General features: G+C 73.8%; 209 protein-coding genes, 2 tRNA genes and 2 pseudogenes (2 of these 213 running past the window's edge). 98 read left to right on the forward strand and 115 right to left on the reverse strand.

The window, feature by feature from the left end; genetic code table 11:
* From AB0883_RS04335 to AB0883_RS04345, 3 genes are all read left to right on the forward strand, one after another.
* Positions 1 to 611: the 3' portion of an FAD-dependent oxidoreductase gene (locus AB0883_RS04335; RefSeq protein ID WP_366639346.1), read on the forward strand. It extends 769 nt beyond the left edge of the window; the window shows 611 of its 1,380 coding nt (coding positions 770-1,380); the start codon falls outside the window, past its left edge; the stop codon is at positions 609 to 611.
* A 115-nt stretch (positions 612 to 726) separates the two neighbouring features.
* Positions 727 to 2,145 (forward strand): WGR domain-containing protein, encoded by a 1,419-nt coding sequence (locus AB0883_RS04340; RefSeq protein ID WP_366639348.1) that lies wholly within the window; start codon positions 727 to 729, stop codon positions 2,143 to 2,145.
* A gap of 153 nt (positions 2,146 to 2,298) precedes the next feature.
* A complete protein-coding gene (locus AB0883_RS04345; protein WP_366639350.1) occupies positions 2,299 to 3,198 on the forward strand; it encodes an aminoglycoside phosphotransferase family protein in 900 nt (299 codons plus the stop codon).
* A 129-nt stretch (positions 3,199 to 3,327) separates the two neighbouring features.
* On the opposite strand, the gene AB0883_RS04350 is transcribed toward AB0883_RS04345, so the two are convergent.
* On the reverse strand, positions 3,328 to 4,137 hold the full coding sequence (locus tag AB0883_RS04350; protein WP_366639351.1) for a DNA-formamidopyrimidine glycosylase family protein: 810 nt from the start codon (positions 4,135 to 4,137) through the stop codon (positions 3,328 to 3,330).
* 253 nt (positions 4,138 to 4,390) lie between these two features.
* Here AB0883_RS04350 and AB0883_RS04355 point away from each other — a divergent pair, with 253 nt between their 5' ends.
* The 5 genes from AB0883_RS04355 (at position 4,391) to rocD (ending at position 10,794) form a co-directional block, all read left to right on the forward strand.
* On the forward strand, positions 4,391 to 6,307 hold the full coding sequence (locus tag AB0883_RS04355; protein WP_366639352.1) for a ricin-type beta-trefoil lectin domain protein: 1,917 nt from the start codon (positions 4,391 to 4,393) through the stop codon (positions 6,305 to 6,307).
* 110 nt (positions 6,308 to 6,417) lie between these two features.
* Positions 6,418 to 7,188 (forward strand): hypothetical protein, encoded by a 771-nt coding sequence (locus AB0883_RS04360; RefSeq protein WP_366639354.1) that lies wholly within the window; start codon positions 6,418 to 6,420, stop codon positions 7,186 to 7,188.
* Between the two features lie 191 nt (positions 7,189 to 7,379).
* Positions 7,380 to 8,261 (forward strand): UbiA family prenyltransferase, encoded by an 882-nt coding sequence (locus AB0883_RS04365; protein ID WP_366639356.1) that lies wholly within the window; start codon positions 7,380 to 7,382, stop codon positions 8,259 to 8,261.
* Between the two features lie 506 nt (positions 8,262 to 8,767).
* Entirely contained in the window at positions 8,768 to 9,583 is an 816-nt protein-coding gene (gene ddaH, locus AB0883_RS04370) for a dimethylargininase (protein ID WP_366640281.1), read from the forward strand.
* Positions 9,580 to 10,794, forward strand: a complete 1,215-nt coding sequence (gene rocD / locus AB0883_RS04375; RefSeq protein ID WP_366639358.1) for an ornithine--oxo-acid transaminase — start codon at positions 9,580 to 9,582, stop codon at positions 10,792 to 10,794. Before ddaH ends, rocD begins: the two co-directional genes overlap by 4 nt.
* A 64-nt stretch (positions 10,795 to 10,858) precedes the next feature.
* Here the strand turns inward: rocD and AB0883_RS04380 are convergent, their stop codons facing one another.
* Complete coding sequence (locus AB0883_RS04380; RefSeq protein WP_366639359.1) at positions 10,859 to 12,013, reverse strand: FHA domain-containing protein; 1,155 nt, start codon at positions 12,011 to 12,013, stop codon at positions 10,859 to 10,861.
* Positions 12,010 to 12,303 (reverse strand): 4a-hydroxytetrahydrobiopterin dehydratase, encoded by a 294-nt coding sequence (locus AB0883_RS04385; protein WP_121399652.1) that lies wholly within the window; start codon positions 12,301 to 12,303, stop codon positions 12,010 to 12,012. Before AB0883_RS04385 ends, AB0883_RS04380 begins: the two co-directional genes overlap by 4 nt.
* 198 nt (positions 12,304 to 12,501) lie before the next feature.
* On the opposite strand from AB0883_RS04385, the gene AB0883_RS04390 reads away from it, so the two are divergent.
* Positions 12,502 to 13,272: a hypothetical protein gene (locus AB0883_RS04390; RefSeq protein WP_366639361.1), complete on the forward strand. Its 771-nt coding sequence runs from the start codon at positions 12,502 to 12,504 to the stop codon at positions 13,270 to 13,272.
* 58 nt (positions 13,273 to 13,330) lie between these two features.
* Here the strand turns inward: AB0883_RS04390 and AB0883_RS04395 are convergent, their stop codons facing one another.
* The 5 genes from AB0883_RS04395 to AB0883_RS04415 all read right to left on the reverse strand — a co-directional run bounded on the left by AB0883_RS04395 (position 13,331) and on the right by AB0883_RS04415 (position 20,622).
* On the reverse strand, positions 13,331 to 14,380 hold the full coding sequence (locus tag AB0883_RS04395; RefSeq protein WP_366639363.1) for an acyl-CoA desaturase: 1,050 nt from the start codon (positions 14,378 to 14,380) through the stop codon (positions 13,331 to 13,333).
* A gap of 154 nt (positions 14,381 to 14,534) precedes the next feature.
* Positions 14,535 to 18,395, reverse strand: a complete 3,861-nt coding sequence (locus AB0883_RS04400) for a hypothetical protein (protein ID WP_366639365.1) — start codon at positions 18,393 to 18,395, stop codon at positions 14,535 to 14,537.
* A 47-nt stretch (positions 18,396 to 18,442) separates the two neighbouring features.
* On the reverse strand, positions 18,443 to 18,763 hold the full coding sequence (cutA, locus tag AB0883_RS04405) for a divalent-cation tolerance protein CutA (RefSeq protein ID WP_366639366.1): 321 nt from the start codon (positions 18,761 to 18,763) through the stop codon (positions 18,443 to 18,445).
* Positions 18,764 to 18,772: 9 nt separating this feature from the next.
* Positions 18,773 to 19,789, reverse strand: a complete 1,017-nt coding sequence (locus AB0883_RS04410) for a 1-acyl-sn-glycerol-3-phosphate acyltransferase (RefSeq protein ID WP_366639368.1) — start codon at positions 19,787 to 19,789, stop codon at positions 18,773 to 18,775.
* On the reverse strand, positions 19,789 to 20,622 hold the full coding sequence (locus AB0883_RS04415; protein WP_366639370.1) for a patatin-like phospholipase family protein: 834 nt from the start codon (positions 20,620 to 20,622) through the stop codon (positions 19,789 to 19,791). Before AB0883_RS04415 ends, AB0883_RS04410 begins: the two co-directional genes overlap by 1 nt.
* 167 nt (positions 20,623 to 20,789) lie before the next feature.
* On the opposite strand from AB0883_RS04415, the gene AB0883_RS04420 reads away from it, so the two are divergent.
* Complete coding sequence (locus AB0883_RS04420; protein ID WP_366639371.1) at positions 20,790 to 22,421, forward strand: serine/threonine-protein kinase; 1,632 nt, start codon at positions 20,790 to 20,792, stop codon at positions 22,419 to 22,421.
* Positions 22,422 to 22,431: 10 nt separating this feature from the next.
* Here the strand turns inward: AB0883_RS04420 and AB0883_RS04425 are convergent, their stop codons facing one another.
* The 8 genes from AB0883_RS04425 to AB0883_RS04460 all read right to left on the reverse strand — a co-directional run bounded on the left by AB0883_RS04425 (position 22,432) and on the right by AB0883_RS04460 (position 30,639).
* A complete protein-coding gene (locus AB0883_RS04425) occupies positions 22,432 to 23,493 on the reverse strand; it encodes a glycosyltransferase family 4 protein (protein WP_366639376.1) in 1,062 nt (353 codons plus the stop codon).
* 186 nt (positions 23,494 to 23,679) lie between these two features.
* Positions 23,680 to 24,351, reverse strand: coding sequence for a BON domain-containing protein (locus tag AB0883_RS04430; RefSeq protein ID WP_366639378.1), 672 nt, complete (start codon positions 24,349 to 24,351; stop codon positions 23,680 to 23,682).
* 176 nt (positions 24,352 to 24,527) lie between these two features.
* A complete protein-coding gene (locus AB0883_RS04435) occupies positions 24,528 to 26,315 on the reverse strand; it encodes a trypsin-like peptidase domain-containing protein (RefSeq protein ID WP_366639380.1) in 1,788 nt (595 codons plus the stop codon).
* A gap of 62 nt (positions 26,316 to 26,377) precedes the next feature.
* Positions 26,378 to 27,937 (reverse strand): HAMP domain-containing sensor histidine kinase, encoded by a 1,560-nt coding sequence (locus tag AB0883_RS04440; RefSeq protein ID WP_366639382.1) that lies wholly within the window; start codon positions 27,935 to 27,937, stop codon positions 26,378 to 26,380.
* On the reverse strand, positions 27,934 to 28,635 hold the full coding sequence (locus AB0883_RS04445; RefSeq protein ID WP_089003225.1) for a response regulator transcription factor: 702 nt from the start codon (positions 28,633 to 28,635) through the stop codon (positions 27,934 to 27,936). Before AB0883_RS04445 ends, AB0883_RS04440 begins: the two co-directional genes overlap by 4 nt.
* Positions 28,636 to 28,711: 76 nt before the next feature.
* The gene (locus tag AB0883_RS04450) at positions 28,712 to 29,377 is read right to left on the reverse strand and encodes a PadR family transcriptional regulator (RefSeq protein WP_366639384.1); all 666 of its coding nucleotides are present in this window, start codon (positions 29,375 to 29,377) and stop codon (positions 28,712 to 28,714) included.
* The gene (locus AB0883_RS04455) at positions 29,374 to 30,204 is read right to left on the reverse strand and encodes a DUF4097 family beta strand repeat-containing protein (RefSeq protein WP_366639386.1); all 831 of its coding nucleotides are present in this window, start codon (positions 30,202 to 30,204) and stop codon (positions 29,374 to 29,376) included. Before AB0883_RS04455 ends, AB0883_RS04450 begins: the two co-directional genes overlap by 4 nt.
* A 96-nt stretch (positions 30,205 to 30,300) precedes the next feature.
* Positions 30,301 to 30,639, reverse strand: coding sequence for a hypothetical protein (locus AB0883_RS04460; RefSeq protein WP_366640283.1), 339 nt, complete (start codon positions 30,637 to 30,639; stop codon positions 30,301 to 30,303).
* Between the two features lie 524 nt (positions 30,640 to 31,163).
* Between AB0883_RS04460 and AB0883_RS04465 the strand changes: the two genes are divergently transcribed.
* Both AB0883_RS04465 and AB0883_RS04470 read left to right on the forward strand, forming a co-directional pair.
* Positions 31,164 to 31,961 carry a helix-turn-helix transcriptional regulator gene (locus AB0883_RS04465; RefSeq protein ID WP_366639388.1) on the forward strand — a complete coding sequence of 266 codons (798 nt, stop codon included), beginning with the start codon at positions 31,164 to 31,166 and terminating at the stop codon, positions 31,959 to 31,961.
* Positions 31,952 to 32,152 (forward strand): DUF397 domain-containing protein, encoded by a 201-nt coding sequence (locus AB0883_RS04470; RefSeq protein WP_366639390.1) that lies wholly within the window; start codon positions 31,952 to 31,954, stop codon positions 32,150 to 32,152. Before AB0883_RS04465 ends, AB0883_RS04470 begins: the two co-directional genes overlap by 10 nt.
* A gap of 18 nt (positions 32,153 to 32,170) precedes the next feature.
* On the opposite strand, the gene AB0883_RS04475 is transcribed toward AB0883_RS04470, so the two are convergent.
* From AB0883_RS04475 to AB0883_RS04490, 4 genes are all read right to left on the reverse strand, one after another.
* Positions 32,171 to 32,956: a lysophospholipid acyltransferase family protein gene (locus AB0883_RS04475; protein WP_366639392.1), complete on the reverse strand. Its 786-nt coding sequence runs from the start codon at positions 32,954 to 32,956 to the stop codon at positions 32,171 to 32,173.
* Between the two features lie 77 nt (positions 32,957 to 33,033).
* A complete protein-coding gene (locus AB0883_RS04480; RefSeq protein WP_366639394.1) occupies positions 33,034 to 33,813 on the reverse strand; it encodes a GNAT family N-acyltransferase in 780 nt (259 codons plus the stop codon).
* A 102-nt stretch (positions 33,814 to 33,915) separates the two neighbouring features.
* A complete protein-coding gene (locus AB0883_RS04485; protein ID WP_366639396.1) occupies positions 33,916 to 34,422 on the reverse strand; it encodes a hypothetical protein in 507 nt (168 codons plus the stop codon).
* A 108-nt stretch (positions 34,423 to 34,530) separates the two neighbouring features.
* The gene (locus AB0883_RS04490) at positions 34,531 to 35,130 is read right to left on the reverse strand and encodes a TetR/AcrR family transcriptional regulator (RefSeq protein WP_366639398.1); all 600 of its coding nucleotides are present in this window, start codon (positions 35,128 to 35,130) and stop codon (positions 34,531 to 34,533) included.
* A 51-nt stretch (positions 35,131 to 35,181) separates the two neighbouring features.
* Here AB0883_RS04490 and AB0883_RS04495 point away from each other — a divergent pair, with 51 nt between their 5' ends.
* From AB0883_RS04495 to AB0883_RS04535, 9 genes are all read left to right on the forward strand, one after another.
* Positions 35,182 to 35,661: a hypothetical protein gene (locus tag AB0883_RS04495; protein WP_366639399.1), complete on the forward strand. Its 480-nt coding sequence runs from the start codon at positions 35,182 to 35,184 to the stop codon at positions 35,659 to 35,661.
* A gap of 89 nt (positions 35,662 to 35,750) precedes the next feature.
* Positions 35,751 to 36,413, forward strand: coding sequence for a hypothetical protein (locus AB0883_RS04500; RefSeq protein ID WP_366639401.1), 663 nt, complete (start codon positions 35,751 to 35,753; stop codon positions 36,411 to 36,413).
* Between the two features lie 131 nt (positions 36,414 to 36,544).
* Positions 36,545 to 37,480 (forward strand): ATP-binding cassette domain-containing protein, encoded by a 936-nt coding sequence (locus AB0883_RS04505; RefSeq protein WP_366639403.1) that lies wholly within the window; start codon positions 36,545 to 36,547, stop codon positions 37,478 to 37,480.
* Positions 37,477 to 38,289, forward strand: a complete 813-nt coding sequence (locus AB0883_RS04510) for an ABC transporter permease (protein ID WP_366639405.1) — start codon at positions 37,477 to 37,479, stop codon at positions 38,287 to 38,289. Before AB0883_RS04505 ends, AB0883_RS04510 begins: the two co-directional genes overlap by 4 nt.
* 280 nt (positions 38,290 to 38,569) lie before the next feature.
* Positions 38,570 to 42,307, forward strand: a complete 3,738-nt coding sequence (locus AB0883_RS04515) for a multifunctional oxoglutarate decarboxylase/oxoglutarate dehydrogenase thiamine pyrophosphate-binding subunit/dihydrolipoyllysine-residue succinyltransferase subunit (RefSeq protein ID WP_366639406.1) — start codon at positions 38,570 to 38,572, stop codon at positions 42,305 to 42,307.
* 159 nt (positions 42,308 to 42,466) lie between these two features.
* Complete coding sequence (locus AB0883_RS04520; protein WP_366639408.1) at positions 42,467 to 42,646, forward strand: DUF6104 family protein; 180 nt, start codon at positions 42,467 to 42,469, stop codon at positions 42,644 to 42,646.
* 231 nt (positions 42,647 to 42,877) lie between these two features.
* The gene (locus tag AB0883_RS04525; RefSeq protein WP_366639409.1) at positions 42,878 to 43,621 is read left to right on the forward strand and encodes a hypothetical protein; all 744 of its coding nucleotides are present in this window, start codon (positions 42,878 to 42,880) and stop codon (positions 43,619 to 43,621) included.
* Positions 43,622 to 43,750: 129 nt separating this feature from the next.
* Positions 43,751 to 45,823, forward strand: coding sequence for a phosphate acetyltransferase (gene pta, locus AB0883_RS04530; RefSeq protein WP_366639411.1), 2,073 nt, complete (start codon positions 43,751 to 43,753; stop codon positions 45,821 to 45,823).
* Complete coding sequence (locus AB0883_RS04535; RefSeq protein WP_366639413.1) at positions 45,820 to 46,971, forward strand: acetate kinase; 1,152 nt, start codon at positions 45,820 to 45,822, stop codon at positions 46,969 to 46,971. The genes pta and AB0883_RS04535 overlap by 4 nt, the downstream gene beginning before the upstream one ends.
* 269 nt (positions 46,972 to 47,240) lie before the next feature.
* Here AB0883_RS04535 and AB0883_RS04540 read toward each other — a convergent pair whose 3' ends face one another.
* Together AB0883_RS04540 and AB0883_RS04545 are read right to left on the reverse strand one after the other, a co-directional pair.
* Positions 47,241 to 47,936: a DUF3592 domain-containing protein gene (locus AB0883_RS04540; RefSeq protein WP_366639415.1), complete on the reverse strand. Its 696-nt coding sequence runs from the start codon at positions 47,934 to 47,936 to the stop codon at positions 47,241 to 47,243.
* Positions 47,937 to 47,940: 4 nt separating this feature from the next.
* Positions 47,941 to 48,111 carry a hypothetical protein gene (locus tag AB0883_RS04545; protein ID WP_366639417.1) on the reverse strand — a complete coding sequence of 57 codons (171 nt, stop codon included), beginning with the start codon at positions 48,109 to 48,111 and terminating at the stop codon, positions 47,941 to 47,943.
* Between the two features lie 158 nt (positions 48,112 to 48,269).
* On the opposite strand from AB0883_RS04545, the gene AB0883_RS04550 reads away from it, so the two are divergent.
* The 3 genes from AB0883_RS04550 to AB0883_RS04560 all read left to right on the forward strand — a co-directional run bounded on the left by AB0883_RS04550 (position 48,270) and on the right by AB0883_RS04560 (position 51,487).
* Positions 48,270 to 49,160: an alpha/beta hydrolase gene (locus AB0883_RS04550; protein WP_366639418.1), complete on the forward strand. Its 891-nt coding sequence runs from the start codon at positions 48,270 to 48,272 to the stop codon at positions 49,158 to 49,160.
* 315 nt (positions 49,161 to 49,475) lie between these two features.
* Positions 49,476 to 50,060 carry an aminoglycoside adenylyltransferase gene (locus AB0883_RS04555; RefSeq protein WP_366639420.1) on the forward strand — a complete coding sequence of 195 codons (585 nt, stop codon included), beginning with the start codon at positions 49,476 to 49,478 and terminating at the stop codon, positions 50,058 to 50,060.
* A gap of 446 nt (positions 50,061 to 50,506) precedes the next feature.
* Entirely contained in the window at positions 50,507 to 51,487 is a 981-nt protein-coding gene (locus AB0883_RS04560) for a chlorophyllase (RefSeq protein WP_366639422.1), read from the forward strand.
* A gap of 277 nt (positions 51,488 to 51,764) precedes the next feature.
* Here AB0883_RS04560 and AB0883_RS04565 read toward each other — a convergent pair whose 3' ends face one another.
* From AB0883_RS04565 to AB0883_RS04575, 3 genes are all read right to left on the reverse strand, one after another.
* The gene (locus tag AB0883_RS04565; RefSeq protein ID WP_366639423.1) at positions 51,765 to 52,727 is read right to left on the reverse strand and encodes a zinc-binding dehydrogenase; all 963 of its coding nucleotides are present in this window, start codon (positions 52,725 to 52,727) and stop codon (positions 51,765 to 51,767) included.
* Positions 52,728 to 52,820: 93 nt separating this feature from the next.
* Complete coding sequence (locus AB0883_RS04570) at positions 52,821 to 53,996, reverse strand: NADP-dependent malic enzyme (protein WP_366639425.1); 1,176 nt, start codon at positions 53,994 to 53,996, stop codon at positions 52,821 to 52,823.
* 140 nt (positions 53,997 to 54,136) lie between these two features.
* A complete protein-coding gene (locus AB0883_RS04575) occupies positions 54,137 to 54,487 on the reverse strand; it encodes a S24 family peptidase (protein WP_366639427.1) in 351 nt (116 codons plus the stop codon).
* Positions 54,488 to 54,573: 86 nt separating this feature from the next.
* On the opposite strand from AB0883_RS04575, the gene sodN reads away from it, so the two are divergent.
* From sodN to AB0883_RS04590, 3 genes are all read left to right on the forward strand, one after another.
* A complete protein-coding gene (sodN, locus tag AB0883_RS04580; protein WP_091103276.1) occupies positions 54,574 to 54,978 on the forward strand; it encodes a superoxide dismutase, Ni in 405 nt (134 codons plus the stop codon).
* Positions 54,979 to 55,040: 62 nt separating this feature from the next.
* A complete protein-coding gene (locus AB0883_RS04585) occupies positions 55,041 to 55,559 on the forward strand; it encodes a GNAT family N-acetyltransferase (protein WP_366640285.1) in 519 nt (172 codons plus the stop codon).
* A 24-nt stretch (positions 55,560 to 55,583) separates the two neighbouring features.
* Complete coding sequence (locus AB0883_RS04590) at positions 55,584 to 55,991, forward strand: ATP-binding protein (protein WP_121400125.1); 408 nt, start codon at positions 55,584 to 55,586, stop codon at positions 55,989 to 55,991.
* 37 nt (positions 55,992 to 56,028) lie between these two features.
* On the opposite strand, the gene AB0883_RS04595 is transcribed toward AB0883_RS04590, so the two are convergent.
* Positions 56,029 to 56,418: a hypothetical protein gene (locus AB0883_RS04595; RefSeq protein ID WP_121400127.1), complete on the reverse strand. Its 390-nt coding sequence runs from the start codon at positions 56,416 to 56,418 to the stop codon at positions 56,029 to 56,031.
* 43 nt (positions 56,419 to 56,461) lie between these two features.
* On the opposite strand from AB0883_RS04595, the gene AB0883_RS04600 reads away from it, so the two are divergent.
* A complete protein-coding gene (locus AB0883_RS04600) occupies positions 56,462 to 57,412 on the forward strand; it encodes a diacylglycerol kinase family protein (protein WP_366639430.1) in 951 nt (316 codons plus the stop codon).
* 451 nt (positions 57,413 to 57,863) lie between these two features.
* Positions 57,864 to 58,121, forward strand: a complete 258-nt coding sequence (locus AB0883_RS04605; protein ID WP_007072794.1) for a WhiB family transcriptional regulator — start codon at positions 57,864 to 57,866, stop codon at positions 58,119 to 58,121.
* Between the two features lie 97 nt (positions 58,122 to 58,218).
* Here the strand turns inward: AB0883_RS04605 and AB0883_RS04610 are convergent, their stop codons facing one another.
* The 4 genes from AB0883_RS04610 to AB0883_RS04625 form a co-directional block, all read right to left on the reverse strand.
* Entirely contained in the window at positions 58,219 to 58,998 is a 780-nt protein-coding gene (locus AB0883_RS04610; protein ID WP_366640287.1) for a CbiX/SirB N-terminal domain-containing protein, read from the reverse strand.
* A gap of 77 nt (positions 58,999 to 59,075) precedes the next feature.
* A complete protein-coding gene (locus AB0883_RS04615; protein ID WP_366639432.1) occupies positions 59,076 to 59,861 on the reverse strand; it encodes a phosphoadenylyl-sulfate reductase in 786 nt (261 codons plus the stop codon).
* The gene (locus AB0883_RS04620; protein ID WP_121399684.1) at positions 59,858 to 60,016 is read right to left on the reverse strand and encodes an IS1 family transposase; all 159 of its coding nucleotides are present in this window, start codon (positions 60,014 to 60,016) and stop codon (positions 59,858 to 59,860) included. Before AB0883_RS04620 ends, AB0883_RS04615 begins: the two co-directional genes overlap by 4 nt.
* Positions 60,013 to 61,728, reverse strand: coding sequence for a nitrite/sulfite reductase (locus AB0883_RS04625; RefSeq protein ID WP_366639434.1), 1,716 nt, complete (start codon positions 61,726 to 61,728; stop codon positions 60,013 to 60,015). Before AB0883_RS04625 ends, AB0883_RS04620 begins: the two co-directional genes overlap by 4 nt.
* A gap of 625 nt (positions 61,729 to 62,353) precedes the next feature.
* Between AB0883_RS04625 and AB0883_RS04630 the strand changes: the two genes are divergently transcribed.
* Positions 62,354 to 63,778 carry a glycosyltransferase family 39 protein gene (locus tag AB0883_RS04630; RefSeq protein ID WP_366640288.1) on the forward strand — a complete coding sequence of 475 codons (1,425 nt, stop codon included), beginning with the start codon at positions 62,354 to 62,356 and terminating at the stop codon, positions 63,776 to 63,778.
* Between the two features lie 13 nt (positions 63,779 to 63,791).
* Here the strand turns inward: AB0883_RS04630 and AB0883_RS04635 are convergent, their stop codons facing one another.
* Both AB0883_RS04635 and AB0883_RS04640 read right to left on the reverse strand, forming a co-directional pair.
* Complete coding sequence (locus AB0883_RS04635; RefSeq protein WP_366639436.1) at positions 63,792 to 65,393, reverse strand: histidine kinase N-terminal domain-containing protein; 1,602 nt, start codon at positions 65,391 to 65,393, stop codon at positions 63,792 to 63,794.
* Positions 65,394 to 65,418: 25 nt separating this feature from the next.
* Positions 65,419 to 66,450, reverse strand: a complete 1,032-nt coding sequence (locus tag AB0883_RS04640; RefSeq protein ID WP_366640289.1) for an SIS domain-containing protein — start codon at positions 66,448 to 66,450, stop codon at positions 65,419 to 65,421.
* A 185-nt stretch (positions 66,451 to 66,635) separates the two neighbouring features.
* Between AB0883_RS04640 and AB0883_RS04645 the strand changes: the two genes are divergently transcribed.
* On the forward strand, positions 66,636 to 68,447 hold the full coding sequence (locus tag AB0883_RS04645; protein ID WP_366639437.1) for a tetratricopeptide repeat protein: 1,812 nt from the start codon (positions 66,636 to 66,638) through the stop codon (positions 68,445 to 68,447).
* Positions 68,448 to 68,471: 24 nt separating this feature from the next.
* On the opposite strand, the gene AB0883_RS04650 is transcribed toward AB0883_RS04645, so the two are convergent.
* Both AB0883_RS04650 and AB0883_RS04655 read right to left on the reverse strand, forming a co-directional pair.
* Complete coding sequence (locus AB0883_RS04650; protein ID WP_366639439.1) at positions 68,472 to 68,981, reverse strand: GNAT family N-acetyltransferase; 510 nt, start codon at positions 68,979 to 68,981, stop codon at positions 68,472 to 68,474.
* The gene (locus AB0883_RS04655; RefSeq protein ID WP_199729539.1) at positions 68,978 to 69,199 is read right to left on the reverse strand and encodes a biotin/lipoyl-binding carrier protein; all 222 of its coding nucleotides are present in this window, start codon (positions 69,197 to 69,199) and stop codon (positions 68,978 to 68,980) included. The genes AB0883_RS04650 and AB0883_RS04655 overlap by 4 nt, the downstream gene beginning before the upstream one ends.
* Positions 69,200 to 69,463: 264 nt before the next feature.
* Here AB0883_RS04655 and AB0883_RS04660 point away from each other — a divergent pair, with 264 nt between their 5' ends.
* Positions 69,464 to 69,595: a hypothetical protein gene (locus tag AB0883_RS04660; RefSeq protein WP_255421071.1), complete on the forward strand. Its 132-nt coding sequence runs from the start codon at positions 69,464 to 69,466 to the stop codon at positions 69,593 to 69,595.
* A gap of 136 nt (positions 69,596 to 69,731) precedes the next feature.
* On the opposite strand, the gene rsrA is transcribed toward AB0883_RS04660, so the two are convergent.
* The 5 genes from rsrA to AB0883_RS04685 all read right to left on the reverse strand — a co-directional run bounded on the left by rsrA (position 69,732) and on the right by AB0883_RS04685 (position 73,064).
* On the reverse strand, positions 69,732 to 70,019 hold the full coding sequence (gene rsrA, locus AB0883_RS04665; RefSeq protein WP_366639441.1) for a mycothiol system anti-sigma-R factor: 288 nt from the start codon (positions 70,017 to 70,019) through the stop codon (positions 69,732 to 69,734).
* A gap of 1 nt (position 70,020) precedes the next feature.
* On the reverse strand, positions 70,021 to 70,845 hold the full coding sequence (locus AB0883_RS04670) for a sigma-70 family RNA polymerase sigma factor (protein ID WP_121399691.1): 825 nt from the start codon (positions 70,843 to 70,845) through the stop codon (positions 70,021 to 70,023).
* Positions 70,846 to 71,067: 222 nt separating this feature from the next.
* Positions 71,068 to 71,682, reverse strand: a complete 615-nt coding sequence (locus tag AB0883_RS04675) for an alpha/beta family hydrolase (protein WP_366639443.1) — start codon at positions 71,680 to 71,682, stop codon at positions 71,068 to 71,070.
* 83 nt (positions 71,683 to 71,765) lie between these two features.
* Positions 71,766 to 72,158 (reverse strand): WhiB family transcriptional regulator, encoded by a 393-nt coding sequence (locus tag AB0883_RS04680; protein WP_366639444.1) that lies wholly within the window; start codon positions 72,156 to 72,158, stop codon positions 71,766 to 71,768.
* A 195-nt stretch (positions 72,159 to 72,353) separates the two neighbouring features.
* Positions 72,354 to 73,064 (reverse strand): SOS response-associated peptidase, encoded by a 711-nt coding sequence (locus tag AB0883_RS04685; protein ID WP_366639445.1) that lies wholly within the window; start codon positions 73,062 to 73,064, stop codon positions 72,354 to 72,356.
* Positions 73,065 to 73,166: 102 nt separating this feature from the next.
* Between AB0883_RS04685 and aroA the strand changes: the two genes are divergently transcribed.
* The 4 genes and pseudogenes from aroA (at position 73,167) to AB0883_RS04705 (ending at position 77,465) form a co-directional block, all read left to right on the forward strand.
* Positions 73,167 to 74,468 (forward strand): 3-phosphoshikimate 1-carboxyvinyltransferase, encoded by a 1,302-nt coding sequence (gene aroA / locus AB0883_RS04690; RefSeq protein ID WP_366639447.1) that lies wholly within the window; start codon positions 73,167 to 73,169, stop codon positions 74,466 to 74,468.
* 165 nt (positions 74,469 to 74,633) lie between these two features.
* A complete protein-coding gene (gene rsgA / locus AB0883_RS04695; RefSeq protein ID WP_366640291.1) occupies positions 74,634 to 75,626 on the forward strand; it encodes a ribosome small subunit-dependent GTPase A in 993 nt (330 codons plus the stop codon).
* A gap of 24 nt (positions 75,627 to 75,650) precedes the next feature.
* Positions 75,651 to 76,469, forward strand: coding sequence for a histidinol-phosphatase (gene hisN, locus AB0883_RS04700; RefSeq protein WP_366639448.1), 819 nt, complete (start codon positions 75,651 to 75,653; stop codon positions 76,467 to 76,469).
* A gap of 59 nt (positions 76,470 to 76,528) precedes the next feature.
* Positions 76,529 to 77,465 (forward strand): annotated as a pseudogene (locus tag AB0883_RS04705) (hypothetical protein).
* Here AB0883_RS04705 and AB0883_RS04710 read toward each other — a convergent pair.
* Positions 77,420 to 78,622 (reverse strand): glycosyltransferase, encoded by a 1,203-nt coding sequence (locus tag AB0883_RS04710; protein WP_366639449.1) that lies wholly within the window; start codon positions 78,620 to 78,622, stop codon positions 77,420 to 77,422. The pseudogene AB0883_RS04705 and the gene AB0883_RS04710 overlap by 46 nt on opposite strands.
* A 216-nt stretch (positions 78,623 to 78,838) precedes the next feature.
* On the opposite strand from AB0883_RS04710, the gene AB0883_RS04715 reads away from it, so the two are divergent.
* The 3 genes from AB0883_RS04715 (at position 78,839) to AB0883_RS04725 (ending at position 81,294) form a co-directional block, all read left to right on the forward strand.
* The gene (locus tag AB0883_RS04715) at positions 78,839 to 79,837 is read left to right on the forward strand and encodes an SDR family oxidoreductase (protein WP_366639451.1); all 999 of its coding nucleotides are present in this window, start codon (positions 78,839 to 78,841) and stop codon (positions 79,835 to 79,837) included.
* Positions 79,838 to 79,896: 59 nt separating this feature from the next.
* Entirely contained in the window at positions 79,897 to 80,616 is a 720-nt protein-coding gene (locus AB0883_RS04720) for an ATP-binding protein (protein ID WP_366639452.1), read from the forward strand.
* A 105-nt stretch (positions 80,617 to 80,721) separates the two neighbouring features.
* The gene (locus AB0883_RS04725; RefSeq protein WP_366639453.1) at positions 80,722 to 81,294 is read left to right on the forward strand and encodes a DUF5709 domain-containing protein; all 573 of its coding nucleotides are present in this window, start codon (positions 80,722 to 80,724) and stop codon (positions 81,292 to 81,294) included.
* Between the two features lie 51 nt (positions 81,295 to 81,345).
* Here AB0883_RS04725 and AB0883_RS04730 read toward each other — a convergent pair whose 3' ends face one another.
* Positions 81,346 to 82,008, reverse strand: a complete 663-nt coding sequence (locus AB0883_RS04730; protein ID WP_366640293.1) for a response regulator transcription factor — start codon at positions 82,006 to 82,008, stop codon at positions 81,346 to 81,348.
* A gap of 76 nt (positions 82,009 to 82,084) precedes the next feature.
* Positions 82,085 to 83,212, reverse strand: coding sequence for a DUF5931 domain-containing protein (locus AB0883_RS04735; protein WP_366639454.1), 1,128 nt, complete (start codon positions 83,210 to 83,212; stop codon positions 82,085 to 82,087).
* A 120-nt stretch (positions 83,213 to 83,332) separates the two neighbouring features.
* Between AB0883_RS04735 and AB0883_RS04740 the strand changes: the two genes are divergently transcribed.
* Positions 83,333 to 83,800 (forward strand): ATP-binding protein, encoded by a 468-nt coding sequence (locus tag AB0883_RS04740; RefSeq protein ID WP_366639456.1) that lies wholly within the window; start codon positions 83,333 to 83,335, stop codon positions 83,798 to 83,800.
* Positions 83,801 to 83,842: 42 nt separating this feature from the next.
* Here AB0883_RS04740 and AB0883_RS04745 read toward each other — a convergent pair whose 3' ends face one another.
* The gene (locus AB0883_RS04745; RefSeq protein WP_366639458.1) at positions 83,843 to 84,781 is read right to left on the reverse strand and encodes a ribose-phosphate pyrophosphokinase; all 939 of its coding nucleotides are present in this window, start codon (positions 84,779 to 84,781) and stop codon (positions 83,843 to 83,845) included.
* 93 nt (positions 84,782 to 84,874) lie between these two features.
* On the opposite strand from AB0883_RS04745, the gene glpK reads away from it, so the two are divergent.
* Positions 84,875 to 86,359 carry a glycerol kinase GlpK gene (gene glpK, locus AB0883_RS04750; protein ID WP_366639460.1) on the forward strand — a complete coding sequence of 495 codons (1,485 nt, stop codon included), beginning with the start codon at positions 84,875 to 84,877 and terminating at the stop codon, positions 86,357 to 86,359.
* Between the two features lie 110 nt (positions 86,360 to 86,469).
* On the opposite strand, the gene AB0883_RS04755 is transcribed toward glpK, so the two are convergent.
* A complete protein-coding gene (locus tag AB0883_RS04755) occupies positions 86,470 to 87,303 on the reverse strand; it encodes a phosphoribosylaminoimidazolesuccinocarboxamide synthase (RefSeq protein WP_366639462.1) in 834 nt (277 codons plus the stop codon).
* A gap of 165 nt (positions 87,304 to 87,468) precedes the next feature.
* Between AB0883_RS04755 and AB0883_RS04760 the strand changes: the two genes are divergently transcribed.
* A complete protein-coding gene (locus tag AB0883_RS04760; RefSeq protein ID WP_366639464.1) occupies positions 87,469 to 88,800 on the forward strand; it encodes an extracellular solute-binding protein in 1,332 nt (443 codons plus the stop codon).
* 187 nt (positions 88,801 to 88,987) lie between these two features.
* Here AB0883_RS04760 and AB0883_RS04765 read toward each other — a convergent pair whose 3' ends face one another.
* From AB0883_RS04765 to AB0883_RS04795, 7 genes are all read right to left on the reverse strand, one after another.
* Positions 88,988 to 89,236, reverse strand: a complete 249-nt coding sequence (locus AB0883_RS04765) for a hypothetical protein (RefSeq protein ID WP_366639465.1) — start codon at positions 89,234 to 89,236, stop codon at positions 88,988 to 88,990.
* 481 nt (positions 89,237 to 89,717) lie between these two features.
* A tRNA-Met gene (locus tag AB0883_RS04770) sits at positions 89,718 to 89,794 on the reverse strand.
* A 1,056-nt stretch (positions 89,795 to 90,850) separates the two neighbouring features.
* Positions 90,851 to 90,927, reverse strand: a tRNA-Met gene (locus AB0883_RS04775).
* Positions 90,928 to 91,051: 124 nt separating this feature from the next.
* Positions 91,052 to 91,987, reverse strand: a complete 936-nt coding sequence (locus AB0883_RS04780) for a hypothetical protein (RefSeq protein ID WP_366639467.1) — start codon at positions 91,985 to 91,987, stop codon at positions 91,052 to 91,054.
* Entirely contained in the window at positions 91,977 to 92,486 is a 510-nt protein-coding gene (locus AB0883_RS04785) for a sigma-70 family RNA polymerase sigma factor (RefSeq protein WP_366639468.1), read from the reverse strand. The genes AB0883_RS04780 and AB0883_RS04785 overlap by 11 nt, the downstream gene beginning before the upstream one ends.
* Before the next feature lie 167 nt (positions 92,487 to 92,653).
* Positions 92,654 to 95,680: a UPF0182 family protein gene (locus tag AB0883_RS04790; RefSeq protein WP_366639470.1), complete on the reverse strand. Its 3,027-nt coding sequence runs from the start codon at positions 95,678 to 95,680 to the stop codon at positions 92,654 to 92,656.
* Between the two features lie 178 nt (positions 95,681 to 95,858).
* Complete coding sequence (locus tag AB0883_RS04795; RefSeq protein ID WP_366639471.1) at positions 95,859 to 96,872, reverse strand: PDZ domain-containing protein; 1,014 nt, start codon at positions 96,870 to 96,872, stop codon at positions 95,859 to 95,861.
* Between the two features lie 182 nt (positions 96,873 to 97,054).
* Here AB0883_RS04795 and AB0883_RS04800 point away from each other — a divergent pair, with 182 nt between their 5' ends.
* Entirely contained in the window at positions 97,055 to 98,290 is a 1,236-nt protein-coding gene (locus AB0883_RS04800; protein ID WP_366639473.1) for a zinc-dependent metalloprotease, read from the forward strand.
* Positions 98,291 to 98,383: 93 nt separating this feature from the next.
* Here AB0883_RS04800 and AB0883_RS04805 read toward each other — a convergent pair whose 3' ends face one another.
* Entirely contained in the window at positions 98,384 to 98,998 is a 615-nt protein-coding gene (locus AB0883_RS04805) for a hypothetical protein (RefSeq protein WP_366639475.1), read from the reverse strand.
* A gap of 255 nt (positions 98,999 to 99,253) precedes the next feature.
* On the reverse strand, positions 99,254 to 99,784 hold the full coding sequence (locus AB0883_RS04810; RefSeq protein WP_366639477.1) for a M48 family metallopeptidase: 531 nt from the start codon (positions 99,782 to 99,784) through the stop codon (positions 99,254 to 99,256).
* 549 nt (positions 99,785 to 100,333) lie between these two features.
* On the opposite strand from AB0883_RS04810, the gene AB0883_RS04815 reads away from it, so the two are divergent.
* The 3 genes from AB0883_RS04815 to AB0883_RS04825 all read left to right on the forward strand — a co-directional run bounded on the left by AB0883_RS04815 (position 100,334) and on the right by AB0883_RS04825 (position 103,220).
* Complete coding sequence (locus AB0883_RS04815) at positions 100,334 to 100,501, forward strand: DUF5679 domain-containing protein (protein ID WP_012014940.1); 168 nt, start codon at positions 100,334 to 100,336, stop codon at positions 100,499 to 100,501.
* Positions 100,502 to 100,721: 220 nt separating this feature from the next.
* Positions 100,722 to 101,774, forward strand: coding sequence for a TOMM precursor leader peptide-binding protein (locus AB0883_RS04820; RefSeq protein ID WP_366640295.1), 1,053 nt, complete (start codon positions 100,722 to 100,724; stop codon positions 101,772 to 101,774).
* Between the two features lie 78 nt (positions 101,775 to 101,852).
* The gene (locus AB0883_RS04825; protein ID WP_366639479.1) at positions 101,853 to 103,220 is read left to right on the forward strand and encodes an AarF/ABC1/UbiB kinase family protein; all 1,368 of its coding nucleotides are present in this window, start codon (positions 101,853 to 101,855) and stop codon (positions 103,218 to 103,220) included.
* 350 nt (positions 103,221 to 103,570) lie between these two features.
* Here AB0883_RS04825 and AB0883_RS04830 read toward each other — a convergent pair whose 3' ends face one another.
* From AB0883_RS04830 to AB0883_RS04840, 3 genes are all read right to left on the reverse strand, one after another.
* Complete coding sequence (locus AB0883_RS04830; RefSeq protein ID WP_088998544.1) at positions 103,571 to 103,936, reverse strand: WhiB family transcriptional regulator; 366 nt, start codon at positions 103,934 to 103,936, stop codon at positions 103,571 to 103,573.
* A 129-nt stretch (positions 103,937 to 104,065) separates the two neighbouring features.
* Positions 104,066 to 104,323 (reverse strand): hypothetical protein, encoded by a 258-nt coding sequence (locus tag AB0883_RS04835; RefSeq protein ID WP_366639480.1) that lies wholly within the window; start codon positions 104,321 to 104,323, stop codon positions 104,066 to 104,068.
* 127 nt (positions 104,324 to 104,450) lie between these two features.
* Complete coding sequence (locus AB0883_RS04840; RefSeq protein ID WP_366639482.1) at positions 104,451 to 106,613, reverse strand: ATP-dependent DNA helicase UvrD2; 2,163 nt, start codon at positions 106,611 to 106,613, stop codon at positions 104,451 to 104,453.
* Between the two features lie 92 nt (positions 106,614 to 106,705).
* Between AB0883_RS04840 and AB0883_RS04845 the strand changes: the two genes are divergently transcribed.
* Positions 106,706 to 106,948 (forward strand): mycoredoxin, encoded by a 243-nt coding sequence (locus AB0883_RS04845; RefSeq protein WP_121399716.1) that lies wholly within the window; start codon positions 106,706 to 106,708, stop codon positions 106,946 to 106,948.
* A gap of 148 nt (positions 106,949 to 107,096) precedes the next feature.
* Here AB0883_RS04845 and AB0883_RS04850 read toward each other — a convergent pair whose 3' ends face one another.
* Positions 107,097 to 108,548 carry an MFS transporter gene (locus AB0883_RS04850; protein ID WP_366639484.1) on the reverse strand — a complete coding sequence of 484 codons (1,452 nt, stop codon included), beginning with the start codon at positions 108,546 to 108,548 and terminating at the stop codon, positions 107,097 to 107,099.
* A gap of 71 nt (positions 108,549 to 108,619) precedes the next feature.
* Between AB0883_RS04850 and AB0883_RS04855 the strand changes: the two genes are divergently transcribed.
* From AB0883_RS04855 to AB0883_RS04865, 3 genes are all read left to right on the forward strand, one after another.
* The gene (locus AB0883_RS04855) at positions 108,620 to 109,600 is read left to right on the forward strand and encodes a helix-turn-helix transcriptional regulator (RefSeq protein ID WP_366639486.1); all 981 of its coding nucleotides are present in this window, start codon (positions 108,620 to 108,622) and stop codon (positions 109,598 to 109,600) included.
* A gap of 72 nt (positions 109,601 to 109,672) precedes the next feature.
* Positions 109,673 to 109,909 (forward strand): DUF397 domain-containing protein, encoded by a 237-nt coding sequence (locus AB0883_RS04860; RefSeq protein WP_366639487.1) that lies wholly within the window; start codon positions 109,673 to 109,675, stop codon positions 109,907 to 109,909.
* Positions 109,910 to 110,123: 214 nt separating this feature from the next.
* Positions 110,124 to 110,399, forward strand: a complete 276-nt coding sequence (locus AB0883_RS04865) for a hypothetical protein (RefSeq protein WP_366640297.1) — start codon at positions 110,124 to 110,126, stop codon at positions 110,397 to 110,399.
* Between the two features lie 171 nt (positions 110,400 to 110,570).
* On the opposite strand, the gene nudC is transcribed toward AB0883_RS04865, so the two are convergent.
* The 3 genes from nudC to AB0883_RS04880 form a co-directional block, all read right to left on the reverse strand.
* Positions 110,571 to 111,509 (reverse strand): NAD(+) diphosphatase, encoded by a 939-nt coding sequence (nudC, locus tag AB0883_RS04870; RefSeq protein ID WP_366639489.1) that lies wholly within the window; start codon positions 111,507 to 111,509, stop codon positions 110,571 to 110,573.
* Complete coding sequence (locus AB0883_RS04875) at positions 111,506 to 112,849, reverse strand: pitrilysin family protein (RefSeq protein WP_366639490.1); 1,344 nt, start codon at positions 112,847 to 112,849, stop codon at positions 111,506 to 111,508. The genes nudC and AB0883_RS04875 overlap by 4 nt, the downstream gene beginning before the upstream one ends.
* A 114-nt stretch (positions 112,850 to 112,963) precedes the next feature.
* A complete protein-coding gene (locus AB0883_RS04880) occupies positions 112,964 to 114,274 on the reverse strand; it encodes a pitrilysin family protein (RefSeq protein WP_121399722.1) in 1,311 nt (436 codons plus the stop codon).
* A gap of 263 nt (positions 114,275 to 114,537) precedes the next feature.
* Between AB0883_RS04880 and AB0883_RS04885 the strand changes: the two genes are divergently transcribed.
* From AB0883_RS04885 to AB0883_RS04900, 4 genes are read left to right on the forward strand one after another with little or no spacing between them, the layout of a single operon-like run.
* Positions 114,538 to 115,602, forward strand: a complete 1,065-nt coding sequence (locus AB0883_RS04885) for an ABC transporter substrate-binding protein (protein WP_366639492.1) — start codon at positions 114,538 to 114,540, stop codon at positions 115,600 to 115,602.
* Entirely contained in the window at positions 115,599 to 116,378 is a 780-nt protein-coding gene (locus AB0883_RS04890) for an ABC transporter ATP-binding protein (protein WP_366639493.1), read from the forward strand. The genes AB0883_RS04885 and AB0883_RS04890 overlap by 4 nt, the downstream gene beginning before the upstream one ends.
* Positions 116,368 to 117,252, forward strand: coding sequence for an ABC transporter permease (locus AB0883_RS04895; RefSeq protein ID WP_366639495.1), 885 nt, complete (start codon positions 116,368 to 116,370; stop codon positions 117,250 to 117,252). The genes AB0883_RS04890 and AB0883_RS04895 overlap by 11 nt, the downstream gene beginning before the upstream one ends.
* Position 117,253: 1 nt before the next feature.
* A complete protein-coding gene (locus AB0883_RS04900; RefSeq protein WP_366639497.1) occupies positions 117,254 to 117,703 on the forward strand; it encodes an Rrf2 family transcriptional regulator in 450 nt (149 codons plus the stop codon).
* Between the two features lie 49 nt (positions 117,704 to 117,752).
* Here the strand turns inward: AB0883_RS04900 and AB0883_RS04905 are convergent, their stop codons facing one another.
* The 7 genes from AB0883_RS04905 to AB0883_RS04935 all read right to left on the reverse strand — a co-directional run bounded on the left by AB0883_RS04905 (position 117,753) and on the right by AB0883_RS04935 (position 128,894).
* A complete protein-coding gene (locus AB0883_RS04905; protein ID WP_366639499.1) occupies positions 117,753 to 117,941 on the reverse strand; it encodes a hypothetical protein in 189 nt (62 codons plus the stop codon).
* 178 nt (positions 117,942 to 118,119) lie between these two features.
* On the reverse strand, positions 118,120 to 119,451 hold the full coding sequence (locus AB0883_RS04910; protein WP_366639501.1) for a DEAD/DEAH box helicase: 1,332 nt from the start codon (positions 119,449 to 119,451) through the stop codon (positions 118,120 to 118,122).
* Between the two features lie 221 nt (positions 119,452 to 119,672).
* Positions 119,673 to 119,876: a cold-shock protein gene (locus AB0883_RS04915; RefSeq protein WP_007464836.1), complete on the reverse strand. Its 204-nt coding sequence runs from the start codon at positions 119,874 to 119,876 to the stop codon at positions 119,673 to 119,675.
* A gap of 205 nt (positions 119,877 to 120,081) precedes the next feature.
* Complete coding sequence (locus AB0883_RS04920) at positions 120,082 to 123,627, reverse strand: UvrD-helicase domain-containing protein (protein ID WP_366639503.1); 3,546 nt, start codon at positions 123,625 to 123,627, stop codon at positions 120,082 to 120,084.
* 50 nt (positions 123,628 to 123,677) lie between these two features.
* Entirely contained in the window at positions 123,678 to 127,076 is a 3,399-nt protein-coding gene (locus AB0883_RS04925; protein WP_366640299.1) for a PD-(D/E)XK nuclease family protein, read from the reverse strand.
* A 410-nt stretch (positions 127,077 to 127,486) separates the two neighbouring features.
* A complete protein-coding gene (locus tag AB0883_RS04930; RefSeq protein ID WP_366639505.1) occupies positions 127,487 to 128,032 on the reverse strand; it encodes a TIGR00730 family Rossman fold protein in 546 nt (181 codons plus the stop codon).
* A gap of 1 nt (position 128,033) precedes the next feature.
* Positions 128,034 to 128,894: a TIGR00730 family Rossman fold protein gene (locus tag AB0883_RS04935; RefSeq protein WP_366639506.1), complete on the reverse strand. Its 861-nt coding sequence runs from the start codon at positions 128,892 to 128,894 to the stop codon at positions 128,034 to 128,036.
* 256 nt (positions 128,895 to 129,150) lie between these two features.
* Here AB0883_RS04935 and AB0883_RS04940 point away from each other — a divergent pair, with 256 nt between their 5' ends.
* Entirely contained in the window at positions 129,151 to 129,312 is a 162-nt protein-coding gene (locus AB0883_RS04940) for a hypothetical protein (protein ID WP_199729509.1), read from the forward strand.
* A gap of 86 nt (positions 129,313 to 129,398) precedes the next feature.
* Here AB0883_RS04940 and dapE read toward each other — a convergent pair whose 3' ends face one another.
* Positions 129,399 to 130,472 carry a succinyl-diaminopimelate desuccinylase gene (gene dapE / locus AB0883_RS04945; protein ID WP_366639507.1) on the reverse strand — a complete coding sequence of 358 codons (1,074 nt, stop codon included), beginning with the start codon at positions 130,470 to 130,472 and terminating at the stop codon, positions 129,399 to 129,401.
* A gap of 118 nt (positions 130,473 to 130,590) precedes the next feature.
* Between dapE and dapD the strand changes: the two genes are divergently transcribed.
* Positions 130,591 to 131,547, forward strand: coding sequence for a 2,3,4,5-tetrahydropyridine-2,6-dicarboxylate N-succinyltransferase (gene dapD, locus AB0883_RS04950; protein WP_366639508.1), 957 nt, complete (start codon positions 130,591 to 130,593; stop codon positions 131,545 to 131,547).
* Between the two features lie 50 nt (positions 131,548 to 131,597).
* Here dapD and AB0883_RS04955 read toward each other — a convergent pair whose 3' ends face one another.
* Positions 131,598 to 134,966, reverse strand: coding sequence for a S8 family serine peptidase (locus AB0883_RS04955; protein WP_366639509.1), 3,369 nt, complete (start codon positions 134,964 to 134,966; stop codon positions 131,598 to 131,600).
* A gap of 98 nt (positions 134,967 to 135,064) precedes the next feature.
* Between AB0883_RS04955 and AB0883_RS04960 the strand changes: the two genes are divergently transcribed.
* Both AB0883_RS04960 and AB0883_RS04965 read left to right on the forward strand, forming a co-directional pair.
* The gene (locus AB0883_RS04960; protein ID WP_366639510.1) at positions 135,065 to 135,622 is read left to right on the forward strand and encodes a sugar O-acetyltransferase; all 558 of its coding nucleotides are present in this window, start codon (positions 135,065 to 135,067) and stop codon (positions 135,620 to 135,622) included.
* 101 nt (positions 135,623 to 135,723) lie between these two features.
* Positions 135,724 to 138,375 (forward strand): hypothetical protein, encoded by a 2,652-nt coding sequence (locus tag AB0883_RS04965; protein WP_366639512.1) that lies wholly within the window; start codon positions 135,724 to 135,726, stop codon positions 138,373 to 138,375.
* A gap of 43 nt (positions 138,376 to 138,418) precedes the next feature.
* Here the strand turns inward: AB0883_RS04965 and AB0883_RS04970 are convergent, their stop codons facing one another.
* From AB0883_RS04970 to fdxA, 5 genes are all read right to left on the reverse strand, one after another.
* Positions 138,419 to 139,069: a nucleoside/nucleotide kinase family protein gene (locus tag AB0883_RS04970; RefSeq protein ID WP_366639513.1), complete on the reverse strand. Its 651-nt coding sequence runs from the start codon at positions 139,067 to 139,069 to the stop codon at positions 138,419 to 138,421.
* Entirely contained in the window at positions 139,069 to 139,713 is a 645-nt protein-coding gene (locus AB0883_RS04975; RefSeq protein ID WP_366639514.1) for an SIMPL domain-containing protein, read from the reverse strand. The genes AB0883_RS04970 and AB0883_RS04975 overlap by 1 nt, the downstream gene beginning before the upstream one ends.
* A 90-nt stretch (positions 139,714 to 139,803) precedes the next feature.
* Positions 139,804 to 140,829 (reverse strand): prephenate dehydrogenase/arogenate dehydrogenase family protein, encoded by a 1,026-nt coding sequence (locus AB0883_RS04980; protein WP_366639516.1) that lies wholly within the window; start codon positions 140,827 to 140,829, stop codon positions 139,804 to 139,806.
* Between the two features lie 19 nt (positions 140,830 to 140,848).
* On the reverse strand, positions 140,849 to 141,955 hold the full coding sequence (dapC, locus tag AB0883_RS04985; RefSeq protein ID WP_366640301.1) for a succinyldiaminopimelate transaminase: 1,107 nt from the start codon (positions 141,953 to 141,955) through the stop codon (positions 140,849 to 140,851).
* A complete protein-coding gene (fdxA, locus tag AB0883_RS04990; RefSeq protein WP_091422126.1) occupies positions 141,952 to 142,278 on the reverse strand; it encodes a ferredoxin in 327 nt (108 codons plus the stop codon). Before fdxA ends, dapC begins: the two co-directional genes overlap by 4 nt.
* A 79-nt stretch (positions 142,279 to 142,357) precedes the next feature.
* Between fdxA and AB0883_RS04995 the strand changes: the two genes are divergently transcribed.
* Positions 142,358 to 143,317, forward strand: a complete 960-nt coding sequence (locus AB0883_RS04995) for a GNAT family N-acetyltransferase (protein WP_366639517.1) — start codon at positions 142,358 to 142,360, stop codon at positions 143,315 to 143,317.
* A 211-nt stretch (positions 143,318 to 143,528) separates the two neighbouring features.
* Here the strand turns inward: AB0883_RS04995 and AB0883_RS05000 are convergent, their stop codons facing one another.
* The 3 genes from AB0883_RS05000 to mshB all read right to left on the reverse strand — a co-directional run bounded on the left by AB0883_RS05000 (position 143,529) and on the right by mshB (position 145,459).
* A complete protein-coding gene (locus AB0883_RS05000; protein WP_366639519.1) occupies positions 143,529 to 143,996 on the reverse strand; it encodes a hypothetical protein in 468 nt (155 codons plus the stop codon).
* 78 nt (positions 143,997 to 144,074) lie between these two features.
* Positions 144,075 to 144,515 carry a hypothetical protein gene (locus AB0883_RS05005; RefSeq protein ID WP_366640302.1) on the reverse strand — a complete coding sequence of 147 codons (441 nt, stop codon included), beginning with the start codon at positions 144,513 to 144,515 and terminating at the stop codon, positions 144,075 to 144,077.
* Between the two features lie 17 nt (positions 144,516 to 144,532).
* Positions 144,533 to 145,459: an N-acetyl-1-D-myo-inositol-2-amino-2-deoxy-alpha-D-glucopyranoside deacetylase gene (gene mshB, locus AB0883_RS05010; RefSeq protein ID WP_366639520.1), complete on the reverse strand. Its 927-nt coding sequence runs from the start codon at positions 145,457 to 145,459 to the stop codon at positions 144,533 to 144,535.
* 87 nt (positions 145,460 to 145,546) lie between these two features.
* On the opposite strand from mshB, the gene AB0883_RS05015 reads away from it, so the two are divergent.
* Complete coding sequence (locus AB0883_RS05015; protein ID WP_366639522.1) at positions 145,547 to 147,688, forward strand: prolyl oligopeptidase family serine peptidase; 2,142 nt, start codon at positions 145,547 to 145,549, stop codon at positions 147,686 to 147,688.
* Between the two features lie 254 nt (positions 147,689 to 147,942).
* Here AB0883_RS05015 and AB0883_RS05020 read toward each other — a convergent pair whose 3' ends face one another.
* The 5 genes from AB0883_RS05020 to AB0883_RS05040 form a co-directional block, all read right to left on the reverse strand.
* On the reverse strand, positions 147,943 to 149,688 hold the full coding sequence (locus AB0883_RS05020) for an ABC transporter substrate-binding protein (RefSeq protein ID WP_366639524.1): 1,746 nt from the start codon (positions 149,686 to 149,688) through the stop codon (positions 147,943 to 147,945).
* A 109-nt stretch (positions 149,689 to 149,797) separates the two neighbouring features.
* Positions 149,798 to 150,784 carry an ABC transporter permease gene (locus AB0883_RS05025; protein WP_366639525.1) on the reverse strand — a complete coding sequence of 329 codons (987 nt, stop codon included), beginning with the start codon at positions 150,782 to 150,784 and terminating at the stop codon, positions 149,798 to 149,800.
* Positions 150,785 to 150,796: 12 nt separating this feature from the next.
* Positions 150,797 to 151,798, reverse strand: coding sequence for an ABC transporter permease (locus AB0883_RS05030; protein ID WP_151455021.1), 1,002 nt, complete (start codon positions 151,796 to 151,798; stop codon positions 150,797 to 150,799).
* Positions 151,795 to 152,871 carry a dipeptide ABC transporter ATP-binding protein gene (locus tag AB0883_RS05035; RefSeq protein WP_366639526.1) on the reverse strand — a complete coding sequence of 359 codons (1,077 nt, stop codon included), beginning with the start codon at positions 152,869 to 152,871 and terminating at the stop codon, positions 151,795 to 151,797. Before AB0883_RS05035 ends, AB0883_RS05030 begins: the two co-directional genes overlap by 4 nt.
* A 59-nt stretch (positions 152,872 to 152,930) precedes the next feature.
* Positions 152,931 to 154,034 carry an ABC transporter ATP-binding protein gene (locus AB0883_RS05040; protein WP_366639528.1) on the reverse strand — a complete coding sequence of 368 codons (1,104 nt, stop codon included), beginning with the start codon at positions 154,032 to 154,034 and terminating at the stop codon, positions 152,931 to 152,933.
* A 226-nt stretch (positions 154,035 to 154,260) separates the two neighbouring features.
* Here AB0883_RS05040 and AB0883_RS05045 point away from each other — a divergent pair, with 226 nt between their 5' ends.
* The 4 genes from AB0883_RS05045 to AB0883_RS05060 all read left to right on the forward strand — a co-directional run bounded on the left by AB0883_RS05045 (position 154,261) and on the right by AB0883_RS05060 (position 158,956).
* Positions 154,261 to 154,809 (forward strand): Uma2 family endonuclease, encoded by a 549-nt coding sequence (locus AB0883_RS05045; RefSeq protein WP_366639529.1) that lies wholly within the window; start codon positions 154,261 to 154,263, stop codon positions 154,807 to 154,809.
* A gap of 297 nt (positions 154,810 to 155,106) precedes the next feature.
* Positions 155,107 to 155,913 (forward strand): hypothetical protein, encoded by an 807-nt coding sequence (locus AB0883_RS05050; protein ID WP_366639530.1) that lies wholly within the window; start codon positions 155,107 to 155,109, stop codon positions 155,911 to 155,913.
* A 12-nt stretch (positions 155,914 to 155,925) separates the two neighbouring features.
* Entirely contained in the window at positions 155,926 to 157,854 is a 1,929-nt protein-coding gene (locus AB0883_RS05055; RefSeq protein ID WP_366639532.1) for a fumarate reductase/succinate dehydrogenase flavoprotein subunit, read from the forward strand.
* 4 nt (positions 157,855 to 157,858) lie between these two features.
* Positions 157,859 to 158,956: a succinate dehydrogenase/fumarate reductase iron-sulfur subunit gene (locus AB0883_RS05060; protein ID WP_366639533.1), complete on the forward strand. Its 1,098-nt coding sequence runs from the start codon at positions 157,859 to 157,861 to the stop codon at positions 158,954 to 158,956.
* 76 nt (positions 158,957 to 159,032) lie between these two features.
* Here the strand turns inward: AB0883_RS05060 and AB0883_RS05065 are convergent, their stop codons facing one another.
* Positions 159,033 to 159,470: a (deoxy)nucleoside triphosphate pyrophosphohydrolase gene (locus AB0883_RS05065; RefSeq protein WP_366639535.1), complete on the reverse strand. Its 438-nt coding sequence runs from the start codon at positions 159,468 to 159,470 to the stop codon at positions 159,033 to 159,035.
* Between the two features lie 183 nt (positions 159,471 to 159,653).
* On the opposite strand from AB0883_RS05065, the gene AB0883_RS05070 reads away from it, so the two are divergent.
* Positions 159,654 to 159,959 carry a pterin dehydratase gene (locus AB0883_RS05070; protein WP_366639537.1) on the forward strand — a complete coding sequence of 102 codons (306 nt, stop codon included), beginning with the start codon at positions 159,654 to 159,656 and terminating at the stop codon, positions 159,957 to 159,959.
* 181 nt (positions 159,960 to 160,140) lie between these two features.
* Positions 160,141 to 160,464: a hypothetical protein gene (locus tag AB0883_RS05075; RefSeq protein ID WP_366639539.1), complete on the forward strand. Its 324-nt coding sequence runs from the start codon at positions 160,141 to 160,143 to the stop codon at positions 160,462 to 160,464.
* A gap of 107 nt (positions 160,465 to 160,571) precedes the next feature.
* Here the strand turns inward: AB0883_RS05075 and AB0883_RS05080 are convergent, their stop codons facing one another.
* Both AB0883_RS05080 and AB0883_RS05085 read right to left on the reverse strand, forming a co-directional pair.
* The gene (locus AB0883_RS05080; protein WP_366639541.1) at positions 160,572 to 160,964 is read right to left on the reverse strand and encodes a VOC family protein; all 393 of its coding nucleotides are present in this window, start codon (positions 160,962 to 160,964) and stop codon (positions 160,572 to 160,574) included.
* Positions 160,961 to 161,107, reverse strand: a complete 147-nt coding sequence (locus AB0883_RS05085; protein ID WP_366639543.1) for a hypothetical protein — start codon at positions 161,105 to 161,107, stop codon at positions 160,961 to 160,963. Before AB0883_RS05085 ends, AB0883_RS05080 begins: the two co-directional genes overlap by 4 nt.
* A gap of 86 nt (positions 161,108 to 161,193) precedes the next feature.
* On the opposite strand from AB0883_RS05085, the gene AB0883_RS05090 reads away from it, so the two are divergent.
* Genes AB0883_RS05090 through AB0883_RS05100 form a run of 3 tightly spaced genes read left to right on the forward strand, consistent with a single transcriptional unit; the run spans position 161,194 to position 163,247 of the window.
* Entirely contained in the window at positions 161,194 to 162,078 is an 885-nt protein-coding gene (locus AB0883_RS05090) for a LysR family transcriptional regulator (RefSeq protein ID WP_366639545.1), read from the forward strand.
* 34 nt (positions 162,079 to 162,112) lie between these two features.
* Positions 162,113 to 162,850 (forward strand): class I SAM-dependent methyltransferase, encoded by a 738-nt coding sequence (locus AB0883_RS05095; RefSeq protein ID WP_366639546.1) that lies wholly within the window; start codon positions 162,113 to 162,115, stop codon positions 162,848 to 162,850.
* A 34-nt stretch (positions 162,851 to 162,884) separates the two neighbouring features.
* On the forward strand, positions 162,885 to 163,247 hold the full coding sequence (locus AB0883_RS05100) for a PH domain-containing protein (protein ID WP_121399755.1): 363 nt from the start codon (positions 162,885 to 162,887) through the stop codon (positions 163,245 to 163,247).
* Here the strand turns inward: AB0883_RS05100 and AB0883_RS05105 are convergent.
* From AB0883_RS05105 to AB0883_RS05115, 3 genes are all read right to left on the reverse strand, one after another.
* Entirely contained in the window at positions 163,240 to 164,469 is a 1,230-nt protein-coding gene (locus tag AB0883_RS05105; RefSeq protein ID WP_366639548.1) for a DUF6596 domain-containing protein, read from the reverse strand. The genes AB0883_RS05100 and AB0883_RS05105 overlap by 8 nt on opposite strands.
* Positions 164,462 to 164,785: a YciI family protein gene (locus AB0883_RS05110; protein WP_366640304.1), complete on the reverse strand. Its 324-nt coding sequence runs from the start codon at positions 164,783 to 164,785 to the stop codon at positions 164,462 to 164,464. The genes AB0883_RS05105 and AB0883_RS05110 overlap by 8 nt, the downstream gene beginning before the upstream one ends.
* A gap of 286 nt (positions 164,786 to 165,071) precedes the next feature.
* Complete coding sequence (locus AB0883_RS05115; protein ID WP_366639550.1) at positions 165,072 to 166,097, reverse strand: hypothetical protein; 1,026 nt, start codon at positions 166,095 to 166,097, stop codon at positions 165,072 to 165,074.
* Positions 166,098 to 166,390: 293 nt separating this feature from the next.
* Here AB0883_RS05115 and AB0883_RS05120 point away from each other — a divergent pair, with 293 nt between their 5' ends.
* The 5 genes from AB0883_RS05120 (at position 166,391) to AB0883_RS05140 (ending at position 168,720) form a co-directional block, all read left to right on the forward strand.
* Positions 166,391 to 167,017 (forward strand): superoxide dismutase, encoded by a 627-nt coding sequence (locus AB0883_RS05120; protein ID WP_366639551.1) that lies wholly within the window; start codon positions 166,391 to 166,393, stop codon positions 167,015 to 167,017.
* Complete coding sequence (locus AB0883_RS05125) at positions 167,017 to 167,280, forward strand: superoxide dismutase (RefSeq protein WP_366639553.1); 264 nt, start codon at positions 167,017 to 167,019, stop codon at positions 167,278 to 167,280. The genes AB0883_RS05120 and AB0883_RS05125 overlap by 1 nt, the downstream gene beginning before the upstream one ends.
* Before the next feature lie 30 nt (positions 167,281 to 167,310).
* Positions 167,311 to 167,646 (forward strand): YnfA family protein, encoded by a 336-nt coding sequence (locus AB0883_RS05130; protein WP_366639555.1) that lies wholly within the window; start codon positions 167,311 to 167,313, stop codon positions 167,644 to 167,646.
* Between the two features lie 41 nt (positions 167,647 to 167,687).
* Positions 167,688 to 168,083, forward strand: a complete 396-nt coding sequence (locus tag AB0883_RS05135; protein ID WP_366639557.1) for a hypothetical protein — start codon at positions 167,688 to 167,690, stop codon at positions 168,081 to 168,083.
* Positions 168,084 to 168,225: 142 nt separating this feature from the next.
* Entirely contained in the window at positions 168,226 to 168,720 is a 495-nt protein-coding gene (locus AB0883_RS05140; protein WP_366639559.1) for a GNAT family N-acetyltransferase, read from the forward strand.
* Between the two features lie 172 nt (positions 168,721 to 168,892).
* Here AB0883_RS05140 and ychF read toward each other — a convergent pair whose 3' ends face one another.
* The 3 genes from ychF to AB0883_RS05155 all read right to left on the reverse strand — a co-directional run bounded on the left by ychF (position 168,893) and on the right by AB0883_RS05155 (position 171,450).
* The gene (ychF, locus tag AB0883_RS05145; RefSeq protein WP_366639560.1) at positions 168,893 to 169,978 is read right to left on the reverse strand and encodes a redox-regulated ATPase YchF; all 1,086 of its coding nucleotides are present in this window, start codon (positions 169,976 to 169,978) and stop codon (positions 168,893 to 168,895) included.
* A gap of 154 nt (positions 169,979 to 170,132) precedes the next feature.
* Positions 170,133 to 170,900, reverse strand: coding sequence for a peptidase E (locus AB0883_RS05150; protein ID WP_366639562.1), 768 nt, complete (start codon positions 170,898 to 170,900; stop codon positions 170,133 to 170,135).
* A gap of 46 nt (positions 170,901 to 170,946) precedes the next feature.
* Positions 170,947 to 171,450, reverse strand: coding sequence for a MarR family transcriptional regulator (locus tag AB0883_RS05155; RefSeq protein WP_233600112.1), 504 nt, complete (start codon positions 171,448 to 171,450; stop codon positions 170,947 to 170,949).
* 93 nt (positions 171,451 to 171,543) lie between these two features.
* Here AB0883_RS05155 and AB0883_RS05160 point away from each other — a divergent pair.
* Positions 171,544 to 172,359 (forward strand): annotated as a pseudogene (locus AB0883_RS05160) (EamA family transporter); the annotation flags it as partial.
* A 74-nt stretch (positions 172,360 to 172,433) separates the two neighbouring features.
* Here the strand turns inward: AB0883_RS05160 and AB0883_RS05165 are convergent.
* On the reverse strand, positions 172,434 to 172,916 hold the full coding sequence (locus AB0883_RS05165) for a hypothetical protein (RefSeq protein WP_366639565.1): 483 nt from the start codon (positions 172,914 to 172,916) through the stop codon (positions 172,434 to 172,436).
* A gap of 140 nt (positions 172,917 to 173,056) precedes the next feature.
* Here AB0883_RS05165 and AB0883_RS05170 point away from each other — a divergent pair, with 140 nt between their 5' ends.
* The 6 genes from AB0883_RS05170 to valS all read left to right on the forward strand — a co-directional run bounded on the left by AB0883_RS05170 (position 173,057) and on the right by valS (position 183,236).
* Entirely contained in the window at positions 173,057 to 174,586 is a 1,530-nt protein-coding gene (locus AB0883_RS05170; RefSeq protein WP_366639567.1) for an AlkA N-terminal domain-containing protein, read from the forward strand.
* On the forward strand, positions 174,583 to 175,083 hold the full coding sequence (locus AB0883_RS05175; protein ID WP_366639569.1) for a methylated-DNA--[protein]-cysteine S-methyltransferase: 501 nt from the start codon (positions 174,583 to 174,585) through the stop codon (positions 175,081 to 175,083). The genes AB0883_RS05170 and AB0883_RS05175 overlap by 4 nt, the downstream gene beginning before the upstream one ends.
* A gap of 48 nt (positions 175,084 to 175,131) precedes the next feature.
* Positions 175,132 to 176,949 (forward strand): ABC transporter ATP-binding protein, encoded by a 1,818-nt coding sequence (locus AB0883_RS05180; protein ID WP_366639571.1) that lies wholly within the window; start codon positions 175,132 to 175,134, stop codon positions 176,947 to 176,949.
* Entirely contained in the window at positions 176,946 to 178,817 is a 1,872-nt protein-coding gene (locus AB0883_RS05185) for an ABC transporter ATP-binding protein (RefSeq protein ID WP_366639572.1), read from the forward strand. The genes AB0883_RS05180 and AB0883_RS05185 overlap by 4 nt, the downstream gene beginning before the upstream one ends.
* A 128-nt stretch (positions 178,818 to 178,945) precedes the next feature.
* A complete protein-coding gene (locus AB0883_RS05190) occupies positions 178,946 to 180,532 on the forward strand; it encodes a trypsin-like serine protease (RefSeq protein WP_366639574.1) in 1,587 nt (528 codons plus the stop codon).
* An 88-nt stretch (positions 180,533 to 180,620) separates the two neighbouring features.
* Positions 180,621 to 183,236: a valine--tRNA ligase gene (gene valS, locus AB0883_RS05195; protein WP_366639576.1), complete on the forward strand. Its 2,616-nt coding sequence runs from the start codon at positions 180,621 to 180,623 to the stop codon at positions 183,234 to 183,236.
* Between the two features lie 64 nt (positions 183,237 to 183,300).
* On the opposite strand, the gene AB0883_RS05200 is transcribed toward valS, so the two are convergent.
* The 5 genes from AB0883_RS05200 to AB0883_RS05220 all read right to left on the reverse strand — a co-directional run bounded on the left by AB0883_RS05200 (position 183,301) and on the right by AB0883_RS05220 (position 187,504).
* Positions 183,301 to 183,951 carry a hypothetical protein gene (locus AB0883_RS05200; RefSeq protein ID WP_366639577.1) on the reverse strand — a complete coding sequence of 217 codons (651 nt, stop codon included), beginning with the start codon at positions 183,949 to 183,951 and terminating at the stop codon, positions 183,301 to 183,303.
* Between the two features lie 93 nt (positions 183,952 to 184,044).
* A complete protein-coding gene (locus AB0883_RS05205; protein WP_366639579.1) occupies positions 184,045 to 184,755 on the reverse strand; it encodes an ABC transporter permease subunit in 711 nt (236 codons plus the stop codon).
* Between the two features lie 4 nt (positions 184,756 to 184,759).
* Positions 184,760 to 185,719, reverse strand: coding sequence for an ABC transporter ATP-binding protein (locus tag AB0883_RS05210; protein ID WP_366639581.1), 960 nt, complete (start codon positions 185,717 to 185,719; stop codon positions 184,760 to 184,762).
* Positions 185,716 to 186,597, reverse strand: a complete 882-nt coding sequence (locus AB0883_RS05215) for an ABC transporter permease subunit (protein WP_366639582.1) — start codon at positions 186,595 to 186,597, stop codon at positions 185,716 to 185,718. The genes AB0883_RS05210 and AB0883_RS05215 overlap by 4 nt, the downstream gene beginning before the upstream one ends.
* The gene (locus AB0883_RS05220) at positions 186,590 to 187,504 is read right to left on the reverse strand and encodes an ABC transporter ATP-binding protein (protein WP_366639584.1); all 915 of its coding nucleotides are present in this window, start codon (positions 187,502 to 187,504) and stop codon (positions 186,590 to 186,592) included. Before AB0883_RS05220 ends, AB0883_RS05215 begins: the two co-directional genes overlap by 8 nt.
* A gap of 210 nt (positions 187,505 to 187,714) precedes the next feature.
* Between AB0883_RS05220 and AB0883_RS05225 the strand changes: the two genes are divergently transcribed.
* From AB0883_RS05225 to galT, 4 genes are all read left to right on the forward strand, one after another.
* Positions 187,715 to 188,269: a DM13 domain-containing protein gene (locus AB0883_RS05225; protein ID WP_366639586.1), complete on the forward strand. Its 555-nt coding sequence runs from the start codon at positions 187,715 to 187,717 to the stop codon at positions 188,267 to 188,269.
* Positions 188,270 to 188,378: 109 nt separating this feature from the next.
* Positions 188,379 to 189,908: an adenylyl-sulfate kinase gene (cysC, locus tag AB0883_RS05230; RefSeq protein WP_366639588.1), complete on the forward strand. Its 1,530-nt coding sequence runs from the start codon at positions 188,379 to 188,381 to the stop codon at positions 189,906 to 189,908.
* A 105-nt stretch (positions 189,909 to 190,013) separates the two neighbouring features.
* Positions 190,014 to 190,838, forward strand: coding sequence for a DeoR/GlpR family DNA-binding transcription regulator (locus AB0883_RS05235; protein ID WP_151456051.1), 825 nt, complete (start codon positions 190,014 to 190,016; stop codon positions 190,836 to 190,838).
* Positions 190,835 to 191,911 carry a galactose-1-phosphate uridylyltransferase gene (gene galT, locus AB0883_RS05240; RefSeq protein WP_366639590.1) on the forward strand — a complete coding sequence of 359 codons (1,077 nt, stop codon included), beginning with the start codon at positions 190,835 to 190,837 and terminating at the stop codon, positions 191,909 to 191,911. The genes AB0883_RS05235 and galT overlap by 4 nt, the downstream gene beginning before the upstream one ends.
* Before the next feature lie 701 nt (positions 191,912 to 192,612).
* Here the strand turns inward: galT and AB0883_RS05245 are convergent.
* Entirely contained in the window at positions 192,613 to 193,830 is a 1,218-nt protein-coding gene (locus tag AB0883_RS05245; protein ID WP_366639592.1) for an NADP-dependent isocitrate dehydrogenase, read from the reverse strand.
* Positions 193,831 to 193,970: 140 nt separating this feature from the next.
* Between AB0883_RS05245 and AB0883_RS05250 the strand changes: the two genes are divergently transcribed.
* Positions 193,971 to 194,777: an MBL fold metallo-hydrolase gene (locus AB0883_RS05250; RefSeq protein ID WP_366639593.1), complete on the forward strand. Its 807-nt coding sequence runs from the start codon at positions 193,971 to 193,973 to the stop codon at positions 194,775 to 194,777.
* Between the two features lie 58 nt (positions 194,778 to 194,835).
* Here the strand turns inward: AB0883_RS05250 and mdh are convergent, their stop codons facing one another.
* Complete coding sequence (gene mdh / locus AB0883_RS05255; protein WP_088998471.1) at positions 194,836 to 195,786, reverse strand: malate dehydrogenase; 951 nt, start codon at positions 195,784 to 195,786, stop codon at positions 194,836 to 194,838.
* Positions 195,787 to 195,926: 140 nt separating this feature from the next.
* Positions 195,927 to 196,787, reverse strand: coding sequence for a bifunctional methylenetetrahydrofolate dehydrogenase/methenyltetrahydrofolate cyclohydrolase (locus AB0883_RS05260; protein ID WP_366639595.1), 861 nt, complete (start codon positions 196,785 to 196,787; stop codon positions 195,927 to 195,929).
* A gap of 431 nt (positions 196,788 to 197,218) precedes the next feature.
* On the opposite strand from AB0883_RS05260, the gene AB0883_RS05265 reads away from it, so the two are divergent.
* The 5 genes from AB0883_RS05265 (at position 197,219) to AB0883_RS05285 (ending at position 203,071) form a co-directional block, all read left to right on the forward strand.
* On the forward strand, positions 197,219 to 198,823 hold the full coding sequence (locus tag AB0883_RS05265) for an ABC transporter substrate-binding protein (protein WP_366639596.1): 1,605 nt from the start codon (positions 197,219 to 197,221) through the stop codon (positions 198,821 to 198,823).
* Positions 198,824 to 198,910: 87 nt separating this feature from the next.
* Entirely contained in the window at positions 198,911 to 199,849 is a 939-nt protein-coding gene (locus tag AB0883_RS05270; RefSeq protein ID WP_366639598.1) for an ABC transporter permease, read from the forward strand.
* A gap of 182 nt (positions 199,850 to 200,031) precedes the next feature.
* Entirely contained in the window at positions 200,032 to 200,988 is a 957-nt protein-coding gene (locus AB0883_RS05275; RefSeq protein ID WP_121399787.1) for an ABC transporter permease, read from the forward strand.
* A gap of 33 nt (positions 200,989 to 201,021) precedes the next feature.
* Complete coding sequence (locus AB0883_RS05280) at positions 201,022 to 202,059, forward strand: ABC transporter ATP-binding protein (RefSeq protein ID WP_366639600.1); 1,038 nt, start codon at positions 201,022 to 201,024, stop codon at positions 202,057 to 202,059.
* Positions 202,043 to 203,071: a dipeptide ABC transporter ATP-binding protein gene (locus AB0883_RS05285; RefSeq protein WP_366639602.1), complete on the forward strand. Its 1,029-nt coding sequence runs from the start codon at positions 202,043 to 202,045 to the stop codon at positions 203,069 to 203,071. The genes AB0883_RS05280 and AB0883_RS05285 overlap by 17 nt, the downstream gene beginning before the upstream one ends.
* 49 nt (positions 203,072 to 203,120) lie before the next feature.
* Here the strand turns inward: AB0883_RS05285 and purH are convergent, their stop codons facing one another.
* Positions 203,121 to 204,692, reverse strand: a complete 1,572-nt coding sequence (gene purH / locus AB0883_RS05290; RefSeq protein ID WP_366639604.1) for a bifunctional phosphoribosylaminoimidazolecarboxamide formyltransferase/IMP cyclohydrolase — start codon at positions 204,690 to 204,692, stop codon at positions 203,121 to 203,123.
* A complete protein-coding gene (gene purN / locus AB0883_RS05295; protein ID WP_366639606.1) occupies positions 204,689 to 205,309 on the reverse strand; it encodes a phosphoribosylglycinamide formyltransferase in 621 nt (206 codons plus the stop codon). Before purN ends, purH begins: the two co-directional genes overlap by 4 nt.
* A gap of 180 nt (positions 205,310 to 205,489) precedes the next feature.
* On the opposite strand from purN, the gene AB0883_RS05300 reads away from it, so the two are divergent.
* Entirely contained in the window at positions 205,490 to 205,789 is a 300-nt protein-coding gene (locus AB0883_RS05300) for a CD225/dispanin family protein (RefSeq protein ID WP_366639608.1), read from the forward strand.
* A gap of 20 nt (positions 205,790 to 205,809) precedes the next feature.
* Positions 205,810 to 206,430, forward strand: coding sequence for a DUF4190 domain-containing protein (locus AB0883_RS05305; RefSeq protein WP_366639610.1), 621 nt, complete (start codon positions 205,810 to 205,812; stop codon positions 206,428 to 206,430).
* Positions 206,431 to 206,489: 59 nt separating this feature from the next.
* Here the strand turns inward: AB0883_RS05305 and AB0883_RS05310 are convergent, their stop codons facing one another.
* Positions 206,490 to 207,764: a DUF6350 family protein gene (locus AB0883_RS05310; protein WP_366639612.1), complete on the reverse strand. Its 1,275-nt coding sequence runs from the start codon at positions 207,762 to 207,764 to the stop codon at positions 206,490 to 206,492.
* Positions 207,765 to 207,923: 159 nt separating this feature from the next.
* Between AB0883_RS05310 and AB0883_RS05315 the strand changes: the two genes are divergently transcribed.
* Positions 207,924 to 208,190 (forward strand): hypothetical protein, encoded by a 267-nt coding sequence (locus tag AB0883_RS05315; RefSeq protein ID WP_366639614.1) that lies wholly within the window; start codon positions 207,924 to 207,926, stop codon positions 208,188 to 208,190.
* A 71-nt stretch (positions 208,191 to 208,261) separates the two neighbouring features.
* On the opposite strand, the gene sucD is transcribed toward AB0883_RS05315, so the two are convergent.
* From sucD to AB0883_RS05330, 3 genes are all read right to left on the reverse strand, one after another.
* Entirely contained in the window at positions 208,262 to 209,149 is an 888-nt protein-coding gene (gene sucD / locus AB0883_RS05320; RefSeq protein WP_366639615.1) for a succinate--CoA ligase subunit alpha, read from the reverse strand.
* 2 nt (positions 209,150 to 209,151) lie between these two features.
* Entirely contained in the window at positions 209,152 to 210,330 is a 1,179-nt protein-coding gene (gene sucC / locus AB0883_RS05325) for an ADP-forming succinate--CoA ligase subunit beta (RefSeq protein WP_366639617.1), read from the reverse strand.
* 498 nt (positions 210,331 to 210,828) lie between these two features.
* Positions 210,829 to 211,233 (reverse strand): cobalamin B12-binding domain-containing protein, encoded by a 405-nt coding sequence (locus AB0883_RS05330; RefSeq protein WP_101412721.1) that lies wholly within the window; start codon positions 211,231 to 211,233, stop codon positions 210,829 to 210,831.
* Between the two features lie 431 nt (positions 211,234 to 211,664).
* On the opposite strand from AB0883_RS05330, the gene AB0883_RS05335 reads away from it, so the two are divergent.
* Positions 211,665 to 212,381, forward strand: coding sequence for a M23 family metallopeptidase (locus AB0883_RS05335; protein ID WP_366639620.1), 717 nt, complete (start codon positions 211,665 to 211,667; stop codon positions 212,379 to 212,381).
* A 273-nt stretch (positions 212,382 to 212,654) separates the two neighbouring features.
* A complete protein-coding gene (locus AB0883_RS05340; protein WP_366639622.1) occupies positions 212,655 to 213,413 on the forward strand; it encodes a peptidoglycan DD-metalloendopeptidase family protein in 759 nt (252 codons plus the stop codon).
* A 58-nt stretch (positions 213,414 to 213,471) separates the two neighbouring features.
* Here the strand turns inward: AB0883_RS05340 and pcrA are convergent, their stop codons facing one another.
* The gene (pcrA, locus tag AB0883_RS05345; protein ID WP_366639623.1) at positions 213,472 to 215,877 is read right to left on the reverse strand and encodes a DNA helicase PcrA; all 2,406 of its coding nucleotides are present in this window, start codon (positions 215,875 to 215,877) and stop codon (positions 213,472 to 213,474) included.
* A gap of 662 nt (positions 215,878 to 216,539) precedes the next feature.
* Here pcrA and AB0883_RS05350 point away from each other — a divergent pair.
* Complete coding sequence (locus AB0883_RS05350; protein ID WP_366639625.1) at positions 216,540 to 216,932, forward strand: chorismate mutase; 393 nt, start codon at positions 216,540 to 216,542, stop codon at positions 216,930 to 216,932.
* Positions 216,933 to 217,140: 208 nt separating this feature from the next.
* Here the strand turns inward: AB0883_RS05350 and AB0883_RS05355 are convergent, their stop codons facing one another.
* The 5 genes from AB0883_RS05355 to AB0883_RS05375 all read right to left on the reverse strand — a co-directional run bounded on the left by AB0883_RS05355 (position 217,141) and on the right by AB0883_RS05375 (position 222,964).
* Complete coding sequence (locus AB0883_RS05355) at positions 217,141 to 218,154, reverse strand: dipeptide ABC transporter ATP-binding protein (RefSeq protein ID WP_366639627.1); 1,014 nt, start codon at positions 218,152 to 218,154, stop codon at positions 217,141 to 217,143.
* On the reverse strand, positions 218,147 to 219,169 hold the full coding sequence (locus tag AB0883_RS05360) for an ABC transporter ATP-binding protein (protein WP_366640306.1): 1,023 nt from the start codon (positions 219,167 to 219,169) through the stop codon (positions 218,147 to 218,149). Before AB0883_RS05360 ends, AB0883_RS05355 begins: the two co-directional genes overlap by 8 nt.
* 26 nt (positions 219,170 to 219,195) lie before the next feature.
* Positions 219,196 to 220,173, reverse strand: coding sequence for an ABC transporter permease (locus AB0883_RS05365; RefSeq protein WP_366639629.1), 978 nt, complete (start codon positions 220,171 to 220,173; stop codon positions 219,196 to 219,198).
* A gap of 72 nt (positions 220,174 to 220,245) precedes the next feature.
* Entirely contained in the window at positions 220,246 to 221,172 is a 927-nt protein-coding gene (locus AB0883_RS05370; RefSeq protein ID WP_366639631.1) for an ABC transporter permease, read from the reverse strand.
* Positions 221,173 to 221,320: 148 nt separating this feature from the next.
* A complete protein-coding gene (locus AB0883_RS05375; RefSeq protein WP_366639632.1) occupies positions 221,321 to 222,964 on the reverse strand; it encodes an ABC transporter substrate-binding protein in 1,644 nt (547 codons plus the stop codon).
* Between the two features lie 430 nt (positions 222,965 to 223,394).
* On the opposite strand from AB0883_RS05375, the gene AB0883_RS05380 reads away from it, so the two are divergent.
* Positions 223,395 to 224,129, forward strand: coding sequence for a PIG-L deacetylase family protein (locus tag AB0883_RS05380; protein ID WP_366639634.1), 735 nt, complete (start codon positions 223,395 to 223,397; stop codon positions 224,127 to 224,129).
* Positions 224,130 to 224,203: 74 nt separating this feature from the next.
* Here AB0883_RS05380 and AB0883_RS05385 read toward each other — a convergent pair whose 3' ends face one another.
* The 3 genes from AB0883_RS05385 to AB0883_RS05395 all read right to left on the reverse strand — a co-directional run.
* Complete coding sequence (locus AB0883_RS05385) at positions 224,204 to 225,364, reverse strand: Cys-Gln thioester bond-forming surface protein (protein ID WP_366639636.1); 1,161 nt, start codon at positions 225,362 to 225,364, stop codon at positions 224,204 to 224,206.
* 189 nt (positions 225,365 to 225,553) lie between these two features.
* A complete protein-coding gene (locus AB0883_RS05390) occupies positions 225,554 to 226,240 on the reverse strand; it encodes a response regulator transcription factor (RefSeq protein ID WP_334607526.1) in 687 nt (228 codons plus the stop codon).
* Positions 226,240 to 226,811: the 3' end of a PspC domain-containing protein gene (locus AB0883_RS05395; protein WP_366639638.1), read on the reverse strand. It continues 694 nt past the right edge of the window; the window shows 572 of its 1,266 coding nt (coding positions 695-1,266); its start codon lies beyond the right edge, outside the window — the gene reads right to left on this strand; it ends in the stop codon at positions 226,240 to 226,242. Before AB0883_RS05395 ends, AB0883_RS05390 begins: the two co-directional genes overlap by 1 nt.

The raw sequence follows: 226,811 nt of genomic DNA on the forward strand, positions 1-226,811 counted from the left end.
CGGAGGCCGCCGGCCTGCCGCTGGGCACCACCGGCGGGATCCGGGTGGACCGCCGGATGCGGGTGCAGGGGGTGCCGGACGTCTGGGCCGCCGGCGACTGCGTGGAGACCGTGCACCGGGTCACCGGGCTGCCGGTGCACGTGCCGCTGGGCACCCACGCCAACAAGCAGGGCCGGGTCGCCGGCATCAACATCGGCGGCGGGTACGCGACCTTCGCCGGGGTGATCGGCACCGCCGTCACCAAGGTCTGCGAGCTGGAGGTCGGGCGCACCGGGCTGCGCGAGAAGGACGCCGCGGCGGCGGGGTTCGAGTTCGTCTCGGTGATCGCCGAGTCGACCAACCGCGCCGGCTACTACCCGGGCGCCCGGACGATGACGGTGAAGCTGATCGCGGAGAAGCCCAGCGGGCGGCTGCTCGGGGCGCAGATCGTGGGCTGGTCCGAGGCGGCCAAGCGGATCGACACCCTCGCGGTGGCGCTGTGGAACGGCATGACGGTGGACGACATGACCGCGCTCGACCTGGGCTACGCCCCGCCGTACGCCCCGGTCTGGGACCCGGTGCTGATCGCCGCCCGCAAGGCCGTCGACGCCCTGGCCGCCGTCGGCCGGTGACGGCGGGACCCGTCCGCGCACCCACGTGGGCTTTGTCGGGGGCGGGGGTTAACGTGTGCCCGCTGTCGCCACGCCGGCCACGTCAGGCCGGTCGCTGACCCCTCGGAGGGCCCCCATGTCGCAGGAGACGACCTACCTCGAACTGTCCGAAGCGGATGGTGCGCACAAGTTCTACGAGGTCGTCGTCGACGACTCCGCGCTGACCGTCCGCTACGGCCGGATCGGCGACCAGGGCCAGGTCAAGACCACGGCCTTCGCCGACAACGCCAAGGCCCGCGCGGCGGCGGCGAAGAAGATCGGCGAGAAGGTCCGCAAGGGGTACGCCCCGGCCGTACGCGGCGTGCGGCAGAAGCGCGCCGTCTCCCGGCGGCAGATCGTCAGCACCCGCTCCACCGCCCGCACCGCCCCGGTGCTCTGGCGCTACGACTCGGGCGCCCCGGCCTTCGGCATCTTCGTCGACGGGCAGAGCTGCATGGTCGGCAACGAGCACGGGGTCATCACCACGCTCGGCCACGACGCCCGGGTGCTCAACCAGGTCCGCCTCCCCGAGGGGGTGAAGTGCATCGTCGCCGACGACGCCTGGATCTACGCGGGCTGCGACGACGGCAACGTCTACGACCTGTCCGGCAAGGTGCCCCGGGTGGCCTACGAGATCGCGCCGGAGATCGACATCTACTGGCTGGACATCCACGACGGGGTGCTGGGCGTCTCCGACGCGGGTGGCGGCATCGTCGCCGTCGACCACGAGGACGAGTTCCTCTGGCGCCGGCAGGGCCGCGGCCGGTCGGCGTGGATGGTGCGCTGCGACGCCGACGCGCTCTACCACGGCCACTCGCAGGGCGTGACCGGCTACGACTGGCGGACCGGCCAGGAGCTGTGGCACACCCGCACCGGATCGGTGCTCTTCGGCTGGCAGGAGCCCGGCGCGGTGTTCGCGGGCACCGGCACCCGGGAGGTGGTACGCCTGGCGAAGGACGGCCGCGCCGAGCGCACCTACCGCTGCGACGCCCCGGTCTTCTCCTGTGCCACGGCCGAGGGCGGCCGGTACGTCTTCGCCGGCGACAGCCAGTCCTCGATCTACTGCTTCGACGCGGCCGGCAACCGGCTGTGGAAGCTCGGCACCGGCTGCGGCTCGGCCTACTCGATGCAGTACCACGAGGATCGGCTCTACGTGGTCACCACCGGCGGCCACCTGGCCTGCATCGACGCCAGCGAGCCGGCGATCCGGGCGGCGGAGGCCGGCGACGTGCCGGAGGTGGTCGACGTCAAGGCCCCGCCCCGGATGCCGGAGCCGGCGGCCTGGACGACCGTCGAGGTGACCAGCGACGTCGACGGCGGCGTGGTCGTGCAGTGCGTCGAGGACCGGGGCCGGCTGCGGGTGCACGTGGTATCCCCCGGCTACCACCGGGACTGGTCCGTGCAGTTCCCGAAGGGCATCCGCGAGCCGGGCGCGCGCTACCTGGTCACCCAGGTCCGCGAGTCCGGCCGGGGCGGCTTCTACCGCGCCCACGGCGACATCCGCCGCCTCCGCTAACCACCCTCCCACCCCGCCCCCACCCGCCCCTCCCCCGACCCGGTGATCAAGAGGTTTGCGCCCGGTTCGATCTCCGTTGCGGACCCGAACCTCTTGATCACCGCCACCGGCGGGGTGGGCGGGGGCGGGAAATCGGTGGTGCGGGGTGGGCGGGTGCTGGTCCAGGATGGCCGGGTGGACTCCGGACTGCTGATCCCCGAGGGGCTGGGCTGGGTGCGGGACGTGCCGGCCGGGCGGGAGTGGCTGGCTGCCCTGCCGGAGCGCCTGGCCGCCTGCGCCGCGCGCTGGTCGCTGCGGCTCGGGCCGCCCTTCCCGTACGCCTTCGCGTCGCTGGCCCTGCCGGCGGAGCTGCCCGACGGCACCCCGGCGGTGCTCAAGCTCCAGTACCCGGATCCCGACAGCGTCCACGAGGCGACGGCGCTGGAGCACTGGGCCGGGGCGGGGGCGGCCCGGCTGCTCGGGCACGACCCGCAACGGCGGGCGCTGCTGGTCGAGCGGTGCGTGCCCGGCACGCCGCTGCACGCCCTGCCCGCCGACGCGGCGCTGGACGTGGCGGTCGGGCTGCTGCCCCGGCTGTGGCGGCCGGCCGGCCCGCCGTTCACCCCGCTCGCCGACGAGGCCGCCGGCTGGATGGAGCGGCTGCCGGTGAACTGGGAGCGGGCCGGCCGGCCGTACGAGCGGCGGCTGCTCGACGCGGCACTGGGGCTGCTGACGGACCTGGCCGGCAGCCAGGGCGAGCAGGTGCTGGTCAACCAGGACCTGCACGCCGGCAACGTGCTGCGGGCGACCCGGGAGCCGTGGCTGCTCATCGACCCGAAGCCGCTGACCGGCGAGCGCGAGTTCGGCGTGGTGCCGCTGGTGCGCGGCCCGGAGCTGGGGCACTCGCCGGCGGCCGTCCGGCACCGGCTGGACCGGCTCACTGCGGAGCTGGGGCTCGACCGGGAGCGGGTACGCGGCTGGACGATCGGGCAGACGCTGGCCTGGAGCATCGGCGAGGGGAAGGTCTTCCCCCACCAGGTGGAGGTGGTCCGCTGGCTGCTCGCGGCCGGTTGACCCCTGCGGCGGCGGAGCCTGCTCCGCGCGGCGGGCGGAGCACGGCGCGGGATCCGCGCGGCGGCGGGGACGTGCTCGGGGCGGCGGGCGCAGGCCGGCGCGGAATCGGTGCGACCGGCCGAGGAGGGGTCAGCTCCGCTGGCAGGTGGGGCACCAGTAGAGGTTGCGGCCGGCCAACCCGCCCCGGCTCACCGGCGTGGCGCAGACGTGGCAGGGCTCGCCGGGGCGGCGGTAGACGTACACCTCGCCGCCGTGCCGGTCGACGCGGGCGGGGCGACCCATCGCCTCGGGCAGGTGCGCGTCGCGGACGGTGTCGATGCGGCCGCGTACGACGGCGAGCCGCATCAGCGCCACCAGGTCCGCCCAGAGCGCGTCCCAGCCGGCGCGGGTCAGCCGCCGGCCGGGGAGCGTGGGCGGCAGCCCGGCCCGGAACAGCGCCTCGGTGACGAAGATCAGCCCGGTGCCGGCCACCACCGACTGGTCCAGCAGCAGCGCGGCCAGCGGCGTCGGGCTGCGGGAGATCCGGGCGTACGACCGGCCGGGGTCGGCGTCGGCCCGCAACGGATCGGGGCCGAGCCGGCCGCGCAGCGCCGCCACCTCGGGCGGGGTGAGCAGCTCGCAGGCGGTGGGGCCGCGCAGGTCGAGCCAGTGCCGGTCGCTGGTCAGCCGCAGCCGCACCTGGCCGACCGGCTCCGGCGGCTCCCCGGCGCCGTCGGCGAACCTGCCGTAGAGCCCGAGGTGCACGTGCAGGGTCAGCTCGTCGGCGTGGTGGTGCAGCAGGTGCTTGCCGTACGCCTCGGTGGCCTCCAGGACGGTGCCGGAGAGGCGGGCCGCGCCCTCGGCGAAGCGGCCCTGCGGGCTGGCGGCGTGCAGCTTGTCCCCGCCGAACAGCTCGGCGTGCCGCGCCGCCAGGCGGTGGATGGTGTGTCCCTCTGGCACGGGTGCCAAGGATAGCCAGCGCGCCGGGGGCGGAGGTCGGCGCGGGACCGGACGGTCCCTGCTGCCGCGCACGCCCGCCACGCCGGGCAGACAGTCGGATTGATTCATTGACTTCTATTATGAAGGAATATTAACTGGGTCTCACGGAGGTTCGGACAGGTCCGGGCAATCCGTGACATCAACGCGCCCGTTACCGGCCGGTTCGTGCACGTTCGCACATCGCCACCACCGCCGCGCGAGAGGAAGACACCCGATGTCCACCACCCCCGTACCCGCCACGGCGGGTCACCGCCGGCGAGCCCGGCGCCGAGTCGCGTCCGCAGGTCTGCTCGCGCTCTGCACCGCCGTGGCCGCCGCCACGGTCACGCTCCCGGCACCGGCGTCCGCCGCCAACGAGCCGGTGAACGTCTGGCTGACCACCACCACGGACCCCGGCGGCCGCCAGGTCAGCCGGGGCCTCCAGCAGCAGGCCCCGCTCGCCTTCGCCCCCTCCAGCGGCGGCGCGACGCACACCATCACCGTCAACGAGAACACCCGCTACCAGCAGTTCGAGGGCGGCGGCGCGTCGATCACGGACACCACCGCGTACCTGTTCCGGGGCGGGCCGATCAGCGCGGCCACCCGCGACGCCGTGATGCGCAAGCTCTTCTCCCCGACCGACGGCATCGGGCTCTCCTTCGTCCGCAACCCCATCGGCGCCTCGGACCTCTCCCGCCCGGGCAACGTCTCCCTCGACGACACCTGCTGCGACCTCAACGACTTCTACAGCAACGGCTACGACACCGACGTGCGGCTGCTCACCGCCCAGGCCCGGTCGCTCAACCCGGAGCTGCGGGTGAAGGGGGTGCCGTGGAGCGCCCCCGGCTGGATGAAGGACAACGGCCGGATGGACCAGATGGGCTGGCTCAAGTGGGAGTACTACCCGATGTACGCCCAGTACCTGGTCAGGTACGTGCAGACCTACCAGGCCGCCGGCATCCCGGTGGACTACCTGTCGGTGCAGAACGAGCCGAACTGCTGCAAGCCCGCCGCGCCGACCGAGATGAACTACCCGGGCATGAGCTGGAACGGGTCGGGGCTGGTCGAGTTCACCAAGAACCACCTCTACCCCGCGCTGCGCGCCGCCGGCCTCAGCACCAAGGTCCTCGTGCACGACTGGAACTACGGCGACTACTCCGGCTTCGGGGCGGTGCTGCTGGCCGACCCCGGCATCCGCAACGATCCGCTCTTCGGCGGCATCGCCTGGCACGGCTACTTCGGTGAGCCGACCGTGGGCACCCAGGTGCGCAACCAGTACCCGTCGGTGCGCCAGTTCAGCACCGAGCACTCGGGCGGCACCTGGATCGGCAACCAGCACAACGAGGACCTGGCCGACATCGTCAACTACGCCCGCAACCACAGCAGCAGCCTGGTCAAGTGGAGCCTCGCCCTCAACCAGAACATGGGCCCGCACAACGGCGGCTGCGACGTCTGCACCGGCCTGGTCACCGTCCAGGAGGGCGGCCCCCGGGCCGGCCAGGTCGACTACACCGTCGAGTACTACACCACCGGGCACCTGACGAAGTTCGTCCGACCCGGCGCGTACCGGATCGACTCGACCGCCAACGGCACGGTGCAGAACGTGGCGTACGTGAACCCGGACGGGTCCAAGGCGCTCATCGCGCACAACGGCGGCAGCGGCAGCCAGTCGGTCAAGGTGGTATGGGGCGGGCAGTCCTTCACGTACTCGCTGCCGGCCCGGACCACCGCCACGTTCACCTGGTCGGGCAGCCAGTCCGGCGGCGGGCGGACCGGCCCGATCGTCGGCCTGGCCGGCAAGTGCCTCGACGTCGCCGGAGCCAACAGCGCCGACGGCACCGCCGTCCAGCTGTACGACTGCAACGGCAGCGCCGCGCAGCAGTGGACGCTCGGCGGCGACGGCACCGTACGGGCCCTGGGCAAGTGCCTGGACGTGCGGGCCAACGCCACCGCCGACGGCACCCGGACCCAGCTGTGGACCTGCACCGGCGCGGCGAACCAGCGGTGGACCGCGACGGCGGCCCGCGACCTGGTCAGCGCCAGCGCGAACAAGTGCCTGGACGTGCTGGACAACAGCTCGGCCAACGCGACACCGACGCAGATCTGGACGTGCACCGGTGGCGCGAACCAGAAGTGGACGGTGCCCGCCTGACGCGCCTCGACCGGCGTGGGGTGCTGCCCGGCTGCCGGGCGGCACCCCTCGTTTCGGTCGACCCGCTGCCGGGAAGAGGTCGGGACAGGCCGACACAGGGAGGCACCACGATGGATCACCGCACCCCCCGGCGCCCCGCCACCAGACTGCGGCGATCCACCGCGCTCGGTGTGTCGCTGCTCGGTGCCGTCGGCCTCGGCGGTGGCTGCACCGACCCGGCCGACGACCAGGGTCAGGGCGCGGCACCCACCCCGTCGGCGACCGTGTCGACGCCCACCGCGACGGCTCCGCCGCCCTCGCCCACCGGGAAGGCGCCGGTGACCATTCCCACCTCGGCCTTCCTCGAACTGCCGCCGGAGCATCGGAAGTCGCCCCGGACGACGACGCCCGTCGCGAACGCCCTACCCAAGCTGTGCGGCGAGGAGTTCGGCACCGGCGGTCGGGCGGTGACCGCGAGCGCCTCGATGATGAACGTCTACAAGCAGATCGAGGACCCGCCCGAGAACGTGCCGTACGGCACGGTCACGCAGACCATCTTCACCTTCGAGGGCGAGGGCGCCTCGGACCACCTGCGGCGGGTGCGCGGATCGCTCGACTCGTGCCGGTCCTTCCGCCGGTCCGGGGCCACCGTCGAGGTCCGGACCCGCCCGCTGCCCGGCGTCGGCGACGAGGCCCTGCTCGTGACCCAGAGCTGGCCGCAGACGGATCTGCAGGGCAGCCGCACCGGCGGCGACGCGGTGAGCCAGATCGTCGTGATCCGCGTCGACGACGTCACGACGGTGCTCCACGACCAGGGCTGGGAAGGCACCAGCGGCAGCCCGGACCTCATGGACGACTTCGCCCGCGCCGCCGTCCGCGCCCTCGACACGTGGCAGCGGTAGGACGCCGCGCCCGGCTGCACGCGTAGACCGGAACGCTGGCCGCACGCGTGGACGGGAACGTCCTCCGCACCGACCCGGCCCACCGCCGCGCGCACCCCGGTGTCGCGGAACGACCGCCTGGGTATTGCAGAGGCGTACCGCGTGGGCGGCGTCGTTGCATCGGCCACCACGCATTCATGAGGAGGTGTGTGGTGGTGAAGATTCCCTCGCTGTCCCGCCGGTCGGAAGAGGCGCCGACACGGGACGAGAACCTCGACGGCCGCGTCGACGGCCGCGACGCTTCCGCCGGCACCGGCCGGGACGACGCGACGCGGGCCGGCGCCGACGGCGGTAACGGGCCCAGCCGTCCGGTGGTCACCGACCGGGACGGCGAGCAGACGACCTACCGCAGCAGCGCCGCGCCCGACGGCGCCGGGCGGGACGCCGCCGCCGAGCGGCGGGCTGCCGAGCGGGCGGCCGTCGCCCGGGCGGCCACGGCCCGGCCCATCGACGACGATCACCGACGCGCCCCCCGGACCACCGAGCCCGACCCGGCGCTCGAACGGACCCTCGACGGTCGGACGACCGATCTGGACCGGAACCCGGCGCTGGGCGCCCGGACAGACCGGGACCGCGCCGGGGAGCGCCCGCTCGACGGGGGCACCGTGCAGCGGCCCGTCGACCGGGACCGCATCGTGGAGCGGCCCGTCGACCGCGACGGCGACGGCGTCCCCGACCGCGAGCCGGAGCGGCCGGTGGTCGCCGGCCCGAAGCCCCGGGCCAGCATCCTCGCCACGCTGGGTCTGATCGTCGGCGTCGCCGGGGCGCTCTTCGTGCTCACCGGCACCCTCGCCGGGTACGGCATCGGGCTCGGCGCCCTCGGCGCCGTCCTCGCGGTGCTGGGCCTGATGGCCACCCGCCGCCGGCACATCGCCGGCAAGACCGACGCGCTGCTCGGAGTGGCCCTGGGCCTCGGCGCGGTGGTGCTCGGCGTGCTGGCGATGACCGGCCAGTTCGACTGGCCGACCACCGACGGGGACTGGGTGCAGCGGTTCCGCGAGTGGCTTGACTCACAGTTTGTGGACCGCTTCTAGCGGGCACTGTTCGGCTCGCCGGCGGTGCGCCGGCAGCGCCGGTGGTTCACCGGCGACGCCCGACCAGCCTGGTGGTTCACCAGCCGGGCAACCCTTTTTCGGGGGCGGCGGTTCGCCGCCCCCGAAGTGTTTTCCCAGCTCGCCGGCCGGCGAATTCCACCACGGCGGCACCGGCACCGGCCGCTACCGCTGGGCGACGGCGGACGCGGCGAGCCAGATCCCGTACGCCGACTTCGCCGTCGCGCTGCTGGACGAGATCGGGACGCCCCGGCACCGGCAGGTTCACCTCGGGGTGGATCAGGGCTGATGCAGCGCATCGCCGCCGTCCGGGCACCGTGCCGCAACAGATCGCCTTCCCCGGGTTCGGATACGCAACGATCAGCCGTTCGACGCAAGCATCGCCGGTGGATTGTGTCGCCCCCGGCCGCATAACGTTGAGCAACGGCGCCAGCCCGTGGGCCGAAGGTGGCCGGGCGCGCCCGACCCCTGGGAGCAGGACAATGACGATGGACGCCACCAGCCAGCGCTTCCTGATGTGCCGGCCGACGTACTTCGCCGTCGACTACGCCATCAACCCGTGGATGGACCCGACCGCGCCGGTCGACGTCGACCTCGCCGTCCGGCAGTGGGAGCAGCTGCGCCAGACCTACCGGGACCTGGGCCACACCGTCGAGGAGATCACTCCGGTGCCCGGCCTGCCCGACATGGTGTTCGCCGCCAACGGCGGCACGGTGATCGACGGCAAGGCGATGGCCGTGCAGTTCCGCGACCCGCAGCGCGCCGACGAGGCCCCCGCCTACCGCGCCTGGTTCGAGGCCGCCGGCTTCGAGATGTACGACCCGAAGCACGTCAACGAGGGCGAGGGCGACATCCTGCTGGCCGGCGACTTCCTGCTGGCCGGCACCGGCTTCCGCACCGCGCACGCCTCGCACGCGCAGCTCCAGGAGGTCTTCGGCTATCCGGTGGTGACCATGCAGCTGGTCGACCCGCGCTTCTACCACCTGGACACCGCGCTCACCGTGCTCGACGAGCGGACGGTGGCGTACCTGCCGGAGGCGTTCTCGCCGGGCAGCCGGGCGGTGCTGCGCCGGCTCTTCCCCGACGCGGTGCACGCCACCCTCGCCGACGCCGAGGTCTTCGGGCTGAACGCGGTAAGCGACGGCCGGCACGTGGTGCTGCCGGCGCAGGCCACCGGCCTGGCCGCGAAGCTGCGCGACCGGGGCTACGAGACGGTCGGTGTCGACCTCTCCGAGCTGCGCAAGGCCGGCGGCGGACCGAAGTGCTGCACGTTGCGACTCCGTCAGGGAAAGGCGAGCCAGTGATCGACGACATGCTGCGGACGCCGGAGGCGATTCGCGACGCGGAGCGGTGGACCGCGCACAACTACCACCCGCTGCCGGTGGTCGTCTCCTCCGCCGAGGGCTCCTGGCTGACCGACGTGGACGGCCGCCGCTACCTCGACTGCCTGGCCGGCTACTCGGCGCTGAACTTCGGCCACCGCCACCCGACGCTGATCGCCGCCGCGCACGCGCAGCTCGACCGGCTGACCCTCACCAGCCGGGCGTTCATCCACGACCAGTTCGCCGACTTCTGCCGCGAGCTGGCCGAGCTGTGCCGCAAGGACCTCGTGCTGCCGATGAACACCGGCGCCGAGGCCGTGGAGACCGGCATCAAGGTCGCCCGCAAATGGGGTTACCAGGTCAAGGGCGTCGCGCCGGGGCAGGCCAACATCGTGGTGGCCGAGGGGAACTTCCACGGCCGGACGACCACCATCGTCAGCTTCTCCACCGACCCCGACGCGCGGGCCGACTTCGGGCCGTTCACCCCGGGATTCACGGTCGTTCCCTACGGTGACCTGGCGGCGCTGACCGCCGCCATCGACGAGAACACCGTCGCGGTGCTGCTCGAACCGATCCAGGGCGAGCAGGGCGTCGTCGTGCCGCCGGAGGGCTACCTGCCGGGCGTACGCCGGGTCTGCACCGAGCGGAACGTGCTCTTCATCGCCGACGAGATCCAGTCCGGCCTCGGCCGGACCGGGGACACCTTCGCCTGCGAGCACGAGGGCGTCACGCCCGACATGTACCTGTTGGGCAAGGCGCTCGGCGGCGGCATCGTGCCGGTCTCCGCGGTGGCCGCGAACGCCGACGTGCTCGGTGTGCTCAGGCCGGGCCAGCACGGCTCCACGTTCGGCGGCAACCCGCTGGCCTGCGCCGTCGCGACCGAGGTCGTCCGGCTGCTGGCCACCGGCGAGTTCCAGCGCCGCTCGACCGAGCTGGGCGCCCGGCTGCACGCCGGTCTCCGCTCGCTGGTCGGCAGGGGCCTGGTCGCGGTGCGGGGCCGGGGCCTGTGGGCCGGCCTCGACATCGACCCGGCGCTGATGAGCGGTCGGGAGGCGTGCGAGCGGCTCGCCGAGCGCGGGGTGCTCGCCAAGGACACCCACGGCGCCACCATCCGGCTCGCCCCGCCGCTGGTGATCACCGAGGAGGAGATCGACCACGCGGTCGCCCAGCTCGCCGCCGTGCTGGCCGGCTGAGCCCCGTACGACACGGGCGGGCGTCGGGACCACGGTCCCGGCGCCCGCCGTCGTCTCCCGCGGCTCAGCGGGGCAGACGCATCGCCATCGTGGGGGCCTCGGCCATGACAGACGTCGGCGTGTAGGGGGCGCCGGTGGGAAGCTCGTCGGGTCGGCCGATCTGCACCCCGGGGTAGAGCTCCACCATGTCGCCCTCGGCCAGCACCCGGGACTGCTGCGGCGCCAGCGGGACCCGGTCGGCCTCCGTCATCGACCCGCCCGGGCGGATGCCCGAGCCGTTGGTGCTCACGTCGGTCACGATCACCTCGCCGACCCGCAGCTCGAACCGGACGTGGCTGCGGCTGATCCAGCGGCGCGCCTCGTCGTTGAGCCACTGCCCGAGCGTGATCCCGCCGGCCTGGTCGGGCGCGCGGCCAACCACCGCCGGCTCCTCCTCGGTGAGCACGAAGCGGCGGCGGATCAGCCCGCCCACCCGCACGGCCAGGACGGCGCTACGCGGACGCGGACCGGCGTCGCCGAGCCGGGTGCCGTGCCGGGGGCAGGTCGGCGCGCCGCCGCGCAGCGTGGGCGGCGGCTGGCCGGCCGGGCTGCGCTCCACCACCCGGGACAGGTCGGCGAAGGCCCCGCCGCCACCGCCGCCACCGCCGAAGAGCGCGCAGCCGGGCTCCGCGCAGCGCCACCGCCGGGTGAGCAGCTTCACGCCGGCCGGTGACCGGTCACCGGCGACGGGCGTGTGCCCGCCGCCGACGTGGGCGATGAAGACCGGCCCGCCGGCGCCGGGCACCGGGGCGAGCACCCGGCCCGCCTGCTCGACCAGCCACGGGTAGCGTCCGCGCAGGCCGTCGGCCCGCACCCGGGTGAGCACGGGCAGCCCGAGCAGGTCCGCCACCTCCAGCATCCGGTCGCCCGGGTTGTCGAGCACCTCGACCAGCCCGTCGTCGGCCCACCGGCGGACCACCATGCGCTCGTTGGAGGTGAGGTCGGCGTCGGAGAGCAGGGCCCGGTGGACCACCGCGTAGACCGGGACGCTGTCCTCCTCCAACTCGCGGGCGAGGGCGTCGATCACCATGCCGAGGCGGAGCAGGCTCGCCGGCCGGCCGCCGTCGAGGTCCTGGTAGCGGATCACCTCGGCCAGGTCGACGACGGCCCGGGCCAGCGACGGGTCGGTGCTGACCCGGCCCTCGATGGCGTCCAGCACCTTGCTGATCTCGAATCTCATCCGACGCTCCCCACGATCTCGTCGATCCGCCGAGCCAGTTCCAGGTCACGCCGGGTGACCCCGCCCGCCGAGTGCGTGACGCACCGGAAGGTCAGGGCCCGCCAGCGGATGTCGATGTCGGGGTGGTGGTCCAGCTCCTCCGCCGTCACGGCGACCCGGTCGACCACCGCGATGGCCTCCGGGAAGCTGGCCAGCTCCACGGTGCGGGTGATCCCTGCGGGGTCTCCCGACCAGCCCGCCAGCCCACCCAGCTCGTCTCGCACCGCCTCGGCGGTGAGCACGTCTGCCATGGGGAGACCCTACCGGGACCGGGCGCGACGACGCCGACCAGCGGCGGGAGGTGTGGCCGACCCGGCAGCACGGCGGCCACGGGACTGCCAGGGCATAGACGGGCGGCTGTGGACCGGCGGGGTTAGGCTGACCGGCGGCCCGGCCGGGGCCCGCGAACGGCGTCGCCCCGGTCCACCCTGCGTGAGGAGATTTCCACCATGAACACTCGACGGCTGGCGACCACGGGGGTCGCGCTCGTCGCCGCGCTCGCCCTCGGTCTCACCGGGTGCGGCACGGACGCGGACGCTCCGGCCGGCAACGGTGGCGCCACCACCGGCGCGGCACCGGCCAGCAGCGCCCCCGCCGACGCCCGCGCCGAGCTGACCGCCGCCGCGCTGAAGCTGAACCAGCAGAGCGTCAAGATGCAGCTCACCTCGCCGGTCATCAACGGCAGCGGCGTGATGGACCCGGCCAACAAGACCGGCGACATGACGCTGAAGATGGGCGCGGAGGGCACCTTCCGGATCCTGATGCTCGGCAACGACGTCTACCTGAAGGTCACCGGCATGCAGGGGATGCCGAAGAAGTGGATGCACATGGACGCCACCAAGCTCGGCAAGAGCGGCCAGCTCAACCTGATGCCCGACGGCGACCCGGGCGGCGCCAAGCAGATGGTCGACAGCGTGGTGGAGGTCGAGAGCACCGCCCCGGGCAGCTACTCCGGCACCCTCGACTACACCCGCACGAAGCCCGACGACAAGGCCATCCAGGCCCTCGGTGACAAGGCCAAGGCCGTCCCCTTCACCGCCAGGGTCGACGACCAGGGCCGGCTCGTCGAGTTCGCCATCGACACCCAGGTGCTGCACGAGTCGCTGGGCACCATGATCACCAATTACTCGAACTTCGGCGCCCCGGTCTCGGTGAAGAAGCCCGCCGCGAGCGACACGCAGGAGGCCCCGCAGGAGCTGATCGAGTCCATGGGCTCCTGAGCCCGACCGCACGCGAAGACGGGGGCGGCGCCGGTCGGCGCCGCCCCCGTTCGTGCTCTCAGCCGCGCAGCGGCCGGCCCACCTCGTGCAGGTGCGCGAGCGCCTGGCGGTACGACTCGACCAGCCCGGTCTCGGCGTACGGGATGCCCTGCTCGGCGCAGTAGGCGCGCACGATCGGCCGGGCCCGGCGCAGGTTGGCCCGGGGCATGTTCGGGAACAGGTGGTGCTCGATCTGGTAGTTGAGCCCGCCCAGGGCGACGTCGACGAGTCGGCCACCCCGCACGTTGCGGGCGGTGAGCACCTGCTTACGCAGGAAGTCCAGGTCGTCGTCGGCGGTGGGCATCGGCATGCCCTTGTGGTTCGGGGCGAACGAGCAGCCCATGTAGAAGCCCCACAGTCCCTGGTGGACGGCGACGAAGAGCAGCGCCTTCACCGGCGACATCACCAGCAGCAGCGCACCGAGGTAGCCCACGGCGTGCAGGACCAGCAGCAGCGCCTCGACCCCGCGGTGCCGCATCGGGGTGCGGAACCGGCCGTCGGAGTCCCGTCCCACGATCGCCTGCACGCTCGCCACGTGCAGGGCGATCCCCTCCAGCAGCAGCAACGGGAAGAACAGCCACGCCTGCCGGCGGGCCAGCCGGCGGCCGAACCCGCGCGTCGCGGCGGCCTGCTCGTACGTCCAGACCAGAGCGCCGGCCCCGACGTCGGGGTCCTCGTCCTCGTGGTTGGGGTTCGCGTGGTGCCGGTTGTGCTTGTCGACCCACCAGCCGTAGCTGAGCCCGACCGCCAGGTTGCCGGTGAGCAGGCCGATGGCCTCGCTCGGCCCGCGCCGCCGGAACATCTGCCGGTGGCCGGCGTCGTGGCCGAGGAACGCGACCTGGGTGGTGGCGACGGCGAGGAAGACGGCGACCAGGAGCTGCGCCCACGAGTCGCCGACCAGGCCGACGGCCGCCCAGCCCGCCGCGAAGACACCCAGCGTGAGCACGATCCGGGTCACGTACCGTCCCGGGCGTCGCTCCAGCAGGCCCGCCCCACTGATCCGCCGGGACAACTGCGCGTAGTCACTGCCCCGCCGTACCGGCGGGTCCGCCACCGCTCCGAGCACCATTGCGGCTCCCGTTCCCGTTCCTCGATCCCGGAGCGCGCCGGTCGGCGCGTCCCTGCCCTCCAGTCTCCGGCAAACGGTTGCGCTGAGTAACCCTGCCCGCCCCCGAGTGGGAGGTAGGGCGAGCCCTACCCCCGACGCCCGTGACCGGGGCCGGTCAGCCCATCCGACCGACGGCGGCCCGCAGGCGGGCCAGGTCCCGGCGGCGTCGCTCGTAGGTCGTGGCGAGCCCGATCAGCGCGAAGCCGCCGACGGCCAGGAAGATCCACCGGGGCAGCAGGTCCCAGCCACGGACCAGCTCGTGCAGCGCGAGCAGCGCCAGGGTCACCCCGCCCAGCAGCACCGGCGCCTGCCAACGGCGGGTCGCACCGGCGAGCACCGCGCCGAGCGCGGCGACGCCCAGCAGCAGTCGCCGCCACGGCTGGGGGTCCGGAGCCACCAGTACCGACACCAGGCTCGGCAGCAACCCGGCCGCGAGCCCCGGGCCCAGCGCCAGCCAGCTGTTCAGCCCGGGCCGGGTACGCAGCGCCACCACGCCCGCCACGAGAGCCAGCGCCGCCGCCGGCACCGTGTACGCCTCCAGCACCGCCACGTCCCCGGCGGCCAGCAAGAGCCAGCCGCCGAGCAGCTCACTGCCGCCGGCGATGCCCGCGAAGGCCCACCGCCGGCCCGCCGGCTCGCCCCGGCGCAGCACCCGCAGCGCGACGGCGGCGCCCCAGAGTACGCAGACCGCCGCGGCGTGGCGGAGCGAGCCCACCGCGAGCAGCAACGCGACCAGCGCCACCGCCTGGGCCGCCGCGTCCAACGCCGCCGCCGCGGTCCGTCCCCGGCGAACCGGACCGGCCGCCGCCGCGACCGGACCGCGCACCGCCGCCCCAGCGGACCCGGGGGCCGGCGGACCGACCGGAGGCGACCCGGGGGTCGACGGGCCGACCGGAGGCGACCCGGGGGCCGGCGGGCCGACCGGAGGCGACCCAGGGATCGGCGGGCCGACCGGAGGCGACCCGGCGGGCGTCCGGGGGCCGCCGAGCGTCGCCGCGGCGGCCAGGGTGAGCACCGCGACGGCGAGCACGCTGAACGCGGCCGTCCGCACCGGCAGCCCGCCGGCCAGCGGCGCGACGACGGCGAGGCCGGTAGCGGCGGCCACCGCGACCAGGGCGCCGCCGAGGCGGGCGTCGTCCCGGCGGGCCGCCACCCCGACCACCGTCGCCGCGACCACGAGCACGCCGAGGCCGACGACCGTGCCCGTCCGGGTGGCCAGCAGCCCGAGCAGCCCGGACGCCACCAGCACCAGGCCCACCGGCAACCCGACCGGGGCGAGCAGCGGGCGCGGTGCGGCCAGCGCGGCGAGCAGCACCAGCGCCACCCCGCCGAGCAGCGTGCCGACCGGCAGCACCGGCCACGGCACGCCTGCGGCCACCAGCAGCACGGGCAGCGCGGTCGCGGCGAACGGCACCGCGACCAGCGCGGCCCGCCACCAGCCGGCGTCCGCCGACGGGACGGCCTCCGCGCCGGTGCTGCCGGTCCGCGCGGCACCCCGGTCCTGCCGGCCGGCCAGCACCCCGGCCACCGCCAGTGCGGCCAACGCCAGGCCCACCGGAAGCGCCCCCGGATCGGCCCGGACCGTCGGCGCCCCGGACCAGGGTGACACCCCGCCGTACGGGGCGACGAGCGCCGCCAGCGCCACCGGCACGGCGGTGGCCACCGACACCACGAGCAGCCCGATGCCGGCCACCCGCAGGACGACGTCGGCGCGCGCCGCACCGCCCAGCGTCACCAGCAGGACCGCCACGGCGGCGTAGAGCGTCACCGGTTCGTCAGCCGGTACGACCACCGGCGCCAACCCGACCGCCGTGACCGCCACGGCGACCCCGACGGAGGCGTACGCCCGCAGGTCGGGCCAGTGCCGGCGGACCGCGAGCAGCCCGACGGGCAGCAGCACGACGGCGGCGAGCGCCGCCCGCGCCTGCCACCAGGCCGGCGCACCGGCGGCGAGGAGGGCGACGACCGCGCCGGCCGGCACCGCGAGCGGCACGACGGCCAGCGCCGCGCCGGCCACCCCGCGCTGCGCGGCCGTGCCGCGCCGGCCGGCCAGCGCCACGGCGGTCCCGGCGACCAGCGCCACCGCGAGCGCCGCACCGGCGCCCGCCGGCGCGGCGAACCCGACGACCAGGCCGTGCCCGAGCAGGACGGTCCCGGCCACCGCCGCGGCCAGGACCGTCCAGGACCGGACGCCCGGACGCCCCACCGCGGCGGCCAGCAGGCCGACCGCCGCCACCAGGTCCAGCGCCACCACCGCGGGCCAGGGCGACGGCCAGGCGGCCGGCACCGCCAGCACGACGGCCGCCGCACCGATCGCGGCCAGCGCCGGCCGGGTGGTCCTCGGCAGCAACAGCCCGAGGGCCGCCACGGTCAGCGCGATCACCACCGGCAGCTGCCACCCCTGGTCGCCGCCGGGCCCGGCGGCGGCCCCCTGCCACGGCGGCAGCGACCGGCCGGCGGTGGCGCCGGCGAACGCGACGGCCAGCAGCACGGCGAACTGCGCCGTCCCGCCCGCCACCAGCAGCGCGCCGGCCCGGGGACCGGTCCGCCACTCGGCGGGCAGCAGCCGTACCGCGCCGGCCAGCGCCACCACGACCAGCGCCGTGAGCAGCAGCGACAGGTCCAGCTCCACGATCGGGCGGATCACCGCGCCGGCCAGCACCGGCACCAGCAGCGCGGCGGCCACGGCGCGGAACACCGTCCCGCCGGTGAGCAGCGCGGTGCCGAGCAGCGTCAGCGCCACCAGCAGCAGCGGCGCCCCGGCCAGCAGCGGAACCCCGGCGGCCTGGCCGAGGACCAGCGGTACGAGCGCGCAGAACGTGGCCACGAAGAGCGCACCCGCGTGCCCCACCCAGGCGAGGACGCGCCCGGCGAGGACCGCCGGACGCGCGCCGGACGTCCCGGGCGCCGCACCGGCCGGGGCCACGACACCAGCGACCGGACCCCCGACGGTCGGGCCGCCGACGACCGGCCCTCCGACGGTCGGGCCGCCGGTCGCCGGAACCCCGACGGCCTCGGCAACGGTCGCCGGGGCGCCCCGGCGGCGCAGCGCGACCAGCACCGCCAGGTCGAGCAGCGCCACCCCCAGGAAGGCCATCGCCCAGCCGGCGGCGTCCGGCCGGGCGTCCGCGACGAGCAGGGGCAGCACCGGCTGCGCGGTCACCAGGGCCGCGAACCACGGCACGGTCAGTCTGCTGAGCCGGCCGTACCCGGCGGCGACCGCCGCGCCGGCCCCCCCGACCAGCGCGGCGTAGCGGGTGGCGGGCCAGTCCCCCACCCCGGCCAGGCCCACCGACCAGGCGGCGTACCCGTCGAGGAGCACCAGCAGCAGCCCGACGGCGGCGAAGGTCTCCGCGGTGCCGCGCAGCCCGCGCCGCACCGCCACCAGCGGCGCGGCCAGGGCGAGCGCGGTGAACGCGAACAGGATCAGGGCCCGACCGGCGACCCCCACCGCCGCCCAGGCGACCGCCGTGAAGACCACCGCGGCGGTGCCCAGCAGCAGCCCACCGAGGACGAAGAGCAGGCCCTGCACCGTACGGGTGGAGGTCTCCGCCCCGCCGACGCCCGCACCCGACGGCGCGGGGACCGGAGCGACCGGCCCCCGGCCCGGCCACGCCGGCACCGGCGTCACGGCCGGCGGCGGGGTCACGCCCGGGCGGGCCGGCACCGGGGTCGCGGCAGCCGCGGGGCGCACCGGCGCCGGAGTCGCGGGAGCCGCCGGGCGCGGCACGGGAAACTCCGCCCGTACGGCGGCGGCCAGCGCCGCCCGACGTCGCCGGGCCGCGCCCAGCCGGTCGGCGAGCCCCTGGTAAGCCGCGCGGGCCCGCTCGACCTCACCACCGAGCGCGACGATCTCCCGGTCGAGCCGGACCACCTCGGCGGCGGCCGGGTACGGTGGCCGGCCGCAACCGGAGCAGCCGGAGCCGAGGTCGGCCGGCGCGCCGCAGGCGGGACAGGGATAGCCGGTGTTCTGCACCCGGCCATCATGGTGGCCGGGTGATCACCTGACCAGAGTGCGGGTACTCAGGGCCGGGAGTGCTCGTACACCCAGGCGGCGTAGGCGGGGTCGCCGCTGTCCACCTGGGTCACCAGGATCTCCGGCACCTCGTACGGGTGGCTGGCCCGGATCTGCTCCACCAGCGCGGCGGCCCGGTCCGGCGCCGTCTTGAACTGCACCGACCATTCGGTGCTGGTCTCCACCCCGGAACGCCACCAGTAGGTGCTGTCCACCTGGCCGCCCACCTGCGCGCAGGCCGCGAGCCGACCGGCGACGGCCGCCGCCGCCAGCACGTCAGCAACCGAGCGGGCGTCCACCACCGTCGTCACCACGCAGATCTGGTCCACCAGCGCACCCTACGCGGCACCGTCCCGATTGGCCGCGATCCACTCGTCGATCCGGGCCCACCAGTCGAAGAGCCAGTCGATCCGCTCCTGCCGACCGGTCGGCACCTCCTCCGGCGGCACCGACCAGAAGCGCATGATGATCCGCTTGTCCATCGGCAGTTCCCGCCACACGTCGCCGACGCTGAGCATCCGGTCCAGGCCGGTGTGCGCCACGAAGATCACCCCGGCGTCGGGCGCGGCGTCCAGCGCCGCGAGCAGCCCGCCCGGCTGCGGGGCGAGCACGTGCCGCATCCGCTCCGCGCGCCGCGCCATCCGTTCGAGGCCGAGGCCGCGCAGCTTCTCGATGGCCCGCAGCCGGCGGCCGGGGGTGAAGTTGCCGCCCTCCGGGAAGATCACGAACGCGTCGTCGTCGTCCAGGCCGTGGGCCAGGTGCCCGATCTGCTCGGTCACCGAGCCCCGGCCCTCCGGGCCCGGCGCGAGGAAGCGGTTCGGCAGCCGGTTGAGCAACACGTCGACCGCCGGGTCCCACTGGAGGCTGTCCTTCAGCACGATCCGGGGCTCCCGCTTGAACCAGTTGACCAGGGCGTGGATCAGGATGAACGAGTCGCCCGGGCCGGCGTGCCGGCAGAGCACCAGCTCGGGCCGGCCGGGCAGGGCGGTGTCGGGGTCGGTGCCCACCACGTCGATGCTCAGGTGCAGCGCCCAGCGGGCGTGCCAGAAGAGTGCCCGCAGGAACCAGCCGGCGAGCACGTAGTGCGCCCGCTGGAAGCCGGGCGAGCGGACCCGCCAGCCGAAGCCGGAGGCGACCCAGAGCACGAAGAGCGCGAGCAGCGCCGTCGCGTCCCAGACCAGGTAGACGCAGCCGAGCCAGAGCAGGCGCAGCGGCCGCAGCCGGCCCGGGACCAGCGGCGAGGCGGCCGCCGCGAGCAGCGCCCAGACCGGCAGGGTCGTCACCACCAGGAAGGCGAGCAGCACCACGCCGGGGGCCAGGAGCAGCCGGCGTGCCCACTGCGGCGGCAGGGGCATCAGTGCTCCAACTGCGTCGCCAGGTAGCGCCGGGAGGCCGTGTAGGCGCGGCTGATCCGCCGCCCCACCGCCGCCATGTCCCGGTACGCCCACGGCGTGTCGTCGCGCGGCTCCAGCCCGCCGGTGGGCAGCACGTGCACCTCCACCCCGTCGGGCAGGGCCGCCATCTCCCGGGCGAACCGGTGCCGCCGGGCGATCTCGAACGCGACCTGGGCGATCTCCCAGGGCCGCCGGGGCGGGGTCAGCGCCCGCTCGATCCGGCCCACCTGGAGTACGAAGATCCGCGTGGCGCCCACGGCGACCGCCTCGCCGATCGGGATGGAGTTCACGATCCCGCCGTCGATGTAGTGCTGGTCGTCGATGCGGGCCGGCGGCAGGAGTCCCGGCACAGAGGCGGAGGCGAGCACGGCCGGCACCACCGGCCCGCTGTCGAACCAGTGCTCGGCGGCCCGCTCGATGTTGGCCGCGCAGCAGCGGAAGGGCACCTGGAGGTCGGCGAAGGTGGTCTCCGCACCCAGCTCGGCCTCCAGCAGCTTGCGCAGCGGGCGGGGCGAGTGCAGGTGGGTACGGGCGGCGAAGCGGCGCAGTTGGCGGGCCACCGAGTCGCCGTACACCTCGCTCGCCTCGGGCGAGGCCCAGAGCCGGACCAGCCGGTCGGTGACCGCCTCGGACGGTTCGGCGGCGACCAGCGCGCCGTTGACCGCCCCGATCGAGGTGCCCAGCACCACGTCGGGTTGGATGCCGGCCCGGAACAGCGCCCGCAGCATGCCCACCTCGACCGCGCCGAGGACTCCCCCGCCTCCGAGCACGAACGCCACCGGTCCCCGCGACATGGGTTCATCCTGGCACGGGCGGGAAAGTGGCCGTCCGGTGCCGGCCCGGGGGCGGGCAGGCACGGGTCCGGCCGACGCGCTCCGGTCCCGGTAGGTAGCCGACCGTTGACAGGCCCGACACATTCGCGCAACCTGATAGCGCTCCCACAGCGAGGCAGGTGCGTTACGTGAAGCCAGCACTGCACCCCGGCCGGTTGCTGGCCCGCCGGTACCGGCTCGTCGACCAGATCGGCGCCGGCGGCATGTCGGTGATCTGGCGGGCCCGCGACGAGGTGCTCGACCGGGTCGTGGCGCTGAAGGTGCTCGCCCCGTCGCTCGCCGCCGACGCCCGCTTCCGCGACATGGTGCGCGAGGAGGCCCGCGCCGCCGCCCAGCTCGTCCACCCGCACGTCACCTCGGTGCACGACTACGGCGAGACCGTCGCGCCCGACGGGTCGATCACCTCGTTCGTGGTGATGGAGCTGCTGGCCGGCGAGGAGCTGGAGGTCCGGCTCACCGAGGGGCCGCTGCCGTGGGCCGAGGCGGTCGAGGTCGGCGCCCAGGTGGCGGACGCGCTCGCCGCCGCGCACCGGCTCGGCATCGTGCACCGGGACATCACCCCGGCCAACGTGATGATGACCCGGGCCGGGGTCAAGGTGCTCGACTTCGGCATCGCCACCCGGATCGGCGCGCCGGACGACGACGAGGACGGGGGCACCTTCGGCACGCCCGCGTACGTGGCGCCGGAGCGGCTCGACGGGGCGCCCGCGCAGCCGGCCACCGACGTGTACTCCCTCGGCGTGCTGCTCTACGAGGCGCTGACCGGCCGGGTGCCGTACCCGGCGGACACCTGGGAGCAGCTCAGCGAGGCGCTCTCCGGGGAGGGCCCGCCCCCGCTGGCCGACATGCCGGGCCTGCCGCCGGAGGTGGCCCGCACCTGCCTGCGCTGCCTGGAGCGGGACCCGCTGGCGCGGCCCACCGCCCGCCAGGTCGCCACCCTCCTGCGCGACCAGTTGCTCCCCGCCGACCCGCAGGCCGCCACCATGCTCGCGCCGACGGTCACCCTCCCGACCCTGCCCACCCTGGCGGGCGGGACGGCGTCGGGGGACGGCGCGGTGCCGGCAGGCGAGCCGGCGCCAGGCACGGCAGGACCGGGCGGCACGGCAGGACCGGGCGGCACGGCAGGACCGGGCGGCACGGGGGAACCGGCCGCCGGAGAGGCGCGCGGAGCGGCAGGGCCGGCCGGGGCGGAGCCGGGCGGCGGGCCCGAGCCGCGCGGCGCCCGCCACGCCCGGGAGCGCCGTCGACGCCGCCTGCCGCGCCCGGTGCTGATCGTGCCGGTCGTACTGCTCGTGGGGGTGGCCCTGGCGGTGCCCGCGATCCGTCAGGAGGAGTCGAGCCCGCCCCGGTCGCTGCCCACCACGGGCCCGTCCGGCCCGCCGCCCTCCCCCACGCCGACGGCCGACGCCGCACCGCCCCCGGCGGCCTCCCCGACCCCGACGTCCGCGCCGCCGGTGGCGCCCCGGCCGACCCCGACGCCCCCGGAGCGCGGCGACCTCATCGAGGCGGCCAACCGCATCGACGGGCTGATCGGCGCCGGTCTCGACGACGGGGGGATCCGACCCGACGTCGGCCTCGACTTCCGCAACGAGCTGCGTAACCTGACCGACGCGGCCCGCGCCCGGTCGGGCGACCTGGGCGAGCGGATCGCCCGGCTCCGCGAGAAGGTCGCGATCCGCCGCGGCGAGGGCGCCCTCACCGACGCGTACGCCCGCCGGCTGGACAGCGCGATCACCGCGCTCGGGGCGGCGCGGGTCTGACCGGCGGCGGTCAGCGGGCCGGGGCCCGGACCGGCTCCCGGGCCGCCCCGGGCAGGGCCGCCTCCGCGATGAAGCGGCGGTACACCTCCTCGTAGCCGGTGGCCATCCGCTCGGTGGAGAAGTTCTCCGCCACGTGCGCGACGCAGGCCGCCGGGTCGAGGCCCGTCGCCGCACGCAACGCGCCGGGCAGCTCGTCCACGTGCTCGCAGATCAGGCCGGTCCGTCCCGGCCGGACCAGTTCCGGCACCGCACCCCGGTCCAGCGCCACCACCGGCGTCCCGGTCGCCATCGCCTCCACCATCACCATGCCGAACGGTTCGTCCCACTGGATCGGCATGATCAGGCACCGGGCCTCTACCAGCAGCCGCAGCGCCTCGGCCCGGTCGGCGTCGAGCACCACCCGGACGTCCTCGCCGAGCAGGGGCCGGATCACCTGGTCGTAGTAGCGGTGCTCGGCCGGCTCGTTGCACTTGCCGGCCAGCACCAGCGGCAGGCCGGCGGCCCGGCAGGCCCGGATGGCGACGTCCGGACCCTTGTCGGGGCTGAACCGGGCCAGCCAGAGCACCGCGCCCCGCCCGGGGGCGGTCTTGTGCGGGACCCCCCGGACGTCCATCGCGTTGTGCACCGTGCCGACCCAGTGCAGCGGCGGATTGAGTCGGCGCTGGGCGTGCGAGATGGCCACCAGCCCGACCCCCCGGTCGGTCTCGCTGAGCACGTCGCCGTACTCGCCCACGGGGTTGCCGTGCACGGTGGCCACGGTGGGCACGGCCCGGTGGCCGGCGATCAGCGGGCCGATGGTGGTGTGGTCGTGGACGACGTCGAAGTCGCCCGCGTGGACCCGGTGGTTGACCCGGGCCAGGTGGGCCAGCTCGGGCAGCGCCTCGCCGAGCCGGTCGAACTGGAGTTCGGGCACCGTGGAGACGAACGCCGCCGCCGTGCCGTGCTCCCGGCCTGCCCCGAACACGGTGACCGCGTGGCCCCGGCCGACCAGCGTCTCCACCAGGCCGGTCACCACCTGCTCCAGCCCGCCGTAGCCGGGCGGCGGCACCGACAACCATGGCGGCACCACCATCGCGATCCGCAACGGCCGCGTTGCCGATCGGTCGGGCGACGGATGGTTCACGGCCACGGAGTCCTCCCCCTCGGTCACTGCTGTGGCATCACCGGACCGGCCTCACCGCGACCGGCCCCCGCTGGGCGGGCGGGATCGACGACGGTTTCCCGGGGGCGGCACCACTAAACGGGACGATCCGGGCGGTCACCCGCCCACGAGGAGCCGTTCCCGCACCGCCCGCACCCCCTCGGCGGACCAGGCCACCCGCTCCGCCTCGTCCCGCTCCCACCAGGAGCGCACGACCCCGGTGAGCACGACCGTGTCCCCGTCGACCTCGACGGTCACCCGCTCCGTGCCGATGCCGCGCCTCAGCGCCCGCTGGAGGTCGCGCCGGGTGCGTTCGCTGTCGGGACGGGTGGCGGGCCGCACCTCGACGAGGTTGGTCACCCCGCGTACGCCCCGCAGCCGGCGCAGCTCCCGCTCGGCGGTGCGCCGCTGCCAGCCGAACTCCACCGCGCCACGGAGCATCACCCAGCCGTTGGCCACGGTGACGTCCAGCCGCTCCGCGGGGACGAAGCTGTCCCACTCCAGCGCCCGGCCCGCCGCGAGGGCGATCTCGGCGTCCGTACGCCCCGGCTCGCCGGGCAGGCGCACCTCGACGTCGTCGGCGACCGCCCGCACCCCCCGTACGCGCTGCGCGCAGCGCTGCGCCGCCCACTTCCGCGCGTACCCGTCGACCCAGCCGGTCAGGGTGACCACGCCCTCGTGGACGGTCACCCCGATCTCGTTCGGCTGCACCTGGGCGTCCCACGCCAGTTCGTCGAGCACGTCCCGCTGGATCCGCTCGTCAGTCCGAACGGCCGCTGCCGTGGTCATCGCACCCCTCCGTACGCCTCGCCGGTCCTGACTGCCGACGATCCCGGCGCGACGGGTGACGGCGGCTCACCCGCACCGGGTGAACCGCCGTCGGAGGGAGCGACGGGTGACGGAGCCAACCCCCTTGGCCCCGCCACCCGCCGCCCGGAGGGAGGAGGAATGTCTTCGGTTGCCGGTTACGACGTCTCGGCGAGCGTCACGGTCGCCCTGGACTCGGTGCCGTTGCGCTTGTAGGTCACCTCGACCCGGTCGCCGACCTTGCCGGCCTGCACGGCGCCGACCAGGTCGTCGGAGTCGTTGACCGCCTTGTCGCCGAACCGGGTGATCACGTCGCCGCGCTGCAATCCGGCCTTCTCGGCGGCGCTGCCCGGGGCGACGGAGGCGACCAGGGCGCCGCCGCCCTCGGCGGCCGTCACGCTGACCCCGAGCGACGGGTGGCTGACCTTCTCGCCCCGCTGGAGCTTGCCGGCCACGTCCTTGGCCTTGTTGCTGGGGATCGCGAAGCCGACGCCGATGTTGCCGCTGCTGCCCTGCCCGGCGGTGGCGATGGCGGTGTTGATGCCGATCACCTCGCCCCGGGTGTTGACCAGGGCGCCGCCGGAGTTGCCCGGGTTGATCGGCGCGTCGGTCTGGAGCAGGCCGGAGATCGAGGTCGCCCCCTGGCTGGGCTCCTGCCGCTGCTCGCCGCTGCCCGCCTGGATGGTGCGGTCCCGGGCACTGAGGATGCCGGCGGTGACCGAGCCCTGGAGGCCCAGCGGGCTGCCGAGGGCGAGCACCTGGTCGCCGACCTGCATCGCGTCGCTGTCGCCGAAGGTGGCCGCCTTCAGGCCGCTGACGCCGTTGGCCTTCACCACCGCCAGGTCGGTCTTCGGGTCGGTGCCGATGATCCGGGCCTGGGCGTTCTTGCCGTCGGCGAAGGTCACCACGACGCTGTCGCCGCTGCCGGAGGAGACCACGTGGTTGTTGGTGAGCACGAAGCCGTCGGCGGTGAGGATCACGCCGGAGCCCTCGCCGTTGTCCGTCGCGATCGAGACGACGCTGGGCTGCACGGCGGCGGCGATCCGGGGCAGGTCGGCGCCGTTGATGACCGGCGCGGCGGAGTAGGTGCGGGTGATGCCCGAGTCGCCGTCGACGGCGAGCGCGAGCGCCCCGCCGGCGACGCCCGAGCCGAGCATCAGCGCGAAGACCGCCACCCCGGCGCCGGCGAACTTGGCGATCCGACCGGGCCGGGGGGCCGCCGTCTGCGGGGCCGCCCAGGGCGGCACCGGCTGGCCGGAGGGGTGCGGCTGGTGACCGTACGGCTGTCCCGGCTGGCCCCCGCCGCTCCAGCCGGACTGCTGGCCGTGCCAGGGCGCGCCGGGGTGGCCGACGGCCTGCGCGTGGCCGGGCTGCGGGTGACCTGGCTGCCCGGCGGCCTGCGGGTAGCCGGACTGGCCCGCGGCCTGCGGGTAGCCGGACTGCCCCGCGGCGTGCGGGTAGCCGGGCTGACCGGCGGCGTGCGGATGGGACTGCTGGGGCTGGCCGGCGACCGGGTACTGCGGAACGGCCGGGGCGGGCGCGAAGGGGCCGGGCGGGGTGGGTCGGTCGACCGGACCGGCGCCCTCGGGGGCGCGGGCCGACTCGGGGGCACGCGGGCCACCGTCGCCGGCGGGCGGGCCGTCGACGGCCGGGCCCGATTCAGCGGTACGCGACGCCTCGCCGCCCACCGGGGCTGCGCCACCGGCGGCCGGGGCGGAGTCGCCACCGGGCACAGGGGCGAAGCCGACGGTCGGGGCGGAGTCGCCGGAGGTCGGGGCGGAGCCGCCGCCGGGGGCCGTGCTGAAACCGACGGTCGGGGCGGAGTCACCGGCGGGGGCGGAGTCGGACTGCGCGCGCTCGGCGCGCGGCAGCTCGGCGGTGGGGAGCGACGGCTCGGCGTCGGTGTGGGCCGGCCGGCGCTGCGGGTCGGACTCGTGCTCGGTCATGCGTCCACCTTTACGCGCGGCACTGCGATCCGCCTGGAACGCACCTGAATGTTGGCTGAAAGTCACTCGCCATCGCCCTCGGCGTCCGGCACGAGCGGGAGTCGGACCCGGAAGGTCGCTCCCCCGCCGGGGGTCTCGGCCACCTCGACCGTGCCGTGGTGGGCGCGCACCAGCGCCGCGACGATGGCCAGGCCGAGCCCGGTGCCGGTGTTGCCGCCGGCCCGCCGGGTACGCGCCGCGTCCACCCGGTAGAAGCGTTCGAAGACCCGCTCCGCCTGCTCGGAGGTGAGCCCGGGGCCGGTGTCCGCCACCTCCACCACGGCCAGGTTCCCGGGCTCGGCCCGCAGCCGCAGGGTCACCGAGGCCTCCGGCGGGGTGTGCGTGAGTGCGTTGGTCATCAGGTTGCCCATCACCTGGCGCAGCCGGGCGTCGTCGCCGTAGACCACCAGCGGGCCGGAGCCGGGCGCGACCTCCAGCTCGATCCGGCGCTCCGGCGCCACCGCCCGGGCCGCCTCGACCGCCTCGCTGGCCAGCACGGGCAGCTCCACCGGGGCGAGCGACAGCGGTCGCTCCCGGTCCAGCCGGGCCAGCAGCAGCAGGTCCTCCACCAGCAGCCCCATCCGGGCCGCCTCCTGCTCGATGCGGCGCAGCAGGTCGGCGGTCTGCTCCGGCGCGCTCGCCGCGCCCTGCCGGTACAGCTCGGCGAAGCCCCGGATGGTGGTCAGCGGCGTCCGCAGCTCGTGCGAGGCGTCCGCGACGAACTGCCGCATCCGCTCCTCGGAGCGCCGGGCACGCGCCTCGGAGGCCCGCGCCGCGCCGGCCGCGTCCCGGGCGGTGGCCTCGGCGGACCGGGCGGCCAGCTCCGAGGCCGCCCGGGCGGTGAAGGCGACCTCGATCTGGTTCAGCATGGCGTTCAGCGCCCGGGAGAGCCGACCCAGCTCCGAGGTCGGCACGGGCTGGCCCTGCTCCGGGTCGGGCACCCGCCGGGTGAGGTCGCCCCCGGCGATGGCGGCGGCCGTACGCTCTATCTCCACCAGCGGCTTCAGGCTGGTCCGGACGATCGCCGCGCCGATGGAGGCGAGCAGGATCAGCACCGCGCCGCCGACCAGCAGGTCTATCCAGACCAGCCGCTTGACGGCCAGGTCGACGTCGGTGAGGTGCTGCCCGACGGCCAGGACCTCACCGTCGGGCAGCTGGGTGTAGAGCATCCGCCAGCGGGACCTGCGGTCCTGGGAGGTGACCGTGTGCGGCTCGCCGGTCTCCGCGGCGAAGCCCGCGATGGTGTCGGGAAGTCGCGGCAGCTGCTCGGACCGGAAGTTGCGGGTGTCGTACACGGGCGACATCACCCCGCGCGGCTCGGCCAGGGCCACGACGAAGTCGCTGGGCAGCACGGTGCCGCCCGCCCTGCCCTCCTTGTAGAGGTTCAGCACCGCGTCGACCGAGCGGGTGGTGCCCTGCAGTTCCCCGTCCACCTGCTCGATGAGGTAGCCACGGAGGAAGACGGTGGTCAGCGAGCTGATCACCAGCAGCGCGGCGGCGACCAGGGCGAGCACCGAGGCGACCAGCTTCACCCGCAGCGGTACGCCGCGCAGCCACGCCTTGCCCTGGTGGAGCGGTTTCACGCCGCCGGCTTGCGCAGGACGTAGCCGACGCCCCGCAGGGTGTGGATCAGCCGGGGCTGGGTGTTGTCCACCTTGCGACGCAGGTAGGAGATGTAGGACTCGACGATGTTGTCGTCGCCCCGGAAGTCGTAGTTCCACACGTGGTCGAGGATCTGCGCCTTGGACAGCACCCGGTTGGCGTTCAGCATCAGGTAGCGCAGCAGCTTGAACTCGGTCGGCGAGAGCTGCACCCGCTGGCCGGCCCGGTGCACCTCGTGGGTCTCCTCGTCCAGCTCCAGGTCGGCGAAGGTGAGCCGGGAGGGCGCCTGCTCGCCGCTGCTGGTCCGCCGCAGCACCGCCCGGATCCGGGCGGTCAGCTCCTCCAGGCTGAACGGCTTGGTGACGTAGTCGTCCCCGCCCAGGGTCAGCCCGCGGATCTTGTCGTCGGTCGCGTCGCGGGCGGTGAGGAAGACCACCGGCGTACGGGTGCCGCCCTCGCGCAGCATCCGGATGACCTCGAAGCCGTCCAGGTCGGGCAGCATCACGTCGAGCACCACCAGGTCGGGCCGGTGGTCCTTCGCGGCGTTGAGGGCGGCGCTGCCGCTCGTCGCGGTGGCCACGTCGAAGCCCGCGAAGCGCAGGCTCGCGGAGAGCAGTTCGAGGATGTTGGGATCGTCCTCGACGACGAGCAGTCGCGCCTCGGTCTGGGTAGCGGCCATGCCGCCCATCATCCGTGCTCTCGCTGCGTCCGCGCTGGGCACTCGCTGGAAAGAACCTGTGAGGCGACCGTCGCGCTCAGCGCAGCAGCCGGCGCAGCCCGTCCAGCGCGCCGTCGAGCAGCCGGATGGCCGTACGCAGCTGCGAGTCGCTCAGCCGGCGGGCCCGGACCAGGGCACCCACCTCGACGGCGAAGGTGGCCAGTCGCTGGTCGAACTCGTCCAGCGGCGTCGACCCGGGCGCGCGTGTGGGGCCGGGCGCCGGCGACGGGCCGACGGGGGGTACGGGCGACGGGCCGGGGGCGGGAGCGGGGGTCGGGCCGGAGCCGGGGGGCGCCCAGCGGGGACGACGGGTCTGCCGGGCCGCCTCGCGCAGCTCGCGCTTCAGGTCGCGGACGGAGCCGCGGACCTCGTTCTGGATCTCTCCGGCCAGGGCTGACAGGTCCTCCACCGAGGCGGCGATGTCCGACTCCAGGGCGGTCAGCTCGCCGGCCCGCTGCCGCAGCTCGGCCCGGCCCGCCTCGGTGATCTCGTAGACCTTGCGGCCACCGACGGCGGTGTGGGTGACCAGCCCGTCGGCCTCCAGCCGCTGCAACCGGGGATAGATGGTGCCGGCGCTGGGCGCGTAGAGGCCGAGGAAGCGCTCCTCCAACAGGCGGATCAGCTCGTAGCCGTGCTTCGGGCCGTCGTCGAGGAGCTTGAGCAGGTAGAGCCGGAGCCGCCCGTGACTGAACACGGCGGTCACGGCAGCTCCTCCTCGTCGTGGCCCACCGGCCGGGCGAGCAGCGCGATGCTGCCCGATGTGGCGGACGCGGAGAGCCTACCCTCACCCGCGCCGAGCACGCCCTCGCTGTCCACCACGGACCCCGGGACGGCGCTGCCCCGCACCTCGGGGAAGCCACTGGTGATCCGGCCCGACGTGGTGTGCAGGCGGACGGCCAGGTCGCTGTCCGCGCGGACCCGGACGGTGATGCTGCCGGAGATCGTGCTGAGCCGGATGTCGCTGCCCCGGGGGTTGTCCAGGTCGCACGTGATGGCCCCGGAGACGGTCTGCGCGCGAACCCGCCCGGCCGCGCTGTCGGCGAGGATCACCTCTCCCGAGACGGTCTCCAGGTCCAGGTCGCCGGCCACCCCCAGCGCCTCGACCGGGCCCGCCATGGTCTTCGCCGACGTCCGGCCGCGAAGGCCCATCAGGGCGATCCGGCCGGAGGTCACCTCCACCCGGGTCTCGCCGCGCAGGCCCGACGCGACCAGCGGACCCTCCACCAGTTCCAGGTCGGCCAGCACGTCGGGCGGGACCGCGACGGAGACGTCGACCCGGGGCAGCCGGGACAGCGGGCCCAGCCAGAAGACGTGGTCCGAGAGCCGCCAGCGTCGCTGCTGGCGTACGGAGAGCCGGCCGTCGCGGTGCCGCACCAGGACCGGCCGGCGGCCGACCCGGGTGATGTCGACCCGGGGCGGCCCGTCGGTGGCCACCACGTTGAGACGACCGCTGAGCAGGTGGACGTCGAGTCGGCCGACCGGCCCGTCCAGGGTGATCCGCTGCGGGGTGTGCACGGTCCAGTCGGTCATCGGTCCTCCCTCGGCGACGCGCCGCGTCGTCGGCGCGTCTGATGGCAGGACAGTAACGCGATACATCGCGATATGACAAGCGCGGACGGGACGGCCTCACGGCACCGGTTCCACGAGCGGCCGGCGGTACGGGCCCCAGGCCACGAAGCGGTCGAACATGGCCCGAGGGCTGGGACCGCCGCGCGGGTCGAGGTGGTAGAGGTCGCGCATCGCCTCGTACATCAGGCCCGCCAGGTAGATCGACAGGCTGTGCTGCTCGCCCTCGTACTCGGCCTTGAGCAGGAGTCGCGCGGTCGCGCAGGGCCACGGCTGACCGCACGAGCGACAACCCCAGTGCGGTCGCAGCGGCGTGTGCGGCGGCCGGCCCTCGACGCGGTGGCGGGGGCGTCCGGGGCGCGGACCGGGGCCGGGCTGCGGGAGCCGGGCGGAGAGCAGGGTCCTCACCAGCGCCCCCCGTTCAACCGGCGCGCCCGCCCGGCGGCGGCCAGATCGGCCGCGCCGTACCACAGGATCTCGGTCGCGTCGTTCGCCCTCGGTCCGACCGGAGGCGGCACGAAGGGTCCGATCGGGCCGGGGATGTACGGAGCCGGCCTGCTCGGTCGGGGCGGCGGGGGCGGTGCCGGAGCGGGCTTCGGCCGCCGGCTCCGGATCTCCCGCCGCTCCGCGCAGTTCGGGCACGCGCAGTGCCGTCCGCACCGGCTCCGGTGCCAGCCTCCACGGTGACCCACTTCTCCCCCACCCCCGCCGTCGAGGTGGGCCGCCCCGCCACGGGGGAGAGCAGGGCGGCCCCGGCAGGACCCGCCCACGTCCTCACTGACGGCGAACGGGCCCGCGTGGTGACAGTCTGGTGAGGACACCATTACCGTCGACACATGCTCGCCACATCCGCGCAGGTCAGCGAGGTGGTCGAGCGGGCACGGGAAACACGTCGACGAAACCGAGCAGACTTTGGGGAACCGATGGGCACCGCCACCAACTACGTGCTGGGTGAGCTACGCACGTTCCGCGCTCAGCTCGGCCTGAGCCAGGACGACTTCGGCAGGACGATCGGCTACTCCGGGTCGCACGTCAGCTCCGTCGAGACGGGCGGTCGCCCGCCGACGCGGGAGTACATGAAGGCGATCGACGACCAGCACGACACGGGCGAGCGGTTCGGCCGGATGCTCCGCGAGCTGGCCCGGCTGGACGCCACGCCGGCCTGGCTGCGGGAGTGGATCGAGTTCGAGCGGGAGGCCACCACGCTGCGCTGGTTCGAGCTGGCGTACGTGCCGGGCCTGCTCCAGACCGAACGCTACGCCCGCGCCACGCTGGCCGGGGGGCGGTTCACCGCCGACGAGGTCGAGCGGATCGTGGCGTCCAGGATGGAGCGTCAGGCGATCCTCGGCCGGGATCGGCCACCCCAGCTCATCGCCGTCGTCGACGAGGCCGTGCTGCGCCGGCCGGTGCTCGACCAGCCGGGGCTCATGGCCGAGCAGCTCGACCACCTGGTGGCCGCCGCGACGCAGGAGCACGTCCAGCTCCACGTCGTCCCGGCCGACGCCGGAATGTACCTCGGGCTGGCAGGCCAGTTCATCATCGCCGAACTGCCGGACGGCACCCGCGTGGCTCATGCCGACAACCAGCTCATCGCGCAGATCGTCGACGCATCCATCGACATTGCTAGGCTGGCCAAGACGTGGGAGATCGTGCGGAACGAGGCCCTCCCCCGCCGGCAGTCGACGGTGCTGATCAAGGAGGTGGCGAAGTCATGGACGTGACGACCCCGCGGTGGCGGAAGTCGACGAGGTCCGGCGGCAACGGCGGTTCCTGCGTCGAGGTCGCCGACAACGTGCCGGGCGTCGTGCTGGTGCGCGACACCAAGGACCGCGAGGGCGGCACGCTCCACTTCGACTCCCGGGCGTGGCAGTCGTTCGTCGGCCTGGCCAAGCGGATCGGCCCGGTCGGCTGACCCGCTTCTCCCCCGTCCTCATGCCGCGTATCCCGCCGGCGCCCTCCCGCCGGCGGGAGCGGTGACGTGCACGACCGACTCGGCCGCCCGGGCGAGCAGCCGCCGGTCGGCGTCCCGGGCGGGATGCAGGGCGGCGGAGACGCCCACCCGCACCTCCAGGCCCCGGGCGGCGAGCACCCGGCCCGCCGAGCGCAGCAGGTCGTCGTCCCCGACGAATGCGGCGGCCGTGGTCGGCACGCCGGTCGCGGCCCACCGGTAGCCGATCCGCAGCGGCACCACCGGCGCCCCGGCGTCGATCGCCGCCTGGAACAGCGCCGGACGGAACCCCCGGCCGGGGCGGCAGGACACCGAATCGGCGGTGCCGCACCAGGTCGTACCCTCCGGAAAGACCGCCACCGGGCTGCCGGCGCGCAGCGCGGCGGTGACCCGGGCGACCGTCGCGGGCAGGGCGCGGGGGCGGGCCCGGTCGACCAGGACCGTGCCCGCCGCCGCCGCGAGCAGCCCGACCAGCGGCCAGGACCGGACCTCCCGCTTTGCCACCATTCGGGCCGGCGCGACGGCCAGCAGCGCGAGCACGTCCAGCCAGGAGGCGTGGTTGGCGACCAGCAGCGCCGCCCGCCGGGGCGGCCGGCCGCGCACCACGAGGCGCACGCCGAACGCGCGCAGCGTCCACCGGGCCCAACCGCGCAGGGCCGCCGCCCGGTCTCCGGCCGGCAGCACCGGCAGCAGCACCGCCAGCGCCGTGCCCGCCAACAGCATCCCGAGGACGGCGAGGGTCCGGCCCGCCCGCCGCGCGGGCGACACGGCCGGCACCTCGCCGGCCGCCGGGAGGCAGGTCGGCCCGCATCCCGAGGCGGGCAGCCAGAGGCGTCCGGCGGTGCTCACCGCTCGGCCCCGCCGAGGAAGTGCCGCAGGTAACGGGGGTTCATCCGGTCCAGGGAGAAGAGCACGTAGAAGTCCGCCACCCCGAAGTCCGGGTCGTACGCCGGCTCGCCGCAGACCCAGGCCCCGAGGCGCAGGTAGCCGCGCAGCAGCGGCGGGACCGTGGCCCGCCCCGCCGGGCCGTCGGCCGCCGCCGGCCCGACGATCCTGTCCGGCTCGGCGAACCAGGGGCGCCTCGGCCGTACGCGCAGCCGCGGCGGGGCCAGGTGCCGCGCCGCGACCTCGTCCCACACCCGCGCGACGGTCCCGCCCCCGTCGGCCACCGGCACCGACGCGCAGCCGCCGAGCCAACGCGACCCGCGCAGGTGCAGGTAGCGGACGATGCCGGCCCACATGAGGTTGATCACCGCGCCGGAGCGGTGATCGGGGTGTACGCAGGACCGCCCGGCCTCGACCAGGTCGTCGCGGAGCGGGTCGAGCGCGGTGAGGTCGAACTCGGTCGCGGCGTACCGCCGGTCCGTGCGGCCCGGCGGGAGCAGCCGGTACGTGCCGACCACCTCGCCGGTGCCCTCCTGCCGGACGATCAGGTGGTCGCAGTACGCGTCGAAGTCGTCGACGTCGAGCCCGGCGGCCCCCGGGCGCAGGGTGGCGCCGAGTTCGGTGGCGAACACCTCGTGACGGAGGCGTTGCGCGGCCGCGACCTCGCTCGGGTCGTCGGCGATCAGCAGGGTGTAACCGCTGGTCGTCAGGGGTGCGCCAGCGGCGTGCAGAACGGCCATGGGATCTGTGTAGGCGGCCCGGGTTGCCGGCCGGCGGGGTGAGGGATGTCGATGAGGTGAACGGCCCGTGCCGGTGTCGCGGCGGCGGGGCCGGCGCTCGTCTCAGCTGGTGGCGCGCAGGTCCCGGGCGAGGTGCGAGCGCCGGAACCCGACCGTGACCAGACGCCGCAGGTCGGCCCGGTTGTCGTGCATGAGCTGGACGTGGAAGTAGTTGACGTACTCCAGTACGGCGAAGAGCCCGAAGGCCAGCGCCGGGTACGACCGCGCGCCGGGCGCCCGCACGGCGGCCACGGCGCAGGCGGCGATCACGGCGGCCAGGAGGAACGGCAGGGCGGCGCGCGCGGCGACGAAGTGGCGGCGGCCCGGCAGGCGCGGCTCCCCGCGGCGCAGTTGTCGCAGCTTGAGCGCCCAGTAGGCCACGCCCACCACGAGCAGGGCCGCGAACGCCCCGAAGCCGGCGAGATTCGCCGCCGTCGGCGGCAGGCCCACCAACTGGAACCACACCCACGCCTGTAGGGGAACGTTCAGCAGCTCCCAGCCGGCGAGGGAGCGGAGCCGACGCCGGGCCGCCTCGCGGGTCGGGCCGGCCGGCAGGTGGGTCCTGGGCACGGCCCCAACAGTGGCACAGGCCGGACGGCCACCGGCGTGCACCGGCTCCCCGGAAGGACGCTCGTTCCGGCCGGTCGCGGGCGACCCGACGTCGATCTCAGCGCCCGGTCACGGCGGCGACGCCTGCGGGGAGTCCGAGGGGCCGGGCAGCAGCAGGGCGACCGCTCGTCGTACGGCCTCGACGTCGTCCTCGCCGGGAGTGCCGTTGTCGCGCATGGCGCGGCGGGCGACCGCGTAGGGCAGGTCGACCACGGCCAGCACGACGTCAGCCAGGCGGTGCCCGGTGGCGTGGGCCATCGCGGTGAGGGCATCGCCGAGGGCGCGGTGGTGGGCCTGCGCCTGCTGGGCGAGCGCGGGTGAGGTGTCGCCGCGCAGCAGGTCGCGCAGGGCGTGGCGCAGGAGGAGGGCGGCGTCCTCGGGGTGGGCACGACACCAGGTCAGGACAGCGACCGCGGCGCGGACGCCGGCCTGCGCGTCGGCCGGGCCGAGGGCCTCCAGATAGACGCGGAGGAAGCGGTCCTGTGCGCGCAGCCAGGCGGCGGCGACGAGGTCGTCGCGGCGCGGGAAGCGGTGGTAGACCGAGCCGCTGGAGGCACCGGTGGCCAGGCAGACGGCACGGGCGGAGGCGGCGGCAGGCCCACCCGAGAGCACCAGGGCGCGGACGGCGTCGAGCATCGCATCGGTCGAGTGCTTGACCGGCTGCGGCATGACGTAGAGACTACCCTCTACTTGAACTAGCGAACGTTCTCTAGGGGAGTCATGGTCCACAACACCCACGAGCGGCAGCTCGCGGCACCCCCCACAGCCGTGGGCGCGTTGATCGACTCCCTGGCCACCCCCGACGACCGGCTGTGGCCGCGTGGCCAGTGGCCGGCCATGCGGTTCGACCGCCCGCTCGGCGTCGGCGCCCGCGGCGGGCACGGGCCGATCGGCTACACCGTCGTCGCGTACCAGCCCGGGGCACGGATCCGGTTCGAGTTCTCCGCGCCGGCCGGCTTCCGCGGCCATCACGAGTACGAGGTCCTACCGGTCACCGACCAACGCTGCCTGCTGCGTCACTCACTCGTCATGACCACGCGGTGGCCGGCGTGGGTGAGCTGGCCGGCGGTCTACCGCCCGCTGCACGACGCCCTGATCGAGGACAGTCTGGACACGGCGGCTCACCACCTGGGACTGGCGGCGCCGCCGGCGCACCGCTGGACACGGCGGGTCCGCGCCCTCCGGTCGCTGCTCCGCTGACGGCGGCGCCGGGGCCGGGCCGACGGCGTGCGAGGCTGCCGGGGGCGCGTGCCGGCGAGGGGGCCGGGCGCCCTCGCCGGAGGTGAATGATGATCATCGAGTCGCGCTTCAACGGGCCACCCGGCTCGGGCAACGGCGGCTGGAGCGCCGGGGTCTTCGCCGCCGCGTCCGGCGCCCCGGGGGCGGTCGAGGTGACGTTGCGCCGCCCGCCCCCGCTGGAGACCCCGCTCACTCTCGCCGACGGGGAGGTCCGCGACCCGCAGGGCCTGGTCGTCGCCCAGGTCCGCCCCACGGAGGACCCCCGGGCGGTGGTGCCGCCGGTGCACCTGCCGGCCGCGCGGGCCGCCTCGGCGGCGTACCCCGGGCTGGTCGACCACCCCTTCCCGGGCTGCTACGTCTGCGGCCCGGACCGCCCCGACGGACTGCGGATCTTTCCGGGGCGGCTGCCGGACGGCCGTACCGCCGCGCCGTTCCGGGCGCCCGGGTCGGTCACGACCGCCACCGTCTGGGCGGCGCTGGACTGCCCCGGCGGCTGGGCGGTGATCGCCCCCGGCCGGCCGTACGTCCTCGGCCGGATCGCGGCGGTGGTCGCGGCGCTGCCGGAGCCGGGCGACGAGTGCGTGGTGACCGGCGTCATGGTCGGTGGCGAGGGCCGCAAGGCGCTCGTGCACACCAGCCTGTACGCCCCCGACGGCGCCCTCCTGGCCTGGGCCCGGGCAACCTGGATCGCCGTGGCCGACGACGCCCGATAATCGTTCCTGGGGATGAGGGCCTCCTGCCTGAGGCGGAGGTGGATCTCGGAAGTGCGCCTGATTGACCTGGTTGCGCCCGCCCGCCACGCTGTGTCACGGCGTACCCCGACGCCACCGCACGAAGGAGAGCAATGACTGACGGGCAGAGAAGCCCCACCGGTGACGGTCAGATCGTGGTGTCCGGACTGACGAAGCAGTACAAGAACGTCCGGGCCGTCAACGACCTGTCGTTCACCGTTCAACCGGGGCGGGTGACCGGCTTCCTCGGCCCCAACGGTGCCGGCAAGACCACCACGCTGCGCATGCTGCTGAACCTGGTCACGCCGACGAGCGGGACGGCGACCATCGGCGGGCGGCGGTACGCCGACCTGACCGCCCCGCTGCGCCACGTCGGCGCCGTGCTGGAGGCCTCCAGCGCGCACAAGGGCCGCACCGGCATCAACCACCTGCGGGTGATCGCCGCGGCGGCCGGGCTGCCGAAGCAGCGGGCCGACGAGGCGCTGGCGCAGGTCGGGCTCACCCCGGCGGCGAAGCGCAAGTTCAAGGGCTACTCGCTCGGCATGAAGCAGCGGCTCGGCATCGCCGCCGGGATGCTCGGCGACCCCCGGGTGCTGATCCTCGACGAGCCCGCCAACGGGCTCGACCCGGAGGGCATCCGGTGGATGCGCGGGTTCCTCAAGAACCTCGCGCACGAGGGTCGCACGGTGCTGGTCAGCAGCCATTTGCTGTCGGAGATGCAGCTGCTCGCCGACGACGTGGTGATCATCGCCGCCGGGCAGCTGGTCCGGCAGGGCACGGTCGAGCAGGTGATGGGCTCGATGGCGCAGGGCGTCCGGGTCCGCGTGCGCACCCCGCAGGCCGACGCGCTGACCGCCGCCCTCAAGGAGGGTCCGGCCACCGTCGACGTCGACGAGCACGGCGTCCTGCTGGTGGGCGGAGTGGACGCCCCGACCGTGGGCCGGGTCGCCCTGACCGCCGGCGTCGAACTGCACGAACTGACCACGGAACGGCCCGACCTGGAACGGGTCTTCCTGGAGCTGACGGCCGGAAAGGCGGGCATCCGATGAACCTCGTCCGGTCCGAGCTTCTCAAGATCCGCACCACCAGCACCTGGTGGTGGCTGGCCATCGCCGCGTTCCTGTCGATCGCGCTGGCCTTCGCGTTCAACGCCTGGGTCGCCAACGAGGCGTTGAGCGGCAACGCCGAGGAGCTGGGCGTCACCGGCGACCAGGCGTCACCGGCGGCGCAGGCGGCGAACCTCTACACCTCGGGGCAGTACCTGGGCCTGATGTTCGTGATGCTCATCGGCATCCTGATGGTCACCAACGAGTTCTTCCACCAGACGGCGACCACGACGTTCCTCGCCACGCCGCGGCGCACGTCGGTGATCCTCAGCAAGCTGGTCGCGGCCAGCCTGCTGGGCATCGGCTTCTGGCTGGTGACCACGCTGATCGACCTGGTCGCCGGGGCGGTGTTCCTGTCGGCCAACGGCCACGGCGCCCTGCTCGGCGAGTGGGCCGTGCAGCGGGCGCTGCTGCTCAACCTGCTGGCGTACGCGATCTGGACGGTCCTGGGCATCGGCATCGGCACGCTGATCACCAACCAGCTCGGTGCGGTGATCACCGCCGCGGTGCTCTACCTGGTCGGCACGCAGGTGGTGGGGCTGCTGTTCATGCTGCTGTCGAACGTGCTCGACAGCGAGGCCGTGGTCAAGTGGCAGGTGATCTGGCCGGCCATCGCCTCGACCGTCATGGTCAGCGAGGGTCAGACGGACTTCACCCCCGCGTGGTGGGTCGGCGCGCTCGTGCTGATCGGCTACGCGGTGGTGAGCGGGGTCGTCGGCGTCCTCATCACCCGGCGGCGCGACATCTCCTGACGCGTCCGGGCGACGGCGGCGGGTGTGGTGCCTGGCACCACACCCGCCGCCGCGCGACGTGGGGCTCACCACCACATCCGGGCCCTACCAGCAGCCGGCCGCACCCGCAGCGTTTGGTGAACTTCTGGCATCTTCTGTGAAACCGGCCACGGGTCGGAGGCGGAAATGCCTGTGGCATCCGCACGGCGTAGCCTGGGAGCCGTCTCGTGCGCGCCCGCAGGCAGGGTTCGCCGGACACCGCGTGACACACAAACCCGCGTGAAAGAGGCGATTACCGGCCGTGTCGACCCAGCAGACTTCGCAGGAGAACCCACTGGCGGGTTTCGGTCCGAACGAGTGGATCGTCGAGGAGATGTACCAGCGCTACCTCGCCGACCCCACCAGCGTCGATTCGGCCTGGCACGACTTCTTCGCGGACTACCGCCCGGCGCCCGGCGCCGGGAAGCCGCGCGGAGCTGAGCAGGCCCCGAAGCCGGCCGCCAAGCCGGAGCCCGCCGGCCAGCAGGAGGCGGCCGCCGCGGTCGCGCAGCCGGCGGAGAAGAAGCCGGCCGAGAAGAAGCCGGAGCCCAAGCCGGAGAAGCCCGCCGCCAAGGCCGCCCCGGCCAAGCCGGCGCCCGAGAAGGCGGCTCCCGCCAAGCCCGCGGCGACCAAGCCGACCGCCACCGGTCCGCAGACCACCCCGCTGCGCGGCGTGGCCGCCAAGATCGTCCAGAACATGGACGCCTCGCTGGCCGTGCCGACCGCCACCAGCGTGCGCGCCGTCCCGGCCAAGCTGCTGGTCGACAACCGCATCGTGATCAACAACCACCTCACCCGTGGGCGCGGTGGCAAGGTCAGCTTCACCCACCTCATCGGGTACGCAATGGTCCGCGCCCTGGTCGCCCACCCGGAGATGAACAACTCCTTCGCCGAGGTCGACGGCAAGCCGGTCATGGTCCGGCCGGAACACGTCAACCTGGGCATCGCGATCGACCTGACCAAGCCGGACGGCAGCCGCAACCTGGTGGTCCCCTCCATCAAGGCCTGCGAGCAGATGGACTTCCGGCAGTTCTGGCAGGCGTACGAGGACGTGGTCCGGCGCGCCCGCCGCAACGAGCTGACCATGGACGACTACTCCGGCACCACGATCTCGCTGACCAACCCGGGCGGCATCGGCACCGTGCACTCGATGCCGCGGCTCATGCAGGGGCAGAGCGCGATCATCGGCGTCGGCGCGATGGAGTACCCGGCCCCCTACCAGGGCATGTCCGAGGCCACCCTGGCCGAGCTGGCCGTCAGCAAGGTCATCACCCTCACCAGCACGTACGACCACCGGATCATCCAGGGCGCCCAGTCCGGCGAGTTCCTCAAGGTCATGCACGAGCTGCTGCTCGGCGAGCACGGCTTCTACGACCAGATCTTCACCTCGCTGCGCATCCCGTACGAGCCGGTGCGCTGGATGCGCGACGTCGCGGTCAACAACGAGGGCCAGATCAACAAGACCGCCCGGGTGCACGAGCTGATCCACGCGTACCGCGTGCGCGGCCACCTGATGGCCGACACCGACCCGCTCGAGTTCAAGATCCGTAAGCACCCCGACCTGGACGTGCTCCAGCACGGGCTGACCCTCTGGGACCTCGACCGCGAGTTCCCGGTCAACGGCTTCGCGGGCAAGCAGCGGATGAAGCTGCGCGACATCCTCGGCGTGCTGCGCGACTCGTACTGCCGGCGCGTCGGCATCGAGTACATGCACATCCAGGACCCGGAGGAGCGGCGCTGGATCCAGGAGCGGATCGAGCGCAAGTACGAGAAGCCGTCGGCCGACGAGCAGAAGCACGTGCTCAACCGGCTCAACGCCGCCGAGGCGTTCGAGACCTTCCTCCAGACCAAGTACGTCGGGCAGAAGCGCTTCTCGCTGGAGGGCGGCGAGTCGCTGATCCCGCTGCTCGGCGAGGTGCTGGAGGCCTCCGCCGAGGGCGGGCTGGACGAGGTCGTCATCGGCATGGCCCACCGTGGCCGGCTCAACGTGCTGGCCAACATCGTCGGCAAGCCGTACGAGAAGATCTTCTCGGAGTTCGAGGGGCACCTGGACCCGCGCTCCACCCAGGGCTCCGGCGACGTGAAGTACCACCTGGGCCAGAACGGCAAGTTCACCACCCCCGACGGCGACCACGCGGTCAAGGTCTCGGTGGTGGCGAACCCGTCGCACCTGGAGGCCGTCGACCCGGTGCTGGAGGGCATCGTCCGGGCCAAGCAGGACCGGATAGACCTCAAGCTGGAGGGCTACACCGTGCTGCCGCTGGCGGTGCACGGTGACGCCGCCTTCGCCGGTCAGGGCGTGGTCGCCGAGACCCTCAACCTCTCCCAGCTGCGCGGCTACCGCACCGGCGGCACCGTCCACGTGGTGGTCAACAACCAGGTCGGCTTCACCACCGCCCCGGAGTACAGCCGCTCCAGCCTCTACAGCACGGACGTCGCCCGGATGATCCAGGCGCCGATCTTCCACGTCAACGGCGACGACCCCGAGGCCGTGGTCCGGGTCGCCCGGCTGGCCTTCGAGTACCGGCAGGCGTTCAACAAGGACGTCGTCATCGACATGGTCTGCTACCGCCGGCGTGGGCACAACGAGGGCGACGACCCGTCGATGTCCAACCCGCAGATGTACAAGATCATCGACTCGAAGCGGTCCGTCCGGAAGCTCTACACCGAGGAGCTGATCGGGCGCGGCGACATCACCGTGGAGGACGCGGAGGAGCTGCTGCGCGACTACCAGTCGCAGCTGGAGCGGGTCTTCAAGGCCACCCGCGACGCCGCCACCACGCCGCGGCAGCTCAGCCGCCCCAAGCGGGAGGACGAGCCGGAGCCGCAGGTGGAGACCGCCACCGACGCGGCCGTCGTCAGGGCCGTCGGCGAGGCGCACGTCAACCTGCCGGAGGGCTTCACCCCGCACAAGCGGATCCAGCAGCTGCTCGACCGGCGGGCCAAGATGTCCGTCGAGGGCAACATCGACTGGGGCTTCGGCGAGATCATCGCGTTCGGCGCGCTGCTGCACGACGGGGTCACCGTCCGGCTCGCCGGGCAGGACTCCCGCCGGGGCACCTTCGTGCAGCGGCACGCCTCCGTGGTCGACTCCCGGACCGGCAACGACTACCTGCCGTTGCAGTCGCTGACCGGCGACGGCGAGCGGTCCCGGTTCTTCGTGCACGACTCCCTGCTCAGCGAGTACGCGGCGATGGGCTTCGAGTACGGCTACTCGGTGGAGAACATCGACGCGCTGGTGTGCTGGGAGGCGCAGTTCGGCGACTTCGTCAACGGCGCCCAGTCGGTGATCGACGAGTTCATCTCCTCCGGCGAGGTGAAGTGGGGCCAGCGCTCCGCGGTCACGCTGCTGCTGCCGCACGGCCACGAGGGCCAGGGCCCGGACCACACCTCCGGCCGCCCGGAGCGGTTCCTGCAGATGTGCGCCGAGGACAACATGCGGGTGTCCATCCCGACCACCCCGGCGAACTACTTCCACCTGCTGCGCCGCCAGGCGCTCTCGCCGAAGCGCAAGCCGCTGGTGGTGTTCACGCCGAAGTCGCTGCTGCGGCACAAACTCTGCGTCTCCTCGGTCGAGGACTTCACCTCCGGCACCTTCCAGCCGGTGCTGCCCGGCTCGGGCGCTCCCGCGCCGGAGCAGGTGAAGCGGGTGCTGCTCTGCTCGGGCAAGGTCTACTACGACCTGTTCCAGGCCCGCGCGGAGCGCGGCGTCACCGACACCGCGATCATCCGGATCGAGCAGCTCTACCCGATGCCGGTCGAGGAGATCCGGGCCGCCCTCGCGACGTACCCGAACGCGGAGGACTTCGCCTGGGTGCAGGAGGAGCCGGCCAACCAGGGTGCCTGGTCGTTCGTCGCGCTCAACCTGCTGGAGCACCTGACGGACGTCCGGCTGCGCCGGATCTCCCGCCCGGCCGCGGCCGCCCCGGCCGTCGGCTCGGCGAAGATGCACGAGGTCGAGCAGACCGCGCTGATCGAGGCGGCCCTGCCCCGCCCGTGACCTGACCGCAGCACCGCCGACCGGGGCAGGGACCGTCACGACGACGGCTCTGCCCCGGTCGGCGTCCGGCCCTCCCCACGCGGCCCCGGCCGGCGCCGCACCGGGCTCGGACGGATCGAACGCCCCCACCCGGCACACAGACGAGCGAGGAACGACAGCATGTACTTCACGGACCGCGGGATCGAGGAGCTGGTGCAGCGGCGCGGCGACGAGTCCGTCAGCGTCGAGTGGCTCGGCGAGCGCCTGCGCGACTTCGTCGACCTGAACCCGGAGTTCGAGACCCCCATCGAGCGCTTCGCGACCTGGCTCGCCCGCCTCGACGACCCCGACGACGAGTAGCCCCACCCGAGTCGCCGGGCGCGGCGTTACAGTGATGTTCGTCTGTCCGTTCGACGGATCGGGGTACGGCATGGAGACGTCCGTGCAGGCGGACGCCGTCGGCGGTCACCGGCAGCGCGGCGGTGACACCGCCGCGCCGACCGGCGGCGCCCACCGCCGTCCGGCCCGCACGCGGGCACCGGAGCGGGCGCGGGCACCGGAGCGGACGCCTCGGCGGCCGGCGGTGGCACCGTGACCGACGCCTGGGGGGGCTTCGTCGAGGTTCCGGGCGCCCGCGAGACGCTGGAACGACACGGTCGCGTCCTGCGCGAGGAACTCCTGGGGGTCGCCGCCCACTTCGCTCCCCGGCAGGGGCTCCCCGTCGTGATGTCCCGGGAGCCGGACGATCATTTCCGGTACGAACCGCTCTGGTACGCCCGCCGGGCCACGCTCCGTCTCACCGCCGACTTCGACCCGGCCGTGGTCGTCCAGCGCATCGCGCACCGGCTCGCGGAGCAGGGCTGGCACACCACCTGCAACGCCTCGTCGACGGCGGTCGCCACCGCGGCAGCCACCCGCGACGGCTTCTTCCTCTGGGTCGAGGCGTACCCCGGCCTGTCCCGGGTCGACCTCGGCGGCAGCACCCCGCCCGTGCTGCTCTACGGGGATCCACCCGGCACCGGCGTCGTCCCCCCTCCCCCTCCCCCTCCCCCTCCCTCGCCGCCGAGGCCGTTCGTGCCGCCCGAGCCGGTCGTCACCGAGGCCACCCGCAAGCCCGGTCACGTGCTCTGCTTCGACTGCGACGGGCTCGGCTGGTGCCCGGAGTGCCTCACCCGGGGATACCTCCTCGACGACCTGGGAGAGCGGCAGCGGTGCGTCGTCTGTTTCGGTTCGAGGATCTGCCAGATCTGCGGCGGCTTCGGCCAGAAGAGCCTCGCCGAGATGCCCTCCTGGGAGCGCCGGCGGTACCCCGACGCGCCCGACGATCCCCGCTGACACCCCCAGCGCCGTCGATCATGGCGTCGTCGCCGGCCGGTCCCGCCGTGCCGGGACGGCGACATCATGATCGACGAAAGGGGGCGAAGGACCCGAGCCGGCAGCTCGAAGAGCTTCTAGGGTGGGTGGGTGGCGCGCAGTGTGTACCTGACCAGCGTGGGATCCGGCGGCGGAAAGTCGACCATCGCCCTCGGCCTGGCCGAGCTGTTGTCCCGGCAGGTCGAGCGGATCGGCGCGTTCCGGCCGCTGGTACGCGGGGACGGTCCCGACCCGATCCTCGCCCTGCTCAGTGACCGCTACCGGATCGAGCTTCCGCTGGCCGACCTGAGCGGCACCAGCTACGCCGAGGCGACCGCGCTGGTCGCCGACGGGCGGCGGGAACAGCTCGTCGCCGGCATCGTCGAGCGGTACCGGGAAGTCGAACGGCGCTGCCCCGCCGTGGTCGTGGTGGGCAGCGACTTCGCCGACGGCGGCGACGGGGCCGGCCCCCGCGAGCTGGCCTTCAACGCCCGGCTGGCCACCGACTTCGGCAGCGTGGTGGTGCCCGTCGTCGACGGCTTCGGGCAGGAGCCGGCGGCGATCGCGGCCGCCGCACGCGGGGCGTACCACGATCTGGCGGACCTCGGGGCGACGGTGCTGGCGGTGATCGCCAACCGGGTCCCCGGCCCGATGACGCTGCCCGAACTGCCCGTGCCCACGTACGCCATCCCGGAGGTGCCGACCGTGTCGGCGCCGACGGTGGCCGAGGTGGCGGCGGCACTCGGCGCCACCCTGCTCGCCGGGGACGACGACGCGCTCAGCCGCGACGTGCTCGACTACGTGGTCGGCGCGGCACACGTGCCGACGCTGCTGGACCACCTGACCGAGGGCGCCCTGGTGATCACCCCCGGCGACCGGGCCGACCTGCTGGTGGCGGCGAGCGCCGCACACGTGGCCGGGCAGGTCTCCGTCTCGGGGCTCGTGCTGACCCTCGGCGAGCAGCCCGACCCACGGGCGATGCGGCTGGTCGAAGGGCTCAACACCGGGCTCGCGGTGCTCTCCGTGCCCAGCGACAGCTACGACACCGTCGCCGCGTCCAGTCGGATCGAGGGGCGACCCAGCGCGGCCAACCCGCGCAAGGTGGAGGCCGCGCTCGGCGCGTTCGAGCGCTGCGTGGACACCGACGACCTGGCCCGCCGGCTGCGGGTCAGCCGCTCCGCGCGGGTCACCCCGCTGATGTTCGAGTACGACCTGATCGACCGCGCCCGGGCCCGCCGCCGGCACCTCGTGCTGCCCGAGGGGGCGGAGGAACGGATCCTGCGCGCGACGGAGATCCTGCTGCACCGGGGCGTCGCCGACATCACCCTGCTCGGCCGCCCGGACGACATCGCGCGGCGCACCCGCGAACTGGGCATCGACATCGCCGGGGTGCAGGTGGTCGACCCCGTCTCCAGCGAGTGGCGCGACGAGTTCGCCGCCACGTACGCCAAGCTGCGCGCGCACCGCGGCGTGACCCTCGACCTGGCCCACGACATCGTCGCCCAGCCGAACTACTTCGGCACCCTGATGGTGCAGACGGGGCACGCCGACGGGATGGTCTCCGGCGCGACCCACACCACCGCCGCCACCATCCGACCCGCGTTCGAGATCATCCGGAACGTGCCGGGCGTCTCGGTCGCCTCCAGCGTCTTCTTCATGCTGCTCGCCGACCGGGTGCTGGTCTACGGCGACTGCGCGGTCAACCCCGACCCGGACGCCGCCCAGCTCGCCGACATCGCCATCTCCTCGGCCGACACCGCCGCCCGGTTCGGCATCGAGCCACGGATCGCGATGCTCTCCTACTCCACCGGCAGCTCCGGGGCGGGCGCCGACGTGGAGAAGGTCGCGGCGGCCACCAAGCTGGTCCGCGAACGCCGGCCCGACCTGCTCGTCGAGGGGCCCATCCAGTACGACGCGGCCATCGACCCGGCCGTCGCGGCGACGAAGCTGCCCGGCAGCGAGGTCGCCGGCCGGGCCACGGTCTTCATCTTCCCGGACCTGAACACGGGCAACAACACGTACAAGGCGGTGCAGCGTTCCGCCGGGGCGGTGGCCGTCGGGCCGGTGATGCAGGGCCTGCGCCGGCCGGTCAACGACCTGTCCCGGGGCGCCACCGTGCCGGACATCGTGAACACCGTGGCGATCACCGCCATCCAGGCCGCCGCCACCGAGGAGTCGTCATGAACGGTCCGGCCGAACCGCAGCAGCGCCCGGCGGGTCGCGTCCTCGTCCTCAACTGCGGGTCGTCGTCGGTGAAGTTCCGGCTCTTCGACGGCGACCGGGTGGTCGACAAGGGCACCGTGGAGCGGGTCGGCGAGGCCGGCGGCGGCCCGGCCGACCACGAGACCGCCGTCCGGGGCATCCTCGAAGGGCTGGACCTGACCGGGTTGGCCGCCGTCGGGCACCGGGTGGTGCACGGCGGAAAGCGGTTCGGCGAGCCGGTGCTGATCGACGACGCGGTGCTGGCCGCGATCCGCGACCTGGTCCCGCTCGCGCCGCTGCACAACCCCGCCAACCTGGCCGGCATCGAGGTCGCCCGGGCGGCGCTGCCGGAGGTGCCGCAGGTCGCCGTCTTCGACACCGCCTTCCACCACACCCTGCCCGAGGCCGCCGCGACCTACGCGATCGAGCGGGACACCGCCGAGCGGTACGGCATCCGGCGCTACGGGTTCCACGGCACCTCGCACGCGTACGTGTCGCGGCGCACCGCCGAACTGCTCGGCCGCCCGTACGCCGAGGTGAACACGATCACCCTGCACCTCGGCAACGGCGCGAGCGCCTGCGCGGTGGCCGGCGGCCGGAGCGTGGCCACCTCGATGGGGATGTCCCCGCTGGAGGGCCTGGTGATGGGCACCCGCAGCGGCGACCTGGACCCGACCGTGATCTTCCACCTGCGCCGCGAGGGCGGGCTTTCCGTCGACGAGATCGACGACCTGCTCAACCACCGCAGCGGCCTGCTCGGGCTGACCGGCGCCAACGACATGCGCGAGGTGCTCGCCCGCCGGGCCGACGGCGACCCGGCGGCGGCGCTCGCCTTCGACGTCTACTGCCGGCGGATCACCGGCTACGTCGGGGCGTACTACGCCCTGCTCGGCCGGGTGGACGCGGTCACCTTCACCGCCGGCGTCGGCGAGCACGCCGCGCCGGTCCGCGCCGCAGCCCTGGCCGGCCTGGAGCGGCTCGGCATCGCGGTGGACCCCGGACGCAACGCCGCCTCCGGCGACCGGGCCATCTCGCCGGAGGGCGCCGAGGTGACCGTCTGCGTCGTGGGCACCGACGAGGAGCGCGAGATCGCCCTCCAGACCCGCGCGGTGGTCGCCGCGGCCGACTGACCACCGGTGGTGGTGGCGGGGGGGTGCGGGCCCGGTGCGGCTCCTCGGCGAACTCGCCATCCCGCCCCGGCGTGCGGCGGCGTCAGGTACGGCACCGGTGGTGGTGTGACCGCGCTCCCAGCGCCCGACCACCGCCGGCAGCCGGCCGGTGAGGATCGCCTCGTGCAGGCCCCGACGTGCGGCGGCGCCAGGTACGGCGCCGGGCAGCGGCCCCGGCGGCCGAAGCCGCCGCTGGGCCTCAGTGCCGCCCGGGCAGGACACCGGGCGGCTCAGCGACGGCCCCTGGCGCGACGCCGGGCGGCTCGGGTACGCCGGACCCGGTCGCGTCCCGGCCCTCGGCGCGGTGGTGCGGGTGCGGGCCGGTCGAACATCCCGGTCGAGGCGACGGCCACGAAGACGAATACCCCGCCCAACGCGGCGACCAGCAGCCCGAACGGGATGCCACCCCAGGAGTTGAGGAAGAAGACCGAGTCGTCGGTGTTGCCGTTGGCGGCCACGAACTCCTCGGGGCGCTCCGGGTCGACCCAGAGCGTCATCGCCTCGGGTGGATCCCGCAGGCAGCCACCGGCCGAGCCGCAGAGGATGCGCTCGTTGTGCTGGACGCCCTCGTAGTCGTACCGGACCTGGACGGTGTCGGTGCCGCCGCCGCGTCCGACGTTGTCGCGCCGGTCGGTCACGGTGGCCTGGACCGGGACGCCGTCCGCCCGCAACCGCTCCGCCTTGGCGTGCAGGTGCCACTTGTACGCACCGGTGGCCACCGCGTTCGTCAGCCCCGCGAGCAGCAGCACCAGGCCGAGGACGGCGCTGCCCCGGTGGATGCCGCGAAGACCGGAGCGGAGCCTCCTCCACCGTCCCGGAGCGCGCTCCGCAGCCCGTTCGGCGGGGTCGGTGCCGCCGTCATCGGCGACGCCGGCACCGGGTGACGGATGGGCCGCCCCCGGGCCCGGGCCGCCTGGTGGCTCCACGCGTTCAGCTCAGCGCGACCCAGGCGAGCAGGGCGACCAGCACGACCGCGACCACCACCGCGCCGACGAGCAGCGGCGTCCGGGACGCGCCGGCCGGTGCCTCGGGCTCGGGGGTGTGGGCGTAGGCGCGGAACGCCTCGGTGTTGCCGCTCGGGTCGGTGCGGTTCTCAGGCATGGCGGTGACCCTAGCCATGCCGATCCCGCGCCGCCGTCCTCCGCGCCCACGTCGGGGTCAGGTCGAGCCGGCCGGTGGAGGCGGTCCGGCCGGGTGGCGGGGGCGTCCGGTCCGGACGGCGGGGCCGCTGCGGGCCGTCGGGCACCTACCGTGAAACGGTGGGGATCAAGCGGCTGGTCGCCGTACTGATGACGACGCTGCTGGCCGGTTGCGCCCCGGCGGGAGCCGCCGCGCCCGGCGCACCGCCGCCGGCCCGTCCGGCGCCCGTGGCCGCCTACGCCGTCGGCGTACGCACGTTCACGGTCGACCCGACCTCGGCGCGCCCCCTGCCGGTGACCGTCTGGTACCCGGCCGACGGCGGCGCGGTGGCCGCCGGGCGCTTCCCCGTGGTCGTCTACAGCCACGGGCTGCACAGCCTGCCCGAGCTGCACGCCGGGCTGACCGCGCGCTGGGCCGCCGCCGGGTTCGTGGTGGCCGCCCCGGCCTACCCGCACACCCGGCGCGGCGCCGCCCGGTTCAGCCGTGCCGACGTACGCCACCAGCCCGCCGACGGCTGGCGGCTGATCCGGCACCTGGTGCGACTCGACACCCGGGCCGGGGACCCGCTCGCCGGGCACCTCGACGTCGCCCGGGTCGCCGCCGCCGGCCACTCGGCGGGCGGCTTCACCACGGCCGGCATGTTCACCTCCGGGCGCTCGGGGCGGCTGCGCGCCGGCATCGTGATCGCCGGTGGCGGAACGGCCGGCAGCTTCGCCGGACCGGCGGCCCCGCTGCTCTTCGTGCACGGCACGGCGGACAAGATCGTGCCGGTGACGGTCGGCCGCGCCGCGTACCACCGCACGGCCGGCCCGACCGCCTTCCTGAGCCTGCTCGGGCAGGGCCACGGCGAATACCTCACCCCGGGACTGCCCGGGTTCGACCAGGTCCTGGCCACGACCACGGACTTCCTCCGCTGGACGCTCTACGGCGACCCGGCCGCCGGCCGTCGCCTACCCGACGACGCCCGCCGCCCCGGCGTGACGGCGTTCGAGACCCACCCCGCCCGCTGACCCGCCCGCGCCGGCCCGGGAACCACGCACGACCGCCCCGGGCCGGGAGCAGCCGGTGCGGGCCAGGAGCAGCCCGCGCGGGCCGGAAGAGCCACCCGGGCCGGAAGCAGCCGGCGCGGGCCGGAAGTAGCCGGCGCGGGCCAGGAGCAGCCACCACGGGCCAGGAGCAGCCCGCGCGGGCCGGAAGAGCCACCCCGGGCCGGAAGTAGCCGGCGCGGGCCGGAAGTAGCCGGCGCGGATTCGGGCGTCGCGGTCTGCGGGCCGAGCGTGCAAAGGCGCGTGCGCGGGGAGGGACCATCCGGCTACGGTGCCGCCGTGAACGATCTCGCGGGGCGGCAACTGGACGGCATCGCGGAGCTAACCGGGCTGGCGTCGGCGGCCGGCATCGAGGTGTGGCTGCGGGGCGGCTGGGCGATGGACTTCCACCTGGGTGAGGTCACCAGGCCGCACGTCGACGTCGACTGGTACTGCTGGCGCGCCGACGCCGACCGGCTGACCGGCCTGCTGCGCGGGCACGGCTGGCGGCCCGACCCCCGGATGCCCGTCGACGTGCAGCTCGACCTCGTCCGCGAGGGCGTCGAGATGAGCGTCGCGTACCTGGCGCGGGACGCGACGGGGCAGGTGGTGGTGGGTGCCGGGCCCTGGGCGGGCACGGCACTGCCGGACGGGATGCTGGCCGGCCCGCCCGGTCGCATCGGCGCGCTGACCGTCCCGATGATCTCCGTGGCCGCCCAGATCGAGTTCAAGGAGATGTTCCCCGTCTGGATGCCGGACCGGCCCCGGCGAGACAAGGACGCCGCCGACCTGACCCGCCTCCGCGCCACCACCCGCCACCGACCACCGACCACCGACCACCGACCACCGACCACCGACCACCGACCACCACCCATGATCGGCTGACGCTCCCCTCCCCCTCCCCCTTCCCCTCCCCCCGGCCCCATCCCGGCAACGGGCCCCTGCGGAGGCACCGCCGTACGGACCAACGGTGATCAGGACGTCATGTACCTCAAACGGGCCGGGATACGTCCATGCCGTCCTGATCACCGGGGGCGCTACGGGGGTGCGGGCGAGGTGCGGCGCCACAGAGGGCGGGCGAGGTGCAGCGCTACGAAGTGCGGGCGAGGTGCGGCGCCACGGAGGGCGGGCGAGGTGTGGCGCTACGGAGGGCGGGCAGGGTGCGGCGCTACGGAGGGCGGGCGAGAGGCGGCGCCACGGAGGGCGGGCGAGGTGCGGCGCCACGGAGGGCGGGCAGGGTGCGGCGCTACGGGTGGGGCGCTACGGGTGTGGGCGGGGCGTGCGCGTCGATGCCCGGTGGGCGGGGGCGAGCCGCGAGGCACAATCGGTCCATGCCGCGTCGTGTCACCCCCGCCCTGCTCGCCTCCGCACTGCTCACCGCCGGTTTGGTCGGCTGCTCCGACGACGCCGGGCCGGCCCCGCAGGCGGCTCCGCAGGTGACGGCCCCGGCGCCGCCCGCGCAGGCGGCCGCCCCCACCCCGCAGGTGCCCGCCGGCACCGCGCCCGACAAGGCCTTCGCCGTCGGCGTACGCCAGCTGAAGCTGAACCGCGACGGGAAGCGACCGCTGCCGGTGACCGTCTGGTACCCGGCAGCGGGGAAGCCCGGCGGGCAGCCGGAGCGGTCGGCGGACGCCGCCAAAGGCAAATTTCCCGTCGTCATGTTCAGCCACGGGTTGAACGGGCGGCCGGCCGACTACGAGACGCTGCTCACCCGCTGGACGGCGGCCGGGTTCGTGGTGGCCGCGCCGACCTTCCCGCACACCTCCCGGGGTGGCGACGGCAACGTGCTCGACGTGCTCAACCAGCCGGCCGACGTGTCGTACGTGCTGACCCAGGTGCTCGCCCTCGACGCCCGCGCCGGCGACCCGCTGCGCGGCCGGCTGGCCACGGACCGGGTGGCGGCGGCCGGGCACTCGGCCGGCGGGGTGACCACCATCGGCCTGTTCACCGCCGGCCGGGACGAGCGGCTGGACGCCGGGGTCGTCTTCGCCGGCACGGCGCTCGGCGTCGGTACCGCCTTCGCGGGCGCCGCCGCACCGCAGCTCTTCGTGCACGGCGAGGCCGACGAGGTGGTCGAGTACGCCGCCGGCAAGGCCGCCTACGACAGGGTGCCCTGGCCGAAGGCGATGCTGAGCCTGCCGAAGGGCGACCACGGCCGTGCGCTGCTCAGCGACGGCGCCGCGCTGCGGGTGGTCTCGGACACCACCGTCGAGTTCCTGCGCTGGTCGCTCTACGGCGACCCGGCCGCCAAGGGCCGGATCCCCACCGACGCCGCCCGCGACGACATCGCCACCCTCGACAACCGTCTCTGACCCCGGCGGAGGGGACACCCGCGCGCGGCCACCCGGACGCCGGCCACCCGGACGCCGGCCACCCGGACGCCGGCCACCCGGACACCGACCACCCGGACACCGACCACCCGGGCGCCGGCCACCCGGGCACCGACCGTTGAAGCGCGACGACCGCCCGGGCACCGTCCACCCGGCACCGACCCTCGGAGTGCGACGGCCGCCCGGGCACCGGCCGTCGGAGCGCGACGACCGCCCGGGGGCGACGACATCCGGCCCAGGCGGCCAGCCACTGCGCCGGTCAGGCGGTGTGGTCGACGACGACCTTGCCGAACACGTCGCCGGAGTGCAGGCGGGCGAAGGCGTCGGCGACCTCGCTGAACGGGACCACGGTGTCCACCACCGGGCGTACGCCGCGCTCGGCGCAGAACGCGAGCAGGGCGGCCAGCTCGTCGGGGGTGCCCATCGAGGTGCCCAGGATCTCCAGCTGCATGGCGAAGACCCGGCGCAGGTTGACCTTCGGCTCGTGCCCGGCGGTGGCGCCGGAAACCACGATCCGGGCCTTCGGCGCGGCGGACTTCAGCGAGTGGTCGAAGGTGGCCGCGCCGACCGTCTCGACGACCACGTCGACCCGCTCCGGCAGCCGGGCGCCGGGCTCGACGGCGGTCGCGCCCAGCTCGGCGATCCGCTCCCGCTTGGCGGCGTCGCGGCTGGTCGCGTACACCCGCTTGCCCATCGCGGCGGCGAGCGCGACGGCCGCGGTGGCCACGCCCCCGCCGGCGCCCTGCACCAGCACGGCGTCCGCGTCGTCGACGCGGCCCACGGTGGTCAGCATCCGCCAGGCGGTCAGCCAGGCGGTCGGCAGGCAGGCCGCGTCCGCCGCCGCCAGGCCCGCCGGCAGGGCCAACAGGTTCGACCGGGGTACGGCGACCCGCTCGGCCAGCGTGCCGGGGAAGTGCTCCGAGAGGATGGAGACGCCGCGCGGGTCGCCGGGGGTGGGGATCACCGGGTAGACGACGACCTCGTTGCCGTCCGGGTCCACCCCGACGGCGTCGCAGCCGAGGATCATGGGGAGCTGCTCGGCGCGCAGCCCCACCCCCCGCAGGGACCAGAGGTCGTGGTGGTTGAGGGAGCTGGCCCGCACCTGCACGGTCACCCAGTCGTCGGCCGGGTGGGTCGGCTCGGGCTGCTCGCCGACGGCGAGCGCGGCGAGCGGGTTGGCGTCGTCGAAGCGGGAGGCGAAGGCGGCACGCATGATCGGCACGGTAACAAGCCGGGCCCCCGACAAGAAGGGCGGCGACGCGGGGAAGGGCCCTTCCCCGCCGCCGGGCGACGGGGAAGGGCCCTTCTCACACCGTCAGCGGGTGACGCCGTCGCGGCGGGCGGCCTCGGCCACCGCCTCGGCCACCGCGGGGGCGACCCGGGGGTCGAGCGGGGACGGGACGATCGCCTCGGCGGTGAGCGACTCGGCCACCACGCCGGCGATGGCGTCGGCCGCGGCGACCTTCATCCCCTCGGTGATCCGGGTGGCGCGGGCGTCCAGCGCGCCCCGGAACACGCCCGGGAAGGCCAGCACGTTGTTGATCTGGTTGGGGTAGTCGCTGCGGCCGGTGGCGACGACCGCCACGTGCCGGGCGGCCACCTCCGGGTGAACCTCGGGCGTCGGGTTGGCCAGCGCGAAGACGATGCCGCCGGGCGTCATGCCGGCGACCGCCGCCTCCGGGATCTGCCCGCCCGAGACGCCGATCAGCACGTCCGCGTCGCGCAGCGCCTCGGTGACGTCGCCCTCGCGACCGCCGGCGTTGGTGCTCGCCGCCAGTTCGGCCTTGGTGCCGGTCAGTTCGGACCGGTGCCGGCCGATGATCCCCTTGGAGTCGCAGACCACCACCTGGTCGGGGTTCACGCCGCCGGCGATCAGCATCTTCGTGACCGCGACCCCCGCCGCGCCGGCGCCGCTGACCGTCACCCGCAGGTCGCCCAGCTTGCGGTCGAGCAGCCTGGCGGCGTTGCGCAGGGCGGCGAGCACGACGATCGCGGTGCCGTGCTGGTCGTCGTGGAAGACCGGGATGTCCAGGGCCTCGTCGAGGCGGCGCTCCACCTCGAAGCAGCGCGGGGCGCTGATGTCCTCCAGGTTGATCCCGCCGAACGACGGGGCCAGCGCGCGCACCACGGCCACGATCTCGTCGACGTCCTGGGTGTCCAGGCAGACCGGCACCGCGTCGACCCCGGCGAACTGCTTGAACAGCACCGCCTTGCCCTCCATCACCGGCAGCGCCGCGCGCGGGCCGATGTTGCCGAGCCCGAGTACGGCCGAGCCGTCGGTGACGACCGCGACGGTGTGCGACGCCCAGGTGTAGTCGTCGGCGAGCGTCGGGTCGGCGGCGATCGCCTCGCAGACCCGGGCCACGCCCGGGGTGTACGCGAGGGAGAGGTCCTCGCGGCTGGTCAGCGGGACGGTCGAGGCGACGGCCATCTTGCCGCCCTGGTGCAGCCGGAAGACGGGATCAGCGGGGTCCACGGTGGACGATGACATGGTGACTCCAGGATCTGTCGAGCAGACGGGGCGGCCGGCGCGGACGCGAGGTGAGGCGCCGAGCGGCGGCACGCGGTGCGGGGGTCACCCGGGCACGTGTGGAGCATAGTGTCGCCACCGTCACACCGGTGTGAGCGGGGTCATATCCGATGCGGGCGCACCCGGGCGGGCCGGGGCCAGTAGCGGGCCACCACGCGGCCCCGCACGTCGGCCACCCCGTACGCCCGGGAATCGTCGGTGACCAGGTCGTTGTCGCCGCGCAGCCACCAGCCGCCGTCCTGGGCGCGGACCGCGCGTTTGACCACGAGCAGGTCGGGACGGCTGCGGAAGACCGCGACCACGACGTCGCCGGGGCGGACCGCCCGGCCGCCGGGGCGGACCAGCACCGCGTCGCCGTGCCGCAGCGTGGGCGACATGGACGGACCGGTCACCAGGACGGCGGTCAGCGGCCACCGCAACCGGGGGCCCACCGCCGGGTAATCGGTCCCCATCGGTTTCCCCTCCACCCGGCCTCCCCGGAGCGCGTCCAGGAGTAATGTCGTCTTGGATCATCGCAAACTTCCCATGGAGGATCCTGATGCGACTTCCGCGCATCCTTACGCCCCGCGTGACCGCCAGCGCCCACTGCGACCTGCCCTGCGGCGTCTACGACCCGGCCCAGGCCCGGATCGAGGCCGAGTCGGTGAAGGCGATCTGCGAGAAGTACCAGGCCAACACCGACCCCGAGTTCCGCACCCGCGCCATCCTGATCAAGGAGCAGCGCGCCGACCTGGTGAAGCACCACCTGTGGGTGCTGTGGACCGACTACTTCAAGCCGGCCCACTTCGAGAAGTACCCGCACCTGCACCAGCTGTTCAACGAGGCCACCAAGCTGGCCGGTGCCGCCGGCGCGAAGGGCGGCACCGACCCGTCCAAGGCCGACGAGCTGCTCCAGAAGATCGACGAGATCTCCAAGATCTTCTGGGAGACCAAGAAGGCGTGACCCTCACCGGTCCGCCGACGATCCGGCCGGCACGTCCCGAGGACGTGCCGGCCGTCGTCGCCATGGTGCACGAGCTGGCGGAGTACGAACGCGCCGCCGACCAGTGCCACCTCACCGAGGAGCAGCTCACCGCCGCCCTGTTCGGGGCCGCCCCGGGTCGCGGCGCGGCGTCGGACGCGCCGGGCCGGAGCAGTCGCGGCCCGGCCCCGGCGCTGCACGGCCACGTGGCGGTGGACGGCCGGGACCAGCCGATCGGGTTCGCGCTCTGGTTCCTCAACTTCTCCACCTGGGCCGGCGTGCACGGCATCTACCTGGAGGATCTCTACGTCCGCCCGGCCGCGCGCGGCACCGGGGCGGGTCGTTCGCTGCTGGCCGCCCTGGCCGCGATCTGCGTGGAGCGGGGCTACCAGCGCCTGGAGTGGTGGATGATCGACTGGAACCCGGCCGCCAGCTTCTACGCCTCGATCGGCGCGCAGCCGATGAAGGAGTGGGTCCCCTACCGGCTCAGCGGGGACGCCCTGACCGCCCTCGCCGCACAGGAACGTGGCGGTCCCCACACGTCCGGGCGACCGAGCGGGTAGAGTCCCCGACCGGGGGGATGAGTGGTGACTCAACTGACCGGGCAGCCGACGACCGACGACGACGTCGTGCACCTCACCGTGCCCGCGGACGGGGGCTACCTCGGGGTGCTACGCACCGCCACCGCGGGGCTCGCGGCGCGACTTCAGTTCGCCCTCGACGAGATCGAGGACCTGCGCATCGCCGTCGACGAGGCGTGCGCGATGCTGCTCGCCATCGCCACCCGCGACGCGGAGCTCGACTGCCGCTTCGCGGTCACGGACGACGCGCTCACCGTGGAGGTGACCGTGCCGACCGTCCGTGGTGCCACGCTCCCCGCCGAGTCGTCCTTCGCCTGGAAGGTGCTCACCGCGCTGACCACCTCGGCGGCCGCGACGGCCGCCGACGGCCGAGCCACCATCTCGCTGCTCACCCGCCGCGCCTCCGGCTACTGACCGCCGCCCGGTGCCGCGCCCACGCGGCCCGGCGGGGTCACTCGAAGCCGAGGGCCCGGGTGGTGGGGGTGCTGACCAGCAGAGCGGTCATGCCGAGGCCGAGCGCCATCAGCGGTACGCCGAGCCACGCCATCCCGCCCTGGACCATGAACCAGCCGATCGGCAGCAGCATCAGCTGGAGCACGATCGCCGGGGCCCGGGCTCCCGCCCTCCGGCGCGTCAGCGCGCCGCCCAGCGCCCACAGGGCCGCCGCCGCGCCGATGGCGAACGCGGTCACGAGCAACGCCGACGTGAGGTCGGTGGTGGTGGCGGTGAGATCGGCCCAGAGCAGCCACGCGGCGACCAGTCCCACGGCGACCGCCTCGGCCCGCAGCAACCGGACCGCCCAGCGGAGGGTGACGGGGATCGGGTCGGAGTCGATGGTCACGCGCGCCACGATACCCGTGGTGGAGCGCGGTACAGTGCCGCCCATGCGGGCCGTCCTGGTGGTCAATCCGAAGGCCACCACCACCAGCGAGCGCAGCCGGGACGTCCTGGTCCGGGCACTGCGCAGCGAAGTCGACCTCTCCGTGCGCTACACCCGGCGGCGGGGGCACGCGACCGACCTGGCGCGCGAGGCGGCCGAGGAGGGCGTCGACGTCGTCGTCACGTTGGGTGGCGACGGCACGGTGAACGAGGTCGTGAACGGGTTGATGACGGCGCAGCCGCCGACCCTTCCCGACGGCGCCACGCCGGCCGAGCGGCTGCCCGCCCTGGCGACCGTGCCGGGAGGTTCGACGAACGTCTTCGCGCGGGCGCTGGGCCTGCCCCGGGACTGGCCGGACGGGACCAGCATGATCCTGGAGGGCCTGCGGCTGGGCCGGTACCGGACGATCGGGCTCGGCCGGGCCGACGACCGCTACTTCACCTTCTGCGCGGGCTTCGGCGTCGACGCGGCGGTCATCCACCGGGTGGAGCAGGCCCGCCGGCGGGGCCGGGTCTCGACCCCCTCCCTCTACTTCCGGTCCACCGTGGCCCAGTACTTCCTCAACTCCGACCGCCGCCATCCGGCGATCAGCCTGGAGCGCCCGGGTGAGCCGGCGGAGGGCGAGCTGGCGACGGTCATCATCCAGAACACCGCGCCGTGGACGTACCTGGGCGACCGCGAGGTCAACCCGAACCCGGAGGCGTCGTTCGATCTGGGCTTGGACGTGCTCGCGCTGCGGCAGCTCCGGGTGGCCAGCACGACACGCACGGTGACGCAGTTCTTCTCCCGGACGCCGGATCCGCACGGCCGCCAGGTGCTGCGGCTGCACGATGTCGCGGAGTTCACCCTGGTCTCGGCCCGTCCGCAGGCGTTCCAGCTCGACGGCGACTACCTTGGCGAGCGGGAGAAAGTCAGATTCACATCCATTCCCGCCGCACTGAGAGTAATCTGCTAGGTCTCGGGTACTGCCGTAGGTCGACGCGGTCGCGCCACCGGACCGATGCGACGGCCGCCACACCGAGGGGCAGGTGCCGGAAATGTCAGCAATGTCACGCGGACTGTACTATATTGATCCTCGACAGTGGTACGCCGGGTAACCAGGAAGGCGCTGGAATCCGGACAAAGGGGTTGTGGGCTTGCTCACCGCCCGGAGTTTTTCCGAGCGTCACCCTTGACATCCCGGGCGTTCGTGAAAGTATTCACAAGCGAACTTGAGTTACCGGGACATTGCCTGGATATGCTCGTCAGGTTGAGCTGTTCCAGCAGGTCCGCGGGGCCGACACAGCCTGCTCACGCACTGCCGAATAGGCGTACGCGAACCGTCACCATTCGGCGCTGCGGATGCATATAGGAAAAGCAACAGAAGCAATATCTGCCACCCACCCAGAATGAGGAGTGTTGCCGCCATGGACTGGCGTCACCATGCTGTCTGCCGCGACGAGGACCCGGAGCTGTTCTTCCCGATCGGGACGTCCGGGCCGGCTCTCCTGCAGGTCGAGCAGGCCAAGGCCGTCTGCCGGCGCTGCTCCGTGACCGACCAGTGCCTGCAGTGGGCGCTGGAGTCCGGTCAGGACGCCGGCGTCTGGGGCGGGATGAGCGAGGAGGAGCGGCGGGCTGTCAAGCGCCGCGGTGGCCTCCGGGTGCTGCGCGCTCACTCCGCCTGATCCCCACGCACCAGCGATACGCCCCGGCCGGGTACGCCCGCCGGGGCGTACTGCTGTCCACACGCCGTCTGCTGTACCCGACGGAGTCGACCTCCGATCATGGACCGGCTGTGAGCCCGGCCACCCGGCTCACGGCGTCCACGCGCCGCAGGACCAGATCGGCCAGCTCCGGCGCGTCGGTCAGCGGGGCGGACACCGCCACCGCACCGGCGTCCCGGGCAGCCGTGGCGACAGCGTCGTGGAACAGGCCCGGAGCCAGGAAGTACGCCGACACCGCCACCCGCCCGGCGCCCCGGGCCCGCAGCCGCGCCACCGCCGCCGCGACGGCCGGCGGGGCCGCCGAGGCGTACGACACGCGGGTGGGCACGCCGACAACGGCGCTCAGCGCGGCGGCCACCCGGCCCACCGACCCGCGCGCCCGGGCGTCCCTGGTGCCCGCCGCGGCCAGCACCAGCCCGTCGAAGCGCCCCGGCCCCGCCTCACCCAGCCGCCGGCGCAGACCCGCCAGCAGACCGGCGTCCACCTCCCCGTCGGCCGGGCCGAGCACGTCGGTCACCCGTACCGCGATCGGTGGCCCCGCCTCCCGGGCGGCCGCGACCGCCGCCGGGACGTCCACCCGCCGGTGGTACGCCGCGGTGAGCAGCAGCGGCACCAGCACGGCCCGCGGGTGCCCGGCGGCGGCCAGGTTGCGCAGCACGGTCGCCGGTCCCGGCTCGGTGTGGTCCAGCCAGCTCGCCAGCACCGGCGTGCCCGGCCGGGCGGCCGACACGGCCCGGGCCAGCGCCCGGGTCGCCTCGGCGGCCCTCAGGTCGCGGCTGCCGTGGGCGACCAGGACCACCGGGTCGGCCACCCCCGGCGACCCGGCCGCCCCCGCCAGCCCGGGCGGTCGCGACAGCCCGACCGGTCCCCACGGCCCGGGCGCCCCCGGCACGGGAGAGCCCGGGACCGGCCCGGTCAGACGTGCAGTCCGCACTCGGTCTTCTCGAACATGGCCCAGCGGCCGGCCCGGGGGTCCTCCCCCGCCTTCGTGCGGCGGGTGCAGGGCCAGCAGCCGATCGAGCCGTAGCCCTGCTTGAACAGCTCGTTGACCGGCACGTTCCAGCGGGCGACGTAGGCGTCCACGTCGGCCTGCCGCCAGGCCGCGATCGGGTTGACCTTGACCTTGCCCCGGCGCGCGTCGAAGGTCACCACCGGCGTGTTCGCCCTGGTCGGCGACTCGTCCCGGCGGAGCCCGGCGGCCCAGGCGTCGTAGCCGGCGAGCGCCCGCTCCAGCGGCTCCACCTTGCGCAGCTGGCAGCAGTCGTCCGGGGCCTTGTTGAACAGGCGCGGGCCGTACTGGCCGTCCTGCTGGCCCACGGTCAGGCGCGGCCGGATCGACCGCACGTTCACCGGCAGCGTCCGGGCCACCTCGTCGCGGACCCGGAGCGTCTCCGGGAAGTGCAGTCCGGTGTCGAGGAAGACCACGTCCACGCCCGGGGCGACCCGGGAGACCAGGTGGGCCAGCACGGCGTCGGCCATCGAGCTGGTGACGCAGAACCGGTCGCCGAAGGTCTCGGCCGCCCAGCGCGCGATCTCCAGCGCGGGCGCGCCCTCCAGCTCCCGGCCGGCCCGCTCGGCCAGCGCGCGCAGCTCGTCGGGATCGCGCCGGGCCGCGTCGGCCGGTGCCGGGGCGCCCAGGCCGACCAGGCCCAGGCCCGCCGCCGAGACGAGGCCGGACCGCTCGCCCGTGCCCCCGCTCACCGGGCCACCGCCCGGCCGAGCAGGCCGGTGAACTTCACCGTGAACACCCGGGCGCACGCGTGGCACTCCCAGGCGCCGTGGCCGGCCTCGCTCGGCCGCAGGTCCTCCTCGCCGCAGTACGGGCAGTACAGCGGCGCGGAACGGGTTTCGCTCATCGGAGTTCCTCCTCGTCGACCCTGATCACCCAGTTGGCGAACGTCTCGCCCGCCTCCCGGCCCGCCAGGTAACGCCGGGCCAGCCGCTCCACGTACGCCGGAAGCTCCTCGGCGGTGGTCTTCAGACCGCGCAGCTTGCGGCCGAACCCGGCCGTCTGTCCCTCGGCCATGCCGAGCCCGCCGCCGAGGTGGACCTGGAAGCCCTCCACCTGCCGGCCGTCCGGGCCGACCACCAGCTGGCCCTTGAGGCCGATGTCGGCGACCTGGGTGCGGGCGCAGGCGTTGGGGCAGCCGTTGAGGTGGATGGAGATGTCGGCGTCGAAGTCACGCAGCCGCTCCTCCAGCCGGGCCACCAGTTCCTCGCCGCGCGCCTTGGTCTCGACGATGGCCAGCTTGCAGTACTCGATGCCGGTGCAGGCCATCGTGCCGCGCCGCCAGGCCGACGGCTGCGCCTCCAGACCGATCCCGCGCAGCTCGCGCACCAGCGAGTCGGTCCGCTCCGGCGCCACGTCCAGCACCAGCAGCTTCTGGTACGGGGTGAGCCGCACCCGCCCGCTGCCGTGCGCCTCGACCACGTCGGCCAGGCGGGCGAGCTGCCCGCCGGAGACCCGGCCCACCACGGGGGCGGCGCCCACCCAGTGGCGGCCGTCGCGCTGCGGGTGCACCCCGATGTGGTCCACCGGCCGGTCGGGCAGCTGCGGGGCCGGGCCGTCGAGCAGCGCCCGGCCCAGGTACTCCTTCTCCAGCACCTCGCGGAACTTCTCCACGCCCCAGTCGGCGACCAGGAACTTCAGCCGGGCCCGGTTGCGCAGCCGGCGGTAGCCGTAGTCGCGGAAGATGCCGACCACGCCCGCCCAGACGTCCGGCACCTCGTCCAGCGACACCCAGACGCCGAGCCGCTGGGCCAGCATCGGGTTCGTGGACAGGCCGCCGCCGACCCAGACGTCGAAGCCGGGCCCGTGGTCCGGGTGGTCCACCCCGAGGAAGGAGATGTCGTTCGCCTCGTACGGGGTGTCGACCAGCCAGGAGATGGAGGTCTTGAACTTGCGCGGCAGGTTGGAGTACGCCTTGTCGCCCACGTACCGGCGGACGATCTCGTCGACCGCCGGCGTCGGGTCGAGCAGCTCGTCGCGGGCCACCCCGGCGACCGGGCTGCCCAGCACCACCCGGGGGCAGTCGCCGCACGCCTCGGTGGTCTGCAGGCCGACGGACTCCAGGCGACGCCAGATCTCCGGCATGTCCTCGACCCGGATCCAGTGGTACTGGATGTTCTGCCGGTCGGTGATGTCGGCCGTGTCCCGGGCGAACTCGCGGGAGATGTCCGCGACCACCCGCAGCTGCGCCAGGTTCAGCTCGCCCCCGTCCACCCGGACCCGGAGCATGAAGAACTCGTCCTCCAGCTCGTGCGGCTCCAGCACGGCCGTACGGCCGCCGTCGATGCCCGCCTTGCGCTGGGTGTAGAGGCCCCACCAGCGGAATCGGCCCCGGAGGTCCTGCGGGTCGATCGAGGCGAACCCTCGGTGGGCGTAGATGTTCTCGATCCGGGCCCGTACGTTCAGCGGGTCGTCGTCCTTCTTGATCCGCTCGTTGGGGTTGAGCGGCTCGCGGTGACCGAGCGCCCACTGACCTTCACCTCGGGGCCGGCGGGGGGTCCGCGCCGGTCGGGGGGACGTCGGGTCCCCGGCCCGGGCCGGGATGCTGCTGACCGCCATGGCGGCGTCCTCCGTTGTCTGCGGTGCCTCGGGTACACGCAAGGCGCGCGGCCGGCCCGTCGGAACGGGCTGGCGACAACGGTGTCGGAACAGCCGGCGCGAGGCGCGCGCCCGAGACAGATTGGTCGGGCGTCGTCAGTGGGCCGGACAGATCGCGCTGCGCACGCGGCCGTAGTCGACGTGGCGACGGGCCACGAAGCGGCGGACGACAGCGGCGGTCATGGAAGTCATGCTGCCACACCTGGTGGGGGCCGGCCAAAGACCGCGTGTGGGATCCCACATCACGGGCCGCGCCCACGGGGACGCGGCGAGACCGGTCGGGGGCCGGGTTCCACCGGCGGGCGCCACCCGTCTCGCGGCCGCGTGGCCGGTCGCCTTGCGGATCAGCGTGAAGCGTCCCCGGCGGCCGTCGAGTCCACCACGTCGACCCTGACCGCCGGCGCGTCGCCGGTCATCCCGGTGTGGGCGACGGCGAGCCGGCGGGAGGCACGGGTCACGGTCGAGGGCTGCCGCCGGCGCCCGATCGGCGGATCGGCGCACCGGACGGCCGGACTGTGTGACGCTGCGGTATGTGACCGGTTCCGCTGACCCGCCCGGCGACCACGTCCCGCCGGTGCGCGAGGCGGTGGGCGGGCCGGACCGCACGGGCCGGCTGGTCTGGATCGCGCCGGCACTTGTCACCCTGGCCGTCGTGCTGACCGGGATCGACCACGCGCAGCCGTGGCGCGACGAGTTGGCCACCTGGAGCGCGGCGAGCCGGTCGCCCGGGGAACTCGTCCGGCTCGCCGGCACCATCGACGCCGCCACCAGCCCCTACTACCTGTTCATGCACGCCTGGGTGGCCGTCTTCGGCGACTCGGTGACCGCGCTGCGGCTGCCCGCCGCACTGGCCATGGCCGCCACGGCCGGGCTCACCGCGCTGCTCGGGCAGCGCCTGCTCGGTGCCCGGGCCGGGCTGCTCGCCGGGTTGCTCCTCGCGGTGCTCCCGGGCACCTCGCGGTACGGCCAGGAGGCCCGCCCGTACGCGCTGGCCACCCTCCTGGCGGTGCTGGCGACCCTGCTGCTGGTCGAGGCGATGGCCCGGCCCCGGTGGACGCGCTGGGCCGGGTACGCCGCCGCCGTGGCCGCGCTCGGCCTCACCCACCTGGTCGCGCTCACCCTGCTCGCCGCGCACGCGGTGGCGGTGCTCGCCGGCCGTCGTACGGGGCCGCCGAACCGCCCGCTGCGCTGGCTGCTCGCCCTGCTGCCCACCGTGCTGCTGCTGGCACCGCTGGTGCTGCTCGCCAGGGAACAGCGTTCCCGACAGCTCGGCTGGGTGGCGACCGCCCGTCCCGACGACCTGGCCGCCCTCGCGGGCGGGGTGGCGCAGAGCGGCGTGGTGGGCGGGGTGCTGGTGGGCCTCGCGGCGCTCGGCGCGGCACGGCTGGGCCGGCGCGCCCTGCTGCCCGGGCTCGCCGTGCTGCTGCCCGTGCTGCTGCTCTTCGCCGCGGGGCTGGTCGTACCGCTCTGGGTGCCCCGGTACCTCGTCTTCGTGGTGCCCTTCGGCTGCCTGCTCGCCGGGGCGGCGCTGGCGACGGTGCCGCTGCCGCCCGCGCTGGCCGTCGTCGCCCTGGCCGGGCTGCTCGGGCTGCCCGACCAGGCGGCGCTGCGGCGTACCCACGAGTGGCCGCGCAGCGCGACGGTGGACTACCGGGGCGCGGCCCGGATCGTCGCCGACGGCCAGCGGCCGGGCGACGCGGTCGTCTACTCCCCCCGGCAGAGCTGGCTCTTCCTCGACCTGGGTCTCGCGTACCACCTGGGCGACCGCCGGCCCCGCGACGTGCTGGTGACGGAGGACCAGGCCCGCCGGGGCGACCTGTGGGCCGCCGAGTGCCCCCACCCGGCCGGGTGCCTGGCCGGCGCGGAGCGGGTCTGGCTGGTCGTGGCCGGTCGCCGCGACGATCCGCTGGCCGCCGTCGCCGGCGCCAAGGGCGACGCGCTGCGCGCCGACTACACCGTCGTACGGGTCTGGCCGCGCCCCGGACTGACCGTCGCCCTGCTCACCCGCTGACCCGCACCCCGGGTCAGCCGGCGGGGCGGCCCTCGGGGGCGTTGCGCACCAGCGGAACGACGAGCGTCGCCTCGGTGCCGCCCTTCGCGCCGTCGCGCAGCTCGATGGTGCCGCGCAGCTCGCCGGTGACCAGCGCGCGGACGATCTGCAGCCCGAGGTTGCCGCCCCGCTCGGCGTCGAAGTCCGGCGGCAGCCCGCGCCCGTTGTCGGTGACCGAGACGTGCAGCATCTTGCGGAACCGGTGCGCCGACAACACCACCTCCGGGGCGGGCCGGGCGGATGGCCCGGCCGCGGCCGGGGCCCGCGTTCCCGGGGCGGGGGTTCCGGGCCCGGTCGGGCCGGCGGGCGTCTCGGTGTCGGGCGGGAAGCCGTGCTCGACGGCGTTGAGCAGCAGCTCGTTGAGCACCATCACCAGCGACGTGGCGACCTCGGCGGGAAGTACGCCGAAGCTGCCCTCGCGCCGCATGCCGACCGTGGCCTCCGTCGCGGCCACCTCGGTCGCGGCGCTGGCCACCCGGTCGACGATGCCGTCGAACTCGACCGCCTCGTCGCTGGACATGGAGAGGGTCTCGTGCACCAGCGCGATGGAGGCGACCCGGCGTACCGACTCCTCCAGGGCGACCCGGGCCTCCGGCATGGACACCCGGCGGGCCTGGAGCCGCAGCAGGGCGGCGACGGTCTGGAGGTTGTTCTTCACCCGGTGGTGGATCTCCCGGATGGTGGCGTCCTTGGTGATCAGGGCGCGGTCGCGGCGGCGTACCTCGGTGATGTCGCGGACCAGCACCAGCGCGCCGATCGGCACCCCGGCGGGCATCAGCGGCAGCGCCCGGGTGAGCATCGTCGCGCCGCGCGCGTCGATCTCCCGGCGGGGCGGCGCCTCACCGCGCAGCGCGGCGAGGATGCCGTTCGCCGCGTCCGTGCCCTCCAGCGGGTCGCTCGCCAGCCGGCGGTGCAGCGCCGCCAGGTCCTCGCCCACCAGGTGGGAGGCGTAGCCCAACCGCCGGTACGCCGACTGCGCGTTCGGGCTCGCGTAGGTGACCTTGCCGCCGGCGTCGAGCCGGACCAGCCCGTCGCCGACGCGCGGGGCCGACGTGGTCTCCCCGGGATGCCGCGGCGGCGGGAAGGTCCCGTCGGCGATCATCTGGGCCAGGTCGTCGGCGGTGGTGAGGTAGTTCAGCTCCAGCTGGCTCGGGGTGCGCGCGGTGGAGAGGTTGGTGTCCCGCCCCACCACGGCGATCACCTCGCCGGCCTCCCCGTCGGTGGTGCGCAGCCGGACCGGGATCGCCTCGTGCCGGGCCGGCACGTCGCCGTACCAGACCGGGTCGCCCTCCCGCCAGATCCGGCCCTGCCGGTGGGCCACCTCCAGGTGCGCCACCTCGGGCCCGCCGACGATCCGCCCCACCTGGTCGTCCAGGTACGCGGTGGGCGCGGTCGTCGGCCGGACCTGGGCGACGCAGAGGAACGCCCCGTCACCGTCCACGGGCACCCAGAGCAGCAGGTCGGCGAAGGACAGGTCGGAGAGCAACTGCCAGTCGCCGGCGATCCGGTGCAGGTGGTCGATGTCGGCCGGACGGAGGCGGGTGTGCTCCTCGGCGAGGTTGCGCAGCGTGGACACGTCGACCAGCGTGCCACGCCGGGCGTCACATCGTCGCGGTGACCTTCTTCAGCCCGCGCGGCGCGTCCGGGTCCTCGCCCCGGGCGAGCGCCAGCGCCAGCGCCAGGCGCTGCAACGGCAGGATGTCCAGCAGCGGCGCGTACCGCTCGTCGACCTCGGGGACGGCCATCCGGGTGGCGCCCTCGACGTCGGCGGAGCCGACCACCACCACGTCGGCGCGGCGCTCGCCGAGGCGGGGCAGCACCTCGCCCATCGACCGGCCGCCCGGCCCGGAGCCGACCACGGCGAGCACCGGCACGTCCGGGTCGGTCATGGCGAGGGGGCCGTGCAGCAGGTCGGCGCCGGAGAACGCCAGCGCCGGCAGGTAGGAGGTCTCCATCAGCTTCAGCGCGGCCTCGCGGGCGGTCGGGTACGCGTACCCGCGACCGGTGGTGACGAGTTGGCCGGCGAACCGGTAGCGGGGCGCGAGCTGGCCCGGGGTGGGGTCTTCCAGGGTGCGCGCGGCCAGCTCGGGCAGGGCGGCGAGCGCCTCGCGTTCGGCGGCGGGCAGCGCGCCGTCGCCGGCCCGGATGCCCTCGACGAGCATCAGCAGGGCGAGCAGCTCGGCGGTGTAGGTCTTGGTGGCGGCCACCGCGCGCTCGTGCCCGGCGGCGATGTCGACGCTGAGCTCGGCGACGCCGGCCAGCCGGGAGTCGGGCGCGTTGGTGACCGCGAGGGTCAGCGCGCCGGAGGCGCGGGCGGTCCGCAGCACCTCGGCGAGGTCGGGCGAGCCGCCGCTCTGGCTGACGCCGACGACCAGCGCGTCGGAGAGGTCCGGCCGGGCGCCGTAGAGGGTGACGACGCTGGGCGAGGCGAGGCCGGCGGGCAGGCCGAGGCGGATCTCGGTCAGGTACGCCCCGTAGAGGGCCGCGTGGTCGGAGGTGCCCCGGGCGGTGAAGACCACGTGCCGCGGGCGGCGTTGCGCGATGACCGCCGCCACCCGGGCGATCGCCCCGGCGTGCTCGGCGGAGAGCAGCCGCTCGTAGCCCGCCGGCTGCTCGTCGATGTCGGCCGCCATGCCAGCCCCTGCACGCGTCACGGAAACTCCTCCCACTGCGCGATTGCCGCGCGTTTCCTGCTCAGTCTTGCACGTTTGAGTTGGCCCGAGCAATTGAACGAGCAGTAGTGCGCAGATGATCACCATCTCGGCGCAACATCACCTAGGCTTGCCCGACCCCACCGACCGACCAGCGAGAGGACGACGTGCCCGAGGACGACCGGTCGCTGTCCGCGGCGGAGGAACTTGCCCTGGCCCGCCTCGCCATGGACGACGGCGACCTGCCACACGCGGCCGGTCACGTCGCCGCCGCGCTGGCCCAGGCCCCGACCCTGCCCGAGGTGCACGAGACCCTCGCCCGGCTCGCCGCCGCCGACGGGGCGGGCGGCGTCGACCTCTTCCCGCTCCAGGGCCACGCCTTCGTCGGCGCCGTCGTGGCCCGCGCGCACCTACTCGCCGCCGCCGGCCGGCCCGCCGAAGGGCTGGACCTGCTGGTCGCGGCGACCGGCCACGCGCCGGGGACGGACTGGGCCGGGGTGCCGTGGGTGACCACCCCGGAACTCGCCGAGCGCCTCGAACCGGACCGGGCCGCCCGGATCCTGATGCAGGTCTGCGCCGCCGTGGCCGACCCGGTGCCCCGGGCCGGCCGGGCCGCCCTGGCCCCCTACCTGGCGCTGGCCCGCAACGCGGTCACCGTCCACCCCGGGCACGGCCTGCTGCTGGGCGCGGCGTCCGCGCTGGCCCGGCGGGTCGGCGAGGTCGACCTGGCGATCCGCTGGGCCGCCCGGGGCGTACGCGCGGAGCCGTCGAAGATCGGCGAGGTGTGGCTCGGGTACGCGTACCGCAGCGCCGGGCGCACCCGGGAGGCGCTGGCGGCACTCGGTCGCGCCGTCGCGCACGACCCCGACGACCTCACCGTCTACGCCGACATCGCCGGCACGCTCGCCGACAACGGGCGGCTCGACGAGGCGCTCGGCTGGATAGACCGGGCGCTGGCCCGGGACCCCTCCTTCGAGTGCGCCGTGCACACCGCCCACCGGCTGCGGCACCAGCGCGACGGCGACGTGGCGCACCTGGTCGCGCTCGCCGACTTCGTCCGGGACCATCCCGACGACACGCACGAGCACGGCGACCTGGCCGAGAGCTGCCGGGGCCGGCCCTGGCTGGGGCAGGTCACCCCGGCGACCGGGCCGGTGGTGGACGCGCTGCGCCAGGCCGTCACCGACGAGCGCGTCGGCCTCGGCGCCGTACGGCTGGACTCGCCCGCGCCGCCCAGCGCGCTGCGTACCGCCGCGACGGCCGCGCCCGGGCTGCGCATCGAGGTGGCCGGCGTGCCCGACCCGGACCCGCGCGAGCCCCGGCGGGCGACCGCCCGGCAGCTCTGGCGCCACGACGGGACGACGGTCGTGCCCGCCGTGGCGGCGCCCTCGGCGGAGGCGGCGGCGCGGCTGCGGCAGCTCGCCCACCCGGCGTGGCCGCACCCGCCGGCGGCGTACGACGCGGCGGTGGGCCTGGCCACCCTGGAACTGGCCGACCTGCTCGGCCTGCTGGCGCACCCGCCGGAGGCGCCGCCGACCGCGCTGGGCCGGGTACTCGGGCAGGACCCCTCGCTCTGGGTGCGCTGCGTCCAGGTATGGGCGTGCCTGGGCCTGCTGCACCACCGCACCGACGAGCCGTGGGCGGAGTCGACCCGGCGCCGGGTCCTGCTGGACCTCGTCTGGGGGGTCGAGGACTGGGTCACCGAGGCGGCCCTGTTCGCCCTGGTCACCGCCGCCTGGGTCGACCCGGCGGTACGCCCCGACGTGGCCCGGGTGGTCAGCGAGCGGTTGACCGACGCGGCGGCGGTCGCCCGGACCCGCCCGGTGCCGATCGCGCCGTCGCTGGCGCACCTGTCGCTGGCGAGCCCGGCCCTGGACCCGGAGACGGCGGCCCTGGCCACCGCGCTGACGGCCACCGCCCCGGTCCCCCGGCCGCGTCCCCGCCTGCGTCGCCTCTGGGAGCGCCTCAGGCGCCGGTGAACCGTCGCCGGTGGTTGCGGCGCCTCAGGCGCCCGTCAGCTCCAGCCGGAGGCCGAGCAGTCGCACCCCGTCCAGGGGCGCCCAGTCCAGCTCGGGCGTCCGTACGAAGCCGCGACGTCGATAGAGCCGCTGGGCGGAGGCGGCGAAGCCGCTGCGGACGCAGATGACCACGGCGGAACAGCCCAGCTCGGTCGCCCGCGACACGCAGGCCTCGACCAGCGCCGCGCCGACGCCCCGCCCCTGCGCGGCCGGGTCCACCGCCAGCATCCGGAACTCCGCCTCGCCCGCCCGGGACAGCTCGGCGTAGCGGGTGCCGGGCAGGACGAAGGTCACCGAGCCGAGCAGCGCGCCGGTGGCGTCGTCGACGGCGACGAGCACCTCGCCGTCCCCGGCCCGGGACGCCACGTCGGCGAGCACGGCGGCGTAGCCGTGTTCGTTCTTGAGCTGGCCGTCCGCCTCGTACGCGGCGACCGTCAGCCGGGCCACCGCCGCGAAGTCGGCCGGCCCGGCCCGGCGGACCGAGAGGCCGGTCAATCGATCACCGCGATCAGGTCACCGTCCTGCACGACGTCGCCCTCGTTGACCGCGAGCTGCTTGACGACACCGTCGGACTCGGCCACGACCGGGATCTCCATCTTCATCGACTCCAGGATCACCAGCGTGTCCCCCTCGGACACGGTGTCCCCGGCCGACGCGACGACCTTCCAGACGTTCGCCACCATCTCGGCGCGGATCTCCTCGGCCATCTTCAGGGCCCTCCCTCTCGCGGTTGCCTGCCGACGTATCCAATCATGCGGGTGACCTCCGCGGGCGTGGAGCGGCCCGGGCCGGGTGGATGATCGACTCCGGGCCGGGCCCGCCCCGGCGCCCCGGCCGGCGGCGGATCCGGTGGGGCGGGTGGCGGTTCTCCGGCGTGTCGTGCGGCGTGGCGTACGGCGACGGCCCCGGCGGACGACGGCGGGTGCCGGCCGCACTAGCATCAGCGGGTCGGACCCCGGCGCCGGGAGGACCGGTGCGTGCACCGGCGCCGAGATCGCGCGCAGGCGGGATCCGACCATCACGAGGAGGTCACCATGGCGAAGAAGGCCCGCAAGAAGAAGGCCCGCAAGAAGAGCGGCGCGAACCACGGCAAGCGCCCCAACTCCTGACCGGCGGTCGGGCCCCACGGCCCGGCGTCGACCAGTCAGCGCGGACGCCGGTGGCCCGGGTCGTCACGACCCGGGCCACCGGCGTCCGTCGTCTGCGGGGGCACCGACCCCGGTCGGCTGCCGCATCCGCCCGACCTCAGTCGGCCAGCTCCTTCGACTCGGTGCCCTCGAAGACCACCAGCTCGGTGAGGCGCAGCCGCAGCCGCTCCCGCAGCTGGTCGGGCGCGGTCTCGTTGCCGCAGCAGCGGGCGACCAGCGCCCGCACCTCCTGCTCGATGCCGTACTCGCGCAGGCACGGCCCGCACTCGTCGAGATGGTGCCGGATCAGCGCGCGCCGCTCCTCGGCGCACTCCAGATCCAGGTAGAGGTAGACCTCCGCGATGACCTCGCGGCAATCCGTCTCGTGCGGATCTCCACAGCTCATGTCAGACCTCCCGGCCGGCGGAAGCGGTCGAGCCCTTCTTCGACGCCGCGGCGCTGAAGCCCCGCTCGGCGGCGTACTGCTCGAGCAGCTTGCGCAGATTACGTCGGCCGCGGTGCAGACGCGACATGACCGTGCCGATCGGCGTGCCCATGATGTCGGCGACCTCCTTGTAGGAGAAGCCCTCGACGTCGGTGAGGTAGACGGCCAGGCGGAACTCCTCCGGCAACTGCTGGAGGGCCTCCTTGACGTCGCTGTCCGGCAACCGGTCCAGCGCCTCGGTCTCGGCCGAGCGCAACCCGCTGGAGGTGTGCGACTCGGCCTCGGCGAGCTGCCAGTCGGTGATCTCGTCGGTCGGCGCCTGGATGGGCTGACGCTGCCGCTTGCGGTAGGAGTTGATGTAGGTGTTGGTCAGGATCCGATAGAGCCAGGCCTTCAGGTTCGTGCCCTGCTCGAACTGGTGGAAGGCGGCGTACGCCTTCAGGTAGGTCTCCTGGACCAGGTCCTCGGCATCCGCCGGGTTGCGGGTCATCCGCAGCCCGGCAGCGTAGAGCTGATCGACGAAGGGCATCGCGTCCCGCTCGAAGCGGGCCCTGCGCTCGTCCGTCTTCTCGGTGGTCAACCGCACATCCCCTCGCGTCGGATGCTGTCCCGCCGAGGATACGCGTACGGACGTGCCCGCAGATTCACTTCCGGCGGGTGTGCTCGTACTCACCGCGGCCGGGCCGACCGGCGGCACCACCGCGGGCCAGTCCGGGCCGCCCAGCAGCCGTCGTAACTGCCGTGCTCCCCGCTCGTCCCGTTCCCGGACCCGCGTCTCGGTCGGCACCGGTCTCCCCCCTCGCCAGAAATGTCGTCCCGGGGGTTGCAACGCCCCCGACGGGGCGGGACATTCCGCTGACCTCCCCGTTCCTGGTCCCGGCGCCGGCGCAGGCCGACGCTGGGACCAGGAAGGGCCTGGGAGGACCGGCGCCGCCCGCCCGAACCGGGCGTCCGGCGCCATCCGATGCAACGACCCGCCGCGGCAGGCGGACACGGCCGCCCGCGCGGCTCAGCGGCGCGCCCAGCCCTGCCCGCGCAGCCAGTCGCGCACCACGGCGGCCGTGCCGGCCGGGTCCCCCCGCAGGTCGTGCCGCTCCCCCGGGCGGGTCACCACCTGCACCCCCGGCACCGGCTCCGGCACCCCGAACGGGTCGCGGTCGCCGTTGACCACGAGGGTCGGCAGGCCGGTCGCCAACTCCGCCGCGCGCGACCGCTCCGGGCGGCCCGGCGGGTGCAGCGGGAACGCGAGCGCGACGACCCCGGCGGCGCCCACCGCCGGCGCGGTGCGGCACGCCACCCGCGCGCCGCTGGACCGCCCGCCCACCAGCAGGGGTACGCCGGGATGCCGCAGCCGCAGCACGGCGAGCACGGCGGTCCACGCCTCGTCGAGGTGCCCCGCCGGCGCCGGCGCACGCCGTCCGGCGACCCGGTACGGCTGGGTCACCCGGGCCACCACCAGCCCGGCGTCGACCGCCGCGTCCCGGAGCGCACGCAGGTCGGGGGCGTCGACGTCACCGCCCGCGCCGTGGCCGAGCACCAGCAGGGCGCTCGGCGCGCCCGCCGGCAGGTCGGTGTCGACCCGGGCGGGCCCGCGCGGGGTGGAGAGGTCGTCGTCCTGGGGCACCGGCCCATTCTGCGGCGTCCAGGACACGACGGGCAGCCGGCCCGCCGAGGTGGCGGGCCGGCTGCGACCGGTTCAGTCGACGGTCAGCTCAGCGGCACCAGGGTGAGCAGCCGGTCCCGGACCGGCGGACCCGCCTCGCGGGCGGCGTCCGGATCCGGTTGCACCTCGTCGCGCCAGGCGACCAGCATCGCCCGCCGCTCGCGCGGTGTGGTGCCGCCCCAGACGCCGTGGCAGTCCCCCACGTCCAGCGCCCAGGCCAGGCAGGAGCCCTGCACGTCACAGCTGCGGCAGAGCGCGACGGCCGCGTCGGCCGGTTCGTTCGGCGCCGGAAAGAACGTCTCCGGGTCGACGTTCTGGCAGGTTCCCCTGGTGCGCCACGCCTCGTCCTGTCGCCGCTCCCGCAACGCCCGCAACAGCCGCGGATCCCGTCGTGCGGCGGCCACCTCGTGCGGCCGGGGCATACGTGCCCGTGTCATCCACCCACCTCCCCCGTGGGACCGGCAAGATCGGTGCGCGTCGTCCGCCCCGTGCGAATCGACACCCACTACCGGCGCTGTGTTGTATCGCACTTCCGGACACCGGGACAAGACTTCACGGCGAATATGGGTGAACGTCGGGGCGACCTTTCGGCCGCAACTCTGGCAAATCACACCCGACAATGTGTCGGACTGTCAGAAGAGTGTCATTTCCTCCGGCGCGGCGGCCCGGGCGGGCGGCACCCTCTCGATCAGCTGCGGCCCGTCGTTGCGCACGTCGCCGACCGCGGTGCCCACCGGGCGGATCTCCAGCGTCGCGAGCCAGTCGGGCGGGGGCGGCGCGAGCAGGCCCTCCGGCGCGTCGGTCGAGGCCAGCCACGCCGCCCAGCGATCGCGGGGCAACAGCAGCGGCATCCGGTCGTGCACCTCGGCCAGCTCACCCAGCGCGGCGGTGGTGAGCACGCTGAAGGTCAACAGCGGACCGCCGGAGCCGTCCCAGACCGACCAGATGCCGGCGAAGGCGAGCACCGAGCCGTCCGACGGGGTCATGTAGTAGGGCTGCTTGCGCCCGTCCGCCGAGCGGACCCACTCGTACCAGCCGTCGGCGGGGACGAGGCAGCGGCGGCGGGCGAAGGCTCCGGCGTACGCCCGGCTGGTGGCGACCGTCTCGGCGCGGGCGTTGATCATGCGGGCGGCGCCCTTGGGCGACCGGGACCAGGACGGGACCAGCCCCCAACGGCCGACCGACAGGGCGCGGTGCCCCTCCGGGCTGACCCGCACCAGCGGCACCGGGTCGGTGGGCGCGACGTTGTGGTCGGGACCGACCCCGCCGCCGGTCTCGTCCTGGGACTCGAACAGCGCGCTCAGGTCGCCCGCGCTCCGGGTCGTCGCGTACCTCCCGCACATGCCGCACACGCTAACCCGCCGCGCGCCGCCCGGCTGTCCCGCTGACCGGGAGGACGCGTGCCGGCCGGCGTCACCCGCCGACGGACGCGGCAGAATGTAACCGTGGGGAACCTGATCGCGACCCGGCCGCCGCAGCCGTGGACCGCTCCGACCGCCTCCGACCCGGTCGCGGCGACGCTGCGCCTGCCCGGGTCCAAGTCGATGACCGCGCGGGCCCTGGTGCTGAGCGCGCTGGCCGGCGGCCCGTCGACCCTGGCCGGGCCGCTGCGCGCGCGGGACACCGAGCTGATGGCCGCCGGGCTGCGCGCGATGGGCGCGCACATGTCGATCAGCGACGACGAGCGCTGGCTGGTCCGCCCCCACCCGCTGGTCGGCCCCGCGCACGTCGACGTCGGTCTCGCCGGCACCGTGATGCGCTTCGTCCCGCCGGTGGCGTGCCTGGCCGACGGGCGGATCACCTTCGACGGCGACCCGCAGGCCCGCACCCGGCCCCTCGGCCCGCTGATCGGGGCGCTGCGCTCCCTCGGCGCACGCGTGGACGCCCCCGCCACCGGCAGCCTGCCGCTGACCGTGCTCGGCGCCGGGCGGGTGGCCGGCGGCGACGTGGTGATCGACGCCTCCGCCTCCAGCCAACTGGTCTCCGGGCTGCTGCTGGCCGCGCCGCGCTTCGACCGGGGCGTGGTCGTCCGGCACGTGGGCCCGCCCGTGCCCTCCGCGCCGCACCTGCGGATGACGGTGCAGATGCTCCGGGCCGCCGGCGCGGCGGTCGACGACGGCACCCCCGACGTGTGGGTGGTCGAGCCGGGCCCGCTGACGGGGCGCGGCTGGCAGATCGAGCCCGACCTGTCGGGCGCCGTGCCGTTCTTCGCCGCCGCCCTGGTCACCGGCGGCGAGGTGACCCTCCAGGGCTGGCCGCGCAGCAGCGCCCAGCCCGTCGAGCAGCTCCGTTCGCTGCTCCAGCGGATGGGCGGCGAGGTGACCCTCTCCACCGCCGGGCTGACGGTCCGGGGCACCGGCTCGGTGCACGGCCTGGACGCCGACCTCTCCGACGTCAGCGAGCTGACCCCGGCGCTCACCGCGCTGGCCATGCTCGCCGACTCGCCTTCGGTGTTCACCGGCGTCGGCCACATCCGGGGCCACGAGACCGACCGGCTGACCGCGCTGGCGCGGGAGTTCGCCGCGCTCGGCGCCGACATCACCGAGTCCCCCGACGGGCTGGAGATCCGGCCCCGGCCGCTGCACGGCGGGGTGTTCGAGACCTACCACGACCACCGGATGGCGCACGCCGCCGCCGTGGCCGGCCTGGCCGTTCCGGGCATCGAGTTGAGCGACGTGGCGTGCACCTCGAAGACCATGCCCGAGTTTCCGGCACTATGGTCGGCGATGGTGACCGGCAAGAGCTGACACGACGGGGGGCGGGTCCTGACGACCAAGCGGCGGGAGTACGACGAGGACGACGTCCGGGTCCGTCCCGGCAGGTCGTCGCGCCCGCGTACCCGCACCCGCCCCCTGCACTCCGACGCGGTGGACGGCTTCGTGATCGCCGTCGACCGGGGCCGCTACACCTGCGTGCCGCCCGACGCCGGGCCGGACGCGCCCCTGGTCACCGCGATGCGGGCCCGGGAGCTGGGACGCAAGTCGGTGGTGGTCGGCGACCGCGTCGGCCTGGTCGGGGACACCTCCGGCGCGGCCGGGGCGCTGGCCCGGATCGTCCGGATCGCCGAGCGGACGTCGGTGCTGCGGCGCACCGCCGACGACGACGAGACGACCGCCGAGGGGCGGCTGGAGCGGGTGGTCGTCGCCAACGCCGACCAGCTGGTCATCGTCAGCGCGCTGGCCGACCCGCCGCCGCGCACCGGCTTCATCGACCGGTGCCTGGTGGCCGCGTACGACGCCGGCATCGAGCCGCTGCTCTGCCTCACCAAGGCCGACCTGGCCGGCCCCGAGGCGGTGCTCGACTACTACGCCGAGCTGGAACTGCCGTACGTGCTGATCCGCCCGGAATCCGACCTCGACGCCCTGCACAGCCTGCTCGCCGGGCGCGTCTCGGTCATGGTGGGGCATTCCGGGGTCGGCAAGTCGACGCTGGTCAACCGCCTCGTGCCGGACGCCGCCCGGGCGGTCGGCACGGTCAGCGCGATCGGCCGGGGCCGGCACACCTCCACGAGCGCGGTGGCGCTGCGACTGCCCCGGCTCCCCGGCGACGAGGACGACTCGCGGCGACGCCGCCGGGGCGCGTCCGCCGCCGCGCCACGACCCGGGGCTGCCGCCGGCTGGATCGTCGACACCCCCGGGGTGCGCAGCTTCGGGCTCGCGCACGTCTCCGCCGACAGCCTGCTGCACGGCTTCCCCGACCTGGTCGAGGGGACCGTCGACTGCCCCGCCAACTGCCCGCACACGCCGGACGAGACCGCCTGCGGGCTGGACGCCTGGGTCGCCGCCGGCAAGGCCGACGCGCGGCGGCTGGCCTCGTACCGCCGGCTGCTGGCCTCCCGGTCGGGTGAGGGCGACGCGCGGGAGCCCGACCAGCGGAATCCTGGCGACCCGCTCGCCGGGTCCTGAGGCCGGCGTCGCTACCGTCTAGGCATGCCCGGGTACGCCGACGACATCGCCCTCGCCCACCTGCTCGCCGACGCCGCCGACGCCGTCTCGACGGCCCGGTTCCGCGCGCTCGACCTGCGGGTCGAGGCGAAACCCGACCTGACGCCGGTCTCCGACGCGGACACCGCGGTGGAGCGGGAGATCCGGGCGCTGCTGGCCGCCCACCGGCCGGGCGACGGCCTGCTGGGCGAGGAGTACGGCGAGGAGCCCGCCAGCGGCCCGGACGGCCGGCGCTGGGTGGTCGACCCGATCGACGGCACGAAGAACTTCATCCGCGGCGTGCCCGTGTGGGCCACCCTGATCGCGCTGCTGGAGGGAGACCGCCCGGTCGCCGGGCTGGTCTCCGCGCCGGCGCTCGGCCGCCGCTGGTGGGGCGCGCTCGGCGAGGGCGCGTACGCGGGGCCGGACGCCGCCGGCGGCGCGCCGATCCGGGTCTCTGCGGTACGGGACCTCGCGGACGCGAGCTTCTGCTACTCGTCGCTGACCGGGTGGGAGTCCGCCGGCCGGCTGGACGCGATGCTCCAGCTCATGCGGGACACCTGGCGCAGCCGGGCGTACGGCGACTTCTACGGCTACATGCTGCTGGCCGAGGGCGCGCTGGACGTGATGGTGGAGCCGGAGCTGTCGCTGTGGGACGTCGCCGCGCTGGTGCCGATCGTCACCGAGGCGGGCGGGACATTCACCGACCTGGCCGGCCGGCCCGCCCCCTCCGGCGACGCCGGGACCGAGAGCAGCGCCGTGGCCAGCAACGGCGCGCTGCACGCCGACATCCTCGCCCGGCTGGGTCGGCCAACCGAGCACTGACCTCCGGCAGCCTCTATCCTCGCCAGGTGGTCTCCTCCGGTTGGTGCTTCCTCGCGGCCATGATCGTCGCGTACGGCGTCGCCAACCTGCTCCAGTCGGTGGCCGCCGCCCGCACCACCGTGCACCACACCTTCGACCCGGGGCTGCTGCTGCGGCTGGCGGGGCACCGCACCTACCTGGTCGGGCTCGGCTGCCAGGTGGCCGGGTTCGTGCTGGCCCTGCTCGCCCGCCGGGACCTGCCGCTGTTCCTGGTCCAGTCCAGCGTCGCCGCCGGGCTCGGGGTCACCGCCCTGCTCGGCGTGCTGGTGCTGAAGTGGCGGCTGCCGGCCGCCGAGGTGGCCCTGCTGGTGCTGCTGTTCGCCGGGATCACCGCGTTGGTGCTCTCCGCCGAGCCCGCGCCCGCCAAGCCGCTCGGCACCGCCGGCATGATCGCCCTGGCGGCGACGCTCGGCGTGATCGCCGTGATCGGCTTCTTCGCCGTACGCCTGCACGGGGCACCCGGCTCGGTGGCGCTCGGCGCGCTGGCCGGGCTGGCGTTCTCCGCCGCCGCGGTGGCCGCCCGGCCCCTCGCCTCCGCCCCGACGCCGGAGGCGTTCGTCCAGGATCCGCTGCTCTACCTGCTGATCGTCCACTCGATCGTCGGTCAGCTGCTGCTCGGCCTGGCCATGCAGCGCGGCTCGACCACGGCCGCCGTGGCGGCGATGGACGCCGCCGGGGCGGTGCCCGCCGCGATCGTCGGCCTGCTGCTGCTCAACGACAAGATCTGGCCCGGACGGGAGTGGCTCGCCGCGGTCGGGTTCCTGGTCACCCTGGCGGCGGTCATCGGTCTCACCCGGTACGCCGAGCCCCAGCACCACCACGCGGTCGCCGGGGAACGGGACCGGGACATGGTGGGCGCCGGAGCGCCCGGTCGCCCGCTCTGAGCCACGGAGGGGGTCGGCCGGCCCGGGTCAGGCCGCCTCGACCGGCTTGCGGCGGGTCACCACCCGCTCGTAGAGGCGCTCCAGCGCGCCCGCCGTCCGCTCCCAGGTGTAGCTGCACCGCACCCGGTCCACGGCGGCGTGCCCGTACGCGAACCGCCCGGCGTTGTCGGCGAGCAGCCGGCGCAGCGTCACGCCCAGCGTGCGGACGTCGCCCGGCGGCACCAACCGGCCGGTGACCTCGTCGACCACCGCGTCGGCGATCCCGCCCATGGCGTAGCCGACCACCGGCACCCCGCAGGCCATCGCCTCCAACGACACCCGACCGGCGGAGGAGTAGTGCGGGGTGCAGGCGACCACGTCCGCCGAGCGGTACCAGGTGGCCATCTGTTCGTGCGGCACCGCGCCCACCAGCTTCACCTGGTCGGCCACCCCGCTCCGTTCGGCCAGCTCGCGCAGCCGACGGGCCTCGGCGTGGTTGCCGAGCTGCCCGACGGGTGGGCCACCGGCGATCACCAGCTCGGCGTCGCCGACCAGTCGCATGGCCCGGATCAGGTCCTCCTGGCCGTGCCCGGGCGAGAGGCCGCCGACGGAGAGGATCCGGGCCCGCTGGTCGCGGGGGGCGGCCTCGCCGTCGGGGTGGAACTGCGCGGTGTCGACGCCGGCCGGCACCATCGCCACGGAGGCGCGTTGCAGCCCCATCCGGGTCAGCTCGTCGACCTCGTCGTTGCACTGGGCGACCGCGATGTCCACCGCCCGGGTCAGCGCCCGCTCCAGCGGGATCCGCTCCCCCGGCCCGTCGTACTGCCGGCCGAGGTGGCGCAGCTGCTCGACGCCGAGGGAGTGGAACGTCTGCACCACCGGGATGTCCGTCTCGCGGACCGCGTGCGCGGCGGCCAGCCCGCCGACCCAGTAGTGCCCGTGCACCACCTCGGGATGCCAGTCGCCCGTCCACCGGTCGGCCAGCCAGGCGCCGAACGCGGACACGTGCGGCACCAGTTCGGCGGTGGGCAGCGGGGCGGCCGGGCCGATCGGCACCCGCTCCACCCGGTAACCGTCGACCGTCACCGTCTCCGGCAGGCCCGGATCGTCGCGGCGTTCGTACACCCGGACGTCGTGGCCCCGCGCGGCGAGTTCGGCGGCGACCCGGGCGATGTGCTGGTGGGTACCGACGGTCAGGCCGTCGCTGCCCCTGGGTGGGCCGGCGTGCGCGCAGACGAGGCCGACGCGCATGGGTCACCTCCATGCGATCTTCTCAAGCGGTGGTCCTCGGTCAGAGGGTCCCATTAACCGAACCCCCGGGAGCCGAAACCTGGCAGATCGGGAAGAGCCCGGCGGGTGCTTGCGCGACGGCAACTGTCCCGGGACGCCGACACGCCGTGCCCGGGGCCACGACTATCCGAACGGCGTCGGCCGCATGACCCCTGCCGACGGGGGTACGGGCGAAGAATGCCTCTGACCCGCAGCCTCGCCGACGCCACCGTCGTGCTCACCGGTGCCTCCAGCGGCATCGGCACGGCCACCGCGTACGCCCTCGCCCGGCGCGGCACCGCCGTGGTGCTCGCCGCCCGCAGCGAAACGGCGCTGGAGGAGGTCGCCGTACGGTGCCGGGAGCTGGGCGGTCGGGCGCTGGTGGTGCCGACCGACGTGACCGACCCGGCGGCCGTCGAGCGGCTCGCCGCCCGCGCGGTCGCCGAGTTCGGCCGGATCGACGGCTGGATCAACAACGCCGCGGTCGGCGCGGTCGGGCTCTTCGACGAGATCCCCGTGGAGGAGTTCCGCCGGGTGCTGGAGGTGAACCTGCTCGGCGCCGCGTACGGCACCCGGGCCGCCCTGCCCCACCTGAGCGCGGCGGGCGGCGGGGTGCTGATCAACAACGCCTCGGTGCTGGCCGAGGTGGCGATGCCCTACCAGTCGGCGTACAACGCCGCGAAGCACGGCATCCGCGGGCTGGCCGACACGGTCCGTCAGGAGATGCGGGTCACCGGGCGGGGCGACATCTCCATCTGCACGGTGCTGCCGGCCACCATCGACACCCCGTTCTTCCGGCACGCCGCCAACCACAGCGGCCGGGAACTGGTGCCGCCACCCCCGGTCTACCCGCCGGAGGTGGTGGCCGAGACGATCGTCCGGCTGCTGCGCCGCCCGAGACGCGAGGCGTACGCCGGCGGGGCCGCCCGGCTGATCGGCCTCCAGTGGCGGCTCGCCCCGGCGGTCGCCGAGCGGGTCCTCGGCTGGTACACGCACCGCACGCAGTTCGGGCCCGCCCCACGGCCCGAGAGCACCGGCAACGTCTTCCACGCCGACGCGGCGGCGCGGCGCGAGGGCGGCTGGCACGGCCGGCGGCGGCACCTGGTGCGGATGACCGCCGCCTTCGGGCTGGCGGCGGCGGGGACGGCCGTCGGGACGGTGGCCGCGATGACCCGCCGCGCGCGAACGGACCGCTGATGTCGGCGGCGGAGCGGTCGGGTGCGCGGTCCGGGCCGGCGGTGCACAATGAGGCGATCATGGCGACCGACGCGCGCTGCCGGGTGGATGCGGACGAGGCGTCCGGGGTGCTCCGGCTGACCGGGACGCTCGACCGGTCCGGTGTCGACGTGGTGCGCGACGGCCTGCTCGCCCGGTTCTGCGGGCAGCCCGGCCCGGTGGTCGCCGACCTCACCGCCCTGCGGGTGGCCGACCCGGCGGCCCGGGACGTCTTCGCCGAGGTGCACCGGGAGGTGCGCGACTGGCCCGCCGCCGACCTGCTGCTCTGCGATCCGACCGGCGCCGTCGAGGGGGTGCCGGCCTGGCCGACCCTGGCCGGAGCGCTGGCCGCCGCGCCGCCGGCCGCGGTGGTCGAGACCTACCTTCCCCCCGTCGTCGGGGCGGCCCGGCAGGCCCGGCAGCTCGTGACGGAGGGGTGCGGGCGGTGGGGGATGTCCGAGCTGATCGAGCCGGCCTGCATCGCGGTCACCGAGATGGTGAACAACGTGGTCGCCCACGCGCACACTCCGATGACGGTCCGCCTGGCCCCCCGGGACAGCACGCTGCACCTGGCGGTACACGACCACTCGCCGCGGCAGCCGGCGTTCACCGGGCAGGCGCCGCCGGACACCGCGGGCGGGCGCGGCCTGCTGCTGATCGACACCGTCGCCCGCAGCTGGGGCAGCAGCCGGGTGCCGGACGGCAAGGTCGTCTGGTGCGTGCTGCACGCCGACGACGAGACCCCCGCCCGGCACGGCTGACCGCCGCCCCGATTCCTGCCCCGCCGTCCCCCGACGTGCCGCTTCCGCCCGGATGGCCACGGGCGGCACCGGTTATGCCGGGAGGGCAGTGGGTAGTGATCAGCCATGCGCGACGACGAGTACCCGACCCCCGTGTCCGATCCCGAGGCGGAGGGCCTGCCCGACACCGCCGACGACGACTCGACCGCCAACGACGACGTCCTGACCGGGCGCGAGGCGGACGGCCCGGACCCCGCCCAGCTGCCTGGCGACCGGACGCCGGTCGCGGTGGACCGGTACGGGAACACCGCCGAGGAGCAGCTGGACGGCGAGTCGCTGGACTACAAGCTCGACCGGGAGCAGCACGAACGCCCGGCCGACGACCCGCTCGCCGGCCCCGTCGACCCGGACATCGCCGCCGAGGCCGACAGCGAGGAGGCGGCGGCGCAGGCCCAGCTCGACGCCGACGTGATCGACCCCGGCCCCACCTCCGACCCGGACTCGCCCGTGTCCCTCTACGACCACGGCCAGCTCGGTGGCGTCGGCGACGGCCAGGTCGGCCGGCTCGTCGAACCGGACGAGGGGGCACACACCGACCAGGAGACCGACTCGGTGGCGTACGACGCCGGCTCGGCCGGCGGCGGCGCGAGCGCCGAGGAGCTGGCCATCCACGAGACGCGTCCGCCGCACTCGGTCTGAACCGACCCGGGGCCGTCGGGGAACCCTTCGGGGGCGGTTCCCCGGCGGCCCTCAGTCGTCGAGGCCCCGTTCGATCGCGTACCGGGTCAGCTCGACCCGGTTGTGCAGCTGGAGCTTGCCGAGCGTGTTCTGCACGTGGTTCTGCACGGTGCGGTGGGCCAACCCGAGCCGCTCGGCGATCTGCTTGTAGGACATCCCCTTGGCGACCAGGCGCAGCACCTCGGTCTCCCGGTCGGTGAGCCGGGGTGCCGGGCCGACGCCCCGGGCGTCGGGTCCGGCGGCGTGGTCGGCGCCGCCCGGGTCGGCCGCGAGCCGGCGGTACTCGCCGAGGACGAGCCCGGCCAGGCCGGGCGTGAAGACCGGCTCCCCCGCCGCCGTCCGGCGCACCGCCTCCAGGAACTCCGCCGGGGCGGCCGACTTGACCAGGTAGCCGGTGGCGCCCGCCTTCACCGCGTCGAGCACGCTCTGCTGCTCGCCGCTGGCCGAGAGCATCAGCACCCGCACCTCCGGCAGCACGGCGCGCAACCCGCGGACCACCTCCACCCCCGAGACGTCCGGCAGTTGCAGGTCGAGGACCACCACGTCCGGCCGGGCGGCGGCGGCGACCCGCAGCGCCTGCCGGCCCTCCCCGCTGGCGGCCACGACGACGTGGCCGGCCTCGGTGAGGTCCCGGGCCACCCCCTCCCGCCACATCGGGTGGTCATCCACCACCATCACCCGTACGCCTGTCACGGGAGCACCTCCTTCGTTCGCGACCGCGGGGCTCGCAGACCCGGCTCACTCCTCGCGCTCACGGGCCCTCCCGCGAAACGGTCAGTTCCAGCTCGGTGCCGACGCCCGGCGCCGAGGTGATCCGCACCGTACCGCCGAGTTCGGCGAGGCGGCCCCGGATCGACCGGGCGACGCCGAGCCGGCCCTCGGCGGCGGCCTCCTCCAGCCGGCCGTCCGGAAACCCCGGCCCCTCGTCGCGGATCGACACGGTCACCGTCACCCCCTCGTCCTCGACGAGCACCCAGGCCCGCCCGTCGGTGTGCCGGGCCACGTTGTCGAGGGCGGCGGCGGTCGCGGCGGCCAGCTCGTGGGCGACCCGCCCGGGCAGGGGCACCGGGGTGGCCGGCGCGGACAGCGAGACCGTCGCCGAGGCGTACCGGCCGAGCAGCCCACGCAGGTCCACGGACCCGCCGTGCGCGGTGGGGCCGGCCGGCGCGGCGCCGCCGATCAGGGCGCGCAGCGCGGCCTCCTGCTCACCGGCGAGCCGGGCCAGTTCCCCGGCCTCGCCGTCCAGGTGGGCGCCGCGCCGCTGCACCAGCGCGAGCACCTGGAGCACGGAGTCGTGGATGTCCCGGGCCAGCCGCTCCCGCTCCCGGGTGGCGGCCTCCAGCTCCACCGCCCGGTGCAGCCGTTCCTCGGCGGTCACCGCCAGCCGGGCGACGTGCCCGACCACCACGCCGGCGAGCAGCAGCAGGATCGCCCCGGTGAGCGACGACTGGCCGATCCGTTCGCGGGTGGCGAGGTCCGCCGCGCCGAGCACCAGCGCGGCGACCGTGCCCCGGCGCCGGCCGCCGGAGACCGCCCAGGCCAGCACCGGTCCGGCCAGCCAGGCCACCGCGAGGCTGGGCACGCCGGCGGCGAGCGCCGTCCGCCCGATCACCCACGGGGTGGCCAGCATGATGCCGAGGACGACCCCCAGGTCCGCCAGGAGCAGCGGCCAGCCCCGTCGGGCCGGGTCGGCGTAGCCGACGGCGGTCACGCCGGTCCAGGCCGCCATCAGCAGGACCAGGCCCCCGGCCGCGAGCGGGTGGGCGTACCGGTCGGCGTCCCGGAGCGCCAGCACGCAGACGTACGCCAGGGAGGCCACCCGGAACACGGCGATGGCCCGCCAGAGCGGGACCTCGAAACCACCGGGCGGCGTCGACACGCCCGTCACGATGCCACAACCGTCGGGACGGTCCCGTGGGCCGCCGGATGCGTTCGAAGAAACCCTGACGTACGGTGGAAAAGCCGCGAAACATCCACGATCCGCTGTCGGGACGGGGCCATGACGAATGCGGAACCCGGGGCACAGCGTACGGTTGTGCCCATCGAACCTTCCCTCCTCATCGCTGAGGCCTTCGACCAGGCCCAGGTGACCGAGCTTCGCCACTCGGTCACCTCCTGCGCGCACGCGGCAGGGCTGAGCGGGCAGCGCCTGGACGACTTCGTGCTCGCGGTCAACGAGTTGATCACCAACGCGGTCCGGCACGGCGGCGGCCGGGGCTGGCTGCGGCTGTGGCGGCAGTCGGGCCAACTGTTCTGCGAGGTCTCCGACCACGGGCAGGGAATCAGCACGCAGCGGCTGGGCGACCGGAGCCGCCCCGCCGCCGACACCGCCGGCGGGTGGGGCCTCTGGCTGGCCCGGGAACTCAGCGACAGCATGGACGTGGAGACCGGCGCGCGCGGCACGACCGTCCGCATCAGCGCCGCCACCGTGGCCCCCCAGCACACCGGCCGCCACCGCTGCGGCTGACCCCCGCGCGGACTCACGCGAGGGCCTGCCGCCCGGGGCCGGTCAGGCGAAGAGGGCGCTGACCGATTCGCCGTTGTGGATCCGGCGCATCGCCTCGGCCAGGGCCGGCGCCACGGACAGGATCTCCAGCTTCGGCACCCGCTTGTCGGCGGGGATCGGCACCGTGTTGGTGCAGACGATCTCCAGCACGCCCTCCTGCTCGCTCAGCCGCCGCAACGCGCCGCTGGAGAAGAGGCCGTGCGTGCAGGCCAGCCGGATCGAGCGGACCTTCAGCTCGCGCAGGTGCTCCATCAGCTCGATCACCGTGCTGCCCTTGGCGATCTCGTCGTCCAGCACGATCACGTCCCGGTCGGCCACGTCGCCGATCACCGCGCTGATCTTGACCCGGTCGTCGCTGAACCGCTGCTTCGCCCCGGCGGCCACCCGGGTGCCGAGCCGCCGGGCGAACGCCGCCGCCTCCTTGGCGTTGCCGAGGTCCGGCGAGACCACCACCGTGTTGCTCAGGTCGTAGCGGGTGAAGTGGTCGGCCAGCTCGCGCAGCGCGTGCAGGTGGTCGACCGGCACGCTGAAGAAACCGTGCACCTGGGGCGAGTGCAGGGTCATCGCCAGCACCCGGTCCGCGCCCGCCGAGGTGAGCAGGTCGGCGACGAGCCGCCCGCCGATCGAGATGCGCGGCGCGTCCTTCTTGTCGGACCGGGCGTACGCGTAGTGCGGCAGGACCACGGTGATCCGGCCGGCCGAGGCGCCCCGGGCCGCGTCGATCATGAGCAACAGCTCGACCAGGTTCTCCTGCACGGGCGGCACCAACGGCTGGATCAGGAAGACGTCCCGCTCCCGGCAGTTGGCCTGCAACTGCACTTCCAGGCAGTCGTTGGCGAACCGGGAGACCCGCACCGGGTGCAGCGGCACATCGAGGTGGGCACAGATCTCGGCGGCGAGTTCGGGGTGGGCGGTACCACTGAAGACGGCGATGTCACGCACGTCCGCACATCGTACGGACGGGAACGGGACCCGTTCCCCGCCGGGGCCCGCCGCAGGCCGGCGAAGAGCGGCCGGGCCGGGTACGGTGCTGCCGTGACCCCCCAGTACGTCGCCGCCATCGACCAGGGCACCACCTCCTCGCGGTGCATCGTCTTCGACCGGGCCGGGGAGATCGTCTCCGTGGCCCAGCGGGAGCACCGGCAGATCTTCCCCCGGCCGGGCTGGGTGGAGCACGACGCCGAGGAGATCTGGGACAACGTCCAGCGGGTGGTCCGGGAGGCGCTGCACGCCGCCGGCACCGACGCCGCCGGGCTCGCCGCCGTGGGCATCACCAACCAGCGGGAGACCACGCTCGTCTGGGACCGGGCCACCGGCCGACCGGTGGCCAACGCCGTCGTCTGGCAGGACACCCGCACCGCGCCGCTGCTGCGCGAGCTGGATCAGGCGTACGGCGAGGAGCGGTTCCGCTCCCGCACCGGGCTGCCGCTGGCCACGTACTTCGCCGGGCCGAAGCTGCGGTGGCTGCTGGAGCACGTCGACGGGCTGCGCGGGCGCGCCGAGGCCGGCGAGGTGCTCTTCGGCACGATGGACAGCTGGCTGATCTGGAAGCTGACCGGCCGGCACGTCACCGACGTCACCAACGCCAGCCGCACCCTGCTGATGGACCTGACCACCCTCGACTGGGACCCGGAGCTGCTCGACGCGATGGGCGTGCCGGCCGCGATGCTGCCGGAGATCCGCAGCTCCGCCGAGGTCTACGGGGAGGCCACCGGCGTCCTGGCCGGGGTGCCGGTGGCCAGCGCGCTCGGCGACCAGCAGGCCGCCCTGTTCGGGCAGACCTGCTTCCAGCCGGGCGAGGCCAAGTGCACCTACGGCACCGGCAGCTTCCTGCTGCTCAACACCGGCGCCAGCCCGGTCCCCTCCACCCACGGCCTGCTCACCACGGTCGCCTACCGCATCCACGGCCAGCCCGCCGCGTACGCGCTGGAGGGGGCGATCGCGGTCACCGGCTCACTGGTGCAGTGGCTGCGCGACAACCTCGGGCTGATCTCCAGCGCGCCCGAGGTGGAGGAGCTGGCCCGCACCGTCGACGACAACGGCGGCTGCTACGTCGTGCCGGCCTTCTCCGGGCTGTTCGCCCCGCACTGGCGCAGCGACGCGCGCGGGGTGATCGCCGGGCTGACCGGCTACATCACCAAGGGGCACCTGGCCCGGGCGACGCTGGAGGCGTCCGCCTGGCAGACCCGCGAGGTGGTCGACGCGATGAACGCCGACTCCGACGTGGCGCTGCGCCGGCTACGGGTCGACGGCGGGATGACCGCCAACGGGCTGCTGATGCAGTTCCTCGCCGACGTGCTCGACGTGCCGGTGGTCCGGTCCCGGATCACCGAGACCACCTGCCTCGGCGCGGCGTACGCGGCCGGCCTGGCGGTCGGCTTCTGGCCGGACCTGGCGACGCTGCGCGCCCACTGGCGCTCCGACGCGCAGTGGGAGTCGACGATGGAGCCGGCGCACCGGGAGCGGGAGCTGCGCAACTGGCGCAAGGCCGTCCAGCGCACCCTCGACTGGGTGGACTGACCGCCGCGCCGCCCTGACCGCCTGGCCGGGCGGTCGAGCGCGCGGGCGGTCGGTCGGTCGGTCGGTCGGGCGCCAACGTCGTCGCGCCCCCGGGCGTGGCGGCCTCGGGGTCAGTCCCAGCGGTTGCCGGTGAGCTTCTCGTAGACGTCGACGTAGCGGGCCCGGGTCGCCTCGACCACCTCGGCCGGCACCTCGGGCGCCGGGGCCTGCTTGTCCCAGCCGCTCTCCACCGCCCAGTCCCGGACGTACTGCTTGTCGTAGGAGAACTGCGCCCGCCCCGGCTGGTACGACTCGGCCGGCCAGAACCGCGACGAGTCGGAGGTGAGCAGCTCGTCGCCGACGGTCAGCGTGCCGTCCGGCGCCCAGCCCAGCTCGATCTTGGTGTCGGCGATCAGGATGCCCCGGTCGGCGGCCAGCTCGGCGCCCCGGCGGTAGACGTCGAGCGTGATCCGGCGCAGCCGCTCGGCGGTCTCGGCGCCGACCTTGTCCACCACCTCGGCGAAGGTGATCGGCTCGTCGTGCTCCCCCACCGGCGCCTTCGTCGACGGGGTGAAGATCGGCTCGGGCAGGATGGACGCCTCGACCAGCCCGCGCGGCAGCTCGACGCCGGAGACCGCGCCGGTGCGCTGGTACTCCTTCAGGCCGCCGCCGGTCAGGTAGCCCCGGGCGACGCATTCCACCGCGACCATCTCCAGCCGCCGGCAGCGGATCGCCCGACCGGCGAACTCCGCCGGCACGTCGGTGGCGGAGATGACGTGGTTCGGCACCAGGTCGGCCAGTTGCTCGAACCACCACAGCGAGAGCGCGGTGAGCAGCTTGCCCTTGTCGGGGATCGGCGTCGGCAGCACCACGTCGTAGATCGAGATGCGGTCGGAGGCGACCAGGATCAGGTCCTCGCCGTCGGCGTAGACGTCCCTGACCTTGCCCGAGTGCAGAAGTTCCACGCGCCCTAGTACACCACGCGGGCCGCGTAGGGCCTCCGCCGGTGGCTGCGGGCATCGATGCGTACGCCTGGGGTGTGCTGGTGTGGCCGGACGTACGTTGACACCCATCCGCGCGCCTGCGTGAATGATCCGGCCGCCCACCCCACGGTCCGCCAGGAGTTCTTCGTGCCCGTCGCCCGATCCCCGCTGTCCCGCGCCGGAGCGGACCCGGGCCGGCGTCGGGTGCTCGCCGCGATGCTGGGTGCGCCGGTGCTCGCGACCGGCGGGCTCACCGGGTGCACCGAGGGCCGGGCGGCCCCGGTGGAGACCGGGCCGGTCGAGCTGTCGGTGTTCTGGTACGGCGGGGCGAAGCGGGCCGAACTCACCGAACGGGCGCTGCGGCTCTACACCGACCGCAATCCCCGCGTCGGTTTCCGGGTCACCTGGCAGGGCGCCGGCGGCTACTACGACCGGCTGGCCACCCAGGCCGCGGGCGGCAACGTGCCCGACCTGATCCAGCTCGACGACAGCATGCTCACCGAGTACGCCCACCGCGAGATCGTCCTGGACCTCAGCGGGTACGTCGCCGACCACCGCCTCGACCTGCGCACCCTGCCCCCGGGCCTGGTCCGGTACGGCCAGGTCGACGGCCGTACGGTCGGCGTCGCCGCGGCACAGACCGCCGCCGCCGTGGTCTACGACCGCACGCTGCTGCGCCGGCTGCGGCTGCCCGAGCCGAGCACGGGAATGTCCTGGGCGGAGTACGTCGCCTGGGCGCGGCGGGTCACCCGGGTGAGCGAGGGCCGGGTGGCCGGCACGATGGACCCGTCCGGCGACTCCCGGGCGTTCTGGCTCTGGCTGCGGGGCCAGGGCGGTGAGTTCTACCGCGGTCGACAGCTCGGCTTCGACGCCGACGCGTTGATCGAGTGGTTCGAGCTGTGGCGGCGGGCCCGGTCCGGCCGGGCGACCCCGAGCGCCGCCCTGGTGGAGCAGGCCGACGGCGGCGAGCCGACCCGGCAGCTCGTGGTCACCGGCGCCACGGCCGCCTCGTTCGCCTGGTCGCACCAGTTGCCGGAACTCCAACGCCTCACCGACGCCGAACTCGGCCTAGCCGCCATGCCGGGTCCCCCGGAAGCGCAGTGGCACCGGGCGTCGATGTACTGGGCGGCCTTCCGGGGCACCCGGCACCCCGCCCTGGTCGCGGACGTGATCAACTTCCTGACCGGCAACGGCGAGGCGGGGAGCGTGCTCGGTCACGAGCGCGGGCTCAGCCCCAGCCTCGCCGTACGCAGCTACGTCGAGGACAGCATCACCGATCCGGCGCAGCGGCGCGCGGCAGCCCTCGGCACCGCACTGGCCGCCCGGCTGGGGCCCGCGCCCAGCCCACCGCCGCAGGGCCACCCCCGGGTGCGGGCGCTACTGCTGGAGGCCGCCGAGGACATCCGCGGCGGCGAAACCGGCCCCCGAGCAGCGACGGCCCGCTTCATGGCCCAGGCGAATGCGGCGCTGGCTGGCTAGGGCCGGTCACCGCGAGGCTGCCCCGACAGGAATGCCGGCTCGGATGCTCCGCCTCGGCCGAGGCGGGACACCGTCACGCAGGCACCCCACCTCAGCGCGGCGGGGCCACCCGTCACGCTGGCGCCTGACCTCAGCGCGGCGGACCGCGTCAGCGCGGCGGGGCCACCCGTCGCGCTGGCGGGCCGCGTCAGCGCGGCGGGCCGCCCCGGCGGTTGCGCATCATGCGCAGCAGGAGGAAGACGACGCCGGCGACCACGACCAGGCAGCAGAGCAGGCCGATGAAGCCGAAGCCGCCACCGCGTCGCCGCCGTGCCGCCTCCACCACGAGCTCACCCGTGCCGGTGGACGCCCAGGCCGCGACGGGCACGAACACCGACAGCACGACCGCACCGAGGACGGCGGTCAACCGGCCCCACCACTTACCGAAAACAGACATGCCCACATCTTCGCCGACAACCGCAACCTCGGCACGTCGGTCGGCGGGGAATCCGCGTTGCGCCCAGGCACGCCCGGAGCGTTCCCTCCGGCCAGCCCAGGCCCAGGAGCCGTTCGCCGGCCGGCCCACGCCCGGCATCGTTCCGCTTGTTCGGTCCGCGCCCGGCATCGTTCCGCCGGTCAATCCGCGCCCAGCGCCGCAAGCACCTGGGGCACGAAGTCGTGGATGTCCCGGACCAGCCACTCCCGCCGGCGCCGTTTCGCCGGCCGGTCCGCGCCCGGCGCCGCGAGCAGCTGGGCACGGAGTGCTGGATGTCCCGGGCCAGGCGTTCCCGCCGGCCGGCCCGCCCAGGCGCCGTTCCACCGACCGGTCCGCGCCCGAGGCGCACGTCAACGGGGGCGCGTCGACCGGTGCGACGCGTCGACGCCGGAGGTCGAGATGCGGAGAGGCCCCGGAGACAATCTCCGGGGCCTCTCCGACGTGGTAGCGGGGACAGGATTTGAACCTGCGACCTCTGGGTTATGAGCCCAGCGAGCTACCGAGCTGCTCCACCCCGCGTCGGCTCGTTAACTCTAGCGCACTCGGCGCCAGGATGATCAGCGGACCCCCGATCCCGCGGTGGATCCCGCCCTGACCAGCGCAAACCGGCACCGAATGCCGGCGCGAGGCACCCCGCCCCCGACGCCCCAGCCCGGCTCCCGCCGCATCCGACCGCGGTGGCCGCAACAAAACAGCTCGGTCCGCCTCCGAGCCACCTCCTTTGGACGCGAGCTCCCGGCCTTCTCCCTCATGCGAACGACGGTGATCAGGACGCCATGGACCTTATCCAGGCTTTTTAGGGTCCATGGCGTCCTGATCACCGTTCGCTGGACCGGCGCTCGTGGTTGTGGCGGTGGATGCGGGGTGCCGGGGACGTCCACCCGCGCCAGTGATCGGGCCGAGTGACCGGTGTCACGTGATCCGTCCGGCCCAGCGAGCGGGGGCGGCACCGGCGGCGAGAACCGCGACCGGTCAACCCGGGTCGGTCGGAGATCGTGCTGGAGGAGGTCGGCGCGCCGAACGGCCACCACGGCGACGGAACGCGCGGCGAGCTGCGGACGCACAACCCAGCGGCGCACGATCCACCGGGACGCCCGGGGCGGTCCGACCACAGCGGCGCACGGCGGACACACAGCTCAGCGCCAGACGGCGGACGACGGGCACACAGCCCAGCGCGCCGAACGGCGGACGGCGGACGCACAACCCAGCGCGCCGAACGGCGGACGGCGGACGCACAACCCAGCGCCGGACGGCGGACGCACAGCCCGACGGCGGACGGCCAACCCAGCGCCGGACGGCGGACGCACAATCCAGCGGCGGGCAGCAGGCGGCCAGGAACCGGGATCCAGCGCCGGGAGCCGGAACCAGAAAACCAGAAGCCGGGAGCCGGAAACCAGAAGCCGGAAACCAGTCAAAGAAATCAGGACCAGAAAGCAGAAACCAGGAACCAGGAAACAGGAACCAGGAACCAGGAAACAGGAACCAGGAACCAGGAACCAGCCAGAGGATCGTCGGGCAGCGGATGGCCCGGGAATGCGGAACGGCCCCGGATTGGAGTCCGGGGCCGTTCCGACGTGGTAGCGGGGACAGGATTTGAACCTGCGACCTCTGGGTTATGAGCCCAGCGAGCTACCGAGCTGCTCCACCCCGCGTCGGTTCGTACACCGTATCCCACCGACCCCCGTCGCCGCAAAACGCCCCAGGGGACGGCCACCCGGGCCCGCGTCCCGCCGGCCGGACGGGTTCGGGATCCGGCCGGCCCGGGTGGCGTACGCCTCAGCGCAGCCAGTCCTCGATCGCGTCCACCGCCCGCCGGCTGTCGGCGTCGACCTGCGACCGCGTCGAGGAGGTGCCCTCCCAGCCCTGTTCCCAGAGCACGGTCACCACGTCACCGACCCGGATCGCCCGGACCAGCCGGACCTCGTCGCCGCCCGTGGGGTTGCCGTCGACGTCCCGGGCCGGCGTGCGGGTCTCGAACAGCACCGACCCGTCGCCGAACCCGTCGTCGGTCAGCAGCCGCAGTCGGGAGGTCGACGCGTTGCCGCCGCCCACCCCGGGTTGCGCGGGGCAGTCCCGCACCGCCGCCCGCAACTCCCGGAGGAAGTCGTCGGCCCGGCCCGGCCGGTAGAGGGTGACGGTGTGCGCGTAGCTGCCGTCCGGGACGTACCCCTGCGGGGTCTGCGGCAGCTTGTAGGCCAGGTTGCGGGTGCGGCGGTGCACGATCCCGGCGTCGCTGCGGTAGCGGGCGTCGCAGAGCGCCGGCAGCGCGTCGGTGTCCCGGAAGACCGGTTCCAGGCCCGTCCGGTTCGCGGCCGCCTGGACGAAGAACGCCCGGTCCGGGACGTTGCCGGGCGTTCGGGGCGGCGCGGCCCCGGTGCGTCCCGGCGTGGCCGCCGGCGTACGCGTAGCGCTCGGCGAAGCGCTCGGCGCGGGGGTGGCGGTCGGCGGCGCGGACACGGTCGGTGAGGCCGGTACGGTCGCCGGCGGCGGGGCGGCGGCGGGCGGCGGCAGGGGGTCGCGCTCCTCGGCGAGCACCAGCCCGGTGCCGGTTGCCAGCCCGCCGACCAGCAGGGCCGTCCCGAGCGCGGCGCCGGTGATCCGGAGCCGCGCCCGCCGGTCGGCGCGCCTCCGCAGCTCCTCGGGGACGGCCAGGGTGCGGCCGTCGGCGTCCGCGGCGAGCGACCGGTAGAGATCGGACAGTTCACGCGACATCGTTCGCCTCCAACTCCTCGGCGGGCAGGCCGGGCAGCAGCGTGGCCAGCCGCGCCCGCCCCCGCGACAACCACGACTTGACGGTTCCTGCGGGCACCCGCGCCTCCCGGGCGATGTCCTGCACCGACATGTCGAGGAGGTAGTGCAGGGCGAGCGCCTGCCGCTGGGCGGCCGGCAGCCGGCGCAGCGCGCCCGCCAGCAGCACGGCGTCCTCGTTCGGCGGCGGCACCGGCTCGGGCGGCCCGCTGCGGCTCAGCGCCACGCGCCAACCCTGCAACCGGCGCCACCGGTCAGTGGCCAGCCGGGCGACCACCAGCCGCAGCCACGCCTCCGGCGCCGGGTGGGCGGCCAGTCCGGCCCACTGCCGCCAGGCCCGGGCGTACGCCTCCTGCACCAGGTCCTGTGCCTCGGTGTGGTCACCGGCCACGGCGTAGCCGTAGCGGAGCATCCGCCGGGAGGTGCTCCGGTAGAACTCGTCGAAGCTCGTCGCGTCTCTCATGTCTCCGACCCACGCTCCCCGGTCGATCCCGCATCTTGCAGGAGAGACGGCGCCAGGGGGCGGCGGGTTGCGGGTGCCCGGCCGGTGGTCGCGAACGCGACAGCGCCCCCGGCGTCGGGACCGGATCGGTCCGTCGGCCGGGGGCGCCGCGAGGGTGGTGGTGCGGGTCAGCCGCCCGGGGTGGGTGTGGCGCTGCCGCCCGGTGCCGGGGAGACCGGGGCGCTGGCGCCGGGCGTCGGGGAGGCGCTGGCACCGGTGGCGGCCCGCTGGGCCTGCTGGAAGGCGGTGAGCGCCTCGTCGAGTGCCTTCAGCGCGCGTCCGTACCGCTCGAAGTCGCCCGAGGTCTGCGCGGCCCGGACCTCCGCGATGGCGGTCTGGAGGCGGTTCGCCGCCTCGGCCAGCTCGCCGGTCAGCGGAGGTGCGGTCCCACCCGGCGGCGTGCCCCCGGCCGGCGGCGGGGCACCACCGGCGGGCGGCGGGGCGCCCGGGGCGGCGGCCTGCTTGCCCTGCTCGACGAGCTGCTTGATGCCGTCGGCCACGTTGTTGGCCAGCACCACGTAGGAACCGCCGTCGCCGTAGGACATCAGCACCCGCTGCAACAGCGGCGGCGCGTTCTGCGCGGCGGTCTTCACGTAGACCGGCTCGATGTAGAGCATGCCGTCGCCGAACGGCAGGGAGAGCAGGTTGCCGTACTGCACCTGGGCCTGCTGGGACTGGAGCAGGTTGAGCTGCTGCCGGATGTTCGCGTTGTTGGTCATCGACTGGTGCACCTGCACCGGGCCGGAGACCCGCGTCTGGTCGGGCAGGTCGAGCACCTCCAGCCTCGGCTGCCCGTCCACGTACGAACCGGAGATCAGCGCGGCGAGGTTCTCCCGGCCGTTCGGGGTGACCGCCGAGGTGAGCTGGAAGCGCGCCGAATCCTGGCCGGGGAACTGCGTGTAGAGGTAGTAGGGCGGCTGCTTCTGGCCGGTGTCGGGGGCGTCCGGCACGTTCGGCACCTGCCAGAAGTCCGTCTCCGAGTAGAAGGCGCCCGGGTCGGTCACGTGGAACCGGGTCAGCAGGTTGCGCTGCACCTTGAACAGGTCGGCCGGGTAGCGGAAGTGCTCGGCCAGCTCGGCCGGGATCTCCGACTTCGGCACCACCAGGTCACCGCCGAACGCCTTGTTCCACGCCTTGAGCACCGGGTCGGTCTCGTCGAACTCGTAGAGCCGGACCGTGCCGTCGTACGCGTCGACGGTGGCCTTCACGGAGTTGCGGATGTAGTTGACGTTCTCGCGGGCGAGCTGGAAGGTGCCCCGCCCGGTCAGCTCGTCGGCCGTCTGCTCCTGGAGGTTGACGCGCTCGGCGTACGGGTAGGTCGCCGCCGTGGTGTAGCCGTCGATGATCCACTGGATCCGGCCGTCCACCACCGCCGGGTACGGGTCGCCGTCGAGGGTGAGGAACGGGGCGACCTTCTCCACCCGGTCGCGGGGGTTACGCACGTAGAGCAGCTTCGAGTTGTCGTTGACCGCGTCGGAGAGCAGGAAGTTCGACTCCTGCTCCTTGATCGCGTAGAGCAGCCGCCGGGTGAACGAGCCGATCTCGACGCCGCCCTCACCGGTGTAGGTGTAGGACTCGCCGCCCTCGCCGACCGGGCGGTCGAACTCCGCCTTCCGCGCCGGGTCGGTCTGGCCGACGATCGCGTAGTCGCTGGCGTCCATCCGCTCGCCGTAGTAGACGCGGGGCTGCTTCGCCGCGATCTGCTCGGTCTGCGAGGCGCACTGCTCGGTCGTCTGCTGCCCCTGCTCCTTCTGCTGCTCCTGCGGGTCGCCGAGGAAGCCGGAGACGAAGAAGGGCTGGCCGCCGCAGACCACCCGGTTGCCGGGCGCCGCCACGAGCCCGTAGCCGTGGGTGTAGACGGTGTGCCGGTTGATCCAGGTGTTCTGCTGGGGGGTCAACTGCCGGTAGTTGACCTCGCGGAGGCCCACCACGTAGTCCTGCACCTTGCCGTTGACCCCGTACCGGTCGACGTCCAGCTTCTCGCCGAAGTCGTAGAACTGCCGGACCTGCTGGCGCTGGGTGTACGTCTCGGAGACCAGTTGCGGGTCGAGCAGCCGGATGTTCGGCACCACGGAGGTGTCCGTGGCGAGGGTCGCCGGCGGGGTCAGGTTGCTCGCCGCGTACGGCGTGGTGGTGGCCGCCTCCAGGCCGAACGCCGAGCGGGTGGCCTTGATGCTCCGCTCGATGTACGGCGCCTCCTTCTCCTTCGCGCTGGGCTTGACCTCGAAGGTCTGCACCGCCCAGGGGTAGATGCCGCCGATGGCGACGGCGGAGACGCCCAGCAGGGCGAGCGAGATGCCCGGCCAGACCAGGTTCCGCATCCAGGCGTTGGAGAAGACGATGATCGCGATCGCCACGACGATGGAGATGTAGGCGAGGATCTCCTTGGCCGGCAGCAGCGCGTTGACGTCGGCGTAGCCGGCGCCGTAGACGGGCCCGTCGCCGTACTCCAGCAGCATCGCGCGCCGGTCCAACACGTACGCGAGCGCCTTCAGCAGGACGAAGACCGCGACGAGCGTGCTCAGATGGGCCCGGGCGGCATTGGTCATCCGGTCGCCGACGCCCTGGAGCCGGACGCCACCGAAGACGTAGTGCACGGCGAGCGCACCGATCACGGAGAGCACCACCGCGGTGAAGCCCACTCCGAGCAGGTAGCGCAGGAACGGCAACTGGAAGACGTAGAAGCCGACGTCGATGCCGAACTCGGGGTCCTTCACGCCGAAGTCCCCGCCGTTGCGGAAGAGCAGCCACTGGTTCCACCGGCTCTGCGCCGACAGCCCGGCGAAGAGGCCGACCACCGCGGCGACCAGCGCGATCCACAGGCCGAGCCGGGGGCCCAGCAGCATCCGGTAGCGCTCCAGGGTGGCCTGCTCGGGCGAGTGCGGGCGCATCCGCGGGCGCAGCCGCTGGGCCAGCCAGAGGTTGCCGCCGACGATCAGCGCCATGCCCAGGCCGACGACGAAGAAGAGCATCAGCCGGGTCGTCAGCACCCCGGTGAAGACCCCGGTGTAGCGGACCTCGTCGAACCACAGCCAGTCCGTCCACGCCTGGACACCCCAGCCGAGCAGGGTGAAGAGCACGAACACCCCGACCAGGACACCGATCGTGACGCGCCCGCGTCGGCTCATCCTCGGCAGGGGGCTGCTGCTCTTCATGACCACTGTTGGCTCCGCACGCTCGATGTGATCGGCTCCGACCAGGCACCCAGAGTACGGGGTGTTCCTGAACGTGTCGGTCCAAGGTCACACGGCGTCGCGCCGCGCGGCGGAAGCGTCGATGGGCGGGCGGCCGGTGCGGGCCCGCCACGTACGCCGGGAACGCCCGCGCCCATGGTCAGCAGCGGGTCGGCTGACCCCCGGCGCGCAGCGTCTCCAGCGTGGTCAGTGCCTCGTCCAGCGAGCCGACCTTCAGCAGCGGCAGCCCGGGCTGCGGGTTGCGTACGGCCTCGGCGCAGTTCGCCGCCGGCACCAGGAACGCCACCGCGCCGGCCTCCTTCGCGCCCACCAGCTTCTGGGCGATGCCGCCGATCGGGCCGACCCGGCCGGAGTCGTCGATCGTGCCGGTGCCGGCGATGACCTTGCCGCCGGTCAGGTCCTCCGGGGTCAGCTTGTCCACGATGCCGAGGGCGAACATCAGGCCGGCGCTCGGCCCGCCGATGTCCTCCAGGTCGATGCTCAGGGTGAACGGGTGCGGCTGCTGCTGCTCGATCTCGACGCCGATGCGGGGCCGCCCGTCCTGCTCCCGGCTGCTGACCTTCGCCGTCGCGGCGGCGCCGTCGCGGGTGTAGCCGATCTCCAGCGCGGTCCCGGCCGGCTTCGCCCTGATCAGCTCCGTGAGGCGCGCGGCCAACGGGACCGGCTCCCCGTCCACCGAGGTCAGCACGTCGCCGGGCTTGAGTACGCCGGCCGCCGGGCCGTCGGCGGCGACGGTCTTGACCACCACCTGCACCGGGTACCCCAGCTCGCGCAGCGCCGCGGTCTCCGCGCTGGTCTGCGAGACCTTGAAGTCCTCCGCGTTGCGCTCCTCGACCTCCTTGCGGGTCTCCCCGGGCGGGTACACCAGCTCGCGCGGCACCACCGCCTCGTCGTCGGAGAACCAGCCCTGGATCGCCGAGCGCAGCTTGACCGAGGGCTGCACCCCGACCGTGGTCAGCCGGAGCTGGCCGGCGGAGGTGGACGTCTCCCGGCCGGTGACCTGGATGACCTCCTTGCCGTTCTCCTTGCCGAGCGTGTTGACGGTCGGCCCCGGGCCGAGCACCACGTACGGGATGGGCGCGCCGAGCACGCCGATGCTGAGCAGAGCGGTGAGCAGAGCACCGAGCAGGACGGTCACGCCGCGACGTCTCATGCGGCAGAGCGTACCGACCGGGATCGGGGCCTCCGGCGGGTGAATCGCGACTTCGCCCTCAGCGCAACGCCAGCGGCAGCTACCTGGGGCGCGGCGCGCGTACCGTAGACGTCGTGCCTGATATTCCGTTCGGTTTCGCGCTCCCGGGTGGGCAACCACCAGACCCCAACGATCCCGCGCAGATGCAGCAGTTCATGTCGCAGTTGCAGCACCTGCTCTCCGCGTCGGGCAGCGGGCCGGTCAACTGGGACCTGGCCCGGCAGGTGGCCGCCAGCCAACTCGCCGCCGCCGGCGACCCGGCGGTGTCGCCCTTCGAGCGCAACGCGGTGGAGGAGGCGTTGCGGCTCGCCGACCTGTGGCTGGAGCCGGCCTCCGCCCTGCCCTCGGGCATCCAGACCTCGCTGGCCTGGAACCGCAACGAGTGGATCTACAAGACGCTCGACGTCTGGCGCAAGCTCTGCGACCCGGTCGCCAGCCGGATGGTCGGCGCGATGGGCGACCTGGTGCCGCCGGAGGCGCGCGCCCAGCTCGGCCCGATGCAGTCGATGGTCGCCACCCTCGGTGGCGCGCTCTTCGGCGGTCAGCTCGGCCAGGCGCTCGGCTCGCTCGCCGCGGAGGTGCTCTCCGCCGGCGACATCGGGCTGCCGCTGGGGCCGGCCGGCACGGCCGCGCTGATCCCGGCCAACATCCGGGCGTACGGCGAGGGCCTGGAGCTGCCCGAGGACGAGGTGCGCCTCTACGTCGCCCTGCGTGAGGCCGCCCACCAGCGGCTCTTCCAGCACGTGCCGTGGCTGCGCGGGCACGTGCTCAACGCCGTGGAGATGTACGCCGCCGGCATCCGGGTCAACCGGGAGGCGATCGAGGAGGCGATGGGCCGGGTCGACCCGACCGACCCGGAGTCGATGCAGGCGATCGCGCTGGAGGGCATCTTCACGCCGGAAGACAGCCCGGCGCAGAAGGCGTCGCTGGCCCGGCTGGAGACCGCCCTGGCCCTGGTCGAGGGCTGGGTGTGCCACGTGGTCGACAGCGCGGCGAGCGGCCGGCTGCCCAACGTGGTGAGCCTGGGCGAGGCGTTCCGCCGCCGCAGGGCCGCCGGTGGCCCGGCCGAGCAGACCTTCGCGGCGCTGGTCGGCCTGGAGCTGCGTCCGCGCCGGCTGCGCGAGGCGGCGGCCCTCTGGGCGGCGCTGACCGAGCACCGGGGCATCTCCGGTCGGGACGCCCTGTGGGGCCACCCCGACCTGCTCCCCTCCGACGACGACTTCGCCGACCCGGTCGCCTTCGCGATGTCCGAGTGGGACCTCGGCGAGCTGGAGAGCTTCGACTTCAGCGCGCCGGGCGGCCCGGAGGAGAAGGCCCCGGGCGAGCCGGAGCAGCGGCGCCCGGACGACGAGCCCGAGGGCGGCGACAACCGCCCCTGACCTGCCGACGGCGAATGCCGCCCGACCCGCCCGGGTCGGACGGCCCCTGCCGGCGATCGACGGGGTCGTGACCGGGTGCCCGTCCGCAGCAGCTCAGCGGGGCTGTGCGGTGCCGGAGAGCAGGGCGCGGGTGGTCTCCCAGCCCTCCACCGCCGGGTCGAGGAAGGCCAGGTCGTCCGGCCCACGCAGGCGTCGCCAGGCCGGGGTCACCGCCAGGTCGCCGGGTCGCGGCGCCGCCGCGCGCACGGCCGCGGGCCGCGCGGTGTCCAGGTCCAGCGCCGGCAGCCACGCCGGTACGGGCAGCCGCGTGGCCACGCCGAGCAGCCCCGGTCCACCGCCCTCGACCGGGGCGACCGCGACCGGCCGGGTGGTGAGCGGGCGCAGCAGCTTGCCGATGGTCAGGCCCGGCACGTCCGGCGCGTCGCCGGCGATCACGGCCACCTGGTCGTAGCCGGTGTCGGCGAGGGCGGCGAAGACGGCGTTCGGGGTCGCCTCGGGGACCTCGTACACGGCCGTGTCCGGCCAGACCACCGCGTCGGCCAGCCCCCGGTCCGCCGGGGTGACGGCGACGGCCGTCTCCACCTCGTTGAGCGTGGCGAGCAGATCGACCACGTCCTCGGCGAGCGCGGCCCGCCAGTCCACCGGGTCGGTACCGGGCGGCGCCCAGGTCACCGGTCCGAGCAACGCCACCACCACACGTCGGGCCACCCCACGACCCTAACCGGGCGCGCCACGAGCCACGAGCGACGGGCGCGGGGAAATCGGCGTCGAGATCTTGGCAGGAGCGGGCCCCTGGACGGGCCGTTTCCTACCAAGATCTTGCCGGCCTCGTCGGCCCCGGCAGCGCCGGCGGAAGCACCGGCAGCGTGACAGAAGGCCAGGCAGCGCCGGCAGCGTCAGTAGCGCGGGCAGGAGGCGTTGGCGCGGATCGGGACGGCGGGTGCCCGGCGGCGGTGCCGAGGGTCAGTCCGTCAGCGGGGTGCCGGAGGCCGCCGCGACGCCCTCCAGGTAGCCGCGCGCCCGCTCGGACTTCGGGTAGCGCGCGACGAGGGACCAGAACCGGGCGTTGTGGCTGGGCACGATGAGGTGCGCGAGCTCGTGCATCAGCACGTAGTCGATGACCCAGTCGGGCATGTCCCGGACGCGGTGCGAGATGCGGATCGTGCCGTCGTCGGGGGTGCAGGACCCCCACCGGCCGTTCTGGTTGGTGACCCAGCGGACGCTCGTCGGTACGGCCTGCGTGCCGTGTTCGGCGAGGTAGAGCTTGATCAGGCGGGTGGCCCGGGCGAGCAGCTCGGCGTCGGACCGGGCGAGGCGCCCCTCCCGGGCGGCGAGCCGGGCGAGCATCCGGTCGACCCACTCGCTCTCCTCGGCCCGGGAGAACTGGTCCGGGATGAGGACGACGACCCGTTCACCGTCGCGGTACGCGGACACCGTGCGTCGCCGACGCTGGCTGCGCCGCACCTCGACGACCGGCTTCCGCACCCCTGCCATCAGCGGGCCGCGCAGCCTCGGATTCCTGTCACGAAGGAAAGCTAATGCGTACTGACCAGGGGTCCGCAAGGGTCAACACCCCGACACTCGCCCGGAAAATGGTGATTGGTCGGCAGGAGTCCCAAAAAATCTTTGCCGGGCCACGGCGATTCGCCGCCGTCACCCTTCGTGGCGGCCGTCCGCGGGTGCGGAGGGCGTGGCACCAGTGGCCTCCGTCGGGTGCGGCGGGCGCCCCGTCCACGTTAGGTGATCTCCGTGGCGGGCGCAGCTCGGGGTGCCCCGCACGGGGCATCTGACCGGATTCGGTCGGCGTGTCCCCGCCAAACTGACTTATCCGACGTAATTCGCCATGCACACTCTCGACGTCGACTTGCTCACAGTGACGAAGCACAGCTGACATGGAACCGCCCAGACCTGGGTAGGGTCCGCGGACCAGCGGTCACGAGCGTGGCCGCGGGAGAACGACCCCAGCGCCGGTGCCCGAGTGGCCCGCCGCCGGGAACCCCCGCCGGGACGGCATCGGCCGGCGGACGAGACGAGGAGGGCACCGTGGCCGACCAGGCCCAGACCTACAACGGTTACTGCGTCAAGTGCAAGGAGAAGCGGGATTTCGAGGGCCGCGTCGAGGTCTCGAAGACCGGGATGAACATGGCCAAGGGCAAGTGTCCGGTCTGCGGCACAACAGTGAACCGCATCCTGGGCAAGGCGAAGGTCTGACCCGTACGGATGCGCCGGAGGGGGCGGCCGTCGGCCGCCCCCTCCGGCATCACCACACCCGATCCGCCCGTCGTACCCGCTCGCGCACTGTCGGCTCGCCGACATGGTTACCGGCGAGTTGTGGATATCCCCGAATTTCCTGTGGACAGCCCTGGACAGGGCACCGCGCACCTGTGGACAACGATCGACAGTGAGCACGGACACGGTCACGATCGGTGTCATGCGCCGTGCCACGCTGCCCCGCCCCACCCTGCTGCCGGGCCTCACCAGACTCTGGCGGGACCGCCACACCCTCCAACTCGGCGTCGACCCGGGCCGCGCCGTGCTGCTGGAGATCGCCGACCCCCGGGCCGCCCGCCTGCTCGACCTGCTCGACGGCACCCGTAGCGAACGGCTGGTCCTCGCGCACGCCGTCGCCGCCGAGGTCGCCCCCGACGAGGCCCGCGCCCTGCTCGACGCCCTGCGGGCCGCGGGCCTGGTCGTACCCGCGCACACCCTGCTGCCGAAGGACCTGGCCGGCCCGCCCCGGGCCCGGCTCACCGCCGAGGCGGGGGCGCTCGCCCTGGCCGCGGCGCGGCTGCCCGGCACGCCCGCCCAGGTGCTGCGCCGGCGGCTGGCCGCCCGGGTGGTGGTCAGCGGCGCCGGCCACCTCGGCGCCCCGGTCGCCCTGGCGCTGGCCCAGGCCGGGGTGGGGCACGTGCACCCGGACCTGGCCGGCCCGGTGCGGCCGGCGGACCTGGTCGGCACGGGCATCCCGGCCGCCGCGCTCGGCCGTCCGCTCGCCCGGGCGGTACGCGACGCCGTCGAGCGGGCCGCCCCCGGCACGGGCACGGGCCCTCTCCGGCGGGGCCGGGTCGACCTGGTCGTCCAGCTCGGCACGGACCGGCCGGCCGCCCTGCTCGCCGCCGGTCACGCCCAGCGCCGCCAGCCGCACCTGCTGCTCGGCCTCCGGGAGGGCGTGCCCGTGGTCGGCCCGCTCGTCCGCCCGCCCACCGGCCCCTGCCTGAACTGCCTCGACCTGCACCGGGCGGACCGGGACCCGGACTGGCCGGCGCTGGCCGCCCAGCTCGCCACGGGCGCCGGCGAGCAGGCGTGCGCCACCGCGACCCTGCTGGCGGCCGGGGCGTACGCGGCGGCCGAGGCGCTGGCCCAGCTCGACGGGGGCACCCCGGAGACCCTGGGCTGCGCGGTGGAGATCACCGGGGCGGGGCGGTTCCGTCGCCGGACGTGGCCGCCGCACCCCTCCTGCGGATGTTCGCGACGACACCGGTGACGCCACCGAAGGCGGGGACGGGCACCCAGCCCGGCGGCAGAGCAGCCGTGGGCCCCCGGAGTCGGTAACAATGGCCGGGTGACCGACATCCCGCGCCGGGCCGTGTCCCGGACCGCCAAGCTCGCCGCTCTGCCGCTCGGCTTCGCCGGTCGGACCGTCCTCGGCATGGGTAAGCGCGTCACGGGGCTCGCCTCCGACGTGATCTCCGCGGAGATCCAGCAACGCACCGCCGAGCAGCTCTTCAGCGTGTTGGGGCAGCTCAAGGGCGGCGCGATGAAGTTCGGCCAGGCGCTGTCGGTCTTCGAGGCCGCCCTGCCCGAGGAGATCGCCGCCCCCTACCGGCAGGCCCTCACCAAGCTCCAGGAGGCGGCGCCGCCGCTGCCGGCGGCCAGCGTGCACAAGGTGCTCGCCGAGCAGCTCGGCCCGGACTGGCGGGACCGGTTCGTGGAGTTCGACGACACCCCCGCCGCCGCGGCCAGCATCGGCCAGGTGCACCGGGCGGTGTGGCGGGAGCCGGGCTACGGGCCTTCCGGCGCGCCGCAGTCCCGCGACGTGGCTGTCAAGATCCAGTATCCGGGCGCCGGCGACGCCCTGCTCGCCGACCTCAAGCAGCTCTCCCGCCTCGGTGGGATGTTCCGGGCGATCCAGCCCGGGCTGGACGTCAAGCCGCTCCTGGCGGAGCTGCGGGAACGGATCACCGAGGAACTCGACTACGAGTTGGAGGCCGAGTCGCAGCGCGCCTTCGCCGCCGCGTACGCGGACGATCCGGAGATCCACATCCCGGCGGTGGTCTCGGCGTCGCCCCGGGTCCTGGTCACCGAGTGGGTGGAGGGCACCCCGCTGGCGGAGATCATCCGCGAGGGCACGGAAGAGCAGCGCGACGAGGCCGGCCGACTGATGGCCATCCTGCACCTGTCCGCGCCGCAGCGGGCCGGGCTGCTGCACGCCGACCCGCACCCGGGCAACTTCCGGCTGCTGGCGGACGGCCGGCTCGGCGTGATCGACTTCGGCGCGGTGGCCCGGATGCCGGAGGGCACGCCCGAGCCGATCGGCCGCATCGCCGCGCTGGCGTTGCGGGGCGACGCCGACGAGGTGGTGGCGGGCCTGCGCTCGGAGGGCTTCATCGGCCCCACCGAGGAGATCGACGCCGAGGCGGTGCTCGACTTCCTGCGTCCGATGCTGGAGCCCATCGCCGCCGAGGAGTTCCGGTTCACCCGGGCCTGGCTGCGCACGGAGGCGACCCGGTTGGCGAGCCCCCGCTCCCCCGCTTACCAGTTGAGCCGGCAGCTCAACCTGCCGCCGTCGTACCTGCTCATCCACCGGGTGACGCTCGGCTCGATCGGCGTGCTCTGCCAGCTGGAGGCGAAGGCGCCCTACCGGGGCATCCTGGAGCGCTGGCTGCCCGGTTTCGCCCCGTCCGCCGAGCGGCCCCCGGCGGGCGGCTGAGCGGCCCGGCAGGCGGCTGGGTCGGCTGAGCGGCCGGCGCGGCGGCGCGGAACGCGTCGAGGGGCGGTGGCCGGATTCCGGCCACCGCCCCTCGACAATCGGTGGGGTACTAGAGAACGCCCAGGTCGCGCGCCGCCCGGTTGCGGCTGTTCATGGCGACGGTACGGGCGGAAAGGGTTGCCTCAGTGCTCGTGGTGGTACGACCGGCCTGAGGCCGGCGCATTCGAGCCCGGGACAACGCTTCGTGAAGTAGTTGCATCTCGGCGACTCCGTCAAGAACGTTCAGCATGGTGGTCAGCTCTCTCGTCGCCGGCGTGACACCGGCGTGGGTGGGTTGGATCGGGTGCATGTCAGGCCGCCAGCCGGACCGTGGTGCGCGACTCGGACAGCCCACTGGCCGCCAGTCGCGCCTCGGCCTCGACCCGGAGCGCCGCGTCGCGGGCGAGGTCCTCCTTGCGCGGACGGCCACGGGGCCGCTTGCGCGGGACGACCGCGCCACGCTCGAAGATCTCGCCGCCCCAGACGCCCCAGGGCTCGGCCCGCTCCACCGCCCCGGCCAGGCACTCGACGCGCAGCGGGCAGTCCCCGCAGAGCGACTTGGCCAGCTCGAGCTCGGCGGGCGAGTCGGAGAACCACAGGTCGGGGTCGAACTTCCGGCAGGGCAGGTTCGCCTCCACCTCGACGCTCACGTCGAGCGGGGCCAACGCCAGACTCATCGCCCGGTCACCTCTCTCTCACTTCGATCTCGTGGATCGCATTTCCGACGTACTTGGCGGGCAAAAAACTGAGGCCGCGGATCCCGGTAGCGGGTTCCGCGGCCTCGAGGTGAGCCGTTGGTCTGAGGATCAGACCGGTCTACCTCGAGGTGGAACTCCGCGGACGTCCATGTGACGCTTGACAGCATCGACGCCCTTGCCCGTGAAGCCACTGGTCCCCTGGATTCCGTTCGGCGCGGTGGCGAGAATCAGCTCGGCCTGAGTCTCGACCCGGTGCACCTGGGAAACCGACGGTCGCGCAGCGGCGAGGGCCACCCGGACAGCCGACAGCGGAGCGACGGCAGCGGGCAGCGCCGCCGGACGCTCGCAGATGTAGACGCTCTCCATTGGGGCCACCTCCTCTGACGTTCACTCGTGCCGATACGGTCTCTACCCCTCGTGAGCAGCCCGAATGGCGCCGCTCGCGAGGTGTGTCATGAGGCTATTCCTCGCCACGGGGCGAGGGCAAACGAATTTACGGCGAGATTTCGAAAGTTTTCTCCGGGCAGACGTCGTCGACCGCCGCGCCCGCCACCAGCGCCAGCACCGCCTCCCCGTAGAGGCCGAGTTTCCGGGGCCCGATGCCGGCGATCGCGATCAGCTCCTCCGCCCGGCCGGGGCGCCGCTCCGCGAGCGCGACCAGAGTGGCGTCGGTGAAGACCACATAGGCCGGTACCCGCTGCCCGCCGGCCACCCGCTGGCGCCACTCGCGCAGGCGTTCGTGCAGCTCCTCGTCGATGTCCGAGGGGCAGGTGGGGCAGCGACCCAGCTTGCGGTCCGGCCCGGCGAGCAGGGTGGCGCCACAGATCCGGCAGGAGACGATCTGGGTCCGGCGGCGCTCCGGCCGGCGCGCCGCCGGCGCGGCCCCGGCCCGCTCGGCACCACCGGAGCGGTCGAGCTGCGGCAGGAACCGCGAGGGCCGCCGGGCCCGCCCGCCCGGGGATCGGGCCGAGGCGTACGACAGCCAGAGCCACTCCCTCGCGCGGGTGACGCCGACGTAGAGCAGCCGGCGCTCCTCCTCGACCTGTTCCACGGTCTTGGCGTACGTGGTGGGCAGGGTGCCCTCGGAGAGGCCGACCAGGAAGACCGCGTCCCACTCCAGGCCCTTGGCCGAGTGCAGCGAGGCCAGGGTCACCCCGTCCACCGTCGGCACGTGCTGTGCGGCGGCCCGTCGGGCCAGCTCGTCGTTGAAGTCGGCCAGGGTGACCGGGCGCTCGACCGAGGCGGCGGGCCCGATCGGCAGCACCTGCGGCGTGGCGGCGTACTCCTCGGCGAGTTGCACCAGCGCGGCGAGCGCCTCCCACCGCTCGCGGGCGGCGCCGCCGGCCGGGGCGGCGTCGGGGGCCCAGCCGACCGCGGTGAGCGCCTCCACCACGGCGGCGGGCAGCGGGGTCTCCCCGGGGATCGACCGCGTGGCGGCCCGCAGGGCGACCATCGCCTGCCGGACCTCGGCCCGCTCGAAGAACCGCTCCGCGCCCTGCACCACGTACGGCACCTGCGCCTCGGTCAGCGCCTTCTCGTACGCCTCGGACTGCGCGTTGGTCCGGAACAGCACGGCGATCTCCTTCGCCGGGGTGCCGGCGTCGACCAGGGCGCGGCAGCGCGCGGCCACCGCGTTGGCCTCGGCCGGCTCGTCGGTGAAGATCCGCAGCTCCGGTTCGGGGCCGGGCGGGCGCTGGCCGACCAGCTCCAGGCGCAGCCGGGCCTCGGCGCCCCGCGCCTGGGAGATCACCGCGTTGGCCAGCCCGACGACCTGCGGGGTGGAGCGGTAGTCGCGGACCAGCCGGACCACCGTCGCGCCCCGGTACCGGCGCGGGAAGTCGACCAGGTACGACGAGGTGGCCCCGGTGAACGAGTAGATCGTCTGGCTGGCGTCGCCGACCACGGTCAGGTCGTCCCGCCCGCCCAGCCACGCCTGGAGCAGCCGCTGCTGGAGGGGGTTGACGTCCTGGTACTCGTCGACGACGAAGTGCCGGTACTGGGCGCGGACCTGCTCGGCGACGTCCCGGTGCTCCTCGATGCCCCAGACCGCGGCGCGCAGCATGTCCTCGAAGTCGATCACGCCGTTGGACCGCTTGAGCCGCTCGTACGCCGCGAAGACCTCGGCGACCCGGGCCGGCTCGTGCGGGGTGTCCCGCATCGCCTTCGCCGCCGCGACGACGTACTCCCCCGGTTCCACCAGCGAAGACTTCGCCCACTCGATCTCGCCGGCGAGGTCCCGGGCGGCCGCCCGGTCGGTACGCAGGCCGGCCTTGGCCGCGGCGAGGGTGACCAGCCGGACCTTGCTGTCCAGCAGCTCGGGCATGGCCCGCCCCTGGAGCAGCCGGGGCGCGAAGTAGCGCACCTGACGCAGGGCCGCCGCGTGGAAGGTGCGCGCCTGGACGCCGCCCACCCCGAGCGCGGTGAGCCGGGCGCGCATCTCGGCGGCGGCGCGGGCCGTGAAGGTCACCGCGAGCACGTGCCGGGCGGAGATCTCCCCGGAGAGCGCCCGGTGGGCGATCCGGGAGGTGACCGCGCGGGTCTTGCCGGTGCCGGCGCCGGCGAGGATGCAGACCGGTCCGGCCGGGGCGGTCACCGCCGACCGCTGCTCCGGGTCGAGCCCGGCGAGCACGCGTTCGGATGCTGAGTGAACCACCACAGCGAGGAATTGTCTCAGCTCCGCCGGACGTTGCAGCGGTTAGCCTGGGCTTGATCGGCAAGCCGCCACGCGGACCGTTGGAGGATCTGACCATGCTGACGATGTATTCGACCCCCTGGTGCGGCTACTGCCACCGGCTGAAGTCGCAGCTCGACCGGGAGGGCATCGGCTACGAGGTGGTCGACATCGAGCAGGACACGAAGGCCGCGGAGTTCGTGATGAGCGTCAACGGCGGCAACCAGACCGTCCCGACGCTGCGTTTCGCCGACGGCAGCGCCCTGACCAACCCCTCGATCACCCAGGTCAAGCAGCACCTGGCCACGATCGACGCCTGACCCGACGCACCACCGCCGACGAGCGGCCGCCCACCCGGGCCGGCCGCTCGTCGCGTCCTGCGCGCCGGCCCGGCGACGGCGTTGCGGCAGGGGCCACCCGACGCGCCGGCCCGCGTGGCACGCCAGAGGCGCTGCGGCGACTCCGCCCTCAGCGCGCCGGGCCCGGTGGGATCGTGCCGACCACCTCCTGGCCCGCCGCGTCGACCGGGTCGACGGCGGCGGGCACCTCGGCGGGCCGGCGTTGGGCGGGGATCCGGACGGGCGGCGGTGGGCTGAGCGTGCGGCCGTGCCAGAGGAAGCCGCCGGCGAGCAGGGTGGCCACCCCGATCAGGGCGAACAGGACGCGGTAGTCCAGCACCCCGACGAGCAGCGCCCCCGCGCCGATCGAGAGCGCCTGCGGGCCGCTGACCACGGCCTCCGAGGCCGCGGCGACCCGGCCGAGCAGCACCTGCGGGGTGCGCCGCTGGATCAGCGTGTGCAGCCCGACCATGGTCAGCGGCAGCGACACTCCGGCCAGCAGCACCGCGACGAAGCCGAGCCAGAGGTTCGGGTACACCAGCGCCAGCGAGGCCGGCCCGAAGAACGCCACCCCGGCGGCGAGCGTGCCCACCTCGCCGGCGCGGCGCACCACGGCCGGGGAGAGCAGCCCGCCGACCAGTCCGCCGATGCCCTGCACGGTGACCAGCACGCCGACGAACGCGGCGTCCCGGCGCAGCCCCTGGTCGACGTACGCGAAGATCAACGACTCGCTGAAGCCCATCGCCAGCGACCCCAGTCCGTAGCCGAGCAGCGCCCGGCGCAGCGCCGGCTCCCCGGCCAGGTGCCGCAGGCCGGCGCTCACCTCGGCCCGCCAGCGCAGCCCGGGCCCGGTGGGCGGCGTCTCCGTCGTGCGGATCAGGCCCACCACGACGGCCGCCGACAGGAAGCCGACCATCCCGATCACGGCCAGCATCCAGCCGCCGACGGCGGCGTAGAGCCCGGCGCCGGCCAGCGGGCCGATCAGCCGCAGCCCCTGGCGCACGGTCTGGAGCACGCCGTTCGCCTCGGCCAGCAGCTCCACCGGCACGAGCTGGCGGATCAGGCCGCTGAGCACCGCGCTGAGGGTGATGTACGACAGGCCGTACAGGGCCGCCACCACGTAGATGATCCACACGTCGGTCCGGTCCCGCACCACGAGGAGCGGGGTGAGCAGCACGGCCGTCACCAGGTTCGCCGCCACGAAGAACGGGCGCCGGGGGTAGCGGTCGACGATCCACCCCACCAGCGGGGCCAGGGTCATCGGGGCGATGACCGCGAAGATGGTGGCGCCGGCCAGCCCGTCCGAACCGGTCAGGTCCTTCACCCAGATGGCGAGGGCCAGCAGCAGGATCGACTCGGCGGCCATGCTGGCGAGCAGGCCGCCGAAGAGCAGGCGGAAATCCGGGCGGCGCAGGACGGTGCGCATGGGGTCCCTCCGGCGGGGGTGGTGCGCGGCGTGGCGCGGTCTGGGGTGGCGCGGTCGGGTCGACGGCGTCGTACCGGACGCCGCGCCCTTCCACGGTCCTCTTTTCTTCGAGACACGCCCCCGACCGGGACCTCCGGCGGGAGGCGCGCCGTCCATACTGACCGTGGGGGGCGAATTTCATACAGTTACCGTCGCGTCTGCGGCGGTCCACGGGAAAAGAGGACGTCGTGCCTCCTGCCTCACCCAGCCCTATCCTGCGCCGCCGCAGGTTGGGCACCGAGCTGCGCCGGCTGCGCGAGGCCGCGGGTCTCACCGGAGACCAGGTCATCGAGCGGATCGGCTGGGCGTCCGCGTCCAAGTTGTCCCGACTGGAGAACGGCCGCAGCCGCCCGGACCCGGAGGACGTCCGCGTACTGCTGGACCTCTACGGCGTCGACGGGGCGCTACGCGGGGAGCTCCTCGGCATCACCCAGGAGGCCGGCGACATCCGCGGCTGGCTGCGGAACTACCCGGTGATGACCCAGCAGCAGCGCAGCTTCGCCGAGCTGGAGGCGGGCTGCGCGGAGATCTCGGAATACAACCCGGTCCTGGTGCCGGGCCTGCTCCAGACGCCGGACTACGCGTCGGTACGGATCGCCTCGGCCCGGCGGGTCGACGAGGAGGCCGGCGATCCTGAGGCCGGTGAGGACATCGACACCGAGGTGCGGGCCCGGCTGGCCCGCCAGTCGCTGCTCACCCGCGCGACCGACGCGCCCCGCTACACGGCGGTGCTGGAGGAGGCGGCGCTCGGCGGCCGGACCGCGCCGCCGGAGGTGTTGCGCGCGCAGCTCGTACAGCTCTGCGAACTGGCGATGCTGCCGAACGTCACGCTGCACGTGCTGCCGCGCGACACCCAGATCGGCGACTGGTACCTCCCGCCGACCGCGTTCTCGGTCTACCGGTTCGCCGATCCGCTCGATCCGGAGACGCTGGCGATCGAAGGGGGCTTCACCGACGTCATGTCCACCGAGGTAAACACCCTAAATCGCTATAAAGTGGTGTTCGAGTGGCTATGCACGGCGGCGCTCTCCGAATCGGACACCCTCTCCTGGCTGATCGAGGCGACGGGGCGGCTGCCCGGCACGGCGACCGCGTCCACGGTGGCGTACGGGCCGGCAACGGCGCCGACCCAACGCCGCCGGCATTCCGGGCGCCTGACGGAGCGGTGATCACGGGGGCCCACCGTCGGGTCGTGCGGCGCCACTCGTTCCATCGGAGCAGTTCACCTCAGGAGTGGCACGATGAACGAGATCCGCAACACGCCGTCCGTACCCGCCCAGCTCGAGCACGCCCCGTGGCGTAAGAGCACGCGCAGCCAGACCTCGAACTGCGTCGAGGTCGCACCACTGAGGACCGGGCCGGCCGCGGTGGCCCTGCGGGACAGCAAGGACCAGGGCGGTCCGGTGCTGCTGTTCAACCGGGCGGGCTGGCTGGGCTTCATCGCCGGCGCGAAGAACGGACAGTTCGACCTGAACTGATCCGTCGATCGTCGCGGGGCCGCCGGCAGCCTGCCGGCGGCCCCGTCGTGTCTGCGCCGTTCCACCCCGCCGACCAGGCATCCGATGATCGGACGAGCCTCCGGACCAATCGTCGCGTTTCACTTGATGAGACGACCGCGCGGCGTAACATGACGGCAGAGTGACGTGGAACTTCCACCCGTTCCCCACCCTCGCGATTCATCCGGAGACCCGCATGCGGTTCCTGATCGTTCGCACCGACATCCGCGCTGCCGCCGACGTCGACATCGCCGCCGCATGGGCGTGCGGTGGCCGACTGCGGGACGAGACCACCACGCCCGAGCCGCGCCGCCAGATCGTGCACGCCGAGGAGCGCGACGCCGCGCTGCTGCTGGCCCGGGCCCTCGCCACGGTCGGCGCGGTCCGCTCCGGCAAGCAACGGGTCAAGGTGCTCCCGCTCGACGAGCCGGGCCGCGGACTGCGGGCCGCACCCGACGACCGCGGCAGTTGACCCGCACCCAGACGTCCGTCGTGGTCGGACCGGCTCCCCCGCCGTGTTCCTTGCCCCAGCCGACCATGACGGGCCGTGATCCCGGCCCGTGACCGTCGCGGCAACGGCGGCCACGGGCCGGGAGCGCACGGGCTCCCGCCCACCGGCACGCCCGCGCGCGGCGGGACCGGCTCAGCAGTGCCCGTCGAGCCAGCGGTGGATCAGGAAGAGCGCGATCGACGACGGCGGCGGCAGCACCAGCCGGGCCCCGCCGACCTCCACCGGCCGTCCCGCCAGCGCCGCGCCGATCTCCCGGCGGGAGAACCACCGGGCGTACGCGATCTCCGTCGGATCCACCTGCACCGGGCGCTCCGGATCCGCGGTGGCGAGGAAGCCGAGCATCAGCGAGCCGGGAAACGGCCACGCCTGGCTGCCCGCGTACGCGATGTCGTCGACCGGGACGCCGACCTCCTCGCGGACCTCGCGCAGCACCGCGGCCTCGGCCGACTCACCCGGCTCGACGTAGCCCGCGAGGCAGGAGAACCGGCGCTCGCCGGCGGTGTGCGGCCAGGTGGCGTTGTTGCCGAGCAGGCACCGCCCGTCCTGGCCCGGGACGCCGTCGTGCACGAGCACGATCATCGCGGGATCGGTACGCGGCCAGATCCGCTCCCCGGCCGGGTCGACCCGGGACCAGCCGGCCTCGTCCACCTCGGTCGGGTGCCCGGTGGCCGACGAGTAGCGGTGCCGCAGGTGCCAGTTGACCAGCGCCAGCGCGGTGGTGAACAGCCCGGCGTCGCGGTCGCCGAGCAGGTGCCCGACCTCACGCAGGTGTGCCGCCCGGGCCCCCGACACCGCCGGCAGCGGGGCGTCCACGGCGAAGACCGGCACCCCGTCCGGCTCGATGCCGAGGAACATCGGCGACGTCGGCCCGGGCAGCCCGGCCGGATCGACCAGCACCAGCGTCGGCGGCGACGTGTCCGTACGCACCAGCGCCCGGCCGCCGTCGGCGGAGTCGAGCACCAGCACCCGGGCCTGGCTCCACGCCTGCGCCAGCCACGCGGGGTCGTTGCGCCGGTGGGCCGCCCGGTCCAGGGTGGAACGGGCCAGCGGCGGCGCGGGCTCCCCGCTCACGGCCGCGCCGGCTCGGTGGTGACCGGGGCCAGCGCCGCCAACTGCGGCCCGATCCGCTCGGCGTCGCCGAGCACCACGGTGACCGCCCGCGCCGGGGCGAGGTAGCGGGCCGCCGCCTCGGCCACGTCTGTCACGGTCGCCTTCGCCAGCCGGGCGGCGTGCTCGGCCAGGAAGTCCAGGCGCAGCCCGCTGCCGGCGTACGCGCTGGTCAGCGAGGCGAGCCCGGCCTGGGTGGACATGCCGAGCTGGAGGGTGCCGAGGGCGTACTGGCGGGCCTGCTCCAGCTCCTCCTCGCGGGGCGGGAGAGTGGCCAGCCGGCCGAGCTCGTACGTCGTCTCCAGCAGCGCCGGCCCGGTGACCTCGGTGGCCACCTCGGCGGCGGCGACCAGCACCGACCCGGCCACCGAGTGCTCGACAAGCGAGTGCGGCCCGTACGTGTAGCCCTTGTCCTCGCGGATGTTTTCCACCCAGCGGGAGGAGAAGTAGCCGCCGAAGATCAGGTTGGCCAGTTGGAGCGCGGCGTGGTCGGGATGGGTGCGGGGCACCGCCGGCAGCGCCATCCGCAGCGAGGACTGCACCGATCCCGGCCGGTCGACCAGCAGCAGCGGCCCGGGCTCCAGCGGCGGGGCGGGCGGCAGGTCGGCCGTGTGCCCGGCGCCGTTCCACCCCGACAGCGCCTTCTCGGCGGCGTCCAGCGCCCGGTCCGGCTGCACGTCGCCGACCAGCACCAGCACGGCGTCGGCGGGGTGCACCCGCTGGGCGTGCAGGGTCCGCAGCACGCCCGGCCGGACCGACCTGACCGCCTCCGGTTCGGGGGTCTGCACCGCGTACGGGTGGGTGCCGTAGACCCGCCGGAGCAGGGCGGTGCGGGCCAGGTGCGCCGGCTGGCTGCGCGCCACGTGGATCCGGTCCACCAGCCGGTCCCGCTCCGTGGCGACGTCGTCGTTCGGGTAGCTCGCGTCGGTCAGCACCTCGGCGAGGATCTCCAGCATCCGGTCCAGCCCGGTGACCAGCCCTGCGCCGGAGAGCATCAGCCGGTCCGGGTCGATCCCCGCGGAGAGCCCGCCGCCGACCTTCTGCAACTCGGCCGCGATCTGCACGCTGGACATGGTCCGCGTGCCGGAGAGCAGGGTCTGCGCGAGCATGGCGCCCCGGGCCAGGTGGGTGCGGCCGAACGGCATCCACAGCCGCACCTCCACCAGCGGCACCGCCGGCCGGCGTACGGCGATCACGGTCAGCCCGTTGCCCAGCGTGCGCTCGGCCTGCTTCGGCAGCTTGAGCCTGCGGTTGGGGCCGAGCGGCGGCAGCGCCCGGGGCGCGGCCGGTGCGGTTGCCGTCACTGGCTCTCCTTCGTTCGCGACTGCGGGGCTCGCGACCCCGGCTCACTCCTCGCGCTCACCGGTCTTCCTTCGTTCGCGACTGCGGGGCTCGCAAACCCGGCTCACTCCTCGCGCTCACCGGCCACCTCCGGGGATGACCTCGATGGACGCGCGGCGCTCGGGCCGCAGGGTGGCCGCGGCGGCGCGGACCTGCTCGTCGGTGACCTCGCCGACGAGCCGGGGCAGGTCGTTGAGCAGCCCCGGCTCGCCGCGCTGCTGCTCCAGCACGGCCATCTGCAACGCCCGGCCGAGCACCGCGTCGGTGTCGCGCAACAGGTGGGTCGCCATCCGGGCCTGGGTGCGGGCTAGCTCCCCCTCGGCCACGCCGTCGGTGGCCAGCCGGTCCAGTTCCTCGTCGATGGTGCGCAGCACCTTGTCCACGTCCCCGCCGGGTGGCAGGTGCGCCTGGAGCAGCAGCGCCGTCGGGTCCCGCACGTCGAACGGGTCGCCCATGAAGCCGACGTAGCCGCCGAGGCTGGTCACCGCCCGGTCCCGCTGGACCAGCCGCTCGACCAGCCGGGACGCGTCGCCGTCGGTGAGCACCTCGGCCAGCACGACGTACGGCAGGTAGGCGGCGAAGTCGGTGATCGGGTCGGGCACCCGCCAGGCGCCGGCCACCGCCGGCAGCGGGGCCAACTCGTCGGTGTACGAGGTGCGCCGCTCCCCGGTCAGGTCGGGCTCGGTGAAGTCGGGCCGTTCCGGGGCGGGACGCGCCGGCACGTCGCCGAAGTGCCGCTCGATCAGCGTGGTCGCCTCGGCGACGTCGATGTCGCCGCTGACCGCCAGCACCGCGTTGCCGCTCGCGTAGTAGCGGCGGAAGAAGTCGGCGGCGTCGGAGACGGTGGCCGACTCCAGGTCGACGAAGGAGCCGTAGCCGTCGTGCGCGTTCGGGAAGGTGTCGAACATGACCGGCGGCAGGGTCAGCCAGGGGAAGCCGCCGTACGGGCGGTTGAGCACGTTGACCCGGATCTCCTCCTTGACCACGTCGACCTGGTTGCGCAGGTTCTCCTCGGTCAGCCGGGGGCCGCGCATCCGGTCGGCCTCCAGGAACAGCGCCCGCTCCAGGGCGTTGCTCGGCAGGGTCTCGAAGTAGTCGGTGTAGTCCAGGTGGGTGGAGCCGTTGAAGGTGCCGCCCGCCCCCTGCACGTGCCGGAAGTGCGCCAGCTTCTCCAGGTTCTCGGAGCCCTGGAACATGAGGTGCTCGAAGAGGTGCGCGAAGCCGGTGCGACCCTCGGGTTCGGAGCGGATGCCGACGTCGTAGACGACCGCCACCCCGATCACCGGGGCGCTGCGGTCGGGGGTCAGGACCACCCGCAGGCCGTTGTCGAGGGTGAACCGCTCGACCGGGTACTTCGTCGCTGGAATTCTCGATCTCCGCGCCGCCACGGGATCGACCCTAGCGTGTCGGCTCCCCCGCCACCTGCGACCTCTCGCCAGCGGCCCCGACCGGCGCCCGGGGCGTCGCGCGCAGCCGCCCCGGCGGTCGGGGTCGACGCCGGGAACACCTGCCGCAAAACCCATCCAACCAATAGAGATTGCCGCTTTTCCTGGGACGCCGATCCCGACATGTGGTCGGCCCTTGACGCCAGTTCGCCACCTGCCCCAGTCTTCCTACCAACTAAGTAGGAATACTGCGGATTGGATGGACGATGAGACGGCTCCCCATGCGTCGGTGGGTCTCCCTGGCCACCCTCGCCGTCGTCGGCGTGGCGACCCTGGGCACCGCCGCCGCCTGCGGCGACGACAGCGAGGGCGCGGGCGGCGGCTCCGGCCCGACGACGCTGCGGCTCGGCTACTTCCCCAACATCACCCACGCGCCGGCGGTGGTCGGCGTGGAGAAGGGCATCTTCGCCGAGAAGCTCGGCACCGGCGTCAAGCTGGAGACGAAGACCTTCAACGCCGGGCCCGCCGCGATCGAGGCGATCTTCTCCGGCGCGCTCGACGCCACGTACATCGGTCCGAACCCCACCGTGAACGCCTTCTCGAAGTCCAAGGGCGAGGCCGTCCGGGTCATCTCCGGCGCGGCCTCCGGCGGCGTCGCGCTCGTCGTCAAGCCCGAGATCACCTCGGTGGAGCAGCTCCGGGGCCGCAAGATCGCCACCCCGCAGCTGGGCAACACCCAGGACGTGGCCATCCGCTTCTGGCTCAAGGAGAAGGGGCTCACGACGACCAAGGAGGGCGGCGGCGACGTCAAGATCATCCCGCAGGAGAACGCCCAGACGGTGGAGACGTTCAACAGCGGGGCCATCGACGGCGCCTGGGTGCCCGAGCCGTTCGTCTCCCGGCTGGTCAACGCGGGCGGCAAGGTGCTCGTCGACGAGCGCGACCTCTGGCCGGACCGCAAGTTCGTCATCACCAACCTGATCGTCAGCACCAAGTTCCTCAAGGCCCACCCCGACGTGGTGAAGAAGCTGGTCGAGGGCCAGGTGGCCGCGAACGAGTTCGTCAACAGCAAGCCGGACGAGGCGCACCAGGCCATCTCCGACCACATCGGGAAGATCAGCGGCAAGCCGCTCGACCTCAAGCTGATCAAGCAGGCCTGGCCGACGCTGGAGTTCACCAACGACCCGATCGCCTCGTCGCTGAAGACCGGGCTCGACCACGCCGTCGCGGTCGGGCTGACCCAGCCGGTCAGCCTCGACGGCCTCTACGACCTGACCCACCTCAACGAGGTGCTCAAGGCCCAGGGCAAGACAGAGGTCGCCCAACCATGACGTCGACCACGACGACGCCACGCAGCGCGACCGGCTCGGTCGCGCTGCACGGCGTCACCAAGGTGTACGGGCGCGGGCCCAACGCCGTCGTCGCCCTGGACGGGGTCTCCCTCGACGTCGCGCCCGGCGAGTTCGTCTGCCTGGTCGGGGCCTCCGGCTGCGGCAAGAGCACCCTGCTCAACCTGGTCGCCGGCCTCGACCGGCCCAGCGGCGGGCGGATCGACCTCGACGAGGGCGTCGAGCCGGGACTGATGTTCCAGGAGCCCGCCCTCTTCCCCTGGCTGACCGTCGAGGGCAACGTCGAGGTGCCGCTGAAGCTGCGCGGGCTGCCCCGGGCCGCGCGGCGGGACCGGGTCGCCGAACTGCTCGGCACGGTGCACCTGGCCGACTTCGGCCGCAAGCGCCCGCACGAGCTGTCCGGCGGCATGCGCCAGCGGGTGGCGCTGGCCCGCACCCTAGCCCTGGACACGCCGGTGCTGCTGATGGACGAGCCGTTCGGCGCGCTGGACGCGATGACCCGGGACATCCTGCACGACGAGCTGGAACGGATCTGGACGGAGCGGCGGCTCACCGTGCTCTTCGTGACGCACAACGTCCGCGAGGCGGCCCGGCTCGCCGATCGGATCATCCTGCTCTCCAGCCGGCCCGGCCGGATCATCTGGTCCACCCCGGTCGACGTGCCCCGGCCGCGCCGCATCGACTCCCCCGAGGTCGCCGCGATCGCCGCCGAGGTCACCGGCCGCCTGCGTACGGAGGTGGGCCGCCATGGCCGGTGACACCCTCGCCGCCGTCCCGCGTACGGACGCGGAGATCTCCGGGCTGGACGCCCTGGAGCTGGCCGGCCGGGAGAACAGCCGCACCCGGGCCAGCCGGCTCTGGGCGGCGACCTGGCCGAAGCTGGCCGCCCTCGCCCTGGCCGTCGGCGCCTGGCAGGTCGTGGTCTGGACCGGCTGGAAGCCCGAGTACTCGTTGCCGGGCCCGGTGGCCGTGGGGCAGGAGCTGCTCCGGCAGATCAGCGGCGTCCAACTCTGGGAGGGGCTGGTCACCACCCTGCGCCGGGCAGCCCTCGGCTACCTCTTCTCGGTCGCCGTCGGCCTGCTGCTCGGCCTCGCGGTGGCCCGGTCGCGGATCCTGCGGGCCGCGATCGGCTCGATGATCACCGCGTTGCAGACGATGCCGTCGATCGCCTGGTTCCCGCTGGCGATCCTGCTGTTCGAGCTGAGCGAGAAGGCCATCTTCTTCGTGGTGGTGCTCGGCGCCGCGCCGTCCATCGCCAACGGCGTGATCGCCGGCGTGGACTACGTGCCGCCGCTGCTGCTGCGCGCCGGCCGCAACCTCGGCGCCCGGGGACTCAACCTGTACCGGTACGTCATCGCGCCCGCCGCGCTGCCGGCCATCGTGGCCGGTCTCAAGCAGGGCTGGGCGTTCTCCTGGCGCAGCCTGATGGCCGGCGAGCTGATCGTGGTCGGCATCTCGCAGACCTCGCTGGGCGCGCAGCTGACCTACTCGCGGGAACTCTCCGATTCGCCCTGGCTGATCTCCACGATGATCGTGATCCTGGTGCTGGGCCTGGTGGTCGACGCCGCGTTCGGGGCGGCGGACAAGGCGATCCGGCGGCGGTGGGGCGTGCTGGACCAGGCGGGTCAGTGACGTGTACGTCTCCGCGCGCAGTGACTACGCGCTCCGGGCCATGCTCGCCGTCGCCGCCGCGGCTCCGGTCGGTGGCGGCGGGCTGGTCAAGGCGGGGACGCTGGCCGACAGCCAGGGCATTCCGCTGAGCTTTCTCCAGGGCATCCTGGTCGACCTGCGCCGGGCCGGTCTGCTGGTGAGTCACCGGGGCACCGAGGGCGGGTACGCCCTGGCCCGCCCCGCAGTGGAGATCAGCGTCGGCGACGTGCTCCGCGCGATCGGCGGGTCCCTGACGACCGTCCGCGGGCTGCCGGCCGAGCGGGCCGGCTACGCGGGTGTGGCGACCGGCCTGCGGGACGTCTGGCTGGCTGTGCACGGCGCGATCGCCCTGGTGGTCGACCGGACCACCCTCGCGGACCTGCTGGGGGCGGAACACTCTCCGGCCGGTGCCGGCGAGACCCGCGCCCGCTGACCGCGCACCGGCTCCCCCGGCCGACGGGCAGCCGGGGGCCCGGCGACGGTCAGCCGACGGTGGTCACCGGCTGCTCCGTCGGGCTGTGAAGCTCGACCGGAGCGGCCGGTGCGGCCCCGTCCGGGGTGGCGCGCCACGGCGTGAACACCGCGACCACGGCGAGCAGCAGCCCGGCCAGCGCCACCGCGAGCACCAGCAACAGTTCCCGCGCCGCGCCCGAGCCGGCGTCGCCCACCATGGTCACCCCTCCCACGCCGGGCGGTCCCGCCCGGATCTTCCCCCGTCCTCAGCTTCCACCACCCCCGGCGGCGGAAACAGTCGCCGATCGGACGTAACGTCCGCTGATTCCAGACTCAGCCACCGGCTCCGGGCACGGGTGCCCGGAGCCGGTGGGAGGAGCGGAACGTGAGGGTCGGTCAGGAGGCGTGCGGGGCGCGGGGGCGACGCGAGCGGCGGGGCCGCCCCGAGGCGCGGTGCGGAGCCCGGCCGCCCTCGCCGGCGCGTCCGCCCGACCGACCGCCGGCGGAACCCGGGGAGGCGGCCTGCGGCGGGGGCGGTGCGATCGTCACCGGCACGCCGGACGGCTCCCGGGCACCGGTCACCCGGGCCAGGGCCTCGTCGCCGGGGCGCACCTGGACGGACTCGGGACGGATGCCGGCGGTCGACATCAGCCGGGACACGTCCCGGCGCTGCTCCGGCAGGACCAGGGTGACCACCGTGCCGGACTCCCCCGCCCGGGCGGTACGCCCACCACGGTGCAGGTAGTCCTTCGCCTCGGTGGGCGGGTCCACGTTGACCACCATGTCGAGCCCGTCGACGTGGATGCCCCGGGCCGCCACGTCGGTGGCGACCAGCGCCGTGACCTGCCCGGTGCGGAACTGTTCCAGGATCCGGGTGCGCTGCGGCTGCGACTTCCCGCCGTGCAGCGCGGCCGCGCGTACCCCCTTGGACAGCAGCTGCCGGGCGAGCCGGTCGGCGCGGTGCTTGGTGCCCATGAACAGGATGGTGCGGCCCTCGCGGGCGGCGATCCAGGTCAGCGCGGTGGGCTTGTCCACCGCGTCGACGTGCAGCACGTGGTGGGTCATCGCGGTCACCGTGGCGGTGCCGGGGTCCACCGAGTGCGAGACCGGGTTGCTGAGGAAGCGGCGCACCAGCTTGTCCACGCCGCCGTCGAGGGTGGCCGAGAAGAGCATCCGCTGCCCGTTCGGGGCGACCTGCTCCAGCAGCTTGGTGACCTGCGGCAGGAAGCCCATGTCGGCCATCTGGTCGGCCTCGTCGAGCACGGTGATGCCGACCTGGTCCAGCCGGGCGTCGCCGCGGTTGATCAGATCGTGCAGCCGGCCGGGGGTGGCCACGACCAGCTCGGCGCCGGCGCGCAGGGCGTCCGCCTGGCGTTGCAGCGAGAGCCCGCCGACGACGGTGGCGCAGCGCAGGCCGACGGCGCGGGCGTACGGGTCGAGCGCGGTGGTGACCTGCTGGGCCAGCTCGCGGGTGGGCACCAGCACCAGGGCCAGCGGTCGGCCCGGGCGGGCCCGGCGGCCGGCGGTGCGGGACAGCAGGGGCAGCCCGAAGGCGAGCGTCTTGCCGGAGCCGGTGCGGCCCCGGCCGAGCACGTCCCGGCCGGCGAGCGAGTCCGGCAGCGTCGCCGACTGGATCGGGAACGGCTCGGTGATGCCCTGGGCGGTCAACTCGGCGAGGAGCGCCGGGGCCAGCCCGGTGAGGGCGAACGAGGGTACGACGGTGGTCATGCGGAAGCCTTCCTCGACGCGGCACGTGTCGAGGGAGGGCGCCGGAGGCGGCGCTGTCACCGGCGGACCAGGCCGCGGGTGACTCACAAGCACGAACCGAAAGGGGTACGGGCGCCGGCCCGCCGCCGTTCGCCGCCTGCTCACGCAGGTCGACGGTGCGGCGGGCCGGTCCCGTCACCGCGCCCGGAGGGCGCGGTGGGTGTTACTGGGAGATCCGAAGATCAGAGCGGGCGGATGTTCTCCGCCTGCGGGCCCTTCTGGCCCTGGGTCACCTCGAACTCGACCCGCTGGTTCTCGTCCAGGCTCCGGTAGCCGGAGGACTGGATCGCCGAGAAGTGGGCGAAGACGTCGGCGCCGCCGCCGTCCGGGGTGATGAAGCCGAAGCCCTTGTCAGCGTTGAACCACTTGACGGTGCCAATAGCCATTTTTGTTTCGTCTCCTTGACGGAACGTCGAACCCGCACTTGTTGCGGGCTCGAAGAGGAGCGCGCCACGCGGAACTGCCTGGCTCGCTTGTCGCTTCTGGTCGCCCCGCCCGGAGAACTCCGGACACAACAAAGAGCGCCTGGGCCACAATCCTCCAGGCGCACACAGAGTCTCTGGGAACCATAACTGCAACGCGACCAACCTATCACGGATTCGGCCCGGCACCACCGTCTGCCGGAATTTCCGGTACGGAGGCGATCAGCGCGGTCAGCCCGTCCGCGTCGAGCAGGTCCGCCGGGCGGACCGTGACCCCGTCCCGCACGTAGTGGAACGCCGCGCCGACCCGCTCCACCGGCACGCCGGCCAGCTCCGCCCAGGCCAGCCGGTAGACCGCGAGCTGCACGGCGGCCACCTCGGCGGCGGCGTCCGCGGGCTGCCGGCCGGTCTTCCAGTCGACCACGTCGAACCGCCCGCCCGGCCGGGCGAAGACGGCGTCCATCCGCCCCCGGACCACCACTCCGGCGATCACTGTGGTGAACGGCACCTCCACCTCGACCGGCACCCGCTCGGCCCACTCGCTGGCCAGGAAGCGCTCCTGGAGCTCGGCCAACGCCTCGTCCGGCGCCGCGTCCGCGTCGGCCGCACCCGGCAGCTCGTCCAGGTCGAGCAGCCGGTCGGCGCCGAACCGCTGCTCCAGCCAGGTGTGGAAGGCGGTGCCCCGGCGGGCGTACGGATTGGGTTCGGTGGGCACCGGGCGGCGCAGCGCGCGGGCCAGCGCCGCTGGATCCCGGCGCAGCGCCACCAACTGGGTCACCGACAGCTGGCCGGGCAGCGCCACCTCCACCGCGCCGGACTGCCTTGTCAGCTCGGCCCGCTCGGCGAGCAGCAGGTCCGCCTCCCGCCGCCACCGCGCCACGTCCGCGTCCTCGGCCGGCCCGTCCGGCCCCTCGCCGTCGGTGTCGTCGCCGACGGCCGGCGGTCGCCCGGCCTTATCGCCGGCGGCCGGCGGGCGGGCGGCCGTGTCGCCGGCGGCCGGCGGGCGGGCGGGCGTGTCACCGTCGGCCGGCGGTCGCCCGGCCTTATCGCCGTCGGCCGGCGGGTGCCCGGCCCGGCCGGCCGTGTCGCCGTCGGCGAGGAAGCGGCGGACCAGGGCTGCCGCCTCGGCCAGCGCCGGCCGGCGGGCACCCAGCGGGTCGGCTGGCCACTCGGCGCGCAGCACCACCTCGGTGGTCGGGTTGACCGCGTCGCCCGGCGGCTCCGGCGCCCACTCGTCGACCAGGTGCCCGGCGCGGGCGTCCAGGCAGGCGTCGTGCACCTCCCGCAGCAGCACCGACGGGCCGCGCGGCCGTTTGGTGCCCTCCCCCCACCAGTAGCCGGAGCAGAGCAGCAGCCGCCGGGGCCGGGTCACCGCCACGTAGGCCAGCCGGCGCTCCTCCCGCTCGTCGTGCGCCCGCCAGGCGTCGGTGAAGTCCTCCAACGCCCGGGCCACCCCCCGCTGGTCCTCGGCCTCGGGCAGGCCCAGCTCGGGCAGCCCGTCGGCGTCGCCGCGCAGCGGGAACGGCAGCACGCCCAGCCCGCCGAGCCAGTGGTCGGAGTTGCGCACCGGCCCTGGCCAGACGCCCCGGCTCAGCCCGGCCACCGCGACCACGTCCCACTCCAGGCCCTTCGCGGCGTGCGCGGTGAGGATCTGCACCGCGCCCTCGACCACCTCCACCTCGCCGGGCGTGAGGCCGCGCTCCTCGTCCTCGGCGGCGGTCAGGTAGGCCAGGAACCCCGACAGGGTGGCGCCCGGCGTCTCCCCGCTGAACCGGGCGGCGACGTCGCCGAGCGCGTCCAGGTGGCCCCGCGCCAGGCCGGCGTCCCCGGCCCCGTCCCGGCCGGCCCGCACCGCCACCTCCACGTCCAGGCCGATCGTCCGCTCGATGTCGGCGATCAGCTCCGGCAGGGACTGGTCCAGCCGGTAGCGCAGCAGGCCCAGTTCCCGGGCGTACGCCCGCAGCCGCGCGTAGCCCTCCGCCGAGTACGCCTGGGCCGGGCCCAGGTCGGCCAGCGCCTCGACCAGGGTCGCCTCGTCCAGCAGGTCCGGGCTGATCTCCGGGGTGCCGTCGTCGGCGAGCCTGCGCCGGGCCGCGGCGATGGACTTCGCCCGGCGGTGCAGGGCCACCAGGTCACGGGGCCCGATCCGCCAGCGCGCGCCGGTCAGCAGCCGCAGCAGCGCGGCCCCGTCCGTCGGGTCGGCCAGCACCCGCAGCGTGCACACCACGTCGCGCACCTCGGGGGTGTCCAGCAGGCCGCCCAGGCCCACCACCTCGACCGGCAGGCCGCGCTCGCGCAGCGCCGACTCGATCGCCGGGATCTGGCTGCGCAGCCGTACGAGCACGGCGGTCGTGGGCCGCGACGGCACCGGGATGTGCTCCGGCAGCACGCCGGGCATCCCCGCCGCGCCGCGCCAGGCGTGCAGCACGCTGTCGGCGATCCAGTCGGCCTCGTCGGCGTACGTCCGCAGCAGGGCGCAGTGGACGGTGCCGCCGGCGGCGCCGCGGGCGCTGCGGTGCGGGACCGGCTCCTTGACGCTCATCGCCGCCCGCAGCTCCGGCACCCGGGCGCCGGCGGCGCGCAGCGGGGTGGCCAGGGCGTTGGCGACGCCGAGGATCTCGGGCCGGTTGCGCCAGCTCGTGGTGAGGCTGAGCACCTCGGCCGGCGCGCCGCCGACGCGGGCGAACTCCGTGGGGAAGCGGTCCAGGGTGCCGGCGCTCGCCCCGCGCCAGCCGTAGATCGACTGGCACGGGTCGCCGACGGCCGTCACCGGGTGCCCGCCGCCGAAGAGCGCGTTGAGCAGCACCACCTGGGCGTGGCTGGTGTCCTGGTACTCGTCCAGCAGCACCACCCGGTAGCGGTCCCGCTCGATCTCGCCGACCCCCGGGTGGTCCCGGGCCACCCGGGCCGCCCGGGCGAGCTGGTCGGCGAAGTCCATCGCCTCGAAGTCCTCCTTGCGCCGGGCGTACGCGCGCACCAGCGGGAGCAGCTTCAGCCGGGTCTGCTGGAGTTGCAGCGCCTTCCGCACGTCGGCGTAGACCCGGCCGGGGCGCGCCTGCACCTCGGCGAAGAAGCGGCCCGTCCACGCGGCCAGCGCGTCCGGGTCGACCAGGTGCTCGTCCAGCTCCCCGGCGAGCGCCAGCACCGCGTCGGTGACCGTGCTCGGCATCCGGTCCACCTCGGACATGTCGCCGTCGTAGTTGCGCACCAGCAGGTCGACGAGCTGCCAGCGGGACGCCTCGGTGAGCAGGCGGGTGGACGGCTCGTAGCCGGCCCGCAGCCCGTGCTCGGTGACGATCCGGCCGGCGTACGAGTGGTAGGTGGAGACGGTCGGCTCCCCGGCCAACGGGTCGTCGAGCGGGTCGCGCCCCCGCCGCCCGAGCCGGCGCACCAACTGGTCGAGCCGGGTACGCACCCGGTGCGCCAGCTCGCCGGCGGCCTTGCGGGTGAAGGTGAGCCCGAGCACCTGCTCCGGCCGCACGTACGAGTTGGCGACCAGCCAGACCACCCGGGCGGCCATCGTCTCGGTCTTGCCCGACCCGGCGCCCGCGACCACCAGCAGCGGCTCGACGGGGGCGGCGATGATCGCCGCCTGTTCCCGGGTCGGCGCGGGCAGCCGCAGCAGCTTCGCCAGCTCCACCGGTGTGTACCGGGGGCCGGCGTCGGCGACCCGGGGCGCCGGGGTCGCGCTGCTGAACAGGGCGGGCTGCGTCACTGTGCCAGCTCAGTTCGCGACTGCGGGGCTCGCAAGCTCACTCCTCGCGCTCACGGGTGCTCCGGGCGGCGGGCGGTCGGCGGCTCGACCACCTGGCGGCCCTGCCCCGACACCGGGCAGCTCGTACGCACCGGGCAGACCCGGCACTTGGAGTTGGCGACCGCGGCGAAGGTGGCGGCGGCCATCGTATCCGCGGTGCGCCGCACCAGCGCGGTCGCCCAGCCGGCCTCCGGGCCCTCCCCCGCCGGCGGTTGGCTCTGCTCCTTCGCGTCCTTCGCGCCCGTGCCGAGCTGCACCAGGGCCGCCCCGCCGGACTCCTCGCCGAAGTCGGCGAAGGCGCCCGCCTCCACCGCCGCCTGGTAGGCGCCGAGCTGCGGGTGCTCGGCGAGGTCGTTGGCCGTGACGGCGGTGGACTTGCCGGTCTTCAGGTCGATGACGACCAGCCGGCCGTCCTCGTCGACCTCCAGCCGGTCCACCCGGCCGACCAGCTCGACGGGCCGGTTCGGGTCGTCGAGACGGACCGCGAACTCGTGCTCGATGGCGAGCAGCCGGCGCGGGTTCGCGGCCAGCCAGCGGAGCAGCTTGTCCACCATCGCCTCGGCGCGGCTGCGCTCCGGACCGACCATCCAGCGGGCGGCCAGCTCGATGACGTCGAACCGGGCGGCGACGTAGTCCAGCAGGGCGCCCCGGTCGGCGCTGGCGTCCTCGGCGAGCATCGCGGCGGCGTGCACCAGGTTGCCGACGCCCTGGGCGGCGCTGGCCGGGGGGCTGCCGCCGTGCCGCTCCAGCAGCCAGCGCAGGCTGCACCGCAGCGCGCTCTCCATCGCCGACGGGGTGACCCGGACCGGCTCCCCCTCGTCGACCAGCGGGCGGTCGTCGGAGAGCTGCCGCAGCCCCCACCAGTCGTCCGGGTGCGCGCCGGCCACCCCGGCGGCGGCGAGCCGGGCCAGCTCGGCGGCCGCCGCCTGCCGCCGGGCGTGGGGCACGGCCGGGTCGCTGACGGCGGTACGCAGCTCCGCCACCAGCGCCGGCAGGGTCAGCGCCCGGGGCGGCCGGCTCACCGGCAACGCCCCCGGCCGGTCCGTCTCCTCGTCGGCTCCGACGGGACCGTCGTCCCCCGGCCGATGCGGCGCGTCCCGATCCGGCCTCGCCGCACCCGGGCCACCCGTGACGGGCCCGCCCGTGGCCTGCCCGCCCGTGGTCGGCCCGCCGGCGTCCGACCCGCCGTCGGGGAACGCAGGGCCGCCGTCGGGGGACGCAGGGCCGCCGTCGGGGGACGCAGGGCCGCCGCCCGGGGCGGGCGGGTCGGTCGGGCCCAGCTCGTAGAGGAAGCGGCTCGGCTGCTCCTCGTGGTCGTCGCCACCCACCGCGGCGGAGGCGACCGCGCTGACCAGCAGCCGCCGCCGGGCCCGGGTGACCGCGACGTGGAACAGCCGGCGCTCCTCGTCGAGCAGCGCCGAGGTCTGCCCGACCAGGGCGGCCACGGCCCCGGCCCCGGCCGTCCTACCGGCCAGCACGTCGACCAGGCGCTCCGAGCCGAGCAGGCTGCCGCGCAGCCGCAGGTCGGGCCAGACGCCCTCCTGCACCCCGGCGACCGCCACGAGATCCCACTCCAGCCCCTTCGCGGCGTGGGCGGTGAGCAGCCGCACCGCCGCCCCCCGGTCGGCGGTCGGCGCGAGGGTGTCGGCCGGCAGGTCCTGGCCGAGGACGTGGTCGAGGAAGACCTCCGTACGCGCGCCGGGCAGCCGGTCGGTGAAGCGGGCCGCCGCGTCGAAGAGGACCATCACGGCGTCGAGGTCGCGGTCGGCCGCCTCGGCGCGGCGGCGCCGCGCGACGTCGCCCTCGCCGGTCACCGTCTGGCCCCGGGCGGTGGCCGCGGACCACAGTTCGGCGAGCCCGCTGGCCCGCCAGACCGCCCAGAGCACGTCCTCCGCCGTGGCGCCGGGCCGCGCGGCGGCCTCCCGGGCGACGGCCAGCAGACCGGCGACCGTCTGCGCCGGCTCCGCCCAGTGCCGCTCGATCCCGGCCAGCTCGGCCGGGTCGCGCAGCGCCTCCACGATCAGCTCGCCCGAGGGGCGGCGGTCGCCGCCGGCCAGCGCGAGGGCGCGTAGCCCCTGCCGCAGCCGCCGCTCGGCCAGCGGATCGGCGCCGCCGAGCGGCGAGTGCAGCAGGGCTACGGCGGCCTCCTCGTCGAGCCGCGCGGGCTCCAGGGCGCAGCGCAGCAGGAGCAGCAGCGGCGCGACCGCCGGTTGCAGGTGCAGCGGCAGATCCTCGCCGTGCACGACGGTGGGCACCCCGGCGGCGTGCAGGGCGCGTTGCAGCGAGGGCAGTTGCCGCCCGGTGGAGCGCACCAGCACGGCCATCTCCGACCAGGGCACGCCGCCGAGCAGGTGCGCCTCGCGCAGCGCGTGCGCCAGCCAGGCCGCCTCGCTGGTGGCCGAGCGGAAGGTGCGTACCTCGACCGAGCCGGGCGGCGCGTCGGGCAGCGGGTGCAGCCGGCGGTGCGCCGCCGGGCCGCGCAGCCGTCGTGCCAGCCGGCCGGACGCGGCGAGCAGCCGGGGACCGGCCCGGTAGGAGGTGGTGAGCACCACCTGTGCCGCGGGCGCCCCCGAGGCGGTGCGGAAGCGGTGCGGGAACGTGGTCACCCCCGCCGGGTCCGCGCCCCGGAACGCGTACGTGGAGGAATCCGGGTCGGCGAACGCGACCAGGGGCTTGCCGCCCCCGGCCACCGTCGCGAGCAGGTCCTGCTGGGCCGGGTCGGTGTCGGCCAGCTCGTCGACGTAGACGTACGCCAGCCGCCGGCGCTCGGCCGCGAGCAGTTCGGGGTCGTCGAGCAGCATCCCGGTGGCGGCCCGGACCAGCTCGGCCGGGTCGTACGCGACGGAGCCGCGGTTGCTGACGTCGCGCAGGGCGAGCACGGCCACGTACTCCCGCAGGAAGCGCGCGGCGGCGGGCCAGTCGGCGCGGCCGAGCTTCTCGCCGAGCCGGGCCAGCTCGACGGGGCCGACGCCCCGCTCGGCGGCGCGCATCAGCAGGTCGCGCAGCTGCGCCGCGAAGGCCCGGGTGCGCAGCGCGGGGCGCAGGTCCTCCGGCCAGCCGACCGGGTCCTCGTCGGGCGCCTCGCCGACCACGTCGAGCAGCTCACGGATGATCAGATCCTGCTCCGGCCCGGTGAGCAGCCGGGGGGACGGCTCGCCCCGCTCGGCCGCGGCTCGGCGCAGCAACCCGAAGGCGTACGCCGGGAGCGTGCGTACCAGCGGCTCGCGCAGCACGCGGTGCCCGTCCTCGGCGACGCGGGCCTCGATCCGCTGGCGCAGCGCGGTGGCGTCCCGGCGGCCGAAGGTGAGCACCAGGATCCGCTCCGGGTCGACGCCCTCGGCCACCCGCGCGGCGACGGCCTCGACCAGCGTGGTGGTCTTGCCCGTGCCGGGGCCGCCGAGCACCAGCATCGGCCCGTCGGTGTGCGCCACGATCTCGACCTGGCGCGGATCGGTCAGCCGCGCCGCCCCACGGTGCGCGCCCTCGTCGGCCGTCCCCCCGGACCGCCGCTCACCCCCGGCCGTCCCCCCGGACCGCCGCTCACCCTCGACCGGCCCTCCGGACCGACCGTCCCCCCGGGCCGACCCGCCGGGCCGTTGGTCCCCCCGGACCGCCTCGGCAGGCCGGCGCACCAGCCGGTACGCCTGCATCCGTCCATCCCACCACGCCGGTACGACACCCCCACCCCGCCACCCCGCCGGCCCCCACCCGGGCCCTCGGAACCGGCGTCGATCATGAGGTTCGCGGGGACGAAAGGGGCGATCCGCACGGCCAACCTCATGATCGCCGCGGAGAGAGGGGTGGGGTGGGGTGGGGTGGGTCAGAGGAGGTGGAGGTCCAGGGTGTCCAGGGCGGCGGGGACCGTGTCGGTGACCTTGAGCAGGCCCAGGCCGGCGGGCTTGAGGAAGGTCTGGTCGGCCAGCGCGCCCAGCCAGTCGAGCACCGGGCGGTAGAAGCCGTCGGTGTCGACCAGCACCATCGGCTTGGCGTGCAGGGCCAGGGTGGCGGTCGTCCAGACCTCGAACAGCTCGTCGAGGGTGCCGAGCCCGCCCGGCAGGGTGAGGAAGGCGTCCGACTTGTCGATCATGAGGGTCTTGCGGGCGGCCATCGAGTCGGTGACGAGCAACTCGTCCGACGCCAGGTCGGCGACCTCCAGGTCGACCAGCGACTGCGGGATCACCCCGACCGTCCGGCCGCCGGCGGCCCGGGCCCCGTCCGCCAGCGCGCCCATCATGCCGACGCACCCGCCGCCGCTGACGAGGGTGTGCCCGCGCCGGGCGATCTCCGCGCCCGTCTCGGCCGCGAGGTCCAGCCAGCGCTGGTCGAGCGTACGGGAGGAGGCGCAGAACACGCAGATCGCCGCCACGTCAGCGCTTCCGGTTCTCGTCGCCCGCCTCGGCGGCGGCCTGCTGGTCGGCGGCGGCGACGGCGACGGCCTCCTCGCGGACCGCCTCCTGCTCGACGTTGAGGGCGGCCTCGGCCTCCACGATGTGCCGGACCGCCGCGTCGACGTCGTCGGTCACGCAGATCAGCTCCAGGTCGACCGGGCCGATCTTGCCGTCGGCGGCCATCGTGTCGCGCAGCCAGTCGAGCAGACCGCTCCAGTAGTCGGCGCCCATCAGCACCACGGGGAACCGGGTGACCTTGCCGGTCTGCACCAGGGTCAGCGCCTCGAAGAGCTCGTCCATGGTGCCGAACCCGCCCGGCAGCACGACGAACGCCTGGGCGTACTTCACGAACATCGTCTTGCGGGCGAAGAAGTAGCGGAAGTCGATGGCCAGGTCGACCCAGTCGTTGAGCCCCTGTTCGAAGGGGAGCTCGATGCCGAGGCCGACCGACAGCCCACCGGCCTCGCTGGCGCCCCGGTTGGCCGCCTCCATCACGCCCGGCCCACCGCCGGTGATCACCGCGTAGCCGGCCCGGGCCAGGGCCGCGCCCAGCGCCTCGGCCAGCCGGCACTCCGGGCTCTCCGGGTGGCTGCGGGCGGAACCGAACACGCTGACCGCCGAGGGCAGGTCGGCGAGGGTGTCGAAGCCCTCGACGAACTCGGAGAGGATGCGCAGCGCCCGCCAGGCGTCCTTGGTCTTCCAGTCCTCACGCCCCCGCGAATCGAGCAGGCGCTGGTCGGCGGTGCTGCCCGTCATCGCCTGTCGACGCAGCGTCACGGCCCCCCGGTGCCGTTCCTGTCCCGGCTCGCGGCCGGCCTCCCGCCCGTTGCTCTGACCCATGGGAGCAACCGTAGTGGAGCCGCACGCGCCAGGTGCGCGCACCGTGAGCCGGGCCGTCCGCCGGTCGGCGGGCGAGCCCGTGGACGGCGTGCACTCGGGCGACGGACGGCGCGATCTCGGGGCGACGGGCGGAGACGGGCCGGGCCACGATCGAAAATATTTTTCCGGATCTTGGGCAACTAATTCGGTCGCACGGACGTCTTACTATTCACATACCGGGTATGCCCCGGCGCGCGCCTTCGGGGGAGGAGTCAGCGTGATCAGCAACAGCGAGATGATCCGGATCCGGCGGCAGATGCAGCGCCGCATCCGCGACGTGGTGGCCGAGCGCCGCCGCGCCCGCCTGATGGAGCCGTCCACCGACCAGGGCGGCCAGACCGACGCCCGGCCCACCGCCGACGCGTCGACCACCGTCTGACCCGCACGACGACACCGTGACGGAGGGTCCGCGTCGGCCGACGCGGACCCTCCGTCCGTGCGGGGGACGCCCCGCCCCGCAGACCGTCAGGCGGAGGCGAGCCAGCGGCGCAGGGTGACGGCGCCCTCCCGGATCTTGCTGATCTCCACGTGCTCGTCGGGGTGGTGGGCCAGGTTGGGGTCGCCGGGGCCGAAGTTCAGGGCCGGGACGCCCATCGCGGCGAACCGGGCCACGTCCGTCCAGCCCAGCTTGCCGATCGGCGCGGCACCGACCGCGGCGAGGAACTCCTGGGCGGGCGCCGCCTCCAGCCCGGGCGGGGCGCCTGCCGCCGAGTCCGTGACCCGCACCTCGAAGCCGGCGAAGACCTCGCGCAGGTGCGCCTCGGCCTCGGCCGGGGTCCGGTCCGGCGCGAACCGGTAGTTGACCTCGACCTCGCACCGGTCGGGCACCACGTTGCCGGCCACGCCGCCGTGGATGCGGACCGCGTTCATCCCCTCCCGGTAGTCGCAGCCGTCGATGGTCACCCGCCGCGCCTCGTACCTGGTGAGCCGGTCGAGCACCTCGCCGGCCGCGTGGATCGCGTTCACCCCGTGCCAGGAGCGGGCCGAGTGGGCGCGTACGCCGGTGGTGGTGACGACCGCGCGCATGGTGCCCTGGCACCCGGCCTCGACGATGCCGTGCGTCGGCTCCAGCAGCAGCGCGAAGTCCGCCTCCAGCCACTCCGGGTACGCTTCGGCGACCAGGAAGAGGCCGTTGTACTTCGACTCGATCTCCTCCGCCTCGTAGAAGAAGTACGTCACGTCGTAGCGCGGGTCCGGCAGGCTCACCGCCAGGTTCAGCGCGAACGCCACCCCGGACTTCATGTCCGAGGTGCCGCAGCCGTACATCAGGTCGCCGCGGGTGGTCGACGGGAAGTTGTTGTTCAGCGGCACCGTGTCCAGGTGACCGGCGAGCACCACCCGCTGCTCGCGGCCCAGGTCCGTCCGCGCCATCACCGTGTTGCCGTGCCGGTACGTGGTCAGGTGCGGTACGCCCCTCAGCACCTCCTCCACGCAGTCGGCGATCGCCTTCTCGTTGAGAGACACGGACTCCATGTCGACCAGCGCGCGGGTCAGCGCCACCGGATCGGCCAGGACCTCGGGGGTCAGCGGGTTATCCATGGTTCGCACGGTACCGTCAGATCCGGCGAGCGCGAGGAGCGAGCGTTCCGGGGCGGCTCGCGCGGGACGCGGGGCGCGGAGGGCTCGCCGGCCCGCAGCACGAACGAGAGGTGAATCAGTGACGTCCGAATCCGCCTGGGGCATCGGCCTGGCCACCGTTACCGCTGACGACCAGGTGCTCGACACCTGGTATCCGACGGGCAAGCTGGGCCTGGGCGAGCTGCCGCTGGTCGCCGGCGAGGACGAGGCGGACGTGCTGGACCTGCCGCCGGGGGCGGTCGGCGACCGGGCGCTGCCCGGGCTGCGTACCGTCCAGGTGGTCACCGTGATCGGCTCGCTGGACGACCCGATCAAGGATGCCGCCGACGCGTACCTGCGGCTGCACCTGCTCTCCCACCGCCTGGTGCGACCCAACGAGCTCAACCTCGACGGCATCTTCGGCAAGCTGGCGAACGTGGCCTGGACCTCCGCCGGGCCGTGTCCCCCGGAGCGGGTCGACGAGCTGCGGGTCATCGAGCGGGCCGCCGGCCGCCACCTGGCCGTGTACGGGGTGGACAAGTTCCCCCGGATGACCGACTACGTGGTGCCGTCGGGCGTGCGGATCGCCGACGCCGACCGGGTGCGGCTCGGCGCGCACCTGGCGGCCGGCACCACGGTCATGCACGAGGGCTTCTGCAACTTCAACGCCGGCACGCTCGGCACCTCGATGGTCGAGGGGCGGATCGTGCAGGGCGTGGTGGTCGGCGACGGCTCCGACATCGGCGGCGGTGCCTCGATCATGGGCACCCTCTCCGGCGGTGGCACCGACAGGGTCCGCATCGGCGAGCGCAGCCTGATCGGCGCGAACGCCGGCGTGGGCATCTCGCTCGGCGACGACTGCCAGGTGGAGGCCGGCTGCTACGTCACCGCCGCCTCCAAGATCACGCTGCCGGACGGCCGGGTGGTCAAGGCCCGCGAGCTGTCCGGGGTGGACGGCCTGCTGTTCTGGCGCAACTCCGTCACCGGCGCGCTGGAGGCGAAGCCGCGCAGCGGCCGGGGCATCGAGCTGAACGCCGCGCTGCACGCCAACGACTGACGGTCGCCCCGCCGGGTCCGCGTCGGCCGCGGACCCGGCGGGGTTACGCCTCAGCGCAGGCGGTACGCCTGGATGACGCGCTGGGTGACCGTGTTGCCGGCGGTGTCCCGGGCGGTGGCCCGCAGCGAGACGTGTCCGGTGCCGGCGGGGTGCTCGACGATGGCCGTCCAGCCGTCTCCGCCGCCGCGGACCCGGGCCCGCTGCCAGGTCCTACCGCCGTCGTAGGAGGCGTCGACGGTCAGCGCGGCGACCCGGGCCGAGGGTGCACCCGGCTGCCGCTGCACCTGGACCGGGATCGCGAAGCTCCGGTCCGCCGGGGCCGCGTTGTCCCGGTCGAGCCGGGGCGCGAACCGGATCGCCGACGCCGGCAGCGCGGCCGGGTCGTCCCCGGCGACGTGCCGGGACCGGAACGTCCACGTGGCAGCCACCTCGGTGGAGAGGTCGGTGAAGCTCCGCTTCGACGACACCTCCAGCCGGTAGTCGGCCGCCCCCGGGGGCACGTCGAACCCGCCGTACGCCGGCTCCTCACTCTCCCCGACCAGCACCCCGTTGCGGTAGAGGGCGGTGCGGGCGGTGTCGGCGACCGAGCCGCCGGGGTGGCCCTCGGCGTCGCTGTGCAGCGGCAGGCTCACCTCGATGCGGTCGCCCTGGCGGGTGATCCCCGCCGCCGGGAACGACGGCCCGTACGGCGCGCTGTTCCAGCTCTCCCGGTAGTGCCGCCCGGCGCGCAGGCTGCGCGCCTCGGAGAAAAGGATCGCCTTGAGGTCGGCCCAGCCCTCGTCGGTCGGCACCCCGAAGTCCAGCTCGGAGTACCAGCGCACGCCCCGCGTGTTGTAGCGCTCGACCCGCTGCCCCGGCGTCGCGGTGCGCAGGCCGACCGCCCAGCCGCCGACGTCGGGCTCGCGCTGCGCGAAGACCAGGCGGTCGGTGACCAGCCCCGGGCTGCCGCCGTTGAACCGATGGGTGACCGTGGCCAGGTCCTTCGTGCGGTAGTGCCGGACGAAGCCGGTCGGCATCCGGCCCGGCACGGCCTCGCTGAGGGCGTAGAGGTAGGGGCTGCTCGCCGCTTCCAGGTCGGCCCACTGGCTGCTGACCGTGGCGATGAACCGCTCACCGGACGCGGGTTGTCCGAGCCCGAGGGTGTGCAGGCCCTCGAAGTCGGAGCCCAGCATGCCGAAGGTGTAGCTGCCCGTCTCGGCGAGGAAGATCGCCTCGGTGACGACGAGCGCCGGGGTCGCCGAGCGCTGCGGGACGCTCATCCGGACCGGCCTGCCCCGGCGGGCGTCGAGGGTGATCCGCAGGTCCCCGGCGACCACCAGCTCCGGCTGGACGATCTGGGTGAGCGCGGTGACCTCCTCGCCGGCCACGTCGTACACGAAGCTGACCAGCCCGTACCGGCCCTTGGGGACCCGCAGCTCGGCGGTGCCGTCCGGGTCGTACAGGTCGTACGGGTCGAGCCCGTCCAGCGCGACCAGCGTGGTGCCGTGCTCGCCGGCGAGCTCGCCGGCGCGGTTCAGGTGCCGGGCGGTCACCGTGTAGCTCTCCACCTCCCGGTGCACCGCCAGCGGGGTGACGGCCACCACCGCGCCGCCGGAGCGGGCGACGATCCGGCCGGTGTAGTGACCGTCCGGGCCGTCGACCCGGGTGTCGGCGGTGACGGTGGCACTCGCCGTGCCGCCGCCCGGCACGGCGATCCGGCTCGCGCCGAGGGTGAACATGCCGGCCGGGGCGGGCCTGCCGTCCGGGCCGGTCGCCTCCACGGCCAGCTCCAGGTCGGTCGTGGTCGCGCCGTCGTTGCGCCAGGTCACCGTGCGGGTGATCGGGGTGTCGTCGCCGTGCGGCCAGAGTGCCCGCCCGAGCGACACGCTCGGCGGGTCGCTGGTGACGGTCTGCCGGATCGCGTCGGCCACGTCGACCCGCCCGGCCCCCTGCTCGTACGCGGTCAGCTCGGCGTGCGGCTTCGCCGAGGACATCAGCAGGGCCTTGAGCCGGTCGGCCTTTCCACCGTGCTTCTGGGCGAGCAGCGCCGCCGCGCCGGTGACGTGCGGGGCCGCCATCGAGGTGCCGGAGAGCGAGACGTATCCGTCGCCGGCCGGGTCGCCGATCACCGCGTCCCGGCTGCGCGCCGCCACGATCCCCACCCCCGGGGCGGTGATGTCGGGCTTGAGCGCGTCGTCACCGGTGCGGGGACCACGGCTGGAGAAGTCGGCGAGGCTGTCGTCCCGGTCGACGGCGCCCACCGAGAGGGCGGCGTCGGCGGTGCTGGGGGAACTGACCGGCGCGAACCGGCCGGAGTTGCCGGCGCTGATCACGAACAGGGCGCCCGTCTGCGCGGTGAGCGTGTTGACGGCCTCCTCCAGCGGGTCGACCTCCGGGGTGTCGAACCCACCGAGGCTGAGGTTGACCACGTTGGCCCGCTGCTCGACCGCGGCCCACTGCATGCCGGCGAGGATCGCCGACTCGGGGCAGCCGTTGGTCTCGCAGACCTTGCCGTCGAGAAGTGTCGCGTCCGGGGCCACGCCCCGCATCCGGCCGCCGGAGGCGGCGCCGCTGCCCGCGACGATCGAGGCGACGTGGGTGCCGTGCCCGACGATGTCGCCCGGCGCCGACTCCTCGGTGAAGTTGCGCACCTGCGCCACCCGGCCGGCCAGGTCCGGGTGCGTGGCGTCGATCCCGGTGTCCAGCACGGCGACCCGCACGCCCCGGCCCGTGTAGCCGGCCCGGTGCGCCTCCGGCGCGCCGATCTGCGGCACGCTGCGGTCGAGCGTGAGCTGCCGCCGGCCGTCCAGCCAGATCCGGTCGGCGCCCCCTGCCGCGCCGACCCTCGCGCCGGCGGCGGTGACCGCCGCCCAGACCTCGGCGGCCCGCCGCTTGCTCGCCGTGGCGGCGAGCCCGCCGACGGCGGGCAGCTCGCGGGTGACCGTCACCCCGGCGGGCACGGCGGAGCGCCGGGCCGCGCCGGTGCCGCCGGTGATCAGCAGGGGCAGGTCGTCGCGCCGGGCGTCGTCGTAGCCGGCGGCGACCAGTTCGGTGACGTCGAACAGCCGCCGGTCGATCCGCCCGTCCCGGATGGGCGCCACGGCGTCCTCGGGTACGACGGAGACGTGGCCCCGCTCCCGTCGGGTCAGGAAGCGGACGTCCTCGCGCCCGGTTGCGGGCCGCACGCTGGCCCGGGAGCCGCTGACGGTGACCCGGTCGCCGGTGAGCAGGGTGACGGTGACCGGGCGGCTGCCAGCACCCCCCGACCGGGACGACGGGGTCGCGTCAGGACGGGCGGTCGGTTCGGCGGGCTTCTGGGCGACGGCCATGCCGGGGGTGCCGAGCACCATCCCGAGCACCAGACCGAGACCGACCAGTTTTCTTCTTCGCTGCAACGGATCCTCCTCGTCGGGCGTTACTACCTGTAGGGAGAGACGCATTGACAGTCATCAGACTTGCATACCGAGTATGCAAAGTGAAGACACAAAGATGACGGAGCAGCCAACGAACAGGGCCGATCCTCGGAGATGATCGACCGGTGACATCCATGAAGGAACGCATGCTGGCCGGCGAGCCCTACATCGCCGACGATCCGGAGATCGCCGCCGACCTGGACCGGGCGGCGCGACTGATGGAACGCTTCAACACCGGCCCGGCCGCCGACCCCGGGGCCCGGCTCGCGGCCCTGCGCGACCTGCTCGGCGAGGTGGGCGAGGGCGCCTGGGTCCGACCGCCGCTCTACGTCGACTACGGCTGGCAGGTCCGGATCGGGCCGCGCAGCTTCGTCAACTTCAACGCGGTCTTCCTCGACGTCGCCCCCATCACCATCGGCGCCGACGTCCAGATCGGACCGAACGTGCAGCTGCTCACCCCCACCCACCCCGTCGAGCCCGGGCCCCGCCGCGACAAGTGGGAGGCGGCCAAGCCGATCACCATCGGCGACAACGTCTGGCTCGGCGGTGGGGCCATCGTGCTCGCCGGCGTGACCGTCGGGGAGAACACGGTCGTCGGCGCAGGCGCCGTGGTGACGAAGGACCTGCCGGCGAACGTCGTCGCCGTGGGTAACCCCGCCCGCGTCGTACGCCAGCTCGACTGACCACGATCAAGCCCGCCACCTGCGAAAACACCCTTCGGCCACTGGCGTGTCGCCTCCGATACCCGGCACTGTGGGTGGTGACGTCGTCACCGGGAGGCGGGATGGTCGGTCGGGTGCTCGAACTGCGCGTGCACGGGGTCTCCAACACGCCCCCCGGTCAGATCCTCGGCCTGCGCCCGGCACCGGGCGCCGACGCGCCGGCCCCGCCGTGGCGCGTCGCGGGCGGCCCGGTCACCGGCTTCTACCGCTCCCCGACCGCCGAGCCGGCCGACCCGCTCGTCGTCGAGGCGTACAGCTGGGGGCGGTTGACCTCCGGCGCGCGGACCGCGCGGGACGTCGAGCGCGCGCTGTGGACGCTGCTGCTCCCGTTCACGCTGGCCAACGTCGCGCTGCACGCCCGGCCGTCCGTCCCGGCCGACCCCGCGACCGAACGCTGGCACAGCACCTCGGGGATCACGGCGTGGCTGATCCGGCTGTTCTGCCTGAGCCTCACGGGCACCCTCGCCCTCACCCTCACCGCCGTCGGGGTCGACCTCGTGGGCTGGCAGTGCGTCGACGACGACTGCCTGCGCCGGATCCCCGGCCCCTGGCAGTTCCTGGGGCGGGGCTGGTGGAGCGAGGGCGCGCGGTCGTTGGCCGTCGGCCTGCTCGTGCCGCTCGGCGTGCTGACCCTGCTCGGACTGGTGAGCTGGCGGACCTACCAGTACGAGGCGCAGATGCCCGCCGAACCGGTCCCCCCGCCCGACGCCCCGCAGCCGGTCGGGACCCCGGCGCACGCCCCGCAGCCGCTCGGGACCCCGGCGGACCGGCGCGAACGGCCCGAGGCCGATCCGGCCGCACCCGACCCCCCGCCCGGCAACCCGTTGCAGGACCGCACCTTCTGGACCGGCGAGGGCCAGTTGCGCAGGGGCGCCGTGCTGCACCTGTGCACCGGGGTGGTCGTCGCCGCCGCCGTACCGCTGGGTGCGGTCCTCGCCCTGGACCCGCCCCGGGGCGGCCGGGCGGCCGTCGCCTGGCCCACCGTGTCGGCGCTCGCCGCCGTCGTGCTGGTCGCGGTCGTGGCGCTCGCGCGGCCCGGGCTGACCCGGCGCGCCGGAGCCACCCCGCTCGGCGGATGGAGCGTCACCGTCGCCGTGCTCACCGCCGTCGGGCTGGCCGGGACGGTGCTGGTCCTGCTGCTGCCCGACGGCCCCGCGGGCACACCCCTGGCCGACCTGCGCCCGACGCCCGGGTGCGCCGGGCAGGTCGTCGCGCCGGCCTGTCCGACGGACCGGTCGCTGCCCGGTCTCGACTGGATCGTCGCGTGGCTGGGCACGGGGCAGTTGCTGCTGCTCATCGCGATCGGGTCGGTGGCCCGGTCCGGACGGCGGGCGCTGGCCGCGCCGGCGGCGGCCGTCCTGCTGCTCGTCCTCGGGTTCGCCTGGTTCACCGGCTGGCTGCCCGGGCCGCCACCACCCGCGGCGCTGGAGTTCTGGACGGTCGTCGTCCCGATCGTCGCCCTGGCCGCCTCCGGCCTGCTGCTGCGGCGCGTCCCGTCGCCGGCCGGGCGACCGCCACCGGAGCCCCGCAGCGACCTGGCCTGGGGCGGCCGAGCGCCGGCGGTCGTCGCCGGCTTCGGCTGGATGCTCTGCGTCTCCTACAGCGCCGGGCTGCTCTACTGGGTCACCGACCGGCTCAACGGCGGTCCGGCACCGGGCGGGCGCTCCCCCGTCGTGCCCCCGGTCCCGGTGCTGTGGGCCGGGCTCGTCTTCGCCGGCGCCCTGCTCGTGCTCGCCGCCACCGTCGCCCGGGCCGGCCTGCTCCACCTCCGCCTGCGCCGGCACGAGTACGCGCGGGCGACGGCACGGACCGACGACCCGCTCTCCGCCCACGACCTGAGGCGCTGCCGTGACGTCAGCACGTGGCGGGCGCTGCACCGGCTGGTCGGCGAGCACGCCGTACGGCTGGTCGGCTGCTACGCCGCCGCGTCGGCCGTGCTGGCGACCCTCGGCTGCGCCGCCCTGCTCTCCCGCAGCCCGCCGCACCCCACGGTCGCGACCGGCGGCGCTGCGGTGGTCGAGTGGGTCTCCGAGGTGGGCGGGCGGCTGCTCGGCTGGCTGCCGGTGCTGATCGCCACGGTGGGCCTGCTGGTCTACCGCAACGACCTCGTCCGCCGCTCGTTCGGCGTGGTCTGGGACGTGGGCACCTTCTGGCCCCGCACCGCGCACCCGCTGGCCCCACCCAGCTACGCCGAGCGGGCCGTACCCGAGTTGCAGACCCGCACCGCCGGGCTGCTGGCGCTCGCCGAGGACGATCCCCGGAGCGTGGACGGGATCATCCTGTCGGGACACAGCCAGGGCACGGTGATCTGCGCGGCCGTGCTCCTCCAGCTACCCGCCCGCTCGCGCCGGCGGATCTGGTTCTTCTCGTACGGCTGCCAGTTCACCCGGCTCTACGGGCGGGTCTTCCCCGGCTACTTCGGCCCGGAGCGGCTGCCGGTGCTGGCCGGGGCGCTGACCCCGCCCGGTGGCGGGATCCGCTGGACCAACTTCTGGCGGGACACCGACCCGCTCGGCTGGCCCGTCGCCGCCGGGGAACGGAACCTGGCCGTACGCGACCCGGAGGCGCTGCACCCCGACGACGGGGAGGTGGCCGATCCCCCGATCCGCAACCACAGCGGCTACCCGGAGGCGCCCGAGTTCCACCGGGAACGCTCGCGGGTGGCGTGGCTGCTGCGCCGGGGCGTACCGGCGCCGAGGCGTGGCGCCGGCTGACCCGCACGGCAGGCCACCGGCACGCGGCGGACCGCCGCCGCCCTCAGGGTGACGGCGGCGGCTCGGCGAGCCGGACGACCAGGTCGGCGCGGTGCGCGGTGCCGGCCACCAGGGCGGCGTTGGCCTCGTCGCTGCCCGTCGCCCACGCCCGGGCCTGTTCGGGCGACCGCCCGTACGCCTCGTGCCGGGCGGTCAGCCGGCGCAGCCGCAGCTCGGCGTCCAGGTCGAGGAACCACGCCTCGTGCAGCAGCGGCCGCACCTCGTCCCAGGGCGTCCCGGTCAGCAGCAGGTAGTTGCCCTCGGTGACCACCAGCCGTACCGACGGCGGCACCTCGATCGAGCCCGCCACCGGCTCCTCCAGGTCCCGCCGGAAGGCCGGCGCGTAGACCGCCGTCGGCTCCAGCCGGCGCAGGCGGCGCAGCAGCGAGACGTAGCCGTTGGCGTCGAAGGTGTCCACGGCGCCCTTGCGCTCCGCCCGGCCCAGGCGGCGCAGCTCGGCCTGGGCGAGGTGGAAGCCGTCCATCGGCACCAGCCGGGCGGTCGGGCCGACCGCCTCGACGATCCGCTCCGCCAGCGTCGACTTGCCCGCGCCGGGGGGCCCGGCGATGCCGAGCAGCTGCCGCGGGCCGGCCTCCGCGAGGGACCGCGCCCGCGCCACCAGCTCGTCGGTGCCGACGACCCGGGCGTCGGCCATCAGCCGAGGACCGGCTCGCTGATCGCGAACCGCGCCTGCACCGCGGCGTGCACGGTCTGCGGCTGCGGGTCGAGTTCCAGCTCCGGCGGGCCGCTCTCGGCGCCGTCGCCCATCGCGTACGCCATCCGGCTCATCATCGGCTGCTCCGCCGCGCCCGCGTCGGCCAGCTCGATCAGGGCGGTCACCCGGGCACCGAGGGCCTCCGCATACTCGCGGGCGCGCAGCAGGGCGTCGGCGAGCGCGGCGTGCCGGGCCTCCCGGTGCGCCGGGCTGTCCGGCCGCAGCGACCACCACGGCCCCGCCACCTCGATCTGGTCCTGGTCGGCGAGGCGCAGCATCAGCTCGCCGAGCGCGGTGAAGTCGCTGACCGTCACGGTGGTGGTCACGCTGCCGGCGTACGCCACCACCCGCTCGCCGGAACGCCGGGTCTCCGGCCTGACCTGCAGCTCGCCGGTCTCCCGCCGGTCGATGCCGGCCTCGCCGTCGAGCAGCACCCGGACGGCGGCGGCCCGCTCGGCCAGCCGGGTCAGGGTGGCCTCCCGGTCCCGGTCGCGCGCCCTGGCCGTCACCGCGAACCGGGCGATCTCCGGAGCCACCTCCCGGTACGCCTCGCCACGCACCGCCACCACCGGCCCGTCCACCATGCCCTCACCCTAACCGCGCGTCCGCCGGCCCGCCCGCCGTCCGACCGCACGCCGACGGGGCCCGACGCCCCGTCCCCGGGCCCGTCCGGCTCAGGTGGCGTGGACCGGCGCCGGGAGGTGGCCCGTGTAACCGACCCGGTCGCCGTCGACCCGGCACCCGGTGAGGTAGCCGCCGGCGGCCCCCAGCTCCATCAGGAACTCCACCTCGGCGCGGTGGTCGCCGTCGGCGGGGAACTCCTGCCGGTGGGCGAGCAGGTCCCGGCCGAAGAGGACGGTACGCAGGGCCCGCGCCTGCTCGAAGTGACCGACCAGGGCGTCGATGTCCTCGGCGCGCAGCGCGGCGGCCAGCCCGTCGAGGAACGCGCTGACCTGACCGAGCTGTCGCACCACCTGCTCGCGGTTGTCGAAGAGCATGTCGGCCGTACGCCGGGCCGGGGTGCCGGCGACCCGGGTGCCGTCCCGGAAGCTGCCCGCAGCGAGGCCCAGCACGGCGTCCCGGAGGTCCGACTTCGCCACCGCGCCGGCGAGGCTGCCGGCGAGCAGGTGCGGGACGTGCGAGGAGAGCGCCACCACCGAGTCGTGCACCGCCGGCGACATCGGCACCACCCGGGCGGCGAAGACGTCCACGATGAGGCCGGCCAGCATCCGGAACGGCCCGATGCCCTCGGCCGCCGGGCAGAGCACCCACGCGGCACCCTCGAACAGCGCCGGCACGGCGGCGGCGAGCCCGGAGCGTTCGGTACCTGCCATCGGATGGCCCGGTACGAACCGGTCGGTCAACCCGTTGGCGGCGGCGAAGGCGGCCACGGCGCCCTTCGTGCTGCCCACGTCGGTGAGGACGCAGCCGTCCCCGACGTGCTCAGCGACGGTGAGCAGGGTCTCCGGCAGCCTCGGCAGGGGGCCGCAGAGGAACACGACGTCGCGGTCGCGGACGGCCCCGCCCAGGTCGTCCGGGAAGGGCACCCCGCGTTCGCGCCCGTCCGCCCGGGTGGCCCGGTCCGGGTCCCAGCCGACGACGTCCAGCCCCGCCTCGTGCAGCCGGAGCAGGACCGAGCCGCCGATGAGGCCGGTGCCCACCACGGCGACCCGGGGCCGCCCACGCGAACTGTCCACCATCACGCGCCTCGGCGGTCGCTCAGGCGCGCAGCCGGCCGGCGACCGCCGCCACGTGCTCGTCGGACTCGGTCAGCGCCACCCGGACGTGCTGCCGGCCGCCCGGGCCGTAGAAGACGCCCGCCGCCGCGAGGATGCCCCGTCGGGCCAGCCAGTCGACCGTCTCCCAGCAGTCCTCGCCCCGGGTCAGCCAGAGGTAGAGCCCGGCCTCGGAGTGCTCGACGGTGAAGCCGGCGGCGGTGAACGCGGCGTGCAGGGTGTCCCGCCGGGCACGGTAGCGCTCCCGCTGCTCGTCGGCGTGCCGCTCGTCGCGCAGCGCGGCCACCATCGCCGCCTGCACCGGCGCCGGCACGATCATCCCGGCGTGCTTGCGGACCTTGAGCAGCTCCGCCACCAGCGCCGGGTCGCCCGCCACGAAGCCCGCCCGGTAGCCGGCCAGGTTGGACCGCTTGGAGAGCGAGTGCACGGCCAGCACCCCGTCGTACGACCCGCCGCAGACCTCGGGCGAGAGCACCGAGACGGGCTCGGCGGCCCAGCCCAGCGGCAGGTAGCACTCGTCGCTGGCGACCACCGCGCCGCGTTCCCGGGCCCAGTCGACCACCTTGCGCAGGTGGGCCGCCGGCAGCACCCGGCCGGTCGGGTTGCCCGGCGAGTTGACCCAGACCAGGCGCACCCGGGAGGTGGGCCCGACGGCGGTCAGCGAGTCGGCGCGTACGACGGTGGCGCCGGCGAGCCGGGCCCCGTCCTCGTAGGTCGGGTAGGCGATCGAGGGCACCACGACGACGTCGCCGGGACCGATCCCGAGCAGGGTCGGCAGCCAGGCGACGAGTTCCTTGGAGCCGATCGTCGGCAGCACGCCGAGGCCGTCGACGCCGGCGCCGCAGGCCCGTGCCACCCAGACCGCGATCGTCTCGCGCAGCACCGGCGTGCCGGCGGTCAGCGGGTAGCCCGGGGCGTTGGACGCGTCGGCCAGCGCCCGCCGGATCACCTCGGGCACCGGGTCGACCGGCGTGCCCATGGAGAGGTTGATCAGACCCTCAGGGTGCGCCGCGGCCAGTGCGGCCGCGGCGTCCAGGGTGTCCCAGGTGAACTCCGGCAGCCGTGACGAGACCGGCGCGGGCCGGTTCAGTGGCCCTCGCCGCGCGGCGGCTGCGCGGCGACGAAGGTCGCGTCCTTCTCCACCTTGCCGATCTTCGAGGCGCCGCCGGGCGAGCCCAGTTCCTCGAAGAACTCGTAGTTGGCGCCGGTGTAGTCCTTCCACTGCTCCGGGACGTCGTCCTCGTAGAAGATCGCCTCGACCGGGCAGACCGGCTCGCAGGCACCGCAGTCGACGCACTCGTCGGGGTGGATGTAGAGCATCCGGTTGCCCTCGTAAATGCAGTCGACCGGGCATTCCTCGATGCAAGCCTTGTCAAGCACATCCACGCACGGTTCGGCGATGATGTAGGTCACCGGTCTTCTCCTCCGCAAGACACGCCGCGATCACCCGCGACGGTTAGAGCCTAGTATCTCGCCGGGGAGGGGGTCGATCGTGCTCCGACAGCAGGATGTGGGACATCGGATCGTCGTGCGCCGAATCGTGGGGATTCGCGAAGGTCGGCCGCTCTTCTCCGACGCCCTCGGCGAGCTGGTCGAGCTGAGCGAAACCCATCTCACACTCGCCACCGCGCAGGGCCGGCTCCGGGTCCCCGTGGCCGAGGTGCACCGGGCCAAGCGGGTGCCGCCGGCCCGCCGGCCCACCGCCGCCGCCGTCATCGAGCTGGAACTGGCCGCCGACGAGGCGTGGCCCGCCGCCGTACGCGGGCGGCTCGGCGACTGGCGGCTGCGCGCCGCCGACGGCTGGACCGGCCGGGCCAACTCGGCGCTGCCCGTGGGCGACCCGGACCGGCCCCTGCCCGCCGCGCTCGACGCGGTGGAGCGCTGGTACGCCGACCTCGGTCAACCGCCGATGGTCAACACCCCGCTGCCGCTCGCCGCCCCGGTCGGCGCGGAGCTGGACGCCCGTGGCTGGGTCGGCAGGCCGCCCGTGCTGGTGCAGACCGTGCCGCTGGCGGGGCTGCCGCCGGCCGGGCCGGAGCGCGTCGGAGCGCCGCCGGTCGAGCTGGCCGCCGATCCGTCGGACGACTGGCTCGCCGTCGCCGCCGGCCGCAAGGGCGGCCTGCCGGACGCCGCCCGGCACGTGCTCACCGCCGTGGACCAGGTCCGCTTCGCCCACGTGTACGCCGACGGCACGCTGCTCGCCATCGGTCGGGGCACGGTCACCGGGCAGGGGCGCTGGCTCGGGCTCAGCCTGATCGAGGTGCTGCCCGAGGCGAGGCGGCAGGGCCTGGCCGGCAGGATCATCCGGGCGCTCGCCGACTGGGGCGTGGCGACCGGCGCCTCGCGCGCCTTCCTCCAGGTCGAGCAGCGCAACACCCCGGCCGTGGCCCTCTACCGCACCCTCGGTTTCACCACCCACCACACCTACCTCACCCGCACCCCACCCCCCTGACCCGTCCGGGCCCTGACCCTCCCCCGCCTCGCCGCTCTCGCCCCCTCCCGCCGCCCCGCCTCGCCCCCTTGGCGTCGTCGATCATGAAGTTAGCGCACTCGGAAAGCGCGTTCCAGCGCGCTAACTTCATGATCGACCTTGCGGTGGAGGGCCGGCGGCCGGGCGCGGGGTGGGGTGGGTGGGTGGGGTGGGTGGGTGGGTGGGTGGGTGGTCAGCGGCGGACGACGCGGCGGGGCTTGGTGGCCCTGAGTTCGGCGTACCGCTTGAGCGACTGCGAGCGGTGGTCCAGGCCGAGCGTGGTGAGGAGCAGGTAGCCGAGCAGCACGCCCACGCCGGCCGCCGCGAGGTAGAGCCAGATCTGGGCGAAGAAGGTGCCCGCTCCCCCGCCGAACGGGTTCTCGCCGACCAGCAGCGGCCCGACCAGCACCGTCAGCAGCAGCGCGATCCCGACCGCGGCGGCCAGGTCGGCGCCCCAGGCCGAGACGGGCCGCCGCCTGCCCCACACGAAGGCGGCTGCCGCCAGGACCAGCCCGATCACCGCGAACATCCCCAGCGACACCCGGTCGGCGGCGGCCGTGTCGTCGCCGCCGAAGCCGAACCGGGTGACCAGCCGGGCGACCACGTTGACCGCGAACAGCGCGACCGCGAGAACTCCGGTCGCGCGCCACCGCTCACTCATCGCACGCCTCCCGCCGTACCGCCCGCTCCAGCGGCGGGCTTCCTGGCAGGAATGTCTACCACCGGAACCTGTGCGCCGTCAGTCCCCCGACCGGACCGGTGGCGGCGCCAGTACCTGCCGGAAACCCATCACCGCGAAGGTCATCGCGCCGGCCACGATCATCGCCAGGCCGACCCAGTTGTCGCCGGTGACGAGCAGGTCCCCCTCGGCGGTGCGGACCGCCGCCACGGCCATCAGGACGAACCAGGGCGTCGCGGGCAGCGCCACGGCCCACCGGCGACCGACGGCCTCGTGCGCGAACCAGCTCAGGGCGATGTTCGCGCCGATGGCGACGAGCACCGAGACGCCGATCAGCTGCCCGCCGACCCGGAGTGTGGCCAGCAGCAGCTCCAGCACCGCGGTGAGGACCCCAGCGAGGACGGCGACCAGCCCGCCGGCCACCCGCAGAACGAGGTCGAGCAGCCGCCGGGACCGCCCGGACGGTGGCGGCGGGGCGGTCTCCTGCGGGGCGGCCGACATCGACGCGACGGGCAGGGTCACCGGTTACCGGCCGCCGTGACCGGGGACCGGTCCGGGCCGTCGGCGACGTCGAGCCCGGCGAAGAGGTCGTCCTCCCAGCCGTACGGGCCGCTGCCCGGCCCCCGCTCGCCCACCGCGAGGGTGTAGTACTCCACGCCCATGAACTCGCTGCCGAAGTTGCCGGCGATCGAGTAGAGCCAGGAGGCGTCGGGGATCTGGGTGGCGTGCGCGCGCATCGCCGCCTCCTTGGCGGCGTGCTGGTCGGTGGCGTCGATCCGGGCGGCGATCTGCGCGTCCGGGGTGCCGAAGGGCAGCTCCGAGGTGTCCTGGATGCCGGCGAAGGGGTTGTCCGCCGACTCGGCGAAGTGGGTCAGGCCGGCCTCCAGCACGCTGAGCGGCATCGCCGTCCAGTAGACCTTCGCCGGGGCGAATCCCTCCGCGCCGGCCAGCTCGTACGCGCGCATCGCCACCCGGTGCGCCTGGATGTGGTCCGGGTGCCCGTAGAAGCCGTTGTCGTCGTACGTGACCATGACCTGCGGGCGTACCTCCCGCATGATCTCCACCAGGTGCCCGGCGGCCTCGTCGAGGTCGGCCTGCCAGAAGGCGCGGGGGTGCTCGTTGGTGGCGAGGCCCATCATGCCGGAGTCGCGGTAACGGCCGGCGCCGCCGAGGAAGCGGTGGTCGGTGACGCCGAGCGCGGCGCAGGCGGCGTTCAGCTCGGCGATCCGCCAGCCGCCGAGCTGGTCGGCCTCGCCCGCGGCGAGCTGGGCCAGCGCCGGCACGTGGATCTCGCCCTCCTCGCCGAGGGTGCAGGTCACCAGGGTGACGTGGGCGCCGGCGGCGGCGTAGTGCGCCATCGTCGAGCCGGTGCCGATGGACTCGTCGTCGGGGTGCGCGTGGACCAGCAGGAGGCGGCGGTCGGGCAGCGTCGTCACGCCGGTCACTCTAACCGGCGGTTCTCCTCCGCCGGCCCCGACGCGTCCGCGCAGGTCGGCCACATCACCCCCGGTCACCGCTCTACGATCTGGTCTGTGGACTTTCCGGAGCTGGCCGCCCGCACCCGCCGGTTCAGCCGCGGAGCGCCGCGGGCGGTCACCGTGGCCGACGACGGCTCCCGGGTGGTCTTCCTGCGGTCGGCCGGCCCGGAGGACCCGGCCGACGCGCTCTGGCTGCTCGACGTGGCGACCGGCGAGGAGCGGCTCGTCGCCGACCCGGCGGCGCTGCTCGGGGCCGACGCCGACGCCGACGCGCTGGGCCCGGGCGAGCGCGCGCTGCGCGAGCGGCTGCGCCTGAGCGCCTCCGGCATCGGCTCCTACACGCTGGACGGCGCCGGCCGGGTCGCGGTCTTCGCGCTGGCCGGGCGGCTGTTCCGGGCCGACCTGGTGCACGGCGACGTGGTCGAGGTGGCCACCGTCGGCCCGGTGCTCGACCCCCGGCCCGATCCCACGGGTCAGCGTCTGGCGTACGTCACCGACGCCGCCGAGGGGGTCCGTCGGGGGCAGCTGCGGGTGGTCGAACACGACGGCACGGACACCCTGCTGGCCGGCGAGGACTCCGGGGTGACCTGGGGGCTGGCCGAGCACATCGCGGCGGAGGAGTTCCACCGGTTCCGCGGCTACTGGTGGGCGCCGGACGGTCGTTCGGTGCTGGCCGCCCGGGTGGACGAGTCCCGCGTGCAACGCTGGCACCTGCACGACCCGGCCGACCCGGCGAGCCCGCCGACCACCGTCGCGTACCCCCGGGCGGGCACCGCGAACGCCGAGGTCAGCCTGCACCTGCTCGACCTCGACGACGGCTGGGTCGACGTGCACTGGGACCGGGAGACCTATCCGTACCTGGCGGCCGTGCACTGGGCCGAGGGGGGCCCGCTGATCACCGTGCTGCGCCGTTCCCAGCAGCACGGCCTGGTGCTGGCGATCGACCCGCGCACCGGCGAGACCCAGGTGCACGCCGAGCTGGCCGACCCACGCTGGGTGGAGCCGATCCCCGGCACCCCGGCGCACCTGCCGGACGGCCGGGTGCTCGTCGGCGGCGAACTCGCCCACGACGGGTACGACGCCCGCTGCCTCTTCGCCGACGGCACCCTGCTCACCCCGCCGTCGCTCTACGTCCGGCGGGTGGTGGGGCGGCTGCCCGGCGGCAGCGGCCCGGCCGACCTGCTGGTGGAGGCGAGCGACGGGGAGCCGAGCGAGCGGCACCTGTTCCGGGTGCGCACGACCATCGGCGGCGGCGTGGACGCGCGCCGGATCACCACCGACCCGGGCTGGCACACCGCCGCCGTGGGTGGGGACGTGCTGGTGGTGGGGAGCGCCTCGCTCGACCACGCGGGCACCCGGTGGACGGTGTGGCGGGGCGACCAGGAGGTGGCCGTGCTGCGCTCGCTCGCCGCCACCCCGCCGTACGCGCCACTGCCGCTGCTGGAGCGGGTCACCGACCGGCGGCTGCCGACGGCCGTGCTCTACCCGGACAACTACGTCACCGGCCGGCGGCTGCCGGTGCTGCTGGACGTCTACGGCGGACCGGGGCACCAGGAGGTGCTCGCGGCTCGTGGGGCGTGGCTAGAGCGGCAGTGGTGGGCCGACGCCGGCTTCGCGGTCGTCACCATCGACAACCGGGGCACGCCGGGCGTGGCCCCCTCCTTCGAGAAGGCGATCCACCGGCGGGTGGCCGACGTCGTCCTGCTCGACCAGGTGGACGCGCTCACCGCGTTGGCCGGCAAGCACCCCGACCTGGACCTGGAGCGGGTGGCGGTGCGCGGCTGGTCGTTCGGCGGCTGGCTGGCCGGGCTGGCGGTGCTGCGGCACCCGGAGCTGTTCCGGTGCGGCATCGTGGGGGCGCCGGTCACCGACTGGGCGCTGTACGACACGGCCTACACGGAGCGCTACCTGGGCCTGCCGGACGACGGCACGGACATCTACGCGCACCACTCGCTGGTGGAGCTGGCCGGCGAGCCGGTGCAGCGGCCGGAGGAGGCCCGGCCGCTGCTGCTGGTGCACGGCCTGGTCGACGACAACGTGGTGGCCGCGCACACGCTGCGGCTGTCGGCGGCGCTGCTGGCGACCGGCCGGCCGCACTCGGTGCTCCCGCTGACCGGGGCCACCCACATGGCCGCCGGCGGCACCGCCGAACGCCTGCTCAGGCTCGAACTCGACTTCGTCCGCCGCCACCTCTAGGCGCGCCCGACCCGGCCGTCCCCCGCCGCGACCCGGCCGTCCCCGCCGCGGGCCGGCCGTCCCCGCCGCGGGCCGGCCGCCTCCCGCCGGGCAGCCGTTCTCCAACCCCGGGCGTCGGCACCCGGTCGGGGTGGCCGCCGGGCAGGTCGCGGGTGGGCGGCCCACAGACACGGCGACCCCCGGCCGACGACGTTGTCGACCGGGGGTCGGTCCGTGCGTGTCACCGCTGGGGTGTCATCGCGTCACGGGTGGTGTCACTGCTTGACGTAGGCGTCCACGAAGCTCGGCCAGCCGAAGATGCTGCCGATGAAGACGCCGCCGGCCTTCTCGCCGTGCGCGATGGAGACCACCTCGACGTAGAGCGGCACCGCCGGCGCCGTCTCCTTCATCAGCCGCTCGTCGATCTTGCTCCACTCGTCGGCCTGCTTGGCCGGGTCGAGCGCGAGGATCCGGTCGAACTCCGCGTTGAGCGCCTCGTTGTTGAGCTGCGAGGTGTTGCTGTTGCCCTCGGCCTTGATGCCGCGGCCGTCGAAGAGCACCGGCAGGATCGACGCGCCGCTGGGCCAGTCGGCCGCCCACGAGTCGACCCAGATGTCGTACGGGTTGTCCTTCTTCTTCACCGTGTCGAGGAAGCCGTCCTCGGGGATCGTCTTGATCGTGACGGTGAAGCCGGCCTTCTCCAGCGCGTTCTTGATCTGCGTGGCCCGCTCCTGGGAGCTGGTCACGTCGGAGGTGAGCAGCACCAGGTTCTGCGTCTTGCCCGCGAGCAGCTCCTTGGCCTTCTCCGGGTTGCCGCTGTCGCCGGCCGGGTACGCGTCGAACTGCTTGTAGCCGAGCGTGGTGGGCGGCAGCAGCGTCGTCATCGGCACGGCGCCGTAGGGACCGCCGAGGTTCTTGGTGATGCTGGTGCGGTCGATCGCGTGGTTGATCGCCTGCCGCACCGACAGGTCGGTGACCCGGGCGGTGTTGATGCTCAGGCGGTACGCGTTCGGCGTGGCCGCGACGATCATCCGCTCCTTGAGCTTGGGGTCGCCGGTGACCTTGGCGATCAGCTCCGACGGGACACCGCCGGTGGCGACCGCCGCCGCGTCGTTGCCGGTGCCGGCGAGCACCCGGTTGGTCTGGGCGGCCTGGTCCGCGCCGAGCGACCAGACGAACTTGTCCGGGTACTGGTGGCGCACGGCGTCGGTGGCCGGGTCCCAGTGCTCGTTGCGCTCGAGCACGATCTCGACGCCCGGGGTGTGCTTGGTGAACTTGTACGGGCCCGACGAGAACGGCTGGTTGTCCAGGTTGACGCCGGTGTCCTTGTCGGCCGGCAGCGGCGCGGTGGCCGGCAGCGAGACGGCGAACGGCAGGTCACAGCGGGGCTTGTTGAACTCGAACCGCAGGGTCCGCTCGTCCGGCGTGGTCAGCCCCGGCGGCAGCGAGGTCTTGTTGGCCTTGAAGTCCCACTTGGTGTCGTACTGCGGGCTGTCGACCAGCCACTCCTGGAGGTAGGTCGGGCCGCCGGTGAGGTCCGGGTCGAAGGACCGGGCGATGCCGTACGCGATCTCCTTGCTGGTGATCGGCCGGCCGTCCTCGAACTTCACCCCCTGCTTGACCTTGAACTCCCAGACCTTGCAGTCGTTGTTGACGTTGGTGCCGGGGGTCTCGGCCAGGTCACCGACCAGGGTGACGTTGCCCTTGCCGTCGTCCTTGAACGTGGTGAGGAAGCGGGCGTAGAGCTGGCTCCCCATCAGGCCGGCGAACGAGTAGATCCGCTGCGGGTCCATGTGGGAGATCTTGTTCTCCCGCAGGATGTAGAACGTGCCGCCCTTGGCCGCGCCGGGCACCTCCGGCGCCGGGCCGAGGGAGTCCTTGGGGTCGGTGGCGATGGCACCGGTGCGCGGCTTGGTGGTGTCCACCCCGCCGGTGTCGTCACCGGTGTTCTCGCTGCACGCACCGAGGGAAACCATCAGTGCGATCGCACCGCCCAGGGCGGTGACGCGTCTTGCTCGCATACTCACTCCTCCGGATCGCCGATGAAGGAAAGCTTCGCCTAGCCTTCAATGACGGTAAATTTCGAGCAGATAACGGGGCTACAACGATCGGCACCCCGCACGCCGCGGGTCAGCCGAGGCGCACCCGGGGGTCGATGAACGCGTAGAGCATGTCGACGAGCATGTTGGCGACCACCACGAACAGCGCGGCGATCAGCACGGTCCCCATGATGGTCGGCAGGTCCCCCTGGCTGACCGCCTCCACCGCCGTACGTCCGAGTCCCTGGATGCCGAAGGTGGTCTCGGTGATCACCGTGCCGCCGAGCGCCGTGCCCACGTCGAGACCGGCGATGGTGACGATCGGCGTGATCGCCGCGCGCAGCGCGTGCTTGCCGTAGACCTGCCGCTTCGGCATGCCCTTGGCCCGGGCGGTACGCACGTAGTCCTCGGAGAGCGTCTCCAGCATCTGGGCCCGGGACAGCCGGGCGTAGATCGCGGAGAAGAGCAGCGCCAGGGTGATCCAGGCCAGCACCAGGCCCCGCGCCCACTCCACGGGATTCTCGAACAGCGACGTGTAGCGCGGTGTGGGCAGGATCCGCAGGGTGTAGACGAAGATCAGCAACAGGACCGCGCCGACGAAGTAGAGCTGGAGCGAGGCGAAGGTCAGGGTGAGGCCGATCGAGATCCGGTCCAGCAGCGAGCCGCGCCGCAGGGCCGAGACCATGCCGAGCCCGACCCCGATCGCGAGCCACAGCACCGCCGCGGGCAGGACGATGCTCAACGTCACCGGCAGCACCCGGGCGAAGGTGTCGGTGACCGCCTCGCTGTTGACGTACGAGTAGCCGAGGCAGGGCGCCGCGCACTCGCCGCCCTGCGCGCTGCCCAGGTCGCGGCCGACGAAGATGCCCTTCATGTAGTCGGCGTACTGCTGCACCTTCGGCTCGTTGAGCCCCAGTTCCGTCCGCACCCGCTCCAGGCGCTCGGCGTTGCAGTTCTTCGGGCACATGCCGGTCACCGGGTCGGCGGGCAGCGCGAAGAACAGCAGGAAGCTGACCACACTCACCGCGAACAGCACCGAGATCGCCAGCAGCACCCGCTTCAGCAGGAAGCGCACCATGCGCAGTACCCCTTACCGTGACGACTTCGGGTCGAGCGCGTCACGCAACGCGTCGCCGAAGAGGTTGAACGCCAGCACGAGCGCGAAGATCGTGATGCCGGGGAAGAAGACGTATGCCGGGTCGGTCTGCAGGTAGTCGATGCTCCGGTAGATCATCCGGCCGAAGCTGGGCACCGACTCGGGCAGCCCTACGCCGAGGAAGGACAGCGCCGCCTCGCTGGTCACGTACGACGGCACCAGCAGCGAGAACGACACCAGGATCGGGGCCCAGATGTTCGGCAGCAGCTGCCGGAAGAGCATGTGCCCGAGCCCCGCGCCGCTGGCCTTGGCCGCCTCCACGAACTCGCGTTCGCGCAGCGACACCACCTGACCGCGGACCAGCCGCGCGGTGCTGGTCCAGCCGAACGCGGTGAAGACCACGATCAGCGTGGTGACCGCGAACCAGGTCGGCACCTCGTCGCGCGGTCCGTAGAAGCGCAGCGAGAACGTCGGCACCACGGCCAACGCGAAGATCAGGAACGGCATCGCCAGCGCCACGTCGGTGATCCAGCTGATCACCGCGTCCACCACCCCGCCGAGGTAGCCGGCGAGGATGCCGAGGACCACGCCGATCGTGGTGGTGATCAGGGCCGCGCCGAGCGCGATCAGCAGCGAGGTGCGGATGCCGTAGATCATCCGCATGAAGATGTCCCGGCCCAGGCCGGGCTCCAGACCGAACCAGTGGTCGCCGCTGATCCCGCCGACGTATCCCAGCGGCATCCCGGTGCTGTCCAGCAGCTCGCCGAACTGCTCGTTCGGCGTCACCCCGTAGAGCCGCTGGACCAGGGGCGCGCCCACCGCCAGCAGCACGAAGAAGACCAGCACCACGCCGCTCACCAGGGCGGTGCGGTCGCTGCGCAGCCGGCTGCGGACGAGCTGACCCGGCGAGCGGCCGACCAGCGTCTTCCCCTCGCCGGCGTCGCCGCCGGACTCGATCTCGGCCAGCGCCGTGCCCTCGACCGGGGACAAGCTCACTTCGACACCTCCTCGGCGGTCGTGCCGGCCCCGGCCGTCCCGGGGTCCGCCGGCCGCGCGTCGTCACCGGCCGGTCCCGTGGTGGCGCCGACCGGCCCCGTCTCGGGGAAGTGGCAGGCGGTGGCCTGGTCGCCACCGCGCGGCACCAGCGCCGGCTCCTCGGTGGCGCACCGCTCCTGCGCCTTCCAGCACCGGGTGCGGAAACGGCAACCCGACGGCGGGTCCAGCGGCGTCGGGACGTCCCCCGAGAGCCGGATCCGGCCCGCCGCGCCGAGCTGGGTGACGTCGGGGATGGCCGAGAGCAGGGCCCGGGTGTACGGATGCTGCGGGCGTTCGTAGATGTCGTCCCGGTCGCCGATCTCGACGACCTTGCCCAGGTACATGACGGCGACCCGCTGGCAGAAGTGCCGCACCACGGCCAGGTCGTGCGCGATGAAGACGAACGCCAGACCGAGGTCGCGTTGCAGGTCGCGCAGCAGGTTGACCACCTGTGCCTGGATCGACACGTCCAGGGCGGAGACCGGCTCGTCGGCGACGATCAGCTTGGGTTGCAGGGCGAGCGCGCGGGCGATGCCGATGCGCTGCCGCTGGCCGCCGGAGAACTCGTGCGGGTAGCGGTTGTAGTGCTCCGGGTTCAGCCCGACCAGTTCCAGCAGCTCCTGGACCCGCTTCTTCACCCCGCCCGGCGGGTCGATCCCGTTGACCTGCAACGGCATCGCCACGATCCGGCCCACGGTGTGCCGGGGGTTCAGCGACGCGTAGGGGTCCTGGAAGATGATCTGGAGGTCCTGCCGCAGCGCCCGCAGCTCGCGGCGGCCCGCGTGGGTGATGTCCCGCCCGGCGAACTCGATGCTGCCCGCCGTGGGCTCCAGCAGGCGTACCAGCATCCGTCCGGTGGTCGTCTTGCCGCAGCCGGACTCGCCCACCAGGCCGAGCGTCTCGCCCGGCCGCACGTCGAAGTCCAGCCCGTCCACGGCCCGGACCAGGCCGGTGCGCCGCAGGCCGTCGCGCACCGGGAAGTGCTTGGCCAGCCCGCGTACCCGCAGCAGCGGCTCAGCGGTCTCCACACTCATCGGGGCCGGGCCACCTTCGTTCGCGACTGCGGGACTCCGCTGCGCTGCGTTCCTCGCGCTCACCGGGCCACTCCCACGTGTGCGATGTCCTCCGCGTACAGCCGGGTCCGGTCGTCGGCGGAGAGGTGGCAGGCCACCAGGTGGCCGGGCGCGCCCGCCGGGCGCAGCTCCGGGACCTCCGTGCGGGACCGGTCGCCGTTGCGGTCGGCGTAGCGGCAGCGCGGGTGGAAGGCGCAGCCGGACGGCAGGTTGATCAGGCTCGGCGGGTTGCCCCTGATCGGCATCAGGTCCGCGTCGGCGTCGCCGTGCAGCGAGGGCACGCTGGAGAGCAGACCCCAGGTGTACGGGTGCTGCGGCCGGCGCAGCACCTGCTCGACGCTGCCGTGCTCGACGGCCCGCCCGCCGTACATGACCAGCACCTCGTCCGCGACCTGGCCGACCACGCCCAGGTCGTGAGTGATCAGGATGATCGCGGAGTGGAACTCGGCCTGGAGGTCGGCCAGCAGGTCGAGGATCTGCGCCTGCACCGTCACGTCCAGGGCGGTGGTCGGCTCGTCGGCGATCAGCAGGTCCGGGTCGTTGACCAGCGCCATGGCGATCATCGCCCGCTGCCGCATGCCCCCGGAGAACTCGTGCGGGTACTGGTCGAAGCGGCGGGCCGGCTGCGGGATGCCGACCCGGCCCAGCATGTCCACCGCGCGCTTGCGGGCCTCGCGCTTGCCGGCCTTCGGGTGGTGCACCCGGTACGCCTCGGCGATCTGCCGGCCGACCGTGTAGTACGGGTGCAGCGCGGACAGCGGATCCTGGAAGATCATCGCCATGTCCCGGCCGCGCAGCCGGCGTACCTCCTCGTCCGGCAGGCCGACCAGCTGGCGGCCGCCGACGGAGATCTCCCCGGTGATGGTGGTCCGCTTGGCGCCGTGCAGCCCGAGGATGGCCAGTGAGGTGACGCTCTTGCCCGAGCCGGACTCACCGACGATGCCGAGGGTGCGTCCCCGCGCCACCTCGAACGACACCCCGTCGACCGCGCGCACCACGCCGTCCTCGGTGTCGAACCGGACCCGCAGGTCGCTCACCCGCAGGTAGGGGTCCTGGCCGGAGCGCTGCTCCGGCACGCTGGGGCGGTCCGGTTTCCCGGACGTCGCCGACTCCGGCCTGTCCACGACCCCTCCCTCAGTGACGAAGAGAACTTACAGGAAAGCACTGAGGGTGAAAATAAGCTACATAACCGGAGCTGTCAGCGGGCCACAGCGTAACGACTCTGCAACGGGCGTGAACAGCCCTCACCTCGGCATTCACCGGTGTTGACCTCCCGCACCCGGACAGCGGGTGCGACGATGGGCGCGGCAGTCCCGCAAGGATGTCCCCCGGCACGAGGTGGAGGTGACGATGACCGCGGCGGTGTTCGGCCACGACGGCCCGTGGAGCGAAGAGGAGTACCTCGCCCTCGGCGAGACGCAGCAGCGCGTCGAACTCTTCGACGGGAGCCTCCACGTGACCCCAGCCCCCACGCCCCGCCACCAGCGCATCTCACGCAGGTTGGGCAACATCCTCGAACCCGCCGCCGAAGCTCTCGGACTGGAACTGCTGGAGGCGGTGAACGTCCGGCTCCGGCCGGGTCGCATCCCCATCCCCGACCTCGTCGTCACGGCACCGATCGACCTCGACGACCCCTGGATCGAGGCGGCCGACGTGAAGCTCGTCTGCGAGGTCATCTCGCCGGGCAACGCGGCCACCGACAAGGTGCTCAAGATGCACTACTACGCGGCGGCCGGCATCGAGTGGTATCTGCTGGTGGAGCAGGAGACGCTGACCGTGCACGTCTACCGGCGGCGGGGCGCCCACTACGTCGAGCGGTCGGTGACCAAGGCCGGCGAGACGCTGGAGCTGACCGAGCCGGTCCGGGCCACGATCCGGCCGGCGGACCTGCTCGCCTGACGGGCCACCGCCACTCCGGGTGAGCCGCTCCGGTACGCCGGACAGGCGCCGGGTGAGGTTCTTAACATCCGGACATCGATCATCATGCGGGGCTTTCCACCGGCCGGGACACACGGGACACTGCCTTGCGCGGACGGCTCGCGAAGATCGGCGTAACGTGTGTCACTTAGCTGCGCCGTATCGCTGGCGCGGTCGTTGGTGTGCGCATGACGTGGCAAGCGGGTGCGGGTTCGCCGGTCCGCGTGCCGACCGGAAACTTGATCCGCCCGTGAGGGTCCTGTCAGGGAGACGACTCGAATGACATCAACGGCAACGAGGCCGCGGGGAGCGCGGGCGCGCGCCGCCATCGCGGCGAAGACGTTGCGAACCGACCGCTGGTGGCTCGCCCCGCTGATCACCGTGATCGGGCTCGGCGCGTGGGTGGCGTACGCGACGGTCCGGGTCTTCATGCACGACTTCTACTGGGTCGAGGACTACCACTACCTGACCCCGTTCTACTCCCCCTGCGTGACCGACCGGTGCCTGCCGGAGGCCGCACACTTCGGACGGTTCCTGCCCGGCTGGTGGATCATCCCGGACGCGGCCCTGACGCTGCCGTTCCTGCTGCTGTTCCGGCTCACCTGCTACTACTACCGCAAGGCGTACTACCGGTCGTTCTGGCTGTCGCCGCCCGCCTGCGCGGTGCCGGACGGGCACCAGTCCTACAGCGGTGAGACCCGGTTCCCGCTGCTCGGGCAGAACCTGCACCGCTACTTCTTCTACGCCGCCGCGGTCATCTCGCTGATCAACACCTGGGACGCGGTCCTGGCCTTCCACTCCCCCAAGGGCTTCGGCTTCGGGCTGGGCAACATCATCCTGCTCGCCAACGTGGTGATGCTGTGGGCGTACACGATCTCCTGCCACTCGTGCCGGCACATCATCGGCGGGCGGCTCAAGCACTTCTCCAAGCACCCGGTGCGCTACCGGGCCTGGACCTTCGTCTCGGCCCTGAACGTCCGGCACATGCAGCTCGCCTGGATCACCCTCGGCACGCTGGCCCTGACGGACTTCTACGTCATGGCGCTGGCGGCCGGCTGGTTCAACGACCTGCGGTTCATCAACTAGAGGGCCCCTGACATGACGAACACCACGCGAATCGAACGACACCACTACGACGTCGTCGTGATCGGGGCCGGCGGCGCCGGCCTGCGCGCCGCGATCGAGGCCCGCCTCGCCGGCAAGAAGACCGCGATCATCTCCAAGTCGCTCTTCGGCAAGGCGCACACGGTGATGGCCGAGGGCGGCGCCGCCGCCGCGATGGGGAACGTGAACAGCCGGGACAACTGGCAGGTGCACTTCCGCGACACGATGCGCGGCGGCAAGTTCCTCAACAACTTCCGGATGGCCGAGCTGCACGCGAAGGAGTCGCCGCAGCGGATCTGGGAGCTGGAGACGTACGGCGCGCTCTTCGACCGCACCAAGGACGGGAAGATCTCGCAGCGCAACTTCGGTGGCCACGAGTACCCCCGCCTGGCGCACGTCGGCGACCGGACCGGCCTGGAGCTGATCCGCACCCTCCAGCAGAAGATCGTGTCGCTCCAGCAGGAGGACAAGCGCGACCACGGCTCGTACGACGCCCGGATCAAGGTCTTCTCCGAGACCACGATCACCGAGCTGCTGCTCGACGGCGACCGGATCGCCGGCGCGTTCGGGTACTACCGCGAGTCCGGCGAGTTCGTCCTGTTCGAGGCGCCGGCGGTGGTGCTGGCGACCGGCGGCGTCGGCCGCTCCTACAAGGTCACCTCGAACTCCTGGGAGTACACGGGCGACGGGCACGCGCTGGCGCTGCGGGCCGGCGCGACGCTGATCAACATGGAGTTCCTCCAGTTCCACCCGACCGGCATGGTCTGGCCGCCGTCGGTGAAGGGCATCCTGGTCACCGAGTCGGTGCGCGGCGACGGCGGCGTGCTGAAGAACTCCGACGGCAAGCGGTTCATGTTCGACTACGTCCCCGACGTCTTCCGCAAGCAGTACGCGGAGACCGAGGAGGAGGCGGACCGCTGGTACACCGACCCGGACAACAACCGGCGCCCGCCTGAGCTGCTGCCCCGTGACGAGGTGGCCCGGGCGATCAACAGCGAGGTCAAGGCCGGGCGGGGCACGCCGGCGGGCGGCGTCTACCTGGACATCGCCTCCCGCAAGCCGGCGGAGGAGATTCGCCGTCGGCTGCCGTCGATGTACCACCAGTTCAAGGAGCTGGCCGACGTCGACATCACCAAGGAGCCGATGGAGGTCGGGCCCACCTGTCACTACGTGATGGGCGGCGTCGAGGTCGACCCGGACAGCGGGGCCGCGTTCGGCCACGTGCGGGGGCTCTTCGCCGCGGGCGAGGTGTCCGGCGGCATGCACGGCTCCAACCGGCTCGGTGGCAACTCCCTGTCCGACCTGCTGGTGTTCGGCAAGCGCGCGGGCGGCCACGCCGCCACGTACGCCGACAGCCTCCCCGCGCGCCCGAAGGTGGGCGTCGCCGCCGTGGAGGCCGCGGTGGAGACGGCCCTCGCCCCGTTGCAGCGGGACACCGGCGAGAGCCCGTACACCCTCCAGCAGGACCTCCAGGCGGTGATGGGCGACCTGGTCGGCATCATCCGCCGGGAGAGCGAGCTGGAGGACGCGCTGGTCAGGCTGGCGGAGCTGCGGGAGCGGGTGGCGAAGGTCAGCGCGAGCGGCGGCCGGCGCTACAACCCGGGCTGGCACCTGGCGCTCGACCTGCGCAACATGCTGGTGGTCTCGGAGTGCACCGCGAAGGCGGCGCTGGAGCGGCGGGAGTCGCGCGGCGGCCACACCCGGGAGGACCACCCCGCGATGGACCCGGCGTGGCGTCGGGTCAACCTGGTCTGCTCCCTCGACGGCGACACGGTGCGCCTGGAGCGCAAGCCGCTGCCGAGGATGCGCCCGGAGCTGATCGGCCTCTTCGACCGCGCGGAGCTGGCCAAGTACCTCACGGACGAGGAACTCGCCGAGTTCGACGCCCAGGTCGCCGACGTCGAGACCGAGAAGGAGCGCTGACGCAATGGGTAACCAGAACCCCCAGGGGCCCGGGAAGGCGGGCGCGAAGCGCCAGTTCCGCATCTGGCGCGGCGACGAGAACGGCGGCGACCTCCAGGACTACATGGTGGAGGTAAACGAGGGCGAGGTGGTCCTCGACGTCATCCACCGGCTCCAGGCGACCGACGCGCCCGACCTGGCCTGCCGCTGGAACTGCAAGGCCGGCAAGTGCGGCTCCTGCTCGATGGAGATCAACGGCAAGCCGCGGCTGAGCTGCATGACCCGGATGTCCACCTTCACGGAGGACGAGACGGTCACGGTCACCCCGCTGCGCACCTTCCCGGTGATCCGGGACCTGGTCACCGACGTCTCGTTCAACTACGAGAAGGCGCGGGAGACGCCGGCGTTCGCGCCGCCGGCCGACCTGGCGCCCGGCGAGTACCGGATGCAGCAGGTCGACGTGGAGCGCTCGCAGGAGTTCCGCAAGTGCATCGAGTGCTTCCTGTGCCAGAACGTCTGCCACGTCATCCGCGACCACGAGGAGAACAAGCAGGCGTTCTCCGGGCCGCGGTACTTCATCCGGGCAGCCGAGCTGGACATGCACCCGCTTGACGCGAAGAGCGACCGCAAGGAGTACGCGCAGGCCGAGCAGGGCCTCGGATTCTGCAACATCACCAAGTGCTGCACCGAGGTCTGCCCGGAGCACATCAAGATCACGGACAACGGGATCATCCCCATGAAGGAGCGGGTCGTCGACCGCAGGTACGATCCCCTTGTGTGGCTTGGTAGCAAGATCTTCCGGAGGGGTCAGGTGCCTCAGACCAGCGTGACCAGCGAACACGTCAGCGGTGCGGTGCGCGGCAGCGCGGCGCACGGGGGCGTGCACTCGCACGCGGGCGGCTCCCACGACCCGCGGGCCGAGGTGCAGGCGCAGCGCGGCGTCAACTGGGACCGCGAGGTGCCGAGGCCGACCGCGCCGGCCGTCGACGACCACGGCAAGCTGCCGCTGACGGAGCTGACGTTCGACCGGGCTGCGGCGCCGTCGCCGTTCGGCGACGACGTGACCTTCCCGCTGCCGCCGGAGCACCTGAACTTCGCCCACCCGGAGCAGGACAAGCACTGAGTGCGCTGACGATGACGGGGGCCGCGGCTGATGCCGCCGGCCCCCGTCCTCTTTCGGCTCGGATGTCCGCTTTCGTTCAGGTGGCCAGGATGGGCCGGAGGGCCGCGACGATGGGTGCGTCGGCGGGGAGCCAGGTGACGGTGTCCAACTCGTCGGCGGAGAGCCAGCGCAACGCGGAGTGTTCGAGGGCCCGCGGCTGGTCACCGTGCAGCAGGCGGGCCGCGTACACCTTGAGCACCGAGCGGCCGTGGGCCATCCGGACGTTGCGGCCCACCCGGTCGCCGATCTCCACGCGTACGGCCAGTTCCTCGGCGCACTCGCGGGCGAGCGCGGCGGTCTCGCTCTCGCCCGGCTCCACCTTGCCGCCGGGGAACTCCCACATGCCCGCCACCTCGGGCGGGGCGGAACGGGCGCAGGCGAGCACCCGGCCGTCCCTGATGATCGCCGCCCCGACGATCACCCTGAGGTCCCGTCTCTCGGCCTGCCCGCCGCCATTAGCCCGTTCGGTCCGCACGGGCGTCCAGCGTGCCAGATCAATCGGCGGTTTGGGTAGCGTGGCCGACCGTCAGGGCAGGAGAACCCGGAAGTGTGGGCGTGGACACACCCAGCATGCGAGGACAGACTAGAAGGCACCGACAAGACACGGGACGGCGACGATTTGGCCACAAGCCGGCAACGGCGCCTGGGAGGTGCGGTGATGCGCGCGCTGTTCAGCAGTCGATCCAAGCACGACTACCTCAGCGACGCCCTCACCCTCCTCACCGGCTGGATCCGCGAGGGTGAGCAGATCCGACGCACCCTCGTCATCGACGACTCGCAGCACGCCGCCCTCACCGAGCGGGTGAAGGTGGTCGCCGACGCGCTGCACCTGCGGCCGGAGATCAGCCGCCGGGCCGACCAGACCCAGATCCGGGTGGGGCACGGCAACGCGCCGCTGACCGAGGGGGAGGTCCTGCTGGCCGCCCGCATCGAGGACGCCTACCGCGCGGTCACCCAGCCCTGACCCCCGTTCCACCCGGCCCCGGCGTCCCGCTCCGGGGGGTCGGCGCGCCGAGATCGGCTGAGAATCGGCTGGTAAGTCTGAGGTTTCCCTGAAAGGCGCACGGGTACCAATCCGTCGCGGGAGCAGACAACAGGCTCCGTAACGGACTGAACACCTGATAACGCATTTTTTGGGAGCTGACATGACCACCCCCACCGTGAACCGGGTTACCGACCACGACGGCCACCACGTCGACCACGACGTCCGGCACGCGCACCGGCACGGCGACGAGACGAAGCCGTCGTGGAAGACCACCGAACTGGCCGTCTACCTGCTCTCCGTGATCGGGGTGCTGATCGCCTCGAACGCCGTCGGTGACGGCGCCGCCGACAACGGCGGAGACTACTTCGCGGCCGACAAGGCCTGGTGGTACATCACGCTGCTGACCATCGGTTACCTGGTCAGTCGCGGCCTGGCGAAGTCCGGCAGCCGCAGCCGCGACGCCGACCCGCGCACCAACCGGTAATCCACACCGCGCGCGAAGCCCCGCCACCCGCGTCCCTCGACGCCTCGGCGGGGCTTCGCGCGTTCCGGGCCGCCCGGCCGATACGCGCCCCGGGCGGCGTCGGCCGCTCAGGCGGCGTCCTGGGGGTACCAGCGCAGTTCCACGGAGTTGCCGTCCGGGTCCCGCACGTAGAGCGAGGTGGCGCTGCCCCGCGCGCCGAACCGACCCACCGGCCCCTCGATCACCGTGAAGGCGCCCGACGCGACGACCTCCGCCCAGTCCAGCGGCTCCACCACCAGACAGAAGTGGTCGACGTTGGACTCGCCCCGGTCCCGGCGGACGAGGTCGATGATGGTCCCCGCGTCGACCCGTACCGAGGGGAACGGGACGGCGCCGGCCCGCCACTGGTCGACCCCCACCGGGGCCAGGCCGAGCAGTCCGCAGTAGAAGTCCAGCGCGCGCTCCACATCGGTCACGTTGAGCACCAGGTGGTCGAAGCCGGTGACCCGTACCGCGCTCACCTCGCCTCCAAGGCGTGGGCCTGGCGCAGCCAGTCGGTGGACAGGGCGGGGTCGACGTCGGCGAGGGTCCGCAGCTTCTCGCCGATCTCCCGCGACGGGGCGTCGAGATCAGCCAGGTAGTCGGTGACTGTCGTCGTTTCCATGCCCCTCACGATCCGCCGGCCGGCGACGCCGACCAAGACGCGATCGCACTACCATCGTTGAGCCGGACTCAACGATGGGGCGGGGCGTGCTGGAACGACACGAGCTGGAGACCTTCCTGACCCTCGCCGAGGAGCTGCACTTCGGCCGGACGGCGGAGCGCCTGCGGGTGACCACCGGGCGGATCAGCCAGGTGGTCAGGAAGTTGGAACGCCGCGTCGGCGCCCCGCTCTTCGCCCGTACCAGCCGGGTCGTCCAGCTCACCCCGATCGGGCGACAGCTCGCCGACGACCTGGCGCCGCTGGTGGCCGGCATCGACGACGCCGTACGCCGGGCCGTCGAGGCGGGGCGGGGCGTGACCGGGCGGCTGCGGGTGGCCTTCCTCGGCGAGTGGACCGCCCCGACGCTGCTCAAGGCGGTCGCCCTGTTCTCGCGGCGCCATCCCGACTGCCAGGTCGAGGTGCGGGAGGTGCAACTCTTCAACTCCCGGCAGAGCCTGCTCGACGGCTCCGTCGACGTCCTGATGGCCGCGTACCCCTTCGACGGAATGGCCTGCGGGCCGGCGCTGCTTCAGGAGCGGCGGTTGCTCGCGGTGGCCGCCGGGCACCCGCTGACCCGGGAGGAGTCCGTCTCCCTGGAGGCGCTCGGCGACCACCCGGTGGTGCAGTACCCGGCCGTGACCTCGACGGAGTTCAAGCGCGACCGCACGCCCGAGCAGACCCCGTCGGGGCGGCCGGTGCCGAAGGGGCCGGCGGGCAACACGTTCTCGGAGATGCTGACGCTGGTCGCGATGGGGCGGGGGGTGCTGCCGGTGGGCGAGCACACCCGCCGCTACTACCCGCGCCCCGACGTGGCGTACGTGCCGATCCGCGACGCGCCACCGATCCGGCGGGGCCTGGTCTGGCGGGAGAGCAACGGCACGGCCCGGGTCCACGAGTTCGTCCGGGCCGCGACCGACGCGAACACGGCCTGACGGGCGCCCGCCCGCACTGGCATGATCGACGCCGATGAGGCACGGGGAGTTCCGCCATCCACGGCTGGTCGCGGTCTACGACGCCGAGTGCCCCTGGTCGCGTGACGACGACTGGTTCCTCGCCGTCGCCGGCGGGACGCCCGCCGCGCGGGTCCTCGACCTGGGCTGCGGCACGGGGCGGCTCGCCCTCGCCCTGGCCGGGGCCGGCCACGCCGTCACCGGCGTCGACCCGGCCGGTGCGTCGCTGGACGCCGCCCGCGCCAAGCCGGGCGCCGAGCGGGTGAGGTGGGTCGAGGGCACCTCGGCCGTACTGGCGGACCGGTCGTTCGACGTGGCGGTGCTGACCAGCCACGTCGCGCAGTTCCTCGTGGACGACGACGAGTGGGCGCGTACGCTCGCCGATCTGGCCCGGGCGCTGGTGCCCGGCGGCCGGCTGGCGTTCGACTCGCGCGACCCGGCGGACCGGCGGTGGGAACGCTGGAACCCGGTCGACTCGCGGCGACGGATCACGCTGCCCGACGGCGAGGTGGTCCGGGCGTGGACGGAGGTCCACACGGTGGCCGGCGGGCGGGTCGACTTCACCCACCACTACCTCTTCCCCGACGGCGAGGAACTGCTCAGCTCGGCCACCCTGCGCTTCCGCACCGAGGCGGAGTTGCGCGGCCCGCTGCGGTCGGCCGGGTTCGTCGTGGACCGGATCCACGGCGGCTGGGCCGGGGAGCCGGTGGGCCGGGGCGACGGCGAGTTCCTCGTCCTCGCCCGTCGGCAGTGATCTCCGGTTGGCGCGCCCTGCCTACCGTGGGGGCATGGCGAACGCGACGTACGACCGCAAGGAGCAGTTCCAGCAGATCCAGAGCGGCCTGCTCCACGGAGAACAGATCATCGCCGTCTACGACGCCGTCGGCACCGGCACCGGCTTCATCGGCCTGACCGACCGGCGCGTCATCATCCAGGACCGCTCGTTCGTCGGCAAGCGGTACGCCATCACCAGCATCCCGTACTCGAAGATCACCAGCGTCAGCGTGGTCAGCAACAAGTCGTGGGGCGGCTCGTTCTTCTCCACCGGGGCCATCGCGATCCACGTCGGCACGCACACCTACGAGGTGGAGTTCCGGGGCTCCGACAAGAGCCACCACGTGCACAACGTGATCCTGCACCACATCAGCTGAGCTGGTCGGCGCGTTCCAGCAGGGCGCGGCGCTCCGCCCCACCGTGGGCGTCGGCGGCCCGTCGGAACAGCGCGGCGGCCCGCTCGCGGTCGCCCAGCCGGGCGGTCAGCTCGGCCTCGGCGGCGACGGCGAGCGGGTAGCCGTCCAGCGCCCCGCCGGCCCGGGCGGCGGCCAGCAGCGCCAGCCCCGCGGCCGGGCCGTGCGCGTACCCGTGCGCGACGGCGCGGTTCAGCTCGACCACCGGCGACGGCTGCCACCGGACGAGCCGGTCGTACGCCCCGGCGATCGCGGCCCAGTCGGTGGCCCCGGCGGACGCGGCGGTGGCGTGGCAGGCGGCGATCCGGGCCTGGAGGGCGTACGGGCCGTCCGCCGGGACCCGCGCGAGGATGCCGACGCCCTCGGCGATCGCGGCGTGGTCCCAGCGGGCGCGGTCCTGCCGGTCGAGGGTGAGCAGGTTGCCGTCGCGGTCGCGCCGGGCGTCGCGCCGGGAGTGCTGGAGCAGGAAGAGGGCCAGCAGGGCGGCCACCTCGGGCTGGCCCGGCATCAGCCGGTCGAGCAGCCTGGCCAGGCGGATCGCCTCGTCGGCGAAGGCCGGCTCGCCGTCGGCGTCGTAGCCCCGGGTGAAGAGCAGGTACAGCACGGCGAGGACGCCGGGGAGCCGCTCCGCGAGCGTCGGACCGGTCGGCACGCGGTACGGGATGCCGGCGGCGGCGATCCTCGCCCTGGCCCGGGTGAGCCGCCGGGCCATGGTCGACTCGGTGACCAGGAAGGCCCGCGCGATGTCGGCGGTCGAGACCCCGCAGACCGTACGCAGCGTCAGGGCGACCCGCGCCTCCAACGCCAGGGCCGGGTGGCAGCAGGTGAAGACGAGCCGCAGCCGGTCGTCCACGATCTCCCCCTCCCCCGGCTGCGGTGCCGACTCCGACCCGGTCAGCGCGAGGACGGCCAGCTCACGCAGCTTGCGCCGCTCGACCGAGGACCGCCGGAGCACGTCGATCGCGCGGTTGCGGGCCACCGTCATCAGCCAGCCGCCCGGGTTGGCGGGCACGCCCTCCACCGGCCACCGGGTCAGCGCGAGCGCCGACGCCTCCTGGGCGCAGTCCTCGGCCAGGGTCCAGTCGCCGGTCACCCGGATCAGCGTCGCGACGATCCGGGCGTACGACCCCGCGCTCGCGGCGGCGACGGCGTCGGCCACCGCGAGCTGCTCGGTGGGGTCAGCCATCCAGGCTGACGATCGGGCGCAGTTCGAGCCGTCCCTCGCGGGCCATCGGGTGGGCGCGCGCCACCTCGATCGCCTCGTCCAGGTCGGCGCACTCCAGCAGGTCGAAGCCCACGATCACCTCCTTGGTCTCGGCGAACGGACCGTCGGAGACCAGCAACTCCCCGTTGCGGACGCGGACCGTGGTGGCCGCCGTCGTCTCCGCCAGGGCGTCACCCGTCAGCCGCCGGCCCCGGGCGTCGTTCTCCGCGACCCACGCCTCGACGTCCGGCCAGTCGGCCCGGTCGGTGTCCGGCTCGCTGTCCGTGCAGACGAACATCAGGTACTTCATGCCGCTCCTCGATGTCGGGTTCTCACCAGGGTGACGAACGGGCGACCCGGTTCCGGACAACCTGCGACCGCCGATCTCGGAATCTCGCGGGGCGGCGGATGCGGTCGTGCCCGTCGGCTGCCCGCAGTCGACCGTCGGAGCATCTCCCGCTACGCCACGGGTGGAACACCATGGGTGTCACAGACGGGCGTTGACACCCATGGTGTTCCACCCGTCAGCCACGACGCACGGCGGGGCGGCGGAGGGCGGGGCGGCGACGGTCCTTCGCACCCCCTTACTGCTGGTCGAGCAGGAACGGTGCGTCCGGGCAGCTCAGGCACACGAAGACGCGCAGCGTGCCGTGCCGGCCCACGACCACCCCGGTCGGCTCGTACGGGTCGTCGTCCGGCTCGCCGTCCGTCCGCGTCGGCTGCCAGCGCCCGGTGCCCCGCTCGGAGGAGGCGATGACGAGGGCCAGCGTGGTGGGGCCGGCGCAGCGGGGGCACGGCGTCGGGCGCACATCGGTGAGGCTCCAGTCGGCGTGGCCGCCGACCTTCCAGCCGGGCGCCATGAAGGTGTCGACGTAGTTGTCGTCGTCGTACTCGCCCTCCTCGTCCTTCTCGTCGACCAGCGTCCGCAGGCCCGCCGGCAGCTCCTGCGGGTACGGGTACTCGACGACCCGTTCCGGGTGCAGCCGGCACGGCCGGGGCACGTACTCGTCGTTTCCGACCTCGCCGCGCGGCGGCTCCGCGAGGAGGTCGGTCAGGTCGGCCTCCCGCCGCCAGCGCAGCTCCACCGTCGGCCCCCACGGGCCCTCGGCGTGCTCGAACGGGCACCACAACACCTGCAACAGGTCCGCCCCGCCGGGACGGGGCAGGTCGGGGACGTCCTGCGCGCGCAGCTGCGCCAGCGCGACCATCGGGTTCGGCACGGGGTGCGGTCGCGGCACGTACCGGTGGCCGACGACCGGGCCGCCATCGCGCGAGCCCCAGCCGGTGAAACCCGGGCCGACCAGGGTGGCGACCTCCCGGTGCAGCTCGACCTCGCCCTCGGCCAGGACGTGCGGCTGCCTGCGCCCGCGCTCCGCCGCCCGCATCCGGTTCACCAGCTCGGCCGGGATCGGCACCTCCTCGTGCACCATGTGCGGCGCCTCGCAGGTGGGCCAGGGCTCGTCGGCCGGCCAGCGCAGCGGCCCGCCGACGTGGCTCCCGGCGGCCGTGACCGCCCCCGGGCGCGGGTGCAGCCGGGTCGCCGTACGGCCGAGCTTCTCCAGCCCGGGGTAGCGGGCGAGCACGTCGGGCGGGAGGGGCGGGGTGATCATGGCGAGATCGTAGGCCGCCGCCTGTCGCGTGGTCAGCCGGCGTCGGCGGTGACAGCGACGGCGGGCGGTGACCGGCTCGGCCGTCCTGCCGTCCTGGTGACGGCAGAGCCGCCGACAGCACGTGCGGGCGCGCCTCCACCGGTGATCATCGCGGCGTGGAGGCGCGCCCTGCCGACGGTGTCGGCCGTGGAGGGATCCCGTGCGATCCGCTCCAGTTGCCAATATTCCGTAGTTGCCACGACTTTGCAATAAGGCATACTGGCCGGGAAGCCTCCACTCGCGAAAGGGTCCCCATGGCCGTCTACAAGCTCCCCGACATGCCCTACGACTACGGGGCGCTCGAACCCGCCATGAGCGGTCAGATCCTGGAGCTGCACCACAGCAAGCACCACGCCGCGTACGTCAAGGGCAGCAACGACGCCCTCGACCAGCTCGCCGAGGCCCGCGACAGGGGCGACTACTCGGCGCTGGTCGGCCTGGAGAAGACCCTGGCCTTCAACCTCTCCGGGCACGTCCTGCACTCGATCTTCTGGAACAACCTCTCCCCGGAGGGCGGCGACCGCCCGGACGGCGAGCTGGCCGCCGCCATCGGCGAGCACTTCGGTTCGTTCGACGGCTTCGCCGGGCAGCTCTCCGCCGCCACGAAGAGCGTGCAGGGCTCCGGGTGGGGCGTCCTGGCGTGGGAGCCGCTGGCGCAGCGCCTCATCGTCGAACAGGTCTACGACCACCACGGCAACGTCGGCCACGGCTCGACGCCGATCCTCGTCTTCGACGCCTGGGAACACGCCTACTACCTTCAGTACAAGAACGTGCGTCCGGACTACGTCGACCGCCTCTGGGACCTGGTCGACTGGGCCGACGTCGCCAGGCGCTTCGACGCCGCGCGCGCCGCCGGCAACCCGCTCACCGTGGCGTCCTGATGGCGGCCGACCCGGGGTCGGCCCTCATCGCTGCACAACGCGCCGCCGGGGTCATCGCCGCCAGACACCGCGGTGACCTCGACGGCGCGGAGCGGCTGCTCGCCATGTTCCCCGACGAGGCCGCCCGCAGCCGCGGCTTCATGTTCCTGGCCGAACTGGCACTCAGCCTCGTACGGACCCAGACCGGCCAGAGCATGGAGGACCTCGCACAGGAACTGGCCCTGCACATCGCGGTCGCCGGCGGCGGGCCGCCCGCCCGCTGACCAGGTGAGGCTCCGGCTACCTTCGACCCCATGACGGTGGCCCGCTCCATCCTGCTGTTCCTGCTCGCCGCGCTCGCCGAGATCGGCGGGGCCTGGCTCGTGTGGCAGGGCTGGCGCGAGAACCGGGGGCTGCTGTGGGTGGCCGCCGGGGTCATCGCCCTCGGGTGCTACGGCTTCGTCGCCACCTTCCAGCCCGACCCGAACTTCGGCCGCATCCTGGCCGCGTACGGCGGCGTCTTCGTCGCCGGCTCGCTCGCGTGGGGCATGGTCGTCGACAAGTTCCGCCCCGACCGCTACGACCTCGTCGGTGCGGCGCTCTGCCTGGTCGGGGTCGCCGTCATCATGTACGCCCCACGTGGCGGCTGAACCACGCGGCGGTGTCGGACTCCGCCACTAGGCTGCGCGGCATGATCACAAGACCCACCGAGAAGTGGGGCCGCAGTGTGCGGGAGCAGAGGACCGCGATCGCGGCGGGCACCCTCACCGAGGACACCGCGTACGCCCTCCGCCTCTGGCCCGAACCCTTCATCACCGCCGTCGACACCGTTCTCGACGCCTACGAAGCGGACGTACGCTCGCTCTCCTCGCCGTCGGACGAGGAGGTCTTCGCCGCCGTGGAGCGGGTGGTCACCGCCCTCAACGCCGTCAACGACGAGCACGGCAGGATCGAGACGGGGGAACGCGAGGACCTGTGCGAGCACATCGACGTCGTGCTGACGAGCGCGGGCCAGGACGTCGAGGCCCTCACCTCCCGGCGCGGCGTCGGACGCCACGAGCTCACCGACGAATGGCGCGACTGGTAGGGGTCACCCGAGCCGGCCGCGCGACGGGGACGCCAGCCTGCCGGCGGCCGACCACCCTCGCCTGCCGGCAGGTTCTGGTCACCGCGGCAGGTCACCGGATACCGGGTTGCGTGCCCCCGATGCCTGCGGCAGCCTCCATCGCATGATCGAGACGCATGTCCTCAGCGAGGACGATTGGAGGACGTGGCGGGAGCTGCGCCTCGCCGCGCTGGCGGAGGCGGCGTATGCCTTCGGCTCCCAGTTGGCGGACTGGCAGGGCGAGGGCGACCGCGAGGAACGCTGGCGCGCCCGGCTGGCCATCCCCGGCTCCCGCAACATCCTGGTGATGCTCGACGGGCAGCCCGTCGGGATGGCCAGCGGGGTGCCGACCGGGAAGGACGGCGTCGTCGAGCTGATCTCGATGTACGTGGCGCCAGCGGGACGTGGCCGGGGCGTGGGCGACCACCTCGTGCGGGCGATAGAGGAGTGGGCGCGGCAGGTGGGCTCGGAGACGCTGCGGCTGGCCGTGGTGGCGGGCAACCGGAACGCCTGGGCGCTCTACAGGCGGCACGGCTTCCAGGACACGGGCGAGCTGGGTGACCTCATGCCCGACGGGGTGCGCCGGGAGCACGTCCTGACCAAGAGCCTCGTCAGCTAGCGGAACTACGAACTCGACGGGCCCACCCGGTCGTACGTGCCGACCGCAGTTCATCGACACGAGCTGCGCACCACGACGCCGTTCACGGTCAAGCTCGATCTGGATGGGCTGGTGCCCGGCCGTGAGAGCCGAGCCGGGCGCCGACTCCGTCAACGGTCGAATCGCTACGTCACTACACGTTGAAGCGGAACTCCACGACGTCGCCGTCCTGCATGACGTACTCCTTGCCCTCGATCCGGACCTTGCCCGCGGCCTTGGCCGCCGCCATCGATCCGGCCGCGACCAGGTCGCCGAAGGAGACCACCTCGGCCTTGATGAAGCCGCGCTGGAAGTCGGAGTGGATGACCCCCGCGGCCTCCGGCGCGGTCGCGCCGACCGGGATGGTCCAGGCGCGCGCCTCCTTGGGGCCGGCGGTGAGGTACGTCTGGAGCCCGAGCGTGCGGAACCCGACGCGGACGAGCTGGTCCAGGCCCGGCTCGTTCTGCCCGATCGACTCCAGCAGCTCGCGGGCCTCCTCGTCGGGCAGGTCCACCAGCTCGGACTCGATCTTGGCGTCCATGAAGACCGCCTCGGCCGGCGCCACCAGGGCGCGCAGCTCGTCGAGGAACTCGGCGTTGCCCAGCTCGGCCTCGTCGACGTTGAAGACGTACAGGAAGGGCTTGGTGGTGAGCAGGTGCAGCTCGCGCAGGTGCTCCAGCTCGATGCCCGCGTCCTTGACGCCCGCGTAGAGGGTGACGCCGGTGTCGAGCAGCTCCACGGCCTGCTTGGCGGCGGTGACGGCGGCGGCCCGGTCCTTGCGGAGCTTGGCCTCCTTCTCCAGCCGGGGCAGCGCCTTCTCCAGGGTCTGGAGGTCGGCGAGGATCAGCTCGGTGTTGATCGTCTCGATGTCGTCGGCCGGGGAGACCTTGCCGTCGACGTGCACCACGTTCGGGTCGGAGAAGGCCCGGACGACCTGGCAGATCGCCGAGGCGTCGCGGATGTTCGCCAGGAACGCGTTGCCTCGGCCCTGTCCCTTGGAGGCGCCGCGCACCAGGCCGGCGATGTCGACGAACGACACCGGGGCGGGCAGCACCTTCTGGGAGCTGAAGATCTCGGCGAGCGTGTGCAGCCGCTCGTCCGGCAGCCCGACGACGCCGACGTTGGGCTCGATGGTGGCGAACGGGTAGTTCGCCGCGAGCACGTCGTTCTTGGTCAGCGCGTTGAACAGGGTGCTCTTGCCGACGTTGGGCAGGCCGACGATGCCGATGGTGAGACTCACGACGAGCCAGCTTACGCCGATGCCCCGCACCCCGGCTCAGGCAGGCCGGTGCACCGGCCCCACGCCCGACCGATCTTGGTACGAGACAGCCCCTCCAGGGGCGCTCCCGTACCAAGATCGGCCCGGAGGACCGGCCCGGGACCGGTGAGCCGGCTCAGCCGAGCAGGCGCGGCGGGATCGGGGTCTCCCGCACCGTGCCGTCCTCGGCGCGGCTGACCTCGTACGCCGAGGGGCCCTCGCGGTCGGCGACCGCCTCGACCAGGCGGGTGCCCCGGTAGAGCAGGCCGGTGCCGTCGTCGGTGCAGTGGGCGGTCGGCAGCGTGCCGTCGCCGACCAGCCGGTGCATCAGCGGCCGGCGCTGCTCCTCGCTGTCGTAGTGCACGCCGTTGCCGTAGGGCAGCCAGCCGAGCCCGTCGGTGAAGCCGCGCAGGGTGGTGCCGAAGCTGTCGGTGGCCCCGCCGGCGTGCCAGCAGATCGAGCCGGCGGAGACGCCCCCGAGCACCACGCCGGCCTCCCAGCACTCGCGCAGGATGTCGCCGAGGCCGTGCACGCGCCAGACCGCGCAGAGGTTGGCGACGCTGCCGCCGCCGACCCAGATCACGTCCTGGGCGAGCAGGTGGGCGCGGACGTCGTCGACGTTCGGCATCGGGAACAGCGCCAGGTGCGTCATCCGGAACCGGCTGCCGGCGAACGCCTCGTAGACCCGGGCGAGCGTGGTCGGCTGGTCCCCCTCGGCCTGGTTGAGGAAGCAGATCCTCGGCTCCGGCCCGGCCTCGGCCAGCTCGGCGGCGAGGTCGAAGACGGGGTTGACCCGTCGGGGCCCGCCCTCGTGGCGCGGCGCGTAGATGCCCATGCTGGTGGCGAGGATGGTCGGTTCGCTGGCGGGCACGGTCGTCCTTCCGTCGGGGTCGGCGACGCCCATCCTGCCCGAGGCCCGCCGCCGGGCGCCGGCCACCCGCCTGCCGGGCTCAGCGCCCGCCGTCGGTGACCGCGCCCAGCAGCGTACGCAGCAGGTCGGCGAGGCGCCGCTGGTCGTCGGCGGGCAGCGCGTCGAGCAGCCGACGCTGGACGGCCAGCCCCGCCTCGGCGGCCTCCTCCACCAGTTCGAGGCCGGCCGGGGTGAGCGTGACCTGGAGCCCGCGCCGGTCCGCCGGGTCGGGTGAGCGGCGGAGCAGCCCGGCGCGTTCCAGCCGGTCGAGCCGGCCGGTCATTCCCCCGGAGGTGAGCATCAACGAGGCGGTGAGCGCCTTCGGCGCCAGCGTGTAGGGGGCGCCGGCTCGGCGCAGGGCCGCGAGCACGTCGAACTCGCCCCGGCTGATCGACCAGCGGGCGTAGGTGCGCTCCTGCTCGTCGCCGACGAGCCGGGCCAGCCGGTAGATCCGGCCGAAGACCGCCATCGGCTCGGGGCGCATCCCGGGTCGCTCCCGCTGCCACTGCTCGACGATGCCGTCGACGTCGTCCCGCTCGGTCACCCCCGGATTGTGCCGCACCTCGCACTCCCGCTTTACCTCGCTACAAAGTAGCTTAGTAGCAAGATACTTAGCATCAAGGATTAGTGAGGGACCGTGGACCGACGCCGGCTCGACATCCTGCTCACCGCCGCCGCGCCGACCGCGTGGGGCACGACGTACCTGGTCACCAGCGAACTGCTGCCACCCGACCGGCCCCTCTGGTCCGGCGTGATCCGGGCCCTCCCCGCCGGTCTGCTGCTGCTCGCGCTGACCCGGCACCGCCCGCACGGCGCCTGGTGGTGGCGCGCGGCCGTGCTCGGCGCGCTGAACATCGGGGCGTTCTTCCCGCTGCTCTTCTTCGCCGCGTACCACCTGCCCGGCGGGGCCGCCGCGGTGCTCGGCGCCACCCAGCCGCTGCTGGTGGCGGGGCTGACGGTGCTCGTGCTCCACGAGCGGCCCCACCCCCGGGCGCTGGCCGCCGCGCTCGCGGCGCTCGCCGGGGTCACCCTCGTCGTGCTGCGCCCCGGCGCGGGCCTCGACGCGACCGGCGTCGCCGCCGGGCTGACCGCCACCGTCGCGATGGGCGCGGGACTGGTGCTGACCCGTCGCTGGGGCCGCCCACCGGGCGTCGGCACGCTCACCGCCACCGGCTGGCAGCTCACCGCCGGCGGACTGATGGTGGTGCCGGTGGCCCTGCTGGTCGAGGGGACGCCGCCCGTGCCCGACGCGCCGGCGCTGGCCGGGTACGCGTGGCTGACGCTGGTCGGGACGGCGCTGGCGTACGCGCTGTGGTTCCGGGGCGCGGCCCGGCTGCCGGTCACCCAGGTCTCGCTACTCGGCGCGCTCAGCCCGCTGACGGCCGCCGCGCTCGGCTGGGCCGTGCTCGGGCAGGCGATGACCGGCTGGCAGCTCGCCGGCTTCGCCGTGGCCGTCAGCGCCACCGTGGCCGGGCAGCTGCCGGTACGCCGGCCCGGCCCGGTGGGTCAGTCGCCCGGCCCGGTGGGTCAGTCGCGCGGCCCGGCCTGGCGGGGAACCACCGCCTCGATCGGCAGGGCGCCGGGAGCCAGCTCCCCGGCGGCGGCCAGCGGCAGGGTGAAGCGGGCCTCGGCGGCGGGACCGGCCGCGTACGACTCGCGGAGCATCCAGCGCACCTCGTCGGCCGTCCAGCCCAGCCCGGCGCGGCCGGCGATCTCCCGGACCAGGCGCAGTGCCACCCGGGTGTCGTCGTCGTAGAACCGCATGCACCAGTGGTGCACCCACATGCCCAGCGCGCGCAGGCCGTCGGCGTCGAGCGAGCGCACCAGCCGGCCACAGGCGGTGTCACCGAACGCCCGCCCCGGGTCGCCGGCCCGGTCCCGTTCGATCGCGCCGACGGCGGCCGGGGCGACCGCGCGCATCCGGTCGTAGAACCGCTGCACCACCACGCCGTCCAGCGGAGGGTGCCCGTCCCGTGCCGACGCCGCCCGCCGACCCGCCACGCTCGCCATCGCCGCACCCCTTCTTGAGTTGGTGGCCGGACGGTACCGACCACAACCGACACTTTCGGCTCCGGACGTCCCGTTCACGCCTGCACGGCCAGGTCCGATTCCCGCGAGCCAGGGGCGCCGGGCAGGGGCATCATCGTGACGTGGAGTTGGACTTCGAGCGGTGCTACCGGGCGGTCGACAGCCGCGACCAGCGGTTCGACGGCTGGTTCTACACCGGCGTCACGTCGACCGGGATCTACTGCCGGCCGTCCTGTCCGGCGATGACGCCGAAGCGGCAGAACGTCCGGTTCTTCCCCTCGGCCGCCGCCGCCCAGACGGCGGGGCTGCGCGCCTGCCGGCGCTGCCGGCCGGACGCCGCCCCGGGCTCCCCGCAGTGGGACGTACGGGCCGACGTCGTCGGTCGGGCCATGCGGCTGATCGCCGACGGGGTGGTGGACCGCGACGGCATCCCGGGGCTGGCCGCCCGGCTGGGTTACACCGAGCGGCACCTGCACCGGATGCTGCGGACCGAGATGGGCGCCGGCCCCCTCGCCCTGGCCCGGGCGCAGCGCGCGCAGACCGCCCGCACCCTGATCGAGACCACCGGGCTGGGCATGGCGGAGGTCGCGTTCGCCGCCGGGTTCGGCAGCGTGCGGCAGTTCAACGACACGGTCCGGGAGGTGTTCGGGGCGGCCCCGTCCGAGCTGCGCACCGCCCGCCGCCAGTACCCCGCGCCGGGCGGGGCGGGCACGATCACGCTGCGGCTCGCGTACCGCCCGCCGCTGCACGCGGAGGCGCTGCTGGACTTCCTCGCGCTGCGCGCGCTGCCCGGCGTCGAGGAGGTGCGCGACGGGACGTACCGGCGGGGCCTGCGGTTGCCGCACGGCCCGGGCGAGGCGGCCCTGACCCCGGCGGACGGGCACGTGACGGCGACGCTGCGGCTGACGGACATGCGCGACCTCGCCCCCGCCGTGGCCCGCTGCCGGCGCCTGCTCGACCTCGACGCCGATCCGACCGCCGTCGACGGCACGCTCGCCGCCGACCCGGCGCTGGCCGGGGTGGTCGCCGCCGAGCCGGGCATCCGGCTCCCCCGCTCGGTCGACGGCTTCGAGATGGCCGTGCGCGCGATCGTCGGCCAGCAGGTCTCCGTGCGCTCGGCCCGCACCACCCTCACCCGCCTCCTGGCCCACCTGCGCCCACCCGCCCCCACCCCCGGCCCCACCGGCGTCGATCAAGAGGTCCGGGCACCCGGGGAGCGCTCTCGGGACCCCGAACCTCTTGATCGACCAGCCGAGGGGGCGGGGAGTGCGTGGCTGTCCGGTTTCCCCACCGCCGAGGAGGTGCTCGGGGTGCCGGACGAGGTGTTCGGGATGCCGGCCGGGCGGCGGGAGACGATTCGCGGGCTGGCCCGTGCCGTCGCCGACGGGTCGCTGGACCTGGCGCCCGGCGGGGACCGCGAGGAGAGCGTCCGGCGGCTGCTGGCGCTGCCCGGAATCGGGCCCTGGACCGCGGGCTACGTCGCCATGCGCGCCCTCGGCGACCCGGACGTCCTGCTCCCCACCGACCTCGCCGTACGCCGGGGCGCCGCCGCCCTCGGCCTCCCCGACGCCCCCACGACCCTCGACACGTACGCCGACCGCTGGCGCCCCTGGCGCTCGTACGCGGTGATCCGACTCTGGAGAGCAGCATGAGCATGAACGACAGCACCGTCATCGACACCCCCGCCGGCCCGCTCAGCATCGTGGCCGGCCCGGACGGCGCGGTCCGGGCGGCGGGCTTCACCGGCGACCCGGAGAGCCTGCTCCCCCTGATGCACCCGGCCCTGCGGGCGCCGCTGCGGCACCGGGCCGACCTCGGCCCCGTCTCCGTCGCCGTGGCCTCCTACCTGGACGGTGAGCTGGCCGCGATCGACGCCGTGCCGGTGGAGCAGCACACGGGGGGCGCGTTCATGGCGCACGCCTGGCAGGTGCTGCGCGAGGTGAAACCGGGAGACCCGGTCACCTACACCGGATTCGCCGGGCTGGCCGGCCGCCCCGCCGCAGTACGGGCCGCCGCGGCGGCCTGCGCCCGTAACGCCGCCGCCCTCTTCGTCCCCTGCCACCGGGTGCTGCGTACCGACGGGACGCTGGGCGGCTACCGCTGGGGGCTGGACGTGAAGAAGTGGCTTCTCGGGCACGAGCGGCCATGACGGGAAGCCGACACCTGCGCCGGCCCCGTTTGAGGCTACCGTCGGGTAGTGCCTGCGGAAGGTGACGGCAACCCGGCCTCCCCGGTCGATGCCGGCCGGCACCCGCTGCACAACCTCTGGCGACTGCGTCACTACCTGCGCCCGCACGCGGCCGAGTTCGGCTGGCTGCTGCTCGCCGGCCTCGCCGCCACCGGGGCGGGCATCGCCGTACCGCTGGTCGCGCAGCGGGTGGTGGACGGCCCGGTGGCCCGGCAGGACCCGGCCGGGCTGTTCCGGCTGGCCGGGCTGGCGCTGCTGCTCGGTCTGGTCGAGGCGCTGCTGATCTTCATCCGACGCTGGGTGCAGTCGTCGTCCTCGATGCGGATCGAGGCGGCCATCCGCGAGGACGTCTACGCCCACCTGCAACGGCTGCCGACCAGCTTCCACGACCGCTGGCAGTCCGGCCAGCTGCTCTCCCGGGTCACCAGCGACCTGTCGGTGCTGCGCCGGTTCCTCTCCTTCGGCCTCTTCTTCCTGATCCTCAACCTCGTCACCTACCTGGCCGTGGTGACGCTGCTGATCCGGCTGCACCCCGCGCTGGGGCTGCTGGTGGCGGGCAGCGCGGTGCCGCTGTTCCTGATCAGCCGGCGCTTCGCGCGGCACTACCACGCGGCCTCCCGGCGGATGCAGGACCAGCAGGGCGACGTGGCCACGCTGGTCGAGGAGACCGCGCAGGGGCTGCGCACGATGAAGGCGTACGGGCGGGGGCCGGAACTCGCCGCCCGCTTCGCGGCCGGCGCGCGGGCGCTGCACGACACCGGGGTCGGCAAGGGCCGGCTGCTGGCCCGCACCTCGGCCCTGCTCGATCTGGTGCCCAACCTGACCCTCGGCGTGGTGCTGGTCGCCGGCGCGGCGGCCGCCGCGGGCGGGGTGCTGACCATCGGCGAACTGGTCGCCTTCGTCAGCCTCCAGCTGATGCTGATCTGGCCGGTGCAGTCGCTGGGCTGGATCATCGCCAACGGGCAGGAGGCCGCCACCGCCGCCGACCGGGTACGCGAGGTGCTGGACACCCCGCCGGCCATCGTGGACGCCCCGCACGCGCTCGCCCCGCGCCGCGCCGACGTACGCGGGCGGCTCCGCTTCGAGCGGGTCTCGTTCCGCTACCCGGGCACGGCCGCGCCGGTGCTTCGGGAGATCGACCTGACCGTCGAGCCGGGCGAGACCGTGGCCCTGGTCGGGGCGACCGGCTGCGGCAAGAGCACCCTGCTCTCCCTGGTGCCCCGGCTGCACGAGGTGACCGGCGGGCGGATCACGCTGGACGGGCACGACCTGCGCGACCTGCGGCTGTCCGCCCTGCGCCGGCTGGTCGGGGTCGCCTTCGAGGAGCCGACGCTGTTCTCCATGTCGGTGTGGGAGAACCTCACGCTCGGGCGGCCGGAGGCCGGCGAGGACGAGGTGCGCGCCGCGCTCGCCCTCGCCCAGGCCGACTTCGCGTACGAGCTGCCGTGGGGGTTGGCCACCCGGGTGGGCGAGCAGGGGCTGTCGCTCTCCGGCGGGCAGCGGCAACGGCTGGCGCTGGCCCGGGCGGTGCTCGGCCGACCCGCGCTGCTCGTGCTGGACGACCCGCTGTCGGCCCTGGACGTGCACACCGAGGCGCTGGTCGAGACCGCGCTGAAGCGGGTGCTGCGCACCACCACCGCCCTGCTGGTCGTGCACCGGCCCTCCACGATCGCCCTCGCCGACCGGGTGGCGCTGCTGGAGGAGGGCCGGATCACGGCCGTCGGGCAGCACTCGGAGCTGCTCGCCGACGTGCCGGCGTACCGCGCGGTGCTCTCCGCCGAGCCCACCCCCGCGCCGCCCGGCGACCGCGGCCTGGTGCGTTCGTGACCGGCGACGCCGCCCGGCGCACGAACGGGGCGGACCTCGCCCGGTGGCGCGGCGTCGCCACCGACCCGGACGCGGACCGCAGCCGCGCCGAGGACACCGACCCGGAGGCGGTGGCCCGGCTCCGCGCCCGCAGCCGGGTGCTGCTGCGCGACCTGCTGCGCCCGCACCGGCGCCGCCTCGGGCTGGCCGTCGCGCTGCTGCTCGGCCAGAACGCCGCCGCGATGGCCGGGCCGTACCTGGTCATGCTCGGCATCGACCGGGCGATCGCGCCGCTGCGGGCCGGCGATCCCGGCCCGCTGGTGGTCGTCGCCGCCGGGTTCGCCGCCGCCACCGCCGTCGAGTACACCGCCCGCCGGGGCTTCCTCACCCTCTCCGCGCGGATCGGCCAGGCCGTCCTGCTCGACCTCCGCCAGCGGGTGTACGCGCACTTCCTGCGCCTGTCGGTGGCGTTCCACGAGCGGTACACCTCCGGCCGGATGGTCTCCCGGCTCACCAGCGACCTGGACTCGATCGGCGAACTGGTCGGCGGCGGCATCGACGGCCTGGTGCTGGCCGTGCTGTCGATCCTGTCGGTCGCCGGCATCCTGCTCTGGCTGGACGTGCCGCTGGCCGCGGTGACGCTGCTCGCGTTCCCGTTCCTGTTCTGGCTGAGCCGCTGGTTCGCGCGGGCGTCGGCGGACGCGTGGCGGCGCACCCGGGAGACGGTGGCGCTGGTCATCGTCCACTTCGTCGAGTCCATGCGCGGCATCCGGGCCGTGCAGGCGTTCCGCCGGGAACCGCGCAACCAGCAGATCTTCGGGGCGGTCAGCGACGACTACCGGCGGGCCAGCCGGGACGCGTTCCGGCTGATCGCGACGTACTCGCCGGGGATCAAGGTGATCGGCAACGTGACCGTGGCGGTGGTGCTCTGCTACGGCGGCTGGCGGGTGCTGGGCGGGGCGACCGGGATCGGGGTGCTGGCGGCGTTCCTGCTCTACCTGCGGCGGTTCTTCGAGCCGATGCAGGAACTGAGCCAGTTCTACAACTCGCTCCAGTCGGCCACGGCCGCGCTGGAGAAGCTCGCCGGGGTGCTCGACGAACGGCCGTCGGTGGCCGAACCGGCGCGGCCCGTGCCGCTGCCCGCCGGGCCGGGGCGCGGGGCGGTCGTCTTCCGGGCGGTCACCTTCGGCTACCGGCCGGACGCGCCGATCGTCGCCGGGTTGGACCTCGCCGTCCCGGCCGGCCAGACCGTGGCGCTGGTCGGCGCGACCGGCGCCGGCAAGTCGACCGTCGCCAAGCTGCTCGCCCGGTTCCACGACCCGTTCTCGGGCGCGGTCACCCTCGACGGGGTCGACCTGCGCGAGGTCGCCGACGCGGAGCTGCGGCGTGCCGTGGTGCTGGTGACCCAGGAGACCCACCTGTTCGGCGGCACGATCGCGGAGAACATCCGGTTCGGCCGCCCCGGCGCGGACGACGCCGCCGTGGAGGCCGCCGCGCGGGAGATCGGCGCGCACGACTTCATCGCCGCCCTCCCCGACGGGTACGCCACGGAGGTGCAGCGGCGCGGCGGCCGGCTCTCCGCCGGGCAGCGGCAACTGGTCGCCTTCGCCCGGGCGTTCCTGGCCGACCCGACGGTGCTGATCCTGGACGAGGCCACCTCGTCGCTGGACGTGCCCACCGAGCGCCTGGTGCAGCACGCCCTCGGCACCATCCTGGCCGACCGCACCGCGCTGGTGATCGCGCACCGGCTCTCCACCGTGGAGACGGCTGACCGGGTGCTCGTGCTCGACGACGGGCGGATCGTCGAGGACGGCCCGCCCGGCCGGCTCGCCGTCGCCGGTGGCCGGTACGCCGCCCTGCACCGGCAGTGGCGCGACTCCCTGGCGTGAGACCCCGGTTGGTCGCGCCCGCCGGTCGACGGTCCCCCGATGATCGTCGATGCCACTAGACTCACCGCGCCGAGCGGAGCGGTCCACCGGGTGGTCGTCCCGACGGCGGCGACAAGGGGGGTTGCGACGTGCGGTTCGGACGACGGGTGACGGTGGCCGGGATGGTCACCGCCTGCGTGCTGGGTGCGGCGGCGGTCGCCGGGATGCCGTTCGGCGAAGCCGGCCGGACACCGGCCACGCTCACCGCCGGGGATACCCCGGCGTCGCCGGGCGACGAGGCCGCCCCGACGGGCGCGCCGGTCCGCGCCGACAGCGGGCTCGGCAGCCGCCCCCGAGGCGGCGCCACGCCCGGCGCGGCGGTGACCCTCCGGGCCCGGCCGGCCGCCGAGGTCGCCGCCGACAGCCCCGCCTCGGTCACCTACCTGCGCGACCGCTACCGGGTCGACGCCGACGAGGCGGCCCGGCGGCTCGCCCTCCAGGAGCTGTCCGGGCCGCTGGCCGCACGGCTCGCCACGGAGTTCCCCGCCGCCTACGGCGGGATGTGGCTGGACCAGGCCGCGGGCGGCGTGCTGACCGTCGCCGCCACCGGCGTCGAGCCGGTCCGGGCCGCGCTGGCGGGCATGCCGGACGCGGCGCACGTCCGGGTGGTGCCGGTGCGCCGCCCGCTGCGGCAGCTCACCGAGGCGGCGACCCGGCTGGCCACCACGCTCGGCGTCACGGCCGGCGCCGACGTCATGGTGGACGAGCGGGCCAACGAGGTCGTCGTGCTGACCGGCGACCGGATCGCCGCCGACGACCCCCGGTTGGCCGGGGCGCTGCGCGCCGCCGGGGTGCCGGCCCGCGCGCAGGCCCGGATCGCCGGGACCGTGGTGCAGAAGGCCTGCGACCCGCGCTACTGCGCGCAGGCGCCGATGCGCGGCGGCATCCGGCTGGACGTGCCGCGCGACGACGACACCGTGGGCGGCTGCACGACGGGCTTCAACGTGGTCGCCGGGCTGCGCGACCCGTACGTGCTGACGGCGGGGCACTGTGTCGTCGGGGGGCGGCACCAGCTGGTGGACCGCACCTGGCACCAGTTCCTCGGCCCGAAGGTGCCGGTGACCGTCGAGTCGTCGAGGCCGGGGCTGGCCGAGAACGCCTACCCGTACGACTACGCGATCATGCCGTACCAGGCCGGCGCGACCGGGCTGTGGGCGTACCCGGCGGGGGCCACGCAGGTGCCCAGCCTGGTCAACTACTGGTGCGTGCCGGACAGCACCGGTTGCGCCACCCGGGGCAGCCGCGACGTGGCGGTTACCGGGCACGTGCCGTACAGCGACATCCAGCCCGGCTGGGTGGTCTGTGCCACCGGTGCGGCGTACACCCCGAAGGCCGGCGAGCAGTACGTCGACTCGGGCGCGGGCGCCGGCTACGTGCCCGGCACCCGCTGCGGGGAGATCATCGGCAAGAGCAGCGGCGGCATCGACGTACGCATCTGTGCCCGCCCGGGCGACAGCGGCGGCCCGCTCTTCACCGAGGCCGACGGCAAGGCGCTGGGCATCCTGTCGCACGGCGACCCGGGACAGGGCCCCTGCACCAACCCGAACGAGCGCAACTCCTACGCCCCGGTCTCCACGATCCTCGATCGGGCGAACGCCCGCACCTACGGGGGCCTGCGGATCCGGCTGGCCACCACGGGCCCGGTCCCCCCGCTGACCCGGCCGGCCATCCGCTGACCCGTCGACCGGGCGCCTCGGACGGCATCCGTCGCGGCCTGCGGGTTATCCCGTGGTCCGGCCCCCGGCCGCTGCCTACCATCGACGGATGACCGACACGGAGAGGACGGCCCGCGCCGGCGTCCCCGAACGTCCGAGCCTGGACGGCATCGAGGAGACCTGGGCGCGCCGCTGGCAGGAGGACGGCACGTACGCGTTCGACCGCGCGAAGACGACCGTTCGGGGGCGCAGCGCGGCGTCAGACGCGCCGAGCCCGAACGGTCGCAGCGTCGACGTGTACGCGATCGACACCCCGCCGCCGACCGTATCGGGCGAGCTGCACATGGGGCACGTCTTCTCGTACACGCACACCGACGTGGTGGCCCGGTTCCAGCGGATGCGCGGGCGGACGGTCTTCTACCCGATGGGCTGGGACGACAACGGCCTGCCCACCGAGCGCCGGGTGCAGAACGTGTACGGCGTGCGCTGCGATCCGGCGCTGCCGTACGACCCGGACTGGCAGGCCCCCGAGGCGCCGGTGGGCGAGGCCGCCCGCAAGGACCCGACCCCGGTGTCCCGGCGCAACTTCATCGAGCTGTGCGAGCGGCTGACCGTCGCCGACGAGCAGGTCTTCGAGGCGCTCTGGCGGCGGCTCGGGCTGTCCGTGGACTGGTCGCTGACGTACACGACGATCGGCGCGGCGGCCCGGGCGGCCTCGCAGCGGGCGTTCCTGCGGAACCTGGCCCGGGGCGAGGCGTACCAGGCGGAGGCGCCGACGCTCTGGGACGTCGGCTTCGCCACCGCCGTCGCCCAGGCGGAGCTGGAGGACCGGGAGCGGCCCGGGGCGTACCACCGGCTGCGGTTCGCCGGGCCGGGCGGGCGGGAGGTGCTCATCGACACCACCCGACCGGAGCTGCTGCCGGCCTGCGTGGCGCTGGTCTGCCACCCCGACGACGAGCGGTACGCCGACCTGGTGGGCGGCACCGCGCGTACGCCGGTCTTCGGGGTGGACGTGCCGGTGCGGGCGCACCCGCTGGCGGACCCGGCCAAGGGCACGGGCATCGCGATGGTCTGCACCTTCGGCGACCTGACCGACGTGACCTGGTGGCGGGAGCTGCGGCTGGACACGCGCGTGGTGATCGGCCGGGACGGCCGGCTGCTGCCCGAGCCGCCGGCCGGCGTCCCGGCGCAGCCGTACGCGGCGCTGGCCGGGCAGACCGTCAACGGCGCCCGGCGGACGCTGGTGGAGCTGCTGGCCGACGCCGACGACCTGGTCGGCGAGCCGCGACCCGTCACCCACCCGGTGAAGTTCTACGAGCGCGGCGACCGGCCGTTGGAGATCGTCTCGACCCGGCAGTGGTACCTGCGCAACGGCGGACGCGACGCGGGCCTGCGCGAGGAACTGCTGGCCCGGGGCGGGGAGCTGCGCTGGGTGCCGGAGCACATGCGGCACCGCTACGCGCACTGGGTGGGCGGCCTGACCGGCGACTGGCTGGTCAGCCGGCAACGCTTCTTCGGCGTGCCGGTGCCGGTGTGGTACCGGCTCGACGACGCTGGCGAGCCGGACTGGTCCCAGCCTCTCACGCCGGCGGAGTCCGCGCTGCCGATCGATCCGTCCACCGACGCCCCGCCGGGGTTCGAGGAGTCGCAGCGGGGCCGCCCGGGGGGCTTCGTCGGCGATCCCGACGTGCTCGACACCTGGGCCACCTCGTCGCTGACCCCGCAGATCGTCGGCGGGTGGGAGACCGACCCGGACCTGTTCGCCCGGGTCTTCCCGATGGACCTGCGCCCGCAGGGGCAGGAGATCATCCGCACCTGGCTGTTCTCCACCGTGGTCCGCTCGCACCTGGAGCACGGGGTGCTGCCCTGGCGGGACACGGTGCTCTCCGGCTGGATCCTCGACCCCGACCGGAAGAAAATGTCCAAGTCCAAGGGGAACGTGGTCACCCCGATGGCGCTGCTGGAGCAGCACGGCTCCGACGCGGTGCGGTACTGGGCGGCCAACGGCAAGCCGGGCATGGATCTCGCCTTCGACCCGGCCCAGATCAAGGTCGGCCGGCGGCTGGCGACCAAGCTGCTGAACGCGTCGAAGTTCGCCCTCGGGCTGGGCGCCGCCGACGCGCTGCGGGCGCCCGCCACCGAGCCGCTGGACCGCGCCATGCTCGCCGAACTCTCCGGCGTGGTCGCCGCCGCGACGTCGGCGCTGGAGGCGTACGACCACACGGCGGCGTTGCAGGTCGCCGAGGCCTTCTTCTGGCGGTTCTGCGACGACTACATCGAGCTGGTGAAGGAGCGCGCCTACGGCTCCGGGCCGGGGGCGGACTCGGCCCGGGCGGCGCTGGCCACCGCGCTCTCGGTGCAGCTGCGGCTGTTCGCCCCGGTGCTGCCGTACGCGACCGAGGAGGTGTGGTCGTGGTGGCGGTACGGGTCGGTGCACCGCGCGACCTGGCCCACCACGTACGAGGTGGAGCGGGCGATCCAGGGCGCCGGCGAACCGGAGCTGCTGCGGCTGGCCGCCGACGCGCTCAGCCAGGTGCGCCGGGCCAAGTCGGAGCGGAAGCTGTCGATGAAGGCGGAGGTGCCGCTGGCCGAGGCGCTCGGCCCGGCGGCACTGCTGGAACAGCTGACCGTGGTCGCCGACGACGTCCGGGCCGCCGGCCGCATCGCCAAGCTGGACCTGCTGCCCGACCGCACGCCGGAACTCGTGATCGCCTGCGCGTTCTGACCGGCCGGCCCGTCGCGCCCCAACGGGCGCGGCGGGCCGGTGGGCCCAGCGGCGCGGCGGGGCCTCACCAGCCGCGCAGCAGGCGCAGGCCGAGCAGGAAGGCGACGACGGCGGGACCGACCAGCAGGGTGATCGCCTGGAGGCGGTACGGCATCCGGTGCCGGGTCAGCTCCACCGCGTTGCCCAGCACGATCACCCCCGCCAGCATCAGGAACGCGCCCCACATCGGGGCCGCCCCGACCTCGACCAGGTCGACGAGGGTCAGTTGCAGCGTCCCGCCGAGCAGCAGGGCGCCGGCCAACGCCAGCAGGGAGACCGTCCGGTGCAGCCCCCGGGCCAGCGGGTGGATCAGCCGCCAGCGGTAGGTGCCGGCGACCGCCAGGCAGGGCAGGACGACCATCAGGGGCCAGCCCCGCCCGAACACGCCGAACATCAGCAGCGCCCCGACGGCGAACACCAGCGCGCCGAGGCAGGCGACCACGTAGCCGGCGAAGGCCCGCCCGCCGCCCCTGGCCAGCAGCGGCCCCCCGGTGGCGGCGATCAGCGCGCCGGGGATCAGCACGAACCCCGCCCACCAGTGGAAGTGGCCGGTGGACTGCGCGGCCGTGGTGGTCGCCGCCGCGGCCAGCCCGGCCACCGCCAGGCTGACCAGCCAGTGCCGGCCGGCACCCGGATAGGACTCCCGCGACATCATCAGCCCCGTCTCCGCGCTCACGCCGACAGCCTCGCCCAGCCGCCCGGCCCGGTCCATCCGGGCAGCCCTACCATCGCCAGGTCGGGCTGCCCGGAGGGGCCGTCAGGTCAGGGCTCAGCTCGTCTCGCCGGCCACGCTGAAGGAGCGGAGCCGGTCGACGGCCAGCAGCGTGAAGCCCGCGCTGATCAACGCGGCCATCACCGCCGCCACCGGCACCGAGACGCCGGCCTCCAGCAGCCCGGTGGGGGCCATCCGGTCGGCGAGGGCGATCACGTACTGCTGGATGGAGAGCACCTTGGTGCCGCTGACCATGTTGCCGAGCAGCCCCTCCCAGATCAGCACGTAGACCAGGCCGAGCAGCACCGGCCGCCGGGTGAGCAGGCTGAGCGCCACGAACAGCGCCGAGTACGCCAGCGCACCGACCGCCGACGCGGCGGCGAGCGCCAGTCCGAGTCGTACGGAGTCAGCCAGCACGCCCGCCACGTAGATCGGCACGGCGACGGTGACCGCGGTGACGCCGGCCGCCACCGCCAGCTTGGGCAGCACGATCTGCCAGCGCGGCAGCGGCTTGGTCAGGATGTGCACGACGGTGCCGTCGTCGATCTCGGCGCCCAGCACGCCGGTGCCGACGATCAGGGCGACCACCGGGAGCACCACGGCCAGGCCGAGGCCGACCAGCACCGGCTCGCCCCACTCGCCCGGGTCCACCCCGAGCGCGCGGGAGAGCACGGCGAGCAGCACCAGCACCACGGGCAGCGGCAGCAGCAGGAGGAACCGGCGACGCCCGAACAGCCCCCGCACGGTGATCCAGGAAACGGTAGACATGGGTTCAGGCCTCCACGAGGTAGGAGAAGACGCTCTCCAGGGATTCGTCCTCGGGCACCAACTGCCGCACCCGGATGCCCTCCGCCAGGGCGATCTTCGGCAGGACGCGGGTGAACGCGCCGTAGTCGCCGGCCCGCACGGTCAACCCGGCGCGGCCCAGCTCGACCCCCGTCACCGACGCCTCCGCCATCAGCGCGACGGCGAGCGCCCGGTCGTCGGTGGAGTGCACGGCGAAGACGTGCGGCCGGTTGGTCATCAGCCGGCGGATCGTGCGGAAGTCGCCGGAGGCGGCCAGCCGGCCGGCGACCATCACCTGGACGGTGCCGGAGACCTGCTCGACCTCCTCCAGGATGTGCGAGCTGAACAGGATGGTGCGGCCGGCGTCGCCGAGGCGGTGCAGCAGCTCCATCATGTGCAGCCGCTGGCGCGGGTCCATCCCGTTGAACGGCTCGTCGAGCAGCAGCACCTGCGGCTCGTGCACGAGCGCCGCCGCCACCCGGGCACGCTGCCGCATGCCCTTGGAGTACGTGCCGATCCGGCGGTCCTGCGCGCCCTCCATCTCCACCAGGGCGATCGCCCGGCGGGCCGCCTCCGCCGGGTCCGGCAGCCGGTGCAGCTTCGCGCTGGCCAGCACGAACTCGTACGCGGTGAGGAAGGTGTGCACCGCCTCGCGCTCGCTGACCAGGCCGAGCCGGCGGTAGACCTCGGGGTTGCGCCAGGTGGGCCGGCCGTCCAGGGTCACCACACCGCGCGACGGGGCCAGGAAGCCGGCCATCATGTGCAGCAGGGTGGTCTTGCCGGCGCCGTTCGGGCCGAGCAGCCCGGTGACGCCGGGGCCGAGGCTCATGCTGACGTCGTTGACCGCCACCACGTTGCCGTACCAGCGGGAGACGCCCGCGAGGTCGAGGGTGCTGGCGGCGGCGGTCGGCGTCCCCGCCGCCTGGTCGACGCTGATCGTGGTCATCGGGCGGCCACCTTCCGGTATCGCAGCAGCAGCAGGGCGACGCAGCCGGTCACGAGCAGCACGGCGGCGACCGCGTAGACCGGGCCGAAGTCGCCGATCGGCACTCCGCCCTCCCCGGCGGACAACAGCAGGTCGCCGAGCGCCCAGGTGCCCACGCCGCCCACCAGCGTCGAGGGCGAGGCGAGGAAGGCCAGCTCGTTGACCGCCTGTGAGGGCATGATCGACAGGGTGCCGACGATCGGGGTGGTCATCAGGAACACGGCCACGATCCCACCGGCCGCGAACGCCCGCTTGCCCGTGAACGAGGCGACCAGCAGGCCGACCGAGGCGAAGACGACCGCCCAGAGCCCGGCGTAGAGCAGGCTGGGCAACAGGTCGAGCAGCTCGTTCCAGACGCCGCGCATGCCGTCGCCGGTGGTGAAGGCGGCACCCAGGAACATCACCAGCTGCGGCCCGCCGAGCAGCAGCCAGATCGCGGTGGCCAGCGCCAGCAGCTTGGCCAGCGGGTAGTCCGACCGCGGTAGCGGCCGGGAGAAGTAGAGCGGCAGCACCCCGCTGCGCAGGTCCCGCGAGACCAGCTCGGGGGCGACCGCCGCGACGAAGAAGATGACCAGCCAGCTCATGTTGTCGGCGAACTGGGCGTACGTCATCACCGTCTCGCCGACCTGGCTGCGCACCGCGGTAAGCCCGGCGGCCACCACGGTGACGATGGCGACCACCAGCCAGGGGAAGATCTTGGCCTTCGCGCTGCGGCCCAGCCCGAACGCCGTACGCAGGCCGTGCAGGTAGAGCGCGCCGAAGACGGTCCGGCGGCCCAGCCGGGGGCCGGTGTAGCGCTGGTAGCCGATGTCGTGGATGACGCCGGTCGGCTCAGGCATGGCTGGGCTCCCTCGTGGCGAAGAGTTCGGCCACCCGGTGCCGGCGCTGGTCCAGCCGGTGCAGCGGCAGGTCCAGCTCGGCGACCGCGCCGAGGATCAGATCGTAGGTGGCGTCGTCGGCGAGCTCGACGAGCAGCAGCCGGCCGTCCCGGCGTACCGGCAGGTCGAGCGCGGCCAGCCGGGCGGCCAGTTGGTCGGTGCCCTCGCTGACCTCGACGGCGAGCACGTCGGTGGCCGAGGTCATGGCGGAGATGTGGTCGGCGCGCAGCAGCCGCCCGCCGTCGATGGCGACCAGGGTGTCGCAGATCCGCTCGACCTCGCCGAGCAGGTGCGAGCAGACCAGCACGGAGATCCCGAACTCGGTGCCGATGCGGTGCACCAGCGCCAGCATGGCGTCGCGGCCGGCCGGGTCGAGCCCGTTGGTCGGCTCGTCGAGCAGCAGCAGGTCGGGGTCGTGCACCAGCGCCTGGGCGAGCTTGACCCGCTGCTTCATGCCGGTGGAGTAGCCGCCGACCGGGCGGTAGCGCTCCTCGTAGAGCCCGACGTGCCGCAGCGCCTCGGAGGCCCGTTCCCGGGCGACCGTACGCGGCAGGCCGCTCATCCGGCCGAGGTGGGTGACCAGCTCGGCGGCGGAGAGGTCCGGTGGCAGGGCGTCGTGCTCGGGCATGTAGCCGACCCGGGCGCGGACCTGGGCGGAGTCGGTGGTCGGGTCGAGGCCGAGCACCCGGACCCGGCCGCTGGTCGGGGCGAGGAGGCCGAGCAGGATCTTGATCAGGGTGGACTTGCCGGCGCCGTTCGCGCCGACCAACCCGATGATCCCCGGCTCGACCGCGACGGTCAGGTCGGCCAGCGCGGTGACCCCACCCCCGTACGTCTTGGTCAGCGACTCGGTCGCGATGAGTGTCACGTCGTACAGCGTAGGAGGCGACGACCGCCCTGGGCAGCGGCTCGCCCCCGGGCGCTTCCCTGATCCTGGCGGTCCGCGTCCCCTAGGGTCCCCGGCGGGCGACGGCGACCCCCGGCGGTGGCGGGCGCGGGCCCGGCACCGCCGGGACGGTTGGACGTCCCCACGCCGCACGGGGCAGACAGGCGCGGCTCGGGCGGAGACACTGTGCCCATGCGTAGCCGACTGTTCCGCGCGCCGCTGACGTGGGTGGTGGTCGCCGTCCTCGCCGCCGGGTCGGCGTTCGGCCTCTACTGGTTCCAGCCCTGGAAGCTGGTCACCGACGCCGAGGTCGACGAGGCGCTCTCCAGCGTGGCGGCCACGCCGGTGCCGACGGGTTCCACCACGGGCGCGGCGCCCGCCCCCGCCGGGCCGGTCCTCGTCGGGCAGGGCGACTTCGTGACCCACGAGCACGACACGTCGGGCAGTGCGCGGATCGTCCGCGCCCCCGACGGGCGGCACCGGCTCGAACTGGTCGGTCTGGCTACCTCCAACGGCCCGGACCTGCGGGTCTGGCTCACCGACCAGCCGGTGCGCGACGGCGCCGCCGGCTGGCGGGTCTTCGACGACGGCCGGTGGGTCGAGCTGGGCCGGCTCAAGGGCAACCGGGGCGACCAGGGCTACGACATTCCGGCCGGCGTCGACCTGACCGGCCTGACCAGCGTCTCCATCTGGTGCAAGCGGTTCGCCGTCTCCTTCGGGGCCGCGCCGCTGGCCCCGCCCCGCTGACCCGCCGGCCGCCGTCGCCCGCCGGCTGAGCCGCCGGTGGAGTGGCGCTCTCGACCGATCGCCGGCCGGCTGAGAAACTGTGTGCCGGTCAGTGTCGTTTGGGGGATGGATGAGCAACAGCTGGGTGCTGCCCGACGAGGTGCTCCGGGACGCGCCGGCGTACACGCCGCGCCCCGGCGAGCTGGCTGACCTGGAGCTGCTGCTGATCGGGGCGTACGCCCCGCTGGCCGGCTTCATGACCCGCGCCGACCTGGTCTCGGTGAGTCGGCGGGGCCGGCTCGCCGACGGCTCACCGTGGCCGGTGCCGGTGACCCTCCAGGTGCCGACGGCGCTCGCCCAGGGTCTCGACCCGCGCGACGAGGCGCGCCGCACCCTGGTGCTCACCGACGGGGAGGGCGCGCCGGTCGCGGCGCTGGAGGTCGCCGACGCGTGGCAGGTCCGCGACGGGGTGGCGGGCGTCGGGGGCACGGTCCGCCGGCTCGGCGACGGCGGCCACGGCCCGTTCCAGCGGCTGCGCCGCACCCCGGAGGAGGTACGCCCGCTGCTGCCGTCCGGTCGGGTGCTCGGGGTGATCGCCGACCGCCCGCTGCACCGGCCGCAGCTCGCCCAGATCGCCCACGCGGTCCGCACGCTCGGCGCCCACCTGCTGGTGATGATCCCGGTCGGCGAGGACGGCCTCGGCGGGCTGCCGCCGGAGGCGCTCGTGCGCAGCGTCTTCGCCGCCCGCGACCGGATGCCGCCGGCCACGCTGGTCGCCGTGCCGCTGTCCCGCCGGCGCGACGAGATCAGCGACGCGCTGCTGCGGGCCCGGGTGTCGGCGGCGTACGGCGTCACGCACCTGCTCTCCACCGGCGAGATGCTCTCCGGCGCCGGCCTGCGGGTGCTGGTGCCGCGCGAGCTGGCCTACGACAACCGCGACGGGCAGTGGCGCTGGCGGGAGGACATCCCGCCACGCAACCGGCGCCTGGCACTGACCCAGCCGGAGATCGACGACCTGCTGGACCGGGGCTTCCCGCTGCCCGAGTGGCACACCCCGCCGGCGGTGGCGAAGGAGCTGGTCCGGGCCCGGCCGCCGCGGCGGTACCGGGGCCTGGTGGTCTTCCTGACCGGGCTCTCGGGCTCCGGCAAGTCGACGATCGCCCGGGGCCTGGCCGACGTGCTGCGCGAGCAGGGCGACCGGAGCATCACCCTGCTCGACGGCGACGTGGTGCGCCGCGAACTCTCCGCCGGGCTGGGCTTCAGCAAGGCCGACCGGGACCTCAACGTGCGGCGGATCGGCTGGGTGGCGGCGGAGATCGCCCGGCACCACGGCGTCGGCATCTGCTGCCCGATCGCCCCGTACGCCCAGGCCCGGGCGACCGCCCGGGAGATGGCGCTGGCCGCCGGCGCGGGCTTCGTGCTGGTGCACGTGGCGACGCCGCTGGAGGTCTGCGAGCAGCGCGACCGCAAGGGCCTCTACGCCCGGGCCCGGGCCGGCCTGCTCACCGGGATGACCGGCATCGACGACCCCTACGAGGTGCCGACCGACGCCGACCTGGTGGTCGACACCAGCGAACTGACGATCGACGAGGCGGTCGAGGCCGTCCTGCACCACCTGAACGAGACGGGCTGGGTGGAGCCCCGGCTCCAGTCGATCTGATCGGCCCTCCGCCTACCGGTGGTCCCCTCCTTCGCGCTAGTGTTCATCTTTGTTCGAACACGTTCGACCGCGTGACGGTACGCGGCTGGCGCGGAGGTAAGGCGGATGCTCGCTCAGCAACGGCAGGCGGCCATCCTGGACCGGGTCCGCGCCACCGGGGGCGTGCGGGTCACCGAGCTGGCCGCCGAGTACGGCGTCTCGGACATGACCATCCGCCGCGACCTGGAGGCGCTGCACGAACGCGGCCTGCTGGCCAAGGTGCACGGCGGCGCCACGGTGGCCGGCCCCGGCTCGACCGACGAACCGGGCTTCCGGGCCAAGTCGGTGCGGCAACTGGCGGAGAAGGCGGCCATCGCCGGCCGCGCCGCCGAGCTGGTCCGGCCCGGGGCGGCGGTCGCCCTCTCCGCCGGCACCACCACCGCCGAGCTGGCCCGTCGCCTGGTCGACGTGCCGGGCCTGACCGTGGTCACCAACTCGCTGCCGGTGGCCGAGATCCTGCACGCCGGCGGCCGGTCCGACCAGACCGTGGTGCTCACCGGCGGGGTGCGTACGCCGTCGGACGCGCTGGTCGGGCCGCTGGCCGTCGCCGCCATCCGGTCGCTGCACCTGGACCTGCTCTTCCTCGGCGTGCACGGGATCACCGAGCGGGCGGGGTTCACCACCCCGAACCTGATGGAGGCGGAGACCGACCGCGCCCTGGTGGCCGCCGCCGACCGGCTGGTCGTGCTCGCCGACCACACCAAGTGGGGCACCGTCGGCATCTCCTCGATCGTTGAGCTTTCCGCCGCCCACGTGCTGGTCACCGACGACCGGCTGTCCCCCGACGCGCGGCGGGCGCTCGACGACCGGGTGGGCGAACTGGTGGTCGTGCCCCCCGCCACGGGCGCGGGACGGACGGCCACGACGACAGATGAGGGGATGGCGAGGTGAAGCGCACCGCGATCGCGCTGGCCGACGGCCGGGAGCTGATCTACTTCGACGAACGGGACGACGCCGTCCGGGACCAGCCGGACCGACGCGAGCTGCCCCCGCCACCGCCCGCGTCGCAGCTGCGCCTGGACCCGCTGACCGACGAGTGGGTGGCCGTCGCCGTGCACCGGCAGACGCGCACCTTCCTCCCGCCGGCCGACCAGTGCCCGCTCTGCCCCAGCACCGACGGCCGGCAGAGCGAGATCCCGGCGCCCGACTACGACGTCGCCGTCTTCGAGAACCGGTTCCCCTCGCTCAGCGGCCGGGTGGCCGAGGAGCCCGCCGAGATCACCCCGTTCACCCCGGTCCGCCCCGGCGTGGGCCGCTGCGAGGTGGTCTGCTTCACCGACGACCACGACGCGTCCTTCGGATCCCTCCCGCCGCGCCGGGTACGCACCGTCCTCGACGCGCTCGCCGACCGCACGTCGGCGCTCGCGGAGCTGCCCGGGGTGGAGCAGGTGTTCTGCTTCGAGAACCGGGGCGTGGAGATCGGTGTGACCCTGCACCACCCGCACGGTCAGATCTACGCGTACCCCTTCGTGACCCCGCGGACCCGGGCGCTGCTGGCCGCCGCCCGCCGGCACGCGGAGGGCACCGGCGGGCGCAACCTCTACGCCGACGTGCTCGCCGCCGAGCGGGCCACCGGCGACCGGGTGGTCGCCGCCAACGAACACTGGACGGCGTACGTCCCGGCGGCGGCCCGCTGGCCGTTCGAGGTGCACGTGGCCCCGCACCGGCCGGTGCCGGACATCCCCGCGCTCGACGACGCCGAGCGGGACGCCTTCGGGCCGCTCTATCTGGACCTGCTGCGCCGCTTCGACGGGCTGTTCGACGTGCCGATGCCCTACATCGCCGCCTGGCACCAGGCGCCGGTACGCGTCGACCGCGAGCTGGGCCACCTGCACCTGCAGCTGTTCAGCATCCGGCGCGCGAAGGACAAGCTGAAGTACCTGGCGGGCTCGGAGTCCGCGATGGGCGTCTTCATCAACGACATCGCCCCCGAGCGCGCCGCCGAGCTCCTCCGCGCCGCCTGAGCCACGGCACCGCCCCAACGGAGGCTAGCGGCGACCGAGGACCCCGCCGGTTCGACCGGCACTACCAGCCGGGGCGCGCAGTGGCGGGACACGCAGTGGCGGGACGCCGATGACGGGGCGCGCAGTGGCGGGGCGCCGGCGGAGACAGGGCGCGGGGGGCCCGGGACAGGGCCCCCCGCAGGGAAGGGACGGCTGGCTGCGCGCGACAGCCGGGAAGGCTGGCTGATCGGCACGCTTGCCGCGAGGCGACCGCGGTCAACCTTCCTGGACGCGACTGGCATCTCGTCCACCCAGGTCAACGAGGCGCGCCGAGGTAGGTGACGCAACCGGCGTGTCCCCCGCCGACACGCCGCCGGGCACGTACGCCAGGGGCGTCGCCGACTCCGGGTGGGCGAGCAGATCTTGGTAGGAGACGGCCCCTTGAGGGGCCGTCTCCTACCAAGATCTCAGGCACTCGGCGAGCGGCCCCACGCTCCCGCCACTCGACGGGACGGCAGGACGGCGGGACGGCAGGACGGCAGGACGGCAGGAGCGAGTGGGACGGCGGGAGCGAGTGGGACGGCGGGAGCGAGTGGGACGGCGGGAGCGAGTGGGACGGCGGGAGCGAGTGGGACGGCGGGAGCCCGCCGGCGGGTGCCGGCGGGCTCCTGGTGATGCGACGGCAGCACCGTCGAGGTGCCACCGGAAAGCGCGGACGAGGATCAGGCGGAGAGCCTGCGCGCCAGGTTCTCGTCGAGCGCGGTCATGAACTCGTCGGTGGTCAGCCACGGGGCGTCCCGCGAGATGAGCAGCGCGAGGTCCTTGGTCATCTGACCGCCCTCGACGGTGTCGACGATGACCTGCTCCAGCGTGTCGGCGAACTCGGTGACCGCCGGGGTGCCGTCCAGCTTGCCCCGGTGGGCCAGGCCCCGGGTCCAGGCGTAGATCGACGCGATCGGGTTGGTCGAGGTCTTCTCGCCCTTCTGCCACTGGCGGTAGTGCCGGGTGACCGTGCCGTGGGCGGCCTCGGCCTCGACCGTACGGCCGTCCGGGGAGAGCAGCACCGAGGTCATCAGGCCCAGCGAGCCGAAGCCCTGCGCGACGGTGTCGGACTGCACGTCGCCGTCGTAGTTCTTGCAGGCCCAGACGTAGCCGCCCTCCCACTTGAGCGCGGCGGCGACCATGTCGTCGATGAGCCGGTGCTCGTAGGTGATGCCGGCGGCGTCGAACTCGGCCTTGAACTCGTTCTCGAACACCTCGGCGAAGATGTCCTTGAACCGGCCGTCGTACGCCTTGAGGATGGTGTTCTTGGTGGACAGGTAGACCGGGTAGTTGCGGTCCAGGCCGTACCGGAACGAGGCGCGGGCGAAGTCCCGGATCGACTCGTCGAAGTTGTACATGCCCATGGCGATGCCGCCGCCGGAGAAGTTGGCGACCTCCATCTCCATCGGGGCGCCACCGTCGGCCGGGGTGTAGGTGACGGTCACCTTGCCCGGGCCCGGGACGACGAAGTCGGTGGCCTTGTACTGGTCACCGTGGGCGTGCCGGCCGATGATGATCGGCTTGGTCCAGCCGGGGACCAGCCGCGGCACGTTGGACATGATGATCGGCTCGCGGAAGACGACGCCGCCGAGGATGTTGCGGATCGTGCCGTTCGGCGACCGCCACATCTTCTTCAGGCCGAACTCCTCCACCCGGGCCTCGTCCGGGGTGATGGTCGCGCACTTGACGCCGACGCCGTGCTCCTTGATGGCGTTGGCGGCATCGACGGTGACCTGGTCGTCGGTCTCGTCGCGGTGCTGGATCGACAGGTCGTAGTAGTGCAGGTCGACGTCGAGGTAGGGCAGGATCAGCTGCTCCCGGATCTGCTTCCAGATGATCCGGGTCATCTCGTCGCCGTCGAGCTCAACGACCGGGTTGTTTACCTTGATCTTCGCCATCGGCCGGCGCTCCTCTCGGGGGACTCGTGCTCAAGCAGTACGAGCGTACTGGAAACCGATCGGCAGTCCCCAGCCGGCCTCGGTCGGGCCGGAAACGAAACGACGTGCACGGCCTACGGGGCCGCTGGCATGATCGCCGGATGCCGTCGAGCCGCATCCTCGGGTCTATCACGGTCACCGCGCTCACCGACGGCGAGGGGCCGTTCTTCCAGCCCCGCGCCGAGGCGTTCCCCGACGCCGGGCCGGAGCACTGGCGCGCGGCCGACCGGCGGGACCCGGGCACGGTGACCGCCGACGGGCGGTGGTGGCTGCCGTTCCGCAGTTTCGCCATCCGCGCCGGGGACGGGCCGGTGACCCTGGTCGACGCCGGGATCGGCCCGGCCGGCTCCCCCGCCGCGAGCTGGGCGCCGGTGCCCGGCCGGCTGCCGGCCGAACTCGCCGCCGCCGGCATCGACCCGGCCGACGTGCGCACGGTGGTGCTCACCCACCTGCACAGCGACCACGTCGGCTGGGCGGTCACCGGCTCGCCGGGCACGCCGTACTTCCCCGACGCCGACTACGTGCTCCAGCGGGCCGAGCTGGCCGCCGTGGGGCACCTCAACCCGGGGCTGTCGGCGGGCCTGGTCGCGCCGTTGCGCGCCGCCGGCCAGCTCCGGGTGGTCGACGGCGCGGAGAGGCTCGATCCGACCGTACAGCTGCTGCCGACGCCGGGGCACACGCCCGGGCACCAGTCGGTGCTGCTGGAGGTCGACGACGAGCGGCTGCTGCTCACCGGCGACCTGCTGGTGCACGCCGTGCAACTGGTCGACCCCGAGCTGGCGTACGCCCACGAGGAGGACGCCGCCGCGGCGCGTGCCTCGCGGGTGGGGCTGCTGCGCGACCTGGCCGCGCGCGGTTCCACGGTGCTCGCCACCCCGCACCTGGGCGAGGCGTTCGTGGCGCTGTAGCCGGACACGACGCGAGGGGGGCCCGCCGGCGACCGGCGTGCCCCCCTCGACGGGTGGATCACATGCTGGCGACGTCGCCCTGCTTGGCGCGGACGGCCTCGGCGGCCTCCTTCAGGCTGGCCAGCTCGTCGGCGTCCAGGTCGGTCTCGACGACCCGCTTGACGCCCTCGGCGCCGATCGCGGCCTCGACACCCAGGTAGACGCCGGAGATGCCGTACTCGCCGTCGACCCAGGCGCAGACCGGCATGACCTCGCCGGAGTCCTCCGCGACGGCCTTGGCCATCCGGGCGGCGGCGGCCGACGGCGCGTAGTACGCCGAACCGGTCTTGAGCAGCGCGACCACCTCGGCGCCGCCGTTGCGGGTCTTGACGACCAGCTCCTCGATCTGCTCCGCCGGCATGGCCTCACGCAGCGGCTTGCCGTCGACGGTGCTCTGCGACGGCACCGGCACCATCGTGTCGCCGTGCGAGCCGAGGGTCAGCGTCTTCACCGACTTCACCGGTACGCCCAGCGCCTCGGCCACGAAGTTGGTGAACCGGGCGGTGTCCAGCATGCCGGCCTGGCCGAGCACCCGGTTCTTCGGGAACTGGGTGGCGAGCTGGGCCAGCGCGGTCATCTCGTCGAGCGGGTTGGACACGACGATGACGACGGCGTTCGGGGCGTACTTGGCGACGTTCTCGGAGACCTGGCGGACGATCTTGGCGTTCGTCTCCAGCAGGTCCATCCGGCTCATGCCCGGCTTGCGCGGCAGGCCGGCGGTGATCACCACGACGTCCGAGCCCTCGATGGCCTCGTAGCCCTCGCCGTTCGGGCCGGTGGTCGCGCCGACCACCTTGGTCTCGAAGCCCTCGATGGCGCGCGACTGGTTGAGGTCCAGGGCGAGACCCGCGGGCTTGCCCTCCACGATGTCGGTGATCACGACGGTGTCGAAGACGTCGTACTCGGCCAGGCGCTGTGCGGTGGTGGAGCCGTAGAAGCCGGCCCCGACGACAGTGACCTTCTTACCCATGGTCGTCCCACTCCCTGCTACCAGTCGGTTTTCCGGACCGTATCAGTCATCCTGGCACCGAACAGGCCAGGGGCGGCGGCCATCGCCGGGATGGGGCGAACGTCACCGCCGTCCGGCTCCGGGTGGGGCCCGGCGGGCGCTCAGTCGCGCTCGGCCCGCTCCACGACGTTGGTCAGCAGCATCGCGCGGGTCATCGGGCCGACGCCGCCCGGCATCGGCACCAGCTTGCCGGCCACCTCCGCCGCGTCGGCGGCGACGTCGCCGGTGTAGCGGCCCTTGCCGTCCGGGCCGATGACCCGGGTGATGCCGACGTCGACCACGACCGCGCCCGGCGTGAGCATGTCGGCGGTGAGCAGGCCCGGCACGCCGGCGGCCACGATGACGATGTCGGCGGCCCGGGTGTGCGAGGCCAGGTCGAGGGTGCCGGTGTGGCACAGGGTCACGGTGGCGTTCTCGCTGCGCCGGGTGAGCAGCAGACCGAGCGGACGGCCGACGGTGTTGCCGCGACCGACCACGGCGACCTTGGCGCCGCGCAGCGGCACGTCGTGCCGGCGGAGCAGCTCGACGATGCCGCGCGGGGTGCAGGGCAGCGGGGCGTCGTAACCCAGGACGAGCCGGCCGAGGTTGACCGGGTGCAGGCCGTCGGCGTCCTTGTCGGGGTCGATCAGCTCCAGCACCCGCTGGGTGTCGAGGTGGCCCGGCAACGGCAGCTGGACGATGTAGCCGTGGCACGCCGGGTCGGCGTTCAGCTCGGCGAGCACGCCGTCGACCTGTTCCTGGGTCGCGTCGGCCGGCAGTTCCCGACGGATCGAGGCGATCCCCACCTCGGCGCAGTCGCGGTGCTTGCCGTTGACGTACGCCTGGGAGCCGGGGTCCGCACCCACCAGGACGGTGCCGAGCCCGGGGGTGATGCCGCGTTCCGCCAGTGCCTTGACCCGTGTCCGCAGCTCGTCCTTGATCTCGGCCGCGGTCGCCTTGCCGTCCAGAAGCGTCGCCGTCACGCCCAGATCGTCTCACGGTCGACGGCCGGCGATCCGACGACCTGCGCCAAGCCCGCAATGTGACCACTAAGAGTGACGTGCCCTTAATCACTCTGAGTGACGCATCGACCGTCGGGGGCTCGCCCGGATCCGGACGTCGGGGCGATTCGGAGGGCGAAATGGCACCGTCGGGGCGGGACGGCGCAGCGGGGCGGAGCGGTCGCGACGGGCGTCGGCCGCGTCGCAACTTACCGCAGCTCCACGCCGCATTCGCGGCTGCGCGGCATTAGCAGACCCGGTCCGGCAGGACAAGGCCCCGACGGTGACTCCGTTATCGGTTCGCAACCCGCCCGTTGTCGATCGCCGGCCGACGACCTACCGTTGCCCAACGTTGCGCAGCGTAAACCCAGCGCCGGGCCTGACTGCGCAGCGTGAGGAGATGAGGAGGCTACATGCGTGTTCGTAGGCTCGCTGCCTGGACCGCCCTCCCGCTCGCGGTGACCCTGGGCCTGGTGGCCTGCGGCTCGGGCGGCGACGGTGGATCCGGCGAGAGCAACCCCGACGCGGCCGTGCGGATCGAGATCGCCGAGCCGCAGCACCTGGTGCCGACCAACACCAACGAGACGAGCGGCTCGCAGGTGCTCGCCGCCCTGTTCAGCCCGCTGGTCGACTACGACGAGGCCAACAAGCCCTACGAGGTGGCGGCCGAGTCGGTGACGTCCGAGGACAACACGACCTGGACGGTCAAGCTGAAGGACGGCTACACCTTCCACAACGGCGAGAAGGTCACGGCCGACAACTACGTCGACGCCTGGAACTACGGCGCCTACGCCCCGAACGGCCAGAACTCCAGCTACTTCTTCGAGAAGATCGCCGGCTACGAGGACGTGCAGGGCGAGACCCCGAAGGCCAAGACGCTCAGCGGGCTGAAGAAGGTCGACGACCTGACCTTCACCGTCACGCTGTCCCAGCCGTACAGCGAGTTCAAGACCATGCTCGGCTACACCGCCTTCTACCCGATGCCGAAGGCCGCGTTCTCCGCGCCCGGCGTGCTGGCCGAGGGGTACGAGCAGGCGCCGGTCGGTCAGGGCCCGTTCAAGATGAAGGGCACCTGGCAGCACGACGCCAAGGTCGAGGTCGAGAAGTACGACGCCTTCCCCGGCGAGAAGCCGAAGGTGGCCGGCGTCGAGTTCCGGATCTACCAGCAGCCGACCGCCGCGTACGCGGACGTGCTCTCGGACAACCTGGACGTCATCAAGACCGTCCCGACCGAGAACCTCTCGACGGCCGCCACCGACCTCGGTGACCGGTTCAAGCAGAGCTCCGCCTCCGCGCTCCAGGTGCTGGCCTTCCCGACGTTCCAGAAGGAGTTCAGCAACCCGGACGTGCGCAAGGCCATCTCGATGGCGATCGACCGGGACGAGATCACCAAGTCGATCTTCAAGGACTCGCAGCAGCCGGCCCGCTCGTTCGTCTCGCCGGTCGTCGCGGGCTACCGCGACAACACCATCGGCGAGGCCGGCGAGTTCGACCCGGCCAAGGCCAAGAGCCTGTACCAGGCCGCGGGCGGCCCGGCGAGGATCGAGCTGTCCTACAACGGCGACGGCGGCCACAAGGACTGGATCGACGCGACCTGCAACCAGCTCAAGACCAACCTGGGCGTGGACTGCGTGGGCACCGCCGAGCCGAAGTTCGCGGACCTGCTGACCAAGGTGAAGGCCAAGCAGCCGGTCGGCCTGTTCCGGATGGGCTGGGTCATGGACTACCCGTCCATGGAGAACTACCTGGGCCCGCTTTACAGCAGCAACGGCTCGTCGAACTACTACGGCTACAGCAACCCCGAGTTCGACAAGCTGGTCGCCGAGGGCACCAGCGCCGCGAACGAGGAAGAGGCGATCAAGAAGTACCAGGCGGCCGAGGACCTGCTCGCGGAGGACCTGCCGGTGATTCCGCTGCGGTACGGCCAGAACAACTTCGGCCACTCCACCAAGGTGACGAACGTGGAGATGGATCTCTTCGACCGGATCGACCTGTTGAAGATCGAGGCCGTCAAGTAACACCACGCGTCATGACGGGTCGGGCCATCGGCGGACGGTGGCCCGACCCGCCATCCTCTTCGCCCTTTTTCAGAGAGACTGCCAGGTATGTTCCGCTTCGTTCTGCGGCGTCTGCTCCAGATGGTCCTCGCGTTCTTCGGGACCACGCTGATCGTCTACGCGCTGATGTTCGCCGGCCAGGGCGACCCCATCCAGGCGCTCGCCGGCGAACGCCCCGTCACGGCCGCGCAGCGGGCATACCTGACGGAGAAGTTCCACCTCGACCGGACCGGGGTCGGCGGCTTCTTCTACCGGTACTTCGACTACCTCAGGAACCTGCTCCAGGGTGACCTCGGGCAGTCCCTCACCGGACGCTCGATCGGCGACATCCTGGCCGCCGCCTGGCCGGTCACGGTCAAGCTGGCGCTGATCGCCATGGCGGTCACCATTCTCTTCGGCGTCACCGCGGGCGTGCTCGCCGGAATCCGGCGGGCCAGCATCTTCGACAACTCGACCCTGCTGCTGACCCTGTTGGTGCTCGGCATCCCGACGATCGTGCTCGCGCCGCTGGCGCAGTACCTCCTCGGCGTCAAGTGGCAGCTCTTCCCGGCCACCGCCGGCGCCGACCCGGACCTGTACGCGCTGCTGCTGCCCGGCATCGTGCTCGGCTCGCTCTCGCTGGCCACCGCCCTGCGGCTGACCCGGACGTCCGTGGCCGAGAACCTGCGCGCCGACTACGTCCGCACCGCCCGGTCGAAGGGACTGGTGAAGCGGCGGATCGTCAGCGTCCACGTGCTGCGCAACTCGCTCATCCCGGTGGTCACCTTCCTGGGCGTCGAGTTGGGCAACCTGATGAGCGGCGCGATCATCACCGAGGGCGTGTTCAACATCCCCGGCGTCGGCTTCAACCTCTTCCGCGGCATCCGCACCGAGGACGGCCCGCTGGTGGTGGGCATCGTCAGCGTGCTCGTCGTGGTCTACCTCGTCTCCAACCTGGTGGTGGACGTCCTGTACGCCGTACTCGACCCGAGGATCCGCTATGAGTGAGCGCAGCGAACGAATCGGCAGCGCGGTGTTTCGCCGACAGCGCGCAGCGAACGAATCGGCAGCGCAGTGTTTCGCGGCTCGGCGCTCCCCGGAGCGCAGCGACGGGGAGCGCCGACAGCGCGCAGCGAACGAATCGGCAGCGCGGTGTCCGGTGCCGGCGCCGAGCGCAGCGAGGTGCGGGCATGAGTGACTTTGAGACCGTCGCCGCGAGCGAGAACCAGGCCGCGCGGCGGGGGCCGTCGGGTGAGCCCGGCGCCCCGAACCAGGTCGGCGTACCGCAGAAGCCCCGCAGCCTGGCCGGCGATGCCTGGCGCGACCTGCGCCGCAAGCCGATCTTCTGGGTCAGCCTCGCCCTGGTGGTGCTGGTCGCCGCCATGGCCGCCGTGCCGGGGCTGTTCACCGCGAACGACCCGCGCGACTGCGTGCTGGCCCGCCAGCACGCCGGCCCGTCCGGCGGGGCGATCTTCGGGTACGACTTCCAGGGCTGCGACACGTACGCCCGGGCGGTGTACGGCGCCCGCGCGTCGCTGCTGGTCGGCGCGCTCTCCGCGCTGCTCACCGGCCTGATCGCGCTCGCCGTGGGGATGCTGGCCGGCTACTTCGGCCGCTGGGTCGACGCGGTGCTCTCCCGGGTGATCGACATCGTCCTCGGCATCCCGCTCCTGCTCGCCGCGATCGTGCTGCTCAAGCGGGTCAACAGCGACAGCTCGGCGGTCCGGATCGGCGCGGTCATCTTCGTGCTGGCGATCCTCGGCTGGACCACCGCCGCCCGCGTCGTCCGCTCCTCGGTGATCACCGCCAAGGAGCAGGACTACGTCGCGGCGGCCCGGATGCTGGGCGCCGGCGACGGCCGGATCATGCTGCGGCACATCCTGCCCAACGCGCTCGCCCCGGCGATCGTGGTGCTGACCATCGCCCTCGGCTCGTTCATCGCCGCCGAGGCGACGCTGAGCTTCCTCGGCATCGGGCTGAAGGCGCCGACCATCTCCTGGGGCATCGACATCGACGCCGGCCGCGTGCACATGCGGGAGTCGGCCACCCCGCTGCTGGTCCCCTCGGTCTTCCTGGCGCTGACCGTGCTGGCGTTCATCATGCTCGGCGACGCCATCCGCGACGCCTTCGATCCGAAGCTGCGCTGACCCACCCACCCGTCACGAGCGAAAGGCAGGACCGTGAGCCAGTCCGCCGTCCGACCCACGCCGGCCTCCCCGACGCCCGAGGGCGGGCACCTGCTGGACGTACGGGACCTGCACGTCGAGTTCCGCACCGGTGAGGGCGTGGCCAGGGTGATCAACGGGGTCTCGTACCACCTGGATCCCGGCGAGACGCTCGCCGTGCTCGGCGAATCCGGTTCCGGCAAGTCGGTCACCGCCCAGGCGATCATGGGCATCCTCGACACTCCCCCGGCCGTGATCCGCTCCGGCGAGGTCCGCTACCAGGGGCGGGACCTGCTGAAGCTGCCGGAGGAGCAGCGCCGGCAGGTGCGCGGCAAGGAGATCGCGATGATCTTCCAGGACGCCCTCTCCGCGCTGAATCCCGTCTTTCCGGTCGGCTGGCAGATCGGCGAGACGCTGCGCCAGCGCGAGGGCATGTCGAAGGCGGACGCCCGCGCCCGGGTCGTGGAGCTGATGGACCTGGTGCGGATCCCCGGCGCCGCCGGCCGCATCGGCGACTACCCGCACCAGTTCTCCGGCGGCATGCGGCAGCGCGTCATGATCGCGATGGCGCTGGCCATGAACCCGAAGGTGCTGATCGCCGACGAGCCGACCACGGCCCTGGACGTCACCGTGCAGGCCCAGATCATGGACCTGCTGGCCGACCTGCGCCGCGACCTCGACATGGCGATGATCCTGATCACGCACGACCTCGGCGTGGTCGCCGACGTCGCAGACCGGATCGCCGTCATGTACGCCGGCCGGATCGTCGAACACGCCGACGTCCGCTCGCTGTACCGGACGCCGGCCCACCCGTACACGAAGGGGTTGCTGGAGTCGATCCCGCGGCTGGACGTACGGGGCCAGGAGCTCTCCACGATCAGGGGGCTGCCGCCCAACCTGATGCGAATCCCGTCCGGCTGCCCCTTCCACCCCCGGTGCCCGTACGTGCAGCAGGTCTGCGTCGACGTGGTGCCGCACGACCTGGTCCTGGGCGACGGCCGGACCAGCGCGTGCCACTTCGCCCAGGAGGTCCGTGATGACAGCGCCCGCTAGCCCGACCAAGGTGCGCGGCGAGACGATCCTCGCCGTCGACAACGTGGTCAAGCACTTCCCGATCCGCCGGGGCGTGCTCCTCCAGAGGCAGGTCGGCGCCGTCAAGGCCGTCGACGGGGTCAGCTTCGAGCTGCGCCGCGGCGAGACCCTCGGGGTGGTCGGCGAGTCGGGCTGCGGCAAGTCGACGCTGGCCCGGCTGCTGATGCGGCTGGAGACGCCGACCGCGGGCCGGGCCACCCTGGAGGGCAGGGACCTCTTCTCCGCCTCCGGTGCCGAGCTGCGCCGGCTGCGGCGCAACATGCAGATGGTGATGCAGGACCCGTACACCTCGCTGAACCCGCGGATGACGGTGGGCGACATCATCGGCGAGCCGTTCGAGATCCACCCGGACGCCGCGCCGAAGGGCAGCCGGCGGGCCCGGGTACGGGAACTGCTCGACGTGGTCGGCCTGAACCCGGAGCACATCAACCGGTACCCGCACCAGTTCTCCGGCGGCCAGCGCCAGCGCATCGGCATCGCCCGCGCGCTCGCCCTCCGGCCCGAGATCATCGTCTGCGACGAGCCGGTCAGCGCCCTGGACGTGTCGATCCAGGCCCAGGTGATCAACCTGCTGGAGCAGCTCCAGGACGAGTTCGGCCTGTCGTACATCTTCATCGCGCACGACCTGTCGGTGGTCCGGCACATCTCCGACCGGGTCGCGGTCATGTACCTCGGCAAGATCGTGGAGATCGGTACCGAGGACGAGATCTACGAGCGCGCCACCCATCCGTACACCCAGGCGCTGCTCTCGGCCGTGCCGGTGCCGGACCCGGAGGCCCGCGACCGGCGCACCATGATCCGGCTCACCGGCGACGTGCCGAGCCCGGCCGACCCGCCGAGCGGCTGCCACTTCCGCACCCGCTGCTGGAAGGCCCAGGAGGTCTGCGCCACCCAGGAGCCCCACGCGGTCCTCCGCGCGGCGGACCCGCACCCCTCGGCCTGCCACTTCGCCGAACTCCGCCCCACCCCCTGACCCCACCCTCCCCTCCCACCAGCCGCGAGCGGGGGTGGGGCCGGGTGGGTCAGTGGAAGAAGTGGCGGGTGGCAGTCAGGTACATGGTGACGCCGGCCTCCTTGCAGGCCGCGATCACTTCCTCGTCCCGGATCGAGCCGCCCGGCTGCACGATGGCCCGGACGCCGGCCTCGATGAGGATCTTCGGGCCGTCGGCGAACGGGAAGAACGCGTCCGAGGCGCAGACCGAACCACGTGCCCGGTCCGCCCCGGCCCGGGCGACCGCGAGCTGCGCCGAGTCGACCCGGTTGACCTGGCCCATCCCGACGCCGACGGTCGCGCCGTCCTTGGCCAGCAGGATCGCGTTGCTCTTCACCGCGCGCACCGCCCGCCAGGCGAAGGCCAGGTCACGCAGGGTCGCCTCGTCGGCGGCCTCACCCGTGGCCAGTCGCCAGTTGGCCGGGTCGTCGCCCTCGGCGTCGATCCGGTCGGCCATCTGGACCAGTACGCCGCCGGTGACCTGCCGCCACTCCGCCGGCAGCGGGTCGAAGGCCGGCGCGTGCAGCAGCCGGATGTTCTTCTTGCCCTGGAGGACCTCCACCGCGCCCTCGTCGAACCCGGGTGCCACCAGCACCTCGGTGAAGATCTCCGAGACCTGCCGGGCCAGCTCGACCGAGACCGGCCGGTTGACCGCGATCACCCCGCCGTACGCGGACACCGGGTCGCAGGCGTGCGCCTTGCGGTGCGCCTCGGCCACGTCGGCGCCGACCGCGATGCCGCACGGGTTGGCGTGCTTGATGATCGCCACCGCCGGCTGCTCGGCGAAGTCGTTGGCCGCCCGCCACGCCGCGTCCGCGTCGACGTAGTTGTTGTAGGACATCTCCTTGCCGTGCAGCTGCTCGGCCTGGGCGAGCCCGGCCGGGCTGGACGGGTCGACGTAGAGCGCCGCCGGCTGGTGCGGGTTCTCGCCGTAGCGCAGCACCGCCGAGCGGCGCAGCGACAGCCCGGCGAAGTCCGGCCAACCGTCCTCCTCGGGCGCCAACGTGGCGGCGCACCACTCGGCCACCGCCACGTCGTACTCGGCGATGACGGCGAAGGCGCGGGCGGCCAGCACGCGCCGCTGGGCCAGCGTGAAGCCGCCCTCGCCGAGCGCGGCGAGCAGCGCCGGGTACGCGGCCGGGTCGGTCACCAGGGCGACCGAGGCGTGGTTCTTGGCCGCCGCCCGGACCATCGCCGGACCGCCGATGTCGATCTGCTCCACGCACTCCTCGACGCCGGCGCCGGAGGCGACCGTGGCCTGGAACGGGTAGAGGTTGGACACCAGCAGGTCGATCCCCGCGATGCCGTGCTCGTCGAGCTGGGCGACGTGGGAGTCCTTGCGCAGGTCGGCGAGGAGCCCGCCGTGCACCTTCGGGTGCAGCGTCTTGACCCGCCCGTCGAGGATCTCCGGGAAGCCGGTCACCGTCTCCACCGGGGTCACCGGCACCCCCGCGCCGGCGATGGCCGACGCCGTGCTGCCGGTCGAGACGATCTCCACCCCGGCCGTGTGCAGCGCCCGGGCCAGCTCGACCAGGCCGGTCTTGTCGTAGACGCTGACCAGCGCCCGCCTGATCGGGCGGCGTTCGTCCTGAGTGGAACTCACGGGACCGTGACCTTTCTTCCGGTGATCGTCCAACCTTCACGGACCAGGCGGCCCACCTGCTCGACGAGCTGGCGCCGCTCGGCTTCCTTGATGCGCTCGGTGAGCGTCTCGACGTCGTCGTCGTCGTGCACCGGCACGGCGACCTGCGCGACGATCGGGCCGGTGTCCATACCGGCGTCGACGAAGAAGAGGGTGGCCCCGGTGACCTTCACGCCGTAGGCGAGGGCGTCGCGCGGGCCGTGGATGCCGGGGAACGCCGGCAGCAGCGTGTTGTGCGTGTTCAGGTAGCGGTCGCCGAAGGCGGCCAGGAAGCGCGGACCGACCAGCTTGAGGAAACCGGCGGAGACGACCAGGTCGGGCCGGTGCTCGGCGACGCGGGCGGTCAGCGCCGCGTCCCAGTCCTCGCGGGTGGGGTGGTCGGCGACCCGCTCGACGAAGGTCGGCACGCCGGCCGCGGCGGCCCGGTCCAGACCCGCGATGCCGTTCCGGTCGGCGCCGACGGCCACCACCCGGGCACCGTACGCCGGATCGACGCTCGCATCGAGCAGTGCCTGGAGGTTGCTCCCGGAGCCGGAGACGAGGACGACGATGCGGGCGACGGACGCGGGCTCGGTCACCGGGCCACCCTATCGGGCGTGCCGGCCGGTCCATCCGCTGGGCATTGCGACATTCACCGACGACGCGAATGGTCCGGACCAGGTACGCTGCCGGTCGCTCGGGCCCGGCGCGCGTCGGCCCGCACCCGTCAGTGATCCGACGCCCCGCAGGGTGTCGAGTGGAATGAGGAGTACGCCGAGATGCAGCCCGGATACCAGCCGCAGCAGCCGCAGGTCAACAACAACATGACGATGTCGATCGTCGCCATCTTCCTCTTCTGGCCGCTGGCCATCCCGGCGATTCTCAACGCCTCCAAGGTGAACCCGCTGCTTCAGCAGGGTGACTACGCCGGAGCCCAGGCCGCCGCCGCCGAGTCGAAGAAGTGGTCCAAGTGGGCGCTCATCGTCGGCATCAGCTGGTACGTGATCGTGCTGGTGTGCTGCCTGCTCGGTGGGCTCGCCGGTGTGGTGGGCGGCAGCACCTCCACCAGCAGCTACTGACAGATCGGACGAGGAGTCGCATGCAGCCCGGTTACCCCGGACAGGATCCGTACGGCCAGCAGCCGCACCACGACCCGTACGCCCCGCCGCCGGCGGCGCCGTACGGTCAGCAGCCCGTCTCCGGGCAGCCGAACGACCCGTACGCCGCGCCGCAGGACCCGTACGGCCAGCAGAATCCGTACGGCCAGCAGGACCCGTACGGCCAGCCGCCGACCTCGGGCCAGCCGTACGGCCAGCCGCCCACCTCCGGCCAGCCCTACGGGCAGCCGGCGCCGGGGCAGCCGTACGGGCAGCAGCCGTACCAGGACCCGTACGGCCAGCAGGCGTATCCGCAGCCGCCCATGTACCCCAACGCGGGGTTCGCCGCGAAGGGGCCGGGGCAGCAGCAGAACACCCTCGGTCTGGTGTCCATGATCCTCGGCATCGCCTCGATCCCGCTGGTCTGCTGCTACCTCGGCATCCCGCTGGGCATCGGTGCGCTGGTGACCGGGTGGATGGGCAAGCAGAAGGCCGCCCAGGGGCTGGCCGACAACAACGGTCAGGCCCTCGCCGGCCTGATCTGCGGCGCCATCGGCGTCGTGCTCGGCCTGCTCCAGGTCATCCTGCTGGGCTTCAGCTTCACGCTGCCCAACCAGCCCTGACCGCCATGCGACAGGGGCGTCCCGGCTCGCCGGGGCGCCCCTTCGGCGTCTGACGGCCCTCAGCGGGGCGCGCGGGACAGCACCCGGGTCGCGGCGGCGCCGATCAGCGCCCCGACCGTGACGACCGCGGTCGCCACCGCCGCCACCTGCCAGGCGACGGGCCCCACCTGGGCCAGCCGGCCGCCGCCCAGCGATCCCGCGGAGGCGGCAGCGGCGGCGCCCAGCAGCAGACCGGCCACCGGACCGGCGAGCGCCGCCGCCCCGAGCAGCGGCCCCCAGCGCAGCGGCGCCCGGTCGTCGGCGGCGAGCCGGAGCAGCCGGCGGGCCAGCAGCCAACCCGCGGCCATCCCGGCGAGGACCGGCACCGCGAGCAGCCCGGCGCCGAGGCCGTCGACCGGCCCGCGCGGCAGCCCGGCCAGCAGCGGTACGGCCGGCAGCGCCCCCACGGAGACCTCGCTGGTGCGTACCGCCGTGTCGGTGCCGACGGCGAAACCCGGGCCGAGCAGGTAGCTGACCGACCAGATCGTGGCGTTGGGCGCGTAGGCGAGACTGACCAGCGTGATCCCGGCCTGGCCGGCGACCCCGGTGCGGTAGGCCCCGATCAGGTCTGCGGCGTCCCCGCCCCCGGTCGCCACGGCGAGCCCCGCCGCGCCGGCCCCCGCGCCGAACAGCAGCAGCCCGGCGACGAGCCCGGTGCGGATCCCGTCGCGCAGCGACTCCGGGGACCGCGCGGCGAGCAGCCCGGCCACGCGCGTGGTCCGGACCGAGCCCACCAGGGCCGCGAGCGTGCCGAGCACCACGAGGGTGAGGCCGGCGCGGACCGGTGACGCGCCGACCAGCACCGCGCCGAGCACCCCGAGCAGCGCGTACGCGACACCGACCGCGCCGGCGGCGAGGAGTGCCTGCCGGGGTGAGCGGCCGCCCCGCGCGCCGATGGCCCGGCTGGTGTGCACGCCCGCCCGGGTCAGCCGCCAGACCACCAGCGCGGTCAGCGCCAGCGGGGCCAGCCCGAGCGGGCCGGCGGCGGTGTCGAGCGGCACGCCGTGCCCGAGCAGCCAGCCGGCCAGCCCGGCGCGCAGCGCGCCCGGCACGGAGGCGGCACCCTCGCTGAGCTGGAACAGCCAGAGCACGACCACGACCGGCAGCCAGGAGGTGAGCGCCGCCCACCCGGCGGCGACCCCGGCGGCGACGACGAGCGGGGCGCGGCTGCGGCGCGGCTCGCCGGCGCGCGGCGCGGGCACCCGCCGGCTCCGCCCGACGGGCGCGGCCGGCCGGGCGCCGGGGCCGACATCGGCGCCGGGACGGCTGGGCTGATCAGGGGTGACGGAGGACATCGCGTCTACTCTGGCATGCCGGGCCGGCGGTGGCAGTCCGATACCGCCCCGCAGCGGCGACGAGTTCCGTGATCCACCCTCTCCGGCCCCCGATCCGGTCTAGCCTCGGGCGCAGGGACGCGACCGTAGGGTCGCGGCACCGACGTCCGGAGGAGAGCCGTGAACACTCCGTATCCGCCGCCCCCGCCAGCACCGTCCGCGGCCGGTAGCGACCGCACGGTCCTCTGGGGCGTGCTCGGCATCGTCCTCGGCCTGCTCTGCTGCGGCATCCTGGGGATCGTCTTCGGTTACCTGTCGATCCGGGACGCCAAGCGCTTCGGCCAGTCGCCCGTGCTCGGCTACCTGGCGATCGCGTTCGGCGTGCTCAACATCATCGGCAGCGGCATCCTCTGGGCCGGCGGCAACTACCCGCTCTACAACGACTGAGGGCGCCCGCGCCCACGACGACGGAGGGCCGACCGCGAACGGTCGGCCCTCCGGTCGTACGTCGGTCGGGCTCAGCCCGCGGACATGATCTCCCGCATGAGCTTGGCGGTCTCGGTCGGGGTCTTGCCGACCTTGACGCCGACCGCCTCCAGCGCGTTCTTCTTGGCGTCGGCGGTGCCCGCCGAGCCGGAGATGATCGCACCGGCGTGACCCATGGTCTTGCCGGGCGGCGCGGTGAAGCCGGCGATGTAGCCGACCACCGGCTTGGTCACGTTCGCCTTGATGAACTCGGCGGCCCGCTCCTCGGCGTCGCCGCCGATCTCACCGATCATGACGATCGCGTCGGTGTCCGGGTCGGCCTCGAACGCGGCGAGCGCGTCGATGTGGGTGGTGCCGATGATCGGGTCACCGCCGATGCCGACGCAGGTCGAGAAGCCGATGTCACGCAGCTCGTACATCATCTGGTAGGTCAGCGTGCCGCTCTTGCTGACCAGGCCGATGCGGCCGGTGCCGGTGATGTCGGCCGGGATGATGCCGGCGTTGGAGGCACCCGGCGAGGCGATGCCCGGGCAGTTCGGACCGATGATCCGGGTCCGCTCCCCCTTGGCGACGTTGTACGCCCAGAACGCGGCGGTGTCGTGCACCGGCACGCCCTCGGTGATCACCACGGCCAGGTCGATGCCGGCGTCGATCGCCTCGACGACCGCGCCCTTGGTGAACTGCGGCGGCACGAAGATGACGGTCACGTCCGCACCGGTCTGCGCCATCGCGTCCGCGACGCTGGCGAAGACCGGCAGCTCGGTGCCGTCGAAGTCGGCCGTCTGGCCCGCCTTGCGCGGGTTGACGCCGCCGACGACGTTGGTGCCCGCGGCGAGCATCCGCCGGGTGTGCTTGGAACCCTCGGAACCGGTCATCCCCTGGACGATGACCTTCGAGTCCTTGGTCAGCCAGATAGCCATTGTCAGACCCCCGCAGCCGCCAGCTCGGCGGCCCGCTCGGCCGCGCCATCCATCGTGTCGACCCGCTGGACCAGCGGGTTGTTCGCGCCGTCGAGGATCGCCCGGCCGGCCTCGGCGTTGTTGCCGTCGAGGCGGACGACCAGCGGCTTGGTGACCTGCTCGCCGCGCTGCTCGAGCAGGGCCAGCGCCTGCACGATGCCGTTGGCGACCTCGTCGCAGGCGGTGATGCCGCCGAAGACGTTGACGAAGACGCTCTTCACCGACGGGTCGGAGAGGACGATCTCCAGTCCGTTCGCCATCACGGCGGCGCTCGCGCCACCGCCGATGTCGAGGAAGTTGGCCGGCTTGACGCCGCCGTGCCGCTCACCGGCGTACGCGACCACGTCGAGGGTCGACATGACCAGGCCGGCGCCGTTGCCGATGATCCCGACCTCGCCGTCGAGCTTGACGTAGTTGAGGTCCTTCTCCTTGGCGGCCTGCTCCAGCGGGTCCACCGCGGCCTGGTCGACCAGCGCCTCGTGGTCCGGGTGCCGGAACGCGGCGTTCTCGTCGAGGGTGATCTTGGCGTCGAGCAGCAGCAGCTTGCCGTCGCCGGTCTTGGCCAGCGGGTTCACCTCGACCAGGGTGGCGTCCTCGGCGACGAAGGCCTTCCACAGCCCCACGGCGGCCTCGACGACCTGGTCGGCGACCTCGGCCGGGAAGTTGGCGGCGGCGACGATCTCGCGCGCCTTCGCCTCGTCGACGCCGGTGTTGGCGTCGATCGGGGCCTTGACGACCTTCTCCGGGGTCTCGGCGGCGACCTGCTCGATGTCCATGCCGCCGGCGACGCTGGCGATGCAGAGGAAGGTGCGGTTCGCCCGGTCGAGCAGGTAGGAGAAGTAGTACTCCTCGGCCACGTCCGCGGTCACCGTGATCATGACCTTGTGGACGGTGTGGCCCTTGATGTCCATGCCGAGGATGTCGGTGGCGCGGGCCACCGTCTCCTCGGCGCCCTCGGCCAGCTTCACGCCGCCGGCCTTGCCTCGGCCACCGACCTTCACCTGCGCCTTGACGACCACCCGACCGCCGAGGCGTTCGGCGATCGCGCGGGCCTCCTCCGGGGTCGTGGCGACGCCGCCGGCGAGCACGGGCAAGCCGTGCCGCTCGAACAGGTCCCGCCCCTGGTACTCGTACAGGTCCACGTTTGCGCGTCCCGTCCCGTCTCCGCGGCGCGCCGTCGCGCCGCCACCAGCGTTATGGAAAACAGTTTGACGCCTGTCATCACACGAAACAGGCCATTGGGCGCAGCCTAGCGAGGTGGACACCGCCGGCAACCGAGCGGGTGCACGTTGTGTGGTAATGCACAATCGGCGGCGTCGCGCGGCCTTTCCGCGACTTCGGCCCGATGTCAGCCGTCCGGGCGATGTTGCCGGGGGCGCGTAACCCCTCCGTGGGGGCGTCGTTGAGTCAGGTGTCGGAGCGCTGATACAGCGCGGCGACGGGAGCGGCCGATGCCCTGTCGGTCGAGGGGTGGCGGCGGGGCATCGTGCATAGAGGGGCCGGACGTGTGAGGGGTGCGTCCGGCCCCTCCCCCTGCCCGGATCCGGCCACCGACCAGCCCCGATGCCACGACCGCCGCCAGGCGGCCAATCCGGATCCGCGACCGCCGCCAGGCGGCCGACCCGGATCCGCGACCGCCGTCAGGCGACCGGCTGCGCGACGTTCTGCCGGACCCACTCGACGATCGACTGGGTCGTCGCGCCCGGCGTGAAGATCTTGGCGACCCCGATCCGCTGAAGCTCCGGAATGTCGGCGTCGGGAATGATGCCGCCACCGAACACGACGATGTCGCGGGCGTCGCGCTCACCGAGCAGCTCCACCACCCGCCGGAACAGCGTCATGTGCGCCCCGGACAGCACGGAGAGCCCGACCGCGTCGGCGTCCTCCTGGATCGCGGTCTCCACGATCTGTTCCGGGGTCTGGTGCAGGCCGGTGTAGATGACCTCCATGCCGGCATCCCGCAGGGCACGCGCGACGACCTTTGCGCCACGGTCGTGGCCGTCCAGGCCCGGCTTGGCGACGACGACCCGAACACGAGAGCTCATCAGCGCATCCCTTTCACCGGCTCCGCGGCTTCACTGAACGAACGGTAACCCGCCCGACCCTGCCCGGGAAATCCGGGCGGCGAACCTCACGGCACGCGGGCCGGGCCGGGTGCCCGTCGGCACCCGTACGACGGACCGCGGCGGCCCGCGGCGTCAAGCCGGACGACTCCGCCGTTCGGTCACCCTGCGCGACGAACGGGCAGTTAGGGGGGCACCGTTCGAGGGGCACGAGCCATGACAATCATGGACGCAAAGGGACAGAACGCGGCAGCAATTCGGCGCTTCGGCTTGTGACGGGACTGGTGGTTGGCTAACGTGTCCACGGTTGTCATCAGGTCCACGGACGGGTGACGACGCGGTCAGCCGACGTTCACCCGAGCTTCACGGGCGTCGGGGAAGCCGCTTCGGATCCCCGACAACGGAGGGTGTGCGTGCGCCAGCGCCTGTCGTCTGAGCCCGATCGATATCGCGGTCGCCGCCGCGTACCCACCCCCCCGCGTAGCCGCTACGCAGCGGTCGTCACCACCGCGTTCGTCGGCGCCGGCATCGTCGCGATCGGCGCGGGCGCCCTGCCGGACGCCAAGAGCGTCAGCCCGTCGGTCCTCGACGAGCTCAAGGCCGCCTCGACCGTCAACCAGGACGTCGCGGCCCGTGGCGACAACGCCGACCGCGCCAGCCGCGACAGCGACCGCGCCGGAGGCGACCAGTCCGCCGAGCCCGAGGTCTGGCTTCTTCCCCTCCAGGGCTACGAGTTCAACTCGCCCTACGGCATGCGCTGGGGCAAGCTGCACACCGGCGTCGACCTGGTCGCCCCCGAGGGCACGCCCTACGTCGCCATCCACGGCGGCACCGTCACCAAGGCCGGCTGGTTCGGCGGCTACGGCCACACCGTGATCGTCCAGCACCCCGACGGCAGCGAGGCGATCTACGGCCACTCCTCCGCGCTGAGCGTCAAGGAGGGGCAGCAGGTGAAGGCGGGCGACCAGCTCGGCCTCGTGGGCAACACCGGCCACTCCTACGGCTCCCACCTGCACCTCGAGGTGCATGTCAAGGGCGAGCCGCTCGACCCGGTGCCGTGGCTCAAGGAGCGCGGAGTGGACATCCAGCTACAAGTCGAGGCGTACTACAGCGAGGTAGCCGCGCCCTGACGCTGCGCATCGCCCGTTGACCGCCCGGATCTGTCGATCCGGGCGGTTTTTCGTGTGCCGCCGGCAGCCAAAGTGAGCCGGGGCACAGGAGCGACTGTGACCGGCACCATGGCCATGCATGATCACTTTTGCGATCGAAAACCCCGAACGGGGATGCACCGGGCGCCGTCGGCCGCCGCCGGTCCGTCGGGACTCCGTCCCACTACCCGTCACGCCGCGTGTCGACACCAGTATTTCGAGGTCAAGTGCCCCCTCGATCAGTGAAGGTCCGCCGTGCAGGAAGACATTCGGAACGAGAACACCCCCGACACCCCCGTCCGGCACCGGAGGCGCATCGGCGGCCGCACCCGCGTGATCGTCGCCGCGGCGGCCCTGGCCGGCCTCGGCCTCGGCGGAGCGGCGTTCGCGGCCAACGGGAACGACGGACCCGCCGTACCGGCCGCCGCCGTCGACACGCAGGCGCGCGCGGAGGCCGCCGACCGCGCCGACCGCTCCATCCGGTCCACGACCGCCCCGGCCGCCCCCTCGGCGAGCCCGACGCCCAGCCCGACGAAGGCCAGCCCGTCGGCGAAGCCCAGCCCGAAGGCGACCACCGCCAAGCCGAAGCCGAAGAAGACCAGCAAGCCGAAGCCCAGTTGGGTCATCCCGATGAAGGGAGCGGCGATCACCTCCTGCTACGGCCCGCGCTGGGGCACCCAGCACGCCGGCATCGACTTCGCGCTGCCCGCCGGCACCCCGGTCCGCGCGGCCTTCGGCGGCACCGTCACCAAGGCCGGCGACGTCGGCGACGGGTACGGCATCTCCGTCTTCGTCGACCACGGCAACGGCTACCTGACCCACTACGCCCACCTGAGCACCACCAAGGTGGGCGTGGGCGAGAAGGTCGCCGCCGGGCAGACCATCGGCCTGGAGGGGTCCACCGGCGACTCCACCGGCCCGCACCTGCACTTCGAGGTGCACCAGGGTCAGATGTGGAACCAGATCGACCCCGCGCCGTTCCTGCGCGCCCGAGGCATCGACGTGGCCTGCTGACCCGCAGCCACGGGAAACGGCCCGGTCCGGCGCGCCGCCGGGCCGGGCCGAGCCGGTCTCAGAGCTTGTCGATCGGGGCGTGCCGGAGCACCAGCCACATCGTCTGGTCGCCGAAGTCGATCTGCGCCCGCGCTCCCGGGCCGTGCCCCTCGACGGCGAGCACCCGGCCCAGGCCGTAGCGCTGGTGGTTGACCCGGTCGCCGGCGGACACCTTCGGCCCCTGCGGCAGCTCGCTCGCCGTGGTCAGGCGGCTGGCGTCGACCCCCAGCCGCTTCGCCAGCTGGGCCGCCTTGGGTGTACCGCCGTTGAAGCCCACACGCCCGCCGGGCACGCGGTCCGCGCGGCCGCCCACGCCGCCGCCCCCGCCGGCCCAGGAGGTGTACGACCCCTCGGTGCGCTCCCAGCGGACCAGCTCCGGCGGCAGCTCCTCCAGGAACCGCGACGGCGGGTTGTAGGCCGGCTGCCCCCACGCCGAGCGGGTGACCGCCCGGGAGAGGTAGAGGCGCTGGCGGGCCCGGGTGATGCCGACGTACGCCAGCCGGCGCTCCTCCTCCAGCTCCCGGCTGTCGCCCAGCGAGCGCAGGTGCGGGAAGACGCCGTCCTCCAGGCCGGTCAGGAAGACCACCGGGAACTCCAGGCCCTTCGCGGTGTGCAACGTCATCAGGGTGACCACGCCCTGGTGGTCCGGGTCGTCCGTGGGGACCTGGTCGGCGTCGGCGACCAGCGCGACCTGCTCCAGGAAGCCGGCGAGGGTCGCCCGCTCCCCCTCCTCGCCGATCGCCTCGATCCGTTCGGTGTACTCGCGGGCGACGCTGACCAGCTCCTGGAGGTTGTCGACCCGCCCCGCGTCCTGCGGGTCGAGGCTCTCCTCCAGCTCGGTGAGGTAGCCCGAGCGGGTCAGCAGCGCCTCCAGCACCTCCTCCGGGGTGCCCGTCTCGGCCAGCTCGCGGGCGCCGTCGAGCAGGGCGACGAAGTCGGCGATGCCGTTGGCCGCCCGGGTGGAGATGCCCGGGGCGTCCTTCGCCCGGCGCAGCGCCGCCCCGAACGAGACCCGGTCCCGGCTGGACAGCGCCTCCACGCACGCCTCGGCCCGGTCGCCGATGCCCCGGCGGGGGGTGTTGAGGATCCGGCGCAGGCTGACCGTGTCGTCGTCGTTGACCACCGCGCGCAGGTAGGCCAGCGCGTCGCGGACCTCCTTGCGCTCGTAGAAGCGCACCCCGCCGACCACCTTGTAGGGCAGGCCGACCCGGATGAACACCTCCTCGAAGACCCGGGACTGGGCGTTGGTGCGGTAGAAGACGGCCACGTCGCCGGGGCGGGTCTCGTCGGCGTCCACCAGCCGGTCGATCTCGCGGGCCACCCAGTCGGCCTCGGCGTGCTCGGTGTCGGCCACGTAGCCGACGATCGGCTCGCCGGCGCCCGCCTCGCTCCACAGCCGCTTCGGCTTGCGCGAGGTGTTCCGGTCGATCACCGCGTTGGCCGCGTTGAGGATGGTCTGGGTGGAGCGGTAGTTCTGCTCCAGCAGGATCGTCCGGGCGTCGCTGAAGTCGCGCTCGAACTCCAGGATGTTGCGGATCGTGGCGCCCCGGAACGCGTAGATCGACTGGTCGGCGTCGCCGACCACGCAGAGCTCCGCCGGCTCGATCCCCTCCGTGCCGGAGACCAGCTCCTTGATCAGCGTGTACTGGGCGTGGTTGGTGTCCTGGTATTCGTCCACCAGCACGTGCCGGAACCGCCGGCGGTAGCTCTCCGCGACGTGCGGGTGGGACTGGAGCAGGTGCACCGTCGTCATGATCAGGTCGTCGAAGTCCAGCGCGTGCGCCTCGCGCAGCCGCCGCTGGTAGAGCGTGTAGGCCTCCGCCAGCGCCCGCTCGTTGGGGCCCTTGGCGCGGCCCGCGAACTCCTCGGGGTCGACCAGCTCGTTCTTCAGGTTGGAGACCTGGGCGGCCAGCCCGCGCGCCGGGTAGCGCTTGGGGTCGAGGTCCAGCTCCCTGGCGACCATCTGCATCAGCCGGCGGGAGTCGTCCGCGTCGTAGATCGAGAAGGTCGACTTCAGCCCGGCGTGCTCGTGCTCGGCGCGCAGGATGCGCACGCAGGCGGAGTGGAACGTCGACACCCACATCAGGCGGGCGCGGGGACCCACCAGGTGGGCGACCCGCTCCTTCATCTCGCCGGCGGCCTTGTTGGTGAAGGTGATCGCGATGATCTCGCCGGGGTGCACGTCCCGGGCGGCCAGCAGGTAGGCGATCCGGTGGGTGAGCACCCGGGTCTTGCCCGAGCCGGCACCGGCCACGATCAGCAGCGGCGAGCCGGCATGGGTGACGGCGTCACGCTGCGGCCCGTTGAGGCCCTCGACCAGGGCCTGCGGATCGAGGTGGACGGCCGCCGACCTGGGCCGGTGCGGCGAGGTCGGGGCGGGCGCCGGCGCGGGCGGGGACGCGGGGATGTCGAAGAGAGGATGCATCGCACGGCGAGTCTATGCCGCCGGGCGGACACTCTCCCCGCCGCGCACCGTCGGCTCGCCCGAGCCGGCCCCGCGTCCCCCCGGGATGCGCGGAAAGGTCCCGCCGCACCTCCGTCGAGACGAAGATGTCACCCTGTCGCGTCTGGTGCCGCCGTCCCCCGTGCAGAAACGATGACGGTGGGAATCCGGCTCATCCCCGGTACACGGCTGGGAAAACGACCAGCCGCGTTCGCGCGGTCGGGCGGTGCTGCGCCGCCTCGCCGCGCCCGCCCTCGCGTTGGCCGTCGTCGCCACGCCGTCCCCCGCTTCCCGGCCCGCGCCGGACCCCACCGACCGGATCACCCCTCGGCTGAGGCGCGGGCGGTCCCGGCGTCACGACGCCACCGGGGCCGTCCCGACCTGGGCGAGGGGCTGAGCGAGGCCGAGATCGTCGTCCGTCCGGGCACGGGTTTCGTCGAATCCTTGCGCGGGCCGGCCAGGGGTCGGCATACTCGACGACATGTTCGGTCAGCGCTTCTACTTTTACTACGGCACCGGGAGTCCGGCAGCCGTAGGTCGCGCCTGATCAATCAGACCTACGAGAAAGCCCCGGGCTCCTGGAGCCCGGGGCTTTCTCCGTCCCGGGATCCGGGCACCGGGCACCTGACGGCGAGGGGTACCCGATGATGACAGACGTGGTGGAGTCCAACGGCAGCCTGACGCGACCCGAGGCGGGCCGGCCCGGCCCCGGTGCCTCCGGGTCCCCGGTCGACGCGCCGGGGGGCGCCGACGACGCGAAGCCGGAGGCGCGCACCGGCACCCCGGAGCCGACCGCGGCCGCCCGGATCGTCGAGATCCGGGAGCGGATCGACGAGATCGACCGGGCGCTGATCGAGCTGTGGCAGGAACGGGCCCGGCTCTCCCAGGAGGTCGGGGTGACCCGGATGGCCTCCGGCGGCACCCGGCTGGTGCTGTCCCGGGAGCGGGAGATCCTGGAGCGCTTCCGGGTCGCCCTCGGCGCCGACGGCACGCAGCTCGCGCTGCTGCTGCTGCGCGCCGGCCGCGGCCCCCTGTGAGGCGTACGCCGGCGACGGGTCCCCTGCGCGCTGGAGGCCGGCAACGGGCGGCCCTGCGCGGCGTACGCCGGCCAACGACGCCCTGCGGACGGGGGCCGGCCGACGGCGCCCTGCGCGGACGGGGCCCGGGGCGGGCCGTCCCGGCCCCCGGAAACGACGGAACCGCCTGCCGTCGTCGCGATGACGTCGGCAGGCGGTTCCGTGGGGGTCACGCCTCGTGCGTCTGCACGATCTCGCGCTTCTCCGCGAAGTGGCAGGCGCTCGGGTGGTCCGAGCCCTTGCGGATCTCCAGCAGCGGGACCTGCTCGGCGCAGACGTCCTGCGCCTTCCAGCACCGGGTCCGGAACCGGCAGCCCGACGGCGGGCTGACCGGCGACGGCACGTCACCGGTGAGGCGGATGATCGCCTTGTTGTCCCGCACGGTCGGGTCCGGCACCGGCACGGCCGAGAGCAGCGCCTGGGTGTACGGGTGGGTCGGCCGCTCGTAGATCTCGTCCTCGCTGCCGATCTCGGCGATCTTGCCGAGGTACATCACCGCGACCCGGTCCGACAGGTGCCGGACCACCGACAGGTCGTGCGCGATGAAGATGTACGACAGGCCGAGCTCGTTCTGGAGCTTCTCCAGCAGGTTCATCACCTGCGCCTGGATCGACACGTCCAGCGCGCTGACCGGCTCGTCGCAGACGATGATCTCGGGCCGCAGGGCGAGCGCCCGGGCGATGCCGATGCGCTGGCGCTGGCCGCCGGAGAACTGGTGCGGGTACCGGTGGATGTGCTCCGGGTTGAGGCCGACCAGGTCGAGCAGTTCCTTGACCTTGTCCCGGCGGCTGCCCTTCGGCGCCACCTCCGGGTGGATCTCGAACGGCTCGCCGATCAGGTCGCCGACCGTCATCCGCGGGTTCAGCGAGGTGTACGGGTCCTGCATCACCAGCTGGATCTGCCGCCGCAGCCGACGCAGCGCCGGGCCGGACAGCTTGGAGATGTCCTGCCCCTTGTAGAGGACGCTGCCGCCGGTCGGCTTCTCCAGGTTCATCAGGACCCGGGCCAGCGTCGACTTGCCGCAGCCCGACTCGCCGACCACACCCAGGGTCTCGCCGGCCTTGAGCTCGAAGGAGACGCCGTCGACCGCCTTGACGTGACCGATGGTCTTCTTGAACACCACGCCCCGGGTCACGGGATAGTGCTTGACCAGGTCACGGACCTCGAGGATGTTCTCAGTCACGGTTCACCAGCTCCTCGGCGAAGTGGCAGGCGCTGGCCCGGCCGGCGCCGACCTGCAGCAGCGGCGGGACCTTCTCCCGGCAGACCGGCTGCGCCATGGGGCAGCGCGGGTTGAACGGGCAGCCCGGCGGGATGTTCATGAGGTTCGGCGGGAGGCCCTTGATCGTCCGGAGCTGCTGCCCCTTCTCGTCGAGCCGCGGGATCGAGTTGATCAGCCCGATCGTGTACGGGTGCGCCGGCTTGGCGTACAGGTCGTAGACGTTGGCTTCCTCGACGATCCGGCCCGCGTACATGACCGCGATCCGGTCCGCGACGTCGGCGACCACGCCGAGGTCGTGGGTGATCAGGATCATGCCCATCTGCCGCTCGCGCTGGAGTTCGGCGAGCAGGTCCATGATCTGCGCCTGCACCGTCACGTCGAGCGCGGTCGTCGGCTCGTCCGCGATCAGCACCTCCGGGTCCAGGGCCAGCGACATCGCGATCATCGCGCGCTGCCGCATGCCGCCCGAGAACTGGTGCGGGTAGCTGCTGAACCGGCCCTTGGCGTTCGGGATCTTGACCTGGTCGAGCATCTCGATCGCGCGCTTCTTGGCGTCGGAGCGGCTCATCCCGCGCCGCACCCGGAACTGCTCGGCGATCTGGAACCCGACGGTGAAGACCGGGTTCAGTGCCGAGAGCGCGTCCTGGAAGATCATCGCGATGCCCTCGCCGCGGATGCGGCGCCGCTCCTCGAAGGACATGCTCAGCATGTCCTTGCCCTGGAAGCGGACCTGACCGCCGGTGACGAAGCCGGGCGGCGTGTCGAGGATGCCCATGATGGTCTGCGCGGTGACGCTCTTACCGGAGCCGGACTCGCCGAGCACGGCGAGGGTCTCCCCCGCGTCGACGTGGTACGTGACCCCGTTGATGACCTTGGCGACGCCGTCCCGGGTGCGGAACTCCACCCGGAGGTCGTCCACCTCGAGCAACCTGCCCGAGGGGCGGCCGGACGCGCCGGCCGCGGACTGCTCGGACACCAGAATGTCGGACAACTGAATCTCCCCTAGCGGAGTTTCGGATCGAGGGCCTCGCGGACCGCCTCACCGAGCATCACGAAGCTCAGTACGGCGGCGACGAGGAACGCGGCGGGGAAGAAGAGCAGGTAGGGCGCGACGCGGAGAAGGTTCTGCGCCTCGTTGATCATGATGCCCCAGGAGACCACCGGGCTCTTCAGGCCGACGCCCAGGAAGGACAGCGTCGCCTCGGCGCCGATGTACGAGCCGACCAGGATCGTCCCGTAGACCAGCAGCGGCGCGAGGCAGTTCGGCAGCAGGTGCTTGAGGATGATCCGGCCGGTGCCGGCGCCCAGCGCGCGGGCGGCGACGATGTAGTCCGCCTCCTTGGTGGCCAGCACCGAGGAGCGCATCAGCCGCATCACGACCGGCCAGCCCAGCACGATCAGCGAGATACTCACCAGGGCCATGATCTCGGCCTTGCTGTTGCTCGTGCCCGACCCGTTGAAGGTCGTCAGAATGACGATGGCACCCAGCACGAACGGCAGCCCGAAGAAGACGTCGGCGATGCGGGAGAGCAGTGCGTCCACCCAGCCGCCCCGGTAGCCCGCGATGATCCCCATCGCGCCGCCGAAGACCAGCACGCCGAGTACGGAGAGGAGGGAGACCACGATCGACGCGCGGGCACCGTAGATCACCCGGGCGAAGACGTCGCGGCCCTGGAAGTCGTAGCCGAACCAGGCCTCCGACGACGGGCCGACGAGGCTGTTCTGCAGGTTGCCGTTCTCCGGGTCGCCGGAGGTGAACAGCGAGGGGAACGCGGTCATCAGCATGAACAGGACGATGAACCCCGCGGAGATCCAGAACAGCGGCTTGCGGCGCAGGTCGCGCCAGGCGTCGCCGAGCAGCCCGCGCGGCTTCTCCTTGCGGGCGTTCTCCGGCAGGCCCGCGTTGGTCGGCGCGCCGATCTCGTCGGGGGCCTGCGCGGGCGGCGTGCTGACGATCGAGGCGGCACTCGGGTCGCTCATGCCCGTACCTCACTCCGCTCGGCGCGGGCACTGGTGTCCGCGCACGCTGCAATGATGATTCGTTCGCTGCGCTCACTCATAGCGGATCCTCGGGTCCAGGGCGGCGTAGAGCAGGTCGACCAGCAGGTTCATCAGCAGGTAGACGAGCACCAGGACCACCACGATGGAGACAACGGTAGCGCTCTCCTTGGTGATGATCGCGCGGTAGACCTGTCGGCCGATTCCGTTGACCTGGAAGATGCCCTCGGTGACGATCGCGCCGCCCATCAGGGCGCCGAGGTCGGTCCCGAGCAGCGTCACCACCGGGATGAGCGAGTTGCGCAGCAGGTGGATCCCGACCACCCGGCGCATCGGCAGACCCTTGGCGATCGCGGTGCGCACGTAGTCGGCCCGCCGGTTCTCCGCGATGCTCGTGCGGGCCAACCGGGCGATGTACGCCATCGACGCGCTGCCCAGGACGAAGCCGGGCACGATCAGCTCGGAGAGCCGCATCTCGCTGGAGACCGTCGGCTTGACGATGCCCCACTGCACGCCGAGCAGCCACTGGGCCACGAAGCCGATGACGAAGATCGGCAGGGCGATCAGGAAGAGGCTGGAGACCAGGACCAGGTTGTCCAGGAAGCCGTTGCGGCGCAGGCCGGTCAGCACGCCCGCGGTGAGTCCGATGACCGCCTCGATGGCAAGCGCCACCAGGGCCAGCTTCAGGGTGTTCGGGTACGCCGTGGCGATGATGTCACCGATCTCCCGGCCGCCGAACGTCTGCCCGAAGTCGCCCTGGAAGAGGTTCTTCATGTAGTTGCCGTACTGCACGACGAGCGGCTCGTCGAGCTTGAACTTCTCGGTCATCATGTTGCGGAAGCTGTCCGGGCAGGGACGCTCGCCACACTTGCCCGCGAACGGGTCACCGGGCACCGACCACACGAGCCAGTAGATCAGGAACGTCGTCCCGATGAAGACCGGGATGAGTTGGAGCAGCCGTCTCAACAGATAACGGCCCATGGGGTGGTCCTCCAGACAGGGGGCGCGCGTCGGACGGCCGACACGGGGATGACAGACGTGGCGGGGCGGTGTGGTGACACCACCTCACGGAACGGCCCGGGTCGGGCCCACCGGTAGGTGAGCCCGACCCGGGGTCAGACCGTTCGGATCAGAGCTCGACCGAGGTGAGGTCGAGTTCGCCGACGTTGGACAGCTCGATCTTCTTGATCTTCTCCGAGTGGCCGGACTGCTGACCACCGAAGTAGACCGGGACCGAGGGAACGTCCTGGTCGATGATGGCGACCGCCTCGGCGTACTTGGCGTGCGACGCCTCCAGGCTCGGCGCGGAGGCGGCTTCCTTGGCCAGCGCGTCGACCTGCGGGTTGCTGTACTTGCCGTCGTTCGAGGAACCGCCGGTCACGTAGAGCGGGCCGACCCAGTTCTCCACGTCCGGGTAGTCCTGCTGCCAGCCGGCGCGGTACATGCCGGTCATCTTGCCGGCGTTGATGTTCTGGCGGAACACCGCGAAGGTCGGCACACCCTCGGCGCGGGCGTTGATGCCGAGGTTCGTCTTGACCTGCTGCGCGACGGCCTCCATCCACTCCTTGTGGCTGGCGTCGGCGTTGTAGTACATGACCAGCTCGCCGCTGAAGCCGCCGGCCTCGGCGAGGAGCTTCTTGGCCTCGTCGACGTTGAACTGGCAGGCGGTGCAGTTACCGGCCTTGGCGCCCGGGGTCAGCGGGTTGGCCCAGCTGTCGGCCGGCTTGCGCGAACCGAAGAAGATCTTGTCGCTGATCTCCTGGCGGTTGATCGACATCGAGATCGCGCGACGCAGCTTCGGGTTCTGGAAGCGCTTGTCGTAGATCGGGAAGGCGATGATGCCGGTCGACGGGGTGGTGGAGGAGATGGCCCGCTCGCCCAGGTCGTTCTTCCACTTGTCGCCCGCGATGGCGGAGACCGGAACCTGCTGCTGGAAGTCCAGGTTGCCGGCGAGCAGGTCGTTGTACGCCGCCGTGTCGTCCTGGTAGAGCTTGATGTTTACGTCCTTGATCTTCATCTTGTCGTTCAAGGAGTAGTCATCGAAGCGCGTCAGCTTGATCTGGACGTCGTCTTCCCACGACACGAACTTGATCGGGCCGTTGCCGATCGGCTTCTTGCCGAACGCCTCGGCGCCCTGGGTGAAGAACGCGTCCGGCAGCGGCATGAAGGTGCTGTAGCCGAGCTTGGTCGGGAACACCGCGGTCGGCGCGGCCAGGGTGACCTCGAAGGTCCAGTCGTCGACGACCTTCAGGCCGGACATCTCCTTGGCGGCGGGCTCGGGGGCCTTCTTCGGGCCCTCGGCGCCGTCCGGGTCCTCGGTGTGGACCTGGTCGAAGCCCTGGATGTCGGCGAAGAAGCTGCCGTTCTGCGCACCGTTGGGCGAGTAGGCGCCCCAGTTCCAGGCGTCCACGAAGTTCTTGGCCTTGACGACGGTGCCGTCGTGGAACTTCGTGTCCTTCTTGATCTTGATCGTGTAGACCTTGGAGTCGGTCGTCTCGATCGACTCGGCGACCGCGTTGCGCGGCGCGCTGCCGTCGTTCGGGTACTCGACCAGACCGGTCCAGATCCAGTCGATGATCGCCCCACCACCGGTCTCGGTGGTGTTCGACGGGACCAGGCCGACCTCCGGCTGAGTGCCGTCGATGGTGATCGCGCCGTCCGAGCTCGCGCCGGCGTCCCCGCCGTCGCTGTCACTGCTCGAGCAACCGGACGCGACGAGCGCGAACGCCGCGCCCAGCGCGACCGCGCTGCTTGCCCGCTTCGAGACTCTCATTCCGAGGGGCCTCCTCTTTCTGAACCTGGATCCGTCGTGGGTTTCACGCACGTATGGGGGTGACACGTCCGGCCACCCGCAGTGCGGGAGCCGGTTTCACCGCAGTGAATTCGGGACAAGAATGATGTACCGATCCGCCGGGCCACCTCGCCCGTCGCGCTCGGCACCGCGCACACGAGACCACCACGGAGCACCGTCAACAGGCGGAGCCCATGGTCGTCAGGCCGTACGGAGTGCCTCACATGAGGGGTGAGGTGCTGCCACTGTGACACCCACCGGCCCGTTCCGTGAAGGTGCCGTTATCAAGCCGTTAGTTGGTCGCCACGTTGCCGATACCCGAAAAAAGATCATGATCTACGCCGGTCGTACCGCTCTGAGCAGGAAAGATACGGTTCGGAGGAGGTCCGACCCCGGCGTAGGCTCGGCGGCTGTGAGCTTCCCCGCGTCCGCTCCGGTGCTAGCCGACGTCGTCCGCGCGTTGGCCGTTTTTGCCCATCCGGACGATGTCGACTTCGGCTGTGCGGGCACCATCGCCACCTGGGTGGACGAGGGTGTCGACGTCTCGTACCTGCTCGTCACCCGGGGCGACTCCGGAGAGTGCGACGACACCCCGCGCGCCGAGGTGGGCCGGCTGCGGGAGGAGGAGCAACGGGCGGCGGCCGCCGCGGTCGGCGTACGGCAGGTCGAGTTCCTCGACGGGTACCCCGACGGCGCCCTCACCCCGACGCTCGACCTGCGCCGGGACGTCACCGCGGCGATCCGCCGGTTCCGGCCCGACCGGGTGCTGACCAGCTCGCCGCTGCGCCGGTGGGAGCAGCTCGTCGGGCCGGGCCACCCGGACCACCTCGCCGTCGGCGAGGCCACCACCTGCGCGGTCTACCCGGACGCGCGCAACCGGTTCGCCCATCCCGGCCTGCTGGCCGCGGGGCTGGAGCCGTGGGTGGTCCGGGAGGTCTGGTACGCCGGCGGGCCCGCGCCGGACCACGTCGTCGACGTCACCGACCGGTACGCGCGCAAGGTCGCCGCCATGGCGGCGCACCGCTCGCAGACCGGGCGGATGGACGTGGCGACCTGGGTGCGGGAGCAGCTCACCGCGACGGCCGACGCGGCCGGGCTGCCGGCCGGCCGGATGGCCGAGGCGTTCACCGTGCTGCGCACCGGCTGAGCCCGGGGGCGAACGACTCCGGCCCCGGCACCGCGCGGGGCGGTACCGGGGCCGGAGCCGTGGAGCGGCGTCGATCAGGCCGTGAAGCGCAGCTTGCGACGGCGGAACAGCAGCACGGCGACCGCGCCGGCGGCCAGCAGCGCCACGCCGGCGGCGATCGAGGCGGCGATCGGGGAGCCGGTCAGCGGGAGGTCACCGCCGCTGCTCGCGGGCGAGGTCGACGGGGCCGGGCTCTCGACCGGGGCGCTCGGCGACGGCGACTCCGCCGGAGCGCTCGGCGAGGGCGACTCCGCCGGGGCGGTCGGCGACGGCGACTCCGCCGGGGCGGCGGCGAACGCGGCCTCGGCCCTGGCGGTCACGGTCGAGCCGGTGCTGCCACCGAGGATCAGCTTCTGCGCGGCACGCTGGCCGGTGAAGAGGAACACCCGGCCGAAGGAGACCGAGTCCTGGGCGGAAACGGTCACCTTCACCTCGCCGGCGCCGTCCGCGGTCAGCCAGAACTGGCCGCCGTTGGTGGTCGTGGTCACCGGCTTGCCCTCGGCGTCGACCGCCGAGCCGCCGTCGACCGCGACGGTGATCTCGCCCGCCGGGCCCTTGACGGTGAAGGGGCCGGCCTTCTCGCCGACGGTGGCCTTGGCGCTCGCCGGGTCCACGCTCAGCTCGGCCTTCGGCTCGGGCTGGTCGGTGGCGTTGGCAACCAGGTAGTCGTGGACCTTCTTGACCACGTCGTACTGCTTCTTGCCGAGCAGCTTCTGGTTGTCGACCCAGTCACCCAGCTTGACGCCGTCGCTGAAGTTCCAGATGGCGGTCTGGGTGCCGAAGTAGAGCAGCTTGTCGGCCTCGGCCTTCGCCGGGGCGGTGGCGCCGGCGGCGGCCAGCAGCTTGGTGGAGTCGGCGTTCGGGTAGCCATGGGTCAGCACCCACTGCACCTTGCCGAGGTTCTTCACCTGGGACTCGTCCCAGGTGCCCTCCTTGTACTTGCCGTCGATCGCCACGTTGGTGTGGTAGTCGATGCAGAAGGCGGGAACGAGCTTTCCGTCGATCTTGAGTGCCAGCGCACCGGTGCTCTTCGGCTGCCCGTTGAGCATGAGCGTGACGTTGCTGCCCTTGACCGACTTGGCGACGCCGGTCTTGTCGGCGGCGGCGGCCGGCGCGACCGCGCCGATTGCCAGCGCGCCACCGGCGACGGTCGCCAACGCGATCCGCGCCCAGCGCCGTCCTCGTTGTCCGAACATCAGATTCGTGCACCTCTCCCCAGGGGTGACCCGCGCACGGCGGGTTGCGTGAAGCCGCCGTTCCCGCGGGATGCGCACCACCCGCACGCGAGAACGCGACGGGGCATTATGTGACGGGAGTTGATCGTTTGTCAGCCCCTGTGGGCCACATTCGTCAGTTCCGTCCATATGACGGGGAAAAGAAATGGATCACACGAGCCGACGGTCGGCCGCCCACCTGGACAACTCGTACCTGTTGGACATCTGGAGCTTGCGAAGCACGTTGGACACGTGCGTCTCCACCGTCTTGATGGAGATGTAGAGCTCCTTGGCGATCTCCTTGTAGGCGTACCCCCGGGCGAGCAGCCGCAGCACCTCGCGCTCGCGGTTGGTGAGCTGGTCCAGCTCCGGGTCGGCCACCGGGGCGTCGGGACGGGCCGCGAACGCGTCCAGCACGAACCCCGCCAACCGGGGGCTGAACACGGCGTCGCCGTCGGCCACCCGACGGACGGCGGCGGCGAGCTCCTCCGGGGAGATCGTCTTCGTGACGTAGCCCCGCGCGCCGGCCCGGATCAGCCCGATCACGTCCTCCGCCGCGTCCGAGACGCTCAGCGCCAGGAACTTGACCTGCGGATGGGTACGCCGCATCGCCTCCAGCACCGCCCGGCCGCCGCCGTCGGGCATGTGCACGTCGAGCAGCACCACGTCGGGCAGCGTGGCGGCGATCCGGGTCACCGCCTCGCCGACGGTGCTCGCCTCGCCCACCACCTCGACGTGCGCGCCCAGCTCGGCGCGGACCCCCGCGCGGAACATGGCGTGGTCGTCGACGAGGAAGACCCGCAGCCGCTCGGCGCGGGCTGCCGCCCCCTCGACCGGTTCCATCGACTGCTCGGTCATCACTTGTCCCTTTCCGCCGTTGCCGGGTCCCGGGTGATCGGCAGGATCAACCGGACCTCGGTCCCTTCCCCCGGCCCTGAGCGGATCTCCGCCCGGCCGCCGTGCCGCTTCATCCGCCCGATGATCGAACCCCGGACCCCGTGCCGGTGATCCTCCACCGTATCCGGGTCGAAGCCCTTCCCCCGGTCCCGCACGAAGACGCTGACCTGATCCGGCTCGACTTCGGCGTAGAGCGAGACGGTCTGCACCCCGGCGTGCCGGGCCGCGTTCACCAGCGCCTCGCGGGCCGCCGCCACCAGCGCGCCGACCCGCTCGTCGGTCTCCCGGTCGCCGACCACCACCGCCTCCACCGTGATCGCGAACGTGTCCTCGACCTCGGCGGCGGCCTGCTCCAGAGCGGCGGCGAACCGCTCGGTGGGCGAACCGGTGGGCTTGTAGAGCCAGTTGCGCAGCGAGCGTTCCTGCCCCCGGGCGAGCCGCTGGACGGTCTTCACGTCGCTCGCGTTGCGCTGGATCAGGGCCAGGGTGTGCAGCACCTGGTCGTGCACCATGGCGGCCAGTTCGGCCCGTT

It is taken from the genome of Micromonospora sp. NPDC047812 (genome assembly GCF_040704175.1).
Taxonomy (GTDB): Bacteria; Actinomycetota; Actinomycetes; order Mycobacteriales; family Micromonosporaceae; genus Micromonospora.

Excerpts from the sequence above, each read along its gene's own strand:
- AB0883_RS04340 (WP_366639348.1), top strand. The coding sequence starts at position 727 with ATGTCGCAGGAGACGACCTACCTCGAACTGTCCGAAGCGGATGGTGCG.
- AB0883_RS04355 (WP_366639352.1), top strand. The coding sequence starts at position 4,391 with ATGTCCACCACCCCCGTACCCGCCACGGCGGGTCACCGCCGGCGAGCC.
- AB0883_RS04360 (WP_366639354.1), top strand. The coding sequence starts at position 6,418 with ATGGATCACCGCACCCCCCGGCGCCCCGCCACCAGACTGCGGCGATCC.
- ddaH (WP_366640281.1), top strand. The coding sequence starts at position 8,768 with ATGGACGCCACCAGCCAGCGCTTCCTGATGTGCCGGCCGACGTACTTC.
- AB0883_RS04380 (WP_366639359.1), bottom strand. The coding sequence starts at position 12,013 with ATGAGATTCGAGATCAGCAAGGTGCTGGACGCCATCGAGGGCCGGGTC.
- AB0883_RS04385 (WP_121399652.1), bottom strand. The coding sequence starts at position 12,303 with ATGGCAGACGTGCTCACCGCCGAGGCGGTGCGAGACGAGCTGGGTGGG.
- AB0883_RS04390 (WP_366639361.1), top strand. The coding sequence starts at position 12,502 with ATGAACACTCGACGGCTGGCGACCACGGGGGTCGCGCTCGTCGCCGCG.
- AB0883_RS04395 (WP_366639363.1), bottom strand. The coding sequence starts at position 14,380 with ATGGTGCTCGGAGCGGTGGCGGACCCGCCGGTACGGCGGGGCAGTGAC.
- AB0883_RS04410 (WP_366639368.1), bottom strand. The coding sequence starts at position 19,789 with ATGCCCCTGCCGCCGCAGTGGGCACGCCGGCTGCTCCTGGCCCCCGGC.
- AB0883_RS04415 (WP_366639370.1), bottom strand. The coding sequence starts at position 20,622 with ATGTCGCGGGGACCGGTGGCGTTCGTGCTCGGAGGCGGGGGAGTCCTC.
- AB0883_RS04425 (WP_366639376.1), bottom strand. The coding sequence starts at position 23,493 with ATGGTGGTGCCGCCATGGTTGTCGGTGCCGCCGCCCGGCTACGGCGGG.
- AB0883_RS04430 (WP_366639378.1), bottom strand. The coding sequence starts at position 24,351 with ATGACCACGGCAGCGGCCGTTCGGACTGACGAGCGGATCCAGCGGGAC.
- AB0883_RS04435 (WP_366639380.1), bottom strand. The coding sequence starts at position 26,315 with ATGACCGAGCACGAGTCCGACCCGCAGCGCCGGCCGGCCCACACCGAC.
- AB0883_RS04445 (WP_089003225.1), bottom strand. The coding sequence starts at position 28,635 with ATGGCCGCTACCCAGACCGAGGCGCGACTGCTCGTCGTCGAGGACGAT.
- AB0883_RS04455 (WP_366639386.1), bottom strand. The coding sequence starts at position 30,204 with ATGACCGACTGGACCGTGCACACCCCGCAGCGGATCACCCTGGACGGG.
- AB0883_RS04465 (WP_366639388.1), top strand. The coding sequence starts at position 31,164 with ATGGGCACCGCCACCAACTACGTGCTGGGTGAGCTACGCACGTTCCGC.
- AB0883_RS04470 (WP_366639390.1), top strand. The coding sequence starts at position 31,952 with ATGGACGTGACGACCCCGCGGTGGCGGAAGTCGACGAGGTCCGGCGGC.
- AB0883_RS04480 (WP_366639394.1), bottom strand. The coding sequence starts at position 33,813 with ATGGCCGTTCTGCACGCCGCTGGCGCACCCCTGACGACCAGCGGTTAC.
- AB0883_RS04490 (WP_366639398.1), bottom strand. The coding sequence starts at position 35,130 with ATGCCGCAGCCGGTCAAGCACTCGACCGATGCGATGCTCGACGCCGTC.
- AB0883_RS04495 (WP_366639399.1), top strand. The coding sequence starts at position 35,182 with ATGGTCCACAACACCCACGAGCGGCAGCTCGCGGCACCCCCCACAGCC.
- AB0883_RS04500 (WP_366639401.1), top strand. The coding sequence starts at position 35,751 with ATGATCATCGAGTCGCGCTTCAACGGGCCACCCGGCTCGGGCAACGGC.
- AB0883_RS04505 (WP_366639403.1), top strand. The coding sequence starts at position 36,545 with ATGACTGACGGGCAGAGAAGCCCCACCGGTGACGGTCAGATCGTGGTG.
- AB0883_RS04510 (WP_366639405.1), top strand. The coding sequence starts at position 37,477 with ATGAACCTCGTCCGGTCCGAGCTTCTCAAGATCCGCACCACCAGCACC.
- AB0883_RS04520 (WP_366639408.1), top strand. The coding sequence starts at position 42,467 with ATGTACTTCACGGACCGCGGGATCGAGGAGCTGGTGCAGCGGCGCGGC.
- AB0883_RS04535 (WP_366639413.1), top strand. The coding sequence starts at position 45,820 with ATGAACGGTCCGGCCGAACCGCAGCAGCGCCCGGCGGGTCGCGTCCTC.
- AB0883_RS04545 (WP_366639417.1), bottom strand. The coding sequence starts at position 48,111 with ATGCCTGAGAACCGCACCGACCCGAGCGGCAACACCGAGGCGTTCCGC.
- AB0883_RS04560 (WP_366639422.1), top strand. The coding sequence starts at position 50,507 with ATGCCGCGTCGTGTCACCCCCGCCCTGCTCGCCTCCGCACTGCTCACC.
- AB0883_RS04570 (WP_366639425.1), bottom strand. The coding sequence starts at position 53,996 with ATGTCATCGTCCACCGTGGACCCCGCTGATCCCGTCTTCCGGCTGCAC.
- AB0883_RS04575 (WP_366639427.1), bottom strand. The coding sequence starts at position 54,487 with ATGGGGACCGATTACCCGGCGGTGGGCCCCCGGTTGCGGTGGCCGCTG.
- sodN (WP_091103276.1), top strand. The coding sequence starts at position 54,574 with ATGCGACTTCCGCGCATCCTTACGCCCCGCGTGACCGCCAGCGCCCAC.
- AB0883_RS04585 (WP_366640285.1), top strand. The coding sequence starts at position 55,041 with ATGGTGCACGAGCTGGCGGAGTACGAACGCGCCGCCGACCAGTGCCAC.
- AB0883_RS04600 (WP_366639430.1), top strand. The coding sequence starts at position 56,462 with ATGCGGGCCGTCCTGGTGGTCAATCCGAAGGCCACCACCACCAGCGAG.
- AB0883_RS04605 (WP_007072794.1), top strand. The coding sequence starts at position 57,864 with ATGGACTGGCGTCACCATGCTGTCTGCCGCGACGAGGACCCGGAGCTG.
- AB0883_RS04620 (WP_121399684.1), bottom strand. The coding sequence starts at position 60,016 with ATGAGCGAAACCCGTTCCGCGCCGCTGTACTGCCCGTACTGCGGCGAG.
- AB0883_RS04625 (WP_366639434.1), bottom strand. The coding sequence starts at position 61,728 with ATGGCGGTCAGCAGCATCCCGGCCCGGGCCGGGGACCCGACGTCCCCC.
- AB0883_RS04640 (WP_366640289.1), bottom strand. The coding sequence starts at position 66,450 with ATGGCGGCCGACATCGACGAGCAGCCGGCGGGCTACGAGCGGCTGCTC.
- rsrA (WP_366639441.1), bottom strand. The coding sequence starts at position 70,019 with ATGAGCTGTGGAGATCCGCACGAGACGGATTGCCGCGAGGTCATCGCG.
- AB0883_RS04680 (WP_366639444.1), bottom strand. The coding sequence starts at position 72,158 with ATGACACGGGCACGTATGCCCCGGCCGCACGAGGTGGCCGCCGCACGA.
- AB0883_RS04685 (WP_366639445.1), bottom strand. The coding sequence starts at position 73,064 with ATGTGCGGGAGGTACGCGACGACCCGGAGCGCGGGCGACCTGAGCGCG.
- hisN (WP_366639448.1), top strand. The coding sequence starts at position 75,651 with ATGCCCGGGTACGCCGACGACATCGCCCTCGCCCACCTGCTCGCCGAC.
- AB0883_RS04710 (WP_366639449.1), bottom strand. The coding sequence starts at position 78,622 with ATGCGCGTCGGCCTCGTCTGCGCGCACGCCGGCCCACCCAGGGGCAGC.
- AB0883_RS04715 (WP_366639451.1), top strand. The coding sequence starts at position 78,839 with ATGCCTCTGACCCGCAGCCTCGCCGACGCCACCGTCGTGCTCACCGGT.
- AB0883_RS04720 (WP_366639452.1), top strand. The coding sequence starts at position 79,897 with ATGGCGACCGACGCGCGCTGCCGGGTGGATGCGGACGAGGCGTCCGGG.
- AB0883_RS04725 (WP_366639453.1), top strand. The coding sequence starts at position 80,722 with ATGCGCGACGACGAGTACCCGACCCCCGTGTCCGATCCCGAGGCGGAG.
- AB0883_RS04730 (WP_366640293.1), bottom strand. The coding sequence starts at position 82,008 with ATGGTGGTGGATGACCACCCGATGTGGCGGGAGGGGGTGGCCCGGGAC.
- AB0883_RS04740 (WP_366639456.1), top strand. The coding sequence starts at position 83,333 with ATGACGAATGCGGAACCCGGGGCACAGCGTACGGTTGTGCCCATCGAA.
- AB0883_RS04765 (WP_366639465.1), bottom strand. The coding sequence starts at position 89,236 with ATGTCTGTTTTCGGTAAGTGGTGGGGCCGGTTGACCGCCGTCCTCGGT.
- AB0883_RS04780 (WP_366639467.1), bottom strand. The coding sequence starts at position 91,987 with ATGTCGCGTGAACTGTCCGATCTCTACCGGTCGCTCGCCGCGGACGCC.
- AB0883_RS04785 (WP_366639468.1), bottom strand. The coding sequence starts at position 92,486 with ATGAGAGACGCGACGAGCTTCGACGAGTTCTACCGGAGCACCTCCCGG.
- AB0883_RS04790 (WP_366639470.1), bottom strand. The coding sequence starts at position 95,680 with ATGAAGAGCAGCAGCCCCCTGCCGAGGATGAGCCGACGCGGGCGCGTC.
- AB0883_RS04795 (WP_366639471.1), bottom strand. The coding sequence starts at position 96,872 with ATGAGACGTCGCGGCGTGACCGTCCTGCTCGGTGCTCTGCTCACCGCT.
- AB0883_RS04800 (WP_366639473.1), top strand. The coding sequence starts at position 97,055 with ATGCAGCAGTTCATGTCGCAGTTGCAGCACCTGCTCTCCGCGTCGGGC.
- AB0883_RS04810 (WP_366639477.1), bottom strand. The coding sequence starts at position 99,784 with ATGGCAGGGGTGCGGAAGCCGGTCGTCGAGGTGCGGCGCAGCCAGCGT.
- AB0883_RS04820 (WP_366640295.1), top strand. The coding sequence starts at position 100,722 with ATGCGCCGTGCCACGCTGCCCCGCCCCACCCTGCTGCCGGGCCTCACC.
- AB0883_RS04830 (WP_088998544.1), bottom strand. The coding sequence starts at position 103,936 with ATGAGTCTGGCGTTGGCCCCGCTCGACGTGAGCGTCGAGGTGGAGGCG.
- AB0883_RS04835 (WP_366639480.1), bottom strand. The coding sequence starts at position 104,323 with ATGGAGAGCGTCTACATCTGCGAGCGTCCGGCGGCGCTGCCCGCTGCC.
- AB0883_RS04845 (WP_121399716.1), top strand. The coding sequence starts at position 106,706 with ATGCTGACGATGTATTCGACCCCCTGGTGCGGCTACTGCCACCGGCTG.
- AB0883_RS04850 (WP_366639484.1), bottom strand. The coding sequence starts at position 108,548 with ATGGACGGCGCGCCTCCCGCCGGAGGTCCCGGTCGGGGGCGTGTCTCG.
- AB0883_RS04860 (WP_366639487.1), top strand. The coding sequence starts at position 109,673 with ATGAACGAGATCCGCAACACGCCGTCCGTACCCGCCCAGCTCGAGCAC.
- AB0883_RS04865 (WP_366640297.1), top strand. The coding sequence starts at position 110,124 with ATGCGGTTCCTGATCGTTCGCACCGACATCCGCGCTGCCGCCGACGTC.
- AB0883_RS04885 (WP_366639492.1), top strand. The coding sequence starts at position 114,538 with ATGAGACGGCTCCCCATGCGTCGGTGGGTCTCCCTGGCCACCCTCGCC.
- AB0883_RS04890 (WP_366639493.1), top strand. The coding sequence starts at position 115,599 with ATGACGTCGACCACGACGACGCCACGCAGCGCGACCGGCTCGGTCGCG.
- AB0883_RS04895 (WP_366639495.1), top strand. The coding sequence starts at position 116,368 with ATGGCCGGTGACACCCTCGCCGCCGTCCCGCGTACGGACGCGGAGATC.
- AB0883_RS04905 (WP_366639499.1), bottom strand. The coding sequence starts at position 117,941 with ATGGTGGGCGACGCCGGCTCGGGCGCGGCGCGGGAACTGTTGCTGGTG.
- AB0883_RS04910 (WP_366639501.1), bottom strand. The coding sequence starts at position 119,451 with ATGACCACCGTCGTACCCTCGTTCGCCCTCACCGGGCTGGCCCCGGCG.
- AB0883_RS04915 (WP_007464836.1), bottom strand. The coding sequence starts at position 119,876 with ATGGCTATTGGCACCGTCAAGTGGTTCAACGCTGACAAGGGCTTCGGC.
- AB0883_RS04925 (WP_366640299.1), bottom strand. The coding sequence starts at position 127,076 with ATGCTGGTGCTCGGCGGCCCCGGCACGGGCAAGACCACCACGCTGGTC.
- AB0883_RS04935 (WP_366639506.1), bottom strand. The coding sequence starts at position 128,894 with ATGGGTCAGAGCAACGGGCGGGAGGCCGGCCGCGAGCCGGGACAGGAA.
- dapE (WP_366639507.1), bottom strand. The coding sequence starts at position 130,472 with ATGGATAACCCGCTGACCCCCGAGGTCCTGGCCGATCCGGTGGCGCTG.
- AB0883_RS04955 (WP_366639509.1), bottom strand. The coding sequence starts at position 134,966 with ATGCGTCTCTCCCTACAGGTAGTAACGCCCGACGAGGAGGATCCGTTG.
- AB0883_RS04965 (WP_366639512.1), top strand. The coding sequence starts at position 135,724 with ATGGTCGGTCGGGTGCTCGAACTGCGCGTGCACGGGGTCTCCAACACG.
- AB0883_RS04970 (WP_366639513.1), bottom strand. The coding sequence starts at position 139,069 with ATGGCCGACGCCCGGGTCGTCGGCACCGACGAGCTGGTGGCGCGGGCG.
- AB0883_RS04975 (WP_366639514.1), bottom strand. The coding sequence starts at position 139,713 with ATGGTGGACGGGCCGGTGGTGGCGGTGCGTGGCGAGGCGTACCGGGAG.
- AB0883_RS04980 (WP_366639516.1), bottom strand. The coding sequence starts at position 140,829 with ATGGTGGACAGTTCGCGTGGGCGGCCCCGGGTCGCCGTGGTGGGCACC.
- AB0883_RS05000 (WP_366639519.1), bottom strand. The coding sequence starts at position 143,996 with ATGAGTGAGCGGTGGCGCGCGACCGGAGTTCTCGCGGTCGCGCTGTTC.
- AB0883_RS05005 (WP_366640302.1), bottom strand. The coding sequence starts at position 144,515 with ATGTCGGCCGCCCCGCAGGAGACCGCCCCGCCGCCACCGTCCGGGCGG.
- AB0883_RS05020 (WP_366639524.1), bottom strand. The coding sequence starts at position 149,688 with ATGCGAGCAAGACGCGTCACCGCCCTGGGCGGTGCGATCGCACTGATG.
- AB0883_RS05025 (WP_366639525.1), bottom strand. The coding sequence starts at position 150,784 with ATGGTGCGCTTCCTGCTGAAGCGGGTGCTGCTGGCGATCTCGGTGCTG.
- AB0883_RS05035 (WP_366639526.1), bottom strand. The coding sequence starts at position 152,871 with ATGAGTGTGGAGACCGCTGAGCCGCTGCTGCGGGTACGCGGGCTGGCC.
- AB0883_RS05045 (WP_366639529.1), top strand. The coding sequence starts at position 154,261 with ATGACCGCGGCGGTGTTCGGCCACGACGGCCCGTGGAGCGAAGAGGAG.
- AB0883_RS05050 (WP_366639530.1), top strand. The coding sequence starts at position 155,107 with ATGACATCAACGGCAACGAGGCCGCGGGGAGCGCGGGCGCGCGCCGCC.
- AB0883_RS05055 (WP_366639532.1), top strand. The coding sequence starts at position 155,926 with ATGACGAACACCACGCGAATCGAACGACACCACTACGACGTCGTCGTG.
- AB0883_RS05060 (WP_366639533.1), top strand. The coding sequence starts at position 157,859 with ATGGGTAACCAGAACCCCCAGGGGCCCGGGAAGGCGGGCGCGAAGCGC.
- AB0883_RS05070 (WP_366639537.1), top strand. The coding sequence starts at position 159,654 with ATGCGCGCGCTGTTCAGCAGTCGATCCAAGCACGACTACCTCAGCGAC.
- AB0883_RS05075 (WP_366639539.1), top strand. The coding sequence starts at position 160,141 with ATGACCACCCCCACCGTGAACCGGGTTACCGACCACGACGGCCACCAC.
- AB0883_RS05085 (WP_366639543.1), bottom strand. The coding sequence starts at position 161,107 with ATGGAAACGACGACAGTCACCGACTACCTGGCTGATCTCGACGCCCCG.
- AB0883_RS05095 (WP_366639546.1), top strand. The coding sequence starts at position 162,113 with ATGAGGCACGGGGAGTTCCGCCATCCACGGCTGGTCGCGGTCTACGAC.
- AB0883_RS05100 (WP_121399755.1), top strand. The coding sequence starts at position 162,885 with ATGGCGAACGCGACGTACGACCGCAAGGAGCAGTTCCAGCAGATCCAG.
- AB0883_RS05105 (WP_366639548.1), bottom strand. The coding sequence starts at position 164,469 with ATGGCTGACCCCACCGAGCAGCTCGCGGTGGCCGACGCCGTCGCCGCC.
- AB0883_RS05110 (WP_366640304.1), bottom strand. The coding sequence starts at position 164,785 with ATGTTCGTCTGCACGGACAGCGAGCCGGACACCGACCGGGCCGACTGG.
- AB0883_RS05115 (WP_366639550.1), bottom strand. The coding sequence starts at position 166,097 with ATGATCACCCCGCCCCTCCCGCCCGACGTGCTCGCCCGCTACCCCGGG.
- AB0883_RS05120 (WP_366639551.1), top strand. The coding sequence starts at position 166,391 with ATGGCCGTCTACAAGCTCCCCGACATGCCCTACGACTACGGGGCGCTC.
- AB0883_RS05125 (WP_366639553.1), top strand. The coding sequence starts at position 167,017 with ATGGCGGCCGACCCGGGGTCGGCCCTCATCGCTGCACAACGCGCCGCC.
- AB0883_RS05130 (WP_366639555.1), top strand. The coding sequence starts at position 167,311 with ATGACGGTGGCCCGCTCCATCCTGCTGTTCCTGCTCGCCGCGCTCGCC.
- AB0883_RS05135 (WP_366639557.1), top strand. The coding sequence starts at position 167,688 with ATGATCACAAGACCCACCGAGAAGTGGGGCCGCAGTGTGCGGGAGCAG.
- AB0883_RS05140 (WP_366639559.1), top strand. The coding sequence starts at position 168,226 with ATGATCGAGACGCATGTCCTCAGCGAGGACGATTGGAGGACGTGGCGG.
- AB0883_RS05150 (WP_366639562.1), bottom strand. The coding sequence starts at position 170,900 with ATGGGCGTCGCCGACCCCGACGGAAGGACGACCGTGCCCGCCAGCGAA.
- AB0883_RS05165 (WP_366639565.1), bottom strand. The coding sequence starts at position 172,916 with ATGGCGAGCGTGGCGGGTCGGCGGGCGGCGTCGGCACGGGACGGGCAC.
- AB0883_RS05175 (WP_366639569.1), top strand. The coding sequence starts at position 174,583 with ATGAGCATGAACGACAGCACCGTCATCGACACCCCCGCCGGCCCGCTC.
- valS (WP_366639576.1), top strand. The coding sequence starts at position 180,621 with ATGACCGACACGGAGAGGACGGCCCGCGCCGGCGTCCCCGAACGTCCG.
- AB0883_RS05205 (WP_366639579.1), bottom strand. The coding sequence starts at position 184,755 with ATGTCTACCGTTTCCTGGATCACCGTGCGGGGGCTGTTCGGGCGTCGC.
- AB0883_RS05210 (WP_366639581.1), bottom strand. The coding sequence starts at position 185,719 with ATGACCACGATCAGCGTCGACCAGGCGGCGGGGACGCCGACCGCCGCC.
- AB0883_RS05215 (WP_366639582.1), bottom strand. The coding sequence starts at position 186,597 with ATGCCTGAGCCGACCGGCGTCATCCACGACATCGGCTACCAGCGCTAC.
- AB0883_RS05225 (WP_366639586.1), top strand. The coding sequence starts at position 187,715 with ATGCGTAGCCGACTGTTCCGCGCGCCGCTGACGTGGGTGGTGGTCGCC.
- cysC (WP_366639588.1), top strand. The coding sequence starts at position 188,379 with ATGAGCAACAGCTGGGTGCTGCCCGACGAGGTGCTCCGGGACGCGCCG.
- AB0883_RS05235 (WP_151456051.1), top strand. The coding sequence starts at position 190,014 with ATGCTCGCTCAGCAACGGCAGGCGGCCATCCTGGACCGGGTCCGCGCC.
- AB0883_RS05245 (WP_366639592.1), bottom strand. The coding sequence starts at position 193,830 with ATGGCGAAGATCAAGGTAAACAACCCGGTCGTTGAGCTCGACGGCGAC.
- AB0883_RS05250 (WP_366639593.1), top strand. The coding sequence starts at position 193,971 with ATGCCGTCGAGCCGCATCCTCGGGTCTATCACGGTCACCGCGCTCACC.
- mdh (WP_088998471.1), bottom strand. The coding sequence starts at position 195,786 with ATGGGTAAGAAGGTCACTGTCGTCGGGGCCGGCTTCTACGGCTCCACC.
- AB0883_RS05265 (WP_366639596.1), top strand. The coding sequence starts at position 197,219 with ATGCGTGTTCGTAGGCTCGCTGCCTGGACCGCCCTCCCGCTCGCGGTG.
- AB0883_RS05270 (WP_366639598.1), top strand. The coding sequence starts at position 198,911 with ATGTTCCGCTTCGTTCTGCGGCGTCTGCTCCAGATGGTCCTCGCGTTC.
- AB0883_RS05275 (WP_121399787.1), top strand. The coding sequence starts at position 200,032 with ATGAGTGACTTTGAGACCGTCGCCGCGAGCGAGAACCAGGCCGCGCGG.
- AB0883_RS05285 (WP_366639602.1), top strand. The coding sequence starts at position 202,043 with ATGACAGCGCCCGCTAGCCCGACCAAGGTGCGCGGCGAGACGATCCTC.
- AB0883_RS05300 (WP_366639608.1), top strand. The coding sequence starts at position 205,490 with ATGCAGCCCGGATACCAGCCGCAGCAGCCGCAGGTCAACAACAACATG.
- AB0883_RS05305 (WP_366639610.1), top strand. The coding sequence starts at position 205,810 with ATGCAGCCCGGTTACCCCGGACAGGATCCGTACGGCCAGCAGCCGCAC.
- AB0883_RS05310 (WP_366639612.1), bottom strand. The coding sequence starts at position 207,764 with ATGTCCTCCGTCACCCCTGATCAGCCCAGCCGTCCCGGCGCCGATGTC.
- sucD (WP_366639615.1), bottom strand. The coding sequence starts at position 209,149 with ATGGCTATCTGGCTGACCAAGGACTCGAAGGTCATCGTCCAGGGGATG.
- AB0883_RS05330 (WP_101412721.1), bottom strand. The coding sequence starts at position 211,233 with ATGAGCTCTCGTGTTCGGGTCGTCGTCGCCAAGCCGGGCCTGGACGGC.
- pcrA (WP_366639623.1), bottom strand. The coding sequence starts at position 215,877 with ATGCATCCTCTCTTCGACATCCCCGCGTCCCCGCCCGCGCCGGCGCCC.
- AB0883_RS05350 (WP_366639625.1), top strand. The coding sequence starts at position 216,540 with ATGATGACAGACGTGGTGGAGTCCAACGGCAGCCTGACGCGACCCGAG.
- AB0883_RS05365 (WP_366639629.1), bottom strand. The coding sequence starts at position 220,173 with ATGAGCGACCCGAGTGCCGCCTCGATCGTCAGCACGCCGCCCGCGCAG.
- AB0883_RS05370 (WP_366639631.1), bottom strand. The coding sequence starts at position 221,172 with ATGGGCCGTTATCTGTTGAGACGGCTGCTCCAACTCATCCCGGTCTTC.
- AB0883_RS05375 (WP_366639632.1), bottom strand. The coding sequence starts at position 222,964 with ATGAGAGTCTCGAAGCGGGCAAGCAGCGCGGTCGCGCTGGGCGCGGCG.
- AB0883_RS05385 (WP_366639636.1), bottom strand. The coding sequence starts at position 225,364 with ATGTTCGGACAACGAGGACGGCGCTGGGCGCGGATCGCGTTGGCGACC.
- AB0883_RS05390 (WP_334607526.1), bottom strand. The coding sequence starts at position 226,240 with ATGACCGAGCAGTCGATGGAACCGGTCGAGGGGGCGGCAGCCCGCGCC.